Annotated in this window: 196 protein-coding genes and 4 pseudogenes (2 of these 200 running past the window's edge); 93 read left to right on the top strand and 107 right to left on the bottom strand. The window is 71.7% G+C overall.

What is annotated here, in order from left to right:
- Both dhaL and K4B79_RS23255 read left to right on the top strand, forming a co-directional pair.
- Positions 1 to 363, top strand: the 3' portion of a protein-coding gene (gene dhaL / locus K4B79_RS23260; protein WP_232028807.1) for a dihydroxyacetone kinase subunit DhaL. 246 nt of this gene lie to the left of the window's left edge; the window shows 363 of its 609 coding nt (coding positions 247-609); the start codon falls outside the window, past its left edge; its stop codon occupies positions 361 to 363.
- Positions 356 to 766: a PTS-dependent dihydroxyacetone kinase phosphotransferase subunit DhaM gene (locus K4B79_RS23255; RefSeq protein ID WP_232028806.1), complete on the top strand. Its 411-nt coding sequence runs from the start codon at positions 356 to 358 to the stop codon at positions 764 to 766. The genes dhaL and K4B79_RS23255 overlap by 8 nt, the downstream gene beginning before the upstream one ends.
- Before the next feature lie 186 nt (positions 767 to 952).
- Here K4B79_RS23255 and K4B79_RS23250 read toward each other — a convergent pair whose 3' ends face one another.
- Positions 953 to 1,591 (bottom strand): TetR/AcrR family transcriptional regulator, encoded by a 639-nt coding sequence (locus K4B79_RS23250; RefSeq protein WP_232028805.1) that lies wholly within the window; start codon positions 1,589 to 1,591, stop codon positions 953 to 955.
- A gap of 134 nt (positions 1,592 to 1,725) precedes the next feature.
- On the opposite strand from K4B79_RS23250, the gene K4B79_RS23245 reads away from it, so the two are divergent.
- Complete coding sequence (locus K4B79_RS23245; RefSeq protein ID WP_232028804.1) at positions 1,726 to 2,487, top strand: SDR family NAD(P)-dependent oxidoreductase; 762 nt, start codon at positions 1,726 to 1,728, stop codon at positions 2,485 to 2,487.
- A 37-nt stretch (positions 2,488 to 2,524) separates the two neighbouring features.
- On the opposite strand, the gene K4B79_RS23240 is transcribed toward K4B79_RS23245, so the two are convergent.
- The gene (locus K4B79_RS23240; RefSeq protein ID WP_232028803.1) at positions 2,525 to 3,226 is read right to left on the bottom strand and encodes a glycoside hydrolase family 75 protein; all 702 of its coding nucleotides are present in this window, start codon (positions 3,224 to 3,226) and stop codon (positions 2,525 to 2,527) included.
- A gap of 370 nt (positions 3,227 to 3,596) precedes the next feature.
- On the opposite strand from K4B79_RS23240, the gene K4B79_RS23235 reads away from it, so the two are divergent.
- Both K4B79_RS23235 and K4B79_RS23230 read left to right on the top strand, forming a co-directional pair.
- Positions 3,597 to 4,589 (top strand): fibronectin type III domain-containing protein, encoded by a 993-nt coding sequence (locus K4B79_RS23235; RefSeq protein WP_232028802.1) that lies wholly within the window; start codon positions 3,597 to 3,599, stop codon positions 4,587 to 4,589.
- A 171-nt stretch (positions 4,590 to 4,760) separates the two neighbouring features.
- Positions 4,761 to 5,303 (top strand): hypothetical protein, encoded by a 543-nt coding sequence (locus tag K4B79_RS23230; protein WP_232028801.1) that lies wholly within the window; start codon positions 4,761 to 4,763, stop codon positions 5,301 to 5,303.
- Positions 5,304 to 5,342: 39 nt separating this feature from the next.
- On the opposite strand, the gene K4B79_RS23225 is transcribed toward K4B79_RS23230, so the two are convergent.
- The 3 genes from K4B79_RS23225 to K4B79_RS23215 all read right to left on the bottom strand — a co-directional run bounded on the left by K4B79_RS23225 (position 5,343) and on the right by K4B79_RS23215 (position 8,495).
- A complete protein-coding gene (locus K4B79_RS23225; protein ID WP_232028800.1) occupies positions 5,343 to 5,894 on the bottom strand; it encodes a PadR family transcriptional regulator in 552 nt (183 codons plus the stop codon).
- A gap of 53 nt (positions 5,895 to 5,947) precedes the next feature.
- Complete coding sequence (locus K4B79_RS23220) at positions 5,948 to 7,963, bottom strand: FAD-dependent oxidoreductase (RefSeq protein WP_232028799.1); 2,016 nt, start codon at positions 7,961 to 7,963, stop codon at positions 5,948 to 5,950.
- A 160-nt stretch (positions 7,964 to 8,123) separates the two neighbouring features.
- The gene (locus K4B79_RS23215) at positions 8,124 to 8,495 is read right to left on the bottom strand and encodes a hypothetical protein (protein ID WP_232028798.1); all 372 of its coding nucleotides are present in this window, start codon (positions 8,493 to 8,495) and stop codon (positions 8,124 to 8,126) included.
- Positions 8,496 to 8,638: 143 nt separating this feature from the next.
- Here K4B79_RS23215 and K4B79_RS23210 point away from each other — a divergent pair, with 143 nt between their 5' ends.
- Positions 8,639 to 8,857: a hypothetical protein gene (locus tag K4B79_RS23210; RefSeq protein WP_232028797.1), complete on the top strand. Its 219-nt coding sequence runs from the start codon at positions 8,639 to 8,641 to the stop codon at positions 8,855 to 8,857.
- A 142-nt stretch (positions 8,858 to 8,999) separates the two neighbouring features.
- Here the strand turns inward: K4B79_RS23210 and K4B79_RS23205 are convergent, their stop codons facing one another.
- From K4B79_RS23205 to K4B79_RS23195, 3 genes are all read right to left on the bottom strand, one after another.
- Positions 9,000 to 9,308 (bottom strand): DUF3040 domain-containing protein, encoded by a 309-nt coding sequence (locus tag K4B79_RS23205; protein WP_232028796.1) that lies wholly within the window; start codon positions 9,306 to 9,308, stop codon positions 9,000 to 9,002.
- Positions 9,309 to 9,442: 134 nt separating this feature from the next.
- Entirely contained in the window at positions 9,443 to 10,717 is a 1,275-nt protein-coding gene (locus tag K4B79_RS23200; protein WP_232028795.1) for a cation:proton antiporter, read from the bottom strand.
- A 212-nt stretch (positions 10,718 to 10,929) separates the two neighbouring features.
- Positions 10,930 to 11,802, bottom strand: coding sequence for a hypothetical protein (locus K4B79_RS23195; protein WP_232028794.1), 873 nt, complete (start codon positions 11,800 to 11,802; stop codon positions 10,930 to 10,932).
- A 269-nt stretch (positions 11,803 to 12,071) separates the two neighbouring features.
- On the opposite strand from K4B79_RS23195, the gene K4B79_RS23190 reads away from it, so the two are divergent.
- Entirely contained in the window at positions 12,072 to 14,156 is a 2,085-nt protein-coding gene (locus K4B79_RS23190; RefSeq protein ID WP_232028793.1) for a SpoIIE family protein phosphatase, read from the top strand.
- A 132-nt stretch (positions 14,157 to 14,288) separates the two neighbouring features.
- Positions 14,289 to 15,056: a DUF5666 domain-containing protein gene (locus K4B79_RS23185; RefSeq protein WP_232028792.1), complete on the top strand. Its 768-nt coding sequence runs from the start codon at positions 14,289 to 14,291 to the stop codon at positions 15,054 to 15,056.
- A gap of 49 nt (positions 15,057 to 15,105) precedes the next feature.
- Here the strand turns inward: K4B79_RS23185 and K4B79_RS23180 are convergent, their stop codons facing one another.
- Entirely contained in the window at positions 15,106 to 16,365 is a 1,260-nt protein-coding gene (locus K4B79_RS23180) for an MFS transporter (protein WP_232028791.1), read from the bottom strand.
- Positions 16,366 to 16,513: 148 nt separating this feature from the next.
- On the opposite strand from K4B79_RS23180, the gene K4B79_RS23175 reads away from it, so the two are divergent.
- The gene (locus tag K4B79_RS23175; protein ID WP_232028790.1) at positions 16,514 to 17,434 is read left to right on the top strand and encodes a LysR family transcriptional regulator; all 921 of its coding nucleotides are present in this window, start codon (positions 16,514 to 16,516) and stop codon (positions 17,432 to 17,434) included.
- Here the strand turns inward: K4B79_RS23175 and K4B79_RS23170 are convergent.
- Positions 17,324 to 18,325 carry a LysR family transcriptional regulator gene (locus K4B79_RS23170; protein ID WP_232028789.1) on the bottom strand — a complete coding sequence of 334 codons (1,002 nt, stop codon included), beginning with the start codon at positions 18,323 to 18,325 and terminating at the stop codon, positions 17,324 to 17,326. The genes K4B79_RS23175 and K4B79_RS23170 overlap by 111 nt on opposite strands.
- A gap of 84 nt (positions 18,326 to 18,409) precedes the next feature.
- Between K4B79_RS23170 and K4B79_RS23165 the strand changes: the two genes are divergently transcribed.
- Complete coding sequence (locus K4B79_RS23165; protein WP_232028788.1) at positions 18,410 to 19,171, top strand: TSUP family transporter; 762 nt, start codon at positions 18,410 to 18,412, stop codon at positions 19,169 to 19,171.
- A 14-nt stretch (positions 19,172 to 19,185) separates the two neighbouring features.
- Entirely contained in the window at positions 19,186 to 19,818 is a 633-nt protein-coding gene (locus tag K4B79_RS23160) for a hypothetical protein (protein ID WP_232028787.1), read from the top strand.
- On the opposite strand, the gene K4B79_RS23155 is transcribed toward K4B79_RS23160, so the two are convergent.
- On the bottom strand, positions 19,815 to 20,585 hold the full coding sequence (locus tag K4B79_RS23155) for a putative protein N(5)-glutamine methyltransferase (RefSeq protein WP_232028786.1): 771 nt from the start codon (positions 20,583 to 20,585) through the stop codon (positions 19,815 to 19,817). The genes K4B79_RS23160 and K4B79_RS23155 overlap by 4 nt on opposite strands.
- A complete protein-coding gene (locus K4B79_RS48340; protein ID WP_308280471.1) occupies positions 20,572 to 20,703 on the bottom strand; it encodes a hypothetical protein in 132 nt (43 codons plus the stop codon). The genes K4B79_RS23155 and K4B79_RS48340 overlap by 14 nt, the downstream gene beginning before the upstream one ends.
- Before the next feature lie 169 nt (positions 20,704 to 20,872).
- On the opposite strand from K4B79_RS48340, the gene K4B79_RS23150 reads away from it, so the two are divergent.
- Positions 20,873 to 21,319 carry a MarR family winged helix-turn-helix transcriptional regulator gene (locus tag K4B79_RS23150; RefSeq protein ID WP_232028785.1) on the top strand — a complete coding sequence of 149 codons (447 nt, stop codon included), beginning with the start codon at positions 20,873 to 20,875 and terminating at the stop codon, positions 21,317 to 21,319.
- 6 nt (positions 21,320 to 21,325) lie between these two features.
- Here K4B79_RS23150 and K4B79_RS23145 read toward each other — a convergent pair whose 3' ends face one another.
- Both K4B79_RS23145 and K4B79_RS23140 read right to left on the bottom strand, forming a co-directional pair.
- Positions 21,326 to 22,111, bottom strand: coding sequence for a GNAT family N-acetyltransferase (locus K4B79_RS23145; RefSeq protein WP_232028784.1), 786 nt, complete (start codon positions 22,109 to 22,111; stop codon positions 21,326 to 21,328).
- Positions 22,108 to 23,031: a quinone oxidoreductase family protein gene (locus tag K4B79_RS23140; RefSeq protein WP_232028783.1), complete on the bottom strand. Its 924-nt coding sequence runs from the start codon at positions 23,029 to 23,031 to the stop codon at positions 22,108 to 22,110. The genes K4B79_RS23145 and K4B79_RS23140 overlap by 4 nt, the downstream gene beginning before the upstream one ends.
- A 258-nt stretch (positions 23,032 to 23,289) precedes the next feature.
- On the opposite strand from K4B79_RS23140, the gene K4B79_RS23135 reads away from it, so the two are divergent.
- The 3 genes from K4B79_RS23135 to K4B79_RS23125 all read left to right on the top strand — a co-directional run bounded on the left by K4B79_RS23135 (position 23,290) and on the right by K4B79_RS23125 (position 25,477).
- A complete protein-coding gene (locus K4B79_RS23135) occupies positions 23,290 to 23,895 on the top strand; it encodes a sulfite oxidase-like oxidoreductase (RefSeq protein WP_232028782.1) in 606 nt (201 codons plus the stop codon).
- Positions 23,888 to 24,655, top strand: a complete 768-nt coding sequence (locus K4B79_RS23130) for a ferredoxin reductase (protein ID WP_232028781.1) — start codon at positions 23,888 to 23,890, stop codon at positions 24,653 to 24,655. The genes K4B79_RS23135 and K4B79_RS23130 overlap by 8 nt, the downstream gene beginning before the upstream one ends.
- Positions 24,656 to 24,892: 237 nt before the next feature.
- Complete coding sequence (locus K4B79_RS23125; RefSeq protein ID WP_232028780.1) at positions 24,893 to 25,477, top strand: Rv1733c family protein; 585 nt, start codon at positions 24,893 to 24,895, stop codon at positions 25,475 to 25,477.
- Positions 25,478 to 25,516: 39 nt separating this feature from the next.
- Here K4B79_RS23125 and K4B79_RS23120 read toward each other — a convergent pair whose 3' ends face one another.
- Positions 25,517 to 26,896 (bottom strand): 8-oxoguanine deaminase, encoded by a 1,380-nt coding sequence (locus K4B79_RS23120; RefSeq protein WP_232028779.1) that lies wholly within the window; start codon positions 26,894 to 26,896, stop codon positions 25,517 to 25,519.
- A gap of 103 nt (positions 26,897 to 26,999) precedes the next feature.
- Between K4B79_RS23120 and K4B79_RS23115 the strand changes: the two genes are divergently transcribed.
- On the top strand, positions 27,000 to 27,968 hold the full coding sequence (locus K4B79_RS23115) for an acetylxylan esterase (protein WP_232028778.1): 969 nt from the start codon (positions 27,000 to 27,002) through the stop codon (positions 27,966 to 27,968).
- A gap of 173 nt (positions 27,969 to 28,141) precedes the next feature.
- A complete protein-coding gene (locus tag K4B79_RS23110; RefSeq protein WP_232028777.1) occupies positions 28,142 to 29,308 on the top strand; it encodes a serine hydrolase domain-containing protein in 1,167 nt (388 codons plus the stop codon).
- A 30-nt stretch (positions 29,309 to 29,338) separates the two neighbouring features.
- On the opposite strand, the gene K4B79_RS23105 is transcribed toward K4B79_RS23110, so the two are convergent.
- The 6 genes from K4B79_RS23105 to K4B79_RS23080 all read right to left on the bottom strand — a co-directional run bounded on the left by K4B79_RS23105 (position 29,339) and on the right by K4B79_RS23080 (position 35,614).
- Positions 29,339 to 30,067: a class I SAM-dependent methyltransferase gene (locus tag K4B79_RS23105; protein WP_232028776.1), complete on the bottom strand. Its 729-nt coding sequence runs from the start codon at positions 30,065 to 30,067 to the stop codon at positions 29,339 to 29,341.
- A gap of 49 nt (positions 30,068 to 30,116) precedes the next feature.
- Positions 30,117 to 32,987 (bottom strand): SpoIIE family protein phosphatase, encoded by a 2,871-nt coding sequence (locus K4B79_RS23100; protein WP_269463768.1) that lies wholly within the window; start codon positions 32,985 to 32,987, stop codon positions 30,117 to 30,119.
- Positions 32,988 to 33,108: 121 nt separating this feature from the next.
- Positions 33,109 to 33,252: a hypothetical protein gene (locus K4B79_RS23095; RefSeq protein WP_232028774.1), complete on the bottom strand. Its 144-nt coding sequence runs from the start codon at positions 33,250 to 33,252 to the stop codon at positions 33,109 to 33,111.
- A 49-nt stretch (positions 33,253 to 33,301) separates the two neighbouring features.
- The gene (locus K4B79_RS23090) at positions 33,302 to 34,579 is read right to left on the bottom strand and encodes an RNA polymerase sigma factor (RefSeq protein WP_232028773.1); all 1,278 of its coding nucleotides are present in this window, start codon (positions 34,577 to 34,579) and stop codon (positions 33,302 to 33,304) included.
- Positions 34,580 to 34,616: 37 nt separating this feature from the next.
- Entirely contained in the window at positions 34,617 to 34,898 is a 282-nt protein-coding gene (locus K4B79_RS23085) for a YciI family protein (protein WP_232028772.1), read from the bottom strand.
- Positions 34,895 to 35,614 (bottom strand): nuclear transport factor 2 family protein, encoded by a 720-nt coding sequence (locus K4B79_RS23080; RefSeq protein WP_232028771.1) that lies wholly within the window; start codon positions 35,612 to 35,614, stop codon positions 34,895 to 34,897. The genes K4B79_RS23085 and K4B79_RS23080 overlap by 4 nt, the downstream gene beginning before the upstream one ends.
- A gap of 147 nt (positions 35,615 to 35,761) precedes the next feature.
- Between K4B79_RS23080 and K4B79_RS23075 the strand changes: the two genes are divergently transcribed.
- The 3 genes and pseudogenes from K4B79_RS23075 to K4B79_RS23065 form a co-directional block, all read left to right on the top strand.
- The gene (locus K4B79_RS23075) at positions 35,762 to 36,589 is read left to right on the top strand and encodes a class I SAM-dependent methyltransferase (protein WP_232028770.1); all 828 of its coding nucleotides are present in this window, start codon (positions 35,762 to 35,764) and stop codon (positions 36,587 to 36,589) included.
- 240 nt (positions 36,590 to 36,829) lie between these two features.
- Positions 36,830 to 37,972 carry a transcription termination factor Rho gene (gene rho, locus K4B79_RS23070; RefSeq protein WP_232028769.1) on the top strand — a complete coding sequence of 381 codons (1,143 nt, stop codon included), beginning with the start codon at positions 36,830 to 36,832 and terminating at the stop codon, positions 37,970 to 37,972.
- 95 nt (positions 37,973 to 38,067) lie between these two features.
- Positions 38,068 to 38,952: pseudogene (locus K4B79_RS23065) on the top strand (D-alanyl-D-alanine carboxypeptidase family protein); the annotation flags it as partial.
- A gap of 11 nt (positions 38,953 to 38,963) precedes the next feature.
- Here the strand turns inward: K4B79_RS23065 and K4B79_RS48335 are convergent.
- The 14 genes from K4B79_RS48335 to K4B79_RS22995 form a co-directional block, all read right to left on the bottom strand.
- Positions 38,964 to 40,343: a glycosyltransferase 87 family protein gene (locus K4B79_RS48335; protein WP_308280468.1), complete on the bottom strand. Its 1,380-nt coding sequence runs from the start codon at positions 40,341 to 40,343 to the stop codon at positions 38,964 to 38,966.
- Positions 40,340 to 41,734, bottom strand: coding sequence for a polyprenol phosphomannose-dependent alpha 1,6 mannosyltransferase MptB (gene mptB, locus K4B79_RS23055; protein WP_232028767.1), 1,395 nt, complete (start codon positions 41,732 to 41,734; stop codon positions 40,340 to 40,342). Before mptB ends, K4B79_RS48335 begins: the two co-directional genes overlap by 4 nt.
- Positions 41,735 to 41,919: 185 nt before the next feature.
- Positions 41,920 to 42,852 (bottom strand): glutaminase, encoded by a 933-nt coding sequence (locus K4B79_RS23050; protein ID WP_232028766.1) that lies wholly within the window; start codon positions 42,850 to 42,852, stop codon positions 41,920 to 41,922.
- A 36-nt stretch (positions 42,853 to 42,888) separates the two neighbouring features.
- Entirely contained in the window at positions 42,889 to 44,301 is a 1,413-nt protein-coding gene (aspA, locus tag K4B79_RS23045; RefSeq protein ID WP_232028765.1) for an aspartate ammonia-lyase, read from the bottom strand.
- A gap of 117 nt (positions 44,302 to 44,418) precedes the next feature.
- Entirely contained in the window at positions 44,419 to 45,435 is a 1,017-nt protein-coding gene (locus tag K4B79_RS23040) for an asparaginase (protein ID WP_232028764.1), read from the bottom strand.
- 52 nt (positions 45,436 to 45,487) lie between these two features.
- On the bottom strand, positions 45,488 to 46,924 hold the full coding sequence (locus tag K4B79_RS23035) for an amino acid permease (protein ID WP_232028763.1): 1,437 nt from the start codon (positions 46,922 to 46,924) through the stop codon (positions 45,488 to 45,490).
- Positions 46,921 to 47,616 (bottom strand): FadR/GntR family transcriptional regulator, encoded by a 696-nt coding sequence (locus tag K4B79_RS23030; RefSeq protein WP_232028762.1) that lies wholly within the window; start codon positions 47,614 to 47,616, stop codon positions 46,921 to 46,923. The genes K4B79_RS23035 and K4B79_RS23030 overlap by 4 nt, the downstream gene beginning before the upstream one ends.
- 175 nt (positions 47,617 to 47,791) lie before the next feature.
- Complete coding sequence (locus tag K4B79_RS23025; protein ID WP_232028761.1) at positions 47,792 to 48,628, bottom strand: undecaprenyl-diphosphate phosphatase; 837 nt, start codon at positions 48,626 to 48,628, stop codon at positions 47,792 to 47,794.
- An 85-nt stretch (positions 48,629 to 48,713) separates the two neighbouring features.
- A complete protein-coding gene (crcB, locus tag K4B79_RS23020) occupies positions 48,714 to 49,088 on the bottom strand; it encodes a fluoride efflux transporter CrcB (protein WP_232028760.1) in 375 nt (124 codons plus the stop codon).
- A 2-nt stretch (positions 49,089 to 49,090) separates the two neighbouring features.
- Positions 49,091 to 49,465 carry a DUF190 domain-containing protein gene (locus tag K4B79_RS23015; RefSeq protein ID WP_232028759.1) on the bottom strand — a complete coding sequence of 125 codons (375 nt, stop codon included), beginning with the start codon at positions 49,463 to 49,465 and terminating at the stop codon, positions 49,091 to 49,093.
- Positions 49,462 to 49,914: a fluoride efflux transporter CrcB gene (gene crcB, locus K4B79_RS23010; protein ID WP_232028758.1), complete on the bottom strand. Its 453-nt coding sequence runs from the start codon at positions 49,912 to 49,914 to the stop codon at positions 49,462 to 49,464. Before crcB (K4B79_RS23010) ends, K4B79_RS23015 begins: the two co-directional genes overlap by 4 nt.
- 163 nt (positions 49,915 to 50,077) lie before the next feature.
- The gene (locus K4B79_RS23005; RefSeq protein ID WP_232028757.1) at positions 50,078 to 51,040 is read right to left on the bottom strand and encodes an SMP-30/gluconolactonase/LRE family protein; all 963 of its coding nucleotides are present in this window, start codon (positions 51,038 to 51,040) and stop codon (positions 50,078 to 50,080) included.
- Positions 51,041 to 51,102: 62 nt separating this feature from the next.
- Positions 51,103 to 51,390, bottom strand: a complete 288-nt coding sequence (locus tag K4B79_RS23000; protein WP_232028756.1) for a helix-turn-helix domain-containing protein — start codon at positions 51,388 to 51,390, stop codon at positions 51,103 to 51,105.
- Between the two features lie 205 nt (positions 51,391 to 51,595).
- Positions 51,596 to 53,617: a beta-galactosidase gene (locus K4B79_RS22995; RefSeq protein ID WP_232028755.1), complete on the bottom strand. Its 2,022-nt coding sequence runs from the start codon at positions 53,615 to 53,617 to the stop codon at positions 51,596 to 51,598.
- A gap of 198 nt (positions 53,618 to 53,815) precedes the next feature.
- Here K4B79_RS22995 and K4B79_RS22990 point away from each other — a divergent pair, with 198 nt between their 5' ends.
- Positions 53,816 to 54,847 carry a LacI family DNA-binding transcriptional regulator gene (locus K4B79_RS22990; protein ID WP_232028754.1) on the top strand — a complete coding sequence of 344 codons (1,032 nt, stop codon included), beginning with the start codon at positions 53,816 to 53,818 and terminating at the stop codon, positions 54,845 to 54,847.
- Between the two features lie 161 nt (positions 54,848 to 55,008).
- Complete coding sequence (locus K4B79_RS22985; RefSeq protein ID WP_232028753.1) at positions 55,009 to 55,359, top strand: VOC family protein; 351 nt, start codon at positions 55,009 to 55,011, stop codon at positions 55,357 to 55,359.
- 60 nt (positions 55,360 to 55,419) lie between these two features.
- On the opposite strand, the gene K4B79_RS22980 is transcribed toward K4B79_RS22985, so the two are convergent.
- Positions 55,420 to 56,262, bottom strand: a complete 843-nt coding sequence (locus K4B79_RS22980) for an MBL fold metallo-hydrolase (protein ID WP_232028752.1) — start codon at positions 56,260 to 56,262, stop codon at positions 55,420 to 55,422.
- A gap of 179 nt (positions 56,263 to 56,441) precedes the next feature.
- Between K4B79_RS22980 and K4B79_RS22975 the strand changes: the two genes are divergently transcribed.
- Entirely contained in the window at positions 56,442 to 56,831 is a 390-nt protein-coding gene (locus K4B79_RS22975; RefSeq protein WP_232028751.1) for a MarR family winged helix-turn-helix transcriptional regulator, read from the top strand.
- A gap of 35 nt (positions 56,832 to 56,866) precedes the next feature.
- Here the strand turns inward: K4B79_RS22975 and K4B79_RS22970 are convergent, their stop codons facing one another.
- Complete coding sequence (locus K4B79_RS22970) at positions 56,867 to 57,715, bottom strand: LysR family transcriptional regulator (protein ID WP_232028750.1); 849 nt, start codon at positions 57,713 to 57,715, stop codon at positions 56,867 to 56,869.
- 334 nt (positions 57,716 to 58,049) lie between these two features.
- Here K4B79_RS22970 and K4B79_RS22965 point away from each other — a divergent pair, with 334 nt between their 5' ends.
- From K4B79_RS22965 to K4B79_RS48330, 10 genes are all read left to right on the top strand, one after another.
- Positions 58,050 to 58,769 carry an alpha/beta hydrolase gene (locus tag K4B79_RS22965; protein ID WP_232028749.1) on the top strand — a complete coding sequence of 240 codons (720 nt, stop codon included), beginning with the start codon at positions 58,050 to 58,052 and terminating at the stop codon, positions 58,767 to 58,769.
- The gene (locus tag K4B79_RS22960; RefSeq protein ID WP_232028748.1) at positions 58,766 to 59,611 is read left to right on the top strand and encodes a sulfurtransferase; all 846 of its coding nucleotides are present in this window, start codon (positions 58,766 to 58,768) and stop codon (positions 59,609 to 59,611) included. Before K4B79_RS22965 ends, K4B79_RS22960 begins: the two co-directional genes overlap by 4 nt.
- Positions 59,608 to 60,471, top strand: a complete 864-nt coding sequence (locus K4B79_RS22955) for an ABC transporter permease (protein WP_232028747.1) — start codon at positions 59,608 to 59,610, stop codon at positions 60,469 to 60,471. Before K4B79_RS22960 ends, K4B79_RS22955 begins: the two co-directional genes overlap by 4 nt.
- A 2-nt stretch (positions 60,472 to 60,473) precedes the next feature.
- Positions 60,474 to 61,190 (top strand): ABC transporter ATP-binding protein, encoded by a 717-nt coding sequence (locus K4B79_RS22950; RefSeq protein WP_232028746.1) that lies wholly within the window; start codon positions 60,474 to 60,476, stop codon positions 61,188 to 61,190.
- The gene (locus tag K4B79_RS22945) at positions 61,187 to 62,152 is read left to right on the top strand and encodes an ABC transporter substrate-binding protein (RefSeq protein WP_232028745.1); all 966 of its coding nucleotides are present in this window, start codon (positions 61,187 to 61,189) and stop codon (positions 62,150 to 62,152) included. The genes K4B79_RS22950 and K4B79_RS22945 overlap by 4 nt, the downstream gene beginning before the upstream one ends.
- A 38-nt stretch (positions 62,153 to 62,190) precedes the next feature.
- Positions 62,191 to 63,288: an LLM class flavin-dependent oxidoreductase gene (locus K4B79_RS22940; RefSeq protein WP_232028744.1), complete on the top strand. Its 1,098-nt coding sequence runs from the start codon at positions 62,191 to 62,193 to the stop codon at positions 63,286 to 63,288.
- A gap of 10 nt (positions 63,289 to 63,298) precedes the next feature.
- Entirely contained in the window at positions 63,299 to 64,309 is a 1,011-nt protein-coding gene (locus K4B79_RS22935; RefSeq protein ID WP_232028743.1) for an ABC transporter substrate-binding protein, read from the top strand.
- Complete coding sequence (locus K4B79_RS22930) at positions 64,306 to 65,412, top strand: acyl-CoA dehydrogenase family protein (protein ID WP_232028742.1); 1,107 nt, start codon at positions 64,306 to 64,308, stop codon at positions 65,410 to 65,412. Before K4B79_RS22935 ends, K4B79_RS22930 begins: the two co-directional genes overlap by 4 nt.
- Entirely contained in the window at positions 65,409 to 66,785 is a 1,377-nt protein-coding gene (locus K4B79_RS22925; RefSeq protein WP_232028741.1) for an FAD-binding oxidoreductase, read from the top strand. The genes K4B79_RS22930 and K4B79_RS22925 overlap by 4 nt, the downstream gene beginning before the upstream one ends.
- Before the next feature lie 85 nt (positions 66,786 to 66,870).
- Positions 66,871 to 67,857 carry an AraC family transcriptional regulator gene (locus K4B79_RS48330; protein ID WP_232028740.1) on the top strand — a complete coding sequence of 329 codons (987 nt, stop codon included), beginning with the start codon at positions 66,871 to 66,873 and terminating at the stop codon, positions 67,855 to 67,857.
- Between the two features lie 241 nt (positions 67,858 to 68,098).
- Here the strand turns inward: K4B79_RS48330 and K4B79_RS22915 are convergent, their stop codons facing one another.
- Together K4B79_RS22915 and K4B79_RS48325 are read right to left on the bottom strand one after the other, a co-directional pair.
- On the bottom strand, positions 68,099 to 68,506 hold the full coding sequence (locus K4B79_RS22915) for an SseB family protein (protein ID WP_232028739.1): 408 nt from the start codon (positions 68,504 to 68,506) through the stop codon (positions 68,099 to 68,101).
- Positions 68,507 to 68,631: 125 nt separating this feature from the next.
- A complete protein-coding gene (locus tag K4B79_RS48325) occupies positions 68,632 to 69,873 on the bottom strand; it encodes an acyl-CoA dehydrogenase family protein (protein ID WP_232028738.1) in 1,242 nt (413 codons plus the stop codon).
- A 196-nt stretch (positions 69,874 to 70,069) separates the two neighbouring features.
- Between K4B79_RS48325 and K4B79_RS22905 the strand changes: the two genes are divergently transcribed.
- Positions 70,070 to 71,329, top strand: a complete 1,260-nt coding sequence (locus K4B79_RS22905; protein ID WP_232028737.1) for an alpha-L-fucosidase — start codon at positions 70,070 to 70,072, stop codon at positions 71,327 to 71,329.
- Between the two features lie 121 nt (positions 71,330 to 71,450).
- Here the strand turns inward: K4B79_RS22905 and K4B79_RS22900 are convergent, their stop codons facing one another.
- Both K4B79_RS22900 and K4B79_RS22895 read right to left on the bottom strand, forming a co-directional pair.
- Positions 71,451 to 71,993 carry a cysteine hydrolase family protein gene (locus K4B79_RS22900; protein WP_232028736.1) on the bottom strand — a complete coding sequence of 181 codons (543 nt, stop codon included), beginning with the start codon at positions 71,991 to 71,993 and terminating at the stop codon, positions 71,451 to 71,453.
- Entirely contained in the window at positions 71,990 to 73,492 is a 1,503-nt protein-coding gene (locus tag K4B79_RS22895) for a purine-cytosine permease family protein (protein WP_232028735.1), read from the bottom strand. Before K4B79_RS22895 ends, K4B79_RS22900 begins: the two co-directional genes overlap by 4 nt.
- Before the next feature lie 115 nt (positions 73,493 to 73,607).
- On the opposite strand from K4B79_RS22895, the gene K4B79_RS22890 reads away from it, so the two are divergent.
- Positions 73,608 to 75,062 carry a glyceraldehyde-3-phosphate dehydrogenase gene (locus K4B79_RS22890; RefSeq protein ID WP_232028734.1) on the top strand — a complete coding sequence of 485 codons (1,455 nt, stop codon included), beginning with the start codon at positions 73,608 to 73,610 and terminating at the stop codon, positions 75,060 to 75,062.
- Between the two features lie 83 nt (positions 75,063 to 75,145).
- Here the strand turns inward: K4B79_RS22890 and K4B79_RS22885 are convergent, their stop codons facing one another.
- Positions 75,146 to 76,861: an IlvD/Edd family dehydratase gene (locus K4B79_RS22885; protein ID WP_232028733.1), complete on the bottom strand. Its 1,716-nt coding sequence runs from the start codon at positions 76,859 to 76,861 to the stop codon at positions 75,146 to 75,148.
- A gap of 156 nt (positions 76,862 to 77,017) precedes the next feature.
- Between K4B79_RS22885 and K4B79_RS22880 the strand changes: the two genes are divergently transcribed.
- From K4B79_RS22880 to K4B79_RS22870, 3 genes are all read left to right on the top strand, one after another.
- Positions 77,018 to 78,052: a zinc-dependent alcohol dehydrogenase gene (locus K4B79_RS22880; RefSeq protein ID WP_232028901.1), complete on the top strand. Its 1,035-nt coding sequence runs from the start codon at positions 77,018 to 77,020 to the stop codon at positions 78,050 to 78,052.
- Between the two features lie 188 nt (positions 78,053 to 78,240).
- Positions 78,241 to 79,629 (top strand): Tat pathway signal sequence domain protein, encoded by a 1,389-nt coding sequence (locus K4B79_RS22875; protein WP_232028732.1) that lies wholly within the window; start codon positions 78,241 to 78,243, stop codon positions 79,627 to 79,629.
- A 214-nt stretch (positions 79,630 to 79,843) separates the two neighbouring features.
- Complete coding sequence (locus tag K4B79_RS22870; RefSeq protein ID WP_232028900.1) at positions 79,844 to 81,199, top strand: FAD-dependent oxidoreductase; 1,356 nt, start codon at positions 79,844 to 79,846, stop codon at positions 81,197 to 81,199.
- Between the two features lie 32 nt (positions 81,200 to 81,231).
- Here K4B79_RS22870 and K4B79_RS22865 read toward each other — a convergent pair whose 3' ends face one another.
- Positions 81,232 to 82,401: a serine hydrolase domain-containing protein gene (locus K4B79_RS22865; protein WP_232028731.1), complete on the bottom strand. Its 1,170-nt coding sequence runs from the start codon at positions 82,399 to 82,401 to the stop codon at positions 81,232 to 81,234.
- Between the two features lie 284 nt (positions 82,402 to 82,685).
- Here K4B79_RS22865 and K4B79_RS22860 point away from each other — a divergent pair, with 284 nt between their 5' ends.
- The gene (locus tag K4B79_RS22860; protein ID WP_232028730.1) at positions 82,686 to 83,807 is read left to right on the top strand and encodes a glycoside hydrolase family 53 protein; all 1,122 of its coding nucleotides are present in this window, start codon (positions 82,686 to 82,688) and stop codon (positions 83,805 to 83,807) included.
- Positions 83,808 to 84,016: 209 nt separating this feature from the next.
- On the top strand, positions 84,017 to 87,208 hold the full coding sequence (locus K4B79_RS22855) for an RICIN domain-containing protein (RefSeq protein ID WP_232028729.1): 3,192 nt from the start codon (positions 84,017 to 84,019) through the stop codon (positions 87,206 to 87,208).
- 4 nt (positions 87,209 to 87,212) lie between these two features.
- Here the strand turns inward: K4B79_RS22855 and K4B79_RS22850 are convergent, their stop codons facing one another.
- The 5 genes from K4B79_RS22850 to K4B79_RS22830 all read right to left on the bottom strand — a co-directional run bounded on the left by K4B79_RS22850 (position 87,213) and on the right by K4B79_RS22830 (position 94,527).
- Positions 87,213 to 89,354 carry a glycoside hydrolase family 127 protein gene (locus K4B79_RS22850; protein ID WP_232028728.1) on the bottom strand — a complete coding sequence of 714 codons (2,142 nt, stop codon included), beginning with the start codon at positions 89,352 to 89,354 and terminating at the stop codon, positions 87,213 to 87,215.
- A 56-nt stretch (positions 89,355 to 89,410) separates the two neighbouring features.
- A complete protein-coding gene (locus tag K4B79_RS22845) occupies positions 89,411 to 91,294 on the bottom strand; it encodes a glycoside hydrolase family 127 protein (protein ID WP_232028727.1) in 1,884 nt (627 codons plus the stop codon).
- 18 nt (positions 91,295 to 91,312) lie between these two features.
- Positions 91,313 to 92,134, bottom strand: coding sequence for a carbohydrate ABC transporter permease (locus K4B79_RS22840; protein WP_308280479.1), 822 nt, complete (start codon positions 92,132 to 92,134; stop codon positions 91,313 to 91,315).
- A gap of 29 nt (positions 92,135 to 92,163) precedes the next feature.
- Complete coding sequence (locus tag K4B79_RS22835) at positions 92,164 to 93,126, bottom strand: carbohydrate ABC transporter permease (RefSeq protein ID WP_232028725.1); 963 nt, start codon at positions 93,124 to 93,126, stop codon at positions 92,164 to 92,166.
- An 87-nt stretch (positions 93,127 to 93,213) separates the two neighbouring features.
- A complete protein-coding gene (locus K4B79_RS22830) occupies positions 93,214 to 94,527 on the bottom strand; it encodes an ABC transporter substrate-binding protein (protein ID WP_232028724.1) in 1,314 nt (437 codons plus the stop codon).
- A 294-nt stretch (positions 94,528 to 94,821) separates the two neighbouring features.
- Here K4B79_RS22830 and K4B79_RS22825 point away from each other — a divergent pair, with 294 nt between their 5' ends.
- From K4B79_RS22825 to K4B79_RS22815, 3 genes are all read left to right on the top strand, one after another.
- Positions 94,822 to 95,850 (top strand): LacI family DNA-binding transcriptional regulator, encoded by a 1,029-nt coding sequence (locus tag K4B79_RS22825; protein ID WP_232028723.1) that lies wholly within the window; start codon positions 94,822 to 94,824, stop codon positions 95,848 to 95,850.
- Positions 95,851 to 96,009: 159 nt separating this feature from the next.
- The gene (locus tag K4B79_RS22820; RefSeq protein ID WP_232028722.1) at positions 96,010 to 99,291 is read left to right on the top strand and encodes a discoidin domain-containing protein; all 3,282 of its coding nucleotides are present in this window, start codon (positions 96,010 to 96,012) and stop codon (positions 99,289 to 99,291) included.
- A complete protein-coding gene (locus tag K4B79_RS22815) occupies positions 99,288 to 100,784 on the top strand; it encodes a family 43 glycosylhydrolase (RefSeq protein WP_232028721.1) in 1,497 nt (498 codons plus the stop codon). The genes K4B79_RS22820 and K4B79_RS22815 overlap by 4 nt, the downstream gene beginning before the upstream one ends.
- On the opposite strand, the gene K4B79_RS22810 is transcribed toward K4B79_RS22815, so the two are convergent.
- Both K4B79_RS22810 and K4B79_RS22805 read right to left on the bottom strand, forming a co-directional pair.
- Positions 100,773 to 102,164 carry an alpha/beta hydrolase gene (locus K4B79_RS22810; RefSeq protein WP_232028720.1) on the bottom strand — a complete coding sequence of 464 codons (1,392 nt, stop codon included), beginning with the start codon at positions 102,162 to 102,164 and terminating at the stop codon, positions 100,773 to 100,775. The two genes, K4B79_RS22815 and K4B79_RS22810, sit on opposite strands and share 12 nt — an antisense overlap.
- On the bottom strand, positions 102,161 to 102,940 hold the full coding sequence (locus K4B79_RS22805) for a hypothetical protein (RefSeq protein ID WP_232028719.1): 780 nt from the start codon (positions 102,938 to 102,940) through the stop codon (positions 102,161 to 102,163). Before K4B79_RS22805 ends, K4B79_RS22810 begins: the two co-directional genes overlap by 4 nt.
- A 174-nt stretch (positions 102,941 to 103,114) precedes the next feature.
- Between K4B79_RS22805 and K4B79_RS22800 the strand changes: the two genes are divergently transcribed.
- Together K4B79_RS22800 and helR are read left to right on the top strand one after the other, a co-directional pair.
- A complete protein-coding gene (locus K4B79_RS22800) occupies positions 103,115 to 104,356 on the top strand; it encodes a glycosyltransferase (protein ID WP_308280466.1) in 1,242 nt (413 codons plus the stop codon).
- 50 nt (positions 104,357 to 104,406) lie between these two features.
- Positions 104,407 to 106,584, top strand: a complete 2,178-nt coding sequence (gene helR, locus K4B79_RS22795) for an RNA polymerase recycling motor ATPase HelR (RefSeq protein ID WP_232028717.1) — start codon at positions 104,407 to 104,409, stop codon at positions 106,582 to 106,584.
- Positions 106,585 to 106,704: 120 nt separating this feature from the next.
- Here the strand turns inward: helR and K4B79_RS22790 are convergent, their stop codons facing one another.
- Positions 106,705 to 107,145: a VOC family protein gene (locus K4B79_RS22790; RefSeq protein ID WP_232028716.1), complete on the bottom strand. Its 441-nt coding sequence runs from the start codon at positions 107,143 to 107,145 to the stop codon at positions 106,705 to 106,707.
- Between the two features lie 278 nt (positions 107,146 to 107,423).
- Between K4B79_RS22790 and K4B79_RS22785 the strand changes: the two genes are divergently transcribed.
- From K4B79_RS22785 to K4B79_RS22775, 3 genes are all read left to right on the top strand, one after another.
- Positions 107,424 to 108,881, top strand: a complete 1,458-nt coding sequence (locus tag K4B79_RS22785) for an APC family permease (protein ID WP_232028715.1) — start codon at positions 107,424 to 107,426, stop codon at positions 108,879 to 108,881.
- Positions 108,882 to 108,945: 64 nt separating this feature from the next.
- Positions 108,946 to 110,436: an aldehyde dehydrogenase gene (locus K4B79_RS22780; RefSeq protein WP_232028714.1), complete on the top strand. Its 1,491-nt coding sequence runs from the start codon at positions 108,946 to 108,948 to the stop codon at positions 110,434 to 110,436.
- The gene (locus tag K4B79_RS22775) at positions 110,433 to 111,146 is read left to right on the top strand and encodes a gamma-glutamyl-gamma-aminobutyrate hydrolase family protein (protein WP_232028713.1); all 714 of its coding nucleotides are present in this window, start codon (positions 110,433 to 110,435) and stop codon (positions 111,144 to 111,146) included. The genes K4B79_RS22780 and K4B79_RS22775 overlap by 4 nt, the downstream gene beginning before the upstream one ends.
- A gap of 21 nt (positions 111,147 to 111,167) precedes the next feature.
- Here K4B79_RS22775 and K4B79_RS22770 read toward each other — a convergent pair whose 3' ends face one another.
- The gene (locus K4B79_RS22770) at positions 111,168 to 111,740 is read right to left on the bottom strand and encodes a MarR family winged helix-turn-helix transcriptional regulator (RefSeq protein ID WP_232028712.1); all 573 of its coding nucleotides are present in this window, start codon (positions 111,738 to 111,740) and stop codon (positions 111,168 to 111,170) included.
- Between the two features lie 147 nt (positions 111,741 to 111,887).
- Here K4B79_RS22770 and K4B79_RS22765 point away from each other — a divergent pair, with 147 nt between their 5' ends.
- Complete coding sequence (locus K4B79_RS22765; protein WP_232028711.1) at positions 111,888 to 112,649, top strand: haloacid dehalogenase type II; 762 nt, start codon at positions 111,888 to 111,890, stop codon at positions 112,647 to 112,649.
- Between the two features lie 233 nt (positions 112,650 to 112,882).
- Here the strand turns inward: K4B79_RS22765 and K4B79_RS22760 are convergent.
- A pseudogene (locus K4B79_RS22760) lies at positions 112,883 to 116,209 on the bottom strand (nSTAND1 domain-containing NTPase); the annotation flags it as partial.
- A gap of 380 nt (positions 116,210 to 116,589) precedes the next feature.
- Here K4B79_RS22760 and K4B79_RS22755 point away from each other — a divergent pair.
- Positions 116,590 to 117,396, top strand: a complete 807-nt coding sequence (locus tag K4B79_RS22755) for an NPP1 family protein (protein WP_232028710.1) — start codon at positions 116,590 to 116,592, stop codon at positions 117,394 to 117,396.
- Positions 117,397 to 117,455: 59 nt separating this feature from the next.
- Positions 117,456 to 117,752: pseudogene (locus tag K4B79_RS22750) on the top strand (ATP-binding protein); the annotation flags it as partial.
- A 111-nt stretch (positions 117,753 to 117,863) separates the two neighbouring features.
- Here the strand turns inward: K4B79_RS22750 and trpC are convergent.
- The 4 genes from trpC to K4B79_RS22730 all read right to left on the bottom strand — a co-directional run bounded on the left by trpC (position 117,864) and on the right by K4B79_RS22730 (position 124,427).
- Entirely contained in the window at positions 117,864 to 118,649 is a 786-nt protein-coding gene (gene trpC / locus K4B79_RS22745) for an indole-3-glycerol phosphate synthase TrpC (protein WP_232028709.1), read from the bottom strand.
- Positions 118,650 to 118,795: 146 nt separating this feature from the next.
- The gene (locus tag K4B79_RS22740) at positions 118,796 to 120,235 is read right to left on the bottom strand and encodes an NAD-dependent succinate-semialdehyde dehydrogenase (RefSeq protein ID WP_232028708.1); all 1,440 of its coding nucleotides are present in this window, start codon (positions 120,233 to 120,235) and stop codon (positions 118,796 to 118,798) included.
- Positions 120,232 to 123,162, bottom strand: coding sequence for an FAD-binding and (Fe-S)-binding domain-containing protein (locus K4B79_RS22735; protein WP_232028707.1), 2,931 nt, complete (start codon positions 123,160 to 123,162; stop codon positions 120,232 to 120,234). Before K4B79_RS22735 ends, K4B79_RS22740 begins: the two co-directional genes overlap by 4 nt.
- The gene (locus K4B79_RS22730; RefSeq protein ID WP_232028706.1) at positions 123,159 to 124,427 is read right to left on the bottom strand and encodes an aspartate aminotransferase family protein; all 1,269 of its coding nucleotides are present in this window, start codon (positions 124,425 to 124,427) and stop codon (positions 123,159 to 123,161) included. The genes K4B79_RS22735 and K4B79_RS22730 overlap by 4 nt, the downstream gene beginning before the upstream one ends.
- 336 nt (positions 124,428 to 124,763) lie before the next feature.
- Between K4B79_RS22730 and K4B79_RS22725 the strand changes: the two genes are divergently transcribed.
- The 3 genes from K4B79_RS22725 to K4B79_RS47875 all read left to right on the top strand — a co-directional run bounded on the left by K4B79_RS22725 (position 124,764) and on the right by K4B79_RS47875 (position 128,029).
- Positions 124,764 to 126,389 (top strand): PucR family transcriptional regulator, encoded by a 1,626-nt coding sequence (locus K4B79_RS22725; protein ID WP_232028705.1) that lies wholly within the window; start codon positions 124,764 to 124,766, stop codon positions 126,387 to 126,389.
- 190 nt (positions 126,390 to 126,579) lie between these two features.
- Positions 126,580 to 127,782 carry a sulfotransferase family protein gene (locus tag K4B79_RS22720; RefSeq protein WP_232028704.1) on the top strand — a complete coding sequence of 401 codons (1,203 nt, stop codon included), beginning with the start codon at positions 126,580 to 126,582 and terminating at the stop codon, positions 127,780 to 127,782.
- A gap of 118 nt (positions 127,783 to 127,900) precedes the next feature.
- Entirely contained in the window at positions 127,901 to 128,029 is a 129-nt protein-coding gene (locus tag K4B79_RS47875; protein ID WP_269463882.1) for a hypothetical protein, read from the top strand.
- 280 nt (positions 128,030 to 128,309) lie between these two features.
- On the opposite strand, the gene K4B79_RS22715 is transcribed toward K4B79_RS47875, so the two are convergent.
- On the bottom strand, positions 128,310 to 129,428 hold the full coding sequence (locus K4B79_RS22715) for a tyrosine-type recombinase/integrase (protein WP_232028703.1): 1,119 nt from the start codon (positions 129,426 to 129,428) through the stop codon (positions 128,310 to 128,312).
- Positions 129,429 to 129,823: 395 nt separating this feature from the next.
- Between K4B79_RS22715 and K4B79_RS22710 the strand changes: the two genes are divergently transcribed.
- Positions 129,824 to 130,627, top strand: a complete 804-nt coding sequence (locus tag K4B79_RS22710) for a hypothetical protein (protein ID WP_232028702.1) — start codon at positions 129,824 to 129,826, stop codon at positions 130,625 to 130,627.
- Here K4B79_RS22710 and K4B79_RS22705 read toward each other — a convergent pair.
- Together K4B79_RS22705 and K4B79_RS22700 are read right to left on the bottom strand one after the other, a co-directional pair.
- The gene (locus K4B79_RS22705; RefSeq protein WP_232028701.1) at positions 130,624 to 132,003 is read right to left on the bottom strand and encodes a hypothetical protein; all 1,380 of its coding nucleotides are present in this window, start codon (positions 132,001 to 132,003) and stop codon (positions 130,624 to 130,626) included. The two genes, K4B79_RS22710 and K4B79_RS22705, sit on opposite strands and share 4 nt — an antisense overlap.
- A gap of 469 nt (positions 132,004 to 132,472) precedes the next feature.
- Positions 132,473 to 136,336 carry a hypothetical protein gene (locus K4B79_RS22700; RefSeq protein ID WP_232028700.1) on the bottom strand — a complete coding sequence of 1,288 codons (3,864 nt, stop codon included), beginning with the start codon at positions 136,334 to 136,336 and terminating at the stop codon, positions 132,473 to 132,475.
- A gap of 108 nt (positions 136,337 to 136,444) precedes the next feature.
- Between K4B79_RS22700 and K4B79_RS47870 the strand changes: the two genes are divergently transcribed.
- The gene (locus K4B79_RS47870; RefSeq protein ID WP_269463766.1) at positions 136,445 to 136,573 is read left to right on the top strand and encodes a hypothetical protein; all 129 of its coding nucleotides are present in this window, start codon (positions 136,445 to 136,447) and stop codon (positions 136,571 to 136,573) included.
- Positions 136,574 to 137,331: 758 nt separating this feature from the next.
- Here the strand turns inward: K4B79_RS47870 and K4B79_RS22695 are convergent.
- Entirely contained in the window at positions 137,332 to 137,688 is a 357-nt protein-coding gene (locus tag K4B79_RS22695) for a trypco2 family protein (protein WP_232028699.1), read from the bottom strand.
- A gap of 131 nt (positions 137,689 to 137,819) precedes the next feature.
- Here K4B79_RS22695 and K4B79_RS22690 point away from each other — a divergent pair, with 131 nt between their 5' ends.
- On the top strand, positions 137,820 to 138,101 hold the full coding sequence (locus tag K4B79_RS22690; protein WP_232028698.1) for a hypothetical protein: 282 nt from the start codon (positions 137,820 to 137,822) through the stop codon (positions 138,099 to 138,101).
- A 252-nt stretch (positions 138,102 to 138,353) separates the two neighbouring features.
- Here K4B79_RS22690 and K4B79_RS22685 read toward each other — a convergent pair whose 3' ends face one another.
- The 4 genes from K4B79_RS22685 to K4B79_RS22670 form a co-directional block, all read right to left on the bottom strand.
- Positions 138,354 to 138,962 (bottom strand): hypothetical protein, encoded by a 609-nt coding sequence (locus K4B79_RS22685; RefSeq protein ID WP_232028697.1) that lies wholly within the window; start codon positions 138,960 to 138,962, stop codon positions 138,354 to 138,356.
- A 226-nt stretch (positions 138,963 to 139,188) separates the two neighbouring features.
- A complete protein-coding gene (locus tag K4B79_RS22680; protein ID WP_232028696.1) occupies positions 139,189 to 139,740 on the bottom strand; it encodes a hypothetical protein in 552 nt (183 codons plus the stop codon).
- A 755-nt stretch (positions 139,741 to 140,495) separates the two neighbouring features.
- Complete coding sequence (locus K4B79_RS22675) at positions 140,496 to 141,890, bottom strand: hypothetical protein (RefSeq protein ID WP_232028695.1); 1,395 nt, start codon at positions 141,888 to 141,890, stop codon at positions 140,496 to 140,498.
- Positions 141,877 to 145,311, bottom strand: a complete 3,435-nt coding sequence (locus K4B79_RS22670; protein ID WP_232028694.1) for an AAA domain-containing protein — start codon at positions 145,309 to 145,311, stop codon at positions 141,877 to 141,879. The genes K4B79_RS22675 and K4B79_RS22670 overlap by 14 nt, the downstream gene beginning before the upstream one ends.
- Positions 145,312 to 146,022: 711 nt before the next feature.
- Here K4B79_RS22670 and K4B79_RS22665 point away from each other — a divergent pair.
- Positions 146,023 to 146,505 carry a hypothetical protein gene (locus K4B79_RS22665; RefSeq protein WP_232028693.1) on the top strand — a complete coding sequence of 161 codons (483 nt, stop codon included), beginning with the start codon at positions 146,023 to 146,025 and terminating at the stop codon, positions 146,503 to 146,505.
- 360 nt (positions 146,506 to 146,865) lie between these two features.
- Here K4B79_RS22665 and K4B79_RS22660 read toward each other — a convergent pair whose 3' ends face one another.
- On the bottom strand, positions 146,866 to 147,039 hold the full coding sequence (locus tag K4B79_RS22660) for an IS110 family transposase (protein WP_232028692.1): 174 nt from the start codon (positions 147,037 to 147,039) through the stop codon (positions 146,866 to 146,868).
- A 36-nt stretch (positions 147,040 to 147,075) separates the two neighbouring features.
- Positions 147,076 to 147,387 (bottom strand): trypco2 family protein, encoded by a 312-nt coding sequence (locus K4B79_RS22655; protein ID WP_232028691.1) that lies wholly within the window; start codon positions 147,385 to 147,387, stop codon positions 147,076 to 147,078.
- Positions 147,388 to 147,492: 105 nt separating this feature from the next.
- On the opposite strand from K4B79_RS22655, the gene K4B79_RS22650 reads away from it, so the two are divergent.
- The 4 genes and pseudogenes from K4B79_RS22650 to K4B79_RS22640 all read left to right on the top strand — a co-directional run bounded on the left by K4B79_RS22650 (position 147,493) and on the right by K4B79_RS22640 (position 153,704).
- Positions 147,493 to 147,645, top strand: coding sequence for a hypothetical protein (locus tag K4B79_RS22650; RefSeq protein WP_232028690.1), 153 nt, complete (start codon positions 147,493 to 147,495; stop codon positions 147,643 to 147,645).
- Positions 147,646 to 148,013: 368 nt separating this feature from the next.
- A pseudogene (locus K4B79_RS48650) lies at positions 148,014 to 148,169 on the top strand (trypco2 family protein); the annotation flags it as partial.
- A gap of 132 nt (positions 148,170 to 148,301) precedes the next feature.
- Positions 148,302 to 151,766, top strand: a complete 3,465-nt coding sequence (locus K4B79_RS22645; RefSeq protein ID WP_232028689.1) for a tetratricopeptide repeat protein — start codon at positions 148,302 to 148,304, stop codon at positions 151,764 to 151,766.
- 534 nt (positions 151,767 to 152,300) lie between these two features.
- Positions 152,301 to 153,704, top strand: a complete 1,404-nt coding sequence (locus tag K4B79_RS22640; RefSeq protein WP_232028688.1) for an MFS transporter — start codon at positions 152,301 to 152,303, stop codon at positions 153,702 to 153,704.
- A gap of 72 nt (positions 153,705 to 153,776) precedes the next feature.
- On the opposite strand, the gene K4B79_RS22635 is transcribed toward K4B79_RS22640, so the two are convergent.
- From K4B79_RS22635 to lnt, 4 genes are all read right to left on the bottom strand, one after another.
- A complete protein-coding gene (locus K4B79_RS22635) occupies positions 153,777 to 155,720 on the bottom strand; it encodes a helix-turn-helix domain-containing protein (protein ID WP_232028687.1) in 1,944 nt (647 codons plus the stop codon).
- A gap of 97 nt (positions 155,721 to 155,817) precedes the next feature.
- Entirely contained in the window at positions 155,818 to 156,618 is an 801-nt protein-coding gene (locus K4B79_RS22630) for a 3-hydroxybutyrate dehydrogenase (RefSeq protein WP_232028686.1), read from the bottom strand.
- Between the two features lie 54 nt (positions 156,619 to 156,672).
- Complete coding sequence (locus K4B79_RS22625) at positions 156,673 to 157,152, bottom strand: NUDIX hydrolase (protein WP_232028685.1); 480 nt, start codon at positions 157,150 to 157,152, stop codon at positions 156,673 to 156,675.
- A gap of 68 nt (positions 157,153 to 157,220) precedes the next feature.
- Entirely contained in the window at positions 157,221 to 158,834 is a 1,614-nt protein-coding gene (gene lnt, locus K4B79_RS22620; RefSeq protein WP_232028684.1) for an apolipoprotein N-acyltransferase, read from the bottom strand.
- 256 nt (positions 158,835 to 159,090) lie between these two features.
- On the opposite strand from lnt, the gene K4B79_RS22615 reads away from it, so the two are divergent.
- On the top strand, positions 159,091 to 160,164 hold the full coding sequence (locus K4B79_RS22615) for an O-antigen ligase family protein (protein WP_232028683.1): 1,074 nt from the start codon (positions 159,091 to 159,093) through the stop codon (positions 160,162 to 160,164).
- A gap of 1 nt (position 160,165) precedes the next feature.
- On the opposite strand, the gene K4B79_RS22610 is transcribed toward K4B79_RS22615, so the two are convergent.
- Together K4B79_RS22610 and K4B79_RS22605 are read right to left on the bottom strand one after the other, a co-directional pair.
- Complete coding sequence (locus tag K4B79_RS22610; protein ID WP_232028682.1) at positions 160,166 to 160,702, bottom strand: hypothetical protein; 537 nt, start codon at positions 160,700 to 160,702, stop codon at positions 160,166 to 160,168.
- A 136-nt stretch (positions 160,703 to 160,838) separates the two neighbouring features.
- Positions 160,839 to 161,627: a glutamate racemase gene (locus K4B79_RS22605; RefSeq protein ID WP_232028681.1), complete on the bottom strand. Its 789-nt coding sequence runs from the start codon at positions 161,625 to 161,627 to the stop codon at positions 160,839 to 160,841.
- Positions 161,628 to 161,684: 57 nt separating this feature from the next.
- On the opposite strand from K4B79_RS22605, the gene K4B79_RS22600 reads away from it, so the two are divergent.
- Positions 161,685 to 162,860 (top strand): glycosyltransferase, encoded by a 1,176-nt coding sequence (locus K4B79_RS22600; RefSeq protein WP_232028680.1) that lies wholly within the window; start codon positions 161,685 to 161,687, stop codon positions 162,858 to 162,860.
- Between the two features lie 7 nt (positions 162,861 to 162,867).
- On the opposite strand, the gene K4B79_RS22595 is transcribed toward K4B79_RS22600, so the two are convergent.
- Positions 162,868 to 164,154 carry a TerD family protein gene (locus K4B79_RS22595; protein ID WP_232028899.1) on the bottom strand — a complete coding sequence of 429 codons (1,287 nt, stop codon included), beginning with the start codon at positions 164,152 to 164,154 and terminating at the stop codon, positions 162,868 to 162,870.
- A 299-nt stretch (positions 164,155 to 164,453) separates the two neighbouring features.
- Here K4B79_RS22595 and K4B79_RS22590 point away from each other — a divergent pair, with 299 nt between their 5' ends.
- From K4B79_RS22590 to K4B79_RS22575, 4 genes are all read left to right on the top strand, one after another.
- Positions 164,454 to 164,900 (top strand): DUF6643 family protein, encoded by a 447-nt coding sequence (locus K4B79_RS22590; protein ID WP_232028679.1) that lies wholly within the window; start codon positions 164,454 to 164,456, stop codon positions 164,898 to 164,900.
- A gap of 43 nt (positions 164,901 to 164,943) precedes the next feature.
- Entirely contained in the window at positions 164,944 to 165,771 is an 828-nt protein-coding gene (locus K4B79_RS22585; RefSeq protein WP_232028678.1) for an MOSC domain-containing protein, read from the top strand.
- Positions 165,772 to 165,929: 158 nt separating this feature from the next.
- Positions 165,930 to 166,535, top strand: a complete 606-nt coding sequence (locus K4B79_RS22580) for an Rv1733c family protein (protein WP_232028677.1) — start codon at positions 165,930 to 165,932, stop codon at positions 166,533 to 166,535.
- A gap of 108 nt (positions 166,536 to 166,643) precedes the next feature.
- Positions 166,644 to 169,073 (top strand): right-handed parallel beta-helix repeat-containing protein, encoded by a 2,430-nt coding sequence (locus tag K4B79_RS22575; protein ID WP_232028676.1) that lies wholly within the window; start codon positions 166,644 to 166,646, stop codon positions 169,071 to 169,073.
- Here the strand turns inward: K4B79_RS22575 and K4B79_RS22570 are convergent.
- A complete protein-coding gene (locus K4B79_RS22570) occupies positions 169,043 to 171,397 on the bottom strand; it encodes a lipase family protein (RefSeq protein WP_232028675.1) in 2,355 nt (784 codons plus the stop codon). The two genes, K4B79_RS22575 and K4B79_RS22570, sit on opposite strands and share 31 nt — an antisense overlap.
- Positions 171,398 to 171,722: 325 nt before the next feature.
- Here K4B79_RS22570 and K4B79_RS22565 point away from each other — a divergent pair, with 325 nt between their 5' ends.
- Together K4B79_RS22565 and K4B79_RS22560 are read left to right on the top strand one after the other, a co-directional pair.
- Positions 171,723 to 172,553 (top strand): DeoR/GlpR family DNA-binding transcription regulator, encoded by an 831-nt coding sequence (locus K4B79_RS22565; protein WP_232028674.1) that lies wholly within the window; start codon positions 171,723 to 171,725, stop codon positions 172,551 to 172,553.
- 61 nt (positions 172,554 to 172,614) lie between these two features.
- Positions 172,615 to 173,088 carry an SRPBCC family protein gene (locus K4B79_RS22560; RefSeq protein WP_232028673.1) on the top strand — a complete coding sequence of 158 codons (474 nt, stop codon included), beginning with the start codon at positions 172,615 to 172,617 and terminating at the stop codon, positions 173,086 to 173,088.
- Positions 173,089 to 173,214: 126 nt separating this feature from the next.
- Here the strand turns inward: K4B79_RS22560 and K4B79_RS22555 are convergent, their stop codons facing one another.
- Together K4B79_RS22555 and K4B79_RS22550 are read right to left on the bottom strand one after the other, a co-directional pair.
- Positions 173,215 to 174,168 (bottom strand): hypothetical protein, encoded by a 954-nt coding sequence (locus K4B79_RS22555; protein WP_232028672.1) that lies wholly within the window; start codon positions 174,166 to 174,168, stop codon positions 173,215 to 173,217.
- Between the two features lie 129 nt (positions 174,169 to 174,297).
- The gene (locus K4B79_RS22550) at positions 174,298 to 175,422 is read right to left on the bottom strand and encodes a PLP-dependent cysteine synthase family protein (protein WP_232028671.1); all 1,125 of its coding nucleotides are present in this window, start codon (positions 175,420 to 175,422) and stop codon (positions 174,298 to 174,300) included.
- A 343-nt stretch (positions 175,423 to 175,765) separates the two neighbouring features.
- Here K4B79_RS22550 and K4B79_RS22545 point away from each other — a divergent pair, with 343 nt between their 5' ends.
- Entirely contained in the window at positions 175,766 to 176,089 is a 324-nt protein-coding gene (locus tag K4B79_RS22545; protein WP_232028670.1) for a hypothetical protein, read from the top strand.
- 185 nt (positions 176,090 to 176,274) lie between these two features.
- Positions 176,275 to 176,832 carry an ATP-binding protein gene (locus K4B79_RS22540; protein ID WP_232028669.1) on the top strand — a complete coding sequence of 186 codons (558 nt, stop codon included), beginning with the start codon at positions 176,275 to 176,277 and terminating at the stop codon, positions 176,830 to 176,832.
- A 59-nt stretch (positions 176,833 to 176,891) separates the two neighbouring features.
- Here K4B79_RS22540 and K4B79_RS22535 read toward each other — a convergent pair whose 3' ends face one another.
- The 3 genes from K4B79_RS22535 to K4B79_RS22525 are packed head-to-tail and all read right to left on the bottom strand — an operon-like array spanning position 176,892 to position 180,504.
- A complete protein-coding gene (locus K4B79_RS22535) occupies positions 176,892 to 179,453 on the bottom strand; it encodes an ABC transporter permease (protein WP_232028668.1) in 2,562 nt (853 codons plus the stop codon).
- Positions 179,450 to 180,217: an ABC transporter ATP-binding protein gene (locus tag K4B79_RS22530; RefSeq protein WP_232028667.1), complete on the bottom strand. Its 768-nt coding sequence runs from the start codon at positions 180,215 to 180,217 to the stop codon at positions 179,450 to 179,452. The genes K4B79_RS22535 and K4B79_RS22530 overlap by 4 nt, the downstream gene beginning before the upstream one ends.
- Complete coding sequence (locus K4B79_RS22525; protein WP_232028666.1) at positions 180,214 to 180,504, bottom strand: SHOCT domain-containing protein; 291 nt, start codon at positions 180,502 to 180,504, stop codon at positions 180,214 to 180,216. The genes K4B79_RS22530 and K4B79_RS22525 overlap by 4 nt, the downstream gene beginning before the upstream one ends.
- Positions 180,505 to 180,643: 139 nt before the next feature.
- On the opposite strand from K4B79_RS22525, the gene K4B79_RS22520 reads away from it, so the two are divergent.
- From K4B79_RS22520 to K4B79_RS22505, 4 genes are all read left to right on the top strand, one after another.
- The gene (locus K4B79_RS22520) at positions 180,644 to 181,222 is read left to right on the top strand and encodes a TetR/AcrR family transcriptional regulator (RefSeq protein ID WP_374208500.1); all 579 of its coding nucleotides are present in this window, start codon (positions 180,644 to 180,646) and stop codon (positions 181,220 to 181,222) included.
- 22 nt (positions 181,223 to 181,244) lie between these two features.
- Complete coding sequence (locus K4B79_RS22515) at positions 181,245 to 181,829, top strand: DUF4865 family protein (protein WP_232028664.1); 585 nt, start codon at positions 181,245 to 181,247, stop codon at positions 181,827 to 181,829.
- Entirely contained in the window at positions 181,826 to 182,734 is a 909-nt protein-coding gene (locus tag K4B79_RS22510; protein ID WP_232028663.1) for a phosphotriesterase family protein, read from the top strand. Before K4B79_RS22515 ends, K4B79_RS22510 begins: the two co-directional genes overlap by 4 nt.
- Positions 182,735 to 182,915: 181 nt before the next feature.
- Positions 182,916 to 183,095 carry a DUF1272 domain-containing protein gene (locus K4B79_RS22505; protein ID WP_232028662.1) on the top strand — a complete coding sequence of 60 codons (180 nt, stop codon included), beginning with the start codon at positions 182,916 to 182,918 and terminating at the stop codon, positions 183,093 to 183,095.
- Between the two features lie 10 nt (positions 183,096 to 183,105).
- Here K4B79_RS22505 and K4B79_RS22500 read toward each other — a convergent pair whose 3' ends face one another.
- The 7 genes from K4B79_RS22500 to K4B79_RS22470 all read right to left on the bottom strand — a co-directional run bounded on the left by K4B79_RS22500 (position 183,106) and on the right by K4B79_RS22470 (position 188,745).
- Positions 183,106 to 183,642, bottom strand: coding sequence for an SMI1/KNR4 family protein (locus K4B79_RS22500; RefSeq protein WP_232028661.1), 537 nt, complete (start codon positions 183,640 to 183,642; stop codon positions 183,106 to 183,108).
- 66 nt (positions 183,643 to 183,708) lie between these two features.
- On the bottom strand, positions 183,709 to 184,272 hold the full coding sequence (locus K4B79_RS22495; protein WP_232028660.1) for a dihydrofolate reductase family protein: 564 nt from the start codon (positions 184,270 to 184,272) through the stop codon (positions 183,709 to 183,711).
- Between the two features lie 25 nt (positions 184,273 to 184,297).
- On the bottom strand, positions 184,298 to 184,753 hold the full coding sequence (locus K4B79_RS22490; protein WP_232028659.1) for an RpiB/LacA/LacB family sugar-phosphate isomerase: 456 nt from the start codon (positions 184,751 to 184,753) through the stop codon (positions 184,298 to 184,300).
- Positions 184,754 to 184,798: 45 nt separating this feature from the next.
- Positions 184,799 to 186,118: a replication-associated recombination protein A gene (locus K4B79_RS22485; RefSeq protein ID WP_232028658.1), complete on the bottom strand. Its 1,320-nt coding sequence runs from the start codon at positions 186,116 to 186,118 to the stop codon at positions 184,799 to 184,801.
- A 35-nt stretch (positions 186,119 to 186,153) separates the two neighbouring features.
- Entirely contained in the window at positions 186,154 to 186,579 is a 426-nt protein-coding gene (locus tag K4B79_RS22480) for a PPOX class F420-dependent oxidoreductase (RefSeq protein ID WP_232028657.1), read from the bottom strand.
- Between the two features lie 249 nt (positions 186,580 to 186,828).
- Positions 186,829 to 188,067, bottom strand: a complete 1,239-nt coding sequence (locus tag K4B79_RS22475; protein WP_232028656.1) for an ROK family protein — start codon at positions 188,065 to 188,067, stop codon at positions 186,829 to 186,831.
- 36 nt (positions 188,068 to 188,103) lie between these two features.
- A complete protein-coding gene (locus tag K4B79_RS22470; protein ID WP_232028655.1) occupies positions 188,104 to 188,745 on the bottom strand; it encodes an alpha-ketoglutarate-dependent dioxygenase AlkB family protein in 642 nt (213 codons plus the stop codon).
- 103 nt (positions 188,746 to 188,848) lie between these two features.
- Between K4B79_RS22470 and K4B79_RS22465 the strand changes: the two genes are divergently transcribed.
- From K4B79_RS22465 to K4B79_RS22455, 3 genes are read left to right on the top strand one after another with little or no spacing between them, the layout of a single operon-like run.
- Entirely contained in the window at positions 188,849 to 189,424 is a 576-nt protein-coding gene (locus tag K4B79_RS22465; RefSeq protein WP_232028654.1) for an IS607 family transposase, read from the top strand.
- Positions 189,417 to 191,054: a transposase gene (locus K4B79_RS22460; RefSeq protein WP_232028653.1), complete on the top strand. Its 1,638-nt coding sequence runs from the start codon at positions 189,417 to 189,419 to the stop codon at positions 191,052 to 191,054. Before K4B79_RS22465 ends, K4B79_RS22460 begins: the two co-directional genes overlap by 8 nt.
- A 40-nt stretch (positions 191,055 to 191,094) precedes the next feature.
- A complete protein-coding gene (locus K4B79_RS22455; RefSeq protein ID WP_374208506.1) occupies positions 191,095 to 192,225 on the top strand; it encodes a methyltransferase in 1,131 nt (376 codons plus the stop codon).
- A gap of 48 nt (positions 192,226 to 192,273) precedes the next feature.
- On the opposite strand, the gene K4B79_RS22450 is transcribed toward K4B79_RS22455, so the two are convergent.
- Genes K4B79_RS22450 through K4B79_RS22435 form a run of 4 tightly spaced genes read right to left on the bottom strand, consistent with a single transcriptional unit; the run spans position 192,274 to position 195,745 of the window.
- Positions 192,274 to 193,047 carry an AraC family transcriptional regulator gene (locus tag K4B79_RS22450; protein ID WP_232028651.1) on the bottom strand — a complete coding sequence of 258 codons (774 nt, stop codon included), beginning with the start codon at positions 193,045 to 193,047 and terminating at the stop codon, positions 192,274 to 192,276.
- 60 nt (positions 193,048 to 193,107) lie between these two features.
- Positions 193,108 to 193,953, bottom strand: a complete 846-nt coding sequence (locus K4B79_RS22445; protein ID WP_232028650.1) for a class I SAM-dependent methyltransferase — start codon at positions 193,951 to 193,953, stop codon at positions 193,108 to 193,110.
- Between the two features lie 2 nt (positions 193,954 to 193,955).
- A complete protein-coding gene (locus tag K4B79_RS22440) occupies positions 193,956 to 194,834 on the bottom strand; it encodes a class II fructose-bisphosphate aldolase (RefSeq protein WP_232028649.1) in 879 nt (292 codons plus the stop codon).
- A gap of 29 nt (positions 194,835 to 194,863) precedes the next feature.
- Complete coding sequence (locus K4B79_RS22435) at positions 194,864 to 195,745, bottom strand: SIS domain-containing protein (protein WP_232028648.1); 882 nt, start codon at positions 195,743 to 195,745, stop codon at positions 194,864 to 194,866.
- Between the two features lie 152 nt (positions 195,746 to 195,897).
- On the opposite strand from K4B79_RS22435, the gene K4B79_RS22430 reads away from it, so the two are divergent.
- Both K4B79_RS22430 and K4B79_RS22425 read left to right on the top strand, forming a co-directional pair.
- Positions 195,898 to 196,677 carry a DeoR/GlpR family DNA-binding transcription regulator gene (locus K4B79_RS22430; RefSeq protein WP_232028647.1) on the top strand — a complete coding sequence of 260 codons (780 nt, stop codon included), beginning with the start codon at positions 195,898 to 195,900 and terminating at the stop codon, positions 196,675 to 196,677.
- Positions 196,678 to 196,749: 72 nt separating this feature from the next.
- Entirely contained in the window at positions 196,750 to 198,573 is a 1,824-nt protein-coding gene (locus tag K4B79_RS22425) for a glycoside hydrolase family 15 protein (protein WP_232028646.1), read from the top strand.
- 41 nt (positions 198,574 to 198,614) lie between these two features.
- Here K4B79_RS22425 and entS read toward each other — a convergent pair whose 3' ends face one another.
- The gene (gene entS, locus K4B79_RS22420; RefSeq protein WP_232028645.1) at positions 198,615 to 199,901 is read right to left on the bottom strand and encodes an enterobactin transporter EntS; all 1,287 of its coding nucleotides are present in this window, start codon (positions 199,899 to 199,901) and stop codon (positions 198,615 to 198,617) included.
- Positions 199,902 to 199,985: 84 nt separating this feature from the next.
- Positions 199,986 to 200,957, bottom strand: coding sequence for a hypothetical protein (locus K4B79_RS22415; RefSeq protein WP_232028644.1), 972 nt, complete (start codon positions 200,955 to 200,957; stop codon positions 199,986 to 199,988).
- A gap of 157 nt (positions 200,958 to 201,114) precedes the next feature.
- Here K4B79_RS22415 and K4B79_RS22410 point away from each other — a divergent pair, with 157 nt between their 5' ends.
- A complete protein-coding gene (locus K4B79_RS22410; RefSeq protein ID WP_232028643.1) occupies positions 201,115 to 203,361 on the top strand; it encodes a heavy metal translocating P-type ATPase in 2,247 nt (748 codons plus the stop codon).
- A gap of 60 nt (positions 203,362 to 203,421) precedes the next feature.
- Here K4B79_RS22410 and K4B79_RS22405 read toward each other — a convergent pair whose 3' ends face one another.
- The 8 genes from K4B79_RS22405 to K4B79_RS22370 form a co-directional block, all read right to left on the bottom strand.
- Positions 203,422 to 204,009: a hypothetical protein gene (locus tag K4B79_RS22405; RefSeq protein WP_232028642.1), complete on the bottom strand. Its 588-nt coding sequence runs from the start codon at positions 204,007 to 204,009 to the stop codon at positions 203,422 to 203,424.
- A gap of 5 nt (positions 204,010 to 204,014) precedes the next feature.
- Positions 204,015 to 204,875 carry a carbohydrate ABC transporter permease gene (locus K4B79_RS22400; protein WP_232028641.1) on the bottom strand — a complete coding sequence of 287 codons (861 nt, stop codon included), beginning with the start codon at positions 204,873 to 204,875 and terminating at the stop codon, positions 204,015 to 204,017.
- A complete protein-coding gene (locus K4B79_RS22395) occupies positions 204,872 to 205,810 on the bottom strand; it encodes a carbohydrate ABC transporter permease (RefSeq protein ID WP_232028640.1) in 939 nt (312 codons plus the stop codon). The genes K4B79_RS22400 and K4B79_RS22395 overlap by 4 nt, the downstream gene beginning before the upstream one ends.
- Positions 205,807 to 207,090, bottom strand: a complete 1,284-nt coding sequence (locus K4B79_RS22390) for an ABC transporter substrate-binding protein (RefSeq protein WP_232028639.1) — start codon at positions 207,088 to 207,090, stop codon at positions 205,807 to 205,809. Before K4B79_RS22390 ends, K4B79_RS22395 begins: the two co-directional genes overlap by 4 nt.
- A gap of 135 nt (positions 207,091 to 207,225) precedes the next feature.
- The gene (locus K4B79_RS22385) at positions 207,226 to 208,011 is read right to left on the bottom strand and encodes a cupin (protein WP_232028638.1); all 786 of its coding nucleotides are present in this window, start codon (positions 208,009 to 208,011) and stop codon (positions 207,226 to 207,228) included.
- The gene (locus tag K4B79_RS22380) at positions 208,008 to 208,934 is read right to left on the bottom strand and encodes a DUF6807 domain-containing protein (RefSeq protein ID WP_232028637.1); all 927 of its coding nucleotides are present in this window, start codon (positions 208,932 to 208,934) and stop codon (positions 208,008 to 208,010) included. Before K4B79_RS22380 ends, K4B79_RS22385 begins: the two co-directional genes overlap by 4 nt.
- Positions 208,931 to 210,046: a Gfo/Idh/MocA family protein gene (locus K4B79_RS22375; protein WP_232028636.1), complete on the bottom strand. Its 1,116-nt coding sequence runs from the start codon at positions 210,044 to 210,046 to the stop codon at positions 208,931 to 208,933. Before K4B79_RS22375 ends, K4B79_RS22380 begins: the two co-directional genes overlap by 4 nt.
- A gap of 167 nt (positions 210,047 to 210,213) precedes the next feature.
- Positions 210,214 to 210,996 (bottom strand): class I SAM-dependent methyltransferase, encoded by a 783-nt coding sequence (locus K4B79_RS22370; protein WP_232028635.1) that lies wholly within the window; start codon positions 210,994 to 210,996, stop codon positions 210,214 to 210,216.
- A gap of 202 nt (positions 210,997 to 211,198) precedes the next feature.
- On the opposite strand from K4B79_RS22370, the gene K4B79_RS22365 reads away from it, so the two are divergent.
- From K4B79_RS22365 to K4B79_RS22350, 4 genes are all read left to right on the top strand, one after another.
- Positions 211,199 to 212,500 carry a sensor histidine kinase gene (locus K4B79_RS22365; RefSeq protein WP_232028634.1) on the top strand — a complete coding sequence of 434 codons (1,302 nt, stop codon included), beginning with the start codon at positions 211,199 to 211,201 and terminating at the stop codon, positions 212,498 to 212,500.
- Positions 212,497 to 213,144, top strand: coding sequence for a response regulator (locus tag K4B79_RS22360; RefSeq protein WP_232028633.1), 648 nt, complete (start codon positions 212,497 to 212,499; stop codon positions 213,142 to 213,144). Before K4B79_RS22365 ends, K4B79_RS22360 begins: the two co-directional genes overlap by 4 nt.
- A 115-nt stretch (positions 213,145 to 213,259) precedes the next feature.
- On the top strand, positions 213,260 to 213,820 hold the full coding sequence (locus tag K4B79_RS22355) for a dihydrofolate reductase family protein (RefSeq protein WP_232028632.1): 561 nt from the start codon (positions 213,260 to 213,262) through the stop codon (positions 213,818 to 213,820).
- An 88-nt stretch (positions 213,821 to 213,908) separates the two neighbouring features.
- Positions 213,909 to 214,280 (top strand): hypothetical protein, encoded by a 372-nt coding sequence (locus K4B79_RS22350; protein ID WP_232028631.1) that lies wholly within the window; start codon positions 213,909 to 213,911, stop codon positions 214,278 to 214,280.
- Between the two features lie 16 nt (positions 214,281 to 214,296).
- Here K4B79_RS22350 and K4B79_RS22345 read toward each other — a convergent pair whose 3' ends face one another.
- Entirely contained in the window at positions 214,297 to 215,385 is a 1,089-nt protein-coding gene (locus tag K4B79_RS22345) for a hypothetical protein (RefSeq protein ID WP_232028630.1), read from the bottom strand.
- Positions 215,386 to 215,514: 129 nt separating this feature from the next.
- On the bottom strand, positions 215,515 to 216,267 hold the full coding sequence (locus K4B79_RS22340) for a response regulator (protein WP_232028629.1): 753 nt from the start codon (positions 216,265 to 216,267) through the stop codon (positions 215,515 to 215,517).
- A 251-nt stretch (positions 216,268 to 216,518) separates the two neighbouring features.
- On the opposite strand from K4B79_RS22340, the gene K4B79_RS22335 reads away from it, so the two are divergent.
- Genes K4B79_RS22335 through K4B79_RS22320 form a run of 4 tightly spaced genes read left to right on the top strand, consistent with a single transcriptional unit; the run spans position 216,519 to position 220,786 of the window.
- Entirely contained in the window at positions 216,519 to 217,502 is a 984-nt protein-coding gene (locus K4B79_RS22335; RefSeq protein WP_232028898.1) for a Bug family tripartite tricarboxylate transporter substrate binding protein, read from the top strand.
- Entirely contained in the window at positions 217,499 to 218,035 is a 537-nt protein-coding gene (locus K4B79_RS22330; RefSeq protein WP_232028628.1) for a tripartite tricarboxylate transporter TctB family protein, read from the top strand. The genes K4B79_RS22335 and K4B79_RS22330 overlap by 4 nt, the downstream gene beginning before the upstream one ends.
- 1 nt (position 218,036) lies before the next feature.
- Entirely contained in the window at positions 218,037 to 219,545 is a 1,509-nt protein-coding gene (locus K4B79_RS22325) for a tripartite tricarboxylate transporter permease (protein ID WP_232028627.1), read from the top strand.
- A gap of 56 nt (positions 219,546 to 219,601) precedes the next feature.
- The gene (locus K4B79_RS22320) at positions 219,602 to 220,786 is read left to right on the top strand and encodes a flavin-dependent monooxygenase (protein WP_232028626.1); all 1,185 of its coding nucleotides are present in this window, start codon (positions 219,602 to 219,604) and stop codon (positions 220,784 to 220,786) included.
- A 42-nt stretch (positions 220,787 to 220,828) separates the two neighbouring features.
- On the opposite strand, the gene K4B79_RS22315 is transcribed toward K4B79_RS22320, so the two are convergent.
- Positions 220,829 to 222,016: an LCP family protein gene (locus K4B79_RS22315; RefSeq protein ID WP_232028625.1), complete on the bottom strand. Its 1,188-nt coding sequence runs from the start codon at positions 222,014 to 222,016 to the stop codon at positions 220,829 to 220,831.
- A 30-nt stretch (positions 222,017 to 222,046) separates the two neighbouring features.
- Positions 222,047 to 224,128: a bifunctional polysaccharide deacetylase/glycosyltransferase family 2 protein gene (locus K4B79_RS22310; RefSeq protein ID WP_232028624.1), complete on the bottom strand. Its 2,082-nt coding sequence runs from the start codon at positions 224,126 to 224,128 to the stop codon at positions 222,047 to 222,049.
- Positions 224,129 to 224,330: 202 nt separating this feature from the next.
- Here K4B79_RS22310 and K4B79_RS22305 point away from each other — a divergent pair, with 202 nt between their 5' ends.
- The 3 genes from K4B79_RS22305 to K4B79_RS22295 all read left to right on the top strand — a co-directional run bounded on the left by K4B79_RS22305 (position 224,331) and on the right by K4B79_RS22295 (position 227,287).
- Positions 224,331 to 225,563 carry an MFS transporter gene (locus K4B79_RS22305; RefSeq protein ID WP_232028623.1) on the top strand — a complete coding sequence of 411 codons (1,233 nt, stop codon included), beginning with the start codon at positions 224,331 to 224,333 and terminating at the stop codon, positions 225,561 to 225,563.
- A gap of 115 nt (positions 225,564 to 225,678) precedes the next feature.
- Entirely contained in the window at positions 225,679 to 226,773 is a 1,095-nt protein-coding gene (locus K4B79_RS22300; protein ID WP_232028622.1) for a serine hydrolase domain-containing protein, read from the top strand.
- A gap of 97 nt (positions 226,774 to 226,870) precedes the next feature.
- A complete protein-coding gene (locus K4B79_RS22295; protein ID WP_232028621.1) occupies positions 226,871 to 227,287 on the top strand; it encodes a hypothetical protein in 417 nt (138 codons plus the stop codon).
- A gap of 31 nt (positions 227,288 to 227,318) precedes the next feature.
- Here the strand turns inward: K4B79_RS22295 and K4B79_RS22290 are convergent, their stop codons facing one another.
- Positions 227,319 to 227,990, bottom strand: a complete 672-nt coding sequence (locus tag K4B79_RS22290) for a class F sortase (RefSeq protein WP_232028620.1) — start codon at positions 227,988 to 227,990, stop codon at positions 227,319 to 227,321.
- 116 nt (positions 227,991 to 228,106) lie between these two features.
- Positions 228,107 to 228,593, bottom strand: partial view of a hypothetical protein gene (locus K4B79_RS22285; RefSeq protein ID WP_232028619.1) — the 3' portion only. The gene runs 44 nt beyond the window's last position; 487 of the gene's 531 nt are visible here — the last part of the coding sequence; its start codon lies beyond the right edge, outside the window; it ends in the stop codon at positions 228,107 to 228,109.

Genomic DNA, 228,593 nt, shown 5'->3' with positions numbered 1-228,593 from the left:
TACGGGACGTTGCTGCGCCGCACCGGCAAGGCGCTCGGGGAGGCGGCCGAGGTCAGTGCGGAGCAACTCGCCGAGGCACTGCGCACCGGGGTGGACGCGGTGCGCACGCTCGGGGGCGCTGCACCGGGCGACAAGACCATGATCGACGCCCTGGTGCCCGCGGTGGACGCGCTCGGTGACGGTTTCGCCGCCGCGCGGGCCGCCGCCGAGGAGGGTGCCGTCGCCACCACGCCGTTGCAGGCCCGCAAGGGTCGGGCGAGCTATCTGGGTGAGCGCAGCATCGGGCACCAGGATCCGGGCGCCACGTCGGCCTCGCTGCTGATCGCCGCTCTCGCCGAGGCCGTGGAGGCGTCCGGTGAGTGACGAGAAGCTGGTCGGGATCGTGCTGGTGTCGCACAGCGCGCAGGTCGCCGCGTCGGTGGCGGAACTGGCGCTGGGGCTCACGGGGGGCGGCACGGCGGTGCCCGTGGCCCCGGCGGGCGGTACCGAGGACGGCGGGCTCGGGACCAGCGCGGAGCTGATCTCCGCCGCGGCCGCCTCCGTGGACCGGGGCGCCGGAGTCGCCGTCCTCACCGACCTCGGCAGCGCGGTGCTCACCGTGAAGACGCTGCTCGCCGAGGGGGACGAACTCCCCGACGGCACCCGGCTGGTGGACGCGCCGTTCGTCGAGGGCGCGGTGGCCGCGGTCGTCACGGCAGCCACGGGCGCGGACCTCGCGGCGGTGGAGGCGGCGGCCGCGGAGGCGTACACCTACCGCAAGGTCTGACGCCCCGGAGGTCTCACACCGGGCAGACCGGCGGCGCCGGTCGGGGCGGGCCCGCGGTCTCCCGCCCCGAAGGCGTCCGGTCCGCGTCTGTCCGGCGGCCGACCTCCCACTGAGGCCCGGTCAGCTCGCGTGCGGCGCCCCGGCGACCCACGTGCATCCCACACCCCACCTCCCCCTGGCGAATCGTCACCTGAGCCCCTCCGCCGCGACGGCGAGTGCCGAGCGCAGGGTTCCCGCCAGTTCGGCCTCCGCCGTCGCCGGGTCGCCGGGGGTCGCGGCGGAGTGCCACGCGTGGTGCTCCACGGCCGCGCGCAGGGCCGCGTTGAGCATGGCGGCCCGGAGAGTCGGCCTGAGGTCGTCGGCGGGGAGTCCGGCCCGTTCGGCCAGGGCGCGGGCGAACACCGGCTCGGCCTCGTCGTAGGTCTGGAGCCAGACCGCGCGCAGGCCGGGCTCGGTGCGGGTCAGCCGGACCAGGTCCCCGATCGTGGCCCGGTCGAACGGGCCCACCGGACCGCGCCCGTGCACGAACTCCCCGTCGAAGAGTTTCTCCAGGGGCTGCCCCGGGAGCCAGGCCCGCAGCAGGGCGGCGATCATGTCGATGCCCTCGGAGAAGAGCGGTCGTACGCAGCTCTCCTTGCTCGGGAAGTACCGCCACACGGTCCGCGCGGAGACGCCGGCCCGCTCCCCGATCTGCTCTCCGGTGGTGGCCGTGACGCCCTGGGCCACGAACAGGTCCACGGCGGCCCGGGCGATCTCCAGCCGTATCTCGGCCCTGCGCTCCTCGGTGAGGGGCGGTCGTCCCGTGCGTCCGCGCGACGCGGTCATCGGTTCCTCCGGCTGGCTGGCCTGCACTCCCGGAATTCTCCCCCACGACTTTATGTCACTCAGAGACATTAAGTCGTAGGGTGGAGGCACCCACCGGGCAGGGAGCCCCGTGGCACGACAGGCGGGAGCACCTCATGGCCGGCGCGGCAGAAGGACGCAGTGTCATCGTCACGGGAGCGGGCTCGGGCATCGGGCGCGCCACCGCTCTCGCCTTCGCGGCCCAGGGCGACTCAGTCGTGGTGGCCGACCTGAACGCGGAGGGCGCCAAGAAGGTCGTCGAGGAGATCGAGGCGGCGGGCGGCACCGCCGTGGCCGTCACCGGGGATCTCAGTGAGCAGACGGTCGTCGACGAGGTGACCAAGGCCGCCGTGGAGCGCTTCGGCGGGGTGGACGTCCTGGTCAACAACGCCGGGATCATGGACCGTATGTCGGCGCTCGCGGATGTCGGCGACGCGGAGTGGGAGCGGGTTCTGCGGGTGAATCTCACCGCGCCGTTCCTGCTCACCCGGGCCGTGCTGCCGCACATGCTGGCGGCGGGCGGGGGCGCCATCGTGAACACCGCGTCGGAGGCCGGCCTGCTCGGCAGTGCGGCGGGGGCCGCGTACACGGCCTCCAAGCACGGGATCGTGGGGCTGACCAAGAACCTCGCGGTGATGTACCGCAAGCAGGGCATCCGCGCGAACGCCATCGCCCCCGGCGGTACGGCGACCGCCATCGTCGTGGACGCCGACCAGGAGGCGCACGGCCCGGCCGCGCTCGGCCCGCACTTCGTCAACCTCGGCCGGATGGCCCAGCCCGAGGAGCAGGCCGCCGCGATCGTGTTCCTCGCCTCGAAGGCCGCGAGCAACATCAACGGCGTGGTCCTGCCGGTGGACGACGGCTGGTCCGCGGTCTGACGCACCCTCAAGCCACACCCACACCGATCCCCGGGTCCTACCCGCCGCGCACGAACCTGCGCGCCAGCCGCTCCCCCATCGCCACCGCCCCCTCGTGGTCCTCGATGGGGGTCACCCGGGTGTCCTTGAAGACGATGTAGGTGACACCGGAGGGGGTGCCGCCGCCGCGCGGGTCGGGGCGGATGCCGAGGGCCTCGGCGGCGGCGTAGGACGCCTCGCCGATGATGTCGCGGGGGCCGACGTCGCCGACGACCGCGTACCGGACCCGGTCGCGGTGGACGACGGCGACGACCGAGCCGCCGCGGACGCCGCTCGCGCGGTAGTCCCAGCGGCGGCTCGGGGCGGGTACCACGACGTAGGGGAGCCGTTCGGCGGACAGGTAGCGGCCGTCGGACTGCTGGAAGGCCGTGGCGCCGGTGAAGAGCGGGTCGGTGCGGCGGTTGCAGTGGCGTCCGGGCCGTCCGTCGCAGTCGATGTCCATGTCGGCCTTCCAGAACACGGCGTCCCGGGTGCCGCAGACCGGGATCGTGGCGGATCTGCCGCTGTCGCTGCGGTACCGGCCGCGGGAGACGGGGGCGCAGTCACGCACCTTGGCCAGCAGGTCGGCGGCGCGCACGGTGCCCGCGTGCCGCACGACCGGTTCCCCGTGGGCCAGTTGCCCGGCGCCCGCGGCGGGCAGCGTGGTCGGGGCGAGCAACGCGGCTCCTGCCGCGGCCAGCGTCAGGGACTGAACACGCACGATGGAAGACCCTCTCCTGGGCGGCACTGACGGACACTCAGCCCAATCTGGTGCCACCGGGATCACGCGGCCACCGTTAGGGGGCCGGACGGTGCACGCGCAGAAACTCCCGACAGGAGCCGGGAGCCTGAGTCCGCATCAGATCCAGGTCTCCCGGCCACCCGCGACGGCGCGGCGACAGCGACGACAGCGGTCCGCGCCCACGGCTCGAACTCCCCAGCCCTCCAGGAGAGTTCGGCCGCGAAGAGCTTCAGCATACGTAACCCCGCCCACCGGTTCGCAACGACCGCCCCCTTGATGTGCTCGCACCACGGGGGCATATTGGTCCGGACCTTTACCGTGTGTCGTCCGCCCCCGGGGAGGCAGCGCCGTGAGACCCAGCCCGCCGCCCGTCCCCCTACGGCGTTGGCTCACGCTCTGCGGCGCGCTCGTCCTCGTCGCCTCCTGCGGCTGGAGCGCCGCCGGCGACGGCGAGACCGGCGGACCGCCCGGCGCGCCCCTGGGCGTCACCGCCACCGCGGGCAGCGCGACCAGCGTGCACGTCATGTGGAACGCGGTCTCCGCGAGCGCGGGAATAGACGTCTACGAGGTGTATCGCGGCACCACGAAAGTCGAGGAGGTGCCCGGTTCGCGGCACATGGTGGACGTCACCAGGCTCAGGCCGTCCACTCCGTACGTCTTCACCGTGCGGGCCCGCGACACCGAGGGACGTCTCGGCCCCGCCGGCCGGGAGGTCCGGGCGACCACCGCGGCGGCGGGCATCGCGGACGACTCCGCACCGACGCGCCCGGCGGGGCTGCGGGCCCGGGCCGTCGGGAGCCGGGCGGTCCAGCTGTCCTGGTCCGCCTCCTCGGACGACCGGGGCGTGGTGTCGTACGACATCCACCAGGGCGCGACGAAGATCCACAGCGTGGGCGGGGCCCAGCGGGCGGCCGTGGTGACCGGGCTGCGGCCCGGCACCCGGTACTCCTTCACCGTGCGCGCCCGGGACGCCGCCGACAACGTCTCGCCCGCGAGTGCGCCGGTCCGTTCGAGGACCCCCGGCACGGACGACGGGCGGGACACCGCCCCCACCGGCTTCCGGGCGACGACCCACCGCGCCGACGGCGCCTTTCACATGGACCTCTCCTGGCTGCCGCCGCGCACGGACGGCGTGGTCGCGGAGTACCAGATCCACCTCGACGGCCGCCCGGCCACCTCGCTCGTCTACGGCGGATCCGCGCCCGGCGGCCGGAGGGCTGCCCACAGCTTCTACCTGGGTCCCGAGGCCGGTGTCACCCACCGGGTGCGGATCCGGGCGAGGCTGCCGGACGGCACCTGGGGCGGGTTCTCGGCGGAGCGGACGGTGACCACCGGGCCGTAGGAGAAGCGGGCGGGTGTGCGCCGGACGTGGGGGTGGGTCACCTGCACGGGTGCGGTCCGCATGCGGTCCGGGCCCGGGGCGCGTTGGCTTTGGCTGAGGCAGCACGGGCGTTCCCCGACCTTCGGCGGCGCAAGGGATGTACCGCCAACCGTGCCGCCGGAGGGCAGCCCGATGCACACTTCCCAGCCACTCCTCCGCTCCTGCCTGACCGTGGCGGCCGCCGCCGCGCTACCGCTGACCCTGACCGCCGGGCAGGCCGCGGCCGCTTCGGGGATCTCCGTGAGCACCAACGGGAGCACGGTCTCGGTCACGACCAGCGCGTGCGCGAGCAGCAACAACGGCTTCGGCAGGGCCTCGCTGCTCACCAGCAGCCAGGCGAACTTCGCCCAGGGACGCCAGGCCGATCTGGCGGGCACCAACAGCACCCAGACGGCCCTGTGGTCCAACGTGAGCCCGGGGACGTACACCGTGATCGTGATCTGCAACAGCACCGGGCAGACCGCGGGCACCCAGTCCGTCATCGTCTCCGGCTCCGCCACCCCCTCGATCTCGGCCACGGCCTCGCCCTCGCGCGGTGTCATGGGCGGACTCGGCGGAGGTACGAAGGACTACGGCACGCTCACTATGGCGGCCGGCGGAGGCCTGGTGGCGGCGGGCGCCCTGGCGACCGTGATGGTCCTGCGTCGCCGTCGCACCAAGCCCTACCGGCTCTGACACGGGCCGTCTCCCCGACGGCCCCGACGCCGTCCTGTCCTACCGGTTTCGCTCCGTGGGCAGGTCGGCGAACTCCTCCAGGGCGCGGGTCAGCCACCGCGTCCAGAAGGTCTCCAGATCGATGCCCGCCTGGAGCACGAGGTGCCGCAGACGATCCTCGGGGCCTTCCTTGCCGGGCGGGAAGTCACGCTGCTCGATCTCCTCGTACTCGGCCAACTGCCGCCGGTGCAGGTCGAGATGGCGGCGCAGGTCGTCCTCGATGCCGGCGGTGCCCACCACGGCCGCCGCCCGCAGCCGCAGCAGCAGTACGTCCCGCATCGGCTTGGGGTCCTGTGAGGCGGCGCTCCAGCGGGCCAGTTCGGCGCGGCCCGCGGGCAGGACCTCGTAGCTCTTCTTCTGCCCGCGCGCCGGCTGCTCCGTCGGAAGGGTGCGGATGAAGCCGTCCGCCTCCAGTTTTCCCAGCTCGCGATAGATCTGCTGATGCGTCGCCGACCAGAAGTAGCCGATCGAGCGGTCGAAGCGGCGGGTCAGCTCCAGCCCCGAGGACGGCTTCTCCATGAGGGCGGTGAGGATCGCGTGCGGGAGTGACATGAGGTCATCCTAGGGACGGGTCACCGCGAGGACGGGCGTCCTGAGGGCAGGTTCTAAAGGGCGGCCGCGACCTCGGTGCCCTGCTTGATGGCGCGCTTGGCGTCCAGTTCGGCGGCGACGTCGGCGCCCCCGACCAGGTGCGCGCTCACGCCCGCGGCGACCAGCTCGTCGTACAGATCCCGCCGCGGCTCCTGGCCGGTGCACAGCACGACGGTGTCGACCTCCAGGACGGTGCTGTCGTCGCCGACGGTGACATGCAGGCCGGCGTCGTCGACACGGTCGTAGCGCACGCCCGGGACCATGGTCACGCCGCGGTGCTTGAGCTCGGTGCGGTGGATCCAGCCGGTGGTCTTGCCGAGGCCCGCGCCGACCTTGGTGGTCTTGCGCTGGAGCAGGTGGACGGTGCGCGGCGGGGCGGGCCGCTCGGGGGCGGTGAGGCCGCCGGGCGCGGTGTAGTCCATGTCGACGCCCCACTGGCGGAAGTACGTCTCGGGGTTCTCGCTCGCCTTGTCGCCGCCGTCGGTGAGGTACTCGGCGACGTCGAAGCCGATGCCGCCCGCGCCGAGGACGGCGACCCGGTCCCCGACGGGGGCGCCGTCGCGCAGGACGTCGAGGTATCCGACGACGCTCGGGTGGTCGATGCCGGGGATGTCGGGGACGCGGGGGACCACGCCGGTGGCGACGACCACCTCGTCGTAGCCGGACAGGTCGGCGGCGGCCACCCAGGTGTTCAGGCGGACGTCCACGCCGTGGGTGTCGAGCTGGTGGCGGAAGTAGCGCAGGGTCTCGTCGAACTCCTGCTTGCCGGGGACCTTGCGGGCGACGTTGAGCTGTCCGCCGACCTCGCTCGCGGCGTCGAACAGGGTTACCTCGTGGCCGCGTTCGGCGGCGGTGACGGCACAGGCGAGGCCCGCCGGGCCCGCGCCCACGACCGCCACGCGTTTGCGCAGCCGGGTCGGGGAGAGCACCAGCTCGGTCTCGTGGCAGGCGCGCGGGTTGACCAGGCAGGAGGTGATCTTGCCGCTGAAGGTGTGGTCCAGGCAGGCCTGGTTGCAGCCGATGCAGGTGTTGATGGCCTCGGGCGTGCCGGCCGCCGCCTTGTTCACGAACTCCGGGTCGGCGAGCATCGGGCGGGCCACGGAGACCATGTCCGCGCAGCCGTCGGCGAGCAACTCCTCGGCGACTTCCGGGGTGTTGATGCGGTTGGTGGTGACCAGCGGCACGGACACCTCGCCCATCAGCCGCTTGGTCACCCAGGTGTAGGCGCCGCGCGGGACCGAGGTGGCGATGGTGGGGATACGGGCCTCGTGCCAGCCGATGCCGGTGTTGATGATCGTCGCGCCGGCCGCCTCGACGGCCTTGGCGAGGAGGATCACCTCGTCGAGGGTCGAGCCGCCGGGGACGAGGTCCAGCATGGACAGCCGGTAGACGATGATGAAGTCCTCGCCGACGGCCTCGCGCACCCGGCGGACGATCTCGACGGGGAAGCGCATGCGGTTCTCGTAGGAGCCGCCCCAGCGGTCGGTGCGGTGGTTGGTCTGGACGGCGATGAACTCGTTGATGAGGTAGCCCTCGGAGCCCATGATCTCGACGCCGTCGTAGCCGGCCTGCCGTGCCAGGCGGGCGGCGCGGACGTAGTCGTCGATGGTGCGTTCGACGTCGGCGTCGGTGAGCTCGCGGGGCGGGAAGGGGCTGATGGGGGCCTGGAGCGGGCTCGGGGCGACGAGGTCGCGGTGGTAGGCGTAGCGGCCGAAGTGCAGGATCTGCATCGCGATCCGGCCGCCCTCGCGGTGCACGGCGTCGGTGACCGTCCGGTGCTGCTCGGCCTCCGCGTCGGTGGTGAGCCGGGCGCCGCCCTCATAGGGCCGCCCTTCGTCGTTGGGCGCGATGCCGCCGGTGACGATCAGCCCCACTCCCCCGCGCGCCCGGGCCGCGTAGAACGCCGCCATCCGCTCGAAGCCCCGCTCGGCCTCCTCCAGGCCGACGTGCATCGAGCCCATGAGGACGCGGTTGGGCAGGGTGGTGAAGCCCAGGTCGAGCGGGGTCAGCAGATGGGGGTAGCGGCTCATCGGGCCCTCCGTGCACGGCGGTGTCGTCCTCTTGTTGTAGAGGACCGCGCAAGCCTTATGCAACTAGTTGCATAAGGCTGGAGGGGTGATGCCTGCCACTCAGCCTGCCCTTACCGCTCCCTTTCCGCCGCTCCCTTTCCGCCGCTCCCTTTCCGCTCCCTCACCTGCTTTCGAGCCGTACGTGCAGTTCCTTTTCCTGGTCCCCCGAGGCCGTCGACAGGTCGTGCACGGAGAACAGGGAGTCCAGCGTGGTGCGGAACCGGTCGATCGCCCAGTAGCCGCCCTGTACGTCGGCGATGACGGAGGACGACAGCCGGCCGGCGGGGCCGGTGCCCTCGTGCGCCTCGGCGACGTCGAACGTGCCGAGCCACACGGTGGGGCGCGTGGTGGACAGTTCCTCGGGTACGTCCTCGGCGCACCGGTCGGACTCGAAGCATGAACACAGGGCGTCGAACACGATCCGGGCGTCGTCCTTGCTGCATCCGCTGATCTCCACCGAGACGGATTCCGGGTGCGGTCGCTGACCGTCCATCGTGAGCGCTCCTCTCGTGGCCGCGGCGCGGTACCACGGACACGCCGCGAAACCGCCTCCCTCCCCAGAAAAGCACCGCCTCGGGCGGAGCACTACCGGCGGGAAGAGCTGCGTGGCGGGCCGTCACGGCGCATGGTGGTGCTATGGACGAGGATCCGCCCGTGGTCGTGCTCGCCCCCGCGCCGGACGGCGGGCGGCAGGTGATGGTCCGCGGTGAGCGCGCGGGCATCGCGTACAACTTCTTCGACGTGCTGGAGCTGGTGCATCAGGCGGGCCTGCCCGCCGAGGACACCGCCGTCGACGATCCCCATCTCATCGAGTGGCGGGGCGGCGGCCCCTACGACTGGAACGGGACGGCGTAGTCGTCTGCAGCCGTCTGCGGCCGTCTCTTCCGGCGTCGCGCGGTCACCCCTTCGGGCGTACCGGCACCGGCCGGCTGCGACACCGGTGCCCGGACACCCGCAGGCCCTGGCCGGAGGTCACCCGCGAGCCACCGGCCGGAGGTCACCCGCAGGGCCCCTGCGCGGATCCCCGCTGCCCCTCGCAGGGGCCCCGGCACCCGCGGTGCGGGTCCAGCAGCTCCACGGCCACACCGCAGAGCACCAGACCCGTGGCGATCAGCAGCCCGTCGGACAGCACCACGCCGGTCGTCAGGACGACCACGGCGACGGCCAGCGTCCACCAGGCGCCGGTGCGCCGGTACTCGCGGGGGCGGGCCGGGCGGCCGGACCTGAACGCGGCGGCGAACCGGGGGTCCTCGCGTGCCAGGTGTGCTTCGAGATCGAGCAGGCGTTCGTCGTCGGACCGGGCCACAGCTCCACCTCTCCGCGACGTCCGTGCCGCTCACTTTCCGTCGCCCTTCTGATGCTGCCCGTACGGACGGCGCGTGACGCGTGCCGCCGTGCACCGGCGGCGCCGGGGCACGAGCTCACAGGCTCACAACCTCCCTAGCGGTCCGCCTCCACCGGCACGGGCGGGGCCGGCGCACGCGGGGAGTCGCCCTCCGGTTCCACCGCGGGCGTGGGCGTGGCCGTGGGGCCCCGGCGGGAGAGCCTGGACCGCCCGGAGCGCAGGGCGCGGGCCAGCAGGTGCGCGCGCCCGGCGGCGACGGGACCGAGGACGGCGAGGACCAGGACGTAGCCCGCGATGAACGGGGCGAGGCGCCCGTCGAGCCCCGCGCTGGTGGCCATGGCGGCGAGGATCAGCGCGAACTCCCCGCGGGCCAGGAGGGTCGTGGCGATGTCGGCGGCGGGCTCGGCGCCGTAGCCGTACAGGCGGGCGACGAGCAGCCCAGCGGCCACGTTCATGACGATCGTCAGAGCGGCCGCGACGGCGACGGGTCCGGCGACGGAGGCCACGACGCCGGGGTCGATGGCCAGCCCGAACGCGAAGAAGAAGATCGCCGCGAAGGCGTCGCGCAGCGGGTGCACCAGCTCACGGATGCGCGGCCCGGACGGGGTGCCGCCCAGGATCAGCCCCACCATGAAGGCGCCGATCGCGTCGGCCACACCGAGGACCTCGGAGACACCGGCGACCAGGACCGCTGCGCCCAGGAAGCTGATGACCAGCAGTTCGTTGTCACGGACCTGGATCAGCCGGCCGATCCAGCGGGTGCCGTAGCGGGCCGCGGCGGCCAGCACCAGCAGGAACCCGAACGCCTTGCCCGCCTGAAGGAGCACCTCCCCGGCGCCCTGCGCCCCGCTGATGACCGGTTGCAGGGCCGCGAGATACAGCGCCAGGAAGATGTCCTCGACCACGATCACGCCCAGGATCAGCCGGGTCTCCGGGCGGCCGATGCGCCCCAGGTCGATGAGGATCTTGGTGACGATGGCGGACGAGGAGATGCCGAGGACACCGGCGAGGACCAGCGCCTCGCGCGCTCCCCAGCCCAGGGCGAAGCCGAAGCCGAGGCCCGCGCCGACGTTCAGGAGCAGATACACCCCGCCCGCCGCGGCCAGGCGCCGGCCGCCGCTCCTGAGGTCGTCGAGATGGAACTCCAGGCCCAGGTAGAACAGCAGCAGCACCAGCCCGAGCGCGGAGAGCATCTCGAAGTCATGTGCGTCCTCGACCAGTACCAGGCCCGGGGTGTGCGGGCCGAGCAGGATGCCGGCGAGCATGAACAACGGGATCGTCGGCAGCCCGATCCGGCCGCCGAGGCGGGCGAGGAACGCGGCGGCCAGGAAGGCGCCGCCCATGGCGAGCAGGGTGTCAGCGTGTCCCACGGGTCACCGCCTTCGACCGCGTCGGGGCCAGGACGTACAGGACTTCACGGGGGTGGATGCGGTGTCTCCTTCGTCGGCAGGGGGTCCAGGTCTCCCTGCCACCGTCGCACCCCGGGGGTCGGGCCCACCATCGGTGACAACACTCATTTCGGGCCCGGCGATCCGGACCGGCCGCCCCCGGCCGGCCCGTCCGCCGACGAGCGGGGTCTCCCTCAACTCCGGGTGAAGCGATACGTCTTGCTGTCCGTCAGGACGCAGAAGCCCGGCGACAGGACGATGACCCGCAGGGTGCCGGTGCGCCGGTCGTAGTCGATGCCCTCCGCCTCGAAGGTGCCGGAACAGGAGCTGCGCAGCGGGAGTTGGCGCAGGGCGGTGACGTGGCCCGTGACGTCGGCCGTGCCGTTCGGTTCGGCGGAGAGGTCGATCCGCAGCAGCGGCTTGGTGAGGCCGAAGAGCGTGCCCGCCGGGTCGTCGGAGGAGCACAGCAGCTGGGTCGCGGTGACGAAGTCGCAGCCCTGGACGTCGCGTACGGCGTGGTCGAGGCGGACCGTGGACACCTGCGGGAGGTTCGCCGACGGCGAGGTGCCCGGGTTCACGCCCGGGGTGGGGAAGACCAGCAGCCGACTCATGGTGCCGTACTCGCCGGCGAGCATCCACTGTCCGGCGGGGGCGACGGCGACCCAGGAGTTGTTCCGGGCCTCGCCCGGGCCGAGGGTGTGGACGTACTCGGACCAGGTCCCGCCCGGCGACTGCACGCGGAACATCTTCGTCGTGCCGTCGTCGCGCTGGTAGGGCTCGATGTAGTGGCCGTCGTAGGAGGCGTCCGGGTCGCCGATGTGGTTCCAGCCCCGGCTGCTCACGCCGACGGGGATGGTGCCGATGCCGGTGTACCTGTTGGCGGCTCCCGCCGGGACCTCGACCGAGGTCAGGCCCTGGCTCTCGGTGAGGGCGTCGGCGCGGTCGGAGCCGGCCTCGGTCCAGGTGTCGGCGGCGGAGGCGGGCGGCGCCGAGGTCAGCAGGGCGGCGGCCGTGAGCGGGGCGAGGACGGCGAGGACCGTACGGCGGCGTCGGGCGCGCAGGGGCATGGAGGCGTCTCCTCTGGGGGGGGTGGGGGCGGGTCCGGCGGACAGTCTGACCGCCCGAAGTGGTCATGTACAGACCAATCAGAGGAACGGTGGCTGTCGGCGGGATCACAGGCTCGCGCCGTGACTTTCCCGGACGGCCGCCGCCGTGTCAGGAGATGGTGGAAGATGCGGACGGCGGCGTCGCAGAGCCGGTTGAACGCGGTAGAACAAGGGGAGTCGGCACGGGGGGGGAACGACGTGCCGTGAGAGCGGCGAAGGCGGTGCGTGGCATGAGATCAGCCGGGGTTCCCGCGCCGGAGGGCGGCGAGCCGATGCGCGGCCCCGGGCGGCCGAGCGGGCTGCTCGACGAGCTCGGCGTGGCCTCGGTGGTCCTGGACACGCAGGGGCACATCGTGCTGTGGAGCCCGCAGGCCGAGGAGCTGTTCGGCTACCCCGCGCGGGAGGCGCTCGGACAGTACGCGGCCCGGATCATGGTCCACGAACAGCACGTCGACCTGGTCGTCAAGCTGTTCTCCGACGTCATGGACACCGGCCAGGGCTGGGCCGGGGCGTTCCCGATCCGGCGCAAGGACGGCGGCACCCGGCTGGTGGAGTTCCGCAACATGCGGCTCCTCGACGACCACGGCGACGTGTACGCGCTGGGCCTGTGCGCCGACCAGTCGACCGTACGGCGGGTGGAGCGGGACGTGGCGCTGTCGACCCGGGTGGTCGCGCAGTCCCCGATCGGGCTGGTCGTCCTCGACACCGACCTGCGGTACGTCTCCGTCAACCCGGCGCTGGAGCGGATCAACGGCATCCCGGCCGAGGACCATGTCGGGCGCACGATCCACGAGATCCTGCCGCAGATCGACGCCGACGCCGTCGAGGCCGCGGCCCGCGAGGTGCTGCGCACCGGCACACCGCTCGTCGACCGGCACACCTTCGGCCGTACGCCCGCCGACCCGGACCGGGAGCACGCCTGGACGATCTCCTTCTACCGGCTGGAGGACGCGCTCGGCACCGTGCTGGGCGTGGCCGGTTCGGTGGTGGACGTCACCGAGCAGCACCGGGCCGCCGTCGAGGCGGAGGTCGCCCGGCGGCGGCTGGCCCTCGTCGCCGACGCCACCACCCGGATCGGCACCACCCTGGACCTGGAGCGCACCGCCCGGGAGCTGGCGGCCGTCGCCGTGCCGGAACTCGCCGACGTCGCGGCCGTGGACCTGCTGGAGGCCGTGGTCCAGGGCAGGCCCAGCACCCTCGGTCCCGCCGAGGCGGCACTGATCCGCGCGCTGGCCGTCGAGGCGGACCGCGTCCCCGACGCGCTGCGGGCCGCCGACCCGCCCGGGGAGGTGGCCCGGTACGCCGCCGACCGGCTGGTCACCGAGTGCGTGCGCGGCGGACAGCCCGTGCTGGTGGCCCGGGTGGAGGCCGAGGACCTGCCGCGCATCGCCCGCTCCCCCGAGGCGGCGAAGCTGCTGGAGCGGGCGGGCGTCCACTCGTATCTGGCCGTACCCCTGATCGCGCGCGGCGAGGTGCTCGGCTCCCTCGATCTCAAGCGCACCCGCAACCCCGTGCCGTTCAGCGAGGACGACGTGCTCCTGGCGCGGGAACTGGCCTCCCGCGCGGCCCTCCAGATCGACAACGCCCGCTGGTACCAGAACGCCCGCGACACCGCCCTCACCCTCCAGCGCAGCCTGCTGCCGAGCCATCCGCCGGTGATCGGCGGCCTGGAGGTCGCCTCCCGCTACCAGCCGGCGGGCGCCACCGCGGAGGTCGGCGGCGACTGGTTCGACGTGATCCCGCTGGACGGCGGCAAGACCGCGCTCGTCGTCGGTGACGTGATGGGCAGCGGCATCAACGCGGCCGCCACGATGGGCCGACTGCGCACCGCGACGACCACTCTGGCCTCCCTCGACCTCGATCCGGCCAGGCTCCTGGAACACCTCGACCGGATCACCGAGGGCCTGGACCACTCCATCGCCACCTGTGTCTACGCCGTCCACGATCCGCGGCTGGGGCAGTGCCGGATCGCCAACGCCGGGCACCTGCCCCCGGCCCGCCTGCGCCCCGGCCACCCGCCCGAGCTGCTCGACCTGCCCACCGGCGCCCCGCTGGGCGTGGGCGGGGTCGCCTTCTCCACGACCACCGTCGACCTGGCGCCCGGCGACCGGCTCGTGCTCTACACCGACGGTCTCGTCGAGACCCGCCAGCACCCCCTCGACGAACGCCTCGACGCCCTCCTGGCCCTCCTCGACGGCCCCGACCGCCCGCTGGAGGAGGTCTGCGACCTGCTGCTGCGGACCCTGCACCAGCCGGACAACTCCGACGACGTGGCCCTCCTGATCGCCCGGGTGCAGACCTCCCAGCCTGCCTGAGGCGGCAGGGACGCACGTCTCGATTCACAGGAACCCGTTACCGGTTCCTTACCTGCCGCGTCCCACAATCGCAGCAAGGCGAGGCACGGCAGTGCGCCGATGCCGCGGTGCCACGTCCGAGGGGAGCGAACCGTGACGCACGATCCGGACCAGCCGCACACCACCGGCGGGGAGCCGCCACAGCCGCCGAAGCCGCCCGCGCCGCCCGTGGTGCCCCAGCCACCCGCGCCGCCCGCCGGGACGACCCCGGAGTGGGAGGTGGTCACCGGTCCCGGCGGCGCGGAACCACGGAGCACGGGAGGAGGGCGGCGAGGCTCCGCCCGTACCCGCGCGGTCCTCGCGGCGACGGCCGTCGCCGTCCTGGCTGTGGGAGGCACAGTCGCCTACGCCGCCACCTCCGGGAACTCGGGGCCGTCGGCCATCGGGACCGCCGCCTCCGGATCCGCTTCTCCCTCGGCGTCACAGGACGACCGCCCCGGCGACGGACCCGGCCGCGGACCGTGGTTCGGACGCGGCGGACTCGGCGTGCACGGCGAGTCGACCGTGAAGGACCCCGACTCGGACGAGTGGGTGGTCCGGATCTGGCAGCGCGGCACCGTCGAGAAGGTTGACGGCGACCAGGTCACGGTCAAGAGCGAGGACGGCGCAGCGTGGACCTGGACCGTGGACGAGGACACCAAGGTCTTCCCCGAGGACACGTCCGGCTCGGACGCCCTCGCGAAGGGAGACACGGTCTTCCTGAGCGGTACCCGCGCCGACGACGGCGACAGGACCGCCACGCGTGTGCTCACCGGTACCTGGGACAAGCCGGACGGCCGCGGCTGGCTCGACCGGTTCCCCGGCCACGGCCCGCGCCACGAGCACGAGCCCAGCCCGTCGGGGAGCGGCGCGACGGCCTGAGACCGACCGGGCCTGCTCGCCGAGGGCCTCCGCCACCCGCGACCGGCACTCACGCAGGGCTGTCGGCCGTCGCGTGGGCCGCCTCGTTCTCGTCCCCGTGAGTCCGCTCGCGCCACGGCAGCAACAGCGGTGTCGCCAGCAGGAGCAGTCCCGCCACGGCGAGGGCGGTGCGGGTGCCGGTGAGGCCGGCCAGGAGTCCCCACAGGGCGGTGAGGGTCGCGGTGGTGAGCTTGCCGGTGATGGACCACGCGGTCAGGGTGCGGGCGACCCGGTCCGACGCGGTCTGGTTGAGCCGGTGTGTGGCGAGCACCGGGTTGTACACGCCGATGCAGGTGATCAGCCCGAGTTCCACGGCCATGACGAGCGCGAGTCCGGCGTTTCCGGGCCCGATGAAGGCCAGCCCGACGGGCCAGCAGGCGCGCAGTGTCCCGGAGACGAGCAGCACCCGGTGCTGTCCGAACCGTGCCACGAGCGGACGGGACAGCCGGGAGCCGATCAGGCCGCCCAGACAGGGCACCGCGAAGGCGAGGCCGTACTGCCAGGGGGCGAAGCCGAGATCGCCGAGCATGAGGACGGCGAGCAGGGGCGCACCCACCATGATCAGGGCGTTGACCAGGACGGTGTTGAGGAACAGGGGGCGCAGGACGGGGCTGGTGAGGATGTACCGCCAGCCGTCGAGGAGGTCGGCCGCCCGGAACCGTGCCGGTGGACCGGTCCGCTCGGGCCGTGCCTCCTTGCCCCCGATCGCGCAGAGGCCGAGGGCCGAGAGGAGGTAGCTGACGGCGTCGGCGACCACGGTCATCACCGGGCCGAACATGCCGACGGCGGCCCCGCCGGCGGGCGGTCCGAGGACGGTCGCCGTCCAGGTGGTGGCCTCGAACCTGCCGTTCGCGACGAGCAGGTCCTCGCGGGGCACGAGCGACTTGAGGAAGGCTCCGGAGGCGGCCGTGAAGGTGATGTCGGCCGCCGCGACGACGACCGCCACGATGAGGAGCTGGGCGAAGGTGAGCCGGTCGAGGGCGAACGCGAGGGGCACGGTCGCCATGGCGGCGAACCGGATCAGGTCCATCGTGATCATCACCGGCCGCTTGCGGCGGAACTCCACCCACGGCCCGAGCGGCACCGCCACGGCGGCCCCGACGGCGAGCCCCGCCGCCGCCAGCACGGACACCTGGGTCGGTCCGGCGTGCAGCACGACGACCGCGATCAGGGCGAACGCGTCGAAGGCGAACCGCGTGCCGAACGCGCTGACGCCGTAGGCGGCCCACAGCCACCCGAACGACCGCCCCAGCGACCGCTTCTCTCCCACGCTCCGCCCCTCCCCCTGCCCACGCCCGACGCCCTCGCGACAACCTCGCGTCGACCGCCGACATCAAAGCGGGAGGCGGGGCGGCAGATCAAACAACCACCGGGACCGGGCGGTCACAACCAGGTGTTGTACCTCTAGGGTGGCCGCCGTGGATCTCGATGCCGTGCGCACCTTCGTCGCCGCCGCGGACACCGGCCGGTTCCAGGAGGCGGCCGACGCCCTGTCGATCACCCAGCAGGCCGTGTCGAAGCGGGTGGCCGCGCTGGAGAGGGACCTCGGGGTGCGGCTGTTCACCCGGACCGCGCGGGGCGCCCGGCTCACCATCGACGGGCAGGCCTTCCTGCCCCACGCCCGCGAGCTCCTGCGGGCCGAGGAACGGGCCGCGGCCTCCGTACGGCCCGGACGGCGCGCCCTGCGTGTCGACGTGATCGGCCGCCGGCTGGCCCCCGCCGACCTGGTGCGCGCCTTCCACCGCGCGCATCCGGAGATCGAGCTGGACGTCGTGACCCTCTTCGACGCCGACGCCGCCTTCGCGGCGGTACGGTCCGGCACCATCGACGCGTCCTTCCGGGCCGTCACCCTGCCCGCCCGGGAGCTGCCCGATGGCATCGCGGCCCTTCGCGTGTACGACGAGCCCCTCCAGCTCGTCACCGGGCCGCGGCACGTGTTCGCCGGGGCCCGCTCGGTCCGTCCCGGGGAGTTGGCGGGGCACCGGATCTGGATGCCCGGTCTCGTCGCGGGCACCGAGTGGGCGACGTTCTACGACGATCTCGCGGCGGCCTTCGGGCTCACCATCGAGGCGACCGGCCCGCACTTCGGCACCGAGCCGCTGCTGGACACCGTCGCCGACTCCGCGACCGTGGCGACCTTCGTCGGCGAGGGGACCCGCCTGGTGTGGCCCGCCGGCCAGGACCTGCGGCGCATCCCCGTCCACGACCCGACACCGGTGTACCCGCACTCACTGCTCTGGCGCGCCGACAACCCCCACCCCGCGCTCGGCGCCCTCAGGGCCCATCTCGGCTCCGCCCGGCGCGAGGTCGGGACGTGGACGCCGCAGTGGGCCCGGTAGGTCGCCGTCGGGCGAGGCCGCCCGGCGAAGGTGCTCGGCGAGCGCGGCGGCGGACGCGGGCTGTTCCTTGGCACCCCGGACCAGCGCCAGCCGGCGGTCTGCCCAGGCGTCCTGGAGGCCGCACACGTCGACCGGCGGGCCCGCGTCGAGGGTGCGGCGCGGTACGACGGCGAGCCCGACGCCCGCGGCCGCCAGGGCGACCAGGACGTTGAGGTCGGCGACGGTGGTGCGGTGGCGTGCCGCCGGGGCATGGGATCCGAGGCTCTCCTCGATGAAGTGGCGCAGCGCGGAGTCGGCGTCGAGCCCGACCATGGGGTGTTCCGCGGCCTCGCGGTACGCCATCGTGGTGCGGCCGGCGAGGATGCCGTCCCGCTGGCCGATCACGACGAGGGAATCGTCGCAGAGGGGTTCCGTGTCGAGTCCGCTGTCCCGGGCCTCGTTCTCCAGGACGATCCCCAGGTCCGCCGCTCCGTCGGCGAGGCGGCGCACGGTGTCGCGGCTGCGGCTCTCGCCGACCGTGACGTCGGCGTCGGGGTGTGCCCGCAGGAAGGAGACCAGGGTCCGCGGCACGAGCCAGTGCATCGCGGAGCCGCCGGTCAGCAGGGCCAGCGGCGCGTTCGACGGGCGGGTGTAGCCGGCCACCGCGCTGTCGAGCCGGATCGTCCGGTCGATGACCTCGCGGGCGTGCCGGGCCAGGGTCGTCCCGGCCGGGGTGGGCCGCACGCCACGGCGGCCGCGGATCAACAGGGGCACACCGGCGTGGTGTTCGAGGGCGCGCACCCGTGCGCTGGCGGACGGCAGGCTCAGGTGCATCCGGCGGGCGCCCGCCGTGATCGTCCCCTCCGCCACGACGGCGAGGAAGAGACGCAGATCGTCCAGGTCGTAGCGCATGCGCTTGAGCCTATGGCACAGGCTTAGGCTGGGTGCGGCAAAGGCGCATTGTGGACCCGCCCGTCACGGCGTGATGCTCGACGGGTGTCGGAGACCTTGCTCGTCCTGTTGGCCGGTCTCGCCGCCGGAGCGCTGAACGCCGTCGGCGGGGGCGGCACCTTCGTCGCACTGCCCGCGCTGGTGGCCGTCGGCCAGTCGCCGGTGACGGCGAACGCGTCCTCGACGATCGCCCTCGTCCCCGGCGCGGTGGCCGGCGCCTGGGTGTACCGGCGCGAACTCGCCCCGGTGGGACCGGCGTCCACCAGGTACCTGACCGCGGTCAGTGTGCTCGGGGGCGGCCTCGGTGCCGGTCTGGTGCTGGCGCTGCCGTCGGAGTCCTTCGATGCCGCTGTGCCGTGGCTGCTGGCCTTCGCCACGGTGTTGTTCGCCTTCGGCGGCCGACTGTCCGGGGCCCTGCGCGGGACGCTGGACCGCCCGCTCGCCCTGGGCCCGCGGGCGGTTCTGGTCCTCCAGTTCGTGCTCGCCGTCTACGGCGGATACTTCGGCGGAGGCGTAGGCATCATGATGCTCGCCGTGTGGAGCGTCGGCCTCGGGATCGACTCGGCGGCGGGGAATCCGATGCGGATCGCGCAGCTCGCGGCGGTCTATCTCAGCGCGACGGCGCTGTTCCTCGTGGTCTCGGACGCCCGGAGCACTCCCCTGGTGCTCACGACCATGGTGGCCGGCGCGGTGGCGGGCGGCTTCGGCGGCGCCCACCTCGCGCGCCGCCTGCCCGCCCGGCTGCTGCGGGCCGTCGTCCTGAGCACCGCCGTGACCATGACCGTCCTGTATTTCCTGCGCAGTTGAACCAAGGGGGCGTGATGACCGATCCACGAGACGCGAGGCACCGGGGTGAGGCCGCCACGGAAGCCGCCGCACCCTGCACCGAGGCCCGCACCGACGACACACCCTTCACCGACGCCTCGCGTGCGCGCGTGGTGCTGGCCCACGAGGCGTACGAGCTGGCCGACCTCGCCCGCGCCGCCGTCCCGATCGGCGCGGGCGAGCTGCGTCCCGACGGCACCGTGCGGTCCCCGGGCGCCGCGCTCGCCGACGCCGCCCGGTTGCTCGACGCGGCGCGGCTACTCCTGGAAGCCGCCGCCGTGTTCGAGCGCGTCGGCGGTGCGGGCTGGCAGCGCGTCGGCGAGGTCCTTGGCGTGTCCGCGCAGGCCGCACGGGCCCGTTTCGGACCGGCCGAGGACCGCTTCCGCGACGGCCGCCGCTCCCCCGGGGACGCGACGGCCGACTGCTGGCGGGCCTATCTCGCCCGGGAACCCCTGGAAGCGGCCCTGGACCTCGACGACTGGGTCCTGCGCCACGCGACCGCGGACGGCGACCGCGCTCCGGGCCCGGCACCGGTGTCCGGCGGCCTGGTCCGCACGGACGGCGACTTGGCCCGCAAGGACGACGACTTGGCCCGCGAGGATCCGGCCGCCGGGCACTCCGGCCGTTAGCGCGCGACCCCGATCACGACGTCGGCGTACATCTCCTCGGACACGGCCAGGCGGGTCTCCAGGCCGGCCCGGCCGAAGGCGGCGACGGCCGTCCGGGCCTGGCGTTCGCTCGTCTCGACCAGCAGACAACCGCCGGGGGCCAGCCATCGCGGTGCCTCGGCCGCGACCCGGCGCAGGACGTCGAGGCCGTCCGTGCCGCCGTCGAGGGCCACCCGCGGCTCGTGGTCGCGGGCCTCCGCGGGCAGCAGGCCGATCTCGCCGGTCGGGACGTACGGCACGTTGGCCGCGAGGATGTCCACCCGGCCCCGGAGACGGTCGGGCAACGCCTCGAACAGGTCGCCCGAGTGGACATGGCCGCCGACGGCGGCGACATTGCGGCGGGCACAGCGGACGGCCGCCGGATCGATGTCGGCGGCATGCAGCTCGACGGGTCCGAGCGCGGTGGCCAGGGCCGCGCCCACGGCACCCGAGCCGCAGCACAGGTCCACGACGACGGAGGCGTCCGGGACCTGGGCGAGGGCCTGCTCGACGAGGAACTCCGTACGACGGCGGGGCACGAAGACTCCGGGTTCCACGGCGACGCGCAGGCCGTGGAACTCGGCCCAGCCCAGGACGAGTTCGAGGGGCTGTCCGCCGACCCGGCGGCCCACCAGGTCGGCGAGCTCGTCCGCGTCACGGGCGGCGGCCAGAATCAACCGGGCCTCGTCCTCGGCGAAGACACATCCGGCGTCCCGCAGCGCGGCGACGACGGAGTCACGCGAGGCCACGGAGCACGAGGGGCGCGAGGAGGAAGACGGCGAGGAAGACGGCGAAGCTGAAGAAGGGGAAAGTGAAGGCATGGAAGCCGAGAGCCTTTCGGGAGCCGAAGGGTGCTCCCGCGGTCACCTACCGACGGTGATCCGGGCCGGTTCGAGGGACGAGCACCCGAGCTGACACAGCGGTAATGGGTCTCACCTCCTCGGGACTTCACGGCCGGGACCGCCCGCAGCCGGGCGTCACAGTACCTCACCGCATCGAGTTGTACTATGCAACCACCAGTATCAGGGAGGTCCCGGTGGACGCAGGGGAAACGGCCGTGGAGACCATCCAGCGCGAGATGACCGCGTTCGCCCGCCGGGCCCGGGCGTCCGCCGGGCGCATGCATCCCGAGTTGTCGCTGGTGTCGTACACCTTGCTCGGGCATCTGGAGGAGAGCGGCGGCTGCCGGGCGACCGACCTGGCCGCGCACTACGCGCTGGACAAGTCCACGGTCAGCCGTCAGGTGAGCGCGCTGGAACGGGCCGGGCTCGTCGAGCGGCGCCAGGACCCGGAGGACCACCGCGTCCAGGTGCTGGACCTGACCGAGGCGGGCCGGCGCATTCTCGCCCAGGTCACCGTGCGCCGCCGGGCCGCCGTCCGGGAACGGCTGACGGACTGGCCGCAGGAGGACCTGGAGCGGTTCGCCGGGTACCTGGTCCGCTACAACGGCGGTTCGGCGGCCGCGCCGCCCGGGGACGACTGACCACGCCTACGGCAGCGGGACGGTCCCGCCTTCCGTGGTCGGCCACCGCGGCACCCGGGCCGCCAGGAAGGCGGTCTCGCGGCGCAGGCGGAAGCCCAGGGACTCGTAGAGCCGGATGGCGCCGGTGTTCGTGGCCGCGGTGTGCAGGAACGGGGTCTCGCCGCGCTCCCGGATGCCGTGGGCGACGGCCCGGACGAGCCGGGTCGCGAGGCCCTGGCCACGGGCGCCGGGGTCGGTGCAGACCGCGCTGATCTCGGTCCAGCCCGGTGGGTGCAGCCGCTCCCCCGCCATGGCGACGAGGGTGCCGTTCCGCCGTATGCCGAGATAGGGGCCGAGTTCGACGGTGCGGCGCAGGAAGGGGCCGGGGCGGGTGCGGGCGACCAGGTCGAGCATCTCGGGCACGTCGGCCGGCCCGAGCCGGACGGCCTCCGGGTCGGGGGCCGCGTCCAGGTTCTCGTCGACGAGTTGCACGCCGGATATGCGGAACGTGACCTCCCAGTCGTCCGGGACGTCGCCGCAGTAGCCGGTCAGCGGGACCTCGGCGCCGGGACCGGCGAGCGCCGCGAGATCCGCCCAGTCCTCGGCGTCCGGCTCGTCGGGCATCGCCACCCATCCCGACACGTCGACCGGGTAGCGCAGCACACGGCCGCGCCGTTCGGCGAAGCGGGCGTGCGGGCCGGTGAGCGCGGCGAGGGCGGGATTGTCGAGGAGGTGCGGGGTGCTGGCGGGGCGGGTGCCGGGCGGCCCGGGGCGGTCGGTGACCGTCGGGGCCGTGCTCGTCTCCGTGGTCATCGGGCGACCTCGATCACGACCTTGCCGCGGGCGTGGCCCTCCTCGACCGTGCGCAGTGCCGCGCCGGCCTGTTCGAGGGGGAACGTGCGGGTGATGTGCGGGTCGAGGTCGCCGTTCACGACGAGGCGGGCGACCTCTTCCAGGACGGCCGCGGTGCGTGCCCGGATCACACGGGCGCCGCCGAGCCGTTCCACCTCCTCGGCCGAGGCGCCCGCGGTGATCAGGCGGGTCCGGTCGGTGAGCAGGCCGGCCGCCTCGGCCAGCACCTCGCCGCCCACTAGGTCGTAGACGCCGTCGACGCCCTCGGGTGCCGCCGCCCGCACCCGGGCGATCCAGCCCGGACCCGACGGGACGTGGACGGCCCCGAGTGCCTCGACGAAGTCCTTCTTGCCCTCGCTCGCGACGCCGACGACGCTCAGCCCGAAGGCGCGGGCGATCTGTACGGCCGCCGCTCCGACACCTCCGCCCGCGCCCGCGACCAGCAGGGTCGCCCCGGCGGGCAGGTCGAGCTGGCGGATCCCGTCGTACGCGGTCGCGGCGGCCACCGACAGGGTCGCGGCGCGGGTGAAGGACAGGGCGGCGGGCTTGTGCGCGGTGACCTCGGCGGGCAGCAGGGCGTACTCGGCGTAGCCCCCGGCGACCGTGTTGCCGAAGACCTCGTCCCCGACGGCGAACCCCTCGACGCCTTCGCCGATCTCCTCCACCACCCCGGAGACCTCGCGGCCCAGGACGGCGGGGAACACCTGCTCGCCGCCACCGGGCCCGGCGTGTCCCGTGCGCAGCTTCCAGTCGACGGGGTTGATCCCGGCGGCTCGCACCGCGACCAGCACGTGCCCCGGTCCGGGCACGGGCCGGGCGACCTCGACGAGGGCCTCGGTCTCCGGCCCGCCGAACCGTGTGAAGACATACGCCTTGGGCATTGCTCCCACTCTCCTTCGCTGCCGACGGGTCACCGGTTGTATGGGCCACCGGTCTCACCACCAGTCGGCAAGGAAGATCGGCGGCCCGCTATTCCCGGGCCGCCGCGGAGTTCATACGGCCGTCACGATCCGCGGGCGCGGCGGGGTGGGGCCGGGCGCGGGGCACCCCTGAGATGCACGTACGGTTGAGCGGGTAGGACATCGCCCCGTCGACCTGTTGTCACGTCGCCCGTTGTCACGCTGGAACGCTGGAATCGTATGAACGTCACCCGAGGCTTCACCGGACGCGACCGCGTCCACAACCCCGGCCTGCCGCCCGGCCAGTACGACGCAGGCGAGGACTGGCCCGTGCTGTCCGCGGAGGTCACGCCCGACCTCGCGCCCGCCGACTGGACCTTCCGCGTCGACGGACTGGTGGAGCGGCCGCGCACCTGGGACTGGGACGAGGCGCACGCCCTGCCGCCGTCGGCCTACGAGGGCGACATCCACTGCGTGACGAGCTGGTCGAAGTTCGGCGTGCGGTTCGGGGGCGTGTCACTGGACGCGTTCCTGGACGTGGCGCGCCCCCATGGGTCCGCCACCCATGCCGTCGCCTACTCCCACACCGGCTACACCACGAACCTGCCACTGGCCGACCTCACCGGCGGCCGGGCCTGGATCGCCTGGGAGTACGACGGCGAGCCGCTGCCCGCCGAGCACGGCGGGCCCGCCCGGCTGCTGGTGCCGCACCTGTACTTCTGGAAGAGCGCCAAGTGGATCGCGGGCCTCAGGCTCCTCGACCACGACGAGCCCGGTTTCTGGGAGCAGAACGGCTACCACGCCCGGGGCAACCCCTGGGAGGAGCAGCGGTACTCCGGTGACTGACATCTCCGCCTCCTCCTTCACTCCCCCGACCCGGTTCGCGGTGCCGGGCCGGATCGCCGTCAGCAACCGGGCCGCCGCCGTGTGGCAGACGGCCACGCTCACGGAGATCCGCCGGGAGACCCCGCACGCCGCCACGTTCCGGTTCGCGGTGCCCGCCTGGGCGGGCCATCTGCCCGGCCAGCACCTGATGCTGCGGCTGACCGCCGAGGACGGCTACGCCGCCCAGCGGCACTACTCGATCGCCTCCGCGCCCGACGACACCGGGCACATCGAGCTGACCCTCGATCATGTCGAGGGCGGCGAGGTCTCCGGCTGGTTCCACACGGTGGCCAAGCCCGGCGACGAGGTCGAGGTCCGCGGCCCCCTCAGCGGCTTCTTCGCCTGGCCCGGCGACCGGCCCGCGCTGCTGATCGGCGCCGGTTCCGGTGTCGTACCGCTGATGGCGATGGTGCGCCACCACCGGGCTCGGGAGCTGTCCGTGCCGCTGCGGCTGCTGGTGTCGGCGCGCAGTCCCGAGGAGCTCATCTACGCGCGGGAGTTGGGCGCCGAGACGACACCGGTGTTCACGCGGAGCGGGCCGGAGGGTGTGGCCGTGGGACGTATGACGGCCGCCCATGTGGCGCCCGTCCTGTCGGAGCCGCCTCCAGGTGGGTGGGAGGCCTATGTGTGCGGCTCCAACGCCTTCGCCGAACACGCCTCACGGCTGCTGGTCGAGGCCGGCCAGCCCGTCGACCGGATCCGGATCGAACGCTTCGGCTGACGGCCCGACGAGCGGACCGCCTGACGCGCCCGACGTTTCGCGGCGTCACCACAGGGCACTCCTGAGCGACGACGGGGGCCGTTCGCCCGGAAAGACCGGGTTGGTGTTGTGGTGGGCGATGCCGGTGCATGGGTACCAGATTGGTGTGGACACTCGCATGCGCGTACGCGCGCGGCACGGCAGGACGCACCGGTGTGTGCGACTCCTCCGGCCGCGGTGACGGGCCAGGAGGTCGACATGGGAACCCGGGTGCGCGGATGGCGCTGGCGGAGCAATCCGCTCCGGCGCCGGTCGGATGTCCTGGAGGCCTGGACGGTGCTCGCCGTCGCGGTCCTGCTGCTCGTGGTGGCGCCGGTGGCCGGAGCGATCGCCGCCTGGTGGGCGCACGGCGAGGCCCGTGCGGTCGCCACCGAGCAGCGGGCCGACCGTCAGCGTGTCCGGGCCGAGGTGGTCGGCAGGACGCCTGACTCGCTGCCTTCGGTGCAGGGCGGGCGGGGGCAGACCGTCCGGGCCACGGTGCGCTGGAGCGAGCCGGGCGGCGGCCCTCGGACGACGACCGCGCGGGTCCCGGCCGGGACCGACCGCGGGGACACGGTCGAGGTCTGGTTCGACACCCGGGGCCGGAACGTGCCTCCGCCGCCGAACGAGACCTCCGTCTGGCAGCACACCCTCACCGTCGGCACCTGCGCCACGGGCGGCGCCTGCGCGGTGATCCTGCTCGGCCGCGCCGTGGTCCTGGGCGCCGTCAACCGTCGGCGGATGGCCGAGTGGGAACGGGACTGGGCCCTCATCGAACCCCAGTGGACCCGCCGCCGGGCCTGACCGCACCCTCGCGCGGGGCGTCTCCAGGGACGCCCCGGCCTACCCGCCCCGCTGCATCCGCCGCGCGATCCGGCCATGGGTCCGCAGCGCGTCCGCGAGCCCGGGCAGGACCGGCTCACCCCGGTCGACGAGGACGCGGCCGGCCACGATCGTGGTCCAGGCGCGGGCGGGTCCGCAGCGCAGCCAGGCCTCCACGGGATCGCTGAACGCCCCGGCGAGGGCCACCTCGTGCAGGTCCCAGACGACCAGGTCGGCGCAGGCGCCGGGCCGCAGGTGCCCCAGTTCGTCGGCGCGTCCCAGACAGCGGGCCGAGCCGCGGGTGGCGATGTCGAGGGCGTCCCGCGCGGTCATCGCACCGGGTCCGCCGCGGTAGCGGCCGAGGAGCAGGGCGCCGCGGGTCTCCATCCAGAGCGAGGCGTGGTCCGTGGAGGCGGATCCGTCGCAGCCGATACCGACGGGCAGGCCCAGCTCGCGCATCTCGCGCACCCGGGCCGTGCCGCCGCCGATGAGCATGTTGGAACTGGGGCAGTGCGCCACCCCGACGCCCGCCGCGGCCAGGCGGCGCAGCTCGGCGTCGTTCGGGTGGATGCAGTGCGCGACCCAGGTGCGGTCGCTCATCCACCCGGTGTCCTCGAAGTACTCCACGGGTCGGCAGCCGTACGTGCGCAGGCAGTAGGTGTCCTCGTCGGGGTCCTCGGCGAGGTGGGTGTGCAGGCGGACGTCGTGGCGCTCGGCGAGTTCGGCGGTCGCCGTCATCAGCTCCTTGGTCACCGAGAACGGCGAGCAGGGCGCGAGGGCGACCCTGACGAGCGCGCCGGGCGAGGGGTCGTGGTGGGCCCGGATCAGCCGCTCGCTGTCGGCGAGGACCTCTTCGTCGGTCTGGGTGACGCTCCGCGGCGGCAGCCCGCCGTCCTCGACGGAACGGGTCATCGAGCCGCGGGTGGCGTGGAAGCGGAAGCCGATGTCGCGGGCGGCCCGGATCTCGGCGTCGACCAGGCCGGGGCGCGGATGGACGTAGAGGTGGTCGGAGGAGGTGGTGCAGCCGCCCATCAGCAGCTCGGCCATGCCGACGTAGGCCGAGACGTGCGCGGCCTCCTCGTCGAGGGCGGCCCACAGCGGGTAGAGGGTGGTCAGCCAGTCGAAGAGGGTGCCGTTCACGGCGGGCGCGTAGGCGCGGGTGAGGTTCTGGTAGATGTGGTGGTGCGTGTTGACCAGGCCGGGTGTGACCAGGCGTCCGGCGGCCGAGAGGGTCTCCCGGGCCTCGGGTTCGGTCCCGGCGGGGCCGACGGCGGTGACCCGACCACCGGCCGTCGCCACCCAGCCGCCCGGGATCTCCCGCTCCCCGTCCACGACGAGCAGTTCTGCATCCCTGACCAGCAGCTCCACTGCGGTGACCGACGCGTCGGCGGCAGACGTCATGACGCCATCGTAGGCGCGTACCGGGGCAAAGACCTGGCGATACGTCCGATCACCCACGTACGGTGTGATCATCCGCACCCACCCTTCGCAAAGGCGGCCACAGATGCCCCTGTTCGACCTGCCCCTCGACGAACTCCGCGCGTACCGCAGCGAGTCGGCCGAGCCCGAGGACTTCGACGCGTTCTGGTCCAAGACCCTCGCGGAGGCCCGCGAGCACGACCTGGACGCCCGTTTCGAACTCGTCGACACCGGCCTGTCGACGGTGAAGGTGTACGACGTGACGTTCGCCGGGTTCGGCGGTCACCCGGTGAAGGGCTGGTTCACGATCCCGGCCGAGGTGTCCGCGCCGATCCCGGTGGTCGTGGAGTTCATCGGGTACGGCGGCGGGCGCGGTCTGCCGCACGAGCATCTGCTGTGGGCCTCGTCGGGCCGGGCGCACTTCGTGATGGACACCCGCGGCCAGGGCAGCGCGTGGGGCGGTGGCGGTGGCACCGCGGACCCGGTGGGCGGCGCGCCCGCGTTCCCCGGGTTCATGACGCGGGGCATCGACGACCCCGAGAACTACTACTACCGCCGGGTGTTCACCGACGGCGTCCGCGCGGTGGAGGCGGCCCGCTCGCACCCGCTGGCCGACCCGGCGCGCACGGTCGTCACCGGCGGCAGCCAGGGCGGCGGCATCTCGATCGCGGTGGGCGGTCTGGTGCCCGACCTGACGGCGGTCGCGCCGGACGTGCCCTTCCTGTGCGACTTCCCGCGCGCGGCGATCCTGACGGACCGGCACCCCTACCGCGAGATCGGCCTCTTCCTCAAGACGCACCGCGGCCGCGCGGCGGACGTCCAGCGCACCCTGGCCTACTTCGACGGCGTGCACTTCGCCGCCCGCGGCCGGGCCCCGGCGCTCTTCTCGGCGGCACTGGAGGACCAGACCTGCCCGCCCTCCACCGTGTTCGCGGCCTTCAACGCCTGGGCGCACGACGAGAAGGACATCGAGGTCTACGACTTCAACGACCACGAGGGCGGCGGCCCGTACCAGGAGGCGGCGAAGCTGCGCTGGCTGCGGTCGTACGCCTGAGCGGCCGCACGCCTGAGCGGCCGGACACCCGCGACGCCGGGTGTTCCCGCTCGCGCCCGGCGTGTTCCCGCTCGTCCCCGGCGTCTTCCCTTCCGGTCCGACCAGTCGGTACGTTCAAGGATGCCCGGACCGCAGCGTCGCGGCCCGGGCTGTTCCGGGACCACGGAGGGTTCATGTCCGAGCGAGAGCCACAGGTGCACGGTCACTGCGACGAGCGCTTCGCCGCGGTGCGCACGGCGTTCGAGGAGAATTTCCGGGAGCGCGCCGAGGTGGGTGCGGCCGTCGCCGTGACGGTCGACGGCACGACGGTCGTGGACCTGTGGGGCGGCTGGGCCGACGCGGCGGGCACCCGTCCCTGGGAGCGGGACACGCTGGTCAACGTCTGGTCGACCTCCAAGGGCCCGGTGGCGCTGTGCGCGCACCTCCTGGCCGACCGGGGGCTGCTCGACTTCGACGCGCCGGTGGCCGCCTACTGGCCGGAGTTCGCCGCGGCCGGCAAGGAACGGATCCTGGTACGGCACCTGCTGTCGCACCGGGCCGGACTGTCCGGTCTGCGGGAGCCGCACTCGTTCGCCCAGCTCTGCGACTGGGAGCTGACGACGAAGCGGCTGGCGGCGATGGAGCCCTGGTGGGAGCCGGGGACGGTGTCGGGGTATCACGCGCTGACGTACGGCTTCCTGGTCGGGGAGGTCGTACGGCGGATCTCGGGACTGCTGCCGGGAGCCTTCCTGGAGCGGGAGGTGACCGGGCCGCTGGGCATCGACTTCACCATCGGCCTGCCGGAGAAGGAGGCCGACCGGGCGGCCGAGCTGGTGCAGCCGCCGGTCGCGCCGAGCAGTGAACAGGCGGCGATCTTCAGCCAGTTGGTGCCCGCGGCGCTGGCCGCCCTGACCAATCCCGGAGTGGGCGCGGCGGCGGCCAACTCCCCCGGCTGGCGCGCCGCCGAAATCCCCGCCGCCAACGGCCACGGCACCGCACGGACCGTCGCCGCGCTCTACGGCGTCTTCGCCGGCCGGGGTCTGTACGGCGGCCGTCGCGTCCTGTCCGCCGAGGCCGTCGAGCGGGTCCGCGAGGGGCAGGGCAGCTGCCGCGACCTGGTACTGGGCGCCGGATTCGAGCACGAGACGGAGATCGGGCTCGGCCTGTGGCTCAGCGGCCCCAACGGCTCGTACGGGCCCGACCCCCGCGCCTACGGCCACGACGGCTTCGGCGGCTCGTGCGGACTGGCGGACCCGGACGCGGGGGTCTCCCTCGGTTACGTCATGAACCGCATGGGACCCCACATCGCCGACGACCCGCGGAAGATGGCCCTCGTCGACGCCCTGTACGGCGCCCTGTGAAGCCGGACCCCCCAGGGTCCGTCCGGCGGATCATGTCGTGGGGCGTCGCCCCACGACCATGCGCACTCGTGGGCTGCCGTCGCGGCGCCGTCCGAACTCGGGCAGCGCCTCCCGTTCCACGTCGAATCCGGCCCACTCCAGCTCCCGGAGCACCTCCCCCGGTCTGAAGGCCCGGTAGTACATGACGAACGGCGGCCGCCACAGGGCGTTGCGCACCCGCATCACCGTGTCGAAGCCCAGCAGCGTCCAGTGGGCCGGGGAGGTCACGCGCGGCGGGGCGAGGACCGGGAAGGCGAAGCTTCCACCGGGCCGCAGGACGGAGTGGACCTGGCGGAACAGGCCGGGCAGCTCACCCGGCAGGAAGTGCCCGAACGCCCCGAAGCTCACGACGAGGTCGAACGCGGGCCCGAAGGGCAGGGCGCGGGCGTCGGCGCGTACCCAGGAGACGGGCGTACCGGCGGGACGTTCCCGCTCGCGGGCCACCGCCAGCATCCCGGCGCTGAAGTCGACGCCGACCACACCCTCCCGGCACACCCGCGCCAGCACGTCGACGCCCGCACCGGTGCCGCAGCACAGGTCGAGGCCGGTGCCGAACGGGCCCCTTCGCCGCAGCGCGGTCGCGACGGCGTCGAGGACCGCGTCCGGCGTACGGAAGGGGGTGTGGTCGAACTTCGGCGCGAGCAGGTCGTAGCCGCGCTCGACGGACGACAGGGCCTGGACGGCGAGTTCACGGAGACTGGGACCTTCGGGGCTGAACATCCGCGTCAGCTTAAGGGAGCGCGGCGGACGGCTTCAGTGTCCGGACCGCTCAGGGCAGGGCCTGTTCGGTCCAGATGACCTTTCCGTCGGGGGTGTAGCGGGTTCCCCAGCGGTCGGTGAGCTGGGCGACGAGGAAGAGGCCGCGGCCGCCCTCGTCCTCGGTGCGGGCGCGGCGGAGCCTGGGCGAGGTGCTGCTGCCGTCGGAGACCTCGCAGATCAGGGCGCGGTCACGGAGCAGGCGGAGCTGGACCGGGCCGGTGGCGTGCCGGATCGCGTTGGTGACCAGTTCGCTGGCGACGAGTTCGGTGGTGAAGGCCAGGTCGTCCAGACCCCAGGCGGTGAGCTGTTCGGTGACCGCGGCGCGGGACCGTGAGACCACGGCCGGGTCGCTGGGCAGCTCCCACTGGGCGACCCTTTCGGGACCCAGGGTGTGGGTGCGGGCGACGAGCAGGGCCACGTCGTCGCTGGGCCGGTTCGGCAGCAGGGCGTCGAGGACGGCCTCGCAGGTGTCCTCCGGTGCCCGGTCGGCATGGGCCAGCACGGTCCGCAGCAGGTCCAGGCCGGAGTCGATGTCCCGGTGCCGGTCCTCGATCAACCCGTCGGTGTAGAGGACGAGTTGGCTGCCTTCGGCGAGTTCCAGCTCGGCGGTCTCGAAGGGCATGCCGCCGAGTCCGAGCGGTGGCCCCGAGGGCAGGTCGACGAACTCCACGGTGCCGTCGGGGGCGACCACCGCGGGGAGCGGGTGCCCGGCGCGGGTCAGCGTGCAGCGGCGGGACACCGGGTCGTAGACGGCGTACAGGCAGGTCGCTCCGACGATCCCGGAGTCCGCCTGACTGTTCTCCACCGCCCAGCCCTCGCCCCGGTCCAGGCGCCCCACCAGGTCGTCGAGGTGGGTGAGGAGATCGTCGGGCGGCAGGTCGACGGAGCAGAAGTTGTGGACGGCGGTGCGCAGCCGGCCCATGGTGGCGGCGGCGTGCAGTCCGTGTCCGACGACGTCGCCGACGACCACGGCGACCCGGGCGCCGGAGAGCGGGATCACGTCGAACCAGTCACCGCCGACCCCGGCCTGCGCGGGCAGGTAGCGGTAGGCGACGTCGACGGCGCTCTGGTCGGGCCGGCCCCGGGGCAGCAGGCTGCGCTGGAGGGCGAGGGCGGTGTTGTGCTCGCGGGTCCAGCGGCGGGCGTTGTCGATGCAGATCGCCGCGCGGCCGGCCAGTTCCTGGGCCAGGGAGAGGTCGTCCTCCTCGAAGGGGGCGGGCTTCTCGGAGCGGTAGAAGCTGACCACGCCGAGGGTCGTTCCGCGCGCCCGCAGCGGCACCGTGATCAGCGAGTGGATCCCGGCCGCGAGCACGCGTTCGAGGCGGGCCGGGTCCTGGGCGAGCCAGCCCTCGGCCGCGACGAGCGCGGGTTCGAGGACGGACTGCCGGTCCTCCAGGCTGCGGGCCTGTGGCGTCGAGGGCACGTACCGGAGGGAGTCGCCGACGCCGTACAGATGGGACTCCTCGTGAACGGCGCCCAGCGCGACCCGGCGCATCAGGGTGTCCGTGCCGAGCGGGCCAGGCTCGTCGCCGCCGAGGACCGCGTCCGGCAGGTCCACGGCCGTGAAGTCGGCGAACAGCGGCACGGTCACCTCGGCCAGTTCCTCTGCGGTGCGGGTGACGTCCAGGGTGGTGCCGATACGGCCGCTCGCCTCGTGCAGCATCTCCAGGCGCCGCCGGGCGAGTACGGCGAGCCGGCCGACGCCGGGTTCGCCGAGGAGCAGCAGCCTGCCGTCGGAGCCGGACGCGTCGCCGTCGGAGCTGGACATGTCACCGTCGGAGCCGGAGTCGGCGCCGGGCGCGCCGTCGTCGCCGTGGGCAGGGCGGAGTTCCGGGGCATCGGCGGGCGACGGGGCCGGCGCGACCGGGACGGTGAGCCGGGCCGGGAGGGTGGACAGGACCGCGGTGGCCGCTGGGGCCGCCGGGGCCGCCGGGGCGGGTTCGGCGGGGATGTGCCGCAGGCGGGGTCCGCCGAGGATCCTCGCCTCGACGACCACGCCCGCCTCGCCGGCCGCGCTCATGACCGTGCGGCGCAGCAGGGTGGCGGTACGGCCGCCGGAGAGGACCACCTCGTCGAGGGTGCGTCGGGGCGAGGCGAGGAGTTCCTCGGCCTTCTCCCGCAGCACGGCGAGGTCGATCCGGCCCAGCTCTCCGCCGCCGGGGCCGTCGCCCGGGCCCGGTGTGCCGATGCGGGGCTGGCGCGGCCAGCCGCCGATGTCGTGCCCGGCCCGGCGGTAGGCGGCGAGCAGGTCCCGTTCCCGTTGCGTGGACTGCTCCAGCAGCCGTGCCTCGATGCCGCGCGCCGCGTCCCGGACCAGTCGCAGCATCGCGGGGTCGCCGTCGTCGCGCAGGCAGGTGAGGTCGAGGACGGCCTCGATGCGCCCGCTGAGCGGGTCGCGGACCGGCGCTCCGGCGCAGGCGAAGGGTTGCAGGCAGTCGGCGAAGTGCTCCCGGCCGACGACGTAGACGGCGCCGCGCTCGACCAGCGCGGTGCCGACGCCGTTGGTACCGACGACGCGTTCGGAGGCGTCGAAGCCGGGGGCGAAGTTCACCTCGTCCAGGCGGTGGCGCAGCTGCCGGTCCCCGCCGAGCCGCTGGACCATGCGGCCCCGCGCGTCGCACAGGGCGATGGTCATGCCCGCTTCGCCGAGCGAGGCGTCCAGGTCCCGCAGCACGGGATCGGCCGCGCGCAGGAACCCCTCCTCCAGGGCCAGGTCCGGAGTGTGCGGAACCAACAGCTGGTGCGGCTCGAGTCCGGCGGAGCGGCACCGCTTCCAGGAGTCGAGCACCGAGTCCCGGACCGTGGAGTCGGCCAGCGTTCCGGCCAGAAAACGTTCGTGCGCATCGACGAGTCCGCCGATGTCGTCCCAGGCGACGGTCAAGGGGATCACTTCCTCGCCCGGGGGACGTCCCGGGTCGCGCGCCGCGGTTCGACGCGCAGCCCGGAGGTGTCCCCCAGGCGCATTCACCCTAGACCTTTTGTGACTCACATCACAACAGCGGTCAGCCGCCGAGGCGGAGTCCGGCGAGCCAGACGTCGGGCCCGCCCGGTCCGTCCCGGAGGTCGGATGCGGTCGGCGGCTCTGTCCGGTCGGGCCGGAACAGCGGGGCGAGGAGTCGGCGGATCGTCGCGGTGAGGGTGTTCATCGGAACCTCCGGTGGTGTGGGCCGTTCTCACCCCACCGACGAACGCCCCTCAGCCGGATCGACACTCCGCGAGCCGTTTCTCCAGGAACCTGCGCTCCGCCTCGTTCTCCACCAGCTCCAGGGCCCGCTCGTAGGCCGTGGCCGCCTCCCGCGGGCGGCCGCCCCGGCGCAGCAGGTCGGCGCGGGTGGCGGGCAGCAGGTGGTAGCCGGCCAACTCGTCCTCGTCGGCCAGCTCCGCCACGAGGGCGAGCCCCGCGTCCGGGCCCTCGGCCATGCCGACGGCGAAGGCGCGGTTGAGGCGGACCACGGCCGACGGCACGAGCCGCTCCAGTTCGCCGTAGAGCCCGGCGATGTCGGCCCAGTCGGTGGCCCCGGCCGTGGCCGCGGTGGTGTGGCAGGCGGCGATCGCGGCCTGGACCTGGTACGGGCCGGGGCGCCCGCCCCGCAGGGCGGTCTCCAGCAGGCCCGCGCCCTCCTCGGCCTCCGCCCGGTCCCACAGCGAGCGGTCCTGGTCCTCCAGGCTCACCGGCTCACCGGCCGCGTCCACGCGGGTGGCCCGGCGGGCGTCGTGCAGCAGAAGGAGCGCGAGCAGGCCGAGCACCTCGGGCTCGTCCGGCATCAGGTCCGCCAGGACCCTGGCCAGCCGGATCGCCTCGCCGCACAGGTTCGCCCGGACGCGGTCGGCGCCGGAGGTGGCCGCGTATCCCTCGTTGAACAGGAGGTAGATCACGCCCAGCACACCGGTCGTGCGCTCGGGCAGCAGATGGGCGGGCGGCACCCGGTACGGAATGCCGGCGTTGCGGATCTTCCGCTTGGCCCGCACCAGCCGTTGCGCCATGGTCGCCTCGGGGACGAGGAAGGCGCGTGCGATCTCCGGTGTGGTGAGTCCGGCGAGGGTCCGCAGGGTCAGCGCGACCCGTGCCTCGATGGGCAGCGCCGGGTGGCAGCAGGTGAAGAGCAGGCGCAGCCGGTCGTCCCGGACGCCGCTGTCGTCGGTGTCGTCGGTGTCGGTCTCACGGCCGTCCGACGGCTCCTCGCGTGCCGTCACGGCCACCTCCCGCAGTTTCGCCGCCCCCACCGCTTCCCGGCGCAGCACGTCGAGGGCGCGGTTGCGGGCGGTCGTGGTCAGCCAGGCACCGGGGCGGCGCGGCACACCGTCGCGCCGCCACCGGTCCAGGGCCTGGGCGAAGGCGTCCTGCGCGCACTCCTCGGCGAGGTCCCAGTCGCCGGTCACCCGGATCAGGGTGGCGACGACCTGGCCCCACTCCGCGCGGAAGGCGGCGGCGACGGCTTCCTCCACGGCGTTCGTGTTCTCTCCGCCTTTCATCGGGTCGGTGTGGCCCCTCTCGCGGATCGTGTGCGGTTCAGTCCCACACCGGCCGTACCTCCACCGGGCCGCCGCCCAGCGCGGCGGAGTGCCGTGCGGCCAGGGCCACGGCCTCGTCGAGGTCGGCCGCCTCCACGAGGTCGAGGCCGGCGACGTACTCCTCGCCGCGGGCGAACGGCCCGTCGCTGAGCAGGACTTCGTCGTCCCGGGCGCGCACGGTGGTGGCGTCGTCCGGCGGGCGCAGACGGGCGGTGAGTCCCTCACCGGGGCGTGTCACCTCGTCGCTCTCCGGCAGGCAGACGAACAGCACGTACTTCACGGCCGTCCTTCGACCGCCACGGACACGTGCTCGTGGACGATCACCCAGCGCGGCCCGATGTTCCGGTAGCCGGTGGTCACGCGCACCACCTCCTCCAGCGGCGTCCCGTCCGTGCGGGTGGCGTGGACGCGGACGAGAGCGTGGCCGAGGGCGATGCTCTCGTCGGCGTGGACGCGGAACTCCCGTGTCTCGCGTCCGACGGGTCCGGTGGTCCTCGCGAACTCGCTCTCCCACAGCTCGCGCAGGGCGTCGGTGCCCCGCCGCTCCCGGCCCGTGCCGGAGTGGAAGACCTCCGCGTCCGGCGCGTAGCAGGACAGCAGCCGCTCGACGTCCCGTTCCCGCAGCGCCTCGGCGAGGTCGGCGTCGAGGCGGCGGATCTCCGTCCCGGCGTCCTCCTCGTCCCACAGGGCGCGCACCTCCACGGACCCGTCGGCGGCCCCCGGGTGCCGGGCCGCCACCCGTACCGCCTGGTCGAGGTCGGCACATTCCAGCAGGTCGAATCCGCCGACGTACTCCTTCGTCTCCGCGAACGGCCCGTCGGTGCGCAGGACTTCGCCGTCCCGCACCCGTACCGTGACCGCCTCGGCGGCCGGCCGCAGCCGGTGCCCGTGCAGCCTGACACCGTCGGCGCCCTGCTCCTCCACCCACGGCTCGACGGGCTTCGCGGCGGCGGGGTCGCCGGAGTCGTCACCGCGGACGAGCATCATGTACTTCATGGATCCTCCCGATCCTCGTGACCTTCCTACACCTCACCGACGAACGGGACCCGACCGAATCGACACCCGGTCGCGGAAATCCAGCACCGCGACCGGAGCGGGCCGGGCGGGCTCGTATTGCGCGCCCGTTCGCGGTTGGATGGCGTCATGACCACCGAGGACCACGCGCGGCTCATGCGGGCCAACCAGGCGAACTGGGACGCCCGCACCCCCGTCCACCTCGCCAGCCGGTTCTACGGCCTCGACCAGGACGTCGACCCGGAGCGCTGGTTCGCCGCGTTCGAGTGGGAGGACCTCGGCGAGCTGGGCGGCCGTGACGTGCTGCACCTCCAGTGCCATCTGGGCACCGAGACGATCGCCTTCGCGCGGCGCGGGGCGCGCGCGGTCGGGCTGGACTTCTCCGCCGCGTCCGTGACGGCCGCGACCGACATCGCGGCGAAGGCCGGCGTGGACGTCGACTACGTGCGGGCCAATGTGTACGACGCCGTCGAGGCCTTGGAGGGACGACAATTCGACGTCGTGTACACCGGCAAGGGCGCGCTGTGCTATCTGCCGGACCTGGCGCGATGGGCCGGGGTGATCGCTCGACTCCTGCGCCCGGGCGGCCTGTTGTACATCGTCGAGTTCCATCCGCTGCTCAACTCCCTGGGCCCCAAGCCCGCCCCGGACGAGGGCCCCGAACTGCTGCTGCGCCACGACTACCTGGGCGGCGCCGGCCCCGTGCACCGGGACGCCACGCACACCTACACCGACGGCCCGGCCGTCGAGCGAGCCACCGACAGCTTCGAGTGGATGCATGGAATAGGAGAGGTCGTCAACGCGTTGACGGGGGCAGGACTGAGTGTCCGCCGCCTCCGCGAGAGCGACGAACTGCCGTGGCCGCGCTGGCCGCACATGCACCGCACGGCGAGCGGCTGGTGGCGGCTTCCCGAACCGCGGATCCCGCTTCTCTACGGCCTTCTGGCCGGCCGCTGACTGACCCTGTGCTACTCTCTGGCTAGCACTTGTGTACGCCCCGCTGTGGGCGCCGGTGCCGGTTTCCTTTTCTCATCGCCGACCGACATGTCGGCTCTTCAACACCACCTCGTCATCACGGCACTCCTGTCGTACCCGAGGTGCTGTTTCCGCCGCCCGAAGGCGCTGTCCGCCTTCCCCTCGCGGCTTCTCCCCTTCCCGCATGTCCCATGCCTTCCGTCCGTGAGAGGACCCCCCTTCATGACCAGCACACTCGAACACTCTCCCGCCCAGCAGCAGCTTCCGGCCCTGGTCGCCACCGGTGTCCTCGACATCGACGCGCACGGCAAGGGGCACCTGCGGGGCCTCGACCTGCTGCCCTCCCCCACCGACCTCCAGGTCCCGGCCGCACTCGTACGCCGGTACGGCCTGCGCAGGGGCGACCTCGTCGACGGCGTACGCGGCACCCAGCGGGCCCTGACCGAGGTCGCCCGGATCAACGGGCGCCGTCCCGAGGAGCAGCGCGACCGCCGTCACTTCCGTGACCTGACACCGCTGCACCCGCGGGAGCGGCTGCGGCTCGAACACCCCGCGTCCGGGCTGACCGGCCGCGTGACCGATCTGATCGCCCCCGTCGGCAAGGGCCAGCGCGGGCTGATCGTCGCTCCGCCCAAGACCGGCAAGACCGTGATGCTCCAGCAGATCGCGGCCGCCGTCGCCGGCAACCATCCCGAGGCCCGGCTGATGGTCGCGCTGCTGGACGAGCGCCCCGAGGAGGTCACCGACATGCGCCGCTCCGTGCGCGGCGAGGTGTACGCCTCGACCTTCGACCGGCCGGCCAAGCAGCACATCGCCCTCGCCGAACTCGTCGTCGAACGGGCCATGCGGCTCGTCGAGGCGGGCGAGGACGTGGTCATCCTCCTCGACTCCCTGACCCGGTTGTGCCGGGCCCACAACAACGCGGCCGCCACCGGCGGCCGCACCCTCAGCGGCGGTGTCGACGCGACCACGCTGCTCGGCCCCAAGCGGTTCTTCGGCGCCGCCCGGCTGGCGGAGGAGGGCGGCTCGCTCACCATCCTCGCCACCGCGCTGGTGGAGACCGGCTCCCGTGCCGACGACTTCTACTTCGAGGAGCTCAAGAGCACCGGCAACATGGAGCTGCGGCTCAGCCGCGACCTCGCCTCCCGCCGTGTCTTCCCGGCCGTCGAGATCAACCCCTCCGGCACCCGCCGCGAGGAACTCCTGCTTCCCCCGGCCGAGTTGGCCACCGTCAGCGGCCTGCGCCGCGCGCTCCGGAGCCGGGACGGGCAGACCACCACCGAGATCCTGCTGGAGCGGCTGCGCGAGACTCCGGACAACGCGACGTTCCTGCGCCGGATCCAGCCGACGCTGCCCGCCGGCTGACCGCGAGGGCGATTCCGTGTGGCATCCGGGTGCTCACGTGCCCCGTACGGCCCGGGCACCGTCGGGTTCGGCGCGTCCGTTCCTACGTTTGCGGTATGACGATCGGATTTACTTCCCGGGCTGCCCTGTCCACCTGCGCGCTGTGCGCGGCGGGCCTCCTGGTGCTCGCGCCGGCCGCGACGGCGGCCCGTACGACACCGGGCCCCGATGTTCCCGGCGGGCAGCGGGTGGCGGCCCCACAGCCGGACGTGCTGTACCGCCCCGGCACGCATGTCAGACCGCGGGCCGGCGCTCCCCGGGTGCCGCGTGTCTCGGCACTGTCGTGGGTGGTGGCCGACGCCGGTACCGGTGAGGTGCTGGCGGCGCGCGACGCGCACCGCAGACTGCCGCCCGCCAGCACGCTCAAGACCCTCTTCGCGCTCACCGTGCTGCCCGTCCTGCCGGGCGGTCTGCGGCACACGGTCCGGGAGGACGAGCTCCGGGGAATCGGCCCGGGCAGCAGCCTGGTCGGGGTCGCGGAGGGACGGACCTACCGGGTCTCCGATCTATGGCGCGGGGTGTTCCTCAACTCCGGCAACGACGCCGTGCACGTCCTGGCCGCACTCAGCGGCGGCCGGCGCTCCACGGCCGCCCGGATGCAGGCCAAGGCCCGCTCCCTCGGCGCCCGCGACACACACGTGCTGTCGCCGGACGGATACGACACACCGGGCCAGGTCTCCTCGGCCCACGACCTCGCCGTCTTCGGCCGGGCGGGGCTGCGCAGTCCCGAGTTCACGCGGTACTGCGGCACCGTGCGGGCCCGGTTCCCCGGCGGGCGCGGATGGTCGTACGTCATCCAGAACACCAACCGGCTGCTGACCGGCTCCGACGGTGTGGAGCCGTACCGGGGGCTGGTCGGCGTCAAGAACGGCTACACCAGCGAGGCCGGTCACACGCTGATCGCGGCCGCCCGTCGGGGCGGGCGCACGCTGGTGGTGACGGTGATGAACCCTCAGTCGGGCGGCGGCTTCGCGGTGTACGAGGAAGCCCGCGCCCTGCTCGACTGGGGGTTCGCCGCCGACGGGCGGGTCGATCCGGTGGGATCGCTCGACGCGCCGCGCGCCCGCCCGCGTCCCGGGCCGGAGGTGCGGCCCGCCGCCGCCGTGGCACCCACCGAGGAGGACACCTCGGGCTGGTCGGCGACGGGCGCGATCGCGGCGGCGGCGCTGGGCGGAGCGGCGCTGACGGCACTGTTGCTGAGGCCCAGGGCCCGCCGGTCGGCGGGGAGTTGACCGACGGGCAGCCACCCCAGCAGGCCCAGGGTGATCCAGGTGTAGGCGTTGCTGCCGAGGAAGCCGTCCACGCCCGAGGCGTCGTCGAACCAGAGCCAGACCACGCTCGTGCACAGCACCGCGTACAGGGCGGCGGCGACGCGCGGTCGCCCGGCGCGGACCAGGACCGCGAAGGACGGCAGCAGCCAGACGAGGTGGTGGACCCAGGTGATCGGGCTGACCAGGCACGCGGTGAGACCGGTGAGGGCGAACGCCGTCACCCACTCCCCCGCCGCGACCGCCCGGCGGGCGCGCACCACCCACACGCACAGCACCGGCACGACCGCCGCCGCCCACACCATCCGGTCCGGTTCGCCCAGCCGGGCCAGGATGCCCTGGAGCGACTGGTTGGAGACGTAGTCGAGACGGCCCACCCGGCCGGTGTCCCACATCGCCACGGTCCAGTAGAAGCGGGAGGCGCCCGGGGCGACCCAGGCCGCGAACGCCGTCGCCCCGGCCGCCACGAGGGTCGCGAGCGCCGCCGCCCGTCGGCGCCCGGCGAGCAGCAGCAGGCCGATGAAGATCGCCGGCGTCAGCTTCACCGCGGCCGCAAGACCGATCCCGATGCCCGCCCAGCGCTCCCGGCCGGTGGCCAGCAGCCAGGCGTCGATCAGGACGAGGGCCAGCAGCAGGAGGTTCACCTGCCCGAAGCTCACCGTGTCGCGCAGCGGTTCGAACAGGGCGAGCGCGCAGACGCCCAGCGCGCACCCGTACCAGCCGTGGCGGCGCCAGCCGGGCCCGACCAGGACGCGCAGCACCACCGCGAGCGCCACCAGATCGAGCAGCAGGGCGACGGCGATCGCGGTGTGCAGGCCGAGGAGCGCCATCGGCAGCATGGCGACGGCCGCGAAGGGCGGGTAGGTGAAGCCGTACGTCGTCCCGGGCACCCGGTAGTCGTAGAGCCGTCCGCCGTGGTGGATCCAGGTGTCGACGGCTCCGTGGTAGACGCGCAGGTCGAACCAGTCGCGCAGCAGCGGCACGGTCGCGGTGAAGACCGTCACGCAGGTGACGACGGCGAGCACCAGCAGCAGGCGCCCCCGGTCCGTGGTCGGCGCCCTCATGCCGTACGTCCCGCCATCGGAGCCAGTTCCGCCTGGTGGGCCTGCCACAGGACGATCACCGCGAGGACCCCGCCGGCGACGGCCAGCACCAGCTGGCCGGTGTCGGCCGGGCCGCCGCTGGGCAGGGTGGCGAGCGCCAGCACACCGGTCACCGCGGCCACCCGGCGCCGTACCGAGGTGCTGGGCGCGGCGGCCGCTATCAGGAACAGGCCCCACAGGGCGTACCAGGGGCGGATCGCCGGGCCGAAGGCGGCCACGGCCGCGAGGCTCAGGCCGAGGGCGTACACCGGGCGCGGGCCCAGGCGCAGCCATATCGCCACGACGGCGACCACGGCGGCGACGATGCCCAAGGCGTGCCAGGCGGGGACGGCCAGGGGCGCCAGATCGCTTCCCAGGTGTTCCAGCAGGGCCCCGGTGGCCCGGCCGAGCAGGCTGGTGAGCGCCCAGTTCTGCGGGGAGACGGGGGTGTTGAGCGCCCTTATCCAGCCGTAACCCGTGCCGGCCACGGCCGTCGCGACGACCGTGGTGACCGCCGCCGCGACGGCCGTGACGACGACGGCTCTGACCCGGTCCCCGCCCGCCCGCACCTGGAGGACGACGACCGCCGCGAGCCCGAGCACGGCGGGCGCCTTCACCAGGGCGGCGAGGGTGGCCAAGACGGCGCCCAGCACCGGCCACCGGCCGAGCGCGGCGACCAGGCCGACGCCGAGCAGGCCGAGCATGACGGCGTCGTTGTGGGCGCCGGCGACCAGGTGGAGCAGGACGAGCGGGTTGAGGGCGCCGAGCCAGAGCGCGGCGGCCGGATCGGCGCCGCTGTGCCGGGCCAGGCGGGGCAGCGCGGCGGCCATCAGCGCGACCCCGAGCAGCGCGACGAGCCGCATCCCGAAGAGGCCGGCGGGCAGTTCACCCCGGGTCAGCCCGGACAGCACCGAGGCGACACCCAGGAACACCGGGCCGTACGGGGCACCGGTGTGCTGCCACAGCGGGGCGACCTCGGCGGCGAGCGGACCGCCGAGCCGGGCGGGGCCGTGGGCGTAGACGTCCATGTGCGCGTCGACCATGGCGCCCTGGGCGAGATAGCTGTACACGTCCCGGCTGAACAGCGGGGGTGCGAGCAGCAGCGGGGCCGCCCAGATCACCAGGACGGTGAGCAGGGCGCGCGGGCTCGGGGGTTCGGAGCCGCGCACCAGCCGTCCGAGCAGCGCCCAGGCCGCGATCAGCAGGACGACCCCGAAATAGGCGCCGACCAGGCCGAGGGCGGCGTGCGCGGAGGACGGGGCCAGGAGCTCCCGGACGGGCAGGGCTCCCGCGGTCTCACCGCCCGCCGCGAGGAAGGCGGTGCCGGCCAGACCGAGGATCTGGCAGCGGCGGAGATCGACGGGGAAAGCCATGGCCAACACATGGGGAAGCCTGGCAACGCCGGGTGGCCGGAAAGCGACGCGGGACCCTCCGGGCGGGGGCCTGTGTGTGACCGGCCCGTGAGGGGTCCCGGCACCAAGACGCGGCGGCCGGCCCCGCGGTCCCGCCAGGCCGGGCCTCCGGTGACCACCCCGACGGCCCCGATACGACGACCCGTCTAGAACACCGAGACACCGGTGAGGGTCGTGAAGCGGTCCAGTGCCGCCACGCCCGCCACCGAGTTGCCCCGTTCGTCGAGCCCCGGGCTCCACACGCACAGCGTGCAGCGGCCCGGGACGACCGCGATGATGCCGCCGCCCACCCCGCTCTTGCCGGGCAGGCCGACCCGGTAGGCGAAGTCGCCGGCCGCGTCGTAGGTGCCGCAGGTCAGCATCACCGCGTTGACCTGCTTGGCCTGGCTCTGGCTGAGCAGGCGGCTGCCGTCGGCGCGGACGCCGTGCCGGGCCAGGAAGGTGGTGGCCAGGGCGAGGTCGGCGCAGGAGGCCGTGATCGAGCACTGGCGGAAGTACTGGTCGAGCAGGACCGGAATCGGGTTGTCGATGTTGCCGTAGGACGCCATGAAGTGGGCCAGGGCCGCGTTGCGGTCGCCGTGCGCGGCCTCGGAGGCGGCGACGTCCCGGTCGAAGTCCAGTTTCGCGTTGCCGCTCTCCGAGCGGAGGAAGGCCAGCAGTTCGCCGGCCGCGTCCGCGGTACGGGTCTGGAGGCGGTCGGTGACGACGAGCGCGCCCGCGTTGATGAACGGGTTGCGCGGGATGCCGTTCTCGTACTCCAGCTGCACCAGGGAGTTGAAGGGGTTGCCGGAGGGTTCGCGGCCCACGTGCTCCCAGAGGTCGTCGCCCTCGCGGGCCAGGACCAGCGCGAGGGTGAAGACCTTGGTGAGGGACTGCGTGGAGAACGGCTCGCGCCAGTCCCCCACGCCGTACACCGTGCCGTCCAGCTCGGCGACGGCCATGCCGAAGCGGCGCGGGTCGCGGGCCGCGAGCGCCGGGATGTAGTCCGCGGGCCGGCCGCGGCCGGGGGTGCGCTCGATCTCGGCCGCGATGCGTTCCAGAACCGGCTGGAAGGTCATCGACGACGTCATGATCACCATTGTGCCTCTCCGCCGGTCCCGGTGCGCTCTGCCGGGTCAGGCCGGGAGCGGTCCGCTGCCCGCCAGGATCTCCGGGCGCAGCAGGTCGGCGAGCGTCTCGGCGGGCAACAGGCCCTTCTCCAGGACGAGTTCGGCCACTCCCCGGCCCGTGACCAGGGCTTCCTTGGCGATGTCGGTGGCGGCCGTGTACCCGATGTGCGGGTTCAGGGCGGTCACCAGACCGATGGAGTTCTCCACGCTCGCCCGCAGCGCCTCGGTGTTGGCGGTGATGCCGTCCACGCACCGCTCGGCCAGGGTCAGGCAGGCGGCCCGCAGATGTGTGACGCTCTCCGACAGGGAGTGCAGGATGATCGGCTCGAAGGCGTTGAGCTGGAGCTGCCCGGCCTCCGCGGCCATCGTGATGGTGACGTCGTTGCCGATCACCTCGAAGGCCACCTGGTTGACCACCTCGGGGATCACCGGGTTCACCTTGCCCGGCATGATCGACGAACCGGCCTGCACGGGCGGCAGGTTGATCTCCCCGAGGCCCGCGCGCGGCCCGGAGGACAGCAGCCGCAGGTCGTTGCAGCTCTTGGAGAGCTTCACGGCGATCCGCTTGAGCACCCCCGACATCTGCACGAACGCCCCGCAGTCCTGGGTGGCTTCGACCAGGTTGGCGGCGGTGACCAGCGGCAGCCCGGTGATGGCGGCGAGGTGGCGACGGGCCGCCTCGGCGTATCCGGCGGGAGCGTTGAGTCCCGTGCCGATCGCCGTGGCACCCAGGTTGATCTCATGGATCAACTGGACGGCCTCGTCCAGACGTTGACGGTCCTCGCCCATCATGACGGCATACGCGGAGAACTCCTGACCCAACGTCATGGGCACCGCGTCCTGCAACTGTGTACGGCCCATCTTGAGCACGTCATGGAACTCGACCGCCTTGCGGGCGAAGGAGTCCTCCAGTACGGACATCGCCTCCAGCAGTCCACGCACCGCGTACACCGTCGCGATCTTGACTGCCGTCGGGTAGACGTCATTGGTGGACTGGCCGAGATTGACGTCCTCGTTGGGGTGCAGATGCCGGTACTGCCCCTTCTCGAACCCCAGCAGCTCCAGCGCCCGGTTCGCGATGACCTCGTTGGCGTTCATGTTGGTCGAGGTCCCGGCGCCGCCCTGGACGACGTCCACGACGAACTGCTCGTGCAGCTTGCCCTCCCGGATCTCCCGGCAGGCCTCGACGATCGCGGCGGCCTTCTTCGGCTCCAGCAGCCCCAGCTCCTCGTTCGCGAGAGCGGCGGCCTCCTTGACGGCGGCGAGGGCCTCGATCAGGTGCGGGTAGGCCGAAATCGGCGTTCCGGTGATCGGGAAATTCTCCGTGGCACGCAGGGTGTGCACACCCCAGTACGCCTCGACGGGGACGTCACGGTCGCCGAGCAGATCGTGTTCGCTACGGGTGACGACGGCGGTCATGGTAAACGGGTCCTCTTTCGGAGGGGGTGAGGGTGGCGCGCCCTTTAGGGGCGCGGGGAACTGCGCGACCAGCCACAGACGGCCCGCAGTCGCGGAAACTACAGATCCGGCACACTCTTAGGCGCAGGCAGGCACAACAACCGGCTCCAGCGACCGAACGGGCCGCACACGCCCAACCTCACGGCCACCCCCAAGCAGCGCCTCACCTTGGAACTCCGCGAGCAACTCCGCCGACACCCCGGCCCGAGCCAACGCCATCGCCGCGACAGGCACCCGCGCCCGATTCGCCCCATCCGCAATCTTCACGGCGACGGCCCGCCCGTCAGGAAGCGCGGCCACCTGAACACCCTCGAAGCCGTCCTTGGACAACAACCCCGGCACGGCCCGCATCAACGCCGCCACATCCCGCCCCGCACCGGACGCCATCTCGGCATGCTCCCGCATCGCGTCGGCCACCCGGGCCTCCGGCGTGCCCGGCGCCGCGGAGGTGATCCGTGCGGTGGCGCGCGCGAGGCCGTGCAGTGACACGGAGAAGAGCGGCGCCCCGCACCCGTCGACGGTCACCTGGGCGATCCGCTGTCCGGTCAGGTCCTCGACGATCTCCGCGACGGCCTGCTGGAGCGGGTGCCCGGGATCGAGGTAGCCGTCGAGCGGCCAGTCGTTGAGCACGCAGGTGTAGAGCATCGCCGCGTGCTTCCCGGAGCAGTTGTGGGCGATCCGGGAGGGCAGTCGCCCCTCTCGCACCCAGGCATCGCGGACGACGGGGTCGAACGGCATGTCCGGCACGTTGCCCAGGGCGTCCTCGGTGACGCCGGCCAGCTCCAGGATCCGCCGGGTCCCGGCGAGGTGGCGTTCCTCGCCGGAGTGGCTCGCGGCGGCGAGGGCGAGCAGGTCGCCGTCCAGCGGCAGCCCGGCCCGCACCATGGCGACGGCCTGGACGGGCTTGATGGCCGAGCGCGGGTAGAACGCGGCCTCGATGTCGCCGAGTTGGAAGTCGACCCGGCCGTCCGCACCGAGGACGACGACGGAGCCGTAGTGGATGCCCTCCACGACACCGCCGCGTATCAGGTGGGCGACGGGGGCGTGGAGGGGCTCGCGGATCAGGGGTGCGTCCGCGACGGAACTGCTGTACATCACTACCTGTTTCTCGGGAGGCGTCCCGCGGATCGCGCGGGGCGCGGGCGGGTTAGGGCCTGTCGGTGGACGCACTGGCCACCCGGCCGCGGACGGCGAACCACCCGGCGACCAGGGCCCCGACGATGAGCGGCAGGCACAGCACGGTGGTGCGGCCGGCGCCTCCGTCGGCGTACATGAGGACCAGGACGGAGGCGAGGAAGGCCAGCGTCACGAGTTCGGTCCAGGGGGAGCCCGGCAGTCGGTAGCCGGGGCGGCTGAGGTCGCCCTTCTGGGTCTTCTGCCAGAAGAGCAGGTGACAGACCATGATCATGGCCCAGGTGGACAGGATGCCGATCGCGGCGAAGTTCAGCACGATCTCGAACGCGTCATCGGGGACGACGAAGTTGAGGCCGACGCCGAGCACGCAGATGCCGCTGGTGAGCAGGATGCCGCCGTAGGGGACCTGGCTGCGGCTCATCACCGAGGTGAACTTCGGGGCGGAGCCGGACATCGCCATGGAGCGCAGGATGCGGCCGGTGGAGTACAGGCCGGAGTTGAGCGAGGACATGGCCGCGGTGAGGACGACGAGGTTCATCACGCCGCCGGCCGCCGGGATGCCGATGTTGGACAGCACGGTGACGAAGGGGCTCTGGCCGGAGGTGTACTTGTTCCAGGGCAGGAGCATCGACAGCAGGAGGACGGAGCCGACGTAGAAGAGGCCGACGCGCCACATGATCGAGTTGATCGCCTTCGGCATGATCTTCTCGGGGTTCTCGGTCTCGCCGGCGGCGACGCCGACCAGTTCGACGGAGGCGTAGGCGAAGACGACGCCCTGGATGATCAGCAGCATGGGCAGCAGACCGTTGGGGAAGACGCCGCCGTTGTCGGTGATCAGGGCCGGGCCGGGGGTGGTGTCGCCGACCTCGTGCTGGGTGACCAGCAGGAAGATGCCGATCAGCATGAACGCCACGAGCGCGCCCACCTTGATGATGGCGAACCAGAACTCCAGCTCGCCGAACATCTTCACCGAGATGAGGTTCACGGTGAGGACGACCGCGAGGGCGATCAGTGCGATCACCCACTGCGGTATGTCGGAGAACATGCCCCAGTAGTGGGTGTAGACGGCCACCGCGGTGATGTCGGCGATGCCGGTGGTGGCCCAGTTCAGGAAGTACATCCAGCCCGCGACGTAGGCGCCCTTCTCGCCGAGGAACTCCCGGGCGTAGGAGACGAAGGCGCCGGAGGACGGGCGGTACAGGACGAGTTCGCCGAGGGCCCGGACCACGAGGAAGGCGAAGATTCCGCAGACCGCGTAGGCGATGAACAGGGAGGGGCCGGCGTCGGCGAGGCGGCCGCCGGCGCCCAGGAAGAGGCCGGTGCCGATCGCGCCGCCGATGGCGATCATGTTGACGTGCCGGTGCTTGAGGGTCTTGCTGTACCCCTCGTCTCCGGCATCGACATGGCTGGAACGTTTCTGCACGCCGTCGTGCAGGGACTGCTCGCTCACGCCTGGGGCTCGCCTTCCGTGGGGGTGTCCGTGCCGGTGTCCGTGCCCGCGTTCGGGGGACGCACGATGTCGGTGAGGGTGGTCTCGACGCGGTCGAGGTGGTGGGACATGGCCTCCACCGCGTCGTGTTCGGAACCGTCGATCAGCGCCTCGACGATGGCCCGGTGCTCGCGGTTGGACTGCTCGCGCCGGCCGCCGAGTTCGTTGAGAAACGCCGACTGGCGGGCCAGTGCGTCGCGGATCTCCTCGATGACCCGGCGGAAGACCGGGTTCTGGGCGGCCTCGGCCACCCCGAGGTGGAACAGCGTGTCCATCGCGACCCACGCGGTGGTGTCGGTCTCCCGCTCCATCCGGTCCAGGAGGTGGGCCAGGTGGTCGAGGTTCTCCGCGGTGCGGCGCCGGGCCGCGTACCCGGCGACCGGGATCTCGACGTGGCGGCGCACCTCCAGCAGGTCGCTGGCCGCGTAGTCGCCGAAGGTGGGGTCCTCGACGGCGTCGGCGACGACGAAGGTGCCCTTGCCGGTCTTGGAGACGGTCAGGCCCATGGTCTGCAGGGCCCTGAGGGCCTCGCGCAGGACGGGCCGGCTGATCTCCAGGGTGCGGCAGAGCTCCGCCTCGGAGGGGAGCTTGTCGCCGATGGCGTACTCGCCGCGCTCGATGGCGCCGCGGAGGTGCGCCAGGACCGCTTCCATGGCGCTGACGCGCCGCGGAGGCTGACTGGCTGTCCGGCTGTCTGACAGGTTCACGGGAGTGATACTCCGGGTGGCGTGAGCCCCCTGTCAAGACAGCTGAAAGGATCTTTTCAACGAAGGTGGGGCCTGAAAGAGGCCCCACACCCGGTGGGCCGGCGGCGCGGGGCGCCCGCTGTCAGCTGCTGATCCCGCCCATGGCCAGCAGTCCGAACAGCAGCACGCCGACGAAGATCCGGTAGACCACGAAGGCGTTGAAGGAGTGCTTGGCCACGAACTTCAGCAGCCAGGCGATGGAGGCGTAGGCGACCACGAAGGAGACGACGGTGCCGGCCGCGAGCGGCACCGCGCCCACGCCCGTGCCCAGGGCGTCCTTCAGCTCGTACAGGCCGGCGCCGGTCAGGGCGGGGATGCCGAGGAAGAAGGAGAGCCGGGTGGCGGCCACGCGGTCCAGGTCGAGGATCAGCGCCGTGGACATGGTGGCGCCGGAGCGGGAGAAGCCCGGGAAGAGGAGGGCGAGGATCTGCGAGCTGCCGACCAGCATCGCGTCCTTGAAGGAGGTGTCGTCCTCCCCGCGCTTGTGCCGGCCCATCTGGTCGGCCGCCCACATCACACCGCTGCCGACGATCAGCGAACCGGCGACCACCCACAGCGAGGCGAGCGGCCCCTCGATGAGCGGCTTGGCGGCCAGGCCCACCGCGACGATCGGGACGGTCGCGCAGATCACCCACCAGGCGAACTTGTAGTCGTGCCGGTCGCGCTCCTCCCGGTGGACGAGCCCGCGGCCCCACGCGGAGACGATCCGCACGATGTCCTTGAAGAAGTACACGAGCACGGCGGCGATCGCCCCGACCTGGATCACGGCCGAGAACCCGACGACGGCGTCGTCGTCGACGGGGATCCCCATGAGCCCCTCGACGATCTTCAGATGGCCGGTGGAGGAGACCGGCAGGAACTCGGTCACCCCCTCGACGGCTCCGAGGACGACGGCCTGACCGACGCTGATGACGCTCATGGGATCCCGTTCTTCTCAAGGGGGGCGCGAGGCACGACGTGTGCGGCGGGGACAGTCTTACTACACGCGTACGTGAGCCGATTCCCTACGCCCAGGCCGCCTGCGCCAGCGCGACTCCCACGAAAACCGCCCCGAGTCCGGCCGTCACACTGCCGATCACGTTGACCGCGGCGTAGAACCCGGCCCCCGTCTCGGTCAGCCGGAGCGTCTCGTAGGAGAAGGTCGAGTACGTCGTCAGCGCCCCGCACAGGCCCGTGCCCAGGAGCAGTTGGAGGTGCGAACCGGCGGCCCCCGCGGCCGCGGCACCGGTGAGCGTGCCGAGGACCAGACAGCCCGTGACGTTCACCGCGAAGGTGCCCCAGGGGAAGACCGAGTCGTGCCGGGACTGCACCGCGCGGTCGGTGAGGTAGCGCAGCGGGGCACCGACCATCGCACCCATGACGACCAACAGCCAGTTCACAACTACTTCTTACCCTTCACGCCCGGTTTGCCCCGGTTGCCGTCGCGGCCGACGTACCGGACGACCTCGCAGTCGTCGAGCGTCACCAGGCCCTCGGTGACGAGTTCGTCGAGCTGCGGCAGGAACGCCCGTACGCGCTCCTCGTCGTCGACGATCACGACGGCGACCGGGAGGTCCTCGCTCAGCGACAGCAGGCGCGAGGTGTGGATCAGGGAGGAGGCGCCGAATCCCTCGATGCCCCGGAAGGCGCTGGCGCCCGCGAGACCCGCCGCGTGGGCACGGTGCACGATCTCGCTGTAGAGCGGCCTGCGGTGCCAGGTGTCGTGCTCGCCGACGAAGACGGTCAGGCGCAGGGCACGACCGGTCGGACCCGTCATGACTGCCTCCACTTCAGGACCCGGCGGGTGGTCGCGGCCGCGAGCCACACCGCCGTGAGCGCCGCGAGGACGGTCGCGGCGAGGTAGGCCAGGCCCGTGCGGGGATGGCCCGCGTCGACCAGCTTCTCGATGTCGACGGCGTACGTCGAGAAGGTGGTGAAGCCGCCGAGGACGCCGGTGCCGAAGAAGGGCCGGACCAGGCGGTGGGCGGCCCACACGTCGGTGATGACCACCATGAACACGCCGATCACGGCACAGCCGACGACGTTGGTCCAGAAGGTCGCCCAGGGAAAACCGCCCGGCGGCGCGGGCCAGTGCAGGGCGAGCGCGTAGCGGGCGGTGGCACCGAGGGCACCGCCGAGCGCGACCACGGCGACGACGGGTGCCTGCCCCTGACGGACGCGCGTCCGCGCGGCCGGGACGTCGGTGGTGGTCTCCTGGGTGCTCATGTCGTGCGTCTCCTACTCGCCGGGGCCCGGGCAGCCGGGCGCGCGCCATCGCAAGTAGGGACCGTTGGCGGCCTGAGCCGCGGTTCGGGTACGGCGGGCCCCACCGCCGCGCCGCGAGGTGATCGCGGCCGGTCAACAGGTTAACCCCGGGGTCGGGTCCGGGTCATTTCGGGGCGGGCGCCTCGCAGACCGCGATGCCGTGCTCCCACAGACTGCCCAGGATCAGGTGGTCCCCGCTCCGGCAGACGCTGGTGACGAAGCGGAAGCCGGAGTGGCGGCGGGCGAGGTGGTGCACCACGTCACCCTCGTCATCGACGGCCAGGACGCCGATCATGCCCGTGGGACGGTAGGGGGCGCGGACCGCCAGGCGCGCTGCGCCCCGGCGGACGGCCGGTGCGGCGCGGTGCAGCAGGTCCAGCGGCGGGACGCGGGGTCCGGCCAGCGACACCCAGATCGGGCCGCCCTTTCCGGCCCGCCAGAGGTTGTCGGGCATCCCCGGCAGGTTCTCCAGGAAGGGGTCGCTCTCCCCCGCGCGGGGGCCGGTGAGCCGGTAACGGGTCAGGCGGCGCGCGCCCGTCTCGGCGATCACGAGGAAGGACTCGTCGCCGCTCACCGCCAGTCCGTTGGCGAACTGGAGCCCCTCCAGCAGGACTTCGGGCGTCTCGCTGTCGGGGGCCAGGCGCAGCAGCCGGCCGGTGCCGGTGTGTTCGACAATGTCGCCGATCCACTGGTCGAGGGGGTAACGGCGACTGGAGACGGTGAAGTACATGCTTCCGTCGGAGAGGGCGACGACGTTGCTGGCGAACCGCAGCGGCTGCCCCGCGACCGAGTCGGCGAGGATGCGCACGGTGCCGTCGGAGAGCTCGACACGCAGCAGGCCGAGGTCGGCGTCGCACACCAACAGCCGGTCGTCCGGGAGGAGTTCGAGACCGAGCGGCCTGCCGCCGGTCTCGGCGAGCACCTCGACCCGCGCCGTGGCGGGATCCGCCACCCCGTCCACGCGGACGATACGGCCGTCCTCCAGCCCGGTCAGCACCCGCCCGCGGGAATCGGCCACCACGTCCTCGGGGCCGCGGCCGCCGAGCACGAGGTAGTGGTGGGGGACGAGAGCCGCTGGACGGTCCATGGAGGTCTGCCCTTCGCTGTCGGGACGGTGCAGGGCGGACGTGTACCCCCGCGGTCCGTCGGCTACCAGCCCTTTTCGAACATGCGCGCCACCTCGGCGATCCGCATCTCGTCGCGCCGGTAGTGGGTGCGCCGCCGGATTCTCCTGGTGCGCAGCAGGCCGATGTCCGCGAGCAGGTCGAGATGGGTCTCGGCGACCTCGCGACGGACGCCGAGCTTCGCGGCGACGGCGTCCGCGGTGACCCCGTCCTCGACGAGGTCGCCGTGTTTCGGGGGCGGGAAGTGGGCGGCCGGGTTCTTCAGCCATTCGAGGATGTCCAGGCGCCTGTCACCGGTCGGAGCCCTCAGCATCGTCGTCCCCTCCGTCCGAGCCGCCTCGTGCCGCGTCCCCCTACTGTCCCGCAGTCGCGGCCGCCCTGTCCGGGACTCCCCAACCTTGTCCGACATCGAACTCTTTTGCCACGTAGGTCAGTTCGATACAGGGTGTCACCGACGGGCCCGGGGACATACCCCTCCGCCCGCGGCTCGTGGCACGCGCGGGCGGAGGGGGGTCGGTTCAGCCGTCGAGTCGTACGACCCGGACGTCGCCCGCCGGGACCGGCAGCCGGCCCGCGGCACGCTCACCCGTCAGCAGCTCGGTGCCGTCCGCCTCCAGCGGCACCTTGACGTCGGCGGCGGTGTGGTTGATCGCGAACAGATAACTGCCCGACTCGCCGGTGCGGCGCACCACTTCGACGTCGCGGGGCAGGTCGGCGCGGGCGTCGACGCCCGCGTCCTCGATCGCCCAGCCCAGCAGCGCGTCGAGACCCTGGGCGCCGAGGCGGGTGGAGACGTACCAGGCGGTGCCCCGGCCGTGGCGGTGCCGGGTGACGGCGGGATGTCCGGCCGTCAGCCCGTCGGCGTACGTCCACACGGGCTCGGCGCCGCGCGGCACCACGACCTCGGTCCACACGTCACCGGTGAGCTCCGAGCCGTCGGGGCCGGTGACCCGCACCGACTGCCCCGGCAGCAGCGGCGAGAACTCCTCGACGGTCAGGCCCAGCACCTCGCGCAGGGCGCCGGGGTGGGCGCCCTCGTGGACGGCGTCGTTCTGGTCGACGATGCCGGAGAAGTACGACACGACGAGGGTGCCACCGTTCTCGACGTACTCCCGGAGATTGCGTCCGGCCTGCTCCGTCATCAGGTACAGGGCGGGCACGACGACAAGGGGATAGGCCGACAGGTCGGCTTCCGGGTGGGCGAAGTCGACCGTGAGGTGACGGTCGTAGAGGGCCTCGTAGAAGGCGTCGGCGCGCTCGCGCGGGTCGTGGTCCTCGCTGGGCCGCCAGTCGAGGGTCTGCGCCCACCAGGAGTGCCAGTCCCACAGGACGGCCACGTCGGCGGAGGTGCGGGTGCCGCGCATGGTGCTCAACGAGTCGAGGGACGCGCCCAGTTCGACCACCTCGCGCCAGACGCGGGTGTCGGTGCCGCCGTGCGGGACCATCGCCGAGTGGAACTTCTCGGCGCCGCGCCGGGACTGGCGCCACTGGAAGAACATCGCGCCCTCGGAGCCGCGGGCGACGTGGCCGAGGGAGTTGCGGGCCATCTGACCGGGGGCCTTGGCGGGGTTGCGGGGCTGCCAGTTGACACCCGAGGTGGAGTGTTCGAGCAGCAGCCAGGGGGCACCGCCCGCGACCGAGCGGGTCAGGTCGGCGGCCATCGCGAGGTTGACGTGGGTGCGGCGGCCGTCGGTGATCAGGTAGTGGTCGTTGGTGACGAGGTCGACCTCGCGGCCCCAGGCCCAGTAGTCGACCGAGTCGCACTGGCTGAGCGCGACCATGAAGTTGGTGGTGACCGGGATGCCGGGCGACAGGCGGTGCAGGATGTCCCGCTCCGCCACGAAGTTCTCCCGCATGGTGGCGTCGGCGAACCGCTTGTAGTCCAGCGCCTGGCCGGGGTTGCCGACGGTGGCCGCCGTGCGCGGCGGGTCGATCTCGTCGAGGTCGGTGTAGTGCTGGCCCCAGAAGGCGGTGCCCCAGGCCTCGTTGACCCCGTCGACCGTGCCGTACGTCGTGGTCAGCCAGCGGCGGAAGTGGGCGGCGCAGGAGTCGCAGTAGCAGGCGGAGACGGGGACGCCGTACTCGTTGTGCACGTGCCACATCGCCAGGGCCGGGTGGCCGGCGTAGCGCTCGGCGAGCTTCGTGGTGATGGTCGTGGCGGCCGTGCGGTAGTCGGCGTTGCTGTGGCAGATGGCCCCGCGCGAGCCGAAGGCGAGGCGGACGCCGTCCGCCGTCACCGGCAGCGCTTCGGGGTGGGCGCGGTAGAACCACGCCGGGGGCACGACGGTGGGGGTGCCGAGGTCGACGCGGATGCCGTTGTCGTGCAGCAGGTCGAGGATGCGGTCCAGCCAGCCGAAGTCGTACGCGCCCGGCCGGGGCTCCAGCAGGGCCCAGGAGAAGATCCCGACGCTCACCATGGTGACGCCGGCCTCCCGCATCAGCCGGACGTCCTCCTGCCAGACGCTCTCCGGCCACTGCTCCGGGTTGTAGTCCCCGCCGAAGGCAAGCCTGGTGAGGCCCCTGGGGGTGGTCTCCGGCATCGATCTCTCCTGGTTCGGATGATTGGGAGCGTGCACACACGGTGTCACAGCGCGACGGCCAAGATAACCGCATAGAGGTGATCCTTGCCAAGAGGCGAGGCAGCAGCTTCTGCTGTGCACGATCACAGTCCGTGGTCGATCCCGGTGTCCATCCGGTGGTTCGGACGGACGCCGTCCGCCCTCCGGGGCCTTAAAGTCATGACCATGAACAGTTCGGGGGGCCGGCGCAAGCCGCCGACGATCCACGACGTCGCGCGGGAGGCGGGTGTCTCGCGCGGCACCGTCTCGCGCGTGCTCAACGGCGGCCACTACGTCAGCCCCGCCGCCCACGAGGCGGTCAACGCCGCCATCCGCAAGACGGGTTACGTCGTCAACCGGCATGCCCGGTCACTGATCACCGGGCGTTCCGACTCGGTGGGCTTCCTGCTCACCGAGCCGCAGGAGCGGTTCTTCGAGGACCCGAACTTCAATGTTCTGCTGCGCGGCTGCACGCAGGCACTGGCCGCCCACGACATCCCCCTGCTGCTGATGCTGGCCGGCACCGAGGGCGAGCGGCGGCGCATCACGCGGTACATCACCGCCGGGCACGTCGACGGGGTGCTGCTGGTCTCCAGCCATTCCGGGGATCCGATCGCCGAGCAGCTGCGCGCGGCGGACGTGCCGCTGGTCGCGTGCGGTAAGCCGATCGGGCTCGGTTCCCGGGTGAGCTACGTGGCGGCCGACGACCGGGACGGCGCCCGCGAGATGGTGCGGCACCTGCTGTCCCTGGGCCGCCGCCGGGTCGGCGTGGTCACCGGGCCGCTGGACACCCCGGGCGGTGTCGAGCGGCTCGCCGGCTACCGGGAGGTGCTCGCCGAGGCGGGGATGGAGGCCGACGAGCGGCTCGTCGTCTCCGGCGACTACAGCCGGGTCAGCGGCGAGCTGGGCGCCGAGCGGCTGCTGGCACAGGCCCCCGACATGGACGCCGTGTTCGTCGCCTCCGACCTGATGGCCCAGGGCGTGCTGACCGCCCTGGAGCGGGCCGGACGCCGGGTGCCCCAGGACGTGGCCGTCGGCGGCTTCGACGACTCCCCGGCCGCCCTCGCCACCCGCCCCGAACTCACCACGATCCGCCAGCCCTGGGACCGCATCAGCTCCGAGATGGTCCGCGTCCTGCTGGCCCAGATCGGCGGGGAGGAAGCGGCGGCGGTGATCCTGCCGACGGAGCTGGTGAAGCGGGAGTCGACGTGAAGGCGTCGGCGTAAGGGCTCCGGATCGGCTCGATCGGCTCGCCCCGGCGACCGGTCAGGATCGGAGAAGCCACCCGCCGCTCCCCCGGCCTAGCGTGAAACCACCGACACGGACAGCCGTCGGCATTCACTCACAGGCATTCACTGACCGAGGAGCACGCCATGACCGCCGGACTCAAGACGATCATCTACCCCGTCAAGGACCTCGCCGCGGCGAAGGCCCTGTTCAGCGCGCTGCTGGGGACGGAGCCGTACGCCGACGAGCCGTACTACGTGGGCTTCAAGGACGCGGGTCAGGACGTCGGACTCGACCCCAACGGGCACGCGCGGGGCATGACGGGGCCGGTCCCCTACTGGCACGTGACCGACATCAGGACCTCTCTCGCGGCCCTGGTGGACGCCGGCGCGGAGACGCTCCAGGAGGTCCAGGACGTCGGCGGCGGCAAGCTGATCGCGTTCGTGAGGGACGCGGACGGCAACCTCATCGGCCTGACGCAGGATCCGGTCGCCTAGCGATTCCCACGGCGCGCCGTGCGGGGCGGTGCCCGATGCGCCCGGCGAGCCCGGCGGGTCTCAGGACACCACCGGCTTCGCCGTCGCCGCGATGATGCCGTCGAGGAAGTCCTGCCCCGGCTCCTCCCATGGAGGCAGTTCCGGCACCTCGCGGATGATGTCGAACGCCTCGTCGATCATGCCGCGGTGGATCGTGGGGGCGTGGCAGGACGCCGCGGTGTCGATGCCGAGGTCCTGGACACGGTGCACGTGCTGATTGAACTTTCCGGTGTCCAGCCACAGGTGCCACGGATGGTTCAGCCGGTTGCCCAGCAGCATGCCTTCCCGCCACGCCTTCGGGTCCAGGTCGGCGGCGTCCTCGGCGGGGTGCGGCACGGCTGTGGCGAAAGTGTCGGCCGCCCAGTAGACCCGTGTCGTGGCGTCGAAGAGTCCACGCGTCGTCGGGTTGTCGAAGAACGGCGGCCTGACCGCCAGGAGTGTGCGGTCCCCGGCCTGGAAACTCTCGCCGTCGCGCACCCAGCGGGCGCGGTTGAACGGCATCCAGAACTCCTCGGTGTCGATGGCGTAGCGGGCCATCGAGAACCACGTGGTGACCAGGGTGGCGTTCGGGCAGGCGGCCATGACCTCACGGACGTTCCCCGCGTGGTCGTGGTCGTCGTGGGTCAGGAAGACCCAGCGCACATCGGCCGGATCGACGAGGCTCCAGGCGTGGTCGAGCCACTGCCGCCGGTTCGAGGGCGCACCGGTGTCGACCAGCACGGGCTCCGTACCGGTGATGACCATGGAGTTGACGTAGAACATGCCGACCGGTGGCGCCTCCAGCAGCTGCGGGATGACATACGTCTCCGGCGCGATCCTGTACGGCTCGACCTTGGGCTCGAAGATTCCTTCGGCGGTGGTCATGGCCCCGCCTCCTCGTGAGTGTGAGACCCGTGGAACAGAACGGGCACTCCGTGGTGCTTCACTCCATCCTGCGCCGGTGCGGCGCGCCGGCACCACCGCTCACGCACGTAACGCACCTTACTTGCAAGCGCACAAGTTGCACGCTCAACAAATGGCCGGTTCGGTGTTACCGTGCAGATATGGCAGTGAAGACGGTCGAAGCCGACCTCGAGGAACGCTGGCGGGACATCCTGTCGGTGCACGCGCGCACGATGTGCGAGATCGACCGCGTGCTGCATCCGCACGGACTGGGCGCGAGCGACTTCGAAGTGCTCGACATGCTCGCCACCGAGTCACCCCGGGAGGGCGACCAGTGCCGGGTGCAGAACCTCGCCGGACGGGTGCATCTCAGCCAGAGCGCGCTGTCCCGGCTCATCGGCCGGCTGGAGAAGGACGGCCTGGTGGAGCGTTCGGTCTGCATGGAGGACCGCCGGGGGGTGTGGGTGTCCCTCACCCGCAAGGGCCGTGATCTGCACGCCGAGGTCCTGCCGCTGCAACGCGCGGTCCTGGACCGCATGCTGAACGGCTGATCCCCGCCCCTCCCCGCTGTCGGCTCGGCCCGCTGTCAGCTCAGCAGATCCCGTACGGCGGCGAAGGCCGCCTCGACCGTCGCCGGGTCCGCGCCGGGGCGGGCGAGCGCGCTCATCGGGATCGGGGGAACGGCGGGCAGCCCGTCGTAGGGCGCCAGGCCGTCCGGGGCCGGGCCCACCGACGCCAGGAGCGCCACCCCCTGGCCGGTGCGGGCGATGTCCAGGACCCCCGCGAGATAGCCGGCGTCGCCGACGACCGTGGCCGACACCCCCTGCGCGGCCAGCGTCGCGATGGCCCGGCGACGGATCGCGCAGGGGTCCTCGATGGCGACCAGCGGCACCGGGGCGGGAGCGCGCGGCGGCTTCCAGCCGGGGACGGCGTGCCAGGTGAGCGGGAGGCCGCCGACCGGTGTGCCCTCGGTGGCGGCGGCCTCGGTGACGTACACCGCCACGTCGACGCTGCCGCGTTCCACCGCCTCGACCAGGCGGGCCGAGCGGTCGATGCGGAAGCGGACCCGGCTGCCGGGGCGCACCTCCCGCACCGCGGCGGTCAGCCGCGGCAGGAACTGGTCGGCGGCGTGCTCGGTGGAACCGACGGTGACGGTGTCGCCGTCCGGGTCGAGCAGGGTGCGCACGGCCTCGTCGTGGACGGCGAGGATCCGGCGGGCCTGTTCGAGCAGCAGACGGCCCTCGGGGGTGAACCGGGTGCCGCGGCCCTCGCGTTCCACGACCGGCCGCCCCAGGGTCTTCTCCAGTCTGCGGACGTGCTGACTCACCGCGGACTGGCTCAGGGACAAGGCCCGGGCGGCGCGGTGGAAGCCGCCGCAGTCGGCGACCGCGGTCAGGCTGCGCAGGGCCACGATGTCCAGGACCGGTTGGGGCATGCGGGGACAGTAACCCGCACGGACGATCGATCGCGATTCCTGATCGGTTTCGATGCGGAATCGTCGTTGGACGCCGTCCGCGGGGCCGGTCATGATGGGCACATGCTGCACGCAACCGCCAACGCTGCCCTTCTGACGCAGCGCCGGGTCATCGACTTCGGCGTCGCGTGCAGCGCGCGCTGTTGCTGACCGCGCGCCGCGTCTCGCCGTAGTCCGCGCCGCCCCTTTCCGCAGCCCCCGTCCTCTCGCCGACGCGTGACCGTCGGCCCGGGCTGCCCTTTTCCACCTCTTTCCGTATGGATGCCCCCTGCCCTGAAACGGGAGCTGCCCCCTCATGTCCTCATCTTTCTCCCGGAAATCCTTCTCCTGGGACGAACCCGAAGGCCTCGCCGCGCGCGGCACGCTGGTCGTGCTGGCAGGTCGGGGTGAACACGGCGGCGTGTACGAGCGGTTCGGCCGCCGTCTCGCCTTCGACGCCTACCGGGTCCGCGCCCTGGGCGACCCGGCCGCCGATCCGTCCGTGCTCGACGAGGCGGCCGAGCTGCTCGCCGACGAGTCGTCGCCCGGCCCGAAGGTGCTGGTCGGCTCGGACACCGGTGCCCAGTACGCCGTTCATCTCGCCGCCGGGCGAGCGGCGGCCGTCGACGCGCTGATCCTGGCCGGTCTGCCCACCACTGCCTGGACGGCGGGGAGTTGGGAGTCCGAGGTCGAGGCCCGCACCGCCTGCCCCACCCACCGGGCCCGGCTCACCGACGACCCCGCCTTCCGTCGGGGCGCGCTGGGCGAGTCCCCACGGCTGCCCGAGCCGCGCCTCGACCTCGTCCGCGTTCCCGTCCTGGCCCTGCACGGCAAGGACGACACGGTGAGCCCGGTGGAGCAGGCGCTGAAGGCGTACGCCGGACATCCCTCGGTGCGCACGGTGACCTTCGACGGCGGCCGGCACGACGTCCTCAACGACGCCTCGCACCGCACGGCCGCCGCGACCGTCGTGCTGTTCCTGGAACGCCTGCGCCTGTCCCCCGAGCTGCCCGTGATCGCGGAGGGACCGGCATGAGCGCGCGGGTGACGACGACGGTCGCCGAGCTGCGCGAGCTGCTCGCCTCGGACGAGCCCCCGGTCGTCCTCGACGTCCGCTGGGCGCTGGGTGATCCGCACGGCCGCGCCCACTACGCCGAGGCGCACATCCCGGGCGCGGTCTACGTCGACCTGGACACGGAGTTGGCTGCCCCGCCGAGCCCCGAGGGCGGTCGGCATCCGCTGCCGCGGACCGAGGATCTCCAGGAGGCGGTCCGCCGGTGGGGCATCCGGCAGGGGCAGCAGGTCGTGGTCCACGACGACCTGGGCAACACGGCCGCCGCCCGCGCCTGGTGGCTGCTGCGGCACGCCGGACTGACCGGAGTGACCCTCCTGGACGGGGCCCTGGGCGCCTGGCGTGCGGCAGGGCTGCCGCTGGAGTCGGGCGTGCCGGCCGACCCGCCGCCCGGTGACGTCGTCCTGGCAGAGGGCGCGCTGCCCACCGTCGACGCGGAGGGAGCCGCCGAACTCGCCCGGTCCGGGCTGCTGTTGGACGCGCGCGCCGCCGAGCGCTACCGCGGCGAGGTGGAGCCGGTGGACCCACGGGCCGGGCACATCCCCGGTGCGGTCTCCGCGCCGACCGGCGAGAACCTGGCCGCGGACGGCACGTTCCTGCCCGCCGGGGAACTGCGCGAGCGGTTCGCACGGCGGGGCGCCGGCACCGCGGAGCGGATCGGCGTGTACTGCGGTTCGGGCGTCACCGCCGCCCACCAGATCGCCGCGCTGGAGATCGCCGGTTACCGGGCCGCGCTCTTCCCCGGCTCCTGGTCCGCCTGGTCCGCCGACCCCGCTCGCCCCGCCGCACGGGGAGGCCGGCCATGACGACGAACGCACCGGTGCTGGACACCACCGTGGACAGGCCCGCGCCGTCCGCCCGCGTCACGGTCCGCGGCACCACCAAGGCCGGTCACCGCTTCACCGTCCCTCGTTCCGTACGCCGTTCCGCGGGCCCGGTGGGCCTGGTGCTGCTGTGGTTCCTGGCCTCGGCCACCGGCGTCCTCCCGGAGTCCGTGCTGGCCTCCCCCGTGGACGTCGTACGGCAGGCCGTGGAGCTGACCAGGAGCGGTGAACTCCCCGACGCCATCGCCGCCTCGGGCCGCCGGGCCGCCGTCGGATTCCTGATCGGCGCGTCCGTCGCCCTGAGCCTGTCCCTGCTGGCCGGCCTGTTCCGGCTCGGCGAGGACGTCATCGACTCCTCGATGGGCATGTTCCGGGCGATCCCCTGGGTGGGCCTGATCCCGCTGTTCATCGTCTGGTTCGGCATCGAGGAGACCCCGAAGATCGCACTGGTCGCGCTCGGTGTGACCTACCCGCTGTACTTCAACATCTACGGCGGGATCCGCTCCACCGACGCCCAACTCGTCGAGGCGGCCCGGATGATGGGGCTCGGCAGGCTGGGGCTGATCGCCTACGTGATCCTGCCGAGCGCCCTGCCCGGTGCCCTGGTGGGCCTGCGGTACGCGCTGTCCACCGCCTGGCTGGCGCTGGTCTTCGCCGAGCAGATCAATGCGGATGCCGGGCTCGGCTATCTGATGAGCAACGCCCAGCAGTACTTCCGTACGGACGTCATCGTGCTGTGCCTCGTGGTGTACGCGCTGCTCGGGCTGGCCTGCGACTTCGCCGTACGGATCCTCTCGCGCCGGCTGCTGACCTGGCGCGCCAACTTCGAGGGCGAGGCCTAGAGATGCCCAACAGCGTGGAAGCACGCGGCCTTTCGCGGGCCTTCGACGGCACCACGGTGCTGCACGAGCTCGATCTCGACATCCGCCAGGGCGAGTTCGTGGCCCTGCTCGGGCACAGCGGCTGCGGCAAGTCGACGCTGCTGCGGATCCTGGCCGGACTGGACGAGGAGATCGGCGGCGAGGTCACGGTGCCCGCCCGGCGCAGTGCCGCGTTCCAGGCGCCACGGCTGCTGCCCTGGCTGAAGGTGTGGCGCAACGTGGTCCTCGGACTGCCGGGGCGCCCCGACCGGGGGCTCGCCGAGAAGGCCCTGGACGAGGTCGGCATCGCGGACCGCGCGGGTGTCTGGCCGAAGACGCTCTCGGGCGGACAGGCCCAGCGCGTCTCGCTGGCCCGCGCCCTCGTCCGCGAGCCCGAACTGCTGCTGCTCGACGAGCCGTTCGGGGCGCTGGACGCCCTGACCCGCGGCCGGGTGCAGCAGCTGGTGGCCGAGCTGTGGCAGCGCCACGGCTGCGCGATCCTCCTGGTCACCCATGACGTGGAGGAGGCGCTGCTGCTCGCCGACCGGGTCCTGGTGATGGACGAGGGCCGGATCGCCCATGAGCTGACCGTGGACCTGCCCCGCCCCCGCGACCTGACCGCACCCGAGTTCGTCACCCTGCGCGCCCGCCTGCTGAGCTGGCTGGGCGTGCACCGCACCCTGGAGGGAACGCCGTCATGATCCGCAGAATCGCGGCCGCCGCGCTGAGCCTGACCGCCCTGATCGCGCTGACCGCCTGTGGTGCGGACTCCTCGGCGGACGCCTCCTCGCGGCAGGTCACGCTCACCATCGGCGACCAGGCCAAGACCCTCCAGACGATCGTCGCCGCGTCGGACGCGTTGAAGGGCGCCCGGTACAAGGTGAAGTGGGCCGAGTTCGAGGGCGCCGCCCCGCTCTACCAGGCGGTGCAGGCGGGTGCCGCCGACACCGGGTACTCCGCGGACCTGCCCGCGCTCCAGGCCCTCAGCGGCGGGGTCCGGGTCAAGAACGTGGCCGCGCTGAAGAACGACGGCAGGCATGTCGGGCTCGTCGTCCGCAAGGACTCCGGGATCGACAGCGTGCGGGACCTCAAGGGCCAGAAGGTGGTGGTGTCCTCCGCCAAGGGCAGCGTCGCGGAGTATCTGCTCGCCAACGTGCTGAAGCAGAACGGTCTGGACTACGGGGACGTCCAGGTGCAGTACCTGCTGCCGACCGACGCGCAGGCCGCGTTCGCCTCCGGCAAGGTCAAGGTCTGGGCGACCTTCGGCGTCTACCAGGCCGTCGGCCTGGAGGAGGGCGGCAGGCTGCTGGTCGACGGGGCGGACGGCCGGGTCAGCGGGTTCGGGTTCGTCAACGCCTCCGACCAGGCCCTCGGCGACCCGAAGAAGAAGGCCGCGCTCGCCGACTTCCTCCAGCGCCTGGGGGCGGCCCTCCGGTGGACCAGCACCCACCAGGACGCCTACGCCCGGGCCATCGAGACCCGCAACGGCGCCGACCCGACCGTGGCCAAGACGCTCGCCTCCGCCGCGTACAGCGAGGTCCTGCCGATCACCGACGAGGTGAACACCACCGTCCAGGGCGTGGCCGACCTCATGCACGGCATCGGCGTCCTCGATCCGAACGTCGACGTGGCGAAGTCGGCCGACACGTCCCTGCTCAAGTAGCCGACCCGTCCCCACTCAAGCAACCACGGGAGTCGCTCATGCCTGTCGAGTTCATCAGTGCCGTCCACACCGACGCCGGGGCCTCGGGTCCGGCCGCCGCGAGCCGTACCGGGCTCGACGTCGACCATCTGCGCACGTACGCTCGCGCCCTGGACGACGGCGGCTTCGACCACACCCTGGTCGCCTACCACTCGGCCTCGCCCGACGCCTTCCAGATCGCCCAGTTCGTGGCCACCCACACCGAACGGATCCGCCCGATCCTGGCCCACCGGCCCGGCGTGATCTTCCCGACGCACGCGGCCCGCGCGCTGGCCACCCTGGACCGGATCAGCGACGGCCGGCTGACCGTGCACATCATCTCCGGCGGCAGCGACGAGGAGCAGCGCCGGGAGGGCGACTACCTCGGCAAGACCGAGCGGTACGAGCGCTCCGACGAGTACATCCAGATCCTCAGGAAGGTCTGGCGGTCCGACGGGCCCGTCTCCCACGAGGGGAAGTACTTCCGCTTCGAGGGCTACCACTCGGACGTGAAGCCGGTGAACGGGCTGGTCCCGATCTCGGTGGGCGGCTCCTCCCAGGACGCCTACCGGGTGGGCGGCCGGCAGGGCGACATCTTCGGGCTGTGGGGCGAGCCGCTGAAGGAGACCGCCGAGCAGATCGCCGCCGTCAACAAGGTCGCGGCGGCCGCCGGGCGCCCCGATCCCCGGATCTGGGTGTCGTTCCGGCCCATCATCGCGCCCACCGACGAACTCGCCTGGGAGAAGGCGCACCGCACACTGGGCGTGCTCAAGGACCAGGCACGCAACACCGAGTTGCTGCGCCACCACCGCACCACCGGCCGCCCGGCCAACGTCGGTTCCCAGCGGCTGCTGGACATCGCCGACCGGGGCGAGGTCCACGACCGCTGCCTGTGGACCGCCCCCGCGGTCGCCACCAACGCCGCCGGCGCCTCCACCGCCCTGGTGGGCTCTCCCGAGACCGTCGCCAAGGCCCTCCTGGACTACGTCGACATCGGCTGCGACCTGCTGTCGATCCGCGGCTACGACCCGCTGAACGACGCGATCGACTACGCCCGTCACGTGCTGCCGCTGGTCCGGCAGGAACTCGCCCACCGCGCCACCACCCACGCCGCCTGATGGAGTTCCCGTGTTGTTCCCCCGTACCCTCCGCTCGTCCGCCGCCGCGCTCGCCCTGCTCCTGCCGTTCGCGGCGGCCTGCGGCACCGAGGCGCAGGCGGAGTCCTCCTCCGCGATCACCCTGAGAGTCGGCGCCACCGGCTGGAAGGCCGAGGAGGCCGTCCTGAAGTACGCCGGCCTCGACGACACCCCGTACAAGGTGCGGTGGAGCCAGTTCCAGGGCGGCGACCAGCAGCTCCAGGCCGTCCGGGCCGGGGCGCTGGACCTGGCCTCCTCCAGCGAGATCCCGCCGGTCTTCGCCGCCGCCGACGGCGACCCGAACTTCAAGGTCGTCGCCGTGCAGCGCGGAGCCACCCTCAACCAGGAGGTGGTCGTCCCCAAGGGCTCGAAGGTGACCGGCATCGCCGGCCTGAAGGGCAAGAGGGTCGGCTACGTCCAGAACACCACCGCCCACTACTTCCTCTACGAGCTGCTGAAGCGGGCGGGCCTGAAGTGGTCCGACATCCAGGCCAAGCCCCTCCTGCCCAACGACGGGCTCGCCGCCCTCAACGGCGGCGCCATCGACGCCTTCGCCTCCTACGGCACCTCGATCATCACCGCCCACCAGCAGGGCGCCACCACCGTCGGCTCGGGCAAGGACATCCTGTCCGGCAACTTCCTGTGGTCGGCGCGGGACAGCGTGCTGGAGAGCCCGGCGCGCACAGCGGCCGCCGCCGACCTGATCGCGCGGATCACCAAGGCGTACGCGTACGTCCGTGACGGCCACGAGGAAGGCTTCGCGCAGATCACCGCCGACGCCACCCACCAGCCCCTGGCCCAGGCCAGGAAGGACCTGGTCGACGCCCAGGCCCAACGCCCGACCCGGGCCCGCCCGGTCGGCGCCGCCGCCATCGCCTCGCAGCAGAAGGTCGCCGACGCCTTCACCGAACTCGGGGCGCTCAAGAAGCACCTGGACGTGAAGTCCTTCTGGACTACCGAACTGAACGCCGACCTCAACGCCGACCTGAAGAAGGCCCTGTGACCGAGCGCATCGCCGACCTGGCCGCCGAGTACGACCGTTCGGCCGCCTTCCCCGCGGAGTCCCTGCGGATCGCGCACGAGGCGGGCCTGCTCACCGCGACCGTCGGCGAGCGGTACGGCGGCCGGGGCGGAGGCGTCGAGGACACCGCCCGCATCCTGCACGCGCTGGGGCGGCTCGACCCGTCGGTCGCGCTGATCGCGGCGATGACGCTGACCACGCACGCCCGGCAGGCCGCCGTACCGCACTGGCCCGAGGAGCTGTACGCGCGGGTGGCCAAGGAGTCGTTCGCGCGCCCGGTGCTCGTCAACCACGCGCGCGTGGAGCCCGAGTTGGGCTCCCCCGCGCGGGGCGGGCTGCCCGCCACCCGGGCCCGGCGCACCTCCGACGGATGGGCGGTCAGTGGCACCAAGCGGTTCGTGACGGGCGCCGAGGGGCTGGACTGGTTCCTGGTGTGGGCACACACCGACGAGGACGAGCCGCGCGTGGGCACCTTCCTGGTGCCCGGCGACTCGCCCGGTATCGAGGTCACCGGCCGCTGGGACCAGTTGGGGCTGCGGGCCAGCGGCAGCCACGACGTGACCTTCCACGCGGTGGAGATCCCGTACGAGCACGTCATGGGGCTCGCCCCGCACGGGCCGGCCGCCGAGCAGGACAACCGTGCGGGCGCCGCCCTCCATGTCCCGCTCGCCGCCCTCTACCTGGGCGTGGCCCGCGCCGCCCAGGCGTTCTTCCACGCCTTCGCCGGGGAGCGGGTGCCCGCGAACCTGGGTCATCCGGTGGCCCGTACCGAACGCTTCCGGCGTGCGGCCGGGGAGATCGAGGTGCTGTTGGCGTCCGCCGAGCAGCTGGTGTTCGACGGGGCCGCGAAACTCGACGCCGCCGATCCCTCGTACAGTCCCGAACAGGCCCTGGGCGCACGGGTGCTGGCCGACCGGCACGGCGTACGGGCCGTGGAGCTGGCCGTACGTCTGCTGGGCAACCCGGGTCTGGCCCGCGGCAACCCGCTGGAGCGGCACTTCCGGGACATCCAGTGCGCGCCCGTGCACGCGCCCCAGGAGGACATCTCCCTGCTCGCCATCGGAACGAAGGCCCTCACCCCGTGACCACGGCACCTGACACGACCGTCTCCGCCCGGCTCCTCGGGCTGCTCGCCCGTGACCTGCCGCCCGACCGGCTGGCCACCGACCCGGCCGCCCTGGCCGCCCACGCCACCGACCGCTCCGGCACCCGCCCCGCCGGGGAGCCCCTGGCCGTGGTGCACGCCCGGAGGACCGCGGACGTCACGGCCACGCTCCGGCACGCGCACGCCCTGCGGGTGCCGGTGGTGCCGCGCGGGGCGGGCACGGGGCTGTCGGGCGGGGCCACGGCGAGTGAGGGATGCCTGGTCCTGGACCTGTCCGGGATGCACCGCATCCTCGAACTGTCGGCCGACGATCAGCTCGCCGTCGTGGAACCCGGCGTCATCACGGCCGAGTTGGACCGGGCGGCCGGCGTCCACGGCCTGCGGTACGCGCCGGACCCGGCGAGCGCCGCGTGGTCCACCATCGGCGGGAACATCGCCACCAACGCGGGCGGCCTGCGCTGCGCCAAGTACGGGGTGACCCGGGACAGCGTGCTGGGCCTGGAGGCGGTCCTCGCCGACGGGACGGTGGTCAGGACCGGCCGCCGTACCGTCAAAGGAGTCACCGGCTACGACCTGACCGCGCTGCTCACCGGCTCGGAAGGCACCCTCGCGGTGATCACCGCGGCGACGCTGCGGCTGCGGCCCGTCCCGGTGGCGACGGCCACGCTCGCCGCGTGCTTCGCCTCCTTCGAGGCGGCGGCCGAGGCCTCGTACGCGATCACCCGGGCCGGGGTCGAGCCCGCGCTGGCCGAGCTGGTCGACGGGCCGGTGCTGCACGCCATCGACCCGGCGCTGCGGGAGCGGGGAGCGGCGCTGCTGGTGGTGCAGTGCGACGGCGCGGGCGCGGCGGCGGAGGCCAAGGCGGTCGCGGAGCTGCTGGCACCCCTGGCCACGACGGTGGAGGCCACCGAGGACCCCGCCGAGGCCGAGGCGCTGTTGGCCGCCCGCCGGCTCGCCCTGCCGGCGCTGGAGCGGCTGGGCCGGCCGCTCATCGAGGACATCGCCGTGCCGCGCTCCCGGCTGGCGGAGGCGGTCCGGGAGATCCGGGCGATCTCCGCGCGCCACGAGGTGCCGGTGTTCACGCTCGCGCACGCGGCGGACGGGAACCTGCATCCGATCATCGTGGTGGACCCCTCGCTCGACCGGCTGCCGGAGGCCGCCTGGGAGGCAGCCGGGGAGATCTTCGCGCTCGCGCTGCGGCTCGGTGGGACGCTCACCGGCGAGCACGGTGTGGGAGTGCTCAAGCGGCAGTGGGTCGCCGAGGAACTCGGGCCCGCGGCCCACGCGTTGCAGCGCGGACTCAAGGACCTCTTCGATCCCCGCGGCATCCTCAACCCCGGCAAGAGCCTGTGAAATTCGGCCGGCCGCGGCTCGGCATGTCCGGCGTCCCAGGGGCCATGCTCAACGAAGAGCGAGCGGGAGGGGAGCTGACACCACTGTGGCCGACAACCCGGACCGGCCCACCGAGTTCAGCAGTTACACGACACGCTCGGTGGACGAAGCCCGCGATGCCATCGCGGCGCACTACTACGACCTGCGGCTGGAGGTGACCGGCCGCCCCGGGGACTTCGTCACCGGGCTGGGGGTGGTCGAACTCGGCGCGCTCACCGTGGGCGACATCAGCTTCGGCACCGAGATGCGGATGCGATTCGGCGAGCCGGGCGTCTACCACCTGGCCATACCGCTGGAAGGCTGTTTCAGCATTCAGGAAGGGGCGGCGCGGCCCTCGATCGCCACGGCACGGCACGCCGTGCTCTTCGACCCCGGGCAGGACATCCGCATCGACGCGTGGTCGGCCGACTGCCACACCCTGACCGTGAAGATCGACAAGGCGGCGCTGCTGCACCAGCTGGAGCTGCTGCTGGGCAGGCCGCCGCGTCGGCAGCCGTCCTTCGAGCCCTACGTGGACGTCTTCGAGGGCGCGGGTCACAGCTGGGCCCAGCTGGCCCTGTGGTGCCTGCGGGAGCACGAACTCGCGGGCGGGCTGCTGCACCGCCCGATCGTGCGCGGGCGGATCGAGCAGACCCTGCTGGAGGGGGTGTGGCTCGCCGCGCGGCACTCCTACCGGGGCGAGCTGGAGGCCCCCGCGCCGCGGATGCGCCCGGCCGCGGTGAAACGGGTCATGGACGCCGTACAGGAACTGCCGACCGAGCCGTACGACGCCGCCCGGCTGGCGGCCATCGCCCAGGTGAGTCTGCGCACCCTGCAACAGGCGTTCCGCACGCACGTGGGCATGACCCCGATGGCGTACGTCTGCGAGGTACGCCTGCAGCGGGTGCGGGCCCAGCTGCGCACGGCGGCTCCGGGGTCGACGACCGTCGCCGCCGTGGCGCACGAGTGGGGGTTCGTGCACCTCGGCCGCTTCGCTCGGCGCTACCGGGAGCGGTTCGGCGAGCCGCCGTCGCGCACGCTGCGCAACGGGTGAGAGCGCTCGGCGCCAATCCCCCGCGTTTTGCGGACATGCGCCGCGCAATGCGGAGCGACGAAACGCGTGTGACGGCCCTATGGTCTGGGCACGGCGATCGCGGCTGCCGGGGCCGAGCGGAGTCGGCGCCACTCGTCACCTGCCCGCGAGAACCCGGGTGCGGAAGCGGGAGAGTTTCCGTGCCCCTCAGCGGGCCCGGCCGCTCCCCTCCCGCTCCGGCGGCAGGCCGGGCCCGGTCCGTTCAGCCCTGCGGCCTGGCCAGCAGGGTGCGCACCCCCTCGGACGTGAGCGTCAGCGGGTGCGCCGAACTGGCGTCGATGGTCAGCGACAGGTCGTCGGTCGGCCACTGGGCGGCGAGCGCGCCCAGCGGGACCAGCCGGTAGCGGGAGACGTACGGAAGCAGGTCGGCCATCTCCGGTTCGGAGGTGAAGACCGGCACCACGGCGGCGCCGTCCGACTGCTCCAGCACGGGCAACGCCACCGTGGTGGGGTCGGCGCCCGTCTCCTGGCCGGCGTCGTCGGGCACCGGGACGAGTACCTCGCTGCCGGCGAGGGTCTCCAGTGCCGCGGTGTCCTCGGTGTTCTGGGCCAGCGCGTCCAGCGCCCGCCGGGCCGGTGTGACGGTGTTGTCGTGCGCGGGTGTGTCCATGGCTGATGTCCCCTGGTAGCGGCGGTCGTGCGGCCCGCCCGGGGCAAGATCGCCCAGGGCGCGGTCCTGCTCGCGTACCCGGAGGCGGGCGGAGCATGCGTGCGAATGCGAACGCCTCGGGTCTTTCAGGGGATGAGAGGGATGTCCTGCGACGGCAGGCCCAGACGGTCGCGGCCGACCCTGCGGTACAGCGGCTCCGCCATGCTCGCGCCGACGTGGCTCCAGTAGGTCGCCGCGTCCCGGAAGTAGCGCTGCATGCGCTCGCCGTCGCGCGCGTACCGGGAGCCCGCCGTGCGGAACAGGCTGCCCTGGAGGACGTCCCAGGCCATGCGTCCGGCGTTGAGGAACATCAGCGCGAGCCGGTTGTCCTCCACGAGGGTGAAGGGCGCCGCACCGCTGACGTTGCGGCGGCAGGTCTCCATCCAGTCCTCGGCGGTCTGCCGCAGCGCCGCCTCGGCGGTGTCGATCAGGCCCAGTGCCTCGCCGAGGTGCCGCTGGTAGTCGTGCAGGTCGGCGCGGGTGCGGTCGGGTTCCATGAGCAGGGGGCGGGCGGCGATCACCCGGGCGTACTCGTCGGCGGCGGCGTACGCGGTGCCGATGATGATGGCGGCCAGCTCGCCGTGGAAGAAGCTCGGCGCGCGCCCCGCGTACAGCGGGTTGCCGTGCAACCGCGAGCCGACGCTGCCGCCCTGCACCGGCAGGTCGAGCAGACTCGCCTCAAGGGCGAGGTGGGCCGGTATGCGGGCGTTGTCCATGCGGATGCTGTTGGAGCCGCTGCCGCGCAGACCCAGGACGCCGTGCCAGTCGTCGAGCACCGTCCACACCGACCGCGGGGCGACGAACAGCACCGGCGGCCCCGGCGGGTCGCCGGGCTTTTCCGGGGCGCCGAGGCTCTGGCCGACGTAGTGCGTCGAGTAGGGGGCGCCGGAGGAGTACGGCCAGGTGCCGTCGAGGACCACATGGCCGTCGCCGTCGGGCCGCGCGATGCCGACGGGTGCGGCCGTGGAGGCGGCCCGGAAGTCGCCGTCGGCACCGAAGATCTCGTCCTGGGCCTTCTCCTCGAAGACGGAGGCGACCTGGAGGACGTGGGCGGCGGTCAGCGACAGGGCCCAGCCGGTGGACGGGCAGCCGCGCGCGATCTCCACGACCACGCGGTAGAAGACGGGCAGGTCCACCTCGTGGCCGCCGTACCGGCGCGGCTGGAGCATGCGGTAGAAGCCGGCCTTCAGGAAGTCCTCGTGGGTGTCCTCGGGGTAGTGCGTGAGCCGTTCGGTCTCCGCCTGGCGTTCCAGGAGGGCGGGCCTGAGGGCCACGGCCCGTTCGACGAGGTCGTTCGCGGTCGGTCCGGGTTCGGGAGCGGCGAGCACGCTGCCTCCTGGTGTGGGGGGCCGTCCGTTCGTGACGCGATACGAGTGATTGAACACGGCAAGCGGTTCCCGGTACCGACCGGATATCGCCAAGTGCGGAGCCCGGCCCGCGGTGGTGACGGCCGTGGTGAAAACGGACCACCAGTGGTGATCACCGCCCACGCGCCGCCGGCCGGTTCCCGCCTAGCGTGGTGCCATGCCGATGCAACCCTGGTTCCGCGACGCCAAGCTGGGCGTCTTCGTCCACTACGGCGTCTACGCGGTCGACGGCGTCCCGGAGTCCTGGTCCTTCTACCTCGGCCAGGTCCCCCACGACCGGTACATGCGCCAGCTGGACGGTTTCACCGCCTCCCGGTACGACCCGCGCGCCTGGGCCGGTCTGTTCGCCCGGGCGGGCGCCCGGTACGCGGTGCTCACGGCCCGCCACCACGACGGCGTGGCCCTGTGGGACACCGCCCACGGCGACCTGGACGTCGTCCGGCGCACCCCGGCGGGCCGCGACCTGATCGCCGGCTACACCGACGCGCTGCGCGAGCGGGGCCTGAAGGTGGGTCTGTACTACTCGCACTCCGACTGGAACCACCCGGACTACGCCAGCACCCGCCACCCGTCGCTCGACGACGACAACCCCTACTCCGCCGCCGCCCCCGGCACCGAGGACCCCGAGGCCTGGGCCCGTTACCTCGACTACCGCGACGGCCAGGTGCGCGAGCTGGTGGAGCGGTTCCGGCCGGACCTGCTGTGGTTCGACGGGGAGTGGGAGCGCACGGAGGAGCAGTGGCGGATGGGGAGGCTGGCGGAGTTGATCCTGTCCGGCAACCCCGACACGGTGCTCAACGCCCGCATGCTCAGCCACGGCGACTACGCCACCCCCGAGCAGGGTGTGCCGCTGCAAGCTCCCGACGGGCCCTGGGAGTTGTGCCTGACGGTCAACGACTCGTGGGGTTTCCAGCACGACGACCACAACCACAAGTCGGTGCGCCAGCTGGTGCGTTACTTCACCGAGACGATCGGCATGGGCGGCAACCTGCTGCTGGACGTCGGCCCCCGGGAGGACGGCACGATTCCCGAGGCGCAGGCGGAACGCCTGGAGGGGCTGGGCGAGTGGATCGCCCAGCACGCCGAGGCCGTGTACGGCACGGTCGCCGGGCTGCCGGCGGGGCACCACTACGGCCCGAGCACCCTCGCGGCCGACCGCCGCACGCTGTACCTGATGTGCTTCGATCCGCCGCGCGAGACGTTGTCCGTCCGCGGCCTGCGCAACCGGATCCGCCGGGTCACCGTCCTGGGCACGGGGACCGAGGTCGGGCACCGGGTCTCCGGCGGACTGCACGACGTGCCCGGCGTGACCTGGATCGACGCTCCCGGTCCGAAGGACGTCGACGAGTACGCCACCGTCCTGGCGGTGGAGCTCGACGGGGAGCTGGATCTTTACCGGGGTACGGGGCGGGACTGACGGCCGGGACACGGGGAGGGCCCGGCGACCGGGACGCGGGGAGGGCCTGGCGACCGGGAGGCTCCGGGACCCGGGCAGGGCCTGACGGCCGGGGTATATGGAGAGGGCCTGGCCGCCGGATTCAGGCTCGCGTCAGGGTCTCGACCGTCACCACCCGGATCAGCGGCCGGTACAGGTCCATCACCGCCAGCGCCTTGGCGTGCGAGGCGTCGTCCGCGCCCGCGCACGCGTCGGCGGCCACCAGGACCTCCACTCCCGCGTCGGCCGCGGCCAGGGCGGTGGACAGCACGCAGCAGTCGGTGCTCACCCCGGCCAGGACGAGACGGCCCTCCGGGCCGACACGGGCGGCGAATTCCGGGCCCCACTTGCCGAAGGTCGGCGCGTCCAGCACATGGCCGTCCCGGGCGGCGAACTCGTCGGTGAGCCGCCACAGTTCGGCCTGCGGCGGCTGGAGCGCGAAGGGCCACTGCGCGTAGTAGGCCCGCCAGGCGCCGGCCGGCTGGTCCGGGGCCAGGAAGCGGGTGAACGTGACGCGGTCGCCGAAGGCCGGCAGCAGTCGTCGTACGCCCTGGGCCGCCTCGGTGAAACGCGGGGTGGCCCAGGGGCTGCCGGGGTCGGCGAAGACGCGCTGCATGTCGATGACGGCGAGCAGTCCGGCGCTCATGCGACCGCCCCCTCGTCCGCCGTCGGGCTCGGCGCCTGGGCCTCCTGGGCGCGGATCCGGCCGCGGCCGAGGGCCAGGGTGCCGAGGAAACCGAGGGCGAGGGCGGCCAGGACGCCGAGGTTGGCGTAGGCCCAGGAGCCGGACTTGCCGCCGAGGCCCAGGGGCTCAAGGAGGTAGCCCTGCCACTCCAGCCAGCTCGCGGCCGCGTTGGTGACCAGGCCCCAGCCGAGAGCGGTGGCGCCGAGGGTGAGCAGCAGCGGGGTGAGCGGTACGTCGCCGTAGCGGCCCCGGGGACGGTAGAGGTCGCCCTCGTCGTAGTCGCGGCGGCGCAGCGCGAGGTCGGCGAGCATGATGCCGCACCAGGCGGCGATGGGGACGCCGAGGGTGGTGAGGAAGCCCATGAACTGGCCGAGGAAGTCGTCGGCGACGAACACGATGTAGATCGAGCCCGCGATCATCAGGACGCCGTCGAGCAGGGCGGCCAGGTAGCGGGGCACGCGCAGACCGGCGGAGAGCAGGGCCAGGCCCGAGGAGTAGATGTCCAGGACCGCGCCGCCGACCAGGCCGAGGACCGCGACCACGGCGAAGGGGACCAGGAACCAGGTGGGCAGGAGCGTGGTCAGGGCGCCGATCGGGTCGGCGGCGACCGCCGTGTTGAGGTCGGTGGAGGAACCGGCGAGCAGCAGGCCGAAGACCAGCAGGAGCAGGGGGGCCACCGAGGCGCCGAAGGTGGTCCAGCCGATCACGCCCCGGCCCGAGGAGGTGCGCGGCAGATAGCGGGAGTAGTCGGCGGCGGCGTTGACCCAGCCGAGCCCGAAGCCGGTCATCATGAACACCAGCGCGCCGATGAACTCCTGCGCGGAGCCCGCCGGGAGGGCGCTGACGGTGCTCCAGTGGATGTGGTCGACGACGAGCGCGATGTAGACGAGGGTCAGCACGCCCGTGACGACGGTGATCAGGGTCTGGAGCCGCATGATCACGTCGTAGCCCATGACTCCGCCGACGACGGTGAGCGTGGCGACCACGATCAGGGCGACGACCTCGGTCTCGGTGCCGCCGCCCCAGCCGAGCCGTCCGAACACGGTCGCGGTGGCCATGGTCGCCAGGGAGCACAGCACGGTCTCCCAGCCGACCGTGAGCACCCAGGAGATCACCGAGGGCAGGCGGTTGCCGCGTACTCCGTAGGCGGCGCGGCTGAGCACCATGGTCGGCGCGGAGCCGCGCTTGCCGGCCACTCCGACGAAGCCGCACAGCAGGAACGAGAAGACGATGCCGATCACTCCGGCGATCAGCGCCTGCCGGAAGGAGATCCCGAAGCCGAGCGCGAAGGCGCCGTAACTCAGCCCGAGAATCGACACGTTGGCCCCGAACCAGGGCCAGAACAGCGTGCGCGGGGTGCCCTTGCGCTCGGTGTCGCCGATCACGTCGAGGCCGTGCCGCTCCACCTGGAGCTGCCGGTTCGCGGATCTTCCGTCGGTGGGTCCCGGGACGTCAGCCATCGACGAAGAGTAGCCGGGGCTCCGGCCCACCCGCTTCCTCACCGACCCCCGGGGACCGACCCCCACGACCATGTGTTTAACATATGAGCGCCGCCTAGCTCGAAAGATAGAGACTGTGACTGTCAACGACGACTCGTTCACCGACTGGAAGACCCGCGAGGAGATCGCGGAGTCGATGATCCCCCTCATCGGGAGGCTGCACCGCGAGCGGGACGTCACCGTCCTGCTGCACAGCCGCTCCCTGGTGAACAAGTCGGTGGTGAGCATCCTCAAGACCCACCGCTTCGCCCGTCAGATAGCCGGCGAGGAGCTCTCGGTCACCGAGACCCTGCCGTTCCTGCGGGCGCTCACCGCGCTCGACCTCGGCCCGTCCCAGATCGACCTCGGCATGCTCGCCGCGACCTACCAGGCCGACGACCGCGGTCTGTCGGTGGCGGAGTTCACCGCCGAGGCGGTCGCCGGCGCCACCGGCGCCGACAAGATCGAGCGCCGTGAGCCGCGTGACGTCGTCCTCTACGGTTTCGGCCGCATCGGCCGCCTGGTGGCCCGGCTGCTCATCGAGAAGACCGGTTCCGGCAACGGCCTTCGCCTGCGCGCCATCGTCGTCCGCGGGGGCGGTGCGGGAGCCGACGGGGACCTCGTCAAGCGCGCCTCGCTGCTGCGCCGCGACTCCATCCACGGCCAGTTTCAGGGCACGATCACCGTCGACGAGACGGACAGCACGATCATCGCCAACGGCAACGCGATCAAGGTGATCTACGCGAACGACCCGTCCGAGGTCGACTACACCGCGTACGGCATCGACAACGCCATCCTCATCGACAACACCGGCAAGTGGCGCGACCGCGAGGGTCTGTCCGAGCATCTGCGGCCCGGCATCGACAAGGTCGTGCTGACCGCGCCGGGCAAGGGCGACGTCCCCAACATCGTGCACGGCGTCAACCACGACACGATCAAGCCGGACGAGCGGATCCTGTCCTGCGCGTCCTGCACCACCAACGCGATCGTGCCGCCGCTGAAGGCGATGGCCGACGAGTACGGCGTGCTGCGCGGCCACGTGGAGACCGTCCACTCGTTCACCAACGACCAGAACCTGCTGGACAACTACCACAAGGCCGACCGCCGGGGCCGCTCCGCGCCGCTCAACATGGTCATCACCGAGACCGGCGCCGCCTCCGCCGTCGCCAAGGCGCTGCCCGACCTCAAGGCGCCGATCACCGGCAGCTCGATCCGGGTGCCGGTGCCGGACGTGTCGATCGCGATCCTCAGCCTCCGGCTCGGCCGCGAGACCACCCGCGCGGAGGTCCTGGACCACCTGCGCGAGGTGTCCCTGACCTCGCCGCTGAAGCGTCAGATCGACTTCACCACCGCCCCCGACGCCGTCTCCAGCGACTTCATCGGCTCCCGCCACGCCTCGATCGTCGACGCCGGTGCCACCAAGGTCGACGGCGACAACGCCATCCTCTACCTCTGGTACGACAACGAGTTCGGCTACTCCTGCCAGGTCATCCGGGTCGTCCAGCACGTCTCCGGGGTGGAGTACCCGACGTTCCCTGGCCCGGCGGCCTGACGTCACGGCGGCCGGGCCCGGTGTCGGGTCCGGCCGGTGGCGGTCTCAGGACGCGGCCGGTGACAGTTCTCCGGACCCGGCGGTCAGTGCGACTCGCGGCTGACCTCCGACCCGCTGGAGCCGACCAGGAAGTCGAGGTCGGCGCCGGTGTCGGCCTGGAGGACATGGTCGACGTAGAGCCGTTCCCAGCCGCGCCGCGGCTGCGCGAAGCCGGCGACGGTCTCCTTGTTGGGGACCCTGCGGGCGAGTTCGTCGTCGGAGACGTCGACATCGATACGGCGGCCCGGGACGTCGAGGGTGATGACGTCCCCGGTCCGCACCAGCGCCAGCGGGCCGCCGGCCGCGGCCTCCGGGGCCACGTGCAGGACGACCGTGCCGTACGCGGTGCCGCTCATCCGGCCGTCGCACACCCGGACCATGTCGCGGACGCCCTCGGCGAGGAGCTTGCGCGGCAGGGGCATGTTGGACACCTCCGGCATGCCGGGATAGCCCTTGGGGCCGCAGCCGCGCAGGACCAGCACCGAGTCGGCGTCCACGTCGAGGTCCGGGTCGTCGATGCGGGCGTGGAAGTCCTCGATGGAGTCGAAGACGACGGCCCGTCCGCGGTGCCGCAGCAGGTGCGGGGAGGCCGCGGCGGGTTTGATGACCGCGCCGTCGGGTGCGAGGTTGCCACGGAGTACGGCGATGCCGCCCTCGGCGACCAGCGGCTCGGCGCGGGTGCGGATGACCTCGCCGTCCCAGATCGGGGCGTCGTCGAGATGGTCGACCAGCGGGGTGCCGTCGACGGTCAGGGCCTCGGGGTCGAGCAGGTCGCGGACCTCGCGCAGGACCGCGAGCAGTCCGCCGGCCCGGTGGAAGTCCTCCATGAGGAAGCGGCCGGCCGGCTGGAGGTCCACCAGGACCGGCACCCGCGAGCCGATGCGGTCGAAGTCGTCCAGCGTCAGGTCGATGCCCAACCGGCCCGCGATGGCCAGGAGATGGACGACCGCGTTGGTCGAGCCGCCGACGGCCGCCAGCGCCACGATCGCGTTGTGGAAGGAGGCCCTGGTCAGGAAGGTGCCCGGCCGCCGGTCCACGGCGACCATGTCCACCGCGAGCCGTCCGGTGTGGTGCGCGGCCTCCAGCAGCCGGCTGTCGGGGGCCGGGGTGCCGGCCACCCCGGGGACGACCGTGCCGAGGGCCTCGGCCACCAGGGCCATCGTCGAGGCGGTGCCCATGGTGTTGCAGTGTCCGCGGCTGCGGATCATCGCCGACTCGGAGCGGGTGAACTGCTCCTGCGAGAGCGTCCCGGCCCGCACCTCCTCCGACAGCCGCCACACGTCGGTGCCGCAGCCCAGCGGCCGGCCGCGGAACGTGCCGGTCAGCATCGGGCCGCCGGGCACCACGACGGCCGGCAGATCGACCGAGGCGGCGGCCATGAGCAGCGACGGGATCGTCTTGTCGCAGCCGCCCAACAGCACCACGCCGTCGATGGGGTTGGCCCGCAGCATCTCCTCGGTGGCCATCGCCGCCATGTTGCGCCACAGCATCGCCGTGGGCCGCACGTTCGTCTCGCCCAGCGACACCACGGGCAGGTCCAGCGGGATGCCGCCCGCCTCGTGGACACCGTCGCGGACGGAGGACGCCACCTCGTCCAGATGCGCGTTGCAGGGCGTCAGGTCCGAGGCGGTGTTGGCGATGGCGATCTGCGGGCGCCCGGTGAAGGCGTCGCCCGGCGCCCCCCGCCGCATCCACGCCCGGTGAATGTAGGCGTTGCGGTCCTCACCCGCGTACCACTGGGCACTGCGGAGCCTCACCATGGAGCCCCTTCCGGTAATCGGTACGACGATCTACAGTCGGGATCGTCGTGAAGGATACGCAGCGGTACGGCGGCCCGACAGACCCCGACGAGGACCTCCCCACCAGCGGGCACCCCCCGATCCGTCGAGCACTGGAGAGCTGAACCCGTGTCTGTCATGCGCGCCTTCGAGCTGACGGCCCCCGGCGAGTTCGCGGTGCGCGAGGCCCCCGAACCGGTGGCGGTCCCCGGTGAGGTCGTCGTCGCCGTCGAGCGGGTCGGGCTGTGCGGAACCGACGTGGAGTTCTTCACGGGTGCGATGGCCTACCTCCACGAGGGGCACTCCTCCTACCCGATGCGGCTGGGCCACGAGTGGTCCGGGCGGGTGACGGCGGTCGGCGACGGTGTCGACGCCGACTGGATCGGCCGACGGGTCATGGGGGACACCATGCTCGGCTGCGGCACCTGCCGCCGCTGCCGGCGCGGCCATCAGCACGTCTGCGAGCGCCGGCAGGAGGTCGGCATCCGCGGCGGCCGGGACGGGGCCCTGGCCGAACGGCTCGCCGTACCGGTGTCCTCGCTGCACGCGCTGCCCGATTCCGTCGACGCCGCCCTCGGCGCGCTGGTCGAGCCGGGCGCCAACGCCATGCGCGCCGCACGGGCCGCGGCGCCGCGCCCCGGCGACCGGACTCTGGTCCTCGGCCCGGGGACGATCGGCCTCCTGGTGGCGATGTTCCTCCGTGCGGCCGGAGCGGAGGTGCACCTGATGGGGATCACCGACGCCTCGCTCGCCTTCGCCCGCGAGCTGGGCTTCGAGCACACGTGGACCGAGGATGCCGTCCCGGACCTGCCGTTCGACGCGGTGGTCGACGCCTCGAACGCCGCCCATCTGCCCGCCCTGGCACTGGAGTCGGTCGAACCGGCGGGCCGCCTGGTCTACATCGGACTGGCCGGCGAGCCCAGCAGGTTCGACACCCGGACGCTCGTCCTCAAGGACGTGACGGCGGTCGGCATCCTCTCCGGCTCCCCCGGCCTGGCCGCCACCATCCGCGCCTACGCCGACGGCCTCGTCGACCCCCGCCCGCTCGTCGCCACGACGGTCGGCCTGGACGAGGTCGGCGACGTCCTGGCCGGCAAACGACCGGACCGGGCCGGGCCGGGTCCGAAGATCCATGTCGACCCGCGCGTGGACCGCGCGGACGGCGGACGGTGATCTCCGCCCACGCCGTCCGGTGCGCCAACGGCGCCGAGGGCGGGAACGCGTCCAATTGATGTGCGTGTGACAGGCGTTGACCAGGACAACTCACCGCAGCAGAATGAGCGCGCGGCCTTGAGAGCGCTCTCACAACGGCGGATCTCCGCGGCCCGCACCGTGCCGACCCGCGACGTCCAGGGAGTCCCATGACCGGCAGACAAGGCCCGGTGTTCAGCCGCCGAGCGCTCCTCGGGACCGGGCTCGGGGTCGGCGCCGCGGTCGTCACCGCGGCGGGTTCCGGTCCGGCCGGGGCCGTGGGGCGTGCGCCCGTCACCGCCTCCCCGCAGCGCCGGGCGCACGCCTTCCTCGCCGCCGCCATGGACGCCTACCCGGACCACGGCACGGTCCGCCTGGCCCAGAGCTATACCGACCAGGCCGGCCTGTTCAGTACGGCGTTCACCTACGACAACGCCCTCACGGTCCTGGCCTGCCTCGCCACCGGCACCCGCGACGGCCGGTCCCGAGCCTCGGCGCTCGGCGACGCGCTGCTGTACGCCCAGGCCCACGACCCGGTGTACGACGACGGCAGGCTGCGGCAGGCGTACAACGTCGGTCCGTACACCTTCTACGACGGCTCCCGGCAGCCGGACGGCTTCGTGCGGGCGGACGGTACGGCCAACGTCGGCACCCAGTTCGGCTTCACCGGTACGGCGGTGGGCGACATGGCCTGGGCCGGTATCGCGCTGAGCACCCTCGCGGGGCGGACCGGCGAGAAGCGGTTCCTGGCCGGCGCGGTACGGATCGGTGAGTGGATCGAGCGGGTGGGCCGTACCGACGAACCGCTCGGCGGCTACAAGTTCGGCGTGAACGGGGCCGACGAGAAACTGCCCTTCACCTCCACCGAGCACAACACCGATCTGATCGCCCTGTTCGGCAAGCTGGCCCGGCTCACCGGCGACCGGGTGTGGCGGGAGCGGCGCGCGCGTGCCGAGGCCTTCGTGCTGAGGATGTGGGAGCCGACCGGGGGCTTCTTCTACACCGGCACCAACGACGGGGTGACGATCAACAGGTCGCCGATCCCCGAGGACACCCAGACCTGGACCCACCTCGCCCTCTCCTCCGCCGCCCACGCCCGGTCCGTGGACTGGGCCGCGAAGGAACTGGCCGTCCTGGACACGGCCGACCGGCCCAACAGCACGGTCCCGGCCGGGCAGTCGTACGAGGGTGTCACCTTCAGCTCCGCCAGTCTGCTGGCCGATGAGAGCGCCCCGATCGCCGACAGCCAGCCCAAGCCCGACCGCAACGGCGTGTGGTTCGAAGGCACCGCCCATCTGGCCCTCGCCCTGCGCGAGCGGCGCGCGCCCGGCGACGAGTCACGCGCCCGGCGCCTGCTCGCCTCCGCCGAGCGGGCCCAGGACCTGCTGGGCACCGACCAGACCCTCGGCGGCTCCGCCGCCCCGGCGCGCTCCGGTGTCGTCTCGGCGAGCAGCCCCCTCGACACCGGTTTCGGGTTCGGCTACTACCCCTACCGGCACACCGGCGCGACCGCGTGGTACCTGGTGGCGGCCACGCGTACGAACCCGCTGCGCGGCTGAGGCGCCGCGGCCGCCGAGGAGCCGTAGCCCGGGGGGCGTGACGGGTGTATTCGGCGGGCGCAGAAGGGCTGGAACAGGGTCAACCACCCTCGCGGGGCTGGATACTGGTGCCTTCTCACGACGTGGCGATCAGGGGAGCGCATCGGTGAACTCTGCCGGAGGAACGGGCGGTTGGGGCGTGGGCGGCAGTCGGGAGGGGCGGCACGCGGTCGTGGTGGGCGGGAGCCTCGCGGGGCTCCTGGCGGCGCACGTCCTGGCCGGGCACGCCGACCGGGTGACCGTCGTGGAGCGCGACAGTTTCCCGGAGGGCGCGAAGTCGCGGTCCGGTGTGCCGCAGGGCCGGCATCCGCATGTCCTGCTGGAGGGCGGGCAGACGGCCCTGGAGTCGCTCCTGCCGGGCTTCCTGGCGGAGCTGCGGGCGGCGGGAGCACCCCGCGTGGGCATGCCGTCGGACATGGCGCAGTGTCAGGACGGGCGCTGGTTCCGGCGGCTGCCCGCGACGACGCACATCTACACCGGTTCCCGCGCACAGCTGGAGGAGCTGGTGCGGCGGCGCGTTCTCGCCAATCCGGTGATCGGCATGGAGGAGGGCTGCGATGCCGTCGGGCTCCTCGGTGACGCCTCACGGGTGCGGGGGGTGCGACTGCGGGACCGCTCCGGTGACGCCCGCGGGGAGGAGCGCGTCCTTGAGGCCGACCTGGTCGTGGACGCGTCCGGCAGCGGTACGAAGGCTCCGCAGTGGCTCACGGCGATCGGCGCCGAGGCCCCGCGGGAGGAGACCATCGACACCGGGCTCGCGTACGCCTCGCGCATCTACCGGGGCAAGCCGGGCGTCCTCGACGGCGACACCCTCGGCTACTACGTGTATCCCAGCCCGGCCCAGGTCCACGCCGGCGGCGCGCTGCCGCTGGAGGACGGCAGCCACCTGGTCATCGTCTCGGGGCTGCGCGGCGACGAACCGCCCACGGGCGACGACGCGTTCGTGACGTACGCCAAGCGGCTGCCGCATCCGCTCCTGCACCGGTGGCTGGACGAGGCCGAACCGCTCTCGCCGCCGTTCGGCTACCGGCGCACCTCGAACGTCCGCCGCCGCTACGACCTGCCCGGCCGCCGCCCGGCCGGGTTCCTCGCCACCGGCGACGCCCTGTGCACCTTCAACCCGATCTACGGGCAGGGCATGGCGGTCGCCGCGATGAGCGCGGTCGCCCTGCGCGACGCGCTGGCCGATCCGCGCGAGACGCCCACGACACGGCGCGTGCAGCGGGCCGTCCTCGCGGCGTCCCGGCAGGCCTGGGACATCTCCGCCGGCGCGGACCGCAAGATGCCGGGCGCGATCGGCACGGCGGTCGACGGCAAGCGCGCGGACCGCGCGGCCGACTGGTACCTGGCGCGTGTCCAGGAGCGTTACCCCAGCGACCCGGTCGTGGGCCGCGCCTTCCGCTCCGTCCTGACCCTCTCCGCCCCCGTCACCACGCTCTTCGCCCCACCCGTGGCCCGCGCGGTGCTCTTCCAGCCCCCCGCCCCGGCCCTCACCGAGCCGCCGACGACACCGGAACAGCCGGGGGCCTGAGCGGGGCGGGCGGCCCGGCCGTCGACGGACGGCTACGACTCCTCGCCACGGCACAGTTCCCGGTCCACGAGCGTGTTCATGGCCTTCTGGGTGTCCGGGCCGCCGTCACTGGTCACGTAGACCACGGCGGTCCGGGTCCCGTCTCGGGTGACGCCGGCCAGGGTGTGATAGCCGAGCAGTTCGCCCAGGTGGCCGAAGTAGCTTCCGCCGCAGGACAACGGGAGCTCGCCCAGTCCGAGGCCGTAGTTCACGCCCAGTTGGGGGGCGGGCACGGTGGTCGTCATCGCGTCGAGCTGCGCGGGCTCCAGCAGCCGGCCGCCGAGCAGCGCGGTGTAGAAGCGGTTCAGGTCGTGCGCGGTGCTGATGATCGAGCCGGAGCCGACGCCCATACTCGGGTTCAGTGTCGTTACGTCGATGCCGGTGTCGGTGTCGGTGTCGGTGTCGGTACGGAACGAGGCGTAGCTCCGGGCGTGCGGGCCCGGGACGAACGGGAAGGCGCCGGGCACACTGGTCCCCTCCAGGCCCAGCGGGCGGATGATCCGGTCCTCCACCTCGTCCGCCCAGCTCCGGCCGGTGACCTCGCGGACGATCATCGCGGCGAGGACATAGTTGGTGTTGGAGTACGACCACTCGTCGCCCGGGGAGGGCATCGTGGGCGCGTCCCGCAGCGCCGTCTCCACCAACTCCCCGGGGGTGTAGGTGCGGAACCGCTCGGCCCGGTAGCCGGCCGCGCTGTTCAGCGCGGCTATCCGCGGCAGGGCGTCGGGAACACCGCTGGTGTGCTGCAACAGCTGCCGCACGGTGATCCGGCCGCCGTCGTTGCCGTTGCCCCGGACCACTCCCGGCAGCCACCGCTCGACGGTGTCGTCCAGGGACATGCGCCCCTCACCGACGAGCTGGAGCACGACCGTGGCGGTGAAGGTCTTGGTGGCGCTGCCGATCCGGAACCTGCCGTTCCATGGCATGGGCCTGTCGGTTCCCCTCTTGGCCGTCCCGGCTCGCGCGACCTCACGCGCATCCGGTGACGACGCCTCGGCGAACACGCCGACGGCGCCGGTGTCGCGGATCGCGTCCACCCCCTGTTGCAGCGGATCGGCCCGCTGCGGCTTCGCCGCGGCCGTGGCTCCGCCGGACGCGGCGAGAACCACGGCGAGCGAGGTCAGGACGAGCAGATGTCGCCGTCGCCTTCCTGGCACATGCATGGCGATCCCCCTTCTTTCGGCGACCATCCCACGCGCGGACGAGAGCGACCCATCCGGCCATCCCCCGGTCGGTACCTACGGCTGTCCCCCCGCGGCCCGATCTCTGTGTACGTACCCATGCCAGCCGACCGAACAAGAAGCCGACTACCTGCACAAAATACAAACGACACGTGTATTTACAGCACTTGAAACCTCTCCTACTGTGAACGATCACAGAAACAGCCCCATGCGCATGTCAAGCCGTTGGCTTCGACTCGCCCTCGTCTCGATCGAAGGAGTTCGGGATGACCCTGCACGGTCCAGGTCGCATCGTGAAGGCCGCCCTGTTCTTGGCGGCCGTCGCCCTGCCCGCGTCCCTGCTCACCACGCCCACCGACGCCACGGCGGCGAACTCGCTGAGCATGCGGGGCGCCGACGTGTCGACCGCCCAGAGAGCGCTCGACCTCGGAGCCAAGTACTACGACGCGGGCGGCACCGCGAGGGACCCGCTCGACATCCTCAAGGGCCTGGGCGTGAACTACGTCCGCCTGCGGGTGTGGAACAACCCGGCGAGCGGCTACAACAACAAGGCCAAGGTGCTGGCGTACGCGAAGCAGGTGAAGGCCAAGGGTCTCCAACTGCTGGTCGACTTCCACTACTCCGACACCTGGGCGGACCCGGGCACCCAGAAGAAGCCGGCGGCCTGGTCCGGCCACACCATCGGCCAGCTCCAGACCGACGTCTACAACTACACGTACGACGTCTGCAACAGCCTCAAGGCCCAGGGCACCACCCCGGACAGCGTGCAGATCGGCAACGAGATCAACGTCGGCATGCTGTGGGACGAGGGCAAGGTGGTGAACAACGACTTCACCAACCTCAGCCTGCTGCTGAAGTCGGGTTACAACGCGACCAAGGCGTGCAACAGCGGCACCAAGGTGATCATCCACACGGCCAACTCGGACAGCGACGAACACGCCCGCTGGTTCTACGACGGGATCAAGTCGAAGGGCGTCAACTGGGACATCACCGGCCTGTCCTACTACTGCCCGTGGCACGGCACGATCGCCAACATGGGCAATGTCGTCGCCGACATGAAGTCGCGGTACGGCAAGGACGTGGTCATCGCCGAGACGGCCTACCCGTTCACCTCGGCCAACGCCGACAGCACCGGCAACTCGATCACGTCGGGCTGCTCGGGCTATCCGCTCTCCTGGCAGGGCCAGGCGGACAACTTCACCGCCGTGCAGAACGCGGCCCGCACCTCCGGCGCGATCGGCGTCTTCTACTGGGAGCCGACCTGGTACGCGGTGAAGGGCAACGGCTGGGACCCGGCCGACATCAACAACAGCGGCAACGGCTGGGACAACATGGCCATCTTCAACTGGACCGGCCAGGTGAACCCGAACATCAAGTGGGTCCCGTAGCCCACCCCGTAGCGCTGTGACGCCCATAAGACGCCCATGAACGGCACCGTGCCCGGCGGACGGTGCCGTTCGTGCGTCCGCGCCCGCCCGCACGGATACCGCCAGATTGCGTCCCCTGTATTGACGTGTTCATTTCCGTCGTTGAGCATGCCTTGAGCCCGATCGCTTCTGGTCGATTCTGTTTCCCTCTGTTCTGTGAAGGGAGTTCCGTGTCCAGTCGACATCGCATCGCCCGGGCGTTGACGCCGGCGATACCCGTGGTCCTCGGGGCGGGTCTCGTCACCGGCCCCGCCCCCACCGCCGCAGCCGCCGAGGCCCCTCCGCCCGGCTCGGTGACCGTGCGCGTCGATCCGTCGTACCAGCAGCAGGAGTTCGAGGGGTGGGGGACGAGCCTGGTCTGGTTCGCCAACGCCACCGGCGGCTATCCCGAGCCGATCCGAAGACAACTCGTCGACATGCTCTTCGGCGAGGACGGGCTCGCCCTCAACATCGCGCGCTACAACATCGGCGGCGGCAACGCACCCGACGTCCGCAAGGACTACATGAAGGCCGGCGCGACGATGGACGGCTTCTGGAAGGCCCCCGAGGGCACCACCCGCGCGGACATGGACTGGTGGGACCCGGACAACCCCGACCACTGGGACTGGGGCGCCGACGCGGGACAGCGCTGGTGGGTGGACCAGGTCAAGGACAAGGTCACCAAGTGGGAGGCGTTCAGCAACTCCCCGCCCTGGTTCCAGACGGTCAGCGGGTATGTCTCCGGCGGCTTCGACGCGAACACGGACCAGATCCGCGCGGACCGCGTCGAGGACTTCGCGACGTATCTGGTGCGCGTGACGGAGGAGATGGAGAAGCGACACGGCATCGACTTCGACACCATCGATCCGCTCAACGAGCCCAACACCAACTACTGGGGCACCCAGTTGGGGGCCGACGGGCAGCCCACGGGCGGCCGCCAGGAAGGCGCGCACGCCGGACCCGCTCTCCAGCAGAAGGTGATCCTCGCCCTCGACAAGGCACTCGACGGCGCGAGCACCGACGCGGACCTCTCCGCGATGGACGAGACCAACCCCGGCATCTTCACCCAGAACTGGAACGCCTACGGCGCCGACGCGCGTGCCGCCGTCGACCAGCTCAACGTGCACACCTACGGCACCGGCCAGCGCACCAGCGCCCGGGACATCGCCAAGGGCGCGGACAAGAAGCTGTGGATGAGCGAGGTCGAGGGCACCTGGGGCACCGGCACGGACTTCACCAGCATGGAACCGGGGCTCGGCATCGCCACCCGGATGGTGGACGACATGCGGGAACTGGAGCCTGCCGCCTGGGTGTTCTGGCAGCCCGTCGAGGACTCGATCCCCCAGGCCGCGGCCGGCAAGAACTGGGGCAGCATCCACGTGCCGTTCAACTGCACGGCCCGGGACACCCTGGAGACCTGCCCGATCCGCGCCAACTCGAAGTTCCACACCATCCGGAACTTCACCCATCACATCCGCCCCGGCGACCGCTTCGTGAAGACCGACGACACCAACAGCGTCGCCGCGGTGAAGAAGTCGGGCCGTGCGGCGACCGTGGTGCACGTCAACGGCGGCACGTCCGCGCGCTCCGTGACCCTGGACCTCTCCCGTTTCGCCAAGGTCGCCTCACGTGCCACCGTCACGCCCGTGGTGACCAGCGCCGACGGCGCGCTCGTCCGCGGCACCCCGGTGAAGGTCACCGACCGCTCGGCCACCCTCACCGTCCCCGCGAAGTCGGTCACCACCTTCCTGGTCGAGGGTGTCTCCGGGGTCGCGAAGGACGCCGCCCTCGTCCAGCCCGGCCACGTCTACCGGCTCCAGGGCGCCCAGAGCGGCAAGTCGCTCGCCCCGGCGGCGGACGGCAGCGGTATCGTCATCCGCACGACCGACCCGGGCAGCGCCGAACAGCTGTGGTCCGTACGGCAGTTGACGCCCGGCAACGAGCACGGTGAGCGCTATGCCCTGACCAGCGCCACCACCGGCAAACAACTCGCGGTGCGCGAGAACCAGGCCGTCCTGGAGGACCCGGCGGACACCGCGCCCGATCCGGCCGCCCAGTGGATCCTGTCGACCACCGGCGACGGCACCTGGACCTTCGTCAACGCCGCCACCGGCCGCCTCCTCGACGTGGCCGGACAGTCCACCGCGGACGGCGCCCGGGTGTCGACGTACACCCCGACCTCGGCGGCGAACCAGCGCTGGACCGTGACCGACGAGACCGTGCAACGCACCGAGCAGGCCGAGGTGTTCACCGTCCCCGGCCTGGCACCGAAGCTGCCGCAGACGGTGACGCCGGTGTACCGGGACGGCGCCCGCGGCGCGCTCCCCGTGGTGTGGCAGGTGCTGCCGGACCGCAAGTGGCGTGAGCCCGGCACCGTGCGCGTCACCGGCCGGGCGACCGATCCGCTGGGCCGGCTGGTCGCCGCGAAGGCGGTCGTCACCGTCGACACGATCGCCTCGACCCTGCCCGGTCGCACCAAGACCTACGTCGGCGGCAGCCCCGCGCTGCCGGTCACCGTCGTCGGCGTCGGCACCCACGGCGGCAGGACCGACCTCCCGGTGACCTGGGACGCGGCGCCCGACGGGGCGTTCGACGCGGCCGGTGTCGTCACGCTGCGGGGCACCGCGCGGATCGTGGACGGCGGTACGGCCGGGGCGAGCGTCCGTGTGCAGGTGAGCGAACCGGTGCAGACCAACATCGCCCCGGACGCCGGTGTGTCGGTGGCGGCCACGTACACGGAGAGCGGCTACTCCGCCGAGCGGCTGCGCAACGGCGACACCGCCGAGAAGGCCTGGTCCAACTGGAGGTCGGGCACCAAGAACCCCTCCGACACCATCACCTTCGCCCTGCCGGCGGCCCGCGACCTGAACCGGGTCGTGGCGCACTTCCACCGCGACGGGACCAACGTCTCCTTCCCGTCGGCCCTCAAGGCGCAGGTGCGCGGCACCGACGGCACCTGGACCGACGCGAGCGGCGAGATCGCGGTGGGCACCGAGGGCACCCCGGTGGTCGACATACCGTTGGAGGCGACCGGCCCGGCGACGGGCGTACGCGTGGCCATGACCGCCCGGCCCGGCGGCTACATCACCCTGAGCGAGATCGAGGTGTACGCCGACGCCCCCGGCGTCTCCTCGGACGCCGCCGCCGCGTCGATCGAGGTCGCCGGTGTGCCGGTGGCCGGCTTCGACCCCGACACGACCGGCTACCGGGTCGTCACCCGCGATCCGGCCCGTGCCGTGGTCACGGCCACCACACGCGACCCCTATGCGAGCGTCACGGTCGACAAGGTCCGTGAGCACGGTCGGACCCGGGCCGTCGTCACCGTGACCGGTGAGGACGGGTCCCGGACGACGACGTACCGGATCGATCTCGTACGGCGCTGAGCCCTCAGTTCCTGAGGTCCGCCCGGACCGCGGCGGCGACGACAGCGTCCCGCTCGGTCCGGGTGAACAGCCCGGCGGACAGCCAGGTGTCCGCGAGGGCGCGCACCGCCTCCACGAACCGCCCGGCCGTGGCGAAGGGCGCCTGGTCCCACAGGACGTCCAGGAAGGTCAGGCGGTCGCCGCGGGCGCGGTTGGGGACGCCCGAGTCGGCCCTGCCGAACACCACGACGGGCTCGGAGCGCCGGAAGTAGGCGTGGTAGCGGGTGTCGTCCGCGACGAAGAACGGCGCGAGGGTCAGCCCGTGCGTGGTGAAGTGCAGGGGCCGGCCCTCGGGTCTGATGGCGCCGGCGAGGTCTCCGCGCAGGGTGAAGTCCTTGTAGAAGGAGAACGCGCGGAATCCCTGCGCCGGGCTCTGCGCGACCAGCAGCACGGGCCCGTGGAACACCGACTGGACGGCAGGGTCGTCCAGCGCCCGTTCGATCCGCAGCCGGTACGGCATCGAGACGCGCACCCGGTCGCCGGGGCGCCACGATCTGCTGAGGGTGAGATAGCTGCCGGGCACGGCCTCGGCCGGGTGCCGGACGCCGTTGACCGTGACGGTCACGCCGGCCGTGGCCCAGGACGGGATGCGCAGCTTGAGGTCGAGCGGGCCGCTGCCCTCGCGGACGGTGAGGGTGCGGACGCCCTCGGCCGGGAAGCCGCTGGTCTGCTCGACGACGAACCCCCGTTCGGGCCACCTCAGGGTCGAGGCGAGGTAGAGATTGACGTACAGGGCGCTGCCGTCGGCGGAGCGGAAGTACACCGAGTCCTGGTACTTGGTGTGGTTCTCCATGCCGGTGCCGCCGCAGCAGGTGCCGGTGTTGCCGTACTCGCGCACGACCCCGGGCCCCATGCCGACGAAGTAGGTGACCTCCGGGCTGCCCGCCACGGCCGTGTCGCGGCGCGAGGCGAGGATGTGGTTGGTCAGGCCGCGTTCGTAGTAGTCCATGTACTTGGGGTCCGGCTCGCGGAAGAACAGCTGCCGGCTCAGCTTCAGCATGTTGTACGTCGCGCAGGTCTCGGCGTTCTTGTCGTCCACGGTGGCCGCGATGGCCGCCCGGGCCCGGAACATCTCCCCCTGTCCGGTGCCGCCCAGGCTGTAGGTGCGTGGCCCGACGACCATGCCCCAGAAGTTGCGGGCCGCGGTGGCGTAGCGCTCCTCCCCCGTCCGGTCGAACACCCGCAGATAGCCGGTGAACTGCGGGATGTGCTGGTTGGCGTGCCGGCCGTCCAGGATGTCGCGGTTCTCGGCGCAGGCGGCCAGCAGGGCGGTGTTGTCGAAGCAGCGGGCGGCGGCGAGGTGCTCCGCCTTGCCAGTGAGGGTGTGCAGGTCCGCCATCACCTCGTTCATTCCGCCGTACTCACCGGCTATGTAGATCGACCACATACGCTCCAGCTGCGCCCGCGGGAGGTGCCCGAGTCTGCTGTGCACCCAGTCGCCCATCCGTGAGGCGATCTCCAGGGCCTGCTGGTTGCCGGCCAGGGTGTGCGCGTCGAGGAGCCCACGCATGATCTTGTGGCAGGTGTAGTACGGCGCCCAGATGGTGGGGTACGTCGTGTAGCTCTCCAGCAGGATGAACTGCGTCTCCGGATACGCCGCCAAGTAGCCGGGGTGACTCGGTCTCGGGGTGCCGTGCTCGGCCAGGGCCTGCTGGCACTCGCCCAGGGCGCCGACCAGCTGGTCGAGCTTGGACTTGAGGGCGGACTCGCGGGTGTCGGCGTACGCCTGGGCGACGAGGGTGAGGAAGTGGCCGCCGAAGTGGCCGCGCAGGTTGCCGTCGGAGGTCTCCCATCCGCCGGGCGGCCGGGCGCCTCGGGTGTCGAGTCCGGCGTTGGCCCGGAAGACGGCCAGGATGCGGTCGGCCGGGTAGGTGCGGGCGTAGTCGAGCAGGAGGTCGCGCTTGCGGCGGAACACACTGTCGCCGAGGGCCACTTGGTGCGGGGCGAAGGGGTGGACGGCCCAGTCGGGCGCCTCGGCGGGGGTGGCGGCGGCCGGGGCGGTGGCGGGTGCCGCGTGGGCCGGCGTCGCCGCGTGGACCAGGGGGACGGCGGCCGCTGTTCCGGCGGCGAGGCTCAACAGGCGGCGTCGGGTGGGGGGTTGGGACACGAGCGTACTCCGATCGTCGGTCGTCGGCGGGCAGGGGTGGCGCGGAGGCGGCCCGTTCACGACCGGCCTCGCGCGTCGGTCGTAGGCAGCCATACGCGCATGGTCGAGGGACCGCGGTTCGCCCAGGAGTGGTAAGGCACCAGGACGATCCCCGAGCGCTCACCGGCGGGAGGGGAGGCCAGGTCGGCCGGACCGTACGGCCAAGTGGCGTCGTGGGATTCGCCCGGCGCGGTGAGGTCACCGGCGGCGACCACGGTGCCGTCCGGGCCGTCGGCCGGTTCGGCGGACGGATCGACCCGTACGGCGTCGACGTCCCGTCCGCCCGGCAGGTCCACGGACTCGGCGCAGTACACCAGCGGGCCGCGCTGTACGGCGAGCGTGCCGCGAACCGCGTCGATGCGCGGGTCGGGCGCGATCCAGCGCGGGGCCACCGGCAGGTCGAGCCGGATCTCCTCACCGGGCCGGAAGCGGCGGGTGAGCTCGGCGGTGCCGGGGGCGGCGGCGCGCTGGGCCCCGTCCGGGGCGGTCAGCCGGGCGGTGGCGCCCCGCGCCCAGGCGGGGATCCGCAGCGAGAGGGTCCACGGGTGGTCCGGGGTGGCATCAATCCGTATCGTCACGCGCCCGTCGGAGGGGTAGTCGGTGCTGACGCGCAGCGCGATGCCGCCGGTGGTGATCTCCGCGTCGGCGTACTGGTGCAGTTGGACGCCCCGGTCGTCGGCCGTCGCCAGGTAGCCCGGCAGCAGGGCCAGGGTGCGGGCCACGTTGGTCGGGCAGCAGGAGACCGCGAACCAGGGGGCGCGCAGGCTCGATTCGGCGCGTGGGCTCACGGCGTCCGGGGCGGGGAGGGTGCCTCGGCGGCGCCGGTGCAGGGTGTTGGCGTAGAAGAAGGACCGGCCGTCCTCGGCCGGGGAGGTGGCGACGACGTTGAACAGGGTGCGTTCGGCGAGGTCGGCGAAGCGGGGCTCGCCGGTGGCCAGGAGCAGGCGCCAGCTGAGCATCACGGAGGCGACGGCGGCGCAGGTCTCGGAGTAGGCACGGTCCGGGGGCAGGACGAAGTCGTCGCCGAAGGACTCGTCGCGGTGGTGCGAGCCCATGCCGCCGGTGAGATGGGTGCGGCGGGCGACCGTCCTCTCCCACTGGCGTACGACCGCGGCGAGCAGGTCGTCGTCGCCGGTCTCCACGGCCACGTCCACGGCACCGGCGGCGAGGTAGAGGGCGCGGACGGCGTGGCCGCGCAGGACGGTGGCCTGCCGTACGGGGATGTCGTCCTGGTAGTAGGCGCGGCCGAACTCGGGGTCGGCGAGGGTGCGCTGGCCGCGGCGGTCGACGAAGAGGGTGGCCTGGTCGAGGTAGCGCTGCTCACCTGTGGCGCGGGCCAGTTCGACCAGGGCCGTCTCGATCTCGGGGTGGCCGCAGACGCTCTCGATGCCGCCCGGGCCGAAGGTGGCACACACGTGGTCGGCGGCCCGCCGGGCGACCTTGGCCAGTTCGCCTTCGCCCTGGGTGCGGATCTGGGCCACACCGGCCTGGATCAAGTGGCCGTAACAGTAGAGCTCGTGGCCCCATTCGAGGTCGCTGTAGCGGGGATGCTGGCCGGGGCGGCCGAAGGCGGTGTTGAGGTAGCCGTCGGGTTCCTGGAAGGAGGCGACGGCCTGCACGACGGGGTCGGGAACGTCGTACGCGTCCTCCCAGCTCATGGCCTCCAGCAGCTTGTAGACGTCCGAGTCGGCGAACTCCCGTCCGCGCCGGGCCTCGACGGGCGAGGCGAAGTTGCCGAGCCAGCCGACGCGTTCCATCCAGTCACGGCAGTGGTCGAGGGAGACGGTGGCGTTGAGGTGCCGGCGCCGGGCCCAGAATCCGCCGGTGATCCGGACCTCGTCCAGGCCGAGCGGCCGGAGCCTGCCACGGCTCGGTGCCACCGGTACGACGGGTGACCCCATGCTGTTCTCCTTCACGCATCATCCCTTCAGCGCACCCGACATGAAGCCTCGTACGTAGTGCCGTTGCAGGAGCAGGAAGAGCAGGAGGCAGGGCACGGCGAGGACCACCACGCCCGCCTCGGTGGCCCCGTAGTCGACGGCGCCCATGCTCTGCTGCCGCAGGTTGGCCACGGCCAGCGGCAGGGGTGCCTTCTCACTGTCGGAGATCAGGATCAGGGGCGCGATGAAGTCGTTCCAGGCGGCGAGGAAGGCGAAGAGGCCGACGGTGATCAGGCCGGGGCGGACGGCCGGGAGGAGGACGCGGCGCAGGGCGCCCGCGGTGCCGCAGCCGTCGACGAGCGCGGACTCCTCCAGCTCGCGCGGCACCGCCTCGAAGGAGATCCGCATCATGAAGGTGGCGAACGGCAGTTGGAACATGGCCAGCACCAGGCTCAGCCCGATCAGCGAGTTCTGGAGGTGGAGCCGGCCGAGGAGTACGTAGAGCGGGATGAGGAGGGTGGCGTACGGGACCATGAGGATGGCCAGGGTCAGCAGGAACAGCAGGTTCTTGCCGGGGAAGCGGAAGCGGGCGAAGGCGTAGCCGCCGAGGAGGGACACGCCGAGGGTCAGGGCGACGGTGAGCGCCGAGACGACGGTGCTGTTGAGGAGGTAGCGCCAGAGGCCGGCGTCGTAGTCGAGGAGGGTGCGGTAGTTACCGAAGCCGTAGCCGGACTCCTGGGCGGTGCCGGGCTGGGCGCTGAAGGAGGCCCAGGTGTTCCACAGCAGCGGGAACAGGAAGATGACGGCCAGGCCTCCGGCGACGACGTAGTGGGGCGTCCGGCCGAGGGCACGGGTGAGCACCGGGGTGTCCCTTCTCATGGCGGCGGGTGTCACGAGTCGTCCGCGTGCCGCAGTCCGCGGAACTGGAGGACGTTGAGCAGCAGCAGCGCGGCCAGCACGATGATCGACAGGGCCGCGGCGGTGCCGAGGTTCAGCCGCTGGAAAGCCTCGCGGTAGATCAACTGCACGACGGTGACGGTGCTGTTGTCGGGTCCGCCCTTGGTCAGGACGAAGAACTGGTCGAACGCGAGCAGCGAGCCGGTCACGCACAGCAGCAGGGACAGGGCGAGGGAGGGCCGCAGCAGCGGCAGGGTGATGGAGCGGAAGATCTGACCGCGGCTCGCGCCGTCCATCCGCGCCGCCTCGTACACCTCGTGCGGGATGCGCTGGAGGCCCACGAGCAGGATCAGCATGTAGAACCCGGCGAACTTCCAGACCACGAGGAACACCGTCGACAGCAGGGCGGAGGTCGGTGTGCCCAGGAAGGACACCGGGTCGTCGACCAGGCCGAGCCGCTCCAAAGTGCGGCTGAGGGGGCCGGTGGAGGGGCTGTACAGGCCCCAGAACAGCAGGGACGCGGAGGCGAGCCCGAGCGCGCCGGGCAGGAAGTAGACCGTGCGGAAGAAGCCCGCGCCGGGGCGGGACTCCTGCACCAGCAGGGCGAGCAGGAGCGCGAGGCCGAGCAGGACGACCGTGACGAGGACGGTGTACAGGAGGGTGAAGCGGACGGCGGGCCAGAACAGGGTGCTGTCGGTGGCGTCGGTGTAGTTCTCGGGCGCGTTGCCGCCCCGGTCCCCCGCGAGCAACGGCCAGTCGCTGAGCGACATCTGGCCGACGAGCAGCAGCGGCAGGAGGAAGAAGACGGCGACGAACACGGCCGTGGGCGCGGCGTAGGCCATGCCCTGGAGGGTGCGGGAGCGCCGCAGGAGGGCGGGGGTGCGGGAGCGTCGGTCGGGGGTGTCCGGCCGGACCGGGTGCTCGGCTGCCGCCCGGTCCGGGGCCTTCACCTGCATGGTCCTCCTCTGCCGTACGGGCGGGGGCGGTCGGCGTGGTGGGGCCGCCTGGTCGGTCTGGTGGGGCCGCCTGGTCGGTCTGCGGGCTCAGTCGGCCAGGGAGGCGGTGACCGCGTCGTTGTTCTTGTCGACGGAGGCCCCGTCGCCGAAGACGGCGTCGCGCATCAGGGTCAGCCAGGGCCCGTTGGGGTCGTTGAAGGTCTGGCCGAACTTCATCGCGTACGGAGTGCGTCCGTCGGCGACGAGTTCGTTGATCGTGACCAGCCTCGGGTCGGCCTCGGAGTGCTTGTTGGAGGCGAGGTCGGTGCGCGCCACCACGTCCTTGTGCGCGGCGACCACGTCGACCTGGGCCTTGTCGCCGACGGACCAGGCGAGGAAGTTCCAGGCCTGGTCGGCCTTGTCGCTGGTGGCGGAGATCCCGATGGCGTCGCCGCCGACGAAGGTCGACCTGCCGCCGTCGGGTCCGGGGATGGGGGCGACGCCGAGGTCGAGGCCCTTGGGCATCAGCCCCAGGGTGGTCGACGGCATGGGCATCACGCCGATCTTGCCCTTGGGGAACACCCCGGTCCAGGTCACTCCGGTCTCGTCGCGTGCGCCGGGGGCCACGATGTCGTCCTGCACCCAGCCGCGGTAGGTGTCGTAGACCTTCTTCGCGGTGGGGGAGGCGAGTTGTGCCTCGGTGCCGTCCTCGTTCATGACGTCGTCCCCGGCGGCCCAGATGGACGGCCACCAGGTGAAGACCCCGCAGCCGCCGCAGTTCCCGCCGAAGAAGGTGCCGTTCACCCCGCCGCCGAGCGCGTCCACGGCCCGGGCGTGGCGGTCCCAGTCGGCCAGGGTGGCGGGCGGCTTCTCGGGATCGAGCTTCGCCTTGCGGTAGAGGTCCTTGTTGTAGAAGAGCACCGACAGGTCCAGGGTGTGCGGCACGACGTACTTCTTGTCCTCGTAGGTGCCGGCCTTGATGTGCGACTGGGCGAGTTTGTCGGCGAAGGGCAGGGCGTCGACGCGTTCGGTGAGGTCGGCGAAGAGGCCGCTGGAGGTGTAGTTGGGGACGAACACCACGTCGGAGGCGAAGAGGTCGGGCAGGTCCTTGGAGCCGGCCGCGGCGCCGACCTTGGCCTGGTAGTCGTCGGTGGGGATCACGGTCAGCTCGATCTTGTTCTTGTGGGCCGCGTTGTACGCCTTGACCAGGGCCTCGCTCTGCGGCCGGGTCGCCGCGCGCGTCCACATCGTCAGGGTGGCGCCGTCGTCGACGCCCCCGACGCTCGCCCCGCCCCCTCCCCCGTTGCCGGAGTCGCCGTCCCCCGAGCCGCACGCCGTGACCAGACTCGCGGCGGCGAGCAGCGCGACGGCACCGGTGACCAGGCGGCGGGCGGGTCCTGCTGGTCCGGCCGTGCTCCCCATGGCGATCCCCCTCGTGTGGCGGCGGCCATGAGCAGGCCGACCGGTCGGGACGACGGACGTGGTGGCACTGAACTCCGGGAGGCGATCAACTCGGTGAACCGAAAAGGCTTTCAGAAAGTTAGGACTCGCCTCACAGCCCGTCAATCCCCTTGCACGGAACGGGTTCGGGGCCCTCACGGAAACCTGTGGAAACCGCCGGTCCCCACCTGGACCGAAACATGTCGCGTACGGTTTTACGCGCGACGTGCCACCCTCGACGGCCTCGCCCGCGCAACGCGAGACAGGAGATCACCCGTGACCCAGACCGCCGACCCCTCCCGTCCGCAGCCCGCCACCCTCAACGACGTCGCCCGACTGGCGGGCGTGTCGATCGCCACCGCGTCCAAGGCGCTCAACGGCCGCAGCCAGGTGCGCGCCGAGACCCGGCAGCGGGTGATCGAGGCGGCCGAGCGGCTGTCGTTCCGGCCGAACCAGCTGGCCCGCGGGCTGCTGGCCGGGCGGACGGGCACGGTCGGGCTGCTCACCAGCGACCTGGAGGGCCGGTTCAGCATCCCGATACTGATGGGTGCCGAGGACGCCTTCGGGGCGGGCGAGGTCGCGGTGTTCCTCTGCGACGCGCGCGGGGACTCCATCCGTGAACAGCATCATGTGCGCGCGCTGCTCGGGCGCCGGGTGGACGGCCTGATCGTGGTGGGCAGCCGCACCGACCCGCGTCCGTCCCTGGGCCGTGAGCTGGCCGTTCCCGTCGTCTACGCGTACGCGCCCTCGGACGATCCCGCCGATCTGTCCATCGTCCCGGACAACGTCGACGCGGGCCGGATGGCGGTGGGCCACCTGCTGGCCTGCGGCCGCACCCGGATCGCGCACATCACCGGCGACCCGGGGTATCTGGCGGCGCGGGAGCGGGCCGAGGGGGCGCGGGCCGCGCTCGCCGACGCCGGGCTCCGCCTGGTCGGCGAACCGCGGTTCGGTGCCTGGTCGGAGGGCTGGGGGCGGGCGTCCACCGCGCTGCTGCTGGACCAGCAGCCGGACGTGGACGCGGTGCTGTGCGGCAGCGACCAGATCGCCCGCGGTGTCATGGACGTGCTGCGCGAGCGCGGCCTGCGGGTGCCGGAGGACGTGTCGGTGATGGGTTTCGACAACTGGCAGGTGCTGACCTCCGGTTCGCGCCCCCACCTTACGAGCGTCGACATGAATCTGGAGCAGGTGGGACGCGCGGCCGCCCAGGCCCTGTTCGGCGCGATCGGCGGTGCCACGCGCTCGGGCGTGGAGGCACTGCCCTGCCGGGTGGTGATCCGTGGGTCGACGGCCCCCTTGTCGTGAACCTGTCCTGAACGTCGTGGACCTGTCCTGAACGTCGTGAACCTGTCCTGAACCGTGCGGTCGGCGAACTCGGGCCCCAGCGACCTCTCTTGACACTCCATCAGCCCGCTCCTACGTTGCGAAAACCTTTTAGGTCGTTTCAGCAAAGGGGAGCCTCCGATGCGAAGACGAACCACCGAGACCGTTCTGCACCGCCTCCTTGTCGCCCTGGCGCTTCTCGTCTGTTCCGTCTTCGCCGCCGCCCCGCCGGCCCACGCGGCGCAGACCATCGGCTTCCCCACCTTCACCGGCCCCGCGGTCCCGGCACCGCCCGTCGCCCACACCACCGGCGACATGATGCGCAGCATCTACGACGCCGAGAGCTCGGGGACCGACTTCTGGATGGACCGTCTGCTGGCCCGCTCCGGCAACGACCCGGCCGGGCCCTGGCTGATGACCCGTGGCCGCGCGCTGTTCATGAAGGAGCACGACCCCGCCCGGCTGGGCTTCGCCGGCAAGGTCGCCTACTGGGAGAGCATCAACGACAACAGCGCCTACACCGTCGCGATCACCCCGGGCACCTTCACCGAACAGGTCGCCCAGCGCCGCCAGACGCCCAGCCACTGGAAGAGCGTCCACACCGGCGGCTCGGTCACGGTCGAGCAGACCAAGTTCGTCACCGACAACAACGTGGCCGTGACGAACCTGTCGATCCGGAACAACGGCAGCGGCTCGACCACCCTGCAACTGCGGGCGACCTCGCCGTACGCCACCACGGGCACCGGCAGCGAGCTGACCGGGCAGGTCAACGCCTACAACAACCTGACCACCATCCGGCCACGCCTGACGGGCGACGGCTTCACCGTCTCGAACGGCGGCCTGGGCCGCTCGGTGACGATCCCGGCCGGAGCCACGGTGACCACCAAGGTCGTGATGGGCTTCGTCACCGACGAGATCCCCGAGTCGCTCACCGAGTACACCGCCTACGCCGGCCACTCCTCCGCGACCGCCTTCGCCACCCATGTCCGGGCCTACAACCTGTGGTGGGCGCAGAACGTGCCCTACATCGACGTGCCCGAGCCCGCGATCAAGAAGAACATCTACTACCGCTGGTGGCTGATGCGCTTCAACAGCCTCGACGCGGACCTCCCCGGGCAGACCTTCCAGTTCCCGACCTCCACGGAGGGCGTCCTCGGCTACAACAACGCGATCGCCCTCACCCAGCCGATGCACATCGACGACCTGAAGTACCTGCGCAACCCGGCCTACGCGTACGGCGACTGGCTGAGCGTCGGCCAGACCTCCAAGGGCGGCCGCTTCATGGACAACCCCGGCGATCCGGAGAACTGGTCCAACAGCTACACGCAGTACATCGCCGAGGCGGCCTGGAAGAGCTACCAGATCCACGGCGGCCAGCCCGCGATCGCCGCGAGCCTCGCCCGCTACGCCGAGGGCGACGTCAAGGGCCAGCTCGCCCACTACGACACCGACAACAACAAGCTCATCGAGTACGACTGGGGCGCCCTGACCGGCAACGACGCCGACGCGGTGTCCTTCCACTGGAAGCCCGGCCGGATGGACCGCGCCGAGTCCGCCTACCAGTACAGCGGGGCTCTCGCCGCCGCGCAGGCCTACGAGGCGAGCGGCAACACGGCCAAGGCCGCCGAGATGCGCACGCTCGCGGGCCAGATCAAGGACGCCATCGTCAACGTGCTGTGGAATCCGAACCGGCAGCTGTTCGAGCACCGGCTGAAGTCGACCAACGAGTGGGTGCCCTGGAAGGAGATCAACAACTACTACCCGTTCGCGGTCGGCGCGGTCCCCGACACCGCGACCTACAAGCAGGCGCTGCGCCTGTACGACGACCCGGCGCAGTACCCGATCTTCCCCTTCTACACGGCCAACCAGGTCGACAAGAAGGCGGCGGCCGAGGCCGGGGAGCCCGGCTCCAACAACTTCTCCACCATCAACTCCACCGTGCAGTTCCGGCTGTACTCCTCGGTGCTGCGCAACTACCCCAACTCCTGGATGAACGCCACCGACTACAAGAAGCTCCTGTACTGGAACACCTGGGCGCAGTACGTCGGCGGCAACACCCAGTGGCCCGACGCCAATGAGTTCTGGGCCGACTGGAACGGCAGCTCCATCACCTACCGCTCCTGGATCCACCACAACATCCTGGGCAGCAGCAACTGGACGGTCATCGAGGACGTGGCCGGCCTGCGCCCCCGCAACGACGCCAAGGTGGAGCTGTCCCCCATCGACATCGGCTGGTCGCACTTCACCGTCAACAACCTCCGCTACCGGGGTGCCGACCTGTCGGTCGTCTGGGACGACCCCGCCGACGGCGTGGTGCGCTACCCGGGCGTCCCGGAGGGCTACTCGGTCTACGTCAACGGCACTCGGGTCGCCACCGTCTCCTCCCTGGTGCCCCTCACCTGGGACCCGGCCACCGGTGACGTGACCACCAGCGGCACGGTCACACACCACACGGCCGCTCCCGGCCTCAAGGCTCCCCAACAGGTCGTCCAGGACAGCCCCCGCATGGTCGACATGCTCGCCAAGGCCGGTGTCGACCTCACCGCCGACCTGACCAACTTCGCCTCCGGGGCGACCGCGTCCGCCTCCCACACCGGCTCCGGTACCGCCGTCTCCGGCGCCGTGGACGGCTTGCCCACCAACGAGCCCTTCTGGGGCGCGGGCGGCTCGCCCAACAGCCAGGACTGGTACGAGCTGAACTTCGGCACGGCCCGCACGCTCAACGAGGTGCGCCTGTACTTCAAGGACAGCCGGCCCGCCAGCGGCACCTACCGGGCGCCGTCCGCGTACACCGTCCAGTCCTACAACGGCAGTTCCTGGGTGGACGTGCCCGGCCAGACCAAGAGCCCGGCCGCGCCCCGGGCCAACTACAACCTGGTGCGGTTCCCCGCCGTCACCGCCCAGCGCATCCGGGTTCTGGCCACCAACGCCTCCGGCGCCAAGACGGGCCTGACCGAGATCAAGGTGTACAACCGGGGCGGCGCCCAGCCCCCCGCCAACCAGGCGACGTCCGCGACGCCGTCCGCGTCGTACACCTCCCCCTGGGAGAGCGTCACCGCGCTCAACGACGGCATCGATCCGCCGTCCTCCAACGACACCGCCAACCCGCGCTGGGGCACCTGGCCGGAGACCGGCCAGCAGTGGGCCGAGCTGACCTGGCCCACGGCGAGGACCGTCGACCGGGCCGAGGTGTACTTCTTCGACGACGACCAGGGCATCGACATGCCGGCCTCCTGGAAGCTCCAGTACTGGAACGGCGGCGCCTACGTCGACGTGCCCGGCGCGAGCGGCTACTCCCTGGCCAAGAACCAGTACAACACCGTCACGTTCACCGCCACGAGCACCACACGCCTGCGGGTGCTGCTCACCGGCAACGGCTCCAGCTCCGTCGGCCTCCTGGAAGCGAAGGTGTACGGCCCGTGACTCGTTCCCGATGGCTCTCCGCGCTCCTGGCCGCCCTCACCCTGGCGGTCGCCTTCCTGGTGGCGCCCGCGCCCGCCGCCGCGGCCGTCGCGTTCACCTCGACCGGGGTGAACCAGAACGGCGGCAACTGCCTGGACCTGGCCGGCGGTTCGTCCACCAACGGGACCCAGTTGCGTGCCTTCGCGTGCGCGTCCGGGGCCAACCAGAACTTCGGCTTCACCCCGGTCGCGGGGTCCGAGGACACCTACACGATCACCACGCGGTCCGGTCAGTGCGTCGACGTGTACGGCGCGTCCACGGCGGACAACGCGGCGATCATCCAGTGGCCGTGCCACGGCGGCACCAACCAGCGGTGGCGGCTCGTCCCCGTCACGGTCTCCGGGACCGACAGGACCTTCAACCTGGTGTCCGTGAGCTCCGGCAAGTGCATGGCGCCCAGCGGTGGTTCGGCGGCCTCCAACACCAACCTGGTGCAGCTGCCGTGCTCCACCGCCAACGGCCGGGTGTGGCGGCTGCCGAGCTTCACCGGCGGCGGCACGAGCCCGGGCACCTTCACCAACCCGATCGCCCAGCGCGGGCCCGACCCCTGGCTGACGTACTACAACGGCTTCTACTACCTCGCCACGACGACCTGGAACTCGACCGTCACCATGCGCAGGGCGAGCACGCTCGCGGGCCTGGCGACCGCGACCGAACAGGTGATCTTCAACCTCACCCGGCCCAACGGGGCGGGCACGATGTGGGCCCCGGAGTTCCATCTGCTCGACGGGCCCAACGGCAAGCGCTGGTACTTCTACTACACGGCCGGACGCGAGCCCTTCGACCTGGGCACCCAGCGCATCCACGTACTGGAGAGCGCCGGGCTCGACCCGATGGGCCCCTACACCTTCAAGGCGGACCTGCTCGACCCCACCCAGGACAACACCTGGGAGCTGGACCCGGGCATCCTCCAACTCAACGGGCAGCTCTATCTGTTGGGCACCTTCTACAACGGCTCGCAGCCCATGTTCATCCGGCCGCTGTCGAACCCGTGGACCGCGAGCGGCACCCGCCGCATCCTGTCCACGCCGACGTACAGCTGGGAGACGGTGGGAGGGGCGGTCAACGAGGGGGCGGAGGTGCTCCAGCGCAACGGGAGGACCTTCATCGTCTACTCCGCGAGCCACTGCTCCACGCCCGACTACAAGCTGGGGATGCTCACCTACGACGGCGGTGACCCGCTGAACTCCTCCTCCTGGGTCAAGTCACCGAACCCGGTCTTCCAGCGGTCCAACGCCAACGGCGTGTACGGGCCCGGTCACAACGGCTTCTTCAAGTCGCCCGACGGCACGGAGGACTGGATGGTCTACCACGCCAACAGCTCGGCGAACGGGGGCTGCGACATGAACCGCTCCACCAGGGCGCAGAAGTTCACCTGGAACGCCGACGGCACTCCGAACTTCGGCACCCCGGTGGCGCTCGGGGTTCCGCTGACCGCGCCCTCAGGCGAGTAGCACTCCGCTGAGGAAGGGGACGAGCGTGCGGGTCAACGCGTTCTGCGACGGGGCGGCGAACAGCGGGTCGAGGTGGTTCATCCCGTTGTCCGTCTCATAAGCCCCGTACGGGATACGCGAGTTCGCGACGACCTCGCGGGCGGCCGACACGATCGTCCCCTTGGCGTAGCTGGTCTCGAAGGCGTACAGGGGTACGTCCAGGCCCGCGGCGTGCCGGAGCCGCAGCCCCAGCGAGCGGGCCGACTCGCTGTCCCGGTAGGGGTCGGTGACGTCGAGGTCCACCGACAGCCGGGCCGGCCAGTACCACTGCCACACGGCCGGCTCGGGGCCGCCCGCGTAGGCGGTGGCCACGCGGCCGATGGAGGTGATACCGGTGTCGACCCAGCCGCGGACATCACCGCTGTCGGCGAGGTGGCCCGAGTGGACGCTGATGTCGTTGGGCCAGCCGAACCCGGCGTCCACCAGGACGCCCAGCAGCCCGGCGTTGGTGACCGGCACGCCCGGCCGCAGGGCGTCGGGCATCCGGGGCTGGAGGACCGAGCGGCCGTCCGGGTCGCGGTGGGCGTACCAGCCCGCGAGCTGGTACCAGATCTGGGTGCTCTCGGCCCGGGCGCCCAGCCCGACTCCGCTCAGGGTCATGTCGAAGACGGCTCCGCCGTTGATGGCCGCGAGCCGCTCCTTCACCTGCTCCGGCGCGTTCTGCACCGGCGCGCCCGTTCCGTCGAAGGCACCCCGCACACCGCCGTCGACCAGGACGAGGGCGGACACGTCCCGGTACCCCGGGTGGCCGTCGAAGTCCCAGGCGGCGTACGCCATCGCCGTGGTGGCGCCCCAGGAGTGGCCGCCGAGCACCACCCGGCGGCCGCCGCCCCGGCCGGCGGCCCGGACGACCGTACGCAGGTCCGCCAGCGTCCTGGCGAGCCCCCATCCGGCGGCGAAGCCGGAGGCGGCGGGGTCCAGTGAGCGGTAGTGGCCGTCCAGGTAGTACCCGGCCGGGTCCGCTCCGGTGAAGCCGGAGCGGTCGGCGAGGTTCTCCTCGCGCCGGTCGAACGACCACACCTGTATGCCGGGCAGGGCGGCGACGAGGTCCCGGGCGACGAGCCGGAAGTCGTTGGCGGCGCCGAACATGCCGGGCACCATCACCAGGACGGTGTGGGCCGTGTCGGGGCCGACCTTCAGCACGTGCACGCGGTCCGAACCGGCCGGACCGCCCCCGGCACCCACCGCCAGCGGGACGTACCGCTCCCGGTGGCCCGGCCCTTCGCCGCTCCACCGCTGGTCCGGCCCTGTGCTGCTCCACGCCGTCCCGGCCACGGACGACAGGGCGAGCCCGCCGACCATGCCGCCGATCACCGAGCGGCGCGAGAGACCGCCCGTCATGACGCGCACCCGCCGACCCGCTTGCCGCTCAGCGCCACGTCATCCATGCGCATCTCGTACGACGAAGGAGTCGGGTCGGCCTGGTACAACTGCCAGCCCAGCTTGAGCTGGTCGAAGCGGGGGAAGACGAAGTCGCCCGCCGTGCCGCCGTGTTCCTTGGTGGAGACCGTCAACTCGGGCTTCTCCAGCCCGTCCTGATAGACCGTCACGCGGTTGTCGGTGGCGTCGAGGTGGAACTCCACGCAGCTCCAGACGCCGGCCGTGGCGGGAGCGGAGGTCTTCCAGGCGGTCCAGTCCCCGGTGGGTCCGAGGTCGGAGCCCACGCCCCAGAAGTTGCCCTGGTCGGTGGGGGCGTACTGGCCGCCCAACGGCCGTACCAGCGTGGGGGTGTCGGAGCCGGAGGCCTCCGCGAGGGTCCAGTGCGCCCAGTCGGGAGCGGTCGGGAACCGGTCCACGCGCAGGCGCAGCCGGGCCCAGAAGCTGTTGCCTGCCGGGGCGAGGTCGGACAGGACCATGAAGGCCCGGCCGTTGCCCTCGGTGCGCAGCCGCAGTTCGCGGCCGTGACCGGTGGTGCTGGGTTCGACGCTCAGCGAACCGTTCGCGGAGTCGGTGGTCCAGCCGCGGCCGGCGGTGACCGGGCCGAGGGGAAGACGGTCGAAGCTCTCCCGTACGAACGTCCCGTGCGGAACCGGAGAGGCCGAGGCGGTGGGGGGTGTCGCGATCAGCACGGCCGCTGCTGCCAACAGCGCGGCGCCGGCCTTCCTCATGCGTGTCATGGGAAGAGTGTGCAACATCAGTCACAGGAGTCGGCAAAAAGAAAAGGAAAGGGGTCACCGACTCCTTTCCACTCTCAACTTATAGCGCACCAGGGGGCTTGCGGCAAGGCCCCCGTCGTACCGCAGAATCAACGGCCTCAAGCCAGAACCTGCGAAAACGGGGAGATTCACGAAGTGCGTGTGCTGTTGTCGACCTTTGGGTCGCGTGGAGACGTCGAACCGATGGCGGGACTCGCGGTGGCGCTGCGCGAGCGCGGCGCCGAGGTACGGATGTGCGCGCCGTCCGACGAGGAGTTCGCGCGGCGGCTGGCCGGTGTGGGTGTGCCGGTGGTGGCGGTCGGTCCGTCGGCCCGGGCGCTGATGAAGTCGTCCACGGCCCCCTCGGCGTCGAACCTGCCCCAGCGCGCGGCGGCCGTGATCGCCGCCCAGCTCGACGCTCTCACCGAGGCGGCCGAGGACTGCGATGCGATGCTGGCGACCGGCCCGATCCCGGCCGCGGCCGGGGCCCTGTCGGTGGCCGAGAAGCTGGGCATCCCCAGCGCGTCCGTGACCTTCCAGCAGCTGACCGTGCCGTCGCCGCACCACCGGCCGATGGCCTATCCGGGGCACCCGCTGCCGCCCGAGGTGACCGACCACCGGGTGCTGTGGGACATGGACGCCCGCAGTATCGACGCGCTGTTCGGTGAGGCGCTCAACACGAACCGGGCGTCGATCGGCCTGCCGCCGGTGGACGGCGTCCGTGACTACGTCCTCGGCAAGCGGCCGTGGGTGGCGACGGATCCGGTCCTGGACCCGTTGCTGGACCGGCCGGAGCTCGATGTCGTCCAGCCCGGCGCGTGGTACCTGCCCGACGAGCGGCCTCTTCCCGAGGACCTCGTGGCGTTCCTGGAGGCGGGCGAGCCCCCGGTGTACGTGGGCTTCGGCAGCATGCCTCTGCACGCGTCGCCGGACGCCGCCCGGGTGGTCGTCGAGGCGGTCCGCGCGCAGGGCCGCCGTGTCCTGCTCTCCCGGGGCTGGGCCGAGCTGGCGCTGGTCGACGAGGCGGAGGACTGCTTCGCCGTCGGCGAGACCAACCACCAGGTACTGTTCTCCCGCGTGGCCGCCGTCGTACACCATGGCGGCGCGGGCACCACGACGACCGCCGCCCGGGCCGGTGCGCCCCAGGTGGTGGTGCCCCAGCTGGCGGACCAGCCGTACTGGGCCGGCCGGGTCGCCGACCTGGGGATCGGCGCCGCCCACGACGGTCCGACCCCCACCCTCACCTCCCTGTCGGCCGCGCTCGAGACGGCCCTGACCCCCGAGACCCGCACACGAGCCACCGCCGTCGCCGGCACGATCCGCGCCGACGGGACGACGGTGGCCGCCCGACTACTGCTCGACGAGATCAGCGGGGACAGCCCGCCGGTACCCGCGTGAGCGCGCGGGACCGCCGAGCCCCCACCCGACCACCTATCGGAGCTGATGCCGTGACACCCCTGACCTCCAGCGCCTTCGCCCTTCCCGACCGCCTCGCCGCCAAGGCCGACCCGGCGCTGATCGCCGACGACGAGCGGCACTTCGCCGCCATCGCCGCGTGCCTGGAGCAGACGATCGCCGAGCTGACCGACCGCCTCGACACCGCCCGCAGGGCGCCCGGCGGCATCGGCCAGGAGGCGATGGACCGGGACCTCGAGATCCACCGTCTGACCTCCCGTCTGCGCACCCTGCGCCGCTTCGGCCTGGACCTGTGCCTCGGACACATGGTCGGCGCGGACGACCCCGAGCCCGTGTACGTCGGGCGGCTCGGTCTGACCGACAGCGAGGGGCGCCAGCTGCTGGTCGACTGGCGTTCGCCGGCCGCCGAGCCGTTCTTCGGCGCCACCCACGCCAACCCTATGGGTCTGGCGAGCCGCCGCCGGTACCGCTGGAGCGGCGGCCGGATCGGCGACTACTGGGACGAGGTGTTCACCCCGGACGCCTTCGCCGGGCACCACGCCGCGCTGGACGACCAGTCCGCCTTCATCGCCAGCCTGGGCAGCGACCGCTCCGCCCGGATGCGGGACGTGCTCGGCACCATCCAGGCCGACCAGGACGCCATCATCCGCGCCGGATCCCGCGGCGCCCTGGTGGTGGACGGCGGTCCGGGCACCGGCAAGACGGTCGTCGCCCTGCACCGCTCCGCCTACCTCCTGCACTCCGACCCACGCCTGGGGCACCGCCGGGGAGGCGTCCTGTTCGTCGGCCCGCACCGGCCCTATCTGGCCTACGTCTCCGACGTCCTGCCCAGCCTCGGCGAGGAGGGCGTGCAGACCTGCGTCCTGCGGGACCTGGTCGCCGAGGGCGCCTCGGCCGGGGTCGAGACCGACCCGGAGGTGGCCCGTCTGAAGTCCTCCGCGGACCTGGTGAAGGCGATCGAGAAGGCGGTCAGGTTCTACGAGGAGCCGCCCACCGAGGGGATGACGGTCACCACCCACTGGTCCGACATCCTGCTGACCCCCACCGACTGGGCCGTGGCGTTCGAGGCGGCGGAACCCGGCACACCGCACAACGAGGGCCGGGGCCAGGTCTGGGAGGAGCTGCTCACCCTCCTGGTGGACAAGCACGAGGGGGACGCCTCGGCGGAGGACGGCGAGGTCTCGCCCGAGCTGCTGCGCAAGTCGCTGCGGCAGAACCGGGAACTGCTGACGGCCTTCAACCGCGCCTGGCCGCTGCTCGAAGCGGCCGACCTCGTCTCCGACCTGTGGACGGTCCCCGCCTACCTGCGGATGTGCGCTCCCTGGCTGAGCCGGGACGAGGTCCGGCTGCTCCAGCGCGCGGACGGACAGGCCTGGACGGTCTCCGACCTGCCGCTGCTGGACGCGGCACGCCAGCGCCTGGGCGATCCGGAGGCGGCACGGCAGAAGCGCCGCAACGAGGCGGCCCTGGCCGCCGAACGCGAACGCATGAACACGGTCGTGGACAGCCTGATCGCCGTCGCGGACGACGAGTACGGCATGGGTCTGGTGACGATGCTGCGCGGCGAGGACTTCCATGACGCCCTGGTGGACGAGACCGCGTTGACCGGCGCCGACCCCGACCGACTCGCCGGGCCGTTCGCGCACGTCGTAGTCGACGAGGCCCAGGAACTGACGGACGCGGAGTGGCAGATGCTGCTGCTGCGGTGTCCGTCGCGGAGCTTCACCATCGTCGGCGACCGTGCCCAGGCACGGCACGGGTTCACCGAGTCGTGGCGGGAGCGGCTGGAGCGGGTCGGCTTCGACCGGATCGACCTGGCCTCCCTGACCGTCAACTACCGGACGCCCGAGGAGATCATGGCGGCGGCCGAGCCCATCATCCGGGCCGCGCTCCCGGACGCCAACGTCCCGACCTCCATCCGCAGCGGCGGCGTCCCCGTCGGCCACGGATCCGCCGCGGACCTGGACGCGGTCCTCGACGGCTGGCTCGCCGAGCACGACGACGGGATCGCCTGCGTCATCGGCGATCCCGCCTTCCGGGCGACGTCCCGGGTCCGGTCGCTGTCCCCGGAGCTGTCGAAGGGGATGGAGTTCGACCTGGTCGTCCTGGTCGACCCGCAGGACTTCGGCGAGGGCATCGAGGGCGCGGTCGACCGCTATGTCGCGATGACGCGAGCGACCCAGCGGCTCGTGATCCTCAGCACCGCCTGATCCGGATCCTCAGCACCGCCTGATCCGGACCGGACGGCCGCCCCTCCTCCGCGGGGGGCGGCCCACGCCGGGCCGGGCCCGCTGAAGCGGGGTCCCCGTACAGCCCGCGGCGGCCCTCGCTCAGCCCAGCTGCTCGGCCAGTCCGACGATGATGCCCTCCGGGCCGCGGACGTAGCAGAGCAGGTAGCTGTCCTCGAACCGGGCGATCTCGCCGACGAGTTCGGCGCCGTGTGGCCGCAGGCGGGCCACCGTGTCCTCGATGTCGTCGACGGCGAACATCACGCGGTGCGTGCCCAGAATGTTGTGCGGCCGGTTGCGCGGCCCGGCGCCGGTCGCCGCGGGGCTGCGGTACCTCGCCAGTTCGAGTCGGCTGTGACCGTCCGGGGTCCGGACCATCGCGACGTCGCAGTGGACGCCGTCGAGTCCGGTGCACTGGTCGGCGACGAGGCCCTTGACCTCCGCCCTGCCCTCCAGCTCCAACCCGAGTTCCACGAAGAACGCGATGGCGGCGTCCATGTCCTCGACGACGATGCCGACGTTGTCCATCCGCTGAACAGCCATGCCGGTCTCTCCTTCTTCCATGTGCGGCTTCCCTGTGCGGCCGGTGGTGGCCGCTGATGTCCCTGGGACGGAGCCGGTGACACGTTCTCGACATCCTCGGACGCCCGGCGTCCGGCGTCTTTCGTCGCGCACCGAGCAGATCCGGCCACGACCCCCTCGGTGACGGCCGGAAATCTTCGTCCGCCCCCTTGTCAAACGGATAGTTCCCGTTCACGATGAGGCAATTCGTTTGGACAGAAACGACCCTCATCCCTCCCCGTCCCCGACAGGTGATCCGAGTGGACAGTCAGACGGCGCTCGCCCCGCACTCCGCGTACGATTCCTCCACGACAGGCAGGCTCAAGCCCGATTCCCTGGGCGTCCTGGGCATCCTCTTCTTCGTCCTCTCCGCCCAGGCACCGCTCACCGGGATCGCCGGAGCCGTCCCCATCGCCGTCGCCATCGGCAACGGTGCCGGGACTCCCGCCGCGTACCTCGCGGCCGGCGCCGTGGTCCTGCTGTTCTCCATCGGCTTCGTGGCCATGGGCCGCCACGTGGTGGACGCCGGCGCCTTCTACACGTACATCGGCAAAGGGCTGGGCCGCTCCGCCGGCTCCGGGAGCGCCGGCGTCGCCCTCTTCGCCTACTGCGCGATCCAGGCCGCCATGTACGGGCTCTACGGCGCCACGGTCAGCTCCCTGGTGGCGCACTACGCCGATGTCCACATCGCCTGGTGGGTCTGGACGCTGGTCACCATGGCGGCGGTCCAGGTCCTCGGCACCGCCGGGATCGAGATGGGCGCCAAGGTCCTGGCCGTGTTCGTGCTGGCGGAGTTCAGCATCCTCATCGCCTTCGCCCTCGTGACCTTCTTCAAGGGCGGCGGCCCGGAGGGGCTCGGCCTGACCGGCAGCTTCTCGCCGTCCGCCGCACTCCAGGGGGCTCCGGGGGTGGCCCTGATGTTCGCCGTGGCGTCGATGTTCGGCTTCGAGGCCACCGCCATCTACGGCGAGGAGGCCCGCGAACCGAGCAGGACGGTCCCCCGGGCCACCTACCTGTCGGTCGCGGTGATCACCTGCTTCTTCGCCTTCACCTCGTGGATGCTGGTCTCCGCGCACGGGGCGTCCCGGGCGACGGCCGAGGCGGGAGCGGCGCTGGAGTCCGGCGACGCCGCCGGCTTCGTCTTCGCGCCCATCGCCGCGCGGTTCGGCGCCTGGACCGGCGATGTGCTGCCCATCCTGCTGGCCACCTCGCTCTTCGCCGGCATCCTCGCCTTCCACAACTCGGCCAACCGGTACCTGTTCTCCCTGGGCCGTGAAGGGCTGCTGCCGCACCGGCTGACCGCGCTCAACCGGCGCCACTCCCCCTGGGCGGCCGGCCTGGTGCAGACGGTGATCGCGCTGGCCCTCGTGATGCCGTTCGCGATGCTGGGCAAGGACCCGGTGCTGACGCTCTTCTCCTGGTTCAGCGGGGTCGCCGTGCTGGGGATCATGCTCCTGTACTTCCTGACCTCCGTCTCCGTGGTCGTCTTCTTCCGCCGCTCCGGCGCCGACACCCGGCCCTGGAACACGCTGGTCGCTCCGGTACTGGGCGCGCTGGGCATCGCCGGGGCGATCTGGCTGATCATCCAGAACTTCACCACGCTCATCGGCGGCGACCGGACCACCGCCCTCTGGCTCCAGCTCACCGTGCCGGCGGTGCTGCTCGCGGGGCTCGTCGTGGCACGGCTCACGCGCGGCCGGCCTGCCGCCACGGGCTGACCGCACCGTCCCGCCCGTTCCACCCGGTCCTCCCCCTCACCCCGCGAACCCCGTAGGAGCGCCCATGCCGGCCCTCGCCCACGACGACCTGCTGCGTCGTGCCAAGGAGCTGACCCTGCCCACCCAGCACCACATCGACGGGACGGACGAGCCGGGCGGAGGCGCCGCCTTCGCGGTCGTCTCACCCCGCGACGGACAGGTGCTGCGCGACGTCGCCGACGCCGGCCCGGCCGAGGTCGACCTGGCCGTGGCCGCCGCACGCCGCGCCTTCGACTCCGGCCCCTGGCCCCGCCTCGCGCCCGCCGACCGCGGCCGGATCCTGCTGCGCGTCGCCGAACTGCTCGAAGAGCGGCGGGAGGACCTCGCCCTGACCATCAGCCTGGAGATGGGCAAGCCGATCTCGGACGCGTACGCCGTCGAACTGCGCGCCGCGATCACCACCTTCCGCTGGTACGGCCAGCTCGCCGGCAAACTCACCGACGAGTCGCCCCACACCTCCCCGGACGCACTCGCCCTGGTCACCCGGGAACCGGCAGGTGTCGTCGGCGCGGTCGTCCCGTGGAACTTCCCCCTGACGCTGGCGAGTTGGAAGGTCGCGCCGGCCCTGGCCGCGGGCTGCACGGTCGTCCTGAAGCCCTCGGAGAACTCACCGCTGTCCGCCCTGCTGCTGGGCCGGATCGCCACCGAGGCCGGGCTGCCGCCGGGTGTGCTCAACGTCGTGACCGGAGACGGGCCGGTGACCGGCCGGGCGCTCGGCCTCCATCCCGACGTCGATGTCCTGGCCTTCACCGGCTCCACCGCCGTAGGACGCCACTTCCTGCGGTACGCCGCCGACTCCAACCTCAAGCGCGTCTGGCTCGAACTCGGCGGCAAATCACCGAACATCATCCTTCCCGACGCCCCCGACCTGGAGAAGGCCGCCGCCACGGCAGCCTGGGGCATCTTCTTCAACCAGGGCGAGATGTGCACCGCGCCCTCCCGGCTGCTCGTGCACTCCTCCGTCGCCGACCGCGTCACCGAGGCGATCGTGGCCCGGGCGGGCGAGCTGCGGGTCGGCGATCCGCTCGACCCGGCCACCGAGATGGGCGCGCTGGTGGGCGAGAGCCATCTCGGGCGCGTCCTCGGCCACATCGGCACCGGGCTGGAGGAAGGCGCCCGGCTGCGGGCCGGCGGCGGCCGCACGCTGGCCGAGTCCGGCGGCAGCTACCTGCGCCCCACCGTCTTCGACCGGGTGGACCCGGGGATGCGGCTGGCCCGCGAGGAGATCTTCGGCCCGGTGCTGTCCGTGCTCACCTTCGACGACCTCGACGAGGCCGTACGACTGGCCAACGCCACCGAGTACGGCCTCGCCGCCGGGCTGTGGACCTCCGACCTGTCCACCGCCCACCGGGTCTCGCGCACGCTCAAGGCAGGAACCGTCTGGGTCAACTGCTACGAGGAGGGCGACCTGACCGTCCCCTTCGGCGGCATGAAGCAGTCGGGCAACGGCCGCGACAAGTCCGCCCACGCCCTGGAGAAGTACACCGAACTGAAGACCACCTGGATCCAGCTGTGACGACGACGTCCCCACGGCCGCTCATCGCGATCCCCGCCCGCTTCGCCGCCACCACCTCCGCGCTGCGGTACGCCGCCGAGGTCAACGCCCGTGCCCTCGTCGAGGCCGTCTGGCGCGCGGGCGGCGAACCGGCGAGCATCCATCCCGCGGCCTCCGGGGCCGCCTCCCGCCTCACCCGTTTCGACGGCGTCCTGCTGCCCGGCGGCGGTGACCTCGCCCCGCACCGCTACGGCGCCGCCGACACCCACGACAGCGTCTACGACGTGGACGAGGTCCAGGACGCCTTCGACCTCGACGTCGCACGCCACGCCCTGGACCTGGGCCTGCCCCTCCTGGCGGTCTGCCGCGGCCTCCAGGTCGTCAACGTCGCCCTCGGCGGCACCCTGGAGCAGGACATGGGCGGCCCCGCACACGAACACCGGCACCTCGTGCACCCGGTGGCCGTCCGTCCCGGCACCCTGCTGGAACAGGCCACCGGTGCGCAGAAGTTGGACGCGTCCTGCTACCACCACCAGCGCGTGTCCCGCGCCGCCCCCGGCGCCACGGTCACCGCACGCGCCGCCGACGGCACCGTGGAGGGTCTCGAACTCCCCGCCGCCCCCGGCTGGTTCACCGCCGTCCAGTGGCACCCGGAGGACACCGCCCACGAGGATCCCGCCCAACAGGGCCTGTTCGACGCCTTCGTCACTGCGGCCCGGAACAGCCGCTGACACCGGCACGGCGGCGCGGGCTCAGCCCTGGGCCCGCCGTCCGCTGCGGCGCGGTGCCGGGGGCGCTCCGTCGAGGAGGGTGAGACGGCGTTCCTCGCCGTGTTCCTCGACCTGGAGGACGACGCGCCGCAGGCCGTCGGCGACGGTACGGCAGTCCTCGTCGTCGAGCCGTGCGGTGACGAAGGCCTCCTCCTCGTTGAAGGCGGGGAAGACGCGCCGCATCAGCTCCTCGCCCTCCTCGGTCAGGCTGAGCAGGACCAGCCTGCCGTCGGTGGGGTGGCCGGCCCGCTTGATCAGTCCGCGCTTCTCCAGGGTCCGTGAGACGCCGGTGAGGGTGCCCTTGGAGATGCCCGCCTCCTCCGCCACGTGCCGGGTCTCCGACTCGCCCCAGACCCAGACCACCCACAGGACGACGAACGCCGTCCAGGTCAGGTCCGCGCCGCGCAGCACGGAGTTCTCCAGGTGCTGTCGTACCGCCGAGGCGGCGCGGTAGATGTTGGCGACGACGGCCATCTGTTCGTGGCGGACGGGGATGCCGCCGAGTTTGGCCTCCGCCAGCTTCTCGGCTTGCGTGATGGATCGTTGGCCGGGCACGGGCACACTCCTTCGCGCCCTGGGGGCGCATCGGATCGCAGATGTCGTTCGCACCCAAATTGTACGGATGCCCCTTGCCGACAGGCTTGCGACGCGTGGCCACCTGACATACGTTACCACCTTGACCGGTGACGAATGGGAGTGCGCATGACCGAGGCCCCTGACATCGAGGTCGTCGTCCTCGACGTCCTCGGCACCCTGGTCGACGAACCCGGTGGGCTGCGCGCGGCGATCCGCGAGGCGGTGCCCTCGGCCGACGACACGTACCTCGAAGAGCTGCTCACCCTGTGGCAACGCCACATCGAGGACGAGCAGGAACGCATCGGGCGGGGAGCCCGCCCGTACGTCACCACCGAGGTCCTCGACGCGGAGGCCGCACAACGGGTGGCCGACCACGCCGGACTCGCCGATCCGGCGACCGTCGCGCGGCTGGCCACGGCGGGACAGCGGCTGCCCGCCTGGGACGACTCCGGCGCCGCGCTGGAGCGGCTGGCGCGGCGGCTGCCCGTCGTCGGGCTCTCCAACGCGGGCCGCACCGCCCTGCTGCGGCTGGCCGCGCACGCCGGGCTGCGCTGGCACCAGGCCCTGTCCGCCGAGGCCGTCGTGGCCTACAAGCCCGCCCCGGAGGTCTACCGGCTCGCCGTGGACACCGCCGGATGCCCACCGGAACGCGTGCTCATGGTGGCCGCCCATGCCTGGGACCTGCGCGGGGCGCGGGCGCAGGGCATGCGGACCGCCTACGTCCGCCGGCCGGCCGCGGATCCGCCGACCGGCTCCGACGCCTTCGACCTGCGGTTCGACACACTGGACGACCTGGTCACCACGCTGACGGCGAGCCGGCGGGGCGAAGCCGCCGGGTCGGGATCGGGTTCGGGGGCGGGTTCGGCCCGGTCGCAGATCCGCCGGTAGGGCGCGTCCGGTACGTACGTCCGCCACTGCGCCTCGTCGAGTCCGGCGCCCGCTCGGGCGCAGACCCGCAGGACCGCCCAGGACGGCTCGATGGTGTACCGCTGGAGCGGGACATGGGCACTGCCCGCGTACAGGGTCCCGCTGTCCGGGCTGAAGGCGAGGGTGCGCAGTTCCTCGCCGGAGGTGGGCAGCGGGCTGCCGAGGGGCTGGTGGGTGGCGGTGTCCCAGAGCTGCAGGGTGCCCGCCGTGCCGGCGACGGCGAGCGTCTGACCGTCCGGGCTGACCGCGAGGGCGCTGACGGCCTCCGGGGTGGTGTCGAGCGGCGCGGGAAAGATGTTCCGCAGCACGCCGGCGCGGTGGCCGAGCGCCCCGTCCCACAGGGCGACCCGGCCGGTCCGGTCACCGGCCGCCAGGCGTGAGCCGTCGGGGCCGAAGGCCAGGGCGCCGATCCGGTCGCCCTGCACGAGGTCGCGTGCCGTGGCGGCCCGGCCGGGCGGTCGGACGAGCCGGTTGTCCCCGACCAGGAGGCGGCCCTCGGGGTGCAGGGCCAGGTGGCCGCTGGCCAGACCGGTGAGGACGGACGTGCGACGGCGCCGCTCGATGTCCCACGCCTCGTTGACGAACGCGCCGCTGTCGAGCCGCCGGGCGGTGTAGAGGACGCGGCCGCCGGGACCGAGGGCCAGTCCCACGACGGCGGACCCGGACGTGGCGAGGTCCAGCGTGGAGCGGATGCGCAGGCGCTCCGTGTCCCAGACGGAGAGGTGCTGGGGCGCTGCCTGTCGCCCGGGGGCCGAGACGCCGTACGCGAAGTCGGTGCCGTCGGGGCTGAACGCCATCACCGGCAGGGTGCGGTGCGCGGGGACGGGCCGCTCGGGGGCGCGGGCAGCGGGGAGCGGTGGCGGCGGCAGGGGGATCGGGGGCAGGTCGTGGCGGGTGTCGCGGAGCTGGAAGCGGTAGGTGGTGCCGAAGCGCTGGGCGGTGGCGAGCGTACGGCCGTCCGGGCTGAGCAGGACCCCGTCCAGGGGGCGTGCGCGCCAGGCGGAGGTGACCGCTCCGGTGAGGTCGAGGGAGTGGACGGTGCTGCCTTCGAGGTAGCGCAGGACCGGTCGGCGCGGGTCCCAGGCGAGACCGCCGCGCAGCTGCCGGTTGTTCAGGGAGTGCCGGAGGACCGGGTTCCCGGGGGCCGACAGCCGCCAGACCCGGATCTCCCTGCCGTCGGCGGTGGCCAGGAAGGCTCCGTCCTCGGCCCGGCCGAAGGCGGCGTACCGGGCGCCGGGGTGGCCGACTTCGGCGAGTTCGTCCCCGGTCGAGGTCCGCCAGATCCGTACGCCGTCCGACGACAGGAGCGCGAGCCGGTCGTCCCCGAGGACGAGGGTGCGGCAGTCGCCGGACCGCTCCCAGGGGCCGGGCAGGGTACGCCGTCGTGCGGTGTCCCAGACCTGTGGCGCGTCGCCGGAGGGACAGACGGCCACCAGCCGGCCGTCCGCGCTCGCCGTCACACTCGCCGGGCCGCTGGAGCGGGTCTCGAAGAGCGGCGTGCCGTCCACGGCGGAGGCGACCCGCACCCGGTCCTCGCCCGCGCCGTACAGCAGATAGCCGCCCCCTCCGGTGACCGTCACGCCCGACGCACCCGGGTGAGCGGCTCCCTTCCAGCGGCCGTCGGCCCTGTCCCACAGCCTGATGCCCGCTCCCCCGGCCAGGGCGAGCACGCGGGCGTCCGGTCCCGCGGCGACCGCCTCGCCCTGCGGCAGCCGGCCCGATCCGAGGGCGCGGTGGGCCGCCACGTCCCAGCGGTGCCAGGTCCGGCCGTCGGTGCTGAGCAGCGTACGGCCGGAGTCGACCAGAAAGCGGCGGTGCCCCTCGCCCACCGCGGGGTCGGTGAACGTGTCCAGTTCGGGCTGGGCCAGTGCCCCGAGCAGTGCCCGGCGCGACTCGGGCAGCGGCGAGATCCGCCAGGCGGCGACGCCGAGCAGTTGGGCGGTCCGCGGATCGGTCGTCCGCATGGCGTCGGCGACCGCGGCGACCCGGCGGGCGGCGGTGTCCGTGCGCTGCCGTCGGTTGTCGGTGTGCTGCTGCCAGGCGACCAGGCCCACCACCGACGCCACGGCCAGGACGCCGGAGAGGGCGACGGTGAGGACCCGTGCTCTGCGGGTGGCGTGGGCCGCGGCCCGGCGCTCCGCCTCCCGGACCTCCAGCGCCTCCCGCAGGAAGGCCTGCTCCTGGGCCGTCAGATCGGCGTCGTCCGCGAAGAGCTCCTGGGCCGCGGCCAGTCGGGCGCCCCGCCACAGCGCTCCGGGGTCGCGGTCGTGGTCCAGCCAGACGCGCGCGGCCTCGGCGATCTGCCGTCGGTGGCGCAGCAGGTCGCGGTCCTCCTCGATCCAGCCGCGCAGCCGGGGCCAGGAGGTGATCAGGGCCTCGTGGGCGAGCTGGACGCCGTCCTCGTCCACGGTGAGCAGCCGGGCCTCGGCCAGGTGTTCCACCACGGCACGCACCGCGGGGTCCGCCCACTCGTCCAGTTCGGCCCTGGTGAGGGGGCGCCGGGTGCCGACGGTGTCCTGGCCCGGCTCCACCATCCGCAGCAGCAACTGCCGGGCCGCGCGGGCCTGCGCCGCGTCCAGCCTGCCGTACGCCTCCTCCGCGCTGGCCGCGATCGCGCCGCGCACGCCGCCCACCGCCTCGTAGGCGGCCACCGTCAGCAGGCGTCCCTTGCGCCGTCGCCAGGTCTCCAGCAGCGCGTGCGACAGCATCGGCAGCCCGCCCGGCTCGCCGAGCACCTCCTCGACGATCCGCGCCGTCAGCTCCCGTTCGACGAGCAGACCGGCGGCCTGCGCGGGCCTGACGACCGTCTCGCGCAGTTCGTCCGCCGTCATCGGGCCGACCAGCAGACTCGCTCCGGACAACGCGGCCGCCAGGCCCCGGTGTTCGGCGCAGCGGGCGTAGAAGTCCGCCCGTACCGCGATGAGCACGCGCACCCGGCTGCCCGGCTCCCGGGCCGCCAGCAGCAGGTCGAGGAAGCGGGCCCGCTCGGCCCGGCCGCGGCACAGCGTGAAGACCTCCTCGAACTGATCCACCACGACCCAGCTCTCGGGCTCGCCCGGCGCCGGTGCCAGCAGCTGCCGGTAGGTCGCGGCGGGCCGGGCCCCGGGGGTGAACACCCGCAGCACCGCCGGGCGGTCCTGCCGTGCGATCTCCTCCCGCAGCCGGGGGAGCAGCCCCGCCCGCAGCAGCGAGGACTTGCCGCTGCCCGACGCCCCGAGCAGCACGGCGAAGCGGTGTCCGCGCACCAACTCCAGCAGTTCCGCCGTCAGCCGGTCCCGTCCGAAGAACAGCGCGTGGTCGTCCCGCTCGAACCGGGCCAGCCCTCGGTACGGCGGCACGGCGTCCTCGGGATCCGCCCGCGTCGCGCCCTCGGACTCGGCCTCCTTCCAGCGCCGTTCCCACTCCGCCGGATCGGCGCCGCACGCCCGCGCATATCCCTGGACCACCGCCAGGGACGGCAGCCGCTCGCCCCGCGCGGCCTCGGACAGGGTGGTGGCGGAGAACCCCGCCGACTCGGCCATGAGCCGGTATGCCGGAGTGCCCACGGTCCTCCGCAGCTCCCGAAGATCGTGGGCGAACCGCTGCACGGGTCCCGCCTCCGGATCCAGGGGCCGTTCCGGACGCCCCACGCTCCCACCCACTTCCGCGCATTCGTGCCGTACATGCCGTACAGGAGGACAAGGTGCGGTTCGGCCGGCACGAGGCCGGGTCGAGCTGTGGAAACCCTTTCCGCACGAGATGTGGCGTTGATGGCCGTGGCATGACGTGCCGCCGCACAACTGCACCGGCTCGCGCGAGTTGAACGCTCCGATCGTAGGACGTGCCTTTCAACTCCGGCCTGTCCAGCCTCGGAAGTGCCACGCCGGACCGTCCGGCACACCGAGCCATCGGAGCACCCCCCATGCCCCTGAATCCGACGCGCAGGACTCCCCGTCTCGGCAGGTCCGCGCTCGTCGCGCTCAGCGCGGGCGCCCTCGTCGTCGCCCTTCCCACCAGTGCGTCGGCCGGCGTCCTGACACCGCTGGGCGAGAGCACCACGTCGTTCCAGAAGACGTTCCGGCCCTACTTCGACTACGACAGCGACAGTTGCTTCCCGGCGACCGCCATCGACTGGAACGGCAACCTCAACGGCGGCCTTCAGGACACCGGTTCGGTGACCGGGGGATGCCGGACCGACCACCTCGGCAAGGCCAACACCTATTCCCGCGTCAAGTGCAACAACGGCTGGTGCGGGATCATCTACACGCTCTACTTCGAGAAGGACCAGAACGCGCCCGGCAATGTCGTCGGCGGCCACCGCCACGACTGGGAGGCCTGCGCCGCCTGGGTGCGCCAGGGCGACCCCCAGCCCTCCCACGTCTCCGTCTCCGCGCACGGCCAGTACACGACCAGGGCCTTCACCTCGGTCCCCAGGGACGGGGCCCGCGTCAAGTGCGTCTACCACAAGGAGGGCGCCGGCACCCACTCCATGCGCTTCGCCAAGGACGGCGAGCGCCCGGAGGCCTGGGGCGACGGCGGCTGGGACCAGCCGGCCCTGGTCAGCTGGAACAGCTTCCCGCGCGGCAAGGACAACCTCGACCTCCAGGCCAAGCTGAACGGCGCCTCGTGGGGCAATGCCAACTTCCCCCTCAAGGACGGCAGGTTCGAGGTCGAGCTGGAGCGCGCCAAGCCCTCCGGCATCCCCTTCGACCCCCGCGGCAGCGGCTGACCCGCACGCACGCCATGACCGCCGCCACTCCCCCGGCGGCGGTCATGGTGGACGCGTGAGGCCTGGAGGAGGCGTCCTTCGTCACCGAACTGGTGGTCAGCGAGCTGGCCACCAACGCCATCCGCTACGGCGAGCCCCCGATCAGGCTACGGCTGATCCGCGACACCTCCCTGATCTGCGAGGTCTCCGACGCCAGCAACACCGCCCCGCACCTGCGCCGGGCCCGCGCCTTCGACGAGGGCGGGCGGGGCCTGCTGCTCGTCGCCCAGCTCACCCAGGGGTGGGGGACCCGGCACACCACCGAGGGCAAGACGATCTGGTGCGCGCAGACGCTGCCCGAGGCCGATCCCCTCTGAGTTCTCGCCCGGCGGGCACACGGTGAAGGGGCACGCGGTGAGGGGCACGCGGTGAAGGCGCACGCGGTGAAGGCGCACGCGGTGAAGGCGCACGGGCCGAGCCGTGCGCCGTCACACTCCGGCGGCCTCGATGAACTCGCCCACCGCGCCGCGCGGGTCCCCGGAGCGGACCAGTGCCTCACCGACCAGCACCACGTCGGCTCCCCAACCGCGGTACTCCGCCACGTCCTTGGGGCCCGTCACTCCCGATTCGGCGACCTTGACCGTGCCTTCGGGGATGCCCGTCACGAGGTCGGCGAACACCGTGCGGTCGACGTCCAGGGTGGTGAGGTCCCGTGCGTTGATTCCGAGGAGCCCGGCCCCGGCGGCGACCGCGCGCCGTACCTCTTCGGCCGTGTGCGCCTCCACGAGCGGCGTGAGACCCAACTCCTGGCACAGCCCCATCAGTTCGGTGAGCAGGCCGTCGTCCAGCGACACGACCATGAGCAGCGCGAGATCGGCGCCGTGCGCGCGGGCCTCCCACAGCTGGTAGGGGTCGACGATGAAGTCCTTGCGCAGGACGGGCACGTCCACCCGGGCACGCACCGCGTCCAGATCGGCGAGGGAACCGCCGAACCGCCTGCCCTCGGTGAGCACGCTGATCGCGGCGGCGCCGCCGGCCGCGTACTGGGCCGCGAGGGACGCGGGGTCCGGGATGTCCGCCAGCGCGCCCTTGCTGGGGCTCTTGCGCTTCACCTCGGCGATGATGGACACCCCGGGCGCGCGGAAGGCGGGCAGGGGGTCGAGCGCGGGTGCGACGTCCGCCACCCGGGAGCGCAGCTCCGCCAACGGCGTCGCACTCTTTCGTTGTTCCAGGTCCTCGCGCACACCCGCGAGGATCCCGTCGAGAACGCTCATTGCCCGCTCCTTGTCGCATCGTCTTTCGGATCGATCATGGCGCGCGGACGGCCGATATGGCCAGGAGCGAGGTGAACTTCTCGTGGAGGCTCGGACCATGACAGGGCGCCGGCCCGCGACGGCGGGGAGTCAGGGCATGGTCCTCGTCACCGCACGGGCACCGCGAGGTACTGGTACTCCAGGAACTCGTCGATGCCGACCCGGCCGCCCTCGCGGCCGAGCCCCGACTGCTTGACGCCACCGAAGGGAGCGGCCGGGTTGGAGACCAGGCCGGTGTTCAGCCCGACCATGCCCACCTCCAGCCGCTCGCTCACCCGCAGGGCCCGGTCGAGGCCCTCGGTGAAGACATAACCGACCAGGCCCCAGGGCGTGTCGTTGGCGCGGCGGACCACCTCGTCCTCGTCGTCGAAGGTGAGGAGCGCGGCCACCGGGCCGAAGATCTCCGTGCCCGTCAGACGGCTGCCGGGGTCCACGTCGGCGAGCACGGTCGGCGGGTAGAAGCAGCCCGGGCCCTCCGGCGTACGGCCGCCGACCAGGACCCGCGCGCCACGCTCCACCGCGTCGGCGACCAGCGCCTCGACCTTGCCACGCCCGGTCCGGTCGATCAGCGGGCCGACGTCGACGCCGTCCCGGGTGCCCGGACCGACGACGAGCGCGCCCATCCGCTCGGCCAGCCGCCGCCCGAACTCCTCCGCCACCGAGCGGTGGACGAAGAAGCGGTTGGCGGCCGTGCACGCCTCGCCCATGTTGCGCATCTTGGCGACCATCGCCCCGTCCACCGCCTTGTCCAGGTCGGCGTCGCCGAAGACGATGAACGGCGCGTTGCCGCCCAGCTCCATCGACGTGCGGACCACCGCCTGCGCGCTCTGGGCCAGCAGCAGCTGCCCGACGGCCGTGGATCCGGTGAAGGACAGCTTGCGGATCCGCCCGCCGCGCAGGAGCGGTTCGCACACCTCCCCCGCTCGGGAGGTGGTGACGACGTTCAGCACTCCGTCCGGCAGCCCGGCCTCCTTCAGGATCCCGGCGAGGGCCAGGCTGGACAGCGGGGTCTGCGGGGCGGGCTTGAGCACCATCGTGCAGCCGGCCGCGATGGCCGGGCCGATCTTGCGGGTGCCCATGGCCAGGGGGAAGTTCCACGGGGTGATCAGCAGACAGGGGCCGACCGGACGGCGCGAGAGCAGCATGCGGTTGCGGCCGTCGGGCAGGATGCCGGCACCGCCGTCGATGCGCACGGCCTCCTCGGAGAACCAGCGGAAGAACTCGGCCGCGTACGCCACCTCTCCCCTGGCCTCGGCCAGCGGCTTGCCCATCTCGGCCGTCATCAGATGGGCGAGTTCGTCGGTGCGCCGGACGACGATCTCGTAGGCGCGGCGCAGGATCTCGCTGCGCGCCCGGGGCGCCGTCCGGGCCCACTCCTGCTGCGCCTGCACGGCCACTTCCTCGGCGAGCTTGGCGTCCTTGGGGCCGGCGTCGGCGACGTGGCAGAGGATCTCTCCGGTGGCCGGGTCGTCGACGGGCATGGTGGCACCGTCCGCGGCGTCCGCCCAGGCGCCGCCGATGAACAACTGCGTGGGCGTGTCGGTCATGACGTCTCTCCTGGTTGATCGGGGCGATCGGAGCGGTCGGGGCGATCGGAGTGGTCGGCGGCGGGGTCGAGCAGTTCCGCGAGGTGCAGGGCCCGGACGCCCCGGTCACCGGCGAGGTGGTCGATCTGGGTGGCGCAGCTGAAGCCGTCGGCCACGACGACGGTCGGGGTGTCCTGGGCGATGCCGTCGAGGCGGGGCTTCAGGGCCAGGTCGGCGACCGCCATCGAGGTGGCGTAGTGCTGTTCCTCGAAACCGAAGTTGCCGGCGAGTCCGCAGCAGCCCTCGGCCTCGTCGACCGTGCGGACGCCGAGGCGGGTGAGCAGGTCCCGGGGGTGGCGGCTCGTGAAGGTCGCGTACTCGTGGCAGTGGGTCTGCAGGACGATGCCGTCCGGCAGCGCGGGCGGGCGCCAGCCGGGTGCGGCGAGGTCGGTCAGGGCGCCGGTGAGGGTGTGGACGCGGGCCGCGACGCGCCGGGCGGCGTCGGTGCCGAGGAGTTCGGGCACATCACGCTTGAGGGCGGCGGCGCAGCTCGGTTCGGCCACGACGATGGGCCGGTCGTCGCCGGTGTCGCCGTTGTCCAGGCGGGCGACCGTGCGGGCCATGACGCGGCGTGCGAGGGACAGCTGTCCGGTGCTCACCCAGGTCAGGCCGCAGCACAGGCCGTCCTCCGCCGTGCAGGGAATGCCGGCGTCGGCGAGGACGCGGCCCGCCGCTCCGGCCACCTCGGGGCGGAAGGCCCGGGTGAAGCTGTCCACGAACAGCAGCGCCCGCGCCGGTTCGCCGGTCCGTGCCGTGCGCAGGGCCCGGCGCAGCGCCCGCCGGGAGGCGAAGGCGGGGATCCGGCGCTCGGTCGTCACGCCGCCCAGTCGCGCGAGCAGCTTCCCGAGGGGGCCGCGCAGCAGCGCGTTCACCGGCCGGGCCAGGTGGCCGACGATCCTGGACGTCAGGGGCAGCCAGCCCAGGGAGTAGTGGGAGCGGGGCCTGACGCGGCCCTTGTAGTGCTGGTGCAGGAACTCCGCCTTGTACGTGGCCATGTCGACGCCGACCGGACAGTCGCTGGAGCAGGCCTTGCAGGACAGGCACAGGTCGAGGGCGTCCCGGACCTCCTCGGAGCGCCAGCCGTCCTGGACGGTGCCGCCCCGCACCAGCTCCTGGAGCAGGCGGGCCCGGCCCCGGGTGGAGGCGTTCTCCTCCCCGGTGGCCCGGTAGCTGGGACACATCACGCCGCCGGAGTCACTGCGGCAGCGGCCGACCCCGACGCAGCGGCGCACCGCTCCCGCGAAGCCGTCCTCGTCGTGCGGGAAGGAGAACAGCGTCTCGACGGGCAGCACCTCGGAGGGTGTGTGCAGCGCCAGGTCGGCGTCGAGGCGGGCCGGGTCCACGATGACGCCGGGGTTGAGCAGCCCCTCGGGGTCGAGGATCTGCTTGAAGGCGGCGAAGGTGCGGATCATCCGGTGGCTGTACATGACCTCCAGGAGCTCGCCCCGGGCCCGCCCGTCACCGTGTTCGCCGGACAGGCTTCCGCCGTGCTCGACCACCAGGGCGGCGGCCTCCCCGAGGAACCGGCGGGTCGCGGCCCGCCCCGCGTCCGTGGCCAGGTCGAAGTCGATGCGCACGTGGACGCAGCCCGCGCCGAAGTGGCCGTACAGCACGCCGGTCAGTCCGTGCGAGGCGAGCAGCTTGCGGAAGTCGCGCAGGTAGGCGGCCAGGTTCTCGGGCGCGACGGCCGCGTCCTCCCAGCCGGGCCAGGACTCCCCGCCGTCGACCAGCCGGGCGGCGAGTCCCGCGCCGTCCTCCCGCACCCGCCACAGCGAACGCCGCTCGGCCGGGCCGGCTACGACCCGCCCGCCGGTCAGCCGACCGCGGGCCTCCAGGACGTCCAGCAGTGCGGCGGCGCGGGCGTCGACGGCCGCCTGGTCGTCGCCGTCGAGCTCGACGTACAGCCAGGCCCGCCCCTCGGGGAGGCCGGTGACGGAGTCGGGACCGCGCCGGGCCCGCATGGTGGCGACGATCGCCTCGTCCATGCCCTCCACGGCGGTGGGGTTCCACCGCAGGATCTCGGGGACGTCCTCGGCGGCGTCGACCACGTCGTCGTAGCCGAGGGCGAGGAGGGTGGACGCCTGTGCGGTCGCCACCAGGCGGACCGTCGCCGCGGTGACGACCGCGCAGGTGCCCTCGGTGCCCACCAGAGCGCGGGCCATGTCGAAGCCGTGCTCGGGCAGCAGGTGCTGGAGCTGGTAGCCGGAGACCTGGCGCGGCACGCGGCCCAGTTCGGTGCGGATCGGCGCCAGGTTGTCGCCGACCAGAGCCCGCACGTCCGCTTCGAGACGGGCGACGCGCTCCGCGTCGGCGGCGTCCACCGGGTGCAGCCCCGTACGGTCGGCGACGGCCCGCACGCCGTCGGCCGTCACGATCTCCAGCGCCTCGATGTGCCCGCCGGTGCGCCCGTGCCGCACGGACCGGTTGCCGCACGCGTCGTTGCCGATCATGCCGCCGAGGGTGCAGCGGCTGTGCGAGGAGGGGTCGGGTCCGAAGATGAGCCCGTGCGGGGCGGTCGCGGACCCCAGCGCGTCCAGGACCACGCCGGCCTCGACCCGTGCGGTGCGGGCCACCGGGTCGAGGGCGAGGATCCGGTTCATGTACCGGGAGAAGTCCAGGACGACGCCGGGTCCCACGGCGTTGCCCGCCATGCTCGTGCCGCCACCGCGCGCGGTGACCGGAACCTGTGCCTCGCGGCAGGCCCGCAGCACCGCGACGACGTCGTCGGCGCCGCGGGGGAAGACCACGGCCCTCGGCGGGACCCGGTAGTTGGAGGCGTCGTAGGCGTAGAGACCCGTGGAGCCGGGGCCGGTCTCCACCCGCAGGCCAGGAGCGGTCTCGGCGAGCCGCGCGACCAGCGGCTCCAGGGCCGTGGTGGCGTCGGTCATCGCCGCGCCGCTCCCGCGGTGCCGGCCTCGACCGCGGTCGCCCACGCCTGGAGGCCCTCGTCCACGGCCGTCTCGTCGATCACGAGGGCCGGGATCATGCGGACGACCTGGTTCCAGGCGCCGCACAGCAGCAGGAGCAGGCCCTCGTCGACGGCGGCGCGCTGCACGCGGGCCGCGGTCTCGGGGTCGGGGCCGCCGTCCTCGGTGACGAACTCGGTGGCCAGCATCAGCCCGAGGCCGCGCACGTCGCCGATGCCGGGCGTCCGGTCGGCCACCGCCTCCAGTCCCTGGCGCAGCCGCTTGCCCATCGCCTCGGCGTTCTCCACGAGCCCCTCCTCGCGTACGACGTCGAGGGTGGCGCAGGCCGCGGCGCAGGCGACGGCGTTGGCGCCGTACGTGCCGCCCTGCGAGCCCGGCCACGCCTTGGCCATCAGCTCCTCGGGGGCGGCGATGCCGGAGAGGGGGAAGCCGCTGGCCAGGCCCTTGGCGGTGACGAGGATGTCGGGCGTGACACCGAAGTGGTCGTGACCCCAGAAGCGGCCGGTGCGGCCGACGCCCGTCTGCACCTCGTCCAGGATCAGGAGGAACCCGTGCCGGTCCGCCCGCTCCCGCAGCCCTTCCAGGAAGGCCCGGGTGGCGGGCACGTAGCCGCCTTCTCCGAGCACCGGCTCGACGATGATCGCGGCCGTGTCGGCGGGCGAGGAGATCGTCTGGAGCGTGTAGTCGAGTTCCTGCAGGGCGAAGCGGGTGGCGGTCTCCTCGTCCCAGCCGTACCGGTAGGCCGAGGGGAACGGGGTGACGACGACTCCGCTCATCAGCGGCGAGAACCCGGAGCGGAAGCGGGTGCCGGAGGTGGTCATGGCGGCGGCGGCGACCGTACGGCCGTGGAAGCCGCCGTGACACACGATGACGTTCGGACGGCCGGTGGCCTGGCGGGCCAGCCGCAGTGCCGCCTCGACCGCCTCGCTGCCGGAGTTGGTGAAGAACAGGCTGTCCAGGCCGGCCGGCAGCACCTCGCCCAGCTTCTCGACCAGCCGTCGCAGCGGCTGGTGCATCACGGTCGTGTACTGGCCGTGGATCAGCGTGCCCACCTGCTCCTGCGCCGCGGCCACGACCTTGGGGTGGCAGTGGCCCGTGCTGGTGACACCGATGCCGGCGGTGAAGTCGAGGTAGCGGCGGCCGTCCTGGTCGAAGAGGTGGACGCCCTCGCCCCGGGCCGCGACCACGGGGGTGGCCTGGCGAAGGTGCGGCGACAGTGCGGTCATGTTCGTCTCCCGGCCTCGGTGCGGTCTGCGCGGTGGTCTGCCGCGGTGGTCTGCCGCGGTGGCCTGCCGCGGTGGCCTGCCGCGGTGGCCTGCTGCGGTGGCCTGCTGCGGTGGTCAGTTGCGGTCTACCGAGCATCTCCGCGGACCGGTGCTGCGCCAAGGTGCGATCTGTCCAGCCGGGCCACGACATCCGGACGATGTGTCAGCCCGATCGAGGGCCCCGGCGGGCGCCGACCGCTCCGGGACCGCTCTTGCGCAGGTCAGCGACGCTTGTCACAGTGGCCGGGCACTCCCGGGCAGGTGCCGTGCCCGATCAGGGGATCCCATGGAGACACTGTGAACGACGACCGTCCGCCCTGCCATGCGCCCACCCGCGCACTCAGCGTCGCCGACGTCCTGGCACTGCCCGTCCTGGCCAAAGGACAGCCCCAGGTCGTCACCGGCGTGCCCCAGCTGGACCGGCCGGTCCGGTGGGTCCACATCACCGAACTGACCGACCCCGCCTCCTTCCTCAAGGGCGGCGAACTCGTCCTGACCACCGGAATGCCGCTCCCGCAGGACGGGGCCGGCGTGCGCCGGTACGTCGACGAACTCGCCGACGTCGGGGCCGCGGCGCTGGTCATCGAACTCGTCCGCCGCTACCACCGCCCGCCGGACACCCTCGTGGACGCCTGCCGCCTGCGCGGGCTGCCCCTCGTCACCCTCGCCAAGGACGTCAACTTCCTGGAGGTCACCCAGGTCGTGCACGCCCTCCTGCTCGGCAACCAGGCGGAGGCGATGCGGCGCACCCAGCGCGTCCACGAGGCGTTCACCGCCCTGACCCTGCGCGGTGCCGGCCCCGAGGACGTGGTGCGCGCGGCGGCGGAGATGTGCGGGCGCACGGTGGTCCTGGAGAACCTGGTGCACCAGGCCCTCATCTGCGAACCCTCCGGGAGCACGGTGGAGGAGGCGCTCACCGACTGGGAGGAGCGCTCCCGGGCCACCGGCGCCAACGGCCGCACGACCGCACGCGGCCCGGCGGAGTGGCTCACCGCACCCGTGGAATACCAGGGCGAGCGCTGGGGCCGTGTGGTCATGCTCCCGGCCCGCGCCGACGATCCCGCCCCGGGGCCGGAGGACGTCACCGTGCTGGAGAGGACCGCGATGGCCCTGACCGTCGCCCGCCTCATCCATCCCACCCCCTGGGAACGCACGGCCCACCGGAGCGCCCTGCGCGACCTGGTCGAACAGCGCCACCGCTCCGCCGAGGACGCGCGCGCCCGCTGCACCGCGCTGGGCCTGCCCGCCGACCGAGACCGGTTCGTCGCGGCCCTGGTCGAACTGCGCACGGCGGGAGAGGGAACCGAGCCCGAGGTCCGCCTGTTCCAGGAACTCCGCACGGCAGGCGTGTCGGCCCTCGTCGGCGAGCTGGCCCCCGGCCGCCTGGGCGTCCTGCTGGCCCTGCGCCCCTCCCAGCCCTGGCGTCCCGTCGTCGAGCGGCTGTGCGGCCTCGCGCTGGGCCTGGACCCGCGGGCGGTGGTGACGGTCGGTTGCGAGGTCACGGATCTCGCCGACACCGCCCGTTCGTTCCGCGAGGCGGCCCGCGTCGCCGAGGCCACCCCGCCCGGCCAGCCCCGCCCCGCGGACCGCTCCTTCCACGAACTGTCCGACATCGGCCTGCCCCGCCTGCTCTACGCCCTGCGCGAGGACACCCGGATCCAGGAGTACGCCGAACAACAGCTCGGGCGACTCATCGATCACGACACCCAGCACGGCACCGACCTGCTGACGACCCTGCGCCACTACCTCGACGCGGCCGGCAACAAGACCACCGCCGCACGCCGGGGCGGCCTCTCCCGCGAAACCATGTACCAACGTCTGCGCGTCGTCGAGCGCCTCCTGGACCGCGACCTGGAGTCCGGCGCGCAGCGCACCGAACTGCACGTCGCCCTCACGGCACTCGACACCCTGCGAGGCCACTGACGCGGCACGCGCCGCGCTGCCGAAAGGACCTGACGCGGGGCCTGCGGTCGGTCCTGTGGCGGCGCCCCGCGATGGTCCATGACCGCGTCGCCCAGGACGGCCGGACAGCCGAGGTCTTCCGGCCACCCTCTCCGCGTGATCGGCCAACTTCCGATCACCGCAGGCCCGTTCGACGGGATAGGTTCGCCGTGTGTCCTCGTCTGCGCTCGCCCTCGCCCTCGCCGACCTGCTGGTGCGCCCGGCCTTCCGCTCCCGGCACGACTCCGGCCGGGTCTTCGACAGGATCGCCGCGAAGGCCGGGGAGGCGGCCGGGGACCGGCAGTTCGTCGAGGACTTCCGGTCGCTGCTGGGCTGGTGGGCGAAGGCCGAGCGGCTCACCCCGGTCGGCTGGCAGTCGGCGCAGGCGCATGTGCGCCGGCATCTCACCAACCGGGCCCGGGTCCGGCGGCTGATCGCCGAGCATCCGGAGATCGAGCGGGAGCCGATCGAGAGGCCGGTGTTCGTCGTGGGCCTGCCGCGCACCGCGACCACCGTCACCCACGCCGTGCTCGCGCTGTCGGACGAGCACCGCTCCCCGCTGCTGTGGGAACTGCTGGCGCCCGACCTCGAGTTGCCGCCCCGGCAGCGACGGAAGGCGATCACGGCCGGGCGCCGCATGGTCCAGGGCGCCGACCTCTTCGCGCCACGCTTCCGTGACATCCACGCCATGGCGGCCGAGGGCCCGGAGGAGTGTACGTTCGCGCTCCCGCACGCCCTGATGCCGTTCTCCCAGGCCCGCATCCCCGAATACCGCGACTGGCACTGCGCGCGGGAGGACTTCGTCCCCGACTACCGGTACCTCAAGCAGGTCTACCAAGTCCTCCAGCACGGCCGCCCGCGCCGCCGCTGGATGCTGAAGTCCCCGATGCACCTGGAGAACCTGGACGCCCTGCGCACGGTGTTCCCCGACGCCACCATCGTGTGGTGCCACCGTGACCCGGTCACGGCCGTGGCCTCCTTCTGCAGCCTGATCGAGCACGGCATGGCGATCAGCGCCCGCCCCCTCGACCCGGCCGGCATCGGCGCCGACTGGCTCGCCCTGCTGGGCCGCGCCATGACCCGCGGCCTGGCGGCCCGCGCCACCATCCCCGCGGAGCAGCTCGTGGACGTGCCGTACTCCTGGCTCGGCTCCGATCCAGCCTCCGGCGCCCCGAAGCTCTACGACGCCGTCGGCGCCCCCTGGACCCGGGCGGACGCGGCCCGGCTCCCCGCGGCCGTCGCCCGCCCCAAGGGCACCCGGCGCCACACCTACGACCTGGCCCGCTACGGCCTGACCCCCGCCGACGTCGAGGCCGCCTTCGCGGACTACAACGCGCTGCGGGCCGACGTCGACCGCGCCGTGTCACCGACATAGCGCCAACACGCACACCCCGCCCTCGAACTGTGTAGTCCCACCACATGTGCCCTGGACTTGTGGATTCCTACCGTGTGCCCACGTACCCGTCCCCACCGCACACGAGGAAGTGGCGCACATGGCCTCCGCAGCAACCGCTCCCCCACCCCCGGGCAACCTCAAGCGCATCGTCGCCGCGTCCCTCATCGGCACCACCATCGAGTGGTACGACCACCCACTCGAACAGAGCTACGACCTGCGGTTTTAGTCAGGAACGGGCGTTCGAGTCAGCACCGAATCAGCACCGGGATCTCCCCGTGCTGGTAGGCCATCACCAGGCGTTGCGGGACGGTCCGTCTGAGGCGCCGATCCGCCTCCATCGTTGATTACGCACCGTGTTCGCACGGCGGTGGACGCCTATACAGTCGGCCTGCTCTTTTGGCATGTCCCACGCGTCGCCGCTCTACGTCCCGGCAGCCGTTGTTCACCGGATGGAGCGAGGTGGCCCTCGATCAGCAAGGTCTCGCCACGTGGCATGTGGCCGACTCTCAGCAGGGAGTCAGCGTCTCGTGCGGCGCTTCGAACTGGAGCGGGAGGACGAGCTGGGTCTTCAGAGTGAGCACGTCGTCCATCACTGACCGCAGGCGCTCAGGAGCGTCGGGCAGGACGTGGGCGTAGGTCTGGTAGGTCGTGCGCGGATCACTGTGGCCCAGCCAGGCGGCCATGTCCGTCACGGGTACACCCTTGGCCAGGCCGACCGAGGCGAAGAAGTGCCGCAGCCACTGCGGCGTGACCCTCCGGGTGATACCCGCGGCCTTCCTGGCAGCCTGCCAGAGCCGATGCACCAGGGCATACATCAGGATGTTCGTCCGCCCAATGTTGGCGAACAAGTAGTCCCCGGCCATGTGGTTCGGGTCGTCAGCGACGCGGAAGGTGCCATGACTCCGCACATGCTCACGGACCTTGGCCGCGATCACGCCCGGCAGCGGCACGAGCCGCCCTTCACCCGGCGCGCGCCACTTCAGGTGCCGGATCCGATGCGCCCGGCCCCGCCCCTTCACCGCAGCACCCCGACGCCCGCGCCGCCCAGGATTCGGCGCTCCCCCGTCCTGCGTGATCTGCCGGTCCACGAGCAGCATGCCGGCCACGAAATCGAACTGATGCAGGCACACCGCGCTCGCCTCACCGATCCGCAACCCGCACCCGGCCATCAACCACACCAACAACCGGTAAGGCGCGGGAAGATACTCGGCAATGACCGTGATCTCGGCCAGCGTGGGCAACCGCACCGCCTTGCGCCTGCCCCGCCGGCTGTAGTGACGGCTGGTGCTCCAGCCCCGGGACGGATCCTGGGCCCGATAGCCATTGGCGACCGCATACCCGAGCACCCCACGCAGGATCCCGTAACGGTTGACCACCGTGCTGCGCGCATACCCATGCTCCTCGACCATCCACGTCAGCCAGCTCCGAAGATCCTTGGGCTTGAGAGAACCGATGGTGCGCTGCCGGAAGTACGGTTCGACGTGCAGACGCAGGCTCGCCTCGTACTGATACCGCGTGGACCCCGCGTACGGCCCGCCATCGATGTACTCGCGATACACATCAACCAAGGTCCGTGACGACCCCAACACCCCGGCACGGACACCGAGAAGCTTCTCCTGCTCCACAGCGACGGCAAAACTCCGCGCCTGCCCCTTCCGGGAGAACGACGCCTCCCGCTGTCGGCCACGACGCCCTCCCGGCTCCCGATAGCGCACCGTCCACGCATGACCACACCGCGACCCGCCACAGGGATAATCGCGGTTCCTCTTATCGGCCTTGCACTTCTGAAACACACTGGCCAACCGCGCAACCGTTCCCTACTTAGCACACCTTGAGGCCAATGATCGCTACCCGCACCGCTTGGCCGCAATGCCTCGGAACGAGGTCGTGCGAACCGGATGGATCACCTTCGCTCGGCCAACAACTTCATGGCAACGTCGTGTTGCACCTAACAGCAACCGCCACCGATGTTCGGTCCCATCCACCGACCAGCAGCGATGCCGCCCATGGATCGCCTTCCATGGCCCATACCACCCCAGAAGACAAGGAACGTCGCATGACACTCACAATGGCCTGGGTCAGGAAGGTCGGCGAGACAGAAGAGATGATCATCGCGAGCGACAGTCGACTCAGGTCTCTAGGAGCCTGGGACGCGGCACCTAAGATCATCCCGCTGCCCCGCGGGGATGCGGCGATCGCTTTCGCGGGTGAGACCAACTACGCCTACCCGATCATGCTTCAGGCCATCAACTCCATCAACGCTTATGGCGGTGCGCTCAGCCGGAGGCAGCCCTTGGCGAAGCTCAAGGGGCATCTCATCCGCGTGGTCAACCTGATGCTTGACCAGCTCACGGACATCCCAAGGGACCTGTGGGAAGCTCCTGCAGCCTTCTTCCTCCTAGCGGGGTACGACTGGACCACTCACGAGTTCAAGATCTGGAAGCTGCATTTCGACAAGGCCACCCGTAGGTTTACCTTCAGCCCCGGCAATCCGTGGAGGGGTGAAGGACACGATGAGAAGGTACTTTCGATCATCGGTGACGAGATCGACGAAGCGCGGGCAGTTCTTGTGGAGTTCCTGCGCACACCTGACGGGATTCGCCCGGGTGCGTTCGACATGGAACCCATGAAGGCATTGGCCTTCATGATCGACTCCGACAGGTTCCACTCGATTGGCGGACACATCCAGATGGTTAAGGTCTACAAGGCCCTTCAGTGCGTGCCGTTCATCATTTCCCGCGACGGAACGAGGTCTCTCATGGGGCGCCCGCTGCTCGACTATGAGAAATCTGAGTCCGTCCCGACCCTGACGCTGGACTACTAGAGCCAGATCTCGTGCTCGTTCCGGTAGTGCGGCCACGGCCTCCCAACACGGCGTTCGGCGAGCACACTCTTGATGCCTGCGATCCATGAGCCCGGTTGGACGAGTTCGATCAGATAGCGGTCAAGTTCGGATCGACCCATTTGCAGCGTCCAACCCGGGGTCATCGTCAGACCTCCCGGCAGTGGCAGGGCACGCAACTGCTCCTGCTGGTGAATCTCCATGACAACCTGGCCGGGCCGGAGATCTGACTTCCCCGGCGGGCGGACCCAGTGGGCGTCAAGGCCGGCGACCTTCAGCAGGCTGGCCAGCGCTGGCCCGGAGGCTTCGACGGTCACAGAAGCGTAGTCGCCGATCAGGCGAGCGCAGACCACTGGGTTCAGCGGATAGTTCGCCCACGGCACCCGTAGCGGGTTGCGGGCGGTGCTGTCCATGCTGGTGACGTGGACGTTGTGGTCCTCGCGACCAGCCGCGATGCCTGCACGCTCCAGCGCGATGCTCACGTCCCGCCCAAGGCGCTCGTTGAACTGCGCAGAGGAAAAGCCCTGTTGGGCACAACCGTATTGGTCGACGACGTACAGGACCCTGCTGCCGGGCACCACGGTGGCGTGGATGCCGTCGGTAGCGGCCTCCTCAAGAGCCACACGCATGACGTCCAGGTGTGTACGCAGGGGCAGGTCCAGATCGTGAAGGATCTCCGAGGCGTTGCTCCCCGGGAGTGGACCGCCCTCCAGCACTGCGGCCCTGGCCTGGTTGATGCGCCGGATCTGGGCACTCTTGCGGGCCTTCGGATTGGTCTTGACCTCCTCGGTGTGCGGCGGATGGACGCCGTCCCACACCGTGATGTCGCCGATACGCAGGCAATTGGTCAGGTCATGGAGGAGTGCGAAGGAGCCGTTCTCCTTGAAGACTCTCTCGACGTACTCAAGCTCAGCCTGCAACCCGGCTTTGCCGTACATCGGGCCGGGTGGGTCATTGCGGCACAAGGCGACGATGAAGGGCCGGTGGAAGCCGAAGGCTCGCCAGGCCAGCGCATCGCCGACGGAACGCAGTTGGCGAGCCAGTCTCTCGTACACATCGTGCTCGAACCGCCAGGTCTGCACGTCCCGGAGATCGCGACCGGACTGCGGCACGGGGGCCTCCGGCTGGGGCGCCTTCCCCTTACGCACACGGTCTGCGGCACGCTTAAGCTCCCTGCGCCTTTTCTCCACGTCCAACAGTCGGGTGAGCAGATCCCGCTGGAACGCGACGCCATCCTCCTCCGTCGTGCATTCCCGAAGTTGCTGGATAAGCGTGGCCAGGACCGGCTGCATCTCCTGGTGTCGTGGATGCGCCAGCATCTCGTCGGGATCGTAGTAGTCGGCGTCGAACAGACTCATCCCGCAAGTGTGGCAATCAGCTGGCCACCCTGCTCCAGTTTTTTTGGGCTTCAGGGGAAATGCCGCTCTAGCCAGAGTGCCTACTGCGGCGTTCGGTGCGTGTGGGTGGACTTGCCCACATCCAGGGCGCAGAACACATCGATCGATACCAAATCGCTGCTGGTCACCGGGCTTTGCCTCCCCGGCGGCCACGAGCCCGAACCGGACTCCACGAAGACGGCAGTGGCCGGAGGGCCGCGTACGGCGGCCAAGGCTCACGCTGCAGCAGGGCGCACTGTTGTTGGGGATCTCGAAGGGCGGGGCTGAACTGATCCTGCACTATATCACCCCGCAGTGGTGAACTCGCCGACCCACTGTTCGCGGCCTCGTGTAAGGATTCCGGCTGGGCGTAACGCGCCATCGAAGCGGATCGCTGCTCACCCGGAATCAAGCGCGGATACCCCTCTCCGCCTCGATGCTTCGCATTCAACTATTCATCCAGTTGCTGAAGTGCTGCGGCTTGGGGATGCCCGCTCAAAGCAAGACCGTCGACAAGGGACTGGTAGTGAACGCGCGTGGCTTTCGTCAGGAACGGGTGAAGGTTTCGCAACCAATCTGCCAACGCAAAGCCGTGGGATTCTGCCTCTCCGGAGGGGGCAACTACCAGCTGACGGAGCCATCGCAAGCCTGGATCCAGTTGCTTGGTGACTGGTTGAGTCTTGAGGAAGTCGATGAGGTGATCGGCTGCAAAGCGGCTCTGGGGCTTATGGGCTGTCCATGTCTCGATAAGTTCCTCAAATGGCTCAAGCTGCAGCCATCGAGCCCGTGCTCGACGCAAGGTCGAGTCCATGTCCGCATCCCCCATGGAGAGGGTTGGTTGAGGAACGAGTTCCCCCATCAACTGCTCTTGGGCGTACGTTCGAAATGACTCATCGTGCTGCTCTCGCGCCGCCCACGATTCTTCGTCGGCGCAGTCATTGTCGCGCGGGTCGGGGTCCCGGCGCACCGGCTGTGTCAGAACCAGTTCCATGAGGTGGGGCCAGACGGCACCCAAAGGCTCAATGAGTTCGGGTTCGTAGGTGGCGGTGAGCTTGAGCCCGTACAGGACATGGCTGAATGCTGCCGGTGACTGAACGAGCTCCTCACCCAGCGAGTGAACCATTTCAGGATCGTCTACCGCAGTTCTCAAGAGAGCGGCTGCCATCGCGCTCTGCTGCTCGCCGATTCGGTGGTGGTCGATGTCGGACCACGCGCAAGCGACGCGCGCGTAGGCTTTCAGTAAGGGCGTGCGAAGAGCGCGGGCGTCAGTTGTCAGGCAGTGACGCGTCCGTGCCGCTTCCAATACTGCAGGCGCCAGAGTTCCCAGAGCATGCAAGGAACCCTCTTCACCGACCAGCTGTTCGAGACTGCTGACCGGTGGTCGCGATGAGCCGTGTCCGCAGAGATAGGCATTGGCGCGCGCCAGCACGACTTGCAAGCCCGCCTGCACTGAATCCCATGCCACTTCGTGATGGCATGGGCGATCCCCTCTATTGCAAGCAGCAGACCAGACCGGCCGTAGCCCCTCGACCACGAATGCACGCACCTCGTGCACAAGGGAGCCGGCGCTGGCTATGACGGCTGACCTGACTCGACTGTAAGTGGCGCTGTCTAGTTGGAATGAGCCCAGACCTGCCGTACTCGTCAGCGCACTTGGCAGAGCCAGGGCAGCTAGGCGATGCACACCCCAAGGAAAAACGGAATGCGAATCCGGGCTACCCTCTGCCGGTTGCTCCAGTGCAATTGAGGTCAACAGGCTCAGCGACCATTCGAGATCATCCGGCGGAACTCGGAAGCCCTGTGCGACAGCATGTAGCGAAGCCGCTGCTACCGCGCAGACTCCGTCCCAGGCATCCACCTCGCTTTCGGCGAGAGCGCGCGCCGCAGCGATGTCGGTCAGCAGGCGCTCCTGATCGAAGTTTTCAGCTGCCAAGGGGCGGTGCGGCAGGCGTCTGCCATGGGCGTACCGATTCAGTAGTTCATAGCGTGTGTGGGCCAATTGGGATGCCGCCTGGCGCTGACCCAGCCCTTCAGCAATGTCGACGGAGGGCTGCACCTCAACGACGGCCTCGCGTCCCTCCCGCGCCACGCTGTACCGCTCCCAGTCCAGATGGTCCGCCCAGTAGCCCACGGCCAGGACATCGAGGCCGGGTGACGGCGCCTCGCGAAGTCTTCTGCCCACGTCTTGCAGTCTCTTCAGCGCAGACTGATCGTTGCGCTGGCCCGCTGCCACAACCAATGACATCGCTACTCTTTGGGGAGGTTGCGCCCGAAAGTCATCACTGGATCTATTCCCAAGCCTGTTGAATACCTGCCCGGTGGTCACCCGTTGCAGCTCCAGTTCCCATACCGCAGGGCATGCCAGGAAGCCGTCTAGCTCGTCTTTCACCTGCTCAATGTGCCGAACGAGCAGACCGTAAGCCAAGCCCGCTCCGGCCGGCGTCCCCACATTCTGCAGAACAGCCTTGGCCGCCTGCTGTACAGTGACCGTGTCTGTCTGAATCAGGTCGTCCAAGAATCGTTCCAGGGCCATCAAAGCACTCATGGAAGGCTGAGGGCCGTTGAGGCCGCCTCGGTACCAATCCCACGAGTTCAGATCACCAAGGTAGTCACGGGTTTCTAGTCCCGGAAAGTCGATACATAGAAGCCCATCCCGCGCTTCTTCCCCTTCAGACACCACGTCCGACTTCATCTGCGCATCAAGTAGCCTGTTGATCAGCCTGGTGCCCTGCTGGGGAGAGGCAGACAGGAGTACGTAGAACGGCCCTCGGTACCAAGCTGCTCGAGTTTGCTCGCGGATGTCACGGAACTCATGTTGCCCTCCCTCTCTGTAAGATCTGGAGGCTCCGTGCCTCGGCCTCGAGGGGCGCGGTCGATAGTAGGCCAGCGCCAGTTCCGCCAAGAGCGGTGCATCGGTTGTCGCAAGACATCGCGCTGCGTCCAGGCGATCAACCGCATGCATCAGCCGTTGAGGCCGCTCACTGGCCAGCTCACGCAACAGGACGCCAACTTCATCACCACGGTCAGTCCCAAGCAAGGCGAGCGCCTCAACGAAACCGTCAGATGGGTATTGCGGTGCCGCTTGCAGCAAAGCGTCCCGCAGCCGAACGCGCAGTCCGCGGTGCTCGGTGATGTCCAGACTACAGATCTCCGCTTCGGCTACCGCGCGCAGCCACTGCAGAACGATTTCATCGGCTGACTCATCCTGCGCACGATCAAGAAGCGGAGTGCGTTGTTGTACCAACCAGGCGACGACAGGTGCGAGAACCAACGCATCGCCCCGCCCTCCCTGGACGAAGCGCAGCAACACGCATTTCAACAGTGCCGTGAGAAGACCAGGCTCCCGCAACAGCCTTCCGGTAAGGACTTCGAGAGCTTCACCGCACCAGCCGGCTGACAGCAGGGCTTCCCACGGCACTTCCTCCCAGCGTGGACCGTGCAGGCTCGCCAAGTGCTGAAACTGCGCGTACGTCTCATCCCACCGGTCCGCGAAGGAACCCTCGGCCGACGGTCGCAGCGTGACTTGACACGCGATCCGCGCGGCTCGAACTGCGCACCGCGGGCCATGGCGATCCAGCATCTCCAGACCGTCGTGCAAGAGAAGCCGACGCGTAATGGCGAAGTCCCGTAGCACATCATGTGCGAAAGCATGCTCGTCGCTGGACACCGCAGACGCAGCTCCCAACGGCGCGAGGAGACCATCCGAACGCAAAGCGCCCACTACCGGGCCCGACAACGCCTGGCCCCTACGTCCCGTCAGTCGGGCTTCTGCCAGAGACATGAGCGCCCCCGACCGATCGTCAGGCATCACGCCCCTAACCTGGCGACCGTTGTTTTGCACCAGCGCCAGCCAGACATGGATATACACGTCGGCCTCACTGGCCAGTGCTGGTGGCATCTCCCCTCCCTGCTCCACCGAGCGCAGGAGGAGATCGACAACAACCAGCCTTCGGAGCAACCAGCGAGATCGCGGATCACGAGCCAGTGTCGCCAGCGCGGGCGCCTTGCCGACGACTGTGCTGATTTCTTCATCGTCCAAAGGCGGCACGCAGAAGTCCGTCACCTCGGAGGCGCTGAGCCGCGAAGCCAACGCACGAAGCGCGTCTGCAGCATCATCACGGCTCACCAGCACAGGCGTGATCCTCGCGGCCAACGCCACTTCCACGGCCTCGGCGCAGAGGTCCTCATTCCCCTCCAAGACGCCTTCCGCTCCGTCCAGTACCAGTACCGCGGGGCCTGCACTCGCCGTGGCCGCCTGCTCAATCAGGTCCGCCAGCGCACCTGGGTGCCGGCGCATTGCGACCAGGGAAGCCACGAAAGCCGATGTGGACCGATCCCTCAGCGCGTCAACAGCCCTCAGAGCGAGGGCCGTTTTGCCTACCCCAGGTTCACCCCGCAGCACAACAACCCGGCCATCCGGACCGTGCTCCAACGCCCCGACCAGATCTGCCAGTACACGGGTGCGCTCCAGGAGAACTTCCTCACCATCTGCAACCTTGATCGCGCGCGGCTCCCGCCGCAGCAGCAGCTCCCACCTGCGGAACTGACCTAGCCCGCCGGAACCCCGCACAACCGCGGCAGGCTCAGGCAGGGCGCTCTGCCTCGGTGCGGCCATCAAATCGCGCGGAGCTAGCCCACCGATATGATCGATCTCAGGATGTGCGTCCCCGTGCCGTCTCATCAGGGCAGCGAATTCAGGGTCGGCGACGAAGGCGTGGGCCGGAGTCGCGTGCAAACGCCGGTTGTCGAACTCCGCATCGTCCCGCACAACCACTCCCACCAATAGGTCGGAGCAAAAGACCGCAGCACCGGAGACCCCAGACCACGCTCTCTCCCCACCTGGGCGGACGCGAGGCGCCGCTGCTTGGTCCAAAACGAAGGCTCCATGGGGACCGCTGGCCAGGGATGGCAATTCGCCACGCAGCTGCTCTACCCTGCGCTGGGCGTCCTCGTACTCGGCCAGAAGCGGGAAGCCGAGCCCTTGGTAGGACAGGATCTCTCCTCCAGCAGGCCGGCCCCATCGCACCAATCCCTCAACCGCCACTGGCTCATTCAGCCAGACCAGGGCAACATCGGTTCTGTCAGGACCTGTCCAACACACTTGTCCTGAGCGGCGGGAAGGTTCGCCGTGTGCCGGGTGTCCCACGCGCACATCGATGCGTGAGAACTGCTGCGTGGAACCGCGGTCAAGTACAGCGTGCGCTGCAGTCAACACCAACTGCGGGGCCACCAAATACCCCGACCCGTAGGAGCGGGAAGCATCCGCGTCACCGCAACGCAGGTCGACAAGCCGCTGCGGATCCATGACTTCTATTCCTCCCCCTCCCAGGGGCGACTTTGCCTTCTGCTCACCTCAGCATTCCGCCCACCCAAGGCTTCGTCCTTCACCTTGAGCTTCAACGTCAACCGATGTGTGCGTGCCACACCCACTGCACCGTCCACACCAGCCGCAACGACACCGAACTTCAACTGTGCCCCTGCCTTCACATCACGCCGAAGCTCGAGCAACAGTTCCAACTGCGCCTCTTCAACCTCGAACCGCAACTGCTGGTCGGCCCCTGCGTCCTGGGCTGCACCAAGTTCAGCCCTCAATGACTCGATCGCCTGCGCCAGTCCTGTGCTGTCTAGATCGACCACGCCCGGTTCAAAATCATCCACTTCACTCATTTTCCAGCCTCTCCCCTGCACCAGGCGGCTTGGCGCCGGCCGCGTGAGATCAAGTCTGCCGACAGCCGGAGCTGCTGTACAACCGACGAACGGAGCGGTCGGCACCGTACGCCGTCATCTCACTGTTGCGGGTGCTGCGGGAGGTCGGCGCGGATGCGCAGGTCACCGCGCTGCTGACCCGTGACCCCGCAGCACACGTCACCCTCGACAAAACAGGCGCCATCGCCCCGCTGTTGGGGGAGCTTCGGGAGGCCGGGGCCGACGACTACGTCACCACCCTGATTAAGCGGCTTGCTGCTGAGGGACACTTCGATCTGTTCATCGACCTCGGAGGAAGCCGGGAGCAGTTCCGACTCAGACGTGAACCTGACGGGAGTGCTGCACCGTCGTGGACGTGGAACGACATGGATTGACTGACCAGCACGGCCCCCGCAAACCCTGGCGACCATGGGGAACGAGGAGCAGCTCCGGCGTCCGCATGAGGACGAAGGCGGTGGCACCGCGATGCCACCGACCCATTCCGTGAAGTTCCGGCTGGGGAATTGCGTGAAGTTCCACCAGGTGTGGAACTTCACGCAATTCCCTACCCGCAGACTCACCTTTCCCGCCCATCTGTTCGACCGAGCGCGCAGTTCGACGCCGGGTGGGGGCTGTGGAAGCGGTGCCTACGCGGCCCCTGACTTGTACCGCCAGACGGCATGTTCCAGCCCACTTCTTTCGTGGCGGAGAAGTGTGGCGGCTTCCTCGTACACAGCGCGCAGATGCTCGTAGCGGAGATCCGGAACGCCAGCATCCGCAGCAAAGGTGCGCAGATGTACGTCGACGGCAATGTGTGAACGGCCGACAAGGTTGCCGATGTAATCGATGCTCTTCGGTCCCACCCCCTTCACCGTGCGCAGAGCGGCGCGATTGGCCTGCTGGGCGAGCCACGTGTGGAGGTCCTCGCGGGTATCGACCCCGTGGTCAGCTAGGAGGTCGGTGATGGCGTGGGCTGTCGCGACCTTCTGAGCATGGTTGAACTTCATGGCGACGGCGAGGTCTTCCGTGGCGAGCCGGCCCTGGAATCCACGGACTGTTCTCGCGTCCGGCCAGCTCTTTTGCAGCCGGAGAAGCCGCGGCCGGAGGGTTGCCTCATAGTCGCACCGGGGTTGGAAGCTGACGTCGCAGATGACAGCACCCATGTGGTTCCATCCTCCGGGCTGGGGAAACGGACCGTCCCCCAGAAGATGCTGGACGTGGTCGGCGAGCCGCTGGGCAGGGCTGGAGACGGGCATGGGCCAATGATGGTGCTCTTGTCTGCCGATCCGGGAGGAAAGCGCAAAACCTGCGAACGGTTTAGGGGGAAGGGGGCGGTGCTGGTGGGGAGTTGCGTGAGCGTCGACCTTCAGGCACGGCCGCGGCGAGGATATCGCCGAACTGGGTGATGCCGCTGGCCCGTCCCGCCGAACGCCGTGACGTCGCCCACGGCTACGTGCTGCCGGAAGCTGCCTGACCTGCACCTCAGGACTTGAGGAGGTCCTCCCACTGACCAAGCAATCCGCTGAACGCCAGCCCTTGGAAGAAGTCCCCACGCGCCTTGGCCGGCCGCGTCTCTTCGACGGCCTCCCCTTTCTTCTCTGCATTGATATTGCGGACTGCTTCGCTAAGGAGGCTGGCGGTCATTCCGACAACGGACGTAGGCATGAGGCAGACGAGAAAGCCACCGGCGAGACACCGAGTCGCTTTGGCCGTCCAGTCGTCCCTCCCCGCCATCGCCCTTCGTGCCGCGTCCATAGCGGCAGCATCAATACCCCCGAACTCGGCCGTGAGTCCGACCGTCGCCGCGTCCCAGGGAAGAGAGGGAATTCCCTCCTCCCCGCGCAGGGGACAGACCGCAGCGATGGCATGCGCGCCCTGCTCACGAACAGGGTAGAACTTGATCGCGAGATGCTTGACGCGCTCATTGGCTTCCGCGCAGGTCGCCGGGACGGGTTCCCTGGCGAGCTCTCTGCGAGCACTGTCTAGAACGATCTCCTCGTTGACGAAGACTGGAACGTCGTAGGTCAGATCCATCGTGTGATCAGTCGTCCGATCGGACGACCCGAGCTCAATTCTCGTCACCTTCTGATCTGTCGTTGTACCTGAGCGCTCGGTCAGCCAAGCACTCCAGGGCAACTCTTCATTTTTGACCTCACGGAGCCCACTGGCATAGCGAAGCTCTCGCCGCAACTCCCCTTCCCTAGAGGGGTCCCGGCGCCCCTCATATGGCGTTCCCATATCCCGATCCCTCATGTGCCCCCCATTTTTGGGCCTCTGGACGGGGTGATACGTCCATTAGAGCGCAGCACCCCCGCCAGCGTTCCACGCAGTCGACAATTCCGGCACATTTTCATGCAGGGCTCAGACGCAGGCTCTGACTGCTGCTGGGCCCAGGCCGTGGACCAAAGACCTGCATGAGGGAACCTAAGACCTGATCTACTGGCGCGCTGGCCACCCGGACGATGCGGTCGACCACCTCGCAGCGCCGCCCGGCCGCCTGGCCGTCCCGGCGTACGGACGGTGATGGGCGGCTGGCCGCGGCTGGCCATCGAAGACATGCCGTAGTGAGAGGTCCGTGCTGTTCAGGACGGGCTGCCTGGAAATCCTCCGTTCGGTCTCGGCTGACAGCGGCCTGGAACGGGCGGTGTTCGCGACCACACGGCGACAGGGCATCTTTCCCCAAGGCTTGCGCCGACATCGAGGACGCCGTCACCGGACTGTTCCGCCCGGTTCGTGCATGCTCCGACGCGGCTGCGGGAAGTGCGGGGGCCCGAGGCACTACCGACGGCCTACCGGCGCTGCTCGGTGATCAGTTCGAGGTAGCGGGCGTAGTGGGTGTCCGCGATCTGCCGGTTGCGGACAAAGCTTCCCTCTTCCATGCGGTAGGTGCGCTCAGGGTCGCCCTTGAAGGAGAGCCAGTTGAAGGAGGTGGTGACCCAGACGTCGTCGTAGACGAGGACCTTGGCGTGGGTGCTCTTGAGACGAGTGAAGGTGAACTTGTCCTGGTAGCGGCTGGCGAGATTCGTGAGCTTGCGGACGGCAGCCGGGTCGGTCTTGGTGTCGTTCTCCTCGTACCCGTAGGCGATGTCCACCTTCACGCCGCGGGCGAGACGCCGTTCCAGTTTCCCGAGGAAGTCCGTGGTGATGATCGCGTTCTTAATCCAGGGCGAAATGATCAAAAGACGGCGGCCGGCGTTGGTGAGAGCCTCGTCGAGAACATCGGGGTGCTCGAATACGCCGATCGCGCGGATCTCGTCGGCCTGCGGCTCCTGTGCCACGGGCGGGCCCGGTGTGGGTGTCTGCGAGCCGAGCTGGAAGGCTGCCTGCTCGGCCCGTTGTTGGGTGACCTCCGGCAGGGGGACGCGGGCCTGTTCGAGATCGGGGTCCAGCAGGGGGCGTTCGGAGGGCGGGGCAACGGTGATACCGAGGGTCTTGGCGCCGCCGTGGCCGATCAGCTCAAGTTCGTGGGCATGGCTGAGTTCACCGTCGACGACCACGCCGATCTCGATGTCGGTGCGTTCCTGGTCGGCGTAGACGAGGAGCTTCACCGGCAAGATGCGGCGCGCCTTGGCCTGGGTGATGCCTTTGACCTGCAGCACTTCGCGGTTGGTGGTGCCGTTCTCACGAAGCAGGGCGGTGATCTCGGCCGCAGTGACGGCGCCATCGTCGATCGGGCCGGACCGCGCCACAGGCAGCATGATCATGCCGTCTTCAACGGCCTGCCCGCGCGGGATGGTGGTGTGGCGGTCGTAGGGGGCCGCTCTGTTCAGCAACTGGTCGTACACGAGTGGCTGGTTGACCCGGACCGGGGCCACGGCGGCCGCCTTCTGCGCCGTGAGGTGACCCTTGTCGGTGAGACGCAGCGTGCGGGAGCGGGCGTTGTCTGCGGCGGGGCGGGCCCAGCGCAGGTCGTCCGAGGTGAACAAGGTGGCGACGGTCTGGTCGACCATGCGGCCGTCCAGACCGAGCACGCCGGCAATGCTGGGGACACTCGTGATGTCGTGACCGACCAGCCGCAGCACGAACTCCTCCATCAGGGGGAGTTCCTTGCTGTCCTGAGCAAGGACGTCGGCCGTGATCCGGGCGACGGGCAGCGCGGCGTCGACGACCTGGACGAGTTCGAGTCCGGGGCGGGTGTGCTGGAAGCGGATGGCCAGGAGGCTGTCGGGACTAAACGTAGGCATCGAGGATCTCGCAGTCTTCCGGGTGGCCGCTCATGTAGTCGAGGACGTCGCGCAGGGCGCCGGGTTTGCTGCGGCAGAAGCCGGCGTCACCGACGATGATCAGGCCGTAGCGGGCGCGGGAGAGCGCGACGTTGATGCGCCGCCAGTAGGGCTCGCCGAGAAACCCGAAGCGCCCGTCTCTGTTGCTGCGGGTCACTGAGAACACGACGAGATCACACTCGCGGCCCTGGACCGCGTCGACGGAGAGTGCTTCCGGGGTGATGTGCTTGAGTCTGCGGGATGCCAGGCGCTTGTTGAGTTCCTCGACCTGCCGGCCGTAGGGAGCGATCACCAGGACCTCAAGCGGTTTCCCTGCAGGTGTCTTGATGACCTGTTTGCCGATGGCCCGGTCGATGACCTCCAGGCGTTGCATCGCCAGTTGCGCCTCGACGCGGTTGGAGATGCTGGTCTCCGCCGTCGAGCGCTCGGATTCACGCCGCCCGGGCAGGGTGCTGGTGTCGAGCCAGAGCACGGGCTTGTTGACGATGTCGTAGCCCGGCAGCACATGGTTGTTGGGGGAGATCAGTTTGCCGCCGTAGAAGCAGCTGCTGATCAGGTTGCCGATCGCCGGCGTCATCCGGTACTGCTCGCGCAGCAGGTGCTTGACCGGCTCCTCGGTGCAGTTGGCGAGGTACTGGAACAGGGTGGTCTTCACCAGTTCAGGGATGAGCTGGTGATCATCCATGATCTTCTGGTTGCGCAGCAGATCCTCGTCGATCGGGGGCAACTGGTTGGTGTCGCCGACCAGCACCCACCGCTTGGCCCGGGCCAGCGGCACCAGCGCCTCGGTCGCGGTCGCCTTCGACGCCTCGTCGAAGATGCACAGGTCGAACTCGAGGTCCCGTGCCGCCGGGTGCCCGAGGAACCCCAGTGCGGTGCCGCCGACGACATGGCGGGTCCGCAAGAAGCCCGCGATCAGATTCTGGTCGGTGCCGATGCGTGTCAGCCACTCGCCCTGCAGACGCAGCAGGTTCATCAGCGCACGCCCGGGGCCGGACGGGCCGAGCAGCGCCTCGACCGCGTGACGAGCGTCCTGGGCACTGAGGTCTTCTCGCAGCGTGAGTTCGCCAACGAGCATGGACTGGGTCTGGGCGAACAGTTCGGCACGCTGTTCGAGCAGCTGTTCCTGGCGGGCGCGAGCGGTGACGAGTTCCTCACTGAATTCGCGTGCGGAGGTGGTGCGCTCGGGGACAGGCTGGCTACTCAGTGCTTCCAGTCGGGAGGTGACGTGGGCCAGGTCGGCTGCCACAGCGGCGAGCTCTTCGAGGACCAGGGCCGCCTTGAGGTGGCGGGATTCCAGGCCGTTGTTGGCGGCGAGGGTCTCCAGGTACTTCTCTGCCTTCGCCCGCACGCCCTGTGTCCACTTCTTGACCTGCTTGTCCAACAGGAGCGGCTGGGCGCTCTCGGCGACCCGCGGGTCGTCCACCCGGCCCAGGCGGACCAGGCCGTTGATGCCGGCGTCCTCGAGGCGCTTGAGCGCGTTGTCGATCGCGATGTGGGTCTGGCTGACGATGAGGATGCGGGCGTTTGGATTGCGGCTCAGGGTCTGCTCGACGATCTCCGCGATCACCGTGGTCTTGCCGGTGCCGGGCGGCCCCTCGACGAGCAGCAGGTCCTGGGTGCCCAGAGCGTGGGCGACGACATCCCGTTTGCTCTGGTCGAGGTCGGCGCGGGCCCACTTCGTGATCTCGGCGGGCGGGCTGACCCGGAGGACTGCCGGGTTGTCGATGATCTCCCGCAGGCTGGGGTTGCTGGTCTGGCCGGCCGCGACGGCGCTCAGGGCATCCCGCTGCCGGTTGATGGCATTCCGGCTCGGCCCCAGGAAGGGCAGCAGGAAACCCCGGCCCGGCAGGACCGCCCTGGGGCGCGTCATCCGCAGGACCACGGTGTCGCCGGTCTGGTTGGTCACCTCACCGCGGTCGATCGTCCTGCTGTAGGGGTACTCCGCCACCGACCACTCTTCGCCGACCTCCGCGGCAGTGTCAGCAGTTGCGGCGGCCAGGTGGAAGGCCCGCGTGCGGCCGCCGCCCTCCATCCGCTCATACGCGATCGGCTGTCGCCCGTTGGCCGCGACCTCCTCACGGGCCTCCAGCACCCGCCGCCAGCCGTCGAACAGATCACCGAGCTGCTGTCGCTGGCCCTCTTTGGCCCGCTGCTCCCGCGCGTCCAGGTGCGCTTCGAGGCTGTCCAGCAGCAGGTTGAGCCCGTCGTTTGCCGGGTCCTCGCCTGGGTCGTCGAACGTGAAGGTCAGCACCGGCCCGAGCTTGAGGGAGGAGTCGCGGCGTTTGGTCATCCACTCCTCCGACTGCTCCTCCGCCGCCACGATCACACAACGGTCGCGGTACTCCTCGTCGTTGACCAGGCGCAGGCACAGCGTCCGGCCGAACACCCGAATGGTGCTCGTGTCGGTCTCGCCGTCCCGTGGATCAAAGCCGTAGTCGACGTGGACGCTGCCGGAGATGTCGGCCAGGACCGTGCTCTTCACCTGCGCCCAGTCGATGTCCTCCCCCGCTGGCGTGCTAACCAGGTTCTGGGCGGCACGCCGGGTCATCTTCAGCCAGAGCGCGTTGCGATGACGGGAAGCCACGTTGCCGCAGACCCGCTCCGCTTCCAGGAGCCGGTGCTCCAGCACGATGGCGTTGGCTGGCCGCTTCTGCGGGTCGTAGTCGATGCAGGACTTCAGGACCGCGCGGATCCCGGCGTCCAGCGTGAGCCCGTCAAGGACCGTGGCCAGGTCGGGGTAGTCCTGGGCCTGGTTGCGAGACAGGACCTGGATGGCCAGCACGGCGTAGGCGTACACGTCACGGACGTAAGGGATGGCGTCGCTCTGCTCCGGCGGCGCGTACAGGGTTGAGCGGAAGTCGGCCACCGTCTCATCGGTGACGACCGCGGCCTTGGAGAAGATCTTCGCGATCCCGAAGTCGGCGAGCTTGACCGTGCCGTCCTCCGTGAGCAGCACATTGGCCGGCTTCAGGTCCCGGTGCTCGATCTGCTGCTCGTGCGCGTAAGCGAGCGCAGAGGCCAGCGGCCCGCCGATCCGCTTGAAGAACGCCGGCCAGTCCAGCGGCCGACCGTCCGCCATCTCGTCCTTGAGACTGCGCTCGATCCACTCCAGCGCGATGAAGTACCGCTCCAGGTCGGTATCCCAGCCGGAGTCGAGCATCCGCACGATATGCGTGTGGTCCAGTGCCTTGAGCGCGGACGTTTCCCGCTCAAGAAAGAGCTTCGTGATCACGTCGTCGTCGCGCTGCTTGAGCAGCTTCACCGCAACGTAGTCGCCGCTCACACTGGTGACGTCCACTGCCTTGCGGACCTCGGACAAGCCCCCGTGGCGTGCCTCTTGAGGCAACAGCAGAAACCGGCCCTCGATCGTCTTCCCCACCCACGGCTCCTTGCTCGCCTTGCTGCCGGTGCAGCCCCGCCCGAAGCGCCATCCTGCCAGCGCACCCCTTGATGATCAGCCACTTCATCAGAATCAGACATGACTTGACGGGGTATCACCTCTTGCGAACCATTGAATGGCTCTCCATCGCCCACAGCACCAGTTGGCAGCGACCCAGAGTGCATAGGGATTCACCCCGAGGACGCAGAAAGCGGCAACCTGTGTCGTCCGGCGTACCCCGCTACCTCGGGCATGGGTGCTAACAAAGTGAGGGGCGGTGACGCAGCGGGCGACACGAACGGTTGCACTGGTCACCCGGCCCCGGTTGCTGGCCACCCGTGGCGGCACATGCGCCTTCGTCGTCTCGCGCACCACACCACACAGCCCACACGGGCGAAGCCCCGACTTACGCAGGTCAACCCCCAACGTGCCCGGAGGCCGCTTATCAGACATCCAGCGAGGGTAACGGGCTCTCGCGCTGGGCCGCAGTTCCTATTGCGTGCGCCGGAGCAAGACCGGCCGCCACGCTGCCTGTGCACCCGTCCTTGTGCCTGTGGCGCCAGTGGGCGACCTGCTGCGCCGCGTCGCTCAGGCGCCCTGTCGGCAGCAATGGGGGCCGTTCCAGCTCCGCGCGCGTCGGCCGGGTTGCCGCACGCTACCTGGTACGCGAGGATCGCGGTCCACTCACCCTAGGCAGAGCAGGCAGTCGCCATGGCATGGGAAGACGGCAGAACCCGGTACGTGGGCACTGGCATGGTCACGCTCGCCGACGGGCGTCAGGTGCCGGTCGTCACTGCCCTGGTACTCAGACTTGATCCCGAGACGGTGCCGGACTTCACCTACGACCGCCATTCCACCTGGGCGGGCAGCATCCACACCGACACCGACGCCGATCTCTGGGATGCCGCGCCCGGCCTGCTGAGCCTCCCCGATGGCCGGGCCGGCATCTTCATGGCCACGAGCGGACCTCCCGATCTGGTCGGCGTCTCCGGCATCGGCCCGGCCCCCTTCGGTCCATTGCGGAGCACCGACACCGCCTGGCAGGCACCCCAACTCGCCGTCGATACAACACCGTTGCAGACAGAGGCAGACGACGCGCAGCGGGCCGACGCCGAACGCGAGCGGGCACAGCGACGGGGCATGACAGCCGAACAGCTTCAGGCCCGCTACCGGGTCCGCTGGATTCCCGACTGACGCCCCCCGCTACAATGCGGGACGAGATCCCCGTCCGCTGCGGCTGGCAGTGCTCCTACGGTCAAGACACACTTGCCTACGCAGCCTGCCTGTTTTCGCCCGGGTAGGGGCTCACCACTGTTGCCGCGCACGGCGCAAGGCCTCCATGAGCGCCGAAATCAACACCGGGCGGCGACCTGCGGGGTTCCTGGATACCCCCGTTATCTTCTTCGCGGTTCCGCAATGGGACCGCTGGCCTCCGGGCCCGGCATGACTGTTCCCCCCTGTCGAAGGCATGACCTGGGGGGGGTGGTGTCACCGGGCCCGAGAGGCGCCATTGGAGACGGATCTGGCAGACCGCGATGATGTGCAGCACGCAGTTCAGCGCGCGGTTCCCCCCGTGTTGAGGCGGTGGCGGGTGTTCTTGCCGCTGGAGGCGTCCAGGGGAGCTGTGCCGGTGTAGCTGGCGAAGTGGTGCTCGGTGGGGAAGCGTGTGACGTCGCCGGCGTGGTTGAGGACAGGCACCCATACCTCGACGACCCGCGCTTCATCCATCCCGACCCGCTCCGTCGATCCCTGCTCCTATGGGATTCACTGCGGGCGCTGCGGGACCTGGTCGTGGATGCGCGCGTCGGCGCCGGTGGCGTCGACGGGCTGCAGAGTGAGCTTGATCCGGTGCACGGCATCCGCGCTCACCGCAGCGCGCGCCTCAGCGGACCACGGCAGCACGAACACTTTCGCTTTCGCTTCACCCTCTTTGCGCACCTCAACGGAGAACTCCAGCTCCACCGGTCCGGTACGGAACTGCAAGGCATGGCCCACGCCCTCGTCCATGGCCTGTTGCAACTGGGCCCGAATCGCGCTGACTGTTTCACCCAGCTCCGCCCACAGTTCCTGCCCCATTGCGCCCCCAACACGTGAGCCACAGCGATGAATTCAGGGTAAGCCACAGCCACCATCACAAGCTCGCCGAGTGGGACTCGGGCCTATCACTGGTACGAGCTCCCGGTGACAGACCCGGCAAAGTCCGTGATCGCCATCGAGAACGCGCTCACTGACCGTTACGGAGAGGGGACGCTCGTCGAGCACCTCAAGAAGGCCCACGTTGACGGATTCCTCACCGCCGATCAGTACGGCATCGCCGACTGCCTCGCCCACTGATCCGAAGCCAGTACGCGCACGGCGACCTCACGCATGCCATTCTCATCCCGCCACTGGCGCTCGGGACAGCCCCCACCTCGCAGGCCTCACTGGGCTGCACGCCCCGCATAGCCCTTGACGAAAGAGCGTCAGGGAATTCCGTGAGGACGCGGCCCGGTGGGCATCTGAGAGGCGTCGCAACCTCGGTGCACGCCTCAATTCCCAAACAGCAAAGGCTGTGGGCCGCACCTCGGCGTCGTGGGAATGCACGATGGCCCGTACCGCAGCGGCTGGCTGGGTACCGTAGTTAGAGAGGCGCATAAGCAGACAGGGGTGGCCTCGTGACTGGGGAACTGTCGGCAGAACTGGGCTAAGCAGCCAGCGCCGTTCGCGAACAGTTGCAGCAGGCGATGGATGCGGGCGAGGGGGAGCGTCTGAGGTTCAGGACCGGGCCGGTAGAGCTGGAAGTTCACGGTGGATGTGGAGATGGAGACGAAGGTCTTCGTTCTGCCCTGGTCCGTCGAAGCCCGGGCTGGGGCCGGTAGGGAGCGCGCCCATCGCTCAAGATCACCTTGCAGCCGATCGACCAGCACTGTGAGGATGCCAGGATCGCGGGCAGGAGTGCGGACCGACCCTGCCGAGTTGGCCCGAGCACACTGCGGAATAGGAAGCCGGGCATGGACATCCGCCGGGTGACACAGATCTGGGCACCTCAAATCGGCCGGGCAGCCACTGGCTACCTGATCGGTGACCGAGTCGTCCTCACGGCCTGGCACGCCATTGCTGAACCGGGGGACGCAACGCAACACCCGCTTGAGGTCCGCCTATTCGACGAAGAGGGAGAATCCGAGTGGGCCACAGCGCGTCGGCTCTGGCCCACCGAGTCTCCCGATCTCGCCCGAGACCCCGCTTCCGATGTGGCTCTCCTGGAGATCACTGACTCCCGGTGGGCGCCCCCCTCGCTTCCGCCGGTACGCTGGGGACGCGTCAGCGGGCGTGACCGTATTCCGTGTCGGGCAGTCGGCTTCCCGCGCTCCGAGGCGCAGCCCGACTACAGCCGCGGCACCAAGGACATCAGCGGTCACATCGAGCGTTACACCGGTCTGGGCACTGGCCTGCTCACCATCCACGTGGACACCAGCGCCGTCCCCCGGACAAGAGACGGACAGTCCGCCTGGGCCGGCGGTTCAGGAGCAGCCGCATTCTGTGACGACCTGCTGACCGGCGTCCTAGTCGAAGACCGCCGCGCGGACTACACAGGAGACGCATTGCGCGCCGTCTCCATCGCTGCTCTCGTCGATCGTTGCGGATTCATCCGAACCCTCAGCGACATGGGCCTATCGCTGGTACTGGATAACACCGATCGTCTGGAGACTGCCGACGAACTCGCCGCCATCCTGGGCACCGGCTCCATGGTGCCGTGCGCATCCGTCGACCCGTACCAGATCGGTGTCTTCCCCTCGGACATCGCACATGCTGCCAACGCTCAACTTCCATACGTCCCGCGCGTGATCGACCAGGATCTACGCGCCCTGCTCAGCGACGAGGACGCTCTGGAGGCATGCATGCGCTTGGTCGTGGTACGCGGTGCACCCAAGGCAGGGAAGTCACGCACACTGTTCGAGGCGCTCAAATCCACGCACCCAACCCGCCCGCTCCTGGCACTGCGTACCCCATTGGAGTCCGATCCGGACAGCCCCGCGCACCGCCCGCTAGCCGTCCTCCTGCAACAGCCCGCCGATCGTTTGTGCGACTCCACCGAGCCGCCCATCGTATGGATTGACGACGCTCAGCGTCACTTCCAACGCGGATTCACCAGCGACAACCTGCGCCAGCTGTGCGCGCGCATCCCCGGTGTCATCATCGCTGCCACGCTGCACGACAGCGCCATGGACGCGATCGCGGAGCTTGACGAACCCCTAGCCCGTCTACTGCGCGTAGCCAGCCGATGTAGCGCCCTCGCCCCCGTACTGACCACCGAGGAGACCGAACGAGCACGAGCCCTCTACAGATTGCGGGACGCCCCGAACCTGCATCTCCAGCGGCTACCAGAGTTTTTCGCTGCAGTGAATATCCTCCAGGACCGCTACCGGTTCCACCAGCACGACCAGCCGATAGGCATCGCCATTGTGCGGGCGGCAGTGGTCTGGCGTCGCACCCGGCTGCCAGCCGTCATCGACCAGATCAGCTTGCTGGAGCTGGCGAAGGATGCTTTGGCACAGAGTTTCCCTAACCGAGAGATCACTAAGGCCGCCTTCCGGGCCGGGCTGGCGTGGGCCACGCATGAGGTCGCTGCCTTCGCCTCACTACTGCGCAAGGTCCCCTACACAGACCCGCCCGCCTACGAGGCATTCGATGCCATCGCCGAGTGGATAGCCGACGAGGAACCGACCGTCCCCCCTCACATCTGGTCCTACCTAGAGACCCGCACCACCCCTGAGACAGCCCTATGGTTCGCTACGGCTGCCAAGGCCGCAGGACAGACTGCCATTGCGCAACGTCTGTACGGTGAGTTGATCCGCAGACGGCACGATGATGCTTCCACCGCGGCGCTCTTCCTCAGCAGCCTGTTGGAAGACGAGGGAGACGAGGAAGGAGCCCGTGCGGCACGCCAGCAGGCAATCGACCTCACCCCTCCGACCGAGGACCCCAATACTGCCTTTAACCTCGCCATCGTGCTGAAACAGAGTGGGCACACGGAGGAAGCGCTGATCGCGTTCCAGCGGATCATCGACTCTCACCATCCCGACATGGCCCCCATCGCCGCCCTGGCAGCTATCAACATCGGCGAACTCCTGGGCGAGTCCGGGAACACAGAGGGAGCCCAGGCAGCCTTTCAGCGCGCCATCGACCTCGGACAGCCGCAGGCGGCGTTTTACCTCGGTAACCTGCTCGCGCCAACCGGGGATACGCAAGCTGCACGGACCGCGTTCCAAACAGTCATCGACTCCGAACTGCCCGGCTTCGCACCATCAGCAGCCATCCAGCTCGGCCTCCTCCTGGCCGGAATCGGCGATGTCCAGGGAGCCCAAACGGCTTACGCGACAGCCATCGAAATGGCTCGCGCTGTTACCCCAGACATGGACGGCTGGACTGACTTGGCCCGCGACACCTACGAGCCGGCGGCCGCGTACAACTTGGGCAACCTGCTCTACAGAGCTGGCGACTGGGAAGGCGCACGAGAGGCCTACCAACAAGCCATCGACACCCAGGAGGCTGAGTACGCACCTCCCGCCTGCCTCAATCTGGGCATCCTCCTGTCTGACACCGGCAACCTGCAAGAAGCACGGGCAGCGTACGAGACGGCCATCGAGCTGGCCCATGCCGAATACTCACCCCGAGCCGCCCTAAATCTCGGCACCCTCTTGGCCACCACCGAGGATACGGACGCGGCACAGGCCGCATTCCAGTCCGCCATGGACTCCGGCCACCCCGACAGCGCGCCCGCCGCCGCAAGCCACCTCGCCATCCTGCTGCGCGACACCGGGGATCTAGAAGGGGCTCGAGCAGCGTTTCAGGCGGCCGTCGACTTCGGTCACGCCAAATACGCACCTATAGCTGCGCTGCATCTCGGTGACCTGCTGAGCGACATGCATGACGAGGAAGGGGCACGGGCGGCCTACCGGTTGGCGGTTGGCTCTGGGTACCCAAGCGTCGTACCCGAGGCAGCTCTTCGACTCGGTGTCCTGCTGTGGGATGCCGGGGAGGTCGAGGGCGCGCAGGAGGCTTTCCAGCGGGCCATCGACTTCGGGGACGAACAACCAGCTCTCGAGGCCGCGTTCTGTCTGGGCATCCTGCTGGCGAATGCCAGAGACACAGACGGGGCACGAGCCGTCTTCCAAACGTTTGTCGACGCCGAGGGCCCTGACCAGGGTCCGTCGGCAGCGTATGAACTCGGCAAGCTGCTATGCGAGTCGGAGTACGAAGAGGCAGCGCGGGTGGCCTATCAACTCGCCATCGACTCCCACCATGAGCAATGGGCTCCCATGGCTGCCAACGCTCTCGGCGCCCTGTTGACAGCTGCCGGAGATATTGACGGGGCACGCGCCGCCTTCCAGTACGCCGTCAACTCCCAACACAGCGATTGCGCAACTGCGGCTGCACAGAACCTCAGCCAACTGCCAGCTGCAGGCGGGACCTGAACAGGATCACAGCGCTGGTGGGCCAAGCCCCGGACTCGTTCGCAACGTTGTCGCAGCTCTCACAGCAGCAACACCCCCGGCATCAGCCCGATGAGGCGGCGCCCAAACTGCGGCTCCCAACTACCTGACTCACGGCTCAATTGCGTAGGCAAGCTGCGGGGGCATAAGCCGCGCACCGGCGAATCACCAAGCTGAGACGGACGTTCTTGTGGAACTGCCCCATCCAGGATGACCGATGTCCCGATTCGGAATCCGTCCATGGAGAGGAACCCGCACTGGCAGGTCGCCAGGTCCGACTCATCGCAGACCACACTCAGGACAAAGCAGCACCAGACGAACAGTCAACCAGCACGGTACGGGTTACTACAGGTGACAACCGGTGCCGACAAGTGGCCCAACGAGGCACCCTCCACGGTCTCGCGCACCATCAGACGGCATCAAAGTATGGGCTCACACCACATGGGGCGACGCTGCAGCAGTTCCTAGCCTGTGCAGCACCCAAAGCACCCTCGTCCCCGCCCGGAAGTGACCGATATGACCGCACCCGCAGCGCCCGCTCCAACCCTCCGTCAGATGCGGAAAGTTGTAGCAGCGAGCTTCATAGGAACAACGATCGACTGGTACGACTTCTTCCTCTACGGATCCGCCGCCGCCCTCGTCTTCAACAAGCTGTTCTTCCCCGACTCCGATCCCCTGGTGGGCACGCTCCTGTCGTTCCTGACCTACGCCGTCGGATTCGCCGCGCGTCCGCTGGGCGCCCTCGTCTTCGGGCACTACGGCGACCGGCTCGGACGCAAGAAGCTGCTGGTGCTGAGCCTGCTGCTGATGGGCGGGGCGACCTTCGCGATCGGGCTGCTGCCCACGCACGCGACGATCGGGACCGCGGCTCCCGTGCTGCTGACGGTGCTGCGCCTGGTGCAGGGCTTCGCGCTCGGCGGCGAGTGGGGCGGCGCGGTGCTGCTGGTGTCCGAGCACGGGGACGCGCGGCGGCGCGGGTTCTGGGCCTCGTGGCCGCAGACCGGGGCACCGGCGGGGCAGCTCCTCGCGACCGGTGTGCTGTCCCTGCTGACCGCCGTGCTCTCCGACAGCGCGTTCGGCAGCTGGGGCTGGCGGATCCCGTTCCTGCTCTCCGGCGTCCTGGTGATCGTCGGTTTGTGGATTCGTCTCTCCGTCGATGAATCACCCGTCTTCAAGCAGGCGTTGGCGCAGGCCGAGGCCCGCAAGGCGGAGCGGACGGGAGAGGTGGAGAAGCTGCCGCTGGTCGCGGTGCTGAAGCACCACTGGCGGGACGTCCTGGTGGCGATGGGCGCGCGCATGGCGGAGAACATCAGCTACTACGTCATCACCGCGTTCATCCTCGTCTACGCCACCACCTCGGCCGGTGTCTCCAAGCAGACCGCGCTCAACTCGGTGCTCATCGCGTCGGCGGTGCACTTCGCCGTCATCCCGGGCTGGGGCGCGCTGTCGGACCGGATCGGGCGCCGTCCGGTGTATCTGCTGGGCGCGGTCGGTGTCGGCCTGTGGATGTTCCCGTTCTTCTCGCTCATCGACACCGGCGGCTTCGGCAACCTGATCCTCGCGGTGACCGTGGGCCTGGTCCTGCACGGCGCGATGTACGCGCCCCAGGCCGCCTTCTTCTCCGAGATGTTCGCGACCCGGATGCGCTACTCCGGCGCCTCCATAGGAGCGCAGTTCGCCTCGGTCGCGGCCGGCGCCCCCGCACCGCTCATCGCCACCGCCCTGCTGTCCGACTACGGAAGCTCCACGCCCATCGCGCTCTACGTCATCGGCGCGGCCGTCCTGACCGTCGTCGCCGTCGGGGTGGCCAAGGAGACCCGCCACCGGGACCTGGCCGAGGTCGACTCCGCCACCGGTGCCGATCCCGGCACGGGGCCCACGACGGTCCGGCCCGCCGACGCCGAGGCCCGCACTCCCTGACACCCCGCACGACCGGTGACGCCCTGCGGCTGCATCGGTCGACCGGCCCCCGTACGATGCCGCGTACGGGGGTCAGCGGCGTACCGGCGCGGACAACCGATGCAGCCGCAGGGCGAGTTGGATCTCCAGAGCCCGCCCGGGGCTCTGCCAGTCGTCGCCGAGGAGCCGCCCGACGCGCTCCAGCCGTTGCGCGACGGTGTTCACATGGACATGCAGATCGTCCTTGGTACGGACGGGGCTCATCCCGCACGCGAAGTACGCGTCGAGGGTGCGCACCAGGTCGGTGCCGCGCCGCTCGTCATACGCGACGACCTGGCCGATCGTGCGCTCGACGAAACCGGCGATGTCCCGGTCCCCGGCCAGGAGCAGGCCCAGGAAGCCGAAGTCCTCGGCGGCGGCGCCGTCACCGGCGCGGCCGAGCAGGCGCAGGGCGTCCAGGCACCGTCGGCCCTCCTCGTAGGCGGCGGTGACGGTGTCCGGGTGGGCGGCGAGGTCCCGCACGGGGGCGGAGGCGCCCACGGTGACCGGCTCGTGCACGGCGCCGCCCAGCTGCCGGGCGGTGCGTCTGGCCAGGTCGGTCGCGGTGTCGCCGGCCTCCAGGGGCAGCAGCAGGACGGTGCCGCCGTCGCGGGCGGCGGCCAGTCCGCGCCGGGTGGCGGCCAGATGGGACGCGGCGGACCACAGCCGGCGCCTGGCGGCGGCCTCCTGGTCGGCGTCGGCCGCGGTGGAGTCCAGGCGGGCGGCCAGGACGGCATGGGTGGCGTCGAGGTCGGCGTGCAGCCGGGCGGCGCGCTCGCGCAACAGGCGCGGGTCGCGGTCGCGGGCGTCGAGCAGGTCGTCGAGGAGTTCGCCGCGGACGCGTTGTTCGGCCTCCGCCGCCGAGCGGCGGGCGAGCAGCAGCAGGGAGGTGACCATGGCGGCACGCTCCAGGGTGCGCTGGTCGACGGGGTCGAGTCCGGGATGGCCGTGCAGGACGAGCGCGCCGAGGAGTTCGCCGCCCGCGGCGACGGCGGCGATCCAGTCGTCCCCGTGCCGCACCGCGTGTCCTTCGGCGCGGGAGGTCTCCAGGGCCTCGGCGGGTGTGGCGGCCGCGTCGGTGAACTCGACCGTGCCGTCCAGGACTTCGGCCACCGCGGCGGCCACGTCGTGCACCCCGCCGCCGCGCAGGACGAGTTCGGCGAGGCGGTCGTGGACGTCCGAGGCCCGCTCGATGACCCCGCTGCGGTCCTGGATGATCTCGTTGGCCCGCTCCAGTTCGGTGAGCGCGGCCCGGGTCTCGGTGAGCAGGTTCGCGGTGTCGATGGCGGCCGCGGCCAGTGCGGCGAAGGAGCCGAGCAGGGCGATCTGCTCGCGCTCGAAGACCCGGGCACGCCGGTCCGCGGCGAACAGCACCCCGATCACGTGGTGCCCCAGGGTCAGCGGCACGCCGAGGATGGCGACCAGGCCCTCGTCCCGCACGCCCGCGTCGATGGTGCGGGTGTGCTGGAAGCGGTCGTCGGCGAAGTAGTCGTCAGTGACATAGGGCCGGGCGGTCTGCGCGACGAGGCCGCCGAGGCCCTCCCCCATGCCGAGCCGCAGCTGCTGGAAGCGGGCCGCGACCGAGCCCTCGGTGACCCGCATGTAGGTGTCGCCCCGGACCGGGTCGTTCAGGCTGAGGTAGGCCACATCCGTGCCGAGCAGGGAACGGGCGCGCTGCACGATCGCCCGCAGCACCGCGTCCAGATCGCGCAGCCCGGCCAGGTCGTGGGCGGTCTCGAAGAGCGCCGACAGCTCAGCCTCCCGGCGGCGCCGTCCCTCCATGTCCGAGCGGACGCGCAGCGCGAGCAGCTTGGCCTTCTCGAGCGCGACGATCCGCTCGGCCGGCCGGCCCTCGGCGCGGGCGAGCAACACCGGCTGCTCATAGGCGTCGGCGGACGCGCCCCGGGCCAGCAGTTCGAGGAACGGCGCCTCGGCACTCCCCTGCGACGCCAGGGCGGCGGCGGAGTGCTCGGCGGACTGCACGTGATCGCTGGACATGCCCACAGGATTCACCATCTCCGGCCCGCCCCGTCGGGCCTGTGGAAAACTCCGCGGGCCGGCGGCGTCACCCCGTCCACCACCGGGGCCGTGCCGCTCAGTGCGCGGTCCAGCCACCGTCGAGGACGAGCGAGGTGCCGGTCATGAAGGACGCCTGCGGGCCGCACAGATACGCGACGGCCTCGGCGACCTCCTCCGGTTCGATCAGCCGTTTGACGGCGCTGTCGCGCAGCAGCACCTCGGACAGCACGCGTTCCTCGGGGATCCCGTGTGCGCGGGCCTGGTCGGCGATCTGCCGCTCGACCAGTGGGGTGCGCACATAGGCGGGGTTCACACAGTTCGAGGTGACCCCGTGGGGGGCGCCTTCGAGAGCGGCCGTCTTGGACAGCCCCTCCAGACCGTGCTTGGCGGCCACGTAGGCCGACTTGAAGGGCGAGGCGCGCAGGCCGTGGACGGAGGAGATGTTCACGATGCGCCCCCACCCCTGTCCGTACATGTGGGGCAGGGCGCCGCGCATCAGCCGGAACGGGGCCTCCAGCATCACCGTGAGCACGGTGTGGAAGACGTCGGGCGGGAACTCCTCGATGGGGCGCACCAGTTGGAGTCCGGCGTTGTTGACGAGGACGTCGGTGCCCGCGGCGGCGAGTTCGGCGGCGTCCAGGTCGGTGAGATCGAGGGCGTGGGGGGCGAGGGCACCCGCCAGGCCGCGCGCTTCCTCGGCGAGCGCGTCGAGGCCGGCGGCGTCCCGGTCCACCGCTCTGACCTTGGCTCCGGCGGCCGCGAGCCGGAGCGCGCAGGCGCGCCCGATGCCGCCGGCGGCGCCGGTGACGAGGGCGGTGCGGCCGCCGAGGTCGAGCGTGGGGGTGTGGGGGCCCGGCAGGGCGCTGCGAGCGGTCATGCCTCGACCCTAGACAGCGCCCGCCTCCCGACCCATATGGTCACGACCCATACTTCACTCGGAACTCGTAGTGTCGAACCATGTGGGTTCGTCGGCGAGGGCCTGCTTGATCCGCTGGTGTGCGAACTCGTTCAGCTCGGGCAGCGCGTCCACCGCGAACCAGCCCACGTCCAGCGACTCGTCGTCGTTGACCCGCGCCTCGCCGCCGACGGCCCGGCAACGGAACCCGATGTCCATGTACTGGCACATGTCGCCGTTCTCGTACGTGACCGGCTTCAGCGCCTGGACGACGAGGACCCGCTCCACGACACAGTGCACCCCCGTCTCCTCCTCGACCTCCCGCACGGCACAGACCGCCGGCTGCTCGCCGGGCTCCGGGATGCCGCCGATCAGCGACCACTTGCGGGTGTCGGAGCGGCGGTTGAGCAGCACGCGGCCCTCGTCGTCGAGGACGACGGCGCTGACACCGGGCAGCCACAACAGGTCGTTGCCGATGGAGGTCCGGAGGGTGCGGATGAAGTCAGGAGTAGCCATGACCCCGACCCTAACGGGCCGCTCTCACGGCCCCGGTGATCTTCGCAGGGTGCGCGACGGGCGTACGGCTACACGTCACCGGCGCGACGGCGGCGCACACCGGCGCCGATCGCCCAGCCCAGTCCGCCCGCGGCGACCAGGACGAGGGCGATCTCCGGCAGGACGCCCAGCCGGGTGGCGGGCGTCTGCGAGGACCGCAGGGGCACCTTCTGCACCAGCGAGTCGGCCACGAACATGCCCGTCCTCTGCGTGATCCGCCCGTCCGGCATGATGATCGCGCTGACGCCGCTGGTCACCGGGACGGTGACGGTCCGGCTGTGCTCGACGGCGCGCACCCTGGACATGGCGAGCTGCTGGTAGGTCATCTCGCTGCGGTCGAAGGTCGCGTTGTTGCTGGGCACGGAGATCATCTGAGCGCCGTCGGTGACCTCGGAGCGCACGGCCCAGTCGAAGGCGGCCTCGTAGCAGGTGACCAGGCCGACCTTGGCGCCGTCCATGGTGAACACGCCCGGCTTGGTGCCCCGGCTGAAGTCCTGGCGGACCATGGAGGTCCACTCGCTGTTGATCGCCCCGATGAGGGAGCGCAGCGGGAGGTACTCGCCGAACGGCTGGATCTGGCGCTTGTCGTAGGTGTCGGTCGGTCCCTTGACCGGGTCCCACAGGATCTGCTCGTTGTAGAGCTTGCCGTCGCGCTCGACGACACCGCCCACCGAGATCGGCACGCCGATCGCCTTGGCCGCCCGGTCGATGACGGCGGCCGCGTCGGGGTTGGCGAAGGGGTCGACGTCGGAGGAGTTCTCCGGCCACAGCACGAAGTCGGGCTGGGCGACCTTGCCCGCCTTGACCTCGGCGGCCAGCCGTTCGGTCTCGCGCACGTGGTAGTCGAGCACGGCCCGGCGCTGGGCGTTGAAGTCCAGGCCCGCGCGGGGCACGTTGCCCTGGATGGCCGCGACGGTCACGGTGCCGTCCTCGGCCTTGTCGCTCACCAGCGGTCGGGCGGCCACCGCGCCGACGACCGGGACGGCCACGCTCAGCAGCGCGACGGCCGCGGCGGACCGCCGGACGACCCGGGTGCGCCGCCGCTCCAGGAGCAGCCGCACGACCTCGTACAGGCCGAAGCCGCACAGGACGACCGCGAAGCCGAGGACCGGGGTGCCGCCCACGGCGGCGAGGGGGAGGAAGACGCCGTCCGCCTGCCCGAAGGCGATCTTGCCCCAGGGGAAGCCGCTGAACGGCACGCGCGCGCGTGCCGCCTCTCCGGCGATCCAGACCGCGGCCGCCCACACCGGCCAGCCGGGCAGTTTCGACACCGCGGCGACGCCCGCGCCGACCAGCGCGACGAAGATCGCCTCGATCGCCACCAGCGCCAGCCAGGGGCCGGGGCCCACCTCCACGCCGGTCCACACCAGCAGCGGCAGCAGGAAGCCCAGGCCGAAGAGGTAGCCGAGCCCCAGGCCCGCCTTCCAGCCACGGCCGCGCAGCACCCAGCCGAAACCGGCGAAGGCGGGCACGGCCAGCCACCACAGGGTGCGCGGCGGGAAGCTGACGTAGAGCAGCACTCCGAAGAGGGCGGCGGAGGCGGCCGGAACGAGTCGCAGGAGCCGCGCCCCGAGCGTTGCGGGGGCGCCGGTCGGGGGCGTTACCTGGTCCGACTCGTCCACGGAGGTTGCGGTGACGGTCACGGTGGGAGTGTACGGCGGCCGCTCCCGGGCCCGACAGCGCGGTCCGGCCCGGCCCTCCCCCACCCCGGGCCGCCGCGCGGGACCGCACGAGCAGCATCGTTCCTGCGCAACTCGGTCCAACTCGTCCACAAACCGGCCATCAGCGGTTACGGTGTGGCCCAGTCTCTGTCGTACGGGCCGGTAACGCCCGGCGCGACCGGGACCTGTACGGGTCGGGGGCGACCGGGGTGCGGGGGGCGCGGTGGGTTCCACAGGGATGACGTCGGCGGCCGGCCAGGAGCCGACGTCCGACGACGACAGACGCGACGGAGCGGACGCGGCGGGGGTGGTGATCCTCGGCGCGTGTGCCACCTGGTCGCTGATCACGGCGGCGGTGCACGGCGGTCGCCCGGAGGGGGTGCTGCTCGCGGTCCTGGCCGTGGCGGCCGGTTATGCCACCGGGCGGATCGGCGGCGCCCTGCTGCCGGTCGCCGCGCCCTGTGCCGGCGCGCTGGCCGGTGTCGGTCTGACGGTGGGGCTGCCGCGGCTCTCCCCGGGACCGGAGATCTTCACTCCGCTCGGGCACGCCGGGGCCAGCGCCGCGCTGCTGACCCTGTCCACCGGTGCCGCGTGCTGTGCCGCCTGGGCCGCCGAGGCCCCGGCCGTGCGGCTGGCCCTGCGTGTACTGGCCGCCGGGGTCGCGGTGACCGCGGCCGCGCTCGGTTCGGTCGGCGGGTTCGTCGCCTGTGTCGCGGTGCTGCTGTGCTCGCTCGCCGCGGGCCGGATGCGCCACCGCGGTCCGGCCCTCGCCGGGCTGGCCCTGGCCGTGGCCGTGACGACCGGGCTGACCTGGGCGGTGGCCGGCAACGCGGTGCCGAGCGGGCTCGCGGTGCCCCTGGAGGGCCAGCTGACCCAGCACCGCGTCGACCTGTGGCACGACGCCCTGCGCATGGCCCGCTCGGACGCGGCCCTGGGGGTGGGCCCGGGGCGCTTCGGCGAGCTCAGCGGGACCGCGACCCGCACGCTGATCTCCGACGGCAAGCCCCATTCGGCGCCGCTTCAGCAGGCGGCGGAGCAGGGGATCGTCGGCGTGGCCCTGCTGGCGGCGGCCTTCTGCTGGGTCCTGTACGCCTTGTGGCGCACTCGGCGCCCGACGCCGGTGGCTCTCACCGCGGGCGCGGCCCTGACGGCGCTGGCGGCGATCGCCTGCGTGGGCAACGCGCTGAGCTTCACCACGGTCTCGGCGGGCGCGGGACTCCTGGCGGGCCTGGCCACCGCGCGGCCCCTGGTCGACGGCTCACCGCGTCACGCGCCGGACGCACGCCGCGGCGGCGACGGGGCGGTCCGGTGAGTCAGTGCGTGGCGCCCGACCGCAGCCGGTCCCTGATGACCCGGACGGCCGATTCGGCGTCGTCCACGGTGATGGTGAACGTGTGGCCGTCCCACAGCCGCAGCACGACACCCTCACCTCGTCGTACGACGACCGCGGTGCCCTTCTCGGGGCGCCAGCGGTAGCCCCAACCGCCCCAGTGGCGGGGCGTGACGAGGGGGGCGAAGTCCGCGCCGGCGACGTGGTTGAGCGGGATGCGACGGCGCGGCAGGCCGATGTGGCCGCAGCGCACCTCCAGGCACTCCCGGTCGACCTTCATCGCCACGTGCACGAAGGCGAGCGTGCCGAAGAGGACCAGCAGACCCGCGGCGATGCAGCCGACGACGGACATCGCGAGCGGTGCGACGCCGGACGTCCAGGCCGAGTCGACGGCCAGCTCGATGCCGAGCGCCAGGAAGGCGGCTCCGCCCAGTGCCAGCAGCCACTGGAACCGGTTGGAGGCGCGGCCGTGCCAGACCTCGGGGTGCGGCGTGGTGTCGCCGTGGGGGTGGTCCCTCATGCCTACGAGACTACTCAGGTTTCGCTGCGGGGGTAGGTCGTTGCGGAGGGTGACTGCGCCGGGCGGGGCACCGGGAACGCCGGGCGTCCGCTGCCACCGTGCTCAGGCGGGCGGGAACGCGCGCGTGTGCCGTCGGTCACCGGGCGGGACTGATCTCCTTGAGGAGGCGCCCCTCCTCGTAGGCCAGGGCGGCCTCGGGCAGGGCGGTCCCCTCGCGACCGCTCAGCAGCACCGTCAGGGTCCCGTCGGCGCTCGCCTGCGGGGCGGGCAGCTCGCCGATCCGGCGCAGGGACTGGGCCGCGACCGCTCCGGCGGAGCCGTGCAGGACGAGCGGCGGGGAGCCGGGGCGCTGCACGGCGGCGCGGATGCGCTCGGAGACCAGTTCGTAGTGGGTGCAGCCCAGGACGACGGTCGTCACGTCGTCGGGGGTGAGCGCCGCGGCCGCCGCGACGGCGGCGTCGATGGCCGCCTCGTCCGCGTGCTCGACGGCCTGGGCGAGCCCGTGGCAGGGCACCTCGGTGACGGTGACGCCGTCGGCGAACCGCTCGATGAGATCGCGCTGGTAGGGGCTGCCCGTGGTGGCGGGGGTCGCCCAGATCGCGAACGGGCCGCCGCCGGCCGCGGCCGGCTTGATCGCGGGGACCGTGCCGATGACCGGGATGCCGGGTTCGAGGCGGGCGCGCAGTGCGGGCAACGCGTGCACGGTGGCGGTGTTGCAGCCGACGATCAGGGCGGCGGGCCGATGCGCTGCGGCGGCCTCGGCGACGGCCACGGCACGCCGGGTGAGGTCCTCGGGGGTGCGCGGACCCCAGGGCATGCCGTCGGGGTCGAGGGAGAGCACGAGATCTGCGTCCGGTCGTAGACGCCGTACCGCGGCGGTGGCCGCCAGCAGACCGATTCCGGAGTCCATGAGCGCGATCTTCACCCGGCCACGATAGACGATGTGCCGCTGCGGGCCGCTCGCGTGGGGCAGACTGCGCGCGTGAGCGCCCTCGCGTGGACCGCCTTCGGATCACTCGTCGCCTGGTTGTGGCTACTGCTCGGCCAGGGCTTCTTCTGGCGTACGGACGTCAGGCTGCCGCCCGGGAGGGAGCCTCGGCGGTGGCCGTCGGTCGCCGTCGTCGTACCGGCCCGTGACGAGGCCGCGGTGCTCCCGACGAGCCTGCCGTCGCTGCTCGCCCAGGACTATCCGGGTCCGGCGGAGGTCTTCCTGGTCGACGACGGCAGTACGGACGGCACCGGCGAACTGGCGCGGGAGCTGGCGGACCGTCACGGCGGGCTGCCGTTGACCGTGGGCTCCCCGGGGGAGCCGCCCGCGGGCTGGACCGGCAAGCTGTGGGCGGTGCGTCACGGCATCGGCCTGGCACGCGCGCGTGGGCCCGAGTATCTGCTGCTGACGGACGCCGACATCGCCCACGCCCCGGACAGCCTGCGGCGGTTGGTCGCGGCGGCCGACACCGGCGGCTTCGACGTCGTCTCCCAGATGGCCCGGCTGCGGGTGGAGAGCCTGTGGGAGCGGCTCGTGGTGCCCGCCTTCGTCTACTTCTTCGCCCAGCTGTACCCGTTCCGCCGGATCGGCAGGAAGGGGGGCCGGACGGCGGCCGCGGCGGGGGGCTGTGTGCTGCTGCGGGCCTCCACGGCCGAGCGGGCGCGGATCCCGGACGCCATCCGGCACGCCGTCATCGACGACGTGGCGCTCGCCCGCGCCGTCAAGGGCGGCGGCGGGCACATCTGGCTGGGGCTGGCGGAGCGCGTGGACAGCGTGCGCCCATATCCGCGGCTGCACGATCTGTGGCGGATGGTGTCGCGCAGCGCCTACGCGCAACTGCGGCACAACCCGCTGCTGCTGCTCGGCACGGTGGCCGGGCTGGTGCTGGTCTATCTGGTGCCGCCGGCGGCCGTGGTCCTGGGGCCGGTGACGGGCAGCGCGCCGGCCGCCCTCGCCGGTGGGCTCGCGTGGCTGGTGATGGCCGGGACGTATCTGCCGATGCTCCGCTACTACCGGCAGCCGGTGTGGCTCGCTCCCCTGCTGCCGTTCACCGCGTTCCTCTATCTCCTCATGACGGTCGACTCCGCGGTGCAGCACTACCGGGGGCGCGGCGCGGCCTGGAAGGGCCGCACCTACAGCCGTCCGGACGCCGTCGGGGACGAGGGCTGAGTAGCGGTCACTTCCGGCCGGGGGTCCAGTTCATGCCCCACCCGTAGGCGTGGTCGACCGTGCGCTGCGGGCTCACCCCGCGGTCCGGTACCAGGTAGCGGGCCTCGCGCTGGACGACGAGGTCGTCGCCGGTGTTGGTGATCAGGGCGAGCGCGCACACCGTCGAGGGGACCGTGCACTCGTCGAGGGAGAAGTCGATCGCGGCGCCGTGCTGCGGCCGGAGGGTGACCGTGGCGTGCAGGTCGGCGAAGGACCGGGCGCCTTCGTAGATGGTGACGAAGACGAGGATGCGCCGGAAGTCCCGTGTGTGGTCGAGGTTGACGGTGAGGTTCTCGCCGCTGCTGACGGCGCCCGTGCGGTCGTCGCCGTCGAGGTGGATGTACGGCGGCCGGCGCAGGTCGCCGAAGGCGTTGCCGAGGGCCTGGACGACCCCCTTGCTGCCGTCGGCCAGTTCGTACAGGGCGCACAGGTCCAGGTCGAGGCCGGCGTGCGCGGCGATGGCCCGGCCGAGCCTGGCGCCCCAGCCCGAGACCTGCTTGTTGTGCACCTCCCAGTTGAGGTTCACGTGCAGCGCGCCCGAGGTGCCGCCCTGCTTGGCCAGGGAGACGGAGGGGGCCGCCTTGGTGAGCGTGACCTTGCTGAGGCGGACCGGAGCGGCGGCGGGGGGAGCCGGCGGCGGGGGCGGCGGAGCGGTGGCCGGGGAGACGGGAGTGGCCGGGGAGACGGGAGTGGCCGGGGAGACGGGAGTGGCCGCGGGTGCGGGGGCGGTCTGCTGTGGCTCGTCGACCGAAATACCGAAGTCGGTGGCGAGCCCTTCGAGCCCGCTGCCGTAGCCCTGTCCCACCGCGCGGAATTTCCACGCGCCCTGCCGCCTATAGAACTCACCCAATACGAAAGCGGTTTCTACGGTTGCTCCGTTGCTCTCGAAACGGGTGATGGCCGTTCCCCGACCGGCATCCCGCACCTCGATGTAAAGATCGGGCACCGCCGCAAACGTGCCCCCGTCGCAGGAGGCGGCCAGCACCACGGTCTCGACCGCGGGTTCCACGCGCGCGAGATCGACGAGCAGGGTGTCGGTCACCCGGCCGCCCTCGTGCCGTTTGCCCTCGTGCCGGACCGCGCCGGAGGAGTGCGCCGGCTGGTTGTAGAAGACGAAGTCCCGGTCCGAACGGACCTTGCCGCCCACCAGCAGCAACGCCGAGGCGTCCGCGTCGGGCACCCCCGGTCCGGAACGCCAGCCCAGTTCGACGCGCAGCGCCGTCGTGGGTACCGGAGCGTTGGATCCCTTGGGCATCGACATGCCTGTCCCCCTCACGTGTCCGCGCGCCAGGTCTCGCCCCGGCCGTCCCGTCGGCTTGTCTACCCGGCCAACCTATTCTCCGGCACAGCGAACTCCCATGCGTCGTACAGGAAGACGGTCCGCCAACCCCCGGTAACCCGCCAGGAACTCGGCTTTTACACACGGTCAAGCCACCGCGCCGCCCCTTTTTGCCGAGTTCGCTCGCATTGGGGATCCCACGTCACTGCCGACACGGAAAACAACCCTCTTATCGGTCTCCCCAACCAGCACATCGTGGGCTTAACTTATGTGCCATGACCTCCCCCCGCTCCACTTATGGCGGCGGCTACTACTCCGCCTCCTTCCCGGACACTCCGATCTACGACAGGCTCGTGGCCGAGCGGGGGACCCCGCAGATCGCTCCGATCCGGGTCCCCGCCGAGTACGACACGCCGCGCAGCTATCTGCCCGCGCTGCCGTCGGCACTCCCCGCCCTTCCGGCGGGCCCGTCCCAGCCCTCCTACGGCTATCCGCAGGCGCAGCAGCCCGCACCGCTGCAGCAGGCGCCCGCGGCGTACATCCCGCAGCAGGCCGCCGCACCGCGCGGTTACCCGGGTCAGCAGCCGCAGCAGCCGCGACCGGCCGGTCCCGGTATGGGCATGGGCACCGGCTACGAGGCCATGCGCCCCGCCGCGCCCCGGCCGACGCCGGCTCCCTATCAGGACCAGTACAACAACCAGCAGCAGTACCGCGGCTACTGACGCCCGCCCCCGGGCTGTCCGTGCCACCTGGCACGATGGCCTCATGGGGAATGCGCTGCTGCGATCGATTCACGTTCATCCGGTCAAGGCGTTCCGGGGCCTGGCGCCCCGGGAGGCCGCCGTGGAGCCCTGGGGGCTGGCCGGAGACAGGCGTTGGGTGCTGATCGACGACGGGGGAAAGGTCGTCACACAACGCCAGCAGCCGCGCCTCGCGACGGCCGCCGCCGAGCTGCTGCCCGGCGGCGGTGTTCGGCTGTCCGCGCCCGGTATGGCGCCGTTGACCGTGTCCGTCCCGGAGCGGTCCGTCGCGGTCCCGGTGGAGATCTTCCGTGACAAGGTCGAGGCGGTGCCCGCCGACGACGCGGCCGCGCACGCCTGGTGCAGCACGTATCTCGGCGCCGACGTGCGCCTGGTGTACATGGACGCCCCGGCCACCCGCCGCCCGGTCGACCCGGAGTACGCACGGCCCGGTGAGACGGTCTCCTTCGCCGACGGCTACCCCCTGCTGCTCACCACCACGGCCTCCCTCGACGCCCTCAACTCGCTGATCTCCCAGGGCACTCACGCGCAGGAGGGCCCCCTGCCCATGAACCGCTTCCGGCCGAACGTCGTGGTCTCGGGCACCACCGCCTGGGCGGAGGACGACTGGACGCGTGTCGCCATCGGCGAGGTCTCCTTCCGGGTCGCCAAGACGTGCGGCCGGTGCGTGGTGACGACGACCGACCAGGACACCACCGAACGCGGCAAGGAACCCCTGTTCACCCTCGGACGGCACCGCAGGCTCGGCGGGAAGCTCGTCTTCGGCCAGAACCTGGTGCCCGAGTCCCGCGGCACGATCCGGGTCGGCGACCCGGTCACCGTCCTCGGCTGAGCCCGAGGGAACCCGTCCCCGGGGCCCGGGCGTTGGGCCTGTGGACGAGACGTTCATACGCGGTCCCGGCACTGGTGATTTCGCTCTCTCTTTGGCCGGGTCGGCGCGTGAACGGCGGCGACGGGGGTTATCACGGAGCGGGAAGGGGGTGCGGGACGGTGCGGGCAATCAGTGGACTCTGGCGCTGGCGGCACAACCCGCTGCGCCGTGGGACCGATCTGCTCGAAGCCTGGACGGCACTGGCGGCGCTGCTGTTGATCCTGGTCGCCGGGCCGGTGGCCGGCGCCCTCGTCGGCGGCGTCGCCCAGGACGCGCTCCAGCGGTCCGTGCGCGAGCAGCGCGAGATCAGACACGAGGTGACGGCCACCGTGGTCCGCAAGCTGGACCGCTCGCCGCTGGACGCCGACCCCGAGACCTCCTCCGGCCGGGACCTGCGCAGCCGGGTCGTCGCCGACTGGACCGCGCCGGACGGCACCTCCCACCACGGCACGGTCCTGGCCGCTCTCCAGAATCCGCGCCCCGGCGACCACTTCAGGCTCTGGACCGACCCGCACGGCCAACTGGTGGCCCGGCCACTGGACTCCGCCACGGCGACCACCCACGCCGTCCTCGCCGGCTTCGGCGCGGCGCTGCTCACGGCGGGTGTCGTGGAGGGCTGCAGACGCCTGGCGGTGTGGCGCATGGTCCGTCGCCGGTACGCCCGTTGGGACCGGGCCTGGGACCGGGCGGGCCCGGACTGGGGCAGGACCGGCACCGGCAGCTGACGGCCTTCCGGCTCTGGTCAACCCACCACCTGCGCGCACGCTACGGTGGACCGGCCGAACGCATTCGGTATCGACCCGCGTATCACGAGGTGGGGGCACATCAACGCCATGGCACAGGGCACGGTCCAGGTGACGCACACCGGTACATCGCGGTGGCGGCGCCGCACGGGTGAGTACGCATCGCTCGCCGCCGCCCTGGAGGCCGCGGCCGAGGGCGACGTCCTCACCGTCGCCCCCGGCACCTACCGGGAGAACCTCGTCGTCCAGCGGGCGGTGACCCTGCGCGGCCCCGAGGGCTCGCCCGGATCGGTGCGGATCGCGCCCCTGGACGGGGTGCCGCTGACCGTGCGGGCCTCGGCCGTGGTGCAGGACCTGCACGTCGAGGGGCAGGACGCGGCGGCGCCCGCCCTGCTCGTCGAGGAGGGCACCCCGGAGCTGACGGACCTGCGGATCGTCACCCGGTCCGCGGCCGGCATCGAGGTGCGCGACGGCGCGCGGCCCACCGTGCGGCGCTGCTCCGTCGACAACCCGGCCGGCATCGGCATCGCCGTACTCGACGGCGGGGGCGGGGTGTTCGAGGAGTGCGAGGTCCTCGCCGCCGGCCAGGCCGGTGTCGCGGTCCGCGGCGGCGCGCATCCCCGCCTGGAGCGCTGCCGGGTGCACCACACCTCGGGCGTGGGCCTGTCGGTGACCGGCGAGAACTCCGCGCTGGAGGCGGTGGGTTGTGAGGTCTACGAGGTCCGCGGCAGCGGCGTCCAGGTGACCGGGCGGGCCACCGCGCACCTCACCGACTGCGATGTGCACCGCACGACCGCCGACGGTGTCACGCTCGACACGGACGCGGTGCTGACCCTGGCGGACTGCCGGATCCACGACATCCCGGAGAACGCGGTCGACCTGCGGTCCCGCTCCGTCCTCACGCTGACCCGGACGACCGTGCGTCAGTTCGGGCGCAACGGCCTGTCGGTGTGGGACCCGGGCACCCGGGTGGACGCCAACCAGTGCGAGATCTTCGACAGCACCGGCGACTACCCGGCCGTCTGGGTCAGCGACGGCGCCACCGCCGTGCTGGACTCCTGCCGGGTGCACGACGTGCCGGACGCCCTGTTCGTGCTCGACCGCGGCTCCCGCGCGGACGTCGTCGACAGCGACCTCTCCCAGGTCCGCAACACGGCCGTCTCGGTCAGCGACGGCGCCACCGCGCAGCTGGACGACTGCCGTATCCGGGACGCGGCGACGGGCGCCTGGTTCCGTGACCACGGCAGCGGCGGAACCCTGAACAACTGCACCCTGGACGCCACCCAGACCGGTGTGATCGTCACCAAGGGCGCCGACCCGACGATAGAGCGCTGCACGGTCGACTCCCCCGCCGAAGCGGGCTTCTACGTCTCCGCGGGCGGCCGGGGCAGCTTCCTGAACTGCCGGGTGACGGGCAGCGGCGGCTACGGCTTCCATGTCCTGGACGGCTGCCGTTCGACGCTGCGCAAGTGCCGGACGGAGCGGTGCGCGCGCGGCGGGTACGAGTTCGCCGAGGACGGCGCGTCCGGCGGGGGCCCCGTGGTGGAGGACTGCTCCAGCGACGAGAGCGCGGGCCTGAGGTCGCCCGCCGCCCCGGAGACCGCCGTGCAGACGGTGCCGTCGTCCCCCGGCCTTTTGGGCTCCATCCCCGGTCAGCGCACCAGCGAGCCCGAGCCGCCGGCTTCCCCCGCCGAGCCCGAGAAGCCCGTGCGGACCTCGAAGGACGTGCTCGGTGAGCTGGACGCCCTGGTGGGGCTGGACAGCGTCAAGCGCGAGGTGCGGGCCCTGACCGACATGATCGAGGTGGGCCGGCGCCGCCAGCAGGCGGGTCTGAAGGCCGCCTCGGTCAAGCGGCACCTGGTCTTCACGGGCTCCCCCGGCACCGGCAAGACCACGGTCGCCCGTCTCTACGGCGAGATCCTCGCCTCCCTCGGGGTGCTGGAGAAGGGTCATCTCGTCGAGGTGTCCCGGGTCGACCTGGTCGGCGAGCACATCGGGTCCACGGCGATCCGCACCCAGGAGGCCTTCGACAAGGCGCGCGGCGGGGTGCTGTTCATCGACGAGGCGTACGCGCTGTCCCCGGAGGACTCGGGCCGGGACTTCGGCAAGGAGGCCATCGACACCCTGGTGAAGCTGATGGAGGACCACCGGGACGCGGTCGTGGTGATCGTCGCGGGCTACACGGCCGAGATGGAGCGGTTCCTCTCGGTCAACCCGGGTGTCGCCTCCCGTTTCTCACGGACCATCACCTTCAGCGACTACGGCTCCGAGGAGCTGCTGAGGATCGTGGAGCAGCAGGCCGAGGAGCACGAGTACCGGCTGGCGCCGGGCGCCTCGGAGGCCCTGCTGAAGTACTTCACGCAGCTCCCCAAGGGTCCCGCCTTCGGCAACGGCCGTACCGCCCGCCAGACCTTCGAGGCCATGGTCGAGCGGCACGCCAGCCGGGTCGCGCAGGTCGCCGACCCCAGCACGGACGACCTGACGCTGCTCTACGCCGAGGACCTGCCCGACTCGCCCTGAGGCCGCGGCACGGGGGCCGGCGCCTCGGGCCTGAGCCGGTCCAGCAGGCGTCGGCGTTCCTGCGCGAACGCGGGGTCCTCCTGGTAGTCGGAGTGGCCGAGGATCGGCGCGGGCAGCGGGTGGTCCTCGGTGCGGCCGTAGGCCAGGGGGTCCTTCAGGGCGTCGCGGTCCACCTCTGGGCCGCACGCGCCGGTCAGCCGGACCGGGCCGCCGATGGGGTCGGTGGGCCGGTGCAGATTGCGCCAGCAGTCCACGTCGTGGTGCAGGGCGCTCAGCGCGCCCGGCCCGAAGTGGGCCGGGAACCAGCGGCCGTAGAGGCGCTCCAGCGGGGAGCCGTAGGTCAGCAGGGCGACGCGTTTGCGGACGGCCGGCTCCAGCTGCCAGGCCGCGGCGGCGGCCAGGACGCTGCCCTGGGAGTGGCCGGAGATCACCAGCCGTCCGCCGGTGGCGCGGGTCCAGGTCGCCATCCGCCAGGTCAGGTCGGGGACGGCGCGCTCGGCGTAGCAGGGCGGCGCGAAGGGGTGGGCGGCGCGGGGCCAGAAGGTGCCGACGTCCCACAGGATGCCGATGGTGCGCCGGGCGGAGGGGTCCGTGTAGGCGCGGCGGCCCCAGGTGACGAGGAGGACGAAGCCGAAGCCGATCAGCCAGGAGCCCAGGGCCTGCGCGGTGTCCGCGGCGCCCTGGACGACGGCGTAGGTGCCGTGGGCGGCACGACCGGGTGTCCGTCCGGTGGTCATCGCGCCCACCAGGGCCGCGGCGCCCAGCAGCAGGGTGGCGGTGGAGACGACCGCGATCAGCAGGGGGGCGCGGTCGGTGAGGGTGGCCATCGCGCGGGCGCGGGCGATGAGCCGGGTGCGGGTGGCGTCCTTCGCCCCGTCCGGGTAGTCCCCGTCCACCGAGGCCATCTCCGCGCGGCGCAGGAGCCAGGTGCGCCGGCCCAGCCAGGCACAGAGCACCAGCAGCACCAGCAGCAGCGGCGGGATCACGGAGGCCTGCCAGGTCAGCAGGACCGGCGGGCCGGGGATGTCGGTGCCGGTGCCGTCCAGCCAGTCGGAGACCCGCTGGGAGACACCGCCGGACATCACCCCGCCCAGGGCGCAGGCCAGCATCGCCACGGCGGGCCCGGCCAGGCCGCGCATCGCCGCGCGCGGGTCGGGGTGGGTGCGGTGCAGCACGTGGGCGACCGCGCCGAGCGCGATCACCAGCAGGCCCTGGAGGAGGGTGATGGTCCCGAAGGTCATGTCACCGGGCAGCCGGCCCGCCGATTCCCAGCCCGGGCGGTCCCAGGCGGCGTACACGGCGGTGAGCAGGAGCAGGGCCAGGGCGGCCAGCGGCAGCCGTCGTACGAGATGGGCGTCGAGCTCGCGGTCGAGGCGGTGCTCGCTTCGGCCCCGGCGGCAGACCACCCACACGACCGCGGCCGCGCCGGCGACCAGGGAGGCCTCCAGCAGCCGTCCCAGGAGGTCGAGCAGGGCCGGTCCGCCGGAGCGGTGGTCGAAGCGTGCCGCCGAGGTGCCGACGGCGGCGGCGGTGGTCAGCAGACCGGCGGCGGTGTGGGCGGCGCGCAGCCGGGCCACCAGCCGGCGGCCGTACCAGAAGCCGGGCCTGCCCAGCGCGGTGCGGCCGCTCTCCTCGTCGGGCTCGGTGGCGCGGGACATCGGCTGCTGGGACTCGTAGGCGCTCCAGGTGCGCTGCGACAGATACCAGAGCAGGCCGGTGAGCGCGGCCGGGACCAGCGCGGCGAGGGCGAGACGGCGGCCGGGCGCACTCCACCAGCCGTCGTTCGAGACCACCGGTGACAGGAAGCCCAGCCAGGAGTGCCGCTCGGCGCAGGGCCGGGTGCCCGCGCACTGCCAGGCGGCCAGATCGAGGGCCACCTCGCAGCAGCCGGCCACGAGCAGCACCGTCAGGGTGAGTCCGGTCAGCCGCACCAGCAGGCCGTACAGCCGTACGGTCTTCCGGCGGCCCTTGGTGGTGGGGCGCATCCAGTGCGCGAGGTTGACCACCATGAAGGGCAGCAGCAACAGCCACAGCGCGCGGCTGCCGTTGCCGGAGGTGAGGTTGCACCACACATAGGCCTCGCGCACCGCCGTGCCCCGGTACTCCTCCGGCCTGGACTCGGCGTCGGCGTCGTCGGCGCGCCGGAAGACGGCCGCCGTGTCGTCGCCGGTGATCCGCACGGTGCGCGGATCGTCGAGCATGCGCTCGGGTGTCGTTCCGCCCACGCCGTGGACCAGGAGTTCCAGGGCGGTTCCGGCTTCCTCGGACCGCGGAACGGAGCTCTTGGCCCCGTTGGTCGCGGCGCGTTCCTGCGCGCGTTCCACTGTTCGCACTTCCCCCGTGACGTGCCGTCGGCATCTGTCCGTGCGGGCACAAGGATCGCCGTTCGGCGCGCTGTGTGCACCTCTCGTCACGGAATCTCCCCGATCCGTGCGACAACACGGGCCCCGGCGTCCACCGGGATGACATGCGCGCGTCGGGGTGGTCGGTGACGCGACGTGCGACACCGCGTGCGAGGATGGGACGTCCGCGCACCGGGTACAGGCAAAATGGCCTGGTCGACGGGGGTCCCCAGGCGCGAGCGGAGGCAAGCGCCCAGGGAGGCGCGAGGCGTGTCGGACGGCTTGAGGCGAAAGGACCGGAGCGTACGTGAGTGAGAATCAGAACCTCCTCGCGGAGCAGCGCCGCGCCCTGATCCTGGACGAGGTCCGGCGCCGTGGCGGCGTCCGTGTGAACGAGCTGACCCGCAAGCTCGGCGTGTCGGACATGACCGTACGGCGCGACCTCGACGCGCTCGCCCGGCAGGGCGTGCTGGAGAAGGTGCACGGCGGAGCGGTGCCGGTGGTGGAGGCGAGCACGCACGAGCCCGGCTTCGAGGCCAAATCGGGTCTTGAGCTGTCCGCCAAGGAGGACATCGCGCGGGCCGCGGCCGAACTGGTCGCGCCGGGCAGCGCCATCGCGCTGTCGGGCGGTACGACGACCTTCGCGCTGGCGCACCGGCTGGTGGACGTGCCGGATCTGACCGTCGTCACCAACTCGGTGCGGGTGGCCGACGTCTTCCACTCGGCGCAGCGCACCTCGGGGCCCCGGCAGGGCGCGGCCACGGTGGTCCTCACCGGTGGTGTGCGCACCCCGTCCGACTCCCTGGTGGGACCGGTGGCCGACCAGGCGATCGCGGCGCTCCACTTCGACGTGCTCTTCCTCGGCGTGCACGGCATATCGGTCGAGGCCGGCCTGTCCACACCGAACCTCGCGGAGGCCGAGACCAACCGCCGTCTGGTGCAGTCGGCGCGGCGGGTCGTGGTGGTCGCCGACCACACCAAGTGGGGGACGGTGGGCCTGAGTTCGTTCGCCGCACTGGAGCAGGTCGACACGCTGGTGACGGATTCCGGGCTGTCCGGCGAAGCGCGCGCGGAGGTGTCGGAGCACCTGCGGCGCCTGGTCGTGGCGGGCGAGCCGGGCGCGGACGACGACATGTGACCGAGGGCCGGTTAGGGTGACGCCCGGTCAACGATCCACCTCACGGAGGGGGTTTTCGTCCGTGGCACGCCAACTGCGCCCGGTGGGCGTCGAGTTCGTCGAGTCCGCGCCCGTACGCCTGGTCTTCGCCCGGCAGATCTCCGCACCACCCGAGGCGGTCTTCGCCGCGCTCGCCGAGGACGTGCCGGGCTGGACCGAGTGGTTCGCGGCGGTGACGGCGGCCCGGTCCCTCGACGAGGGTGCCCGGCGCGAGATCCGTCTCAAGGGCGGCACCCGCTTCCTGGAGACGGTCCTGGCCGCCAAGGGGCCCGAGGTGTACGCCTACCGGGTCGACTCCGCCAACGCGCCCGGCGCCCGCGCACTGGTCGAGGAGTGGCGGCTCACCCCGGCCGGTACCGGCACCCGCGTGCGGTGGACCTTCGCCGCCGACGGAACGGCGCCCTTCCGGCTCGCCCTGCGGCTCGGCCGTCCGGGCCTCGGGCGGGCCTTCCGGAACGCGGTGACCTCCCTGGACCGGCGGTTGACCGCCGCCTGAGGGGTCTCTCTTGGATCACCCACCCGTCCACGCGCCGTCCCGGGCGGCCACCGCTTCCTCACCACTCTCACGGCCCGGCGTGTGCCCACCGACCGGGTCGACACGGCCGCCCGCTCACCCGGGAGTTCAGGCGTAGTAGTGGATCGTGCCGCGCAACGCGGGCTCGGCCCCTTCGCAGTGCTGGACGAACGTGGCCGCGAATGCGGTGACCGTGCCGTCGTCGTCGAGCGCGAGCTTGGTGATGGTCAGGGTTCCGTTGCTCTGGTTGCAGCCGCCGAAGCCGGACACGTCGAGGCCGGCGATTCCGGGGCCGTTGCCGCGTTCGGCCTGGTAGGTGCGCCCGGCCTCGAAAGTCTCGCCGGTGGGCGGGACGAGCAACGCCGACCACCGCTCCCGCTTGCCCGACACGTGGTAGGACAGGCCGCCGATGCCCCACTCCCGCAGCTCGAAGATGCTGGTGGCGCCGGTGTGGGTGCCGGAGCGGCCCTGCCCCGGGTAGTCGCCCGGATCGCTGGCGTAGCTGAAGGACAGGGGATAGGCGCGGTACTTGATGACGCCCTTGAGGGCGGGGGCGTCCGGCTCCTCGCAGCGCTGGGTGTAGGTCGCGTCCAGCAGCGTGACGGTTCCGGACGCGTCGGCCTCGATCTGGTGGACGGAGAACTGACCGTGGACCACATTGCAGCCGCGGGACTGTCCGCCCGCGTCGAGGCCGGGGGCACGGCCGGTCGCGGCGGCCGCCCGCTCGGCGTCACGGTAGACGCCGGGGTGCAGCTTCTCGCCATACGGGGCGGCGAGTTGGACGTCCCACCAGGCGCTCTCGTTCTCGACACGGAACCGCACGGCTTCCAGCGAGCCGTCGACGGTGATGTCCGCCGTCGAGGGGGTGTAGCTTGCGCTGGTCCCCTGGCCGATCCAGTCGCCCGCCTCGCTGGTGTAGCGGTAGCTGGTCACGGCTCTCGGAGTGCCGTCGGCCGCCGCGGCGGGCTGGGCCAGGCCCGTGACGAGCCCGAGAGCGGTGGCCACGCTCGCCAGGGCGCCGAGAACGGCGCGCGACCAGCGTCTTGTGCCGCTGTGATGCATGGGTTGTTCCCCCTCTGTCGGTCGACCGCCGCATCAGGCGCTCGAACAGATGTCTCCACGACAGACGGTGGACTGTCCCCGGGATCGCCTCATAAACCTCTGGAATCACGCATTCCTCACGGCAGGGCCTCAGTCGGGCCACACGCCCGTCTCCAGCAGCGAGGCGATCGCCGCCGTGTACGGCGCGATGTCCAGGCCCTGTTCGGCGAGCCACGCGTCGGAGTAGTACTTGTCCAGGTAGCGGTCGCCGGGGTCGCACAGCAGCGTCACCACGCTCCCCCGCCGGCCCTGTGCCACCATCTCGGCGACGATCTTCAGCGCGCTCCACAGGCCGGTGCCCGTCGAGCCGCCCGCCCTGCGTCCGATGGCCCGCTCCAGGGCGCGTACGGCGGCGACGCTGGCCGCGTCCGGGACCTTCATCATGCGGTCGATCGCGCCGGGCACGAAGCTCGGTTCCATGCGCGGCCGGCCGATGCCCTCGATGCGGGAGCCGCAGTCGCACGTGACGTCCGGATCGCCGGTGGTCCAGCCCTCGAAGAAACACGAGTTCTCCGGATCGGCCACACAAATGCGGGTGTCGTGCTGCATGTAGTGCACGTAGCGGGCGAGGGTCGCCGAGGTGCCGCCGGTGCCGGCCGTGGCGACGATCCACGCGGGCTCGGGGAACCGCTCCAGGGCGAGCTGGCGGAAGATGGACTCGGCGATGTTGTTGTTCCCGCGCCAGTCCGTGGCCCGTTCGGCGTACGTGAACTGGTCCATGTAGTGGCCGCCGGTCTCCACCGCGAGGCGGGCGGACTCCTCGTACATCCTGCGCGAGTCGTCCACGAAGTGGCACCGCCCGCCGTGGAACTCGATCAGGCGGATCTTCTCGGCGCTCGTCGTGCGCGGCATGACGGCGATGAAGGGCACGCCGATCAGCTTCGCGAAGTACGCCTCGGACACGGCCGTCGAGCCGCTGGACGCCTCGATCACCGGGCTGTCCGGCCGGATCCAGCCATTGCACAGGCCGTAGAGGAAGAGGGAACGGGCCAGCCGGTGCTTGAGGCTGCCGGTCGGGTGGGTCGACTCGTCCTTCAGGTACAGGTCGATGCCCCACCGCTCGGGCAGCGGAAAGCGCAGCAGATGGGTGTCGGCCGAGCGGTTGGCGTCGGCCTGCACCTTGCGGACGGCCTCTTTCAGCCAGTCGCGGTACGCCGGATCGGTGTGGTCGACGTCGAGGGTTTCGCCGGTCCTGGCCGGATGGAGGGTACTCACGGCGGGGCTCCTTAGGCTGCGCGCCGACGGGCGCGTCGCGCGGCCGCCACCTCGATCATAGACAGCTCCCACACGCTTCTCACCTGCATAAACATGCCTTTGGGCATCTCAAAGGCACGCCTGTGGACGGCTGCCGCACACCCGTGGGGGCGCATTCGCGCGAGTGCTCCGGGCGACCGCGTCGAGGCGGTCGTGCGCACTGGTGCCGGACGCCGGTGGCGGGCAGACTGCCCGTCGGGACGAAGGTCCGGACGGGGGCGCACACTGGATCACGACACGAACGGAACGACGACCTGCGCGCAGGCTCGGGTCGGCACCCACAGGCACAAGGGGGCGGGGCGGGATGGCGGAGCCGGAGTTCACGGCGACCGGCGTGCGGATCGGGAAGCGGCTGCGGTCGCTCACCCGGGCGGGGCAGGTCCGGATCACCGACGGCAGGCTCGAGTTGCTCACCAGTTACGGCAGTGAGATCGACAGCGCGCCGGTGCAGGCGGTACGCGCCTCCAAGCCCTGGTTCGCGCCCGACGACCGGGCCCTGGCGGACCTCAACGGCAAGCGGTACCTGCTCACCCTGGGCGATCACGACCCCGCTCCCGGGGAACCCGGCCCACCGGCGGCACGCCGGTTCATCGAGGCCGTACGACGGGCCGCGGGCCGTAACGGCTGAACCACCGCGAGTTGCGGGACCGCACCCCCTGCGCCACTCTGGTCTCACGTCACTCTGGGTTTACCGGCGATAACGCTGCGAACCAGCCCGCCGGGCACGACAGCAGGCGGCCGTTTCAGAGGCACCCTGCTGGATCGATCCGAACTCCGTGTTCTTCCGGACCTCTACGTCGGGGAGTCGCAGCCGTGATCAGCCACCCAAGCAGGCATTGCACGGTGGAGCTCCAAGCCCTGCCGTCGCGGATCGGCCAGGTCCGCAGAATCCTTTCAGCGCAGTTGCGCTACTGGCATCTGGATCCCCTCATAGACCGGGCCGCGCTCGGTGTGACCGAGCTGCTCGCGAACGTCCACCGCCATGCCCAGCCCGACAAGACGTGCACCGTGGAGATCGAGCTGCTGCTCGACCGGCTCACGGTCTCGGTGCGCGACCACGATCCGCGCATGCCGGTCGTGGCCGACACCGACGGCGCCCCGCACCACGAGGGTGTCGAGGACGCCGACGCGCTCGCCACCTGCGGGCGCGGGCTCGCCATGGTCGCCGCGGTCAGCGAGAGCTGGGGCGTACGCCCGGACGGCGAGTCCGGCAAGGTCGTGTGGTTCACGCTGCCGACCCCGCCGGCCGTACGCGCGGGGTCCGCGCGGCCACCGCGGCGGGCGGTCGCGGAGAAGCCGGCCTGCACGGTCGACGCGGTCAGCCTCCGCAGGGTGGAACACGCCCCCGCCCGTTCAGCCGTAGCAGGCTGAACGGGCGGTGACCGGCCGAGGCGGCCGTCGGAATCCCGAACCTCTGACGGCGCCGGCCCCTACTCCGTGGCGATGGCCCTCAGGACGTCCAGCCGGGCTGCCCTGCGAGCCGGGCGGAGGCCCGCGAGGGCTCCTGCGGCCAGGCCCACCAGGGCCACGACCGCGAGTTGGAGCGGGGGCATCGCGAAGGCGAAGGCGCTGTCGCTCGCGCCGTCGGACGCCTTGACCAGGACCCAGCCCAGGAAGCCGCCGAGGGCGAGGCCGCCGACCGTGCCGAAGGCGGCGACCAGGACGGACTCCCAGCGGACCATGGCCCGCAGCTGGGCCCGGGTCTGGCCGACGGCCCTGAGCAGACCCAGTTCGCGGGTGCGCTCGTGGATCGCCAGGGTCAGCGTGTTGGCGATGCCGAGGAGTGCGATGAGCACCGCCAGGGCGAGCAGGGCGTAGACGAGGGTGAGCATCATGTCGATGCCGCCGGCCGCGGACTGGGCGTACTCGTCGCGGGTCTGCACCTCGGGATCGCCGTACCGTGCGGCGACCTTCTCCACCGCGGCCGTGCCGGTGTCCGCGCTCACGCCGTCCTTGAAGGAGACGGCGACGAGGGTGTCGGAGTCCTGGGTGCGGTGCGGGGCCCAGGCGGCGCGGGTGATGACGTAGTCACCGGCGAGCTCGGACCGGCCGTAGACCGCTCGGACCGTGAAGGTCTCCGTCTTCCCGTCGGTGAAGGTGAGGCGGGTCTTGTCCCCGGTGCCCAGGCCCTGCTTGTCGGCCTCGCCGCGGGTGATGGCGATGCCGTCGGTGCCGAGGGAGCGCAGGGAGCCGTCGATCCTGCCGAGGTCGAAGGTGCGCTCCAGGGCGAGCGGGTCGGTGACGGTCAACGCCCGTCCCTCGCCGTCGACTTCGGCGACGCCGCGGCCGAGTCCTACGGCGGTGTCCACCTCGGGCAGCCGCTGGATCGCGGGCGCCAGCCGGGGGGTCAGGCCACTGCCGCCGGCACCGAAGGACGGGGTGCTGACGGCGACGTCGCCCGCGAAGGAGCGGGAGACCGTCTGGTCCATGGTGGCCTTCAGCGAGGCGCCGAACACCGTGAACAGGGACACCACGGCCACACCGATCATCAGTGCGCCGGCCGTCGCGGCCGTCCGCCGGGGGCTGCGCAGCGCGTTGCGCCGGGCGAGGCCGCCGGTGACCCCGCGCAGCCTGTCCAGGGGACCGCCGAGGACGCGCACGGCCGAGGTGGACGCGACCGGGCCCAGGACCACGAACGCGGCCAGGGCCAGGACGGCGCCGGATCCCGCGAGCCAGAGCGACGGCGACATCAGGACGCCGGTGAGCGCGACGGCGACCGCGAGGGCGGCCAGGCCCAGGCCGGTGACGGCGCGGACGCGGGAGGCGCCGGAGGTGTCGACGGCGGTCTCGCGCAGGGCCGCCAGGGGTGCGGTGCGGCCGGCCCGGACGGCGGGCAGCAGGGCGGAGCCCAGGCAGACCACGATGCCGACCGCGAGCGGCAGGGCCATCGACAGCGCGCTGATCACCAAGTCCCCCTCAGGGAAGGGGAATCCGATGGCCGGGAACAGCGCCTGGAGTCCGGCGGCGACGCCGATGCCGCCCGCCAGGCCCGCCGCCGACGCGATCACGGCCACGGCGCTCGCCTCGACGAGTGTGGTCACGGTGACCTGGCGGCGCGAGGCCCCCAGGGCCCGCAACAGGGCGTTCTCCCGGGTGCGTTGGGCGACGACGATCGCGAAGGTGTTGTGGATGGAGAAGGTCGCGACCAGCAGGGCGACACCCGAGAACACCAGCAGGAACGTGGTGAAGAGGGACAGGAACTGACTGGAGATCATCTCCGTGTTCTCCTCGGCCGACTCCTGACCGGTGATGGCCTCGACTCCCTTGGGCAGCACGGGAGTCAGCCGGTCCACCAGTTCCTGCTGGCTCACGCCGGGACCGGCCCGCACCTGGATGCTCGCCGCCTCGCCGGGCCGCGCCGTGAGGTACTTCTCGGCATCGGCCCGGGTCATGCCGGTGAAGGTCACCTGCGCCATGCCGTCCTCGCCGCCGAAGGTCGCCAGGCCCACGACGGTCACCTTCACCGGGTCGGGTGTGCGCAGGGTCGTGGTGTCGCCGAGCTTCAGGTCGCCGCGCTCGGCGGTGCCGCGGTCGATGACCACCTCGCCGGACTTCGCGGGAGCGCGGCCGTCGGCGAGGCGGTAGGCGTTGAGTTCGGGGTCGGTGATCCAGTTGCCGGCGAGGGTCGGCGGGCCCTGGCCGCCGATCGGCTCGCCGTTCGCGCCCACGAGCTGACCGGCGCCCTGGATGTTGGGGGCCGCCGCCGCGACACCGTCGACCTTGTCGACGGTCTTCAGCAGGTCGACCGGGACCGGCTGCCGCACGCCCTCGCTCTCGCCGGGGGTGGTGATGGCGTCGGCGCTGCGGACCACGGCGTCGGTGCCGCTGGCCGCGTTGCCGAACATGGTGTCGAAGCCGGCGCGCAGCGTGTCGCCCATCACGAGGGTCCCGGCGAGGAAGGCCACGCCTAGGAAGACCGCGAGGAACGTGCCGGCGAAGCGCCGCTTGTGGGCGCGCAGGGAGGACACGCTCAGGCGTACGGCGGCGTTCATGACGGCCCCTCCGTCCGGGTGGTGACCTCGAAGGCCTTCATACGGTCCAGGACCCTCTCGGCGGTCGGGGATTCCATACGGTCGACCAGGCGCCCGTCGGCGAGGAAGACGACCTCGTCGGCGTGGGCGGCGGCAACCGGGTCGTGGGTGACCATGACGACCGTGCGGGACGTCTGGCGCGCCGCGCGGCCCAGCAGGCCGAGGACCTCCTCGCCGGACCGGGAGTCGAGGTTGCCGGTCGGCTCGTCGGCGAAGACGACGTCCGGCTGCCCCGCGAACGCCCGTGCCACGGCGACCCGTTGCTGCTGTCCGCCGGAGAGTTCGGCGGGCCGGTGGTGCAGCCGGTCGCGCAGCCCCACGACGTCTACGAGCGCGTCGACCCACTCCCGGTCGCCCCTGCCGCCCGCGAGGTCGAGCGGAAGGGTGATGTTCTCCGCGACGGTCAGCGTCGGCACCAGGTTGAACGCCTGGAACACGAAGCCGACGCGGTCGCGCCGCAGGAGGGTGAGGCGGCGGTCGTCGAGGGAGCCCAGGTCGGTGCCGCCGATGTACGCGGCACCAGAGGTGAGCGTGTCGAGTCCCGCGGCGCAGTGCATCAGGGTGGACTTGCCGGAGCCCGAGGGCCCCATGATCGCGGTGAAGCGGCCGGCCGGGAAGTCGACGCTCACCCCGTCCAGGGCCCGCACGCCGGTGTCGCCGCTGCCGTACACCTTCACGGCGTCGACGACCCGGGCCGCCGTCCGCACGGTGGTCGTGGCGGTCATGCCGCACCGCCCTTGCCCGTACGGCCGAACTGCTCGTCCAGGACGGACAGCCGGCGCCAGTACTCGTCCTCGTCGATCTCACCGGAGGCGAAGCGGCGGCCGAGCATCGCGATCGGCGAGTCACCGCTCGGGCCCGCGTCGGCGACGGTCCGCCACGAGCCCCGGCGGCCGCGCCACACGGTGCGGCGCAGGACGGTGACGACGCCGAGCACGACGGCCGCCCAGATCAGCGGGAGGAAGAGGATCCACGGTCCCGGGCCGCCGTCCCAGTGCGCGAGTGTCTGCATCTCGAGTCATCTCCTCGGTGGGTGTGGTCGTGATGACTTGAGACTGGCTCCGGGGAGGGGCCCGGGTCGTCGTACGGTCAGCGGCAGTGCGCCTACCTCCTGGGGAGTACGTCGGGGCTCGACTTCTGTAACTACTAGTATGTACAGTCCCGGTATGAGCACCTCGGAGCGACTGATCGAGTCCACCCGCGAGCTGCTGTGGGAGCGCGGCTATGTGGGCACCAGCCCCAAGGCCATCCTGGAGCGGTCGGGCGCCGGGCAGGGCAGCATGTACCACCACTTCAAGGGCAAGCCCGACCTCGCCCTGGCCGCCATCCGGCGCACGGCCGAGGAGATGCGGGCTACCGCCGAGGGAGTACTCGGCGGGCCGGGCACGCCGTACGAGCGCATCGAGGCGTATCTGCGGCGCGAACGCGACGTGCTGCGCGGCTGCCCGATCGGGCGGCTCACGATGGACCCGGACATCGTCGCCGACGACGATCTGCGCGCACCGGTCGACGAGACACTCGACTCGATCCGCGAACGCATCGCCGGAATCGTCGAAGAGGGCAAGGAGCAGGGCCAGTTCGCCGCCTCCCTGGACGGCGAGGAGATCGCGGCGACCGTCATCGCGACCGTCCAGGGCGGCTACGTCCTCGCCCGCGCGTCCGGCTCTCCCGCCGCCTTCGACACGGGCGTCAGGGGCCTGCTGTCCCTGCTCGCCCCGCAGAGCCCGTAGGACCCTTGGAGTTGAGGACTCGATGCACGCCATGCAGTACGAACTCACCTTGCCCGCCGACTACGACATGGGCGTCATCCGCAGCCGCGTGGCCCGGGTCGGGCATCTGCTCGACGACTGGGAAGGGCTCGGATTCAAGACGTACCTGATGCGGGAGCGGGGGGTGGACGGCTCGCCGGTGAACCAGTACGCGCCGTTCTATCTCTGGAACACCGTGGAGGGCATGAACTCCTTCCTCTGGGGAGGAGCCTTCCAGGGGCTCAGCGAGGACTTCGGGCGGCCGTCGGTGCGGCAGTGGACGGGGGTCGCCTACGAGGAGGGCGGCGCCGTCGGTGCTCCGGCGCGGGTGGCGGTGCGCAGGCGTCGACCCGTGCCGGAGGGAGTGGAGTTGGCCGGGTTCATGGCGGAGGCGGTGGGTGAGGCGGAGCGGCTGGCCGGGGAGGAGGGGGCGGTGTGCGCGGCCGCCGCCGTGGATACCGCCCGCTGGGAGCTCGTGCACTTCTCGCTCTGGGCGCACCGGACGCCGAAGGCCGAGGGTGAGGTGTTCGAGGTGCTGCATGTGTCGGCGCCGGGCCGCGAGCGGCTGACGCGAGGGCGCCAGTGGTGAGCACGGTGCGCACGGTGCTCGGGGACGTCCCCGCCGAGCGGCTCGGGGTGTGCGACGCCCACGACCACCTGTTCCTCGGCAGCCCCCGGCTGCCCGGGGAGGAGCTGCGGAGCGTGTCCGCGGCACGGGCCGAACTGGCCGCGTTCCGGGCAGAGGGCGGTGCCGGCGTCGTGCAGTGGACGCCGTACGGGCTGGGGCGGCGGGCCGCCGATCTGCCGCCGCTGTCCCGGGAGACCGGGGTGCATGTCGTCGCCGCGACCGGACTGCACCAGGCCGGCCACTACGACGAGGGGACGCTCAAGGGGCTGCGCGGCAGGCTCGCGGAGGTCTTCGTCGCCGAACTGACCGGGGGCATCGGCGCGTCGGGGGTCCGGGCGGGGCTGATCAAGGTCGCGGGCGGTTTCCACGCGCTCGACGCGCACGCCCGCTGGACGATGACGGCGGCGGCCGAGGCCCACCGGGCGACGGGGGCGCCGATCGCCGTCCATCTGGAGCTGGGGACCGGTGCGCTGGACGTACTGGACCTGTTGTGCGGCGAGTTGGGGGTGCCGCCCGAGCGGGTGATCCTGGGGCATCTCAACCGCTCCCCCGACTTCGCGGCGCACCGCCAGGCCGCGCGGAGCGGCTGCTACCTCGCCTTCGACGGGCCCTCTCGGGCCCACCACGCCACGGACTGGCGCATGCCGGACGCCGTGCGGGCCCTCGCCGAGGCGGGCCACGGCGACCGGCTCCTCCTGGGCGGCGACACCACGACCGCGGCGGCCCGTTCGGTCGACGGCGGCCCGGGGATGCCCTACCTGCTGCGCCGGGTGGCGCCGCGGCTCGCGCTGGAACTGGGGGAGGAGTTGGTGCGGCGCATCCTCACCGACAACCCCGGCCGGGCGTTCGCCGTGGACTGGTTCTGAGCGGCGGGCGTCGTCGCCGTGCCTCGCTCTCGTCGGGCGTGACCTCGCCGCCGCTCCCACCCCTCTCCGCCGAGACCCGATCCTGTTGATCCCTGACCCGGCAAGCACTGATCGGCAATGGCGTACAGCGGAAGGATGGGAGGTGACCGGGCAGGCGTCCTCCGTGGGAAAGGCCTCAGACATGGCACTTGAGATGCGCGACCGATGCGAACGCTGCGAGACCGCGGCGTTGCCGCCCGACGCCCCCGCGCGTATCTGCTCCTACGAGTGCACCTTCTGCGTGCCGTGCACCGAGGCCATGCACGGCGTCTGCCCCAACTGCGGTGGCGAACTGCTCCCGAGGCCTCGCCGCGCCCCATGAGCCGCCCTGCTCATCGGCAGAGCGCGTCGATGTCGTCGGAGAAGGCCGGGAACTCGGCCTGGGCGGTGGCGACGATGTACCGGGCGGGGCGGCGCGCGGTGGTCGCGTATCGCTCGGCGAGTTCGGTGAGTGCCGCGTTCGGACGGCCCTCGTATCCCTCGTGCCGCTCGACCTCGACGACTTCCGCGGGCCCCAGGCCGTCGGCCAGCAGCCACAGGAAGTCGGACAGGCTGGCGGCCACCACGCCCCGCTCCCCCTCCGAGCCCAGGAACACCACGGGTTGCTCCACGAGGGGCAGCCCGGTTCGCACGCACCACAGCGCGGCGAGACCGCCCGTGCCGTCCTGGCCGAAGACCCGGTAGGCGTCGCCGTCGAGATCGTGGTTGCCGGTCCAGTGCCGCAGCCAGTCGGTGGTCTCCTCGGCGGAGTCGAACGCGTCGTACGGTTCGAAGTCGACGCCCTCGCCGTCGTCGTAGTCGAATTTCACCCGGGCCACGTCGGCCAGCGCGGGCGGGAATCGGCGGTCGCCGTCAGTCGTCTCGATCATGCGCGCAGGCTAACGGTGACCACTGACAGCCGCGGGAGCAGTAGTCGACCCTGTGGGCCGGCACGCTCAGCGCACGGGGTGGAAGCGCACGGTGAGCACCGCGTTCGGGTCGCCGTCGTGTTCGCGTGTGAGGCGCACCGGCGCGCCGCCGGGGTTGTCGAACAGGCGGATTCCGTCGCCGAGCAGGACCGGCGCGATGTGCAGGTCGATCTCGTCGATCAGGCCGCGTTCGAGCAGCTGTGCCCCGATCTTGGCCGACTGCACCTCGACGTTCTTGCCGTCCGCGGCGTCCAGCGCGATCCGTACGGCCTCGGCGACGTCGCAGGACAAGAAGGTGACGTCGGCCGCCGGCGCCGCGTCCTCGGGGTGGTGGGTGAGGATGAAGACGCGGCCCTTCCAGGAGTCGCTGTAGGGGCGGGCGTCGGGCAGCACGTCATAGCTGTCCCGGCCGCCGATCACGGCGCCGCAGGTCGCACCGTATTCCTCCTCCAGGCCCGGCCGCCCGGTGACCCCGGACAGCCAGTCGAAGGAGTGGTTCGGGCCCGCGATGAAGCCGTCGAGCGACATCGTGAAGTGCCAGAGCACCTTGCCGGCGGGGGTCTGCGGTCGGGGGTGGGATGTCGTGGTCATACTCACCTTCCTGATCGGGCCGGACTCAGGGCTCCGTCCTGGCGGAGTCCAGCCGCCCCACGTGGGCCACGTTCTCCCGGTCCTCGGCGTCGCCGCCGGCCTCGGCGGTGAACCAGGCGTCGAGGATTTCCTTGAGCAGGGGTTCGGAGGTCAGGCGCAGGCTGAGGGCGAGGACGTTGGCGTCGTTCCAACGGCGGGCGCCGTTCGCGGTGTACGCGTCCGTGCACAGGGCGGCGCGGACGCCGGGGACCTTGTTCGCGGCGATCGAGGCGCCGGTGCCGGTCCAGCAGCACACGACGGCCTGGTCGGCCGTGCCGGCGGCGACCTCGCGGGCCGCGGCCTCCGAGCACACGGCCCACCGGGGGTCGTCGCCGGGGGCCAGCGCGCCGTGCGTACTCACCTCGTGGCCGCGAGTGCGCAGTTCCGCCAGGAGGCTGCGCGCCACGGGCTCGTCCATGTCGGAGGAGACGGAGATCCGCATGCTCCGAGCCTACCCGGGGCGCCTGGACGGGTCTGACGGGTTTCGTCAGTCCTCGTTGTCCCGACGTTCGCCGCGCAGCGCCGACCACCGATCCAGGCGTCGGCGGATCTGCTCCTCGTAGCCGCTCCCGGTGGGGTGGTAGTAGGTCTCGCGGTCCATGTCGTCGGGGAAGTAGTCGGCGCCGGAGAACCCTTCCGGTACGTCGGGGTCGTACTGGTAGCCCTCGCCGTAGCCGATGTCCTTCATGAGCCGGGTGGGGGCGTTGAGGATGTGCGCCGGTGGCATCAGCGAGCCGGTTCGGCGTGCGCGCTGCTGTGCGGCGCCGAACGCCCGGTAGACCGCGATGGACTTGGGGGCGGTCGCCAGGTAGGTGACGGCCTGGGCGATCGCCAGTTCCCCCTCGGGCGAGCCGAGGCGTTCGTACACGTCCCAGGCGGCCAGGGCCTGCTGCACCGCCTGGGGGTCGGCCGTGCCGATGTCCTCGTTCGCGAAGCGTACGAGGCGGCGGGCGATGTAGAGGGGGTCCTCGCCGCCGTCGAGCATGCGGGCGAGCCAGTACAGGGCCGCGTCGGGGTCGGAGCCGCGCATCGACTTGTGCAGCGCCGAGATCAGGTTGTAGTGGCTCTCCTGGGCCTTGTCGTACAGCGGGGCACGCCGCTGGATCTGCTCGGTGAGCGCGGCGGTGTCCAGCGGCGGTGTGCCGGCGGGCAGCGACTGGAGCTGCTCGACCATGTTGAGCAGGAACCGGCCGTCGCCGTCCGCCATGGCGAGCAGGGACCGGCGGGCCTCGTCGTCCAGCGGCAGCTCGCGCCCGGTGAGCTGCTCGGCGCGGGCGATCAGGGTGTCCAGGGCGGCGGTGTCGAGGCGTTGGAGGACGAAGACGCGGCAGCGGGAGAGCAGGGCGCCGTTCAGTTCGAAGCTGGGGTTCTCGGTGGTGGCCCCGACCAGGACGACCGTGCCGTCCTCCACGTACGGCAGGAAGCTGTCCTGCTGCGCCCGGTTGAACCGGTGGATCTCGTCGACGAACAGCAGGGTGCCCCGGCCCAGCTCGCGCCTGCGACGGGCCGCCTCGAAGACCTTCCTGAGGTCGGCGACGCCGGAGAAGGTGGCCGACAGCGGTTCGAAGACCAGGTCGGTCCGCTGTGCCAGGAGCCGGGCGATGGTGGTCTTCCCGCATCCTGGCGGCCCCCACAGGACCGCCGACACCAGCCGCCCCTGCTCCACCATGCGTCCCAGGGGAGCGTCGGGCGCGAGCAGGTGTTCCTGCCCGACGACCTCCTCCAGGGTGCGCGGACGCATCCGGTCGGCCAGCGGACGCTGCGTGTCGTCCTCGAACAGGGACGGTGTCTGTTCTTCGTGCCTCATGGAGGGGTCCGTGTCTGCGCGTGGGCGGGTGTGCGTCAGTCGGTGATGCCGCCGTACGCGATCACCTTGTCGGGGTGCAGGCGGACGACGACCTCGCCGGGGACGGCGTTGCGCCTGCCGAAGTCCTCGGCCTGCTCCGGGCCCATGTACCGGGCGCCGGCCCGGGTCGCGACGTCGAGGAGTTCGTCCATATCCTCGCTGAGCGTCACGTCCCCGCGCACCTCGACGTAGGCGAAGGGCGGGGCGTCGTCGGCGACGCACAGGGAGGCGCGGGGGTTGCGGCGCAGGTTGCGGGCCTTGGCCGTGGCGCCGCCCGTGGTGAACAGGAAGTCCCGGCCGTCGAAGACGTACCAGACGGGGGCGATGTTCGGGGTGCCGTCGGCCCCGACGGTGGCGAACCGGCCGGTGGGCGCGCCGCGGGTGACGAAGGCGTGCCATTCCTCGGTCGACATGGTGTGCATGGGCGTTCTCTGTCCTTGCTCTGAGTACGGGCGACTGCTGCTGAGTACGGCTCCGGACTGTGTCTGGGTACGGCTCCGGACTGCTGCTGAGTCCGGAGCCGCCGATCACAGGGGGGCGCCACCATCCTCTCGTCGCGACCGGCACACAGAGTGGTGCACTGCGGACATGTGATGGTCGGCAGGCGACACTCCCCGGAGCCGCCGGATTCGGCCGCTGCTTCCGCCACCCCACCGGCCTCACACCCCGCGTCAGGTCAGCGCGCCCAGCGGGTCGTCCAGGACCGGCTGCCACGCCAGCTCGGCCGCGCCGACGAGGCTGTTGTGGTCGAGGGTGCACGCCAGGATGGGGACGCCGCCGCTCTGACCCCACAGGCTGCGCTCGGCGACGACGGCGCGCAGCCGTTCCGGGTCGGCTTCGAGGAGGAAGCGGTGGAGGCCGCCGAGGATGATGCGGTCCGGGTTGAGGATGTTGACCAGGCCCGCGAGGCCCAGGCCGAGCCGGTCGATGAGGGCCTCGGCGGCGGTGCGGATCGCCGGGTCGTCGTAGTGGTTGCGGACCAGGTCGTTGGACTGGTGGAGGAGGCTGACCTCGGGGCCCGGGTCGCGTCCGGCGGCGGTGAGGAAGGCCAGCGGGTCGGCCTCGACGTCGAGGCAGCCGCGGCTGCCGCAGTGGCAGGGGCGGCCCTCGGGGTTGACGGTGAGGTGGCCGACCTCCAGGGCCAGGCCCGAACTCCCGGTGTGCAGGCGGCCGTCCAGGACCAGCGCGCCGCCGACGCCCCGGTGTCCGGTGGCGACGCACAGCAGGTCCCGGGCTCCCCGCCCGGCGCCGTGCCGGTGCTCGGCGAGGGCGGCGAGGTTGACGTCGTTGCCCGCGAAGGCCGGACCGGTGATGCCGGCCGTCCGCACGCACTCCTCGAAGAGGCGGCGGACCGGCGCGCCGACGGGCCAGGCCAGGTGCAGCGGGTTCAGGGCGAGTCCGTCCGGTTCGGCGACCGCGGACGGCACGGCGAGCCCGGCGCCGACGCAGCGGCGTCCGGTGGTGCGCAGCAGTTCGGCACCGGCCTCGACGACGGACATGAGCACCTTGGCCGGGTCGGCGTCGACGGTCTCGCAGCCGGGCGCGGTGGCGACGATACGGCCGCCCAGGCCGACGAGGGCCGCCCGGAAGCCGTCGGCGTGCACCTGCGCGGCCAGCACCACCGGACCGTCCTCGGCGACGGCGAGCCGGTGCGAGGGGCGTCCCTGGGAGCCGGCCGCCGCACCGGGCCTGGCGTCCACCCGGATCAGCCCGAGCGCCTCCAGCTCGGCGGCGACCGCACCGGCCGTGGCCCGGGTCACCCCGAGTTCGGCGGTGAGCACCGCGCGGGTCGGCGCGCGTCCGGTGTGCACGAGCTCCAGCGCGGGCCCGAGCGCACCGCGTCCCCGGTCCAACCGCGTCCTGGAGGTGGTCCCTTCCCCCGCCGTCCGGGGGTCCGCCTTCCCGCTCATGAGGGCGAGTCTCCCATGATCCGCACGTACGGCCGCCTACAGGCCACTGACCCGCAGCGTGATGTTCAGCCGCCCGGTCAGTCCCAACTCCGGTGGCGCGGTACCGGCGTGCACCCGGGGTACGCCGTGGTAGGAGAGCCGGGAGGGGCCGCCGAAGACGAACAGGTCGCCGCTGCGCAGTTCGACGTCCGTGTACGGCCGGGTGCGGGTCTCGGTGTTGCCGAAGCGGAAGACGCAGGTGTCGCCGAGGCTCAGGGAGACCACCGGGGCGTCGGACTTCTCGTCGCTGTCACGGTGCATGCCCATGCGGGCGTCGGCGTCGTAGAAGTTGATCAGCGCGATGTCGTACCCGGCCGTCTCCTCGCCCAGGGCGTCGTGCACGGCCTGCCGGCCCAGCTCCCCCAGTCGGTCGGGGAACGGTTTCACCGGGGTGCCGTCGCCGTCGACGACCGTGCGGGCGTAGCCGTACGGATACCAGTGCCAACCGAGGCACACCTGGCGGGCGGTCATGGTGCCGCCGCCGGGTGTGCGGACGGTGCGCAGGCCGGCCGGCGGGCGGGCCCAGTCGCGGCAGGCGGCCAGCAGCTCGCGCTGGCGGTCGGTGTCCAGCCAGCCGGGGACGTGCACCGCACCGGGAGCGATCTGCCGGCGGGGCCTCGGGAACAGCTCGGCGTCCATGGTGTCCATCCTGCCTCGGGCCCGGGCGGCGGCCTTCACCCGCTGGTCCTCGAAGCCGAGTGAGTGAGCGTAACCATGTAGGAGTGAGTGTCGTTGTCAGAGCGTGAATCTGACGGAATGGGCGAAGACGCAGGGTGTGCATCCGCAGACCGCGTATCGCTGGTTCCGTGAGGGGACGTTGCCGGTACCGGCTCAGCGGGTCGGGCCACGCACGATCCTGGTGAACGTCGACGCGAACGCCACGCCCGAAGCCGTCGGAGGCCTGGGCCTGTATGCCCGCGTGTCCTCGCATGATCAGAAGACCGATCTGGAACGCCAGGTCGCTCGGCTGTCGGCATGGGCGGCGAAGGCCGGTCACCGAGTCGTTCGTGTGGAGGCGGAGACCGCGTCCGGGATGAACGGCTGCCGTTCCAGGGCCCGGCGTCTGCTGGCCGACCCGAACGTGACCTGCGTGGTGGTGGAGCGCAAGGACCGGCTGGGCCGGATGAACGTCGAGCTGGTCGAGGCCGCCTTGTCCGCGACGGGCCGTCGCCTGCTGGTACTGGACGACAGCGAGATCGAGGACGACCTGGTGCGGGACATGGTGGAGGTGCTGACCTCGTTCTGCGCCCGCCTGTACGGGCGCAGGTCGGCGAAGAACCGCGCCCGCAAGGCACTGGAGGCCGCTGAACATGGCTGACCTCCGCCCGATTGCCGCGCCGTTCGTCGCTCTCGGCCCGTCCGGCGTTGCGGTACGTACCCGGCTGGGGGACCTCACGCCCGCGGATGAGAAGGTTCTGCGCCTGGTAGGTGCGCACCTGGGCTCGCTCGCCTCGAAGGACCTCAAAGCGCGTTGCATGGACGGCCTGGAGCACTCCACCCAGTCATGGGCGGCCCGTAAGCGGGACCTGACGGCCGAGTCGTCGTCCAGGTGGGCCGGTTCGATCACGAAGGCTACGCATGACCAGTGGGCGCTCGCCCGGCGTGGCCAGGCCGCACATGTGCAGTCCCTCGAAGCCGGTATCACGACGATCCGGCACCGGCTGTCGTTGCCGGTCGGGGAGAAGGCAAGCAAACGCGCCCCCGGCGGATACCGCTCCGCGCACGAGTGGTTTAACAAGACGCGACGGCTGCATGTGCTGGAGGACCGGCTCGACCGCGTTCAAGCCGACACAGCAGCCGGACGTGTGCATGTGGTACGCGGCGGTAAACGTCTACTGGGCACCCGCCACAACCTCAAGCAAGCGCAATGCACCGAGGACGAGTGGCACGAACGCTGGGAAGCCTCACGCTGGTTCCTCAAGGCGGACGGCGAGTCGGGGAAAAGGTTCGGCAACGAGACGATCCGCATCACGCCCGAGGGCGAAGTGTCGATCAAGCTCCCCGCCCCACTCGCCGACCTGTCCAACGCCAAACACGGCCGCTACGTACTCGCTGCGAAGGTACGGTTCCCACACCGGGAACAGGAATGGGCCGACCGCGTGGAGGCCAACCGGGCCGTGGCCTACCGCCTCCACTACGACACCGGGCGCGGGCGCTGGTACATCGACGCCTCCTGGCAGATCCCGCCCACCCAGACCATCCCGCTCGATGCTGCCCTGGCCGATGGCGTGATCGGCGTGGACACCAACGCCGACCACCTCGCCGCATGGCGCCTGGACACGCACGGCAACCCGATCGGTCGGCCGCGCCGGTTCTGCTACGACCTGTCCGGCACCGCCCAGCACCGCGACGCCCAGGTACGGCACGCCCTCACACGGCTGCTGAACTGGGCCAAGAGCTGCGGCGTCAAGGCCATCGCGGTTGAAGACCTCGACTTCCAGACCGAGAAAACCAGAGAGAAGCACGGACGCAAGCGCCGCTTCAGGCAGCTCATCTCCGGCATGCCCACCAGCGGGCTCCGCGCCCGACTAACCTCCATGGCCGACGCCACCGGTATCGCGGTCATCGCCGTGGACCCGGCCTACACCAGCAAGTGGGGCGCCCAGCACTGGCAGAAGCCGATGACCGGCCCCATCCGTAGGACCACCCGGCACGATGCGGCGAGCATCGCGATCGGGCGACGCGCCCAAGGGCATCCGATCCGGCGACGGACGGCACCGCCCCGTGCACACCGGAGCGATGTGCACGGGCATCGGACCGTCCAGGCCGACCGGCGTGCCCCTGGGCGTGAGGGGCCCCGCCCCCGCATCCCCGGACCACGGACACGATCCGTGCCGCCGGACGCGGCGCGTACGCGGGTGACCAGGACATCCAAAACCGTTCGGGGTGTCCGCAGTGACCAGGTATGGGTCCAAGACTCACTCCTGCTCACTGATCAGGAACGGTGAGCTGCGGCTCGGCTAGCCTGGGCGCACGATGGACGACCGTATGAAGACCCCCTGGGGCGAGCTCGCGCTAGCCCGATTTCCGGAGGATCCGCGCGACAGGCTGCGTGCCTGGGACGCCTCCGACGAGTACCTGCTGCGGCACCTCGCCGAGGAGGGGGTGGAGCTGTCCGGCACGGTCGTGGTGGTCGGTGACCGCTGGGGCGCGCTGGTCACGGCGCTCGCGGCGCACCGGCCGACGCAGATCACCGACTCGTACCTCACCCAGGAGGCGACGCGGGCCAACCTCGCCCGGAGCGCAGTGGAGCCGGGCGCGGTCGAGCTGCTGACCACGCGGGACACCCCGCCCGCCCGGATCGACGTGCTGCTGGTGCGGGTACCGAAGAGCCTGGCGCTGCTGGAGGACCAGCTGCTGCGGTTGGCGCCCTCGGTGCACGCGGGCACGGTCGTCGTCGGCACCGGGATGGTGAAGGAGATCCACACCTCGACGCTGAAGCTGTTCGAGCGGATCCTGGGGCCGACGCGGACCTCGCTCGCCGAGAAGAAGGCCCGGCTGATCCTCACCACTCCCGCGCCGTCGGCGAAGCCGGCCGGCAGCCCCTGGCCGTACAGCTACACGCTGCCCGACGGCATCGGAGTGGTGTCGGGGCGTACGGTCGTCAATCACGCGGGGGTCTTCTGCGCCGACCGGCTGGACGTGGGCACCCGGTTCCTCCTCCAGCACCTGCCGGAGACGAAGGGCGCCCGGGTGGTGGACCTCGGGTGCGGCAACGGAGTCGTCGGCACGGCCGTCGCGCTGGCCGATCCCGAGGCCGAGGTGCTGTTCGTGGACGAGTCGTTCCCGGCGGTGGCCTCGGCGGAGGCGACGTACCGGGCGAACGGCGTGCCGGGGCACGCGGAGTTCCGGGTCGGGGACGGGCTGGCGGGCGTCCCGGCCGGCAGTGTCGACCTGGTGCTGAACAATCCGCCGTTCCACTCCCACCAGGCGACGACGGACGCGACGGCGTGGCGGATGTTCACCGACGCCAAGCGCGCGCTGCGGCCCGGCGGGGAGCTGTGGGTGATCGGCAACCGGCATCTCGGGTATCACCTGAAGCTGAAGCGGCTGTTCGGCAACAGCAGGCTGATGGCGAGCGACCCGAAGTTCGTGGTGCTCAAGGCCGTCAAGCGGTAGGACGTCACGCGGTGGGACGTCACGCGGTGGGACGTCACTCGGTGGGCGTCACGCGGTGGGCGAGCCGCGCAGCGCCCTGGGTGAGGCGCCGAGCTCGCGTCGGCACGCCTTGTTGAAGGCCTGGAGGTCGGGGATGCCGACGGAGGCGGCGACGGCCGGGATGGACAGCGTCGAGGCGCGCAGCAGGTGGTGGGCGCGATCGAGTCTTCGGCGGCGGACGTAGCCGACGACCGTGGTGCCGGTGCTCTCGCGCAGCAGCCGGGTGAGGTGGTTGTGCGAGACGCCCGCGGCCCGTGCGATCTCCGGCACGGTCAGCCGGCCCTCCAGGTGGGCCTCGATGTAGGCGATGGCGGCGCTCACCGCGGGGTGCGGCCCCGGGTCTCCGGCGGCGGGGGCCAGTTCGGCGATGCGCCACAGCGCGGCCCAGATCTCGGCGCGGGTGCGCTCGGGTTCCCTGGGCACGGCGGCGACCGCCTGCCGCAACAGGGCGCTGAGGAGGGGCAGTTCGGGTCCGGCGTCCTGGACCAGGGGCAGGGTGCGGGCGGGGCCGGTGGCCGGGATGCTCAGGTGGGCGTAGAGGTGTTCGGAGCGGCCCCGGTAGCGGTAGCGGACCATGGCGCCCGGCGGGACCAGGCTGACCCGGCCGGGGCGGATGGCGTGCGCGGTGCCGTCGACGACGAGGTCGGCCTCGTACTCGTACAGGTGCAGCTGCCACAGTTCGGGCAGCCGGAACACGTCGGTGCGGCTCGCGACGCCGTGCACGCCGACGCCGGCGTTGACCACGACGGGCGGCTGGCCGAGGTGCAGCTCCGTCTCGTGCATGGCGGGGAGGTTACCCGGGCGGGGCGTCGGTGGCCCGTCTCACGCCGTGCCGGTTTCCCCTCACGCCGTGCCGGTTTCCCCGAACCGGAACAGGTTCAGTCGGTACGACTCCAGGTCGCGGCGCCGGATCACCGCCATGACGTTCAGCAGCAGCCGCAGGGACAGCGGCAGTGCGCGGCGTTCGGCGGCGGGCAGGTCGGCGAAGGTGCGGGAGTCGGTCAGGCGCAGCTCCGGGCGCCAGGTCTCCAGCTGCCGCGGGTCGTCGCAGCGCCAGTGCATGCGGGCGGCCATCGCGCCGAGGACGTCGTGACTGTCCTGCCGGGCCAGGGCACGGCCGTTCGCGGTCTCCAGGGCGAGGTGGGCGCCGGGCAGCCGCTCGGCGACGAGGTCGAGCACCGAGCGGACCTGCCGCTCGTCGAGGTAGATCAGGACGGCCTCGGCGACCAGGAGGTACGGCCCCGGACTGGCCCGTACGGTCTCGGTCCAGGCGGGGTCGGTGACGGAGGCGGCGAGGGTGCGGCGGCGGTCGGTGTCGTCGAAGAACCGGCGCCTGAGGGCCATGACGTCGGGCAGGTCGAGGTCGAACCAGTGGACCGTGCCGTTGTCGACGCGTTCGAACCGGGTGTTGAGGCCGGTGCCGATCTCCACGACGGTCCCGGACGGGTGCCGGCGAAGGAAGTCGCGGACCCAGCGGTCGAACTGGAGGGTGCGCAGGTTGGCGCCCATGAGGCTCCTGGCGCCGTCGAAGCGCGAGAAGTCGTAGTCGATCGACTCGACCATCTCCACGGCCCGGGGGTCCTGGAGGATGCCGTGCCGTTTGCGGGTCTCGACCGCCCGCGCGTACAGAGGGATGAGCAACGTCTCCTGGACCTCGCCCAGTTCGGGGACCCGCTTCGACTTAGGCATACCTAAGTATGCACACCGGCCGGTGGTCGGGCACCCCTCAGCACACCGATGAGGCCGGCGACCGTCCGTGCCATCGCCTCCCGCCCCACACCGAGGTACGTGCGGGAGTCGACGGCCTCGGGGTAGGCGGCGAGGAACTCCCGGATCGCGCCGGTCATGGCGATGTTGAGGGCGGTGCCGATGTTGACCTTGACGATGCCGCCCGCGGCGGCCGCGGCGAGTTCGTCGTCCGGGACCCCGGAGGAGCCGTGCAGCACCAGCGGTACGTCCAGGGCGTCGGCCAGGCGTGCGAGGAGGGCGTGGTCGAGGGCGGCGGTGCGGGTGGTCATCGCGTGCGAGCTGCCGATGGCCACGGCGAGGGCGTCCACGCCGGAGGCGGTGACGAAGGCGCGGGCCTCGTCGGGGTCGGTGCGGGCGCCGGGCGCGTGGGCGTCCGACGGGGCCTGTCCGTCCTTGCCGCCGACCCGGCCCAACTCGGCCTCGATCCACAGCCCTTGGGCGTGTGCCCAGTCGGCGGCGGCGCGGGTCGCGGCGAGGTTCTCCTCGTACGGCAGCTGGGAGGCGTCGTACATGACGGAGCTGAAGCCCGCGCCGGGCGCCTGGCGCAGCAGGTCGTCGCTCTGGACGTGGTCGAGGTGCAACGCGACGGGTACGGCGGCGCGTTCGGCCGCCGCGGTGGCGGCGCGGGCGAGCGGGAGGAGGCGGCCGTAGCGGAACGTGACGGCGTTCTCGCTGACCTGGAGGACGACGGGTGCGTCCGCGGTCTCGGCGCCGGCGACCACGGCCTCGACGTGTTCGAGGGTGATGATGTTGAAGGCGGCGATCGCGGAGTGCCGGGCGGCGGCGCGGGTGACGAGTTCGCCGGTGGTCACGAGGGGCACGGCGGTTCCTTCCGTGAGGGTCCCATGGTTCAGGGCGCGAGGATCACCGAGCGGGTGAGGTGGCGCGGCCGGTCCGGGTCGAGGCCGCGGGCCGCGGCGACGGCGACGGCGAGCCGTTGGACGCGGACCAGTTCGGCGAGCGGGTCGAGGCCGCCCGCCACCCACAGTCCGCCGGTCGCGCGCACCTGGCCGGCGAGTCCTTCGGGGGCGTCGCCGAGCATCCAGGTGGCGGTGCCGTGGGTGGTGATGCTGATGGGGCCGTGCCGGTACTCCATCGCCGGGTACGCCTCGGTCCAGGCGAGGCAGGCCTCGCGCATCTTCAGCGCGGCCTCGTTGGCCAGGCCGACCGTCCAGCCGCGGCCGAGGAAGGCGAACTGGGAGAACTCCACGAGCCCGTCGGGCAGCGCCCGGCCGAGCGCGGTGCGGGCGTCGGCGACGACGGTGTCGTCGTGCAGGCCGAGGTGGGCCCGGAGCAGGGTCAGGGCGGTGGTGGCGAACCGGGTCTGCACGACCGACCGTTCGTCCGCGAAGTCGAGGACGACCACCTCGTCGGCGGCGGTCATGACGGGGGTGTCCGGGTCGGCGGTGATCGCCGTGGTGCGGGTGCGGCCCTTCAACTCGCCGAGCAGGTCCAGCACTTCGGTGGTGGTGCCGGAGCGGGTGAGGGCGACGACCCGGTCGTACCGGCGGCCGGGCGGGAACTCCGAGGCGGCGAAGGCGTCCGTCTCCCCCTGCCCCGAGCCCTCGCGGAGCGCCGCGGCGGCCTGCGCCATGAAGTACGAGGTGCCGCAGCCGACGAGCGCGACCCGCTCCCCCGGTGCCGGCAGCGCCCCGCCGTGGTGCGCCGCCTCGGCCGCCGCGCGGGTCCAGCACTCGGGCTGGCTCGTCAGCTCGTCCTCGACATGGGTCATGCCGTACCCCTCACCCGCCGCGAATGTTCGTGATTGTTCTTGCAAGATATAGCCAACTTTCGAGCACAATCAAGCATTCGGCCGCAAAGGGGTGCGCTAAGGTCGCCGGGAGGCCTGGGTGGCCGGAGATGGCCGGAGAACGGAGGGTGCGGATGTCGCGCGACGCCCGCTGGAAGGCGCTGCTGGAGCTGCTCGTCGAGCGCGGCCGGCTGGACGTCGAGGAGGCGGCCGCCGACCTGGAGGTCTCGGCCGCGACGATCCGCCGGGACTTCGACCAGCTGGCCGAGCAGCAGATGCTGGTGCGCACCCGGGGCGGCGCGGTGGTGCACGGTGTGTCGTACGAGCTGCCGCTGCGCTACAAGACGGCCCGGCACGCCTCCGAGAAGCAGCGCATCGCCAAGGCGGTGGCGGATCTCGTCGCGCCCGGCGAGGCGGTCGGCCTGACCGGTGGCACGACCACCACCGAGGTGGCGCGCGCCCTGGCCGTGCGCAGCGACCTGACCTCCGGCCCGCCCGCGCTGACCGTCGTCACCAACGCGCTCAACATCGCCAACGAGCTGGCCGTACGCCCCCAGTTCAAGATCGTGCTGACCGGTGGGGTGGCCCGTCCGCAGTCCTACGAGCTCGTCGGCCCGCTCGCGGACGGCGTGCTCGGCCAGATCACCGTCGATGTGGCGGTCCTCGGCGTGGTCGGGTTCGACGTGACGGAGGGCGCCGCCGCGCACGACGAGGCGGAGGCCGCGATCAACCGGCTGCTGTGCGACCGGGCCGGGCGGGTGATCGTCGCCGCCGACTCCAGCAAGCTGGGCCGGCGGGCCTTCGCCCGGATCTGCCCGGTGGACGCGGTGGACACGCTGGTCACCGACGCGGCGGCCGACGCCGAGACCGTTCGGCGCTTCGAGGAGGCGGGGCTGCGGGTCGTGGTGGTCTGAGCGAGGCTCTCGGTGAGAGGTTCCCGGGACATCCGCCGCCGGACCCGCCTAGGCTGATCGAGGGAGGCTGCGATGAGCGCGACACCTGGGGATCACACCGGCTACCTGCCGATCGCCGAGCACGGACTGATCGGCGACCTGCGCAGCGTGGCGCTGGTGGGGACCAACGGCACGATCGACTGGTACTGCTGTCCCTCCTTCGACGCCCCGAGCGTCTTCGCGTCGATCCTGGACGCGGACAAGGGCGGCTCCTTCGAGCTGGCGGCGGCCGTGCCGGCGCGGACCAAGCAGTTCTACTTCCCCGACACGAACGTCCTGATCACCCGGTTCTTCACCGAGGACGGCGTCGGCGAGGTGCAGGACTTCATGCCGGTGGACGGCGTCTCGGTGGTGGAGACCGAGCGGCACCGGCTGATCCGGCGCGTGCTGTGCGTGCGCGGTTCCATCCCGTTCCGGACGCGCGTGGCGCCGCGCTTCGACTACGGCACCCTGCCGCACACCGTCCGCAAGGTCGGCGACGTCGCCGTCTTCGAGTCCGCCAAGCTGTCGCTGGGGCTGACCGCGACCGTGCCGCTGGAGGCCGACGGGCTCGACGTGCGGGCCGACTTCAAGCTCGCCGAGGGCGAGTCGGCGGTGTTCGCGCTGGACCAGGTCGGCGGCGAGGTGACCCCGCGCCGCTGTGCCCGCACCGAGGCCGAGGAACAGTTCAACTCCACGGTCGACTACTGGCGGCGCTGGCTGTCGGCGTCCAAGTACCGGGGCCGCTGGCGGGAGATGGTGCACCGCTCCGCGCTCACCCTGAAACTGCTCACCTACGCGCCGACCGGCGCCATCGTCGCCGCACCGACCACGAGCCTGCCCGAGGAACTCGGCGGCGAACGCAACTGGGACTACCGGTACGTGTGGGTGCGCGACGCAGCCTTCTGCGTGTACGCGCTGCTGCGGCTGGGCTTCACCGACGAGGCCGAGGCGTTCATGCGCTTCGTCACCCAGCACGTCTCCCCAGGCGACGGCAAACCCTCCGGCCCGCTCCAGATCATGTACGGCATCGACGGCCGCACCGATCTGACGGAGCGTGAACTGGGCCATCTGGAGGGCCACCAGGGCTCCGCGCCGGTCCGGATCGGCAACGCCGCCGCCGATCAGCTCCAACTCGACATCTACGGCGCGCTGATCGACTCGATCTACCTCTACGACAAGTGGGCCAAGGCGATCTCCAGCGACCAGTGGGACGACGTGTGCGCGCTGGTGGACTGGGTGTGCGAGCACTGGGACCAGCCCGACGAGGGGATCTGGGAGACCCGCGGCGGCCGCAAGAACTTCCTGTACTCGCGGCTGATGTGCTGGGTGGCGATCGAGCGGGGCATCCGCATGGCCACCAGGCGCGGACTGCCCGCCGACCTGGCCCGCTGGCAGGCGACCCGCGACACCATCTACCGGCGCATCCACAGCCGCGGCTGGTCCGAGGAGCGGCAGGCGTTCGTGCAGCACGAGGACGGCGACGTGCTGGACGCGGCCGTGCTGATGATGCCGCTGACGAAGTTCATCGCGCCCACCGACCCCAAGTGGCTGTCCACGCTGGACGCGCTCACCCAGGACCTGGTGTCGGACTCCCTGGTCTACCGCTACGACCCGGTGGCCAGCCCTGACGGATTGCGCGGCGACGAGGGCACGTTCTCCATCTGCTCGTTCTGGTACGTCGAGGCCATGGTCCACGCCGGGCGGATCGACGAGGCCCGCCTCGCCTTCGAGAAGATGCTCACCTACGCCAACCATCTGGGCCTGTACGCCGAGGAGATCAGCCACACCGGTGAGCAGCAGGGCAATTTCCCCCAGGCGTTCACCCATCTGGCCCTGATCAGCGCCGCGTTCAACCTGGACCGGGCGCTGGGCTGAGGGACCCCTGCCCCAGGGGGCGACGGGGCCTCACGACCGTGTCAGTCGGCCGTCGGGGACGCCTTCGCGGCCGTCGCGGCCGGGCCGCCCGGGGGACCTTGCAGGGTGGCCCGGCGCAGTTCGGGCACGGTCAGGGCCACCGCCGCCACCCCGGCCAGGCACACCGCTCCCCCGACGACCGCGGCGCCGGCCGAGGAGCCCAAGGCCCGGGCCACCAGGCCCGCTTCGAGGTTGCCCACCGAGGGTCCGGCGGTGGCCTGGGCGAGCCAGAGGCTGCCGACGCGGCCCTGGAGACGGTCGGGGGTGTGGTGCTGGAGCAGCGCACGGCGCAGGATCTCCGAGGCGGTGTCCCCGAAGCCGGCCAGGGCCAGGAAGAACAGTGCGAGCCACAGGTCGGGGCTGAGCCCGAAGCAGGTGACGGCCAGGCCCCACAGGGCGACGGCGCCGATCAGGGCGCGTCCGGCGCGATGCACCCGGCCCGTCCAGCCGCTGCCCAGCGCGCCGAGGAAGGAGCCGACCGCGGGGGCGGTGTAGAGCAGGCCGACGGTGGAGGGGCCGCCGCCGAAGTGCTCGGTGCCCAGTTCGGGGAAGAGCGCGTACGGCATCGCGAAGACCATGGCGCAGACGTCGATCAGCAGCAGCCCGGCCACCACCTGGTTGCCGCGGACGAAGCGCAGGCCCTCGGCCATCGCGTGCAGGGGATGCTGCGCCCGGTGTGCGCTCTCCGGCGGCAGGGCGGGCAGCGGGGCGAGGAGCGCGAGGCCCACGACGTAGACGGCCGCGTCGAGGGCGAAGCAGATCGCCACGCCCGGCCCGGCCGCGAGGAGACCGGCCAGCGAGGGGCCCGCCATGGCGCCGAGCTGGGCGGTGAGGGTGGTCAGCGCGCCCGCGGCGGCCACCTGTCCGGGCTGCACCAGGTTCGGTGTGGCCGCCATCAGGGCGGGTGCGCCCAGGCCGTTGATCCCGCCGGCTAGGACGGCCGCCACGAAGACGAACCACACCCGGGGCTGCGGCAGTGCCGCGTTCACCGCCAGGCCCGCGATGACGGCGGCCGTGGCGGCCCGGGTGACGAGGACGATCCGGCGCCGGTCGACGCGGTCGGCGAGGACCCCGCCCGCGATCAGTCCGACCAGCAGGGCCAGGCCCAGGACCAGGCTCATCAGGCCCACCTGGACCGTGGAGCCGGTCAGGGCGTAGACCTGGATGCTCGCCGCGACCGAGGTGAGATGGGTGCCGACCATCGAGATGGTCTGGGTGGCGAACACCAGCCGGAAGTTCCTGCTCGACCGCAGCGGCGCCACGTCGACGACGATCTCTCCCAGGCGCACCGCGACCCCCCGCTTCAGGCTTGATCCCGATCACATAGTAGGCAAGCCTTGCCTAACAAGCAGGGGGTCGGTCGGATCCGTCGATCAGTGGCCGTGCGCGCCCGTCGGCTCGTGGGTCTCCGGCCGGGTCCGCGCGGCGGAGGGCTCCTCGGCCGGCGTCGCGGTCCCGGCGCGGACGGTGAAGGCCGCGGTGTGGACCTCACCGGCGTGCTTGAAGTCCAGGAAGAGCCGGTAGCTGCCGCCGCTGGGCGCCGTGGCGGTGAACGAGACGTCCGGGCCGGACCTGGTCGTGCCGTCGCCCGGTTCACCGTTGGGGTGCACGTGGAGGTAGGCGAGGTCGCCGGAGCGCAGCGCGACCAGGTGGCCGTAGGCACCCAGGTAGGGCTGGAGGTCGGTGACGGGCCTGCCGCCGCGGGAGACCTTGAGCTTGAGCTCCTCGGCCACGCCCGGACGCAGGGTCCCGTCCAGCCGGACCTCGTAGCCGTGGATCCTCGCGGTGCCGCCGGGTGCGGGCAGGCGCTGCGGCTCGTAGGGGCCGGCGGCGGCCAGGTCGGCGCCGAGGGTGAGGTTCTCGGCGCTCTTCTTCGCCGGGGTGAAGTCGGCGAGGACGCGGTAGCCGCCCGCGCGGGGCAGGTCGACCGGGGTGCTCCAGGTGCCGTCGGCGGCCCGGGTGGGGTGCAGGTGGCGGTAGGTGACCAGGTCGCGCGAGGCGATGATGAGGTGGAGCTCCTTCTCGTGCTCGCGCCGGTAGGAGGTGACCGCGCGGCCGGTGGCGTCGCGGATGACGAAGCGCAGCTCGGAACGGTCCCCGGCGGTGACGCTCGGCGTCCTCAGGTCGAGGGTGTAGCCGCTCTCGGAGATCTGGAGTCCGCCGGCCGGCTCGGTCGCGTGCCCTGCGCTCCCGCTCTCCTTCTCCCGGGCCTCGGTGTGGGTGTCGTGGCGCGGGGGCGTCTTCTTGTCGACGACGGGGTCGACGCCCTGGCCCACTCCGTAGGCGGTGCCGAACGTGGCGGCCAGTGCGGCGGCGAATGCGGTGATCTTCAGTCCGGTGTGCATGGCCGACTCCTCCGGTTCGATGGGGTCTCGTATGCACTTCACCATACCCCTAGGGGGTATGAAGTCAACTCGGTGGATTACTTGATTAGAATACCCTGCAGGGGTATACCTGAGGACGCGTCCACCATACCCCTCCCCCGTATCCAGAGGAGCAGCGATGACCACCACCGCGGGCACCGAGACAGAACTCGTCATCGGCGGTATGACCTGCGCCTCCTGCGCCGCGCGCATCGAGAAGAAGCTCAACCGCATGGACGGGGTCACCGCGACGGTCAACTACGCCACCGAGAAGGCGCGGGTCAGCCACGCCGGTGACGTGTCCGTGCGGGACCTGATCGAGACGGTCGAGAAGACCGGGTACACCGCCCAGGAGCCGGCACCCCCCGAGCCCGAGCGTTCGGACGCCCCACCCGGGGACGACGAACTGCGGCCCCTGCGGGAACGGCTGATCACCGCGGTGGTGCTGTCGGTGCCCGTCATCGCGATGGCGATGATCCCCGCCCTGCAGTTCGAGTACTGGCAGTGGCTGTCGCTGACGCTGGCCGCGCCCGTGGTGACGTACGCCGGGTGGCCCTTCCACAAGGCGGCGTTCACCAACGCCCGGCACAGCGCGGCCACCATGGACACGCTGATCTCGCTGGGCACCTCGGCCGCGTTCCTGTGGTCGCTGTGGGCGCTGTTCTTCGGCACCGCGGGCACCCCCGGGATGACTCACCCCTTCGAACTGACCATCTCCCGCGGTGACGGCTCGGGGAACCTCTATCTGGAAGCCGCGGCCGGGGTCACCGCCTTCATCCTGGCGGGGCGCTACTTCGAGGCCCGCTCCAAGCGCAAGGCGGGCGCGGCTCTGAAGGCACTGCTGGAGCTGGGCGCCAAGGACGTCACCGTGCTGCGGCCCGACGGCGCCGAGCAGACCGTGCCCGTGGCGGACCTCAAGGTCGGCGACCGGTTCCTGGTCCGCCCCGGAGAGAAGATCGCCACCGACGGCACCGTCACCGAGGGCTCCTCCGCCGTGGACGCCTCCATGCTGACCGGCGAGTCGGTGCCGGTGGAGGTGCGCGTCGGCGACGCGGTCACCGGCGCGACCGTCAACGCGGGCGGCCGGCTCGTGGTCGAGGCGACCCGGATCGGCGGCGACACCCAGCTGGCCCGGATGGCCAAGCTGGTCGAGGACGCGCAGAGCGGCAAGGCCGCGGCCCAGCGGCTCGCCGACCGGATCTCCGGGGTGTTCGTGCCGATCGTCATCGCGCTCGCGCTCGGCACCCTCGGCTTCTGGCTCGGCAACGGCGCCGGACCGACGGCCGCGTTCACGGCCGCCGTCGCCGTCCTGATCATCGCCTGCCCGTGCGCCCTGGGCCTGGCCACGCCCACCGCCCTGCTGGTCGGCACCGGCCGTGGTGCCCAGCTCGGGATCCTGATCAAGGGTCCCGAGGTACTGGAGTCGACGCGCAAGGTCGACACCGTCGTCCTCGACAAGACCGGTACCGTCACCACCGGCCGCATGACCCTGCTGGCGGTCCGCACCGCCGACGGCACCGACGAGTCCGAGGTGCTGCGCCTGGCCGGCGCCCTGGAGCACTCCTCCGAGCACCCGATCGCCCGCGCGGTCGCCGAGGGCGCCCTCGCCAAGCTGGGCTCCCTGTCCGCACCGGAGGACTTCGCCAACGTGCCCGGTCTCGGCGTCCAGGGGGTCGTCGACGGTCACGCGGTCCTCGTCGGACGCCGGCGGCTGCTGGCCGACTGGGCGATGGCCCTGCCCGAGGACCTCGCGCGGGCCGCGGAAGAGGCCGAGCAGGCCGGTCGTACGGCCGTCTCGGTCGCCTGGGACGGCGAGGCCCGGGCGGTGCTTGAGGTCGCCGACGCGGTGAAGGAGACCAGCCCGGAGGCGATCCGCCGGCTGCGCGACCTGGGACTGACCCCGATCCTGCTGACCGGTGACAACGAGGCCGTGGCCCGGTCCGTCGCCCGCGAGGTCGGCATCGCGCCCGAGCACGTGATCGCCGAGGTGCTGCCGCAGGACAAGGTCGACGTCGTCAAGCGCCTTCAGGGCGAGGGCCGTTCGGTCGCCATGGTCGGCGACGGCGTCAACGACGCGGCCGCCCTCGCCCAGGCCGACCTGGGGCTCGCCATGGGCACCGGCACGGACGCCGCGATCGAGGCGGGCGACCTGACCCTGGTCCGCGGTGATCTGCGGGCCGCGGCCGACGCCATCCGGCTCGCCCGCCGGACCCTCGGGACCATCCGGTCCAACCTGTTCTGGGCCTTCGCCTACAACGTGGCCGCCCTGCCGCTCGCCGCGGCCGGCCTGCTCAACCCGATGCTCGCCGGGGCTGCGATGGCCTTCTCGTCGGTGTTCGTGGTGGGCAACTCCCTGCGGCTGCGCTCGTTCCGGGCCGCGGCCTGACCGGCCCGGTCACGAAGGGGGCGCCGCACCCGCGGCGCCCCCTTCGTCAGCTCCGGGACATCACACGGCACGCCGGACCTGAACGGCCGTCAGCGCCAGCGCCAGCGGCCCGGGAGCGAGGAACGCCAGCGGCACCATCATCCAGGCGCACAGCACGGCCGCGGCCACCGCGAGCAGCACCAGAGCGCTCCCGCCGACATCGCGTACGGCGTCCAGGGCGGCCCCCCGCACGGCGGCCGGCCAGTCGGTGAGCGACTCGGGGCGTGCGCAGGCCCTCAGGCCCACCACCAGGGCGGCCGCACCGATCGCGCCGGCCACCACCGCGAACAGCGGCGCCCCCGGCAGCCCGGCCCCGGCCAGCGCCAGGTCCGCCAGGAACAGCAGCGCGCCGGCGACGGCGACACCGCCCGCCGCGAGATCCCCGGTCCGCAGCCGCCGTCGCAGCATCGCGAAGTACCGTCCCGCGGTGGCGGGTTGCCCCTCCCCCGCGCCCCGCAGGACCGCGCACGCGGTGGACAGGGCGGCGGGGACGGTCACCACCGGCAGGCAGACCACGGCCGTCGCCAGACCGACGCTCAGCATGTCGGCGAACAGGGTCATCCGGGGGCCGAAGACCTCGCCGGGTTCACGTGAGGAAGCGGACGGCATGTCGCTCACCCCTTCAGTCCGGAGCTGGCCATGCCCTCCACCAGGAACCGCTGGAAGGCCAGGAAGAACAGCACGATCGGCAGCAGCGCGATCACCGACATGGCGAACATCGGGCCGAACGCCGAGGTGCTGGACGCGTCCACGAACGACCTCAGGGCGAGGGTGAGCGTGAACTTGTCCGGGTCGAAGAGGTAGATGAGCTGGGTGAAGAAGTCGTTCCAGGTCCAGATGAAGGTGAAGATCGCCGTGGTGATCAGGGCGGGCCGGGTGAGTGGGAGCACCACCTGGAAGAAGCTCCGGAAGGGCCCGCACCCGTCGATGCGGGCGGCCTCCTCCAGCTCGCGCGGCAGGCCGCGCATGAACTGCACGATGAGGAAGACGAAGAACGCCTCGGTGGCGAGGAACTTGGGCAGGATCAGCGGCCAGTAGGTGTTCACCAGGCCCAGCTGGTTGAAGATGATGTACTGCGGGATCAGCACCGCGTGGTGCGGCAGCATGATCGTCGCGATCATGAAGGCGAACAGCGGCCCGCGGAACCTGAAGCGCAGCCGGGCGAAGGCATAGGCGGCGAGCGAGCAGCTGATGACGTTGCCGAGGACCGCGCCGCCCGCGATGATCAGCGAGTTGGACAACAGCCGCCAGATGGAGACGTCGTTGACGCCCTCGAAGGCGGTCTCGTAGTTGGACCACTCCAGGTGACCGGGCAGCAGGTCGAGGCTGGCGATGACCTCGTCGGCGGGCTTGAGCGAGGTGGCGAGCAGCCAGGCCAGCGGGTAGAGCATGACCAGCAGGGCGGCCAGGCAGCCGAGGTGCAGGGCGATCCGGCCCCAGCGAACGGGCTTGCGGGTGACGGCGGTCGCGGTCATCGGTCCCCCTCGGACGCGTAGAAGACCCAGGAACGCGAAGTGCGGAACAGCACCGCCGTGACGATGCCGATGACCAGCAGCAGCACCCAGGCCATGGCGGAGGCGTAGCCCATGTGGGAGGCGACGAAGCCGCGGTCGTACAGGTACATGGTGTAGACGAGCGTGGAGTCGGCGGGGCCGCCCTTGCCCGCGCTGATCGCGAAGGCGGGGGTGAAGACCTGGAAGGCCTGGATGGTCTGGAGCACCAGGTTGAAGAACAGCACCGGGGACAGCATCGGCACGGTGACGGACAGGAACTGCCGCCATTTCCCGGCCCCGTCGACGGCCGCCGCCTCGTACAGCTCGGCGGGTATCTGTTGCAGACCGGCGAGGAAGATGACCATCGGCGCGCCGAACTGCCACACCGTCAGCAGCGCCACGGCCAGCAGCGCCCAGCCGGGTTTGTTGACCCAGCCGCCGGTGCCGAGCAGGTTGTCCACCGTGCCGCCGTCGTTGAAGACCGCCCGCCACACCAGTGCGATGGACATGGAGGCGCCGAGCAGCGAGGGGGCGTAGAACGCGGAGCGGTAGAAGGCCTTGCCGTGCTTCATCGACTTCAGGGCGAGGGCGACGACGAGCGCGAGCGCCAGTTGCAGCGGCACGGCGATGACGACGTACGTCACGGTCGTCACGACCGAGCGCCAGTACCGCGGGTCCTCGGTGAACATCTGCGTGTAGTTGCGCAGGCCGACCCAGCGGGGCGGGTCGAAGAGGTTGTAGTCGGTGAAGGAGAGATACAGCGAGACGGCCATCGGGAGCAGCGTGAGGACGACCGCTCCGAGGACCCACGGGGACAGGAACACCCAGGCGGCGCCCTCGCGTTCGCGTTTGGGGCGGCGTTTGGGGGCGGGGCCGGCTGTGCGCTGTGCCTCGGCGGGGATCGCGGTGGTGGTCATGACCTCAGCTCCGCCTTCGCCTCGGTGACGTAGTTCTCGGCCGCCTCGCGGGGCGACATGCGCTCGTAGGACACCTGGTCGTAGTCGCGCTGGAAAGTGGTCTGGAGGGCGTTGTCGCCGGAGGGCGGGGCCTGCGGCGGATCCTTCAACGTCCCTTCCAGGGAGGCCTGGTAGTCGGAGACGGTCCGGTCGAAGTCCTTCAGGAGGGGCGCGGTCTCCTTGCGGATGGTCTCGTTGACGGGGATGCCACGGGTGGCGCCGAGGATCTTCGCCGCCTCGTCGTCGTTGATCAGGAAGTCGATGAGCTGCGCCGCCTCCTTCGGGTGGCTGGTGCTCGCGCCCACGCCCAGGAACATCGACGGCTTGAAGTACTGGCCGGGCGTGCCGTCCTCGCCGGACGGCATCGGGGCCAGCGCGATGCCGCTCGGGACGATGGCGAGGTAACCGCTGGCCGGGGCGTCCCAGTTGGTGTCGCTGAGGGCCGTGCCGCGGCCGAGCGGGGTGTTCTCCACCGTGCCGTCGATCTGGGTGGTCTCCTCGGCCGAGGAGACGGCTCCCTCCCGGCGGAGCCTGTCGGTGAAGGTCCACCACCGGGTGAGGTCGTCGGCGGTGAAGCCCAGTTGGCCGTCCTCGGTGTAGAGGGACTTGCCCTGTCCGCGCAGCCAGACCTCGAAGCTGTCCTCGCTCCAGCCGGGGTCGGTGGCCCCGGGCCTGCCGGTCCTCTCCTTGAGGGCGCGCATGGACTCGGCCCAGTCGTCCCAGGTCCAGCCCCGCTTCGGGAGCGGTACGCCGGAGTCCTTCCAGGCCTTGACGTCGTAGACGACGGTCTCGGTGCCCCTGCCCTGCGGGACGGCGTACTGGACGCCGTCCACGCGGCCCGTGTCGAGCAGGCCGGGGTCGATCTCGGAGGTGCGCAGGACGGACTTCTGCTTGCCCAGGTCGAACAGCACCCCGCCGGAGGCGTACTGGTCGATCTGACGGTAGTCCAGCTGCATCACGTCGGGGGCGTCGCCGCCCGAGGCCTGCACGGCGAGCTTCTGCTTGTAGGCGTCGTAGCCGGAGAACGACGGCTGCACCCGTATGTCCGGGTGCTGTTTCTCGAACAGGGCGACGGCCCGCTCGGTGCGTTCCGCGCGGTCGGGGTTGCCCCACCACGTGTAGCGGAGCACCACCTTGCCGCCGCCGACCGATTCCCCGGATCCCCCGCAGCCGGCCAGTACCGCACAGAGCACCAGTGCGGCGGCCGACGCGCAGAACCCCTTTGTCCTGTGTCCGGGCATGCCGAGGTCACCTCATCTCTCCTCGGACGTTCTGTTGGCCCCCCTGGGCTCCCCGTGATCTCCCCTGGCGGATCCGGACGGAAACCGGCCGATCGCCTCAACACCCGTTCCACGGCCCCCTGTTGGGGCCTGCGGCTACTCGCCCCCGTACGGCAGCGTGGTGCCCGGCAGGTTGTACTCGTCGCGTCGGCCGCACATCCCGAAGCCGCCGAGCCTGGTGGGCGCGGTCTCGTGGGCGGTCGCCTCGTCGAGGTAGGCCGGCTCGCCGCCGGCCAGGGCGTCCAGCTGGGCGCCGGTGCGTTCGGCGGTGGCCAGCGCGCCGGCCCGCCACAGCTCGCGCCAGTTGGGCACCTTGGCGCGCACCAGCCGGGCGGCGGCGCGCTGGAACTCCCGGTAGGGGCCGTTGTCCCCGGCGACGAGGGACTCGCGCAGGGCGAGATAGCCCTGGACGGCGAGGTCCCTGCGGCGCCGCGCTGCCGCCGCCGTGTCCTCCCCGGTGCCCGGGGGCAGGGTGGCGGCCGCCGCGTACGCGTCGGGGTCGGCGAGGATCTCGGGCGGGAAGGTGAAGACGGCGTCCCCCGCCTCCGGCAGCCCGCTGTTCTGCATCAGCACGGTGATCCGCAGGTCGCCGCCCTGCACCATGCGGTGCACGGTGCCCGGGGTGAACCACGCGACGGAGCCCGCCTCCAGGGGGATGTCCCGGTAGCCGTCCGGGCTCAGCGTCTGCACCGCTCCCCGGCCGCCGGTGACGACGTACGCCTCGGTGCACACCAGGTGCAGATGCGGACTGCCGCCGCACACGCCGTCGGCGGCCTCCCAGTCGTAGGCGCTCAGGTGGGACAGGCCGACGGCGCCGGGCAGCGGGTGCGGGAGGGTGGGCTTGGGGCCGCCGGTGTCGCCGGTCCCGGGCCCCGCGCTCACCACGGCAGGCCCTTCAGGTGCGCGTCGACGCGGTCGGCGTCCCAGGCCCCGTCCGCGAAGACCACCCGGTAGCGGTACGTGAAGGACTCCCCCGGCGGCAGCGCGAACTCCTCAAAGAACGCCCAGGAGAACGCGACGGTCGGGAAGGGCTCGGAGCGCACGAACCAGTGCGACTCGTGGATCGCGCTGTTCTCGTCCAGGTTCTCGGGCGCGTGGGCGAAGACGATCGTGGAGTGGCCGTCGACGTCGTCGTGCTCGGTGGTGAAGGCCAGCCAGGGGCCCTGACTGCCCATCAGCTTGTCGACGTCCCCGTCGGAGTCCGGCGCGAACACGCTGCCGCCGGTGAAGTCGCGGGGGCCGCGCCACTGCAGACCCGTGTAACCGGCCATCTCACGGCCCGCGGTGGTCGGGGAGCCGAAGACCAGGGGCTCGTCGCGGACGTTGGTGAGCCTGATCGTCCAGTCCAGGGCCCAGGCACCGGCCTCCTCGTCGACCGAGTGGACGGTGATGCCGCGCGTCTCGCGCGCCCATTCCGCGCCGCCGTTCTCCACCCAGGTGAGTTCCTCGGCGAAGGTGAGCCGGTCGTCCTCGACGGCGAACACCGGGAAGCCGTCGTGCCGCATCGAGCCGACGCGCTCGGGCAGCGGCAGATAGCCCTGGCCGTGCACGTAGCAGTTGCCGCCCCAGAAGTTCTGCCCGGACAGATGACTCGCCGTCATCTGCAGGCCCTTGTGCCAGCGGTGGTCGTTGGGGCGGTAGCCGGTCACCGTGCGCCCGGCGAGGGTGCGCACCGGGTGGGCGTAGGGCTTTTGGGCCTCGAAGGCCTCGGGGTCGGGGCGGTAGACGTAGCGGAGGATCTCGGTGCCGTCCGGGGCCTCGACCGCGATGTGCTCACCGTGGACGTGGCTGACGCGGATGCTCATGCGCGCTCCTTGGGGGCCCAGTGGGGGTGGTCTCCGTGCATGGCCGGGTAGAAGGGGTCGCCGGGGCCGATCTCGCCCGCGTGCACCGGGTTGCCGGTGAACGCCGCCTTGTACAGGGCGGCGGCGAACTCCAGCGTGGCGCGGGCCTCTCGGCCACTGGTCGGCGGCCTGACACCGTTGTCGTACGCATCGAGCAGGGCACCGAGCTGTGCCGTGTGCGAGCTCGGCACGTCCGAGGCGGGGGTACGCCAGGCGTCGGCGCGCGCGGCGTCGACGTGGGGGGCGGGCGTGTAGACCCAGTCCTCGTTGCGGTGGCCGTACAGGTGGGTGAGCTCGACGGTCGCGTCCGCGCAGTCGATGCGGATGCGGCTGACCTCGTCCGGGGACAGCACGCTGTTGACGACGGTCGCGAGGGCGCCGTTCTCGAAGCGGACCAGGGCCGTCGAGACGTCCTCGCTCTCGGTGTCGTGGACCAGCCGCGCGGCCATGGCCCGGATCTCCGTCCACGGGCCGAGCAGGTGCAGCAGCAGGTCGAACTGGTGGATGCCGTGGCCCATCGTCGGGCCGCCGCCCTCGGTGGCCCACTTCCCGCGCCACGGTACGGCGTAGTAGGCGGCGTCGCGGTGCCAGGTGGTCTGGCAGTGGGCTACCCGCGGGGCACCCAGCTCACCGGCGGCGATCAGTTCGCGGGCGTGGACGGCGCCGGAGCCGTAGCGGTGCTGGAAGACGACGGCGGCGTAGGCGCCCGAGGCCTCCTCGGCCGCCGCGATCTCGTCGTACTCGGCGAGCGAGAGGGTCAGCGGCTTCTCGCACAACACCCAGGCGCCCGCCTTCAGCGCGGCCACCGTCTGCTGCCGGTGCAGGGAGGGCGGGGTGCCGATGAGGACCAGGTCGGGGCGCACGGCGTCCAGCATCTCGTCCATCGCCGTGAAACCGGCGATCTCCCCGCCCGCGAGTTCCCGGAAGGCGTCGAGCCGGTCGGGGTCGACGTCGACGGCGGCGACCAGTTCCACCCGGTCGGAGTGGGCTCTGAGCGCGGGCAGATGGCTGCCGCCGACAATGGCGCCAGTACCGACGACGGCCACGCGGCGGCGGGCTGCGAGCGGGGGCATGCGGTTCTCCTGGGACGGCCGACAGACGTGAAGAAAGCGCTTGCTCTTCAGAGGTCGACCCTAGGCGCCGGAGAATGTCCGAACAACCCCCCTGCAGTGATCATTGAAAAGCCTTGCCCGCCCCGCCTCCGGATCGCCGCACCGGAGAAGCCCGAGGTCCGGGGCGGTCAGTCCGCCTTCCCGTGGGTGACACGGATCTTGGACTGACCGTGCGGCAGCTTCTCCCAGTCGTCCATGAACCGGGCCCGCAGCCCGTGCTTCCCGGCCAGCGCCACCAGGGTCTCGGTGCGGTAGTAGAAGTCCTCCCGCAGGACGTGGTGCTCCTCGCCCTCGGTGCGGTCGAAGGTGAAGTCGAACCAGCCGCCCGGCGCGAGCACCCGGCCGACATGGGCGAGGCACTCCTCGATGACGGTCAGCGGCGAGTGCGAGAAGACGCTGTGCGCGTGGACGACGTCGAAGTGCGCGTCGGGCAGGAAGCGCAGCGTCAGGTCGCGCACCGGGGTGAGCGTCGGCAGCCGCTTCTGGAGGCCCATCTCCCCGATGGTGTCCTGCGCGGCCATGAGGATGTCGGGCGAGATGTCGATGCCGTGGTAGTGGCCTGGCTCCAGGTGCCGGATGAACCGCCAGCCGGCCCGGAGGTTGCCGCAGCCGATCTCCAGCATGCGGTGCTCCGGGCGCAGTCCGTGCTCGAGCAGGTAGTCGAACTGCATCGCCCCCAGCGCCAGCCACCGCTCCCGGTCGCGGCTGCCGACGGCCGCGTCCGGGTCGGTCCTGGTGTCGGAGCGCATCACCGCGCGGTAGTAGGAGATGTGGTCGGGGTGGCGGTGGCCGAGCCACATGTCCCGGGCGGCGCGGGCCAGGTGGCGGGGCACGCGGTCGGGATGGCGCAGGGCGTAGGCGATGCGGTGGTGGAGGGCGGCGCGGTTGGCGGTGAGGTTCTTGGCGGGCATGGTGAAGGTCCTCCGGGACGGGTGTGGGGAGCGCCTCGACGCGGGCTGGTGCCAGCTTCCGTGCGGGAGGGGCGCGTGCGGCTCGGTCGACCGGCTGCGCTCCGGCGGCGGTTCGGGCGACGTACGGGTCGGCCGATCGGTTGATGCGGTGGTGCGCGGGACGCGTTAGACACGAGGGATGGACGACGGGACGGAGCACGGAATGGAACACGGGACGCACGCACACGCCGATCCGGACGAGCGCTGGCTGGCCGTGACCGTGCACGTCGCGTTCTTCCTGCTGCTCGGCTCCTCCTTCGTCCGCTTCCTGACCCGGGACCAGGGCGGGCCGCCCACGGAGTGGGTGGTGGCCCTGTTCGCCGTCTTCTGCCTGCTCTACGTCCTCGGCGGCCTGCTGGCTCCGGCCCCGCGCGCCGGCGTCGCGCCCACCGCCCGACATCTGGTCTGGCTGGGCTCGGTCACCGCCGTCTGGGTCGCCCTGCTGGTCCTCGCGCCGAGCGCCACCTGGTGTGCGATGCCCCTGCTGTTCGCCGGTCTGCACGCGCTGCCGCCGCGGATCGCGGTGCCGGTGGCCGCCGTGCTCACCGTGCTCGTCGTGGTGTCCGAGATCCGCGTGGCCGACGGTGCGCTGAACCCGAACATGGTCGTCGCCCCGCCGGCCGTCGCCGCGGTCGCCACCGCCGTACTCGTCCATCTCCAGCGGCAGGGCGTCCGGCAGCGCGTCCTGATCCAGGACCTGGTACGCACCCGCCACGACCTCGCGGTCGCCGAACGGCGGGCGGGGGTGCTCGCCGAGCGCCAGCGGCTGGCCACGGAGATCCACGACACCCTCGCGCAGGGCCTGTCCAGCCAGCGGATGCTGCTCCAGGCCGCCGAGCGGGTCTGGGGCACGGACCCCCACGCGGCCCGTGCCCACCTCGGCGAGGCCGCCGAGATCACCTCCCGCAACCTCGTCGAGGCCCGCCGTTTCGTCCATGACCTGGCTCCGGCCGACCTCACCGACCAGTCCCTGCCGGACGCGCTCACCGTCCTCGCCCGGCGGGAGAGCGGTCCCGGCCTGACCGTGGAGTTCCGCCTCGACGGCGAGCCGGACCCGGGCCGCCTGCCGGAACGGGTCGAGGCGGCCCTCCTCCGCATCGCGCAGGGCGCCCTGGCCAACATCCGCGAACACGCGGCGGCCACCCGGGCCGCGGTGACGCTCACGTTTCTGGACGATCAGGTGTCACTGGACGTCGCGGACAACGGGCGGGGGTTCGATGTGGGTGAGGGGGGGTTCCCGCAGGCGGCGGCGGAGTCGGTGGGCGGGCCGCCGGGAAGGCGCCCGGCGGGCAGGCATCCCGAGGGGACTCGTGGTCACGGGCTGCCGGCCATGCGGATCAGGGCCCGGCAGTTGGGGGGCGCGTTCGCCGTGGAGTCCGCGCCGGGTGAGGGGACTGTCGTGTCGGTGGCCGTTCCCCTGGCGCCACTGGCGCCGTCCGTCTCCGCCGAGGAGGCCGTTCTGTGAGTACGCCGTCCCCCGCCCCGCCCGTGCGGCTGTTGCTGTGCGACGACCATGCCGTGGTGCGCGCGGGGCTGCGTGCCCTGTTGTCCAGTGCGGAGGGCATCGAGGTGGTCGGGGAGGCGGCGACCGGTGAGGAGGCGCTCGCCATGGCCGGGAGTCTGCGCCCGGATGTCGTCCTGATGGACCTCCAGCTCGACGGCGGCATGGACGGTGTGACGGCGACCCGGCGGCTGACCTCCGGCGGGGAGCCGGGCCCCCGGGTCCTGGTGCTGACCATGTTCGACACCGACGCCGACGTCACCCGTGCCATCGAGGCGGGCGCCACCGGCTATCTCCTCAAGGCCGAACGCCCCGACGAGCTCTTCACCGCGATCCGCGACGCCGCGTCCGGCCGTACCGCCCTCTCCGCCCCGGTCGCCGACCGTCTGCTGACCCGCATGCGCACCCCGAGCCCCACCCTCTCGCCCCGCGAGCGGGACATCCTGCGGCAGCTCGCCCACGGTCTCGGCAACCGCGAGATCGCCCGCGCCCTGTTCATCAGCGAGGCCACCGTCAAGACCCATCTGGGCCGGATCTACGGCAAGTTGGGCGTCGTGACCCGGGCGGGCGCGGTGGCGGTCGCCAAGGAGCGGCGCCTGCTGTCCTGAAGCCCGTCTCCCGTCGCCGTGTCGAGAAGCCGACGGCCGCTCCGACGTCCCCTGCGTAAGGCGCCCCCGGTGGTCCTGAGGGCGCCAGGTCATCGGACGATCGAAGGGGACGGCCATGCAGGCACTGACTGTCGATGTGTTTCTCTCGGTGGACGGATGGGCCGGGAGCGAGAATTCACCGGGCTACTTCGGGTACCACGGCCCCGAGCTGGAGGAGTGGATCAGCGCCGAGTGGGCGCTGCCGCAGACGATCCTCCTGGGGCGGCGCACCTACGAGGCGTTCGCGGCGCTGCCCGAGGAGGCACGCGATGCCTCCTGGCGCCGGATGACCGAGGTGGACAAGGTCGTGTTCTCCACGACGCTGGAGACGGCGTCCTGGCCGAACACGCGCATCCGTCGTGAACTCGTCGCCGAGGTCACACGCCTCAAGAAGGACGGCGAGCTCCCGCTCCGCACCGTGGGAAGCCTCTCCGTGGCCCGGCAGCTGCTCGACGCGGGGCTCGTCGAGCGCCTGAGGCTCATGACGTTTCCCCTTCTCGTGGGGCGATCGGGCCGTGAGCCGTTCTTCGCGGGAGTGTCCTCCGCCGACCTGGAGCTGGTCGGCCACCGGGCCCTGGACGACCGGGTGTTGCTGATCGAGTACCGGCCCACCGGCAGCGACATCCCCCGGGCCTGACGACTCCGCGTGATCGGGACGGGTCCCGTCTGCGTCGGCCTACACATGCCGGGCGGGAATCCCCCCCCGACGACAGGAGGTCCAACCGATGGGTACAGGCACGAGCCGGCGAGCCGCGACGACCGCCGTGACACTGACCATGGCAGGCGTACTCGGGTTCGGTGCGATGACACCGGTGGCGTACGGCGCCGGACAGGGGCCCTGCTACGACGGGCGGTGCGAGATCACCGTGTCGAAGCCCACGACCATCAAGGTCGACGGCAGGAAGTTCGGCTTCGGGAAGCTGAAGGTCACGCACATCGGCTCCCGGACGGTGAAGTTCTCCGCCTCCAGCGGCGGTACGAGCTTCAGCGGCAGCACCAGCCCGGGCGGCACGGTCAAGTTCAACAACCTGAAGATCTGGGTGAAGTCGGCCTCCGGTCACAAGGCCAGGCTCGCGCTGTTCCCGACCAGGCGCTGAGCATCCCGTGTCGGCGTCAGGGTCTCGGGGCCCTGGCGCCGCTCGGTTCCGGGTCGGCGGGTGGGCGTCCCACGTCCGAGAGCGTCTCCCGGGCCCGGGCGTCGACGAACCGGGTCACGAGATGCTGACCGGCACCGAAGATGACGGCCCAGGCCACTATCTGCGGACTGGAGTCCAGGTCGCTCAGACCGGGAATGAAGGCGCCCCTGATCAGCAGCACTCCGATGAACGCGGTCAAGGCACCCGTCGGGAATTTGAGCAGGGCCGCCGCGAGCGGCAGCATGTAGGGGCTGCTCGTTCCCTGGATCTGGCGGAGAGACGCTATGACCGTGAGTGCCGCGCCGGCCAGTCCTGCCGCCTCGATGACGAGAACATCGACTTGCTGCGCGTAGCCACTGGCAACTTTTCCCTTCTCGCGAGGGATCTCTCCGGAAGGGCATGCCGCGAATTTCCTTCCCTCGGGAAGAAAGCACATGTTCAGTGAATTGGGGCAGTACCAACCCCAGGCCGCGAGCCCGCCCGCACCGAGGAGAACGAAGAAGGTCGCGATCCGCAGGATGATGCTGAGGCTGCGCACTCTGCTGAACTCGGCGTCGAGTGCGTCGTACGAGGCGCCGAGGGCGAGGACGAGGAGTGCGCGGTCTCCCGGGCGTGGTCCGTTATCCGCCACCCGTTCCGCGACCGTTTCTGCCTGCACCCGAAGCGGGTCGGCCGGGCGGAGATGCTGCTTGACCTGGCTCAGAACGTCGGTGCTTCGGCCGATCAGGTCTTCGTCCGAACACAACCGCACCAGCAGAACGTCGGCGGCGCGCACATTGGCCCACGTCCGTTCGAGAGCCGCGGCTCCGGTGAAGGGGCGGCGCGGCGCGGAGACGGCGTTGCCGGCCTCTTCCAGTTGCCGGGCGATCCCCTCGAGTGTCCTCTCCCTCTCACATTGCTCGGCCTGGTTCGCCGCCGCTCGGCAGCTCTCGCGATCCGCCTGCTGTTCCAGAAAGAGAATTCGGGCGGCGGCGCGCTCACGCCAGGCCGTTCTGTGAGTTCTGAGGGGTCTTCCTCTGGGTGTTTCCGGGCTTTCCGCACCGTTGAAGGCTTTCCCGTTGGTCATTCAGACCTCCAGCAAAGACATCCCTTCCCAGCGTAGGCCGAACAGCCAACAGGTGCACGTCAAGCAGGCGCTCGACATCCTCGACTCCCGGCCCACCGGGGCGACCGTAAGCCCTGCCGACGCGTCCCCCTAGGCGCGGGCCTCCCCGCCCTCCCCCAGTCCCGTCCCCCGCCCCCGGAACCGGTACCTCCGCTCGGGCCTCCCCGCCGCGCCGTAGCGCAGGGAGACGTCCGCCGTACCGATGGTGTGGAAGTGCTCCAGGTAGCGGCGGGCGCTGACGCGGGAGATGCCGGCGAGGGTGGCGCATTCGGTGGCGGAGAGGGAGCCGTCGGCGGTGCGTAGGGTGTGTTCGACGAGCCGGGCGGTCTCCGGGCTCATGCCCTTGGGGAGGGGGCCGATGTCCGGTGCCGGGGCGGTCGATCTGGCCAGCACCCGGTCGACGTCGGCCTGACTGTGTACGACGGCGGTCAGGAGACGGTCGCGCTGGGCGACATAGCGTTCCAGGCGGGCGCGCAGGTCGTCGAAGCCGAAGGGCTTGAGGAGGTAGTCGACGACCCCCTGGCGGGCGGCACCGCGGACCGCGTCGGCGTCCCGCGCGGCGCTGACGACCATGACGTCGCAGTCGTGCCCGGCGGCACGCAGCCGGGGGACGAGGTCCAGGCCGAAGACGTCCGGCAGATACAGGTCCAGCAGGACGAGGTCGGGGTTCAACTCGTCCACGGCGAGGGCGGCCTGCTCCCCGGTGTGGGCGACGCCGACGACCCGGAAGGGTGCGACGCGCTCGACGAAGGAGCGGTGGACCCGGGCCACCATGAAGTCGTCGTCGACCACTAGCACGTCGATCGTGTCGGCCGCGCCGGCCGCCGCGCGCCTGCCTGTCATCGGACCGCTCCTTCCCCACGGGATCCCACCCCGAGACGCTCGCAGACGAGCCGGGCCTACGCCAGGGCTCTCACCTGCGAAATCGGAGGCCGGATGGGTACGTCTGTCGGCCGGTGACCGAAAAGACCACAACCTTCGTTGGTTCCGGAACCGAGACAGGCCGTTCACCCGCGGGCAACATGTGGCCCACATCACCCTCCCCCACAGGGCTTTCCCGTTTCGCATCGACGTACCGACAGGTGGTGGCACTCGTGCGCCTGCGCACACTCCTCGCCCTGCTCGGCGCCGCCGTCCTCGTGCTGGTGGGGCCTCCCCTGCTCACGGCCGGCAGCGGCGCCGAGACCGGCACCCAGATCCCGGGCCTGCGTTTCATGGTCCCCAACACACCGGGCGGCGGCTACGACATCACGGCCCGTACGGCCGCGAAGAACGCCGAGGACGCCGGGCTCACGCACAACATCGAGGTGTTCAACCTGCCCGGGGCGGGCGGCACCGTGGGGCTGAGCCGGCTGGTGAGCGAGCACGGCAACGGCAAGCTCGCCATGTCGATGGGCCTCGGTGTGGTGGGTGCCGTCCGCTCCAACCACGCCCCCAAGACGCTCGCCGACACCACCCCGATCGCCCGGCTCACCGAGGAGCAGGACGTGGTCGTGGTGGCGAAGGACTCGCCGTACAAGGACATCGGCGAGCTGATCGAGGCGTGGAAGAAGGATCCCGGGAAGCTGCCCGTGGGCGGCGGCTCCTCCCCCGGCGGACCCGACCATCTCGCGCCGATGCTGATGGCGCAGGCCGCCGGGATCGCCCCGAAGCAGGTCAACTACATCCCCTTCGACGGCGGCGGCGAGCTGCTCGCCTCGATCCTCGGCAGCAAGGTCGCCTTCGGGGTGTCCGGGGTCGGCGAGTACCTCGACCAGATCAAGGCGGGCGAGCTGCGGGTGCTGGCCGTCACCGGGCCGGAGCGGGTCGGCGAGCTCGACGCGCCCACGCTGAAGGAGTCGGGCTACGACGTGAACTTCACCAACTGGCGCGGCATCGTCGCCCCGCCGGGACTGTCGGAGGCCGAGCGCGACAAGCTGACCCGGCTGGTCCAGGAGCTGCACGACTCGCCCGAGTGGCAGGAGTCCATGAAGAAGAACGGCTGGGACGACGCCTTCCTGACCGGTGAGAAGTTCGGCGACTTCCTGGACGCTCAAGACAGGCGCGTGGTGTCGGTGCTGAAGGAGCTGGGACTGTGACGACACACACCGAATCGCCCGCCGCCGAGCCGTCCGAGCGCCGGTCCTGGCTGCGCGAGCACTCCGAACTCGGCGTCTGCGTTCTGCTGTTGGCGCTCGGCGTACTGGTCCTGACCGACGCGCTCACCATGGACGTCGACATCACCCAGCGCGGCCCGGTCGGGCCGAAGACCGTGCCGGTCGTCGTCGGGATCGGGCTGCTGGTGATCGCCGCGCTGCTCGCCGTGGACGTGCTGCGCGGCGGCCGGGGCGAGGCGGAGGGCGGTGAGGACATCGACCTGTCCGAACCGGCCGACTGGCGCACGGTGCTGCTGCTCGCGGGTGTCTTCCTCGGCGCGGCCGTCCTCATCGAGCCCCTCGGCTTCCCGATCGCGGGTGCGCTGTTGTTCTGGGGCGCCGCCTTCGCGCTCGGCAGCCGCCGCTTCGACCGGGACCCGCTGATCGCGGCCGTCCTCTCCCTGGTCACCTACGCCGTCTTCAACAACCTGCTCGGAGTCCCGCTGCCCGGCGGCCCGCTGATGGGAGTGCTGTGACATGGACGCTCTCAACTCCCTTCTGGACGGCTTCGGTACGGCCCTGACCCCGCTGAACCTGCTGTGGGCCGCCCTCGGTGTGCTGCTCGGCACGGCGATCGGCGTGCTGCCCGGCATCGGGCCCGCGATGGCGGTCGCCCTGCTGCTGCCGGTCACCTACGGGCTGGACCCGATCGCCGCGTTCATCATGTTCGCGGGCATCTACTACGGCGCGATGTTCGGCGGCTCGACCACCTCCATCCTGCTCAACACACCCGGCGAGAGCGCGGCCGTGGTGGCGGCGATGGAGGGCAACCCGATGGCCAAGGCGGGGCGCGGCGCCCAGGCGCTCGCGGCCGCCGCCATCGGGCACTTCGCGGGCGGCATGATCGGCACGATCCTGCTGGTGGCGCTGGCGCCCGCGGTCGCGGAACTGGCCGTGGACATCGGCGCGCCGGACTACTTCGCCATCATGGTGCTGGCGTTCATCGCGGTGACCTCGGTGCTGGGGTCGTCGCGGATCCGCGGTCTGGCCTCGCTGCTGATCGGCCTGACGATCGGTCTGGTGGGCCTGGACCAGATGACCGGCCAGCAGCGGCTGACCTTCGGTTCGCTCCAACTCGCCGACGGCATCGACGTGGTGATCGTGGCGGTCGGTCTGTTCGCGATCGGCGAGGCCCTGTGGGTCGCCGCGCATCTGCGGCGCAGCCCGGGCGAGCCGATCCCCGTGGGCCGGCCGTGGCTGGGCCGCGCCGACGTACGGCGGACCTGGAAGTCGTGGCTGCGCGGGCCGTTCATCGGTTTCCCCTTCGGCGCGATCCCGGCGGGCGGCGCGGAGATCCCCACCTTCCTGTCGTACGTCACGGAGAAGCGTCTGTCGAAGCACAGGGAGGAGTTCGGCAAGGGCGCCATCGAGGGCGTGGCCGGGCCGGAGTCGGCGGCGTCGGCCTCGGCGGCGGGCACCCTGGTGTCCATGCTGACGCTGGGCCTGCCGACCACGGCGGTGGCCGCGGTGATGCTGGCCGCGTTCCAGCAGTACGGCATCCAGCCGGGGCCGCTGCTGTTCGAACGGGAACCGGAGCTGGTGTGGGGGCTGATCGCCTCGCTGTTCGTCGGCATGGTGCTGCTGCTCGCGCTCAACCTGCCGCTGGCGCCGTTGTGGGCGAAGCTGCTGCGCATCCCGCGTCCGTATCTGTACGCCGGGATCCTGTTCTTCGCGGCGGTCGGCGCGTACGCGGTCGGCGGCGAGGTCGTCGACCTGGTGATCCTGCTGATCATCGGTCTGATCGGCTTCGGCATGCGGCGTTACGGCCTGCCGGTGCTGCCCGCCGTCATCGGTGTCATCCTCGGCCCGAACGCGGAGCAACAGCTGCGCCGCGCCCTCCAGATCAGCGACGGCAGTGTCTCGGGTCTGGTGAACACGCCCTTCTCGGTGATCGTGTACGTGGTGATCGTGCTGCTGCTGGCTTGGCCGCTGCTGCGGAAGCTGGTGGTGCGTCGCGCCAACTCCGGTGCCGTGTCGGAGCGTTGACAGGGCGGGCCGTCCGCGTCACGGTGAAAGGCCCTCGCCGTGACCGGAGGTCCGCCATGGCCGACTCGTCAGCGCCGCGTTCCGATGCCGATCTGGTGGAGCGGGTCCGCGCGCTCCGCCCGCTCGTCCGCGACCAGGCCCTGCGGGCCGAACAGCAGCGCAGGGTGACCGACGAGGTCGTCGCGGCGTTGTCGAAGGCGGGGGTGCACCGGATGAACGTCCCCCGGCGGTACGGCGGTTACCAGAGCCGGCCGCACACGCAGGCCGACGTGCTGGCCGAACTCGCCGCCGGGTGCGGCTCGACCGCTTTCACGGCGGCGATCCAGGCGGGCTGCGCCTTCATCGCCTCGCTCTTCCCCGACGAGGCACAGGACGAGATCTTCACCGGTCCGGACGTCCGGGTCGGCGGCACCCTCATCCCGGACGCCACCGCGGTCGCGACGGACGACGGCTATGTCGTCAACGGCACCTCCGGTTTCGCCACCGGCTGCCGGCACGCCGACTGGCATCTGCTCACGGCCCGGGTCGAGTCCGCCGACGGGCCGCCCGAAGTGCTGTGGACCGCCGTCCCCATGGCCGAGCTGGAGATCCTCGACGACTGGCAGGTCTCCGGGCTGGCCGGAAGCGGCAGCAACAGTGTCGTCGCCCGTGACGTGCTCGTCCCCGGCCACCGCGTCCTGCCCGTCGGGCCCCTGCTGGCCGGGGAGTTCCCCTCGAAGGCCAACGCCGACGACCCCTTCTACCGGATGCCCGTCCTGCTGCTGTTCTGCGTCTGGACGGCGCCCAACGCCCTCGGTCTGGCGCGCTCGGCGCTGGCGGAGTTCCGCGAGCGGATCCATCGGCGGGGCATCACCTACTCCTCCCACACCCGCCAGCACGAGGCGGCCGTCACCCACCTCCAGGCCGCCGAGGCGGCGATGAAACTCTCCTGCGCCGAGCTGCTGACCGACGAGTTCGTCACCCTCATCGAGTCCCGCGCCACGACCGGAGCCCCGTACACCCCGGAGGAACGGACCCGCGTCCGCGCCCAGGCCGGCTACGCGACCCGCCTGTGCAAGGAGGCCGTCGACCTGCTCGCCTCCGCCTCCGGCGCCACCTCGCTCCACCTCGACGTCCCCGTCCAACGCACACTGCGCGACCTGCACGCCCTCACCCTGCACTCCTTCGTCAACCCCACGACCAACCTGGAGCTGTACGGCCGGGCCCTGTCGGGCCTCGACGCGGGCACGCCCTTCATCTAGGGACGAGTGGCCGACAAGCCGACGGCCGGCTGCCGACCCGGCTCAGGTCACCGGCAGGTCCGCCCTCAGGCGGTCGAAGAGTTGCCGGGCCCGGACCGCGTCCCAGCGGACCGCGCTGCCCTTGGAGGTGCGGAGGTCGGGGTCGGAGACGGGCACGTTGAGCCGGCTGCCGTTGCCGGAGGAGGCGCCTCGCAGGGCGTCGAACAGGGACTTGAGCTCGGGCAGTCCGGTGTCGTCGTCGACGACGAGGGTGTCGAGTCCTGCGGTGACGGTGGGGACGGTCCTGGTCGGGTCGAGGAGGGTGCCGGGGGTGGCCGCCTTGGCGGCGAGGGCCGCGAGGAACCTCTGCTGGTTGCGGGTGCGGCCCAGGTCGCCCGCGGCCTCCTGCTTACGCTGCCGGACGAACGCCAGTGCCTCGGCGCCGTTCAGCGTCTGGCAGCCCTTGCCGAGGTCCGCGCCCGAGTCCTTGTCCCTGACGGCCTTCTCCAGGCACAGGTCGACGCCGCCGACCGCGTCCACCACGCCGACGAAGCCCGCGAAACCGATCTCGGCGTAGTGGTCCACGCGCAGTCCGGTGTTGCGCTCCACGGTCTTCACCAGCAGTTCCGGCCCGCCCAGGGAGAACGCGGCGTTCAGCTTGTCCGGCGTGGCCGGGTGGCTGCGGCCGGTGCCGGGATCGACGTAGGGCGGGATCGTCACCCACGAGTCGCGCGGCAGGCTCATCATCGTGGTGCCGCGGGCACCGGTGTGCAGCAGGATCACCGAGTCCGTGCGCCGCCCCTCGGTGGAACCGGTGCGCAGGTCCCGGCGGTCCTGCGGGGAGAGCCCCTGGCGGCTGTCGGAGCCGACGACGAGGTAGTTGGTGCCCTTGCCCTGCGGTGCCCGGGCGGCGAGTTCGCCGAGGTCCACCTCCTTGTCGAGCCGCGTGTCGGCCCACACATAGGAGCCGGCGCCGAACGCGAGCACCCCGCCGAGCAGCAGGGCCAGCCCCCGCGCGGCACGGCGGCGCAGGGCCGGACGCGGCCGGGGCGTTCTGCTGCCGTGTCCGGGAGGGCCGTGCCGCCGCCCCTCGCCGGTGCGGCCGGGAGGGGCGGGCGAGGGCATACCGGGCAGGGGTGCCGTGCGGATCGACGGCGGGGGCGCGTAGGGAATCGCGCGCCCCCGCTCCGTCGGGCCGTACGCCGGCCCGGTCGGGTTCTCTCCCGCCGGGCGGTCGGTCCAGTGGTCCATCGGCCTGTCCAGTCCCTCGACGCATCGGGATCACCTCGTCGGCAGCCTCTTGTACGGCGCCGGACCGCCGATCCGTTCACCCGCCGAGCCGGACCGCTTCATGCGCTGCCACGTCAGCCGGCTGCCGAGCAGCAGGGCCACGACCGACTGAATGACGACGAGGTACATCAGCTGCCGGTAGACGAGGATCTGCAACGGCATCGACCACAGGGTCCGCCGCCGCTCCCCGTCGAGGCGCAACGCGTAGGCGGCGCTGGCCAGTTGGGTGCCGAGGAAGGCGAACCACACCCCGGCCGACTGCCACGGGTCGCGGAACAGCACGCCGTACAGGGCGTAGACGTCGATGACCGGGGCGAGCAGGGGGAGCAAGACCTGGAAGAGCGCGAGGTAGGTCAGTCCGCGGCGGCCGAAGCGCCCGGAGGTGCCGACGTCCAGGACGGCTCCGCGGTGTTTCCACATCGCCTGAAGGGTCCCGTAGCACCAGCGGTAGCGCTGACGCCACAACTGGCGCAGAGAGGTGGGCACTTCGGTCCAGGCGACCGCGGACTCCTCGTAGAGCACCCGCCAGCCCGCCCGCCACAGGGCCATCGTGAGATCGGTGTCCTCGGCGAGCGTGTCGTCGCCGACCCCGCCGACGCCCAGCAGCGCGTCCCGGCGGAAGGCACCGATGGCGCCGGGCACGGTCGTCATGCACTCCAGGACCTCGAACATACGGCGGTCGAGGTTGAAGCCGAAGCAGTACTCCAGATGCTGCCAAGTGGCGAGCAGGCCACGCCGGTTGCCCACCTTGGTGTTGCCGCTGACCGCGCCGACGGCCGGGTGCGCGAGCGGCTGGACGAGCCGGTGGACGGCGTCCGGTTCGAAGACGGTGTCGGCGTCGACCATGACCACGATGTCGTGCCGGGCGTGCGCGAGACCGGTGTTGAGGGCGGCGGCCTTGCCCCCGTTGGGGGTGCGGATCACCTCCACGCGCGGGTCGGGGATCCCCGCCGCGATCTCGGCGGTGCGGTCCGTGGACCCGTCGTCGATCACGACGATCTGAAGGTGTCTGTGGGTGGAGGCGAGCAGTGAGTGCACCGTGGAGGCGATACCGGCCTCCTCGTTGTACGCCGGGACCAGCACCGTCACCGGTTCCGTCACCTCCCTCAACCAGGGCGCGCCGGGCCGGAAGCGTTCCAGTCTGCGGACGTGGGCGCGGGCGAACACGGCGAGCAGGGCCAGCCGGAGCACGCCGAGGCCGCCGGCGATGCCGAGGACCCACGTCATGGCGCCGGCGAAGGTGCGCCCGAGGCCGGTGACGCCGATCAGGGCGGCGCCCTCCCAGCGCGCGAGGGTGGACACCGGGGTGTACGGGGTGAGGTCGAGTCCGTCGGAGACGGTGGTGAAGCGGTCGACACCGCGGTCGGTGAGCAGCTTCGCCGTCTTCCGGTAGGCGGTCGCCGTCTGGCCGAACTGGCGCACCAAGCCCTGCGCGGGCCTGCGGGAGGCCTTGTCGGCGGCGACCAGCACATAGCCGCGGGCGGTGGCCTGCCGGGCGGCCTGCCACTCCTTGTCGCACAGGGTGTCCGGCGAGGTGGTGCGCGGCATCCGCAGCAGTGTGGTGTTCACATCGGCGGCACCGGCCAACGCGGCCTGGGTCAGGTCGAGTTCGGTGGCGAAGCGGGGTGCGGAGGCCTCGCCGAGGACGGCACCGGTGTAGGTGTGGGAGCCGAGCTCGTGGCCCTCGGCTCGGATCCGCCGTACCAGCTCCGGGTGGCGGGCGGCCTGGGAGCCCAGGACGAAGAAGGTGGCGCGCGCCCGGTGGCGGCGCAGCAGGTCGAGCAGGCGTGGGGTCCACACCGGGTCGGGTCCGCCGTCGAAGGTGAGCGCGACGGTGCGGGCGGGCATCGAGGCGGTCCGGATCCCGTCGCGGTTGACGCCGACGACGGGGCCGTCACCGTAGGCCACCGCGTCGGGCGCGGGTTTCGTGCAGGGGGAACGGGACTTGGCGGCGTCGACCTCGTGGTCGGTCCAGCCCTCGAAGAGCAGGACCGCGAACACTGCGGGGAGGACGAGAAGGAGTAACAGCCAGTGGCCGCGCGGGTCTCGGGACTGCTTGTGCCGGGCTTTCACGGGTCTTCGGACCTCCTTCCCGGCGAGCCCTCGCGAAGGATGTGCGGCTCCCGCGCGACGCGTGTTCTCCCTCCCTCGGCGCCGGAAGGTGAACAGGTGTGCCGCCGCTGGCTCATGGGGTTGGAGATACGCATGGGGCGCGAGTGTAGCCACGGCTCCCTGCCTTGCGTGGCGTCATGGAGGACCTCACACTGGTGAACTCATGGATGAGCCAGGGCCGTTATGGCGTAACCGGGACTTCGTGCTCCTGTGGTGCGGTCAGGTCGTCTCGACCGTGGGCATGCGGGTCACGGCGCTGGCGTACCCGCTGCTGGTGCTCGCGCTGACGGGTTCGCCGTTCCAGGCGGGGCTCGTCGGCTTCGCCCAGAGTCTGCCGTTCCTGGTGCTGTACCTGCCGGCCGGGGCACTGGTCGACCGCTGGGACCGCAGGCGGGTGATGCTCGTCGGCGACGGTCTGCGTGCGGTGCTGCTGGGGCTGGTGGCGCTGGGGCTGGCCGTGGACGTGTTCTCGGTGGCGGCGCTGCTGGTGGTCGTGTTCCTGGACGGCGCGTGCTTCGTGTTCTTCCAGCTCGCCGAGTCCGCCGCGCTGCCGCACATCGTCCCCGAGTCCCAGCTGCCCACCGCGCTGGCCCAGAACCAGGCCCGCGAACTGGGCGCGGACCTGGCCGGCGGCCCGCTAGGCGGTGCGCTGTACGCGGCCGGCCGGGCCCTGCCCTTCGTGTTCGACATGCTGTCCTACGCCATCGGGTTCGTCACCCTGCTCTTCGTGCGCCCCGGCCTCCAGGACGCCCGGCCGCCGCGGCGGGGCCGGAGTCTGCGCTCCGAGATCGCCGAGGGTCTGGTGTGGCTGTGGCGGCAGCCTCTGCTGCGGGCCACGGTGGTCCTGATCGGCTCGGCGAACCTGGTGCTGGCCGCGCTGCCCCTCGTGCTGATCGTCCGCGCACAGGACCTGGGTGCCTCGCCGTCGCTGATCGGGCTGATGCTGGCACTGCCCGGCGTGGCGGGCATCACCGGCGCTGTCGCCGCCCCCTGGCTGGAGCGGCGCCTCTCGCCCCGGGCGGTGATGATCGGGGCATGCTGGCTGTGGGTCGTCTGCACGGCCACGCTGGTCTGGCTGCCCTGGCCGTTGGCGCTCGGCGCGGTGGTCGCGGCGTGCGCCCTGCCCGAGCCGGTCTTCAACGTGATCGCCATGTCCTACCGGTACGCCCTGACCCCCGACCGCCTCCAGGGCCGGGTGCTGGGCGCGGCCCGGCTGGTCACCTGGGGCTCGCTCCCCCTGGCGTCCCTGACCGCCGGCTCACTGCTCCAAACCCTGGGCGCGCGGGGTGCGCTGGCGGCGTACGCGGTGTTCACGATCGCACTGGCCTCGGTGGCCACCTCCGTCCCGGTGCTACGACGGGCTCCGCGCATCCGGGACCTGAAGCGCCCCGAGTGACCTCACACCCATTGCCCCGCATACCCCTCCCCCGTATTGTCCGGGGCGGGGAAACAGCCCATGGCCCAGATGACGGCCGCGTCGGAGGCGGCGAGCGACGGGACGGAGGGGCACCATGCGCGTCAACGGATTCGCCCAGGACGGATACGAGCACATAGGCCTGGTCCTCCAGGAATTGGTGGACAGCGGACAGGAGACCGGGGCGGGCGTGTCGGTCTGGCGGGAGGGCCGCGAGGTCGTCCGGCTCAACGCCGGCTGGGCCGACACCGGACGGACCCGCCCCTGGCGGGACGACACCCTGGTCATGACGTACTCCCTGTCGAAGGCGTTCGTCACGCTGGCGGCCCTGGTCGCCGTCCGCGACGGCGCGCTGACCCTGGACGAGCCGATCGCCGCGTACTGGAAGGAGTACGGCGTGCGCGGCAAGGAGCGCACCACCCTCCGGCAGATCCTCACCCACCGCGCGGGACAGCCGCGCTTCCCGGCCGACGCCCGGGACCTCGACCTGCTGGACGAGGACAGGCTGCGCGACAGCCTGGCGCGGGCCGCACCGGAGTACGCCCCCGGCACCTCGCTGGGCGAACACGCCCTGACCTACGGCCACTTGGTCGACGGTGTGCTGCGCGCGGCGGCCGGCACCACCCTGGGGGCGGTGTTCGGCGACGTCGTCCGGCCCGCGTTGGACCTGGACGCCTGGTTCGGGGTGCCGGACCGGGCACTGGACCGCGTCGCCGAGCTGGAACACGCCCGCCCCGAGTGGCCCGAGCAACTGCACGCCGCGCCCTGGCTGCGGATTCCCGACGGCGCTCTGGACACCGGGCGGACGAACTCCCCGGCCTTTCGGCAGGCGGTGTTCGGTGCGTTCAACCTGCACGCGACGGCGAGCACGACGGCCGCGTTCTTCTCCCGCCTCACCGCCGAGGACGGCCCGGTCCGCCAACTGCTCGGACCCGAGCTGCACGCCGAGCTGCTGGCCTCGCAGGTCACCGGCCACGACGAGGTGTTCGGCACCCGGCTGACCTGGACGCTGGGCTTCGTACGCGACAAGGGCAAGATCGCCAAGGGTGGGATCGGCGGCTCCGCCGCCTGGTGGTCCCTGCGGCACGGCCACGCCTGCGCCTACCTCACCCGCCGGATGGACGACCACACCCGCGCCGCCCGGATCGCCGCCGCGCTCGGCGACGACCTGTCCGTGGTGGGCGAGGACTGACGGCCCACCCGCCACGGCACCCTGACACATCACAGGATGTGGCCGCCCTCGTTCGCTGCCATGGTCGGTGACCGTCGGCAAACGAACGGAGGAACCGATGGCATCACGTCTGCTCAGGTCCCGGGCGGGATCGGCGGCCACCGCCGGTGCGGCCGCGATCCTGCTCGCCGGGGTCGGACTCATCACGGCCGGACCCGCCCAGGCCGCTCCGCGCCCGTGCCCGGGCGCCGGTCCGGGGGATCCGGCGCGCTGCGCCCAGGTGATCGGCATCGACCCGGGCTCGGCCCTGGTGATGCGCACCGCGCCGAACTACGGCGCCACGCCGGTGGCCCGGTACGGCAACGGCCAATGGCTGGAGATCTCGTGCTGGACCACCGGCGACCCGGACGCGGACGGCCACAGCTACCGGTACTGGATGCAGGTCTCCACGCCCGGGACCTGGGGCTACGTCAACGACTGGTACCTGGACACCGGCGGTCCCAGCACCTGGAAGCAGATCATCCGCCAGTGCTGACGGGACGTCGGGTCTCGGTGCGGGTCCCGCGTCAGATCAGGTGGGCGAAGACCACCAGGTTGGCGGTGTAGTCCTTGACCCGGCGGTCGTAGTCGCCCGCGCAGGTGATGAGGCGGACCTGGGCACGGGGGGTGTCGGCGTAGACGCGGTCGTTGGGGAAGCGGTCCTTGTCGAAGGTCTCGACGCTGTCGACGACGAAGGTGGCCCGGCGCCGGTCGGCCCGCAGGACGTGGAAGCGGTCGCCCTTGTCCAGTTCGCCGAGGTCCGCGAAGACGGCGGCGGAGGTCGCGGTGTCCACGTGCCCGGCGATGATCGAGGTGCCCGCCTGGCCGGGGGCGACGCCCTTGGCGTACCAGCCCACGAGGTTGGTGTCGTCGGCGGGCGGCGGCTGCAGCTGGCCGGACCGGCCGATGGCGAGGGCGGTGAAGGGGGCGTCGACCGAGATGTCGGGGATCAGCAGGCGGGTGGGGCGCGACCGCGGCAGGTGCTTGCCGAGCGGGCGCGCGGGCGGCGAGGCGGACGCGGCGGCGGCCGGCGCGGCATGCGGGGCGCGGCCGGCGTCGGAGGGTTCGTCCTCGCCGCCGAGCAGGCTCACCACCAGGATCAGGGCGAGCACGCTCCAGAAGATGGTCGCGCCGGTGCGGGACCGGCGCCGCGGGGGCGCGGGGTCGGTCGTGGTCGGGGAAGGGGGGCTGGCTGCCATCGGACACCACCTCGCTCGGGCACGGCAGCGGACACAACACGGGGCAGGACGAGCGGGGCCGCCGCGACGCGCGGTGCACGTGCGGCGGCCGTGGCTGCTATGTCGTCGGGCATCGGTCAGGCCACGCCTTCGGATGCCTTCTTGCGCCGCAGGGCGTACACGCCGGTGCCGGCGACGGCGAGCACGGCGAGGCCGCCCGCGGTGACCCCGGGCGAGGAGAGGCCGCCACCGCCGGTGTGCATGCCGCCGCGCGGCTTGTCGTGCTCGCCCTTCCATTCGCCGTTGTCATGCTTGTCGTGCTTGCCGCTCCACTCGTCCTTGTCGTGCTTGCCGCCGTTCCAGGGCTCCTCGTAGCCCCCGTCGCCCTTGTCGCCCTTGTCGCGGTAGGTCTCCGGGTCGTGCTTGGGGTCCTTGGCCACGCCCCAGTCGTCCTCGTTCACCGCGGTCAGCGCTCCGCCACCGGTGTGGATCCCGCCGCGGGGCGTGTCGTGTCCGCGGTCGCTGTCGTGCTCCTTGCTGTAGGAAGTGTCTTCGTGGTCCCGGTCACCCGCCACAGCGGCATGAGCGGTGGGCGCGGCGAGCGCGAGAGCCGCGGCGGCCGTA

The organism is Streptomyces lincolnensis, assembly GCF_021173675.1.
GTDB classification, from domain to species: domain Bacteria; phylum Actinomycetota; class Actinomycetes; order Streptomycetales; family Streptomycetaceae; genus Streptomyces; species Streptomyces lincolnensis_B.
The sequence above is the reverse complement of the archived record's forward strand: the minus strand, read 5'-3'. Positions and strand labels throughout refer to the sequence as shown.

Bases quoted from the DNA above. Each gene is read 5' to 3' on its own strand.
- K4B79_RS23135 (WP_232028782.1), top strand. From the start codon at position 23,290: ATGAACGTCACCCGAGGCTTCACCGGACGCGACCGCGTCCACAACCCC.
- K4B79_RS22425 (WP_232028646.1), top strand. From the start codon at position 196,750: ATGAGCGCGACACCTGGGGATCACACCGGCTACCTGCCGATCGCCGAG.
- K4B79_RS22520 (WP_374208500.1), top strand. From the start codon at position 180,644: ATGTACAGTCCCGGTATGAGCACCTCGGAGCGACTGATCGAGTCCACC.
- K4B79_RS22485 (WP_232028658.1), bottom strand. From the start codon at position 186,118: ATGAGGCACGAAGAACAGACACCGTCCCTGTTCGAGGACGACACGCAG.
- K4B79_RS22845 (WP_232028727.1), bottom strand. From the start codon at position 91,294: ATGGGGTCACCCGTCGTACCGGTGGCACCGAGCCGTGGCAGGCTCCGG.
- K4B79_RS23195 (WP_232028794.1), bottom strand. From the start codon at position 11,802: ATGCCCCTGCGCGCCCGACGCCGCCGTACGGTCCTCGCCGTCCTCGCC.
- K4B79_RS22655 (WP_232028691.1), bottom strand. From the start codon at position 147,387: ATGGGGCAGGAACTGTGGGCGGAGCTGGGTGAAACAGTCAGCGCGATT.
- K4B79_RS23080 (WP_232028771.1), bottom strand. From the start codon at position 35,614: ATGAAGTACATGATGCTCGTCCGCGGTGACGACTCCGGCGACCCCGCC.
- K4B79_RS22955 (WP_232028747.1), top strand. From the start codon at position 59,608: ATGACGACGAACGCACCGGTGCTGGACACCACCGTGGACAGGCCCGCG.
- K4B79_RS22505 (WP_232028662.1), top strand. From the start codon at position 182,916: ATGGCACTTGAGATGCGCGACCGATGCGAACGCTGCGAGACCGCGGCG.
- K4B79_RS22450 (WP_232028651.1), bottom strand. From the start codon at position 193,047: ATGCACGAGACGGAGCTGCACCTCGGCCAGCCGCCCGTCGTGGTCAAC.
- K4B79_RS22740 (WP_232028708.1), bottom strand. From the start codon at position 120,235: ATGACCGACACGCCCACGCAGTTGTTCATCGGCGGCGCCTGGGCGGAC.
- K4B79_RS22375 (WP_232028636.1), bottom strand. From the start codon at position 210,046: ATGCCCCCGCTCGCAGCCCGCCGCCGCGTGGCCGTCGTCGGTACTGGC.
- K4B79_RS22515 (WP_232028664.1), top strand. From the start codon at position 181,245: ATGCACGCCATGCAGTACGAACTCACCTTGCCCGCCGACTACGACATG.
- K4B79_RS23160 (WP_232028787.1), top strand. From the start codon at position 19,186: ATGACCGATCCACGAGACGCGAGGCACCGGGGTGAGGCCGCCACGGAA.
- K4B79_RS22990 (WP_232028754.1), top strand. From the start codon at position 53,816: ATGACCATGAACAGTTCGGGGGGCCGGCGCAAGCCGCCGACGATCCAC.
- K4B79_RS22710 (WP_232028702.1), top strand. From the start codon at position 129,824: ATGGCCCATACCACCCCAGAAGACAAGGAACGTCGCATGACACTCACA.
- K4B79_RS23120 (WP_232028779.1), bottom strand. From the start codon at position 26,896: ATGACGTCTGCCGCCGACGCGTCGGTCACCGCAGTGGAGCTGCTGGTC.
- K4B79_RS22860 (WP_232028730.1), top strand. From the start codon at position 82,686: ATGACCCTGCACGGTCCAGGTCGCATCGTGAAGGCCGCCCTGTTCTTG.
- K4B79_RS23215 (WP_232028798.1), bottom strand. From the start codon at position 8,495: ATGGACGGTCAGCGACCGCACCCGGAATCCGTCTCGGTGGAGATCAGC.
- K4B79_RS22680 (WP_232028696.1), bottom strand. From the start codon at position 139,740: ATGGATCTGACCTACGACGTTCCAGTCTTCGTCAACGAGGAGATCGTT.
- K4B79_RS22345 (WP_232028630.1), bottom strand. From the start codon at position 215,385: ATGACCAACGGGAAAGCCTTCAACGGTGCGGAAAGCCCGGAAACACCC.
- K4B79_RS22300 (WP_232028622.1), top strand. From the start codon at position 225,679: ATGCGCGTCAACGGATTCGCCCAGGACGGATACGAGCACATAGGCCTG.
- K4B79_RS48335 (WP_308280468.1), bottom strand. From the start codon at position 40,343: ATGAGGGCGCCGACCACGGACCGGGGGCGCCTGCTGCTGGTGCTCGCC.
- K4B79_RS22395 (WP_232028640.1), bottom strand. From the start codon at position 205,810: ATGACCACCACCGCGATCCCCGCCGAGGCACAGCGCACAGCCGGCCCC.
- K4B79_RS22365 (WP_232028634.1), top strand. From the start codon at position 211,199: ATGGAACACGGGACGCACGCACACGCCGATCCGGACGAGCGCTGGCTG.
- K4B79_RS22880 (WP_232028901.1), top strand. From the start codon at position 77,018: ATGCGCGCCTTCGAGCTGACGGCCCCCGGCGAGTTCGCGGTGCGCGAG.
- K4B79_RS22950 (WP_232028746.1), top strand. From the start codon at position 60,474: ATGCCCAACAGCGTGGAAGCACGCGGCCTTTCGCGGGCCTTCGACGGC.
- K4B79_RS22400 (WP_232028641.1), bottom strand. From the start codon at position 204,875: ATGACCGCGACCGCCGTCACCCGCAAGCCCGTTCGCTGGGGCCGGATC.
- K4B79_RS23050 (WP_232028766.1), bottom strand. From the start codon at position 42,852: ATGGTGATCATGACGTCGTCGATGACCTTCCAGCCGGTTCTGGAACGC.
- K4B79_RS23190 (WP_232028793.1), top strand. From the start codon at position 12,072: ATGAGATCAGCCGGGGTTCCCGCGCCGGAGGGCGGCGAGCCGATGCGC.
- K4B79_RS23000 (WP_232028756.1), bottom strand. From the start codon at position 51,390: ATGCTGAGGGCTCCGACCGGTGACAGGCGCCTGGACATCCTCGAATGG.
- K4B79_RS22315 (WP_232028625.1), bottom strand. From the start codon at position 222,016: ATGGACCACTGGACCGACCGCCCGGCGGGAGAGAACCCGACCGGGCCG.
- K4B79_RS22340 (WP_232028629.1), bottom strand. From the start codon at position 216,267: ATGACAGGCAGGCGCGCGGCGGCCGGCGCGGCCGACACGATCGACGTG.
- trpC (WP_232028709.1), bottom strand. From the start codon at position 118,649: ATGAGCGTTCTCGACGGGATCCTCGCGGGTGTGCGCGAGGACCTGGAA.
- K4B79_RS22645 (WP_232028689.1), top strand. From the start codon at position 148,302: ATGGACATCCGCCGGGTGACACAGATCTGGGCACCTCAAATCGGCCGG.
- K4B79_RS22885 (WP_232028733.1), bottom strand. From the start codon at position 76,861: ATGGTGAGGCTCCGCAGTGCCCAGTGGTACGCGGGTGAGGACCGCAAC.
- K4B79_RS22735 (WP_232028707.1), bottom strand. From the start codon at position 123,162: ATGACCGACGCCACCACGGCCCTGGAGCCGCTGGTCGCGCGGCTCGCC.
- K4B79_RS22325 (WP_232028627.1), top strand. From the start codon at position 218,037: ATGGACGCTCTCAACTCCCTTCTGGACGGCTTCGGTACGGCCCTGACC.
- K4B79_RS22960 (WP_232028748.1), top strand. From the start codon at position 58,766: ATGAGCGCGCGGGTGACGACGACGGTCGCCGAGCTGCGCGAGCTGCTC.
- K4B79_RS47875 (WP_269463882.1), top strand. From the start codon at position 127,901: ATGGCCTCCGCAGCAACCGCTCCCCCACCCCCGGGCAACCTCAAGCGC.
- K4B79_RS22370 (WP_232028635.1), bottom strand. From the start codon at position 210,996: ATGCCCGCCAAGAACCTCACCGCCAACCGCGCCGCCCTCCACCACCGC.
- K4B79_RS22590 (WP_232028679.1), top strand. From the start codon at position 164,454: ATGACCTCCCCCCGCTCCACTTATGGCGGCGGCTACTACTCCGCCTCC.
- K4B79_RS22695 (WP_232028699.1), bottom strand. From the start codon at position 137,688: ATGAGTGAAGTGGATGATTTTGAACCGGGCGTGGTCGATCTAGACAGC.
- K4B79_RS22460 (WP_232028653.1), top strand. From the start codon at position 189,417: ATGGCTGACCTCCGCCCGATTGCCGCGCCGTTCGTCGCTCTCGGCCCG.
- K4B79_RS23105 (WP_232028776.1), bottom strand. From the start codon at position 30,067: ATGTTCAGCCCCGAAGGTCCCAGTCTCCGTGAACTCGCCGTCCAGGCC.
- K4B79_RS23230 (WP_232028801.1), top strand. From the start codon at position 4,761: ATGCACACTTCCCAGCCACTCCTCCGCTCCTGCCTGACCGTGGCGGCC.
- K4B79_RS22410 (WP_232028643.1), top strand. From the start codon at position 201,115: ATGACCACCACCGCGGGCACCGAGACAGAACTCGTCATCGGCGGTATG.
- K4B79_RS22290 (WP_232028620.1), bottom strand. From the start codon at position 227,990: ATGGCAGCCAGCCCCCCTTCCCCGACCACGACCGACCCCGCGCCCCCG.
- K4B79_RS23015 (WP_232028759.1), bottom strand. From the start codon at position 49,465: ATGACGGGTCCGACCGGTCGTGCCCTGCGCCTGACCGTCTTCGTCGGC.
- K4B79_RS22685 (WP_232028697.1), bottom strand. From the start codon at position 138,962: ATGCCCGTCTCCAGCCCTGCCCAGCGGCTCGCCGACCACGTCCAGCAT.
- K4B79_RS23220 (WP_232028799.1), bottom strand. From the start codon at position 7,963: ATGAGCCGCTACCCCCATCTGCTGACCCCGCTCGACCTGGGCTTCACC.
- K4B79_RS22980 (WP_232028752.1), bottom strand. From the start codon at position 56,262: ATGACCACCGCCGAAGGAATCTTCGAGCCCAAGGTCGAGCCGTACAGG.
- K4B79_RS22585 (WP_232028678.1), top strand. From the start codon at position 164,944: ATGGGGAATGCGCTGCTGCGATCGATTCACGTTCATCCGGTCAAGGCG.
- K4B79_RS22615 (WP_232028683.1), top strand. From the start codon at position 159,091: ATGACGTCGGCGGCCGGCCAGGAGCCGACGTCCGACGACGACAGACGC.
- K4B79_RS23040 (WP_232028764.1), bottom strand. From the start codon at position 45,435: ATGTACAGCAGTTCCGTCGCGGACGCACCCCTGATCCGCGAGCCCCTC.
- K4B79_RS22405 (WP_232028642.1), bottom strand. From the start codon at position 204,009: ATGCCGTCCGCTTCCTCACGTGAACCCGGCGAGGTCTTCGGCCCCCGG.
- K4B79_RS22610 (WP_232028682.1), bottom strand. From the start codon at position 160,702: ATGAGGGACCACCCCCACGGCGACACCACGCCGCACCCCGAGGTCTGG.
- K4B79_RS22765 (WP_232028711.1), top strand. From the start codon at position 111,888: ATGACCGAGGCCCCTGACATCGAGGTCGTCGTCCTCGACGTCCTCGGC.
- K4B79_RS22435 (WP_232028648.1), bottom strand. From the start codon at position 195,745: ATGACCCATGTCGAGGACGAGCTGACGAGCCAGCCCGAGTGCTGGACC.
- K4B79_RS22830 (WP_232028724.1), bottom strand. From the start codon at position 94,527: ATGGGGAGCACGGCCGGACCAGCAGGACCCGCCCGCCGCCTGGTCACC.
- K4B79_RS22415 (WP_232028644.1), bottom strand. From the start codon at position 200,957: ATGCACACCGGACTGAAGATCACCGCATTCGCCGCCGCACTGGCCGCC.
- K4B79_RS22595 (WP_232028899.1), bottom strand. From the start codon at position 164,154: ATGCCCAAGGGATCCAACGCTCCGGTACCCACGACGGCGCTGCGCGTC.
- K4B79_RS22490 (WP_232028659.1), bottom strand. From the start codon at position 184,753: ATGCGGATCTCCGTCTCCTCCGACATGGACGAGCCCGTGGCGCGCAGC.
- K4B79_RS22995 (WP_232028755.1), bottom strand. From the start codon at position 53,617: ATGCCGGAGACCACCCCCAGGGGCCTCACCAGGCTTGCCTTCGGCGGG.
- aspA (WP_232028765.1), bottom strand. From the start codon at position 44,301: ATGACCGCCGTCGTCACCCGTAGCGAACACGATCTGCTCGGCGACCGT.
- K4B79_RS22865 (WP_232028731.1), bottom strand. From the start codon at position 82,401: ATGCATGTGCCAGGAAGGCGACGGCGACATCTGCTCGTCCTGACCTCG.
- K4B79_RS22975 (WP_232028751.1), top strand. From the start codon at position 56,442: ATGGCAGTGAAGACGGTCGAAGCCGACCTCGAGGAACGCTGGCGGGAC.
- K4B79_RS22350 (WP_232028631.1), top strand. From the start codon at position 213,909: ATGGGTACAGGCACGAGCCGGCGAGCCGCGACGACCGCCGTGACACTG.
- K4B79_RS22835 (WP_232028725.1), bottom strand. From the start codon at position 93,126: ATGCAGGTGAAGGCCCCGGACCGGGCGGCAGCCGAGCACCCGGTCCGG.
- K4B79_RS22780 (WP_232028714.1), top strand. From the start codon at position 108,946: ATGCCGGCCCTCGCCCACGACGACCTGCTGCGTCGTGCCAAGGAGCTG.
- K4B79_RS22470 (WP_232028655.1), bottom strand. From the start codon at position 188,745: ATGGACGCCGAGCTGTTCCCGAGGCCCCGCCGGCAGATCGCTCCCGGT.
- K4B79_RS22295 (WP_232028621.1), top strand. From the start codon at position 226,871: ATGGCATCACGTCTGCTCAGGTCCCGGGCGGGATCGGCGGCCACCGCC.
- K4B79_RS22965 (WP_232028749.1), top strand. From the start codon at position 58,050: ATGTCCTCATCTTTCTCCCGGAAATCCTTCTCCTGGGACGAACCCGAA.
- K4B79_RS22895 (WP_232028735.1), bottom strand. From the start codon at position 73,492: ATGGCTGACGTCCCGGGACCCACCGACGGAAGATCCGCGAACCGGCAG.
- K4B79_RS22430 (WP_232028647.1), top strand. From the start codon at position 195,898: ATGTCGCGCGACGCCCGCTGGAAGGCGCTGCTGGAGCTGCTCGTCGAG.
- K4B79_RS23025 (WP_232028761.1), bottom strand. From the start codon at position 48,628: ATGAGCGTCATCAGCGTCGGTCAGGCCGTCGTCCTCGGAGCCGTCGAG.
- K4B79_RS23005 (WP_232028757.1), bottom strand. From the start codon at position 51,040: ATGGACCGTCCAGCGGCTCTCGTCCCCCACCACTACCTCGTGCTCGGC.
- K4B79_RS22535 (WP_232028668.1), bottom strand. From the start codon at position 179,453: ATGAACGCCGCCGTACGCCTGAGCGTGTCCTCCCTGCGCGCCCACAAG.
- K4B79_RS22810 (WP_232028720.1), bottom strand. From the start codon at position 102,164: ATGACGGGCGGTCTCTCGCGCCGCTCGGTGATCGGCGGCATGGTCGGC.
- K4B79_RS22730 (WP_232028706.1), bottom strand. From the start codon at position 124,427: ATGACCGCACTGTCGCCGCACCTTCGCCAGGCCACCCCCGTGGTCGCG.
- K4B79_RS22970 (WP_232028750.1), bottom strand. From the start codon at position 57,715: ATGCCCCAACCGGTCCTGGACATCGTGGCCCTGCGCAGCCTGACCGCG.
- K4B79_RS23145 (WP_232028784.1), bottom strand. From the start codon at position 22,111: ATGACCACGGAGACGAGCACGGCCCCGACGGTCACCGACCGCCCCGGG.
- K4B79_RS22945 (WP_232028745.1), top strand. From the start codon at position 61,187: ATGATCCGCAGAATCGCGGCCGCCGCGCTGAGCCTGACCGCCCTGATC.
- K4B79_RS23115 (WP_232028778.1), top strand. From the start codon at position 27,000: ATGCCCCTGTTCGACCTGCCCCTCGACGAACTCCGCGCGTACCGCAGC.
- K4B79_RS22530 (WP_232028667.1), bottom strand. From the start codon at position 180,217: ATGACCGCCACGACCACCGTGCGGACGGCGGCCCGGGTCGTCGACGCC.
- K4B79_RS23210 (WP_232028797.1), top strand. From the start codon at position 8,639: ATGGACGAGGATCCGCCCGTGGTCGTGCTCGCCCCCGCGCCGGACGGC.
- K4B79_RS22320 (WP_232028626.1), top strand. From the start codon at position 219,602: ATGGCCGACTCGTCAGCGCCGCGTTCCGATGCCGATCTGGTGGAGCGG.
- K4B79_RS22805 (WP_232028719.1), bottom strand. From the start codon at position 102,940: ATGACACGCATGAGGAAGGCCGGCGCCGCGCTGTTGGCAGCAGCGGCC.
- K4B79_RS22635 (WP_232028687.1), bottom strand. From the start codon at position 155,720: ATGTCCAGCGATCACGTGCAGTCCGCCGAGCACTCCGCCGCCGCCCTG.
- K4B79_RS22500 (WP_232028661.1), bottom strand. From the start codon at position 183,642: ATGATCGAGACGACTGACGGCGACCGCCGATTCCCGCCCGCGCTGGCC.
- K4B79_RS22575 (WP_232028676.1), top strand. From the start codon at position 166,644: ATGGCACAGGGCACGGTCCAGGTGACGCACACCGGTACATCGCGGTGG.
- K4B79_RS23140 (WP_232028783.1), bottom strand. From the start codon at position 23,031: ATGCCCAAGGCGTATGTCTTCACACGGTTCGGCGGGCCGGAGACCGAG.
- K4B79_RS22545 (WP_232028670.1), top strand. From the start codon at position 175,766: ATGGCGGAGCCGGAGTTCACGGCGACCGGCGTGCGGATCGGGAAGCGG.
- K4B79_RS22390 (WP_232028639.1), bottom strand. From the start codon at position 207,090: ATGCCCGGACACAGGACAAAGGGGTTCTGCGCGTCGGCCGCCGCACTG.
- K4B79_RS22630 (WP_232028686.1), bottom strand. From the start codon at position 156,618: ATGACCGCTCGCAGCGCCCTGCCGGGCCCCCACACCCCCACGCTCGAC.
- rho (WP_232028769.1), top strand. From the start codon at position 36,830: ATGACCAGCACACTCGAACACTCTCCCGCCCAGCAGCAGCTTCCGGCC.
- K4B79_RS23245 (WP_232028804.1), top strand. From the start codon at position 1,726: ATGGCCGGCGCGGCAGAAGGACGCAGTGTCATCGTCACGGGAGCGGGC.
- K4B79_RS22915 (WP_232028739.1), bottom strand. From the start codon at position 68,506: ATGGACACACCCGCGCACGACAACACCGTCACACCGGCCCGGCGGGCG.
- K4B79_RS22905 (WP_232028737.1), top strand. From the start codon at position 70,070: ATGCCGATGCAACCCTGGTTCCGCGACGCCAAGCTGGGCGTCTTCGTC.
- K4B79_RS22665 (WP_232028693.1), top strand. From the start codon at position 146,023: ATGGCATGGGAAGACGGCAGAACCCGGTACGTGGGCACTGGCATGGTC.
- K4B79_RS22495 (WP_232028660.1), bottom strand. From the start codon at position 184,272: ATGACCACGACATCCCACCCCCGACCGCAGACCCCCGCCGGCAAGGTG.
- K4B79_RS22625 (WP_232028685.1), bottom strand. From the start codon at position 157,152: ATGGCTACTCCTGACTTCATCCGCACCCTCCGGACCTCCATCGGCAAC.
- K4B79_RS22985 (WP_232028753.1), top strand. From the start codon at position 55,009: ATGACCGCCGGACTCAAGACGATCATCTACCCCGTCAAGGACCTCGCC.
- crcB (WP_232028758.1), bottom strand. From the start codon at position 49,914: ATGAGCACCCAGGAGACCACCACCGACGTCCCGGCCGCGCGGACGCGC.
- K4B79_RS22380 (WP_232028637.1), bottom strand. From the start codon at position 208,934: ATGAGCATCCGCGTCAGCCACGTCCACGGTGAGCACATCGCGGTCGAG.
- K4B79_RS23250 (WP_232028805.1), bottom strand. From the start codon at position 1,591: ATGACCGCGTCGCGCGGACGCACGGGACGACCGCCCCTCACCGAGGAG.
- K4B79_RS23030 (WP_232028762.1), bottom strand. From the start codon at position 47,616: ATGGAAGCGGTCCTGGCGCACCTCCGCGGCGCCATCGAGCGCGGCGAG.
- mptB (WP_232028767.1), bottom strand. From the start codon at position 41,734: ATGGCTTTCCCCGTCGATCTCCGCCGCTGCCAGATCCTCGGTCTGGCC.
- K4B79_RS22940 (WP_232028744.1), top strand. From the start codon at position 62,191: ATGCCTGTCGAGTTCATCAGTGCCGTCCACACCGACGCCGGGGCCTCG.
- K4B79_RS22875 (WP_232028732.1), top strand. From the start codon at position 78,241: ATGACCGGCAGACAAGGCCCGGTGTTCAGCCGCCGAGCGCTCCTCGGG.
- K4B79_RS23225 (WP_232028800.1), bottom strand. From the start codon at position 5,894: ATGTCACTCCCGCACGCGATCCTCACCGCCCTCATGGAGAAGCCGTCC.
- K4B79_RS22660 (WP_232028692.1), bottom strand. From the start codon at position 147,039: ATGGATGAAGCGCGGGTCGTCGAGGTATGGGTGCCTGTCCTCAACCAC.
- K4B79_RS22705 (WP_232028701.1), bottom strand. From the start codon at position 132,003: ATGAGTCTGTTCGACGCCGACTACTACGATCCCGACGAGATGCTGGCG.
- K4B79_RS22480 (WP_232028657.1), bottom strand. From the start codon at position 186,579: ATGCACACCATGTCGACCGAGGAATGGCACGCCTTCGTCACCCGCGGC.
- K4B79_RS23090 (WP_232028773.1), bottom strand. From the start codon at position 34,579: ATGAAAGGCGGAGAGAACACGAACGCCGTGGAGGAAGCCGTCGCCGCC.
- K4B79_RS23170 (WP_232028789.1), bottom strand. From the start codon at position 18,325: ATGCGCTACGACCTGGACGATCTGCGTCTCTTCCTCGCCGTCGTGGCG.
- K4B79_RS22445 (WP_232028650.1), bottom strand. From the start codon at position 193,953: ATGCCTAAGTCGAAGCGGGTCCCCGAACTGGGCGAGGTCCAGGAGACG.
- K4B79_RS23110 (WP_232028777.1), top strand. From the start codon at position 28,142: ATGTCCGAGCGAGAGCCACAGGTGCACGGTCACTGCGACGAGCGCTTC.
- K4B79_RS22640 (WP_232028688.1), top strand. From the start codon at position 152,301: ATGACCGCACCCGCAGCGCCCGCTCCAACCCTCCGTCAGATGCGGAAA.
- K4B79_RS22555 (WP_232028672.1), bottom strand. From the start codon at position 174,168: ATGCATCACAGCGGCACAAGACGCTGGTCGCGCGCCGTTCTCGGCGCC.
- K4B79_RS22305 (WP_232028623.1), top strand. From the start codon at position 224,331: ATGGATGAGCCAGGGCCGTTATGGCGTAACCGGGACTTCGTGCTCCTG.
- K4B79_RS22755 (WP_232028710.1), top strand. From the start codon at position 116,590: ATGCCCCTGAATCCGACGCGCAGGACTCCCCGTCTCGGCAGGTCCGCG.
- K4B79_RS22790 (WP_232028716.1), bottom strand. From the start codon at position 107,145: ATGGCTGTTCAGCGGATGGACAACGTCGGCATCGTCGTCGAGGACATG.
- K4B79_RS23095 (WP_232028774.1), bottom strand. From the start codon at position 33,252: ATGAACACCCTCACCGCGACGATCCGCCGACTCCTCGCCCCGCTGTTC.
- K4B79_RS22525 (WP_232028666.1), bottom strand. From the start codon at position 180,504: ATGCAGACACTCGCGCACTGGGACGGCGGCCCGGGACCGTGGATCCTC.
- K4B79_RS23125 (WP_232028780.1), top strand. From the start codon at position 24,893: ATGGGAACCCGGGTGCGCGGATGGCGCTGGCGGAGCAATCCGCTCCGG.
- K4B79_RS22820 (WP_232028722.1), top strand. From the start codon at position 96,010: ATGCGAAGACGAACCACCGAGACCGTTCTGCACCGCCTCCTTGTCGCC.
- K4B79_RS23075 (WP_232028770.1), top strand. From the start codon at position 35,762: ATGACCACCGAGGACCACGCGCGGCTCATGCGGGCCAACCAGGCGAAC.
- K4B79_RS22675 (WP_232028695.1), bottom strand. From the start codon at position 141,890: ATGCCTACGTTTAGTCCCGACAGCCTCCTGGCCATCCGCTTCCAGCAC.
- K4B79_RS22475 (WP_232028656.1), bottom strand. From the start codon at position 188,067: ATGAGCGGGAAGGCGGACCCCCGGACGGCGGGGGAAGGGACCACCTCC.
- K4B79_RS22455 (WP_374208506.1), top strand. From the start codon at position 191,095: ATGAAGACCCCCTGGGGCGAGCTCGCGCTAGCCCGATTTCCGGAGGAT.
- K4B79_RS22900 (WP_232028736.1), bottom strand. From the start codon at position 71,993: ATGAGCGCCGGACTGCTCGCCGTCATCGACATGCAGCGCGTCTTCGCC.
- K4B79_RS22355 (WP_232028632.1), top strand. From the start codon at position 213,260: ATGCAGGCACTGACTGTCGATGTGTTTCTCTCGGTGGACGGATGGGCC.